Origin of the sequence: Vibrio sp. B1FIG11 (assembly GCF_905175335.1) — a bacterium.
Taxonomy (GTDB): domain Bacteria; phylum Pseudomonadota; class Gammaproteobacteria; order Enterobacterales; family Vibrionaceae; genus Vibrio; species Vibrio campbellii.
Window position 1 is genome coordinate 3169750 of the sequence record NZ_HG992751.1, and the last position, 230686, is coordinate 3400435.

Below are 230686 nucleotides of genomic sequence, written 5' to 3' on the forward strand. Positions count from 1 at the left end.
CATACTGTCATAGTGCTCAGCGAGACGCCCCGGCACAGAGAGCAAACCAGATGGCTTGTTTACCGCCAAAATTTGCTCATCTTCAAAAACGACATCAATCCAAGGATTGGTTGGTGGATTGTACTCAAGCATTGCCATGGGCAGGATCTCTACAGAATAAAAACGCGCTGATTATACCCAAGAGCCCTCAAGATGCATGCACAAAACACGTTTAATTTTTTCACCAATAAGGGTCGATATAACTTTTTGAAATAACGAAAGTTAACAAGTCAAATTACCAACAAAAATAAAAACAAAACAAGTTGTAAAATTAAATTGACAACCATACTGGGCATGTTACTTATAGTTTATCGTTGATGAACAAGGACAATAACAAATGGAATCTGCAGTACCAGATCAACCCCAATCCAAAATCTCCCAATTTGTACGCTCGTTGGGTCCCGGCATTCTCATGGCTTCTGCCGCAGTAGGTGGCTCTCACCTCGTTGCTTCAACAAAAGCTGGTGCCATCTATGGCTGGCAACTCGCCGTGCTTATCCTGCTGGTAAACCTTTTTAAATACCCATTTTTCCGAGCAGGCGTGCAGTACACCATGGGTACAGGCAAAACCTTGGTTGAAGGCTACGCTAAGCTAGGTCGCCCATACTTATGGCTGTTCTTGTTTCTCAGCTCCGTTTCTGCGGTGATCAATACAGCAGCCCTTTTGATGTTCAGTGCTAGCTTGTTGGGCTACTTCATTCCATTTTCATTGTCGATGGCATCACTCAGCATCATCGTGTTGGTGACGTGTTTGGTGATCCTCTTTGCTGGCCATTACAAAGCGCTGGATACGCTCTCAAAAGTCATCATGACAGTACTGACCATTGCGACATTACTAGCAGTAGCGATTGCGTTTGGTAATCCGGTAGAGCCTGTTGCGAACTTTGAATCCCCTTCTCCGTGGTCAATTGCAGCAATCGGCTTTATCGTCGTGACCATGGGTTGGATGCCAGCTCCAATCGAGATCTCTTGTTTGACGTCTGCGTGGCTAAAACGCCAAACCAGCCAACAAGAAGTCACCGCAAAATCTGCCCTGTTTGATTTTAACGTCGGCTATATTGGTACTGCGGTATTGGCTTTGGTGTTTGTATCGCTAGGTGCGTTGATGCTACACGGCTCAGGCATCGAGCTTAAAAGCTCCGGTGTTGGCTTCTCTCACCAGCTAGTCGGCTTGTACGCTGCGACTATTGGTGAGTGGTCACGCTACCTAATTGCGGTGATTGCGTTCTTCTGCATCTTCGGCAGTACAATTACGGTAATTGATGGCTACTCACGTGTCATTTCAGACTCTCAGCGCCTGCTGCGTTCACAGCCAGAAACCGATCCGAAAGCGACGTCTGCGATCATGCTGATCGTATCGCTATTGGCTTTAGGTATTGTCGTGTTCTGGGCTTCGGCATTGCTGCCAATGTTGGACTTTGCCATGGTGCTGGCATTTATGACGACGCCGTTTTTCGCGCTGTTGAACTACATTCTAGTGAGTAAAACGGACTTACCTAAGCCATTGGCATTGGGTCGTAAATTGAAGTGGTTGTCGATTGCTGGGTTGATTTACTTATTCGGCTTCTTAGCGCTGTTTATTTGGTGGAAGTGGCTGATGTAATTAGCTACAAGCGATTAACCGAACCGCTGAGATAAACCAAGCTCAGATAAAGAAAAAGGTCTTCAATTGAAGACCTTTTTTCGTGCGTTTGAACGCTGATTAGTTGTGGCTGACCACAATCAGACGTAGCGAATCTAGCTGGACCTGAGCTTGGTTGATGTAACCTGTTAGCTCTTTGATTTGCTCTTCAATCGATTCAATTTCTTCATCACGGATGTTCGGGTTAACCGCTTTCAGTGCTTGTAGACGCTCAAGCTCGGCATTCAAGCTTTGTTGCATGTCTTGATGCGCTTGCTTGCGAACTTCTTCCACTTTCTGCTCAACCAATGCGTCACCCGCTTCGATTAGGCTGTGAATGTCTTTCTGTACTGATGTCACTAGCTTGCTGCCTAGGTGACGGTTTACCGGGCTAAGCTGACGGTTGAAGCCTTCAAACTCAACCTGAGAAGACAGATCGTTACCACGAGCATCCATCATCATGCGAATTGGCGTCTTCGGTAGGAAACGAGTAATGCCGCTGCGTTTTGGTGCTTGTGCATCCACCGCGTAAACCAACTCAAGTAGGATAGTACCCACTGGTAGCGCTTTGTTCTTCAGCAGAGAAACCGCAGAGGTACCCACACCTTCGCTCATCAGCAGATCAATACCGCCTTGAATCATTGGGTGTTCCCAACTGATGAAGTGCATGTCTTCACGAGATAGCGCTGTATCACGGTCAAATGTGATAGTCGCACCTTCGTATGGCAAGCCTGGGTAGCTTGGCACCATCATGTGCTCAGATGGCGTTACCACAAGTGCGTTCTCGCCTTTGTCGTCTTGGTTCAAGCCAATGGTGTCGAACAGAGACAATGCGAACGTTACTAGGTTTGTATCACCATCTGTCGATGAGATTTTCTCAACAATCTGCTGCGCTTTCTCGCCGCCGTTTGAATGCATCTCTAGTAGACGGTCACGGCCTTGCTCAAGTTGTGATTTCAGCTCTTTGTTCATCTTCGCTGATTCTTCAATCACTTCATCAAGGTTTGAAACATCACCAGACGCCAGCATTTCAATCAGAGCATCAGAGTACTTATCGTAAACCGCGCGACCTGTTGGACAGGTTTCAGCAAACGCGTTCAGACCTTCATCAAACCAACGAGCAAGAATCGCTTGTGACGTGTCTTTTAGGTAAGGCACGTGGATATCGATATCACGCTTCTGACCGATGCGGTCCAGACGACCAATACGCTGCTCTAGCAAGTCTGGGTTGAACGGTAAATCGAACATCACAAGCTGGTTAGCAAACTGGAAGTTACGACCTTCTGAGCCGATTTCGCTACAGATAAGAACCTGCGCGCCGCCCTCTTCTTGCGCAAAGTAAGCAGCCGCTTTGTCACGCTCAAGAATCGACATACCTTCGTGGAATACAGTTGCACGAATACCTTCACGCTCACGTAATGCTTGCTCAAGTTGTAGCGCAGTACTTGCACGAGAAGCGATAACCAGCACTTTGTCGCTGCGTTTCTCTTTTACTTTCTCAAGTAGCCAGTTCACACGTGAGTCAAATTGCCACCAGCTTGAATCTTCGCCTTCAAATTCTTGGAAGATTTCTTCTGGATAAAGGTTCTTCACCGCGCGCGCTTCTGGCGTCATCTTGCCGCCGATCATGCCTGATACACGCATTGACGTGGTGTACTGCTGCGGAATGTCCATTGGCATTAGATGCACGTTACGTTTCGGGAAGCCTTTGATCGCTGCACGCGTGTTACGGAACAGAACGCGACCTGTACCGTGACGGTCCATCAGGTTGTCGATCAGTTCTTGGCGCGCTGACGCTTTCGCTTCTTCATCACTGTCGCTTTCGATAATGCGGAATAGCGGCTCAACGTCTTGTTCAGAAAGCAGTTCGGTAATTTGGTTTTTCGCTTCGTCAGGTAGTTTCTCACCAGAGAACAGTGAAGTGATAGCATCCGCAACAGGTGCGTATTGCTCTTCTTCTTCAACGAATGCGTCGTAATCGTAGAAGCGATCTGGGTCTAGCAGACGTAGACGAGCGAAGTGACTCTCACGACCTAGCTGCTCTGGCGTTGCCGTTAGCAGTAGCACACCCGCAGTGCGTTCTGCCAAGCCTTCTACCACTTGGTATTCGCGGCTTGGTTTGTCTTGGCTCCATTCTAAGTGGTGCGCTTCATCGACAACCAATAGATCCCACTCGCCTTCTAGCGCTTGCTCAAAACGCTTGCGGCTCTTACGTAGGAAATCCAGTGAACACAGCACGTATTGCTGTGTATCAAATGGGTTTTCAGCTTCTGCGAACGCTTCAATACAACGCTCTTCATCAAAGATAGAGAAGTGCAGGTTGAAACGACGCATCATCTCAACAAGCCATTGGTGTTGCAGTGTCTCAGGCACCACGATAAGGATACGTTCAGCACGACCGGACAGCACCTGCTGGTGGATGATCATGCCCGCTTCGATGGTTTTACCCAGACCAACTTCATCCGCTAGCAATACGCGAGGCGCGTGACGACGCCCCACTTCATGCGCGATGTAAAGTTGATGAGGGATCAAGCCTGCACGCATGCCACACAGACCACGCATTGGGCTCTTGTGTTGCTCAAATTGGTTTTGTAGCGCTCGGTAGCGAAGTACAAAGTTGTCCATGCGGTCGATTTGACCTGCGTACAACTTGTCTTGCGGCTTGTTAAAACGAATGTGGTTGCTTAGGAAGATTTCACGCAACACGATCGCCGTTTCTTGCGTGTCTTCACGAGTACCGAAATAGGTGTATAGACCTTCATCTTCCAGTACTTCTTCAACTTTTAATGACCAACCTTCTTGGCAATCGATGACATCACCGACGTTGAACGTTACTCGGGTAACTGGTGCATCGTTACGTGCGTAAACTCGGTTTTCCTCTGATGCTGCAAACATCAATGTCACAGTACGAGCATCCATTGCTACTCGGTACCTAAACCTAAATCGCTTTCCGTATCGCTAATCCAGCGCTGCCCCAAAGCAAATGTCATGAATTGACTACCTCGTTGTTGTTTCTTGTTGGTCTCTACCCATCCCGATGGGCATGGATAATAAGTTTAGATCTGATTCTGGCTTCTGCTATGCCAATCGTGCTTGTCATGCCACTTTGCGCTGTGCATTTTTAAGCCAGCTGAACATGATAAATCGGGCGTAGCCTATACGCAGAAAAAGGTCGCTAATCTTACTTGAAGCTGTGATTTAGGTCACGCCGAAACCGCCCAGAGGGGCAACTTTTTTTCCTGAATTAGGAATGCAATCAAATTGTAAAAAACTCATGACAATTATTAAGTTGTAAGAAGTAAATTTTACGTATACTTCTATTGAGGGGCGCTTAGAGTCATCAAACATGATTTGAGCGCATTTAGTACACGATTAGGATCAACACGGGTTTGCAGTAAGTTGTCTTGCTACTCGGTTGCGCACTAACCGACATTGCCCGACAACCTCTATTGCAAGCAATCAGAGTTAGGAAGACTGTTCCTTCTTAGCTACTAGCCAGCAAAGCCGCGCTGCGGCAAGGAGACGCTATGGGCGATACCGATCGGAAACTGTTTGTACTTGATACCAACATTCTTCTTCATGAACCCTTCGCCATCTTCTCTTTCCAAGAACACGATGTCGTCATCCCAATGACTGTGTTGGAAGAACTCGACCGAATCAAAGACAGTAAACGTGATGTAGCAAGGGATGCACGCGTTGCGATTCGCGCTTTGGAAGATCTGTTTAGAGACGCAACACCGGATGAAATCTCAGAAGGTATTCCGGTTTCTAAAGATAACCCAAGCCAAGGCACCATCTCTATTTTGGCGGACTTCGAGTTGCAGGAAACCGTCAAAGCTTTCGCCGACAAAGCCGGTGACAACCGCATACTCAATGCGGTGCTTTATCTGCAAAACAAACGTGCACCACGAGAAGTTGTGCTCGTAACCAAAGACATCAACATGCGTTTAAGAGCCAAAGGTGCTGGTGTACGCTTCGTTGAAGACTATCGTACGGATCAACTGATTGATGATGTCCAATACCTCACCAAAGGCTTCCAACAACGTGAAGGCGACTTTTGGAGTGGTGTGGACGAAGTTGATAGTTACGCGCTGGGTGGAAAAACGTTCCATAAACTCAGCCGCGAACCGTTCGAGCCGACCTTTATCAACCAATACGTGATTGATGAAGAGAGTGATTTTGTAGGACGAGTAGAAACCATCAATGAGGATAAGGTTACGCTGCTCGATCTGAGTCGTGAGCGCATGATGCATCGTCGCGCTTGGGACATTACACCGAAAAATATCTACCAAGGCATGGCGATGGATGCCCTACTCGACCCTGATATTGATTTAGTGATTCTGACTGGTGCTGCCGGTAGTGGTAAAACGCTCCTTGCCATGGCTGCGGCATTGGAACAAACCATTGAAAAAGGCATGTTCGATAAGATCATCGTAACGCGTAACACGCCAGACATTGGTGAGTCGATTGGTTTCTTGCCGGGGTCGGAAGAAGAGAAAATGATGCCTTGGTTAGCAGCGGTGACCGATACCTTGGAAGCGCTGCACAAGAACGACCATTGCACCGAAGGCTCGATGAAGTACATCTGCGATAAAGCCAACATTCAGTTTAAATCGATCAACTTTATGCGTGGCCGCTCGATCCAGAATGCATTTGTCCTACTCGATGAGTGTCAGAACTTAACCGCTTCACAAATCAAAACCATCATTACCCGTTGTGGTGAAGGCACCAAGATTGTGTGTTCGGGTAACTTGGCACAGATTGACTCTCATTACCTCACGCCAGTGACGTCTGGTTTGACGTATATGGTTGAACGCTTCAAGAACTTTGAAGGCAGCGCCAATATTCACCTCAATGGTGTGGTGCGCAGTCGCTTGGCTGAATTTGCGGAAGAGAACCTATAGTAGCGATTTACCTCCCCTTAAAAACAAAAAGAGCGCTCAGTGAGCGCTCTTTTATTCTTTAATCGCTTAACGTTTGATGCTCTAGGCTAAAAGTCGAGATTCCCTATCATCGCTCCTTCGTCGCGGTAGGGAATGACGATCTTTAACGTCATAGCTAATTGGTAGTTAATGCTTACTCAGTGCCACCAACGGTGATGGAATCGAGCTTCAATGTTGGCTGACCAACGCCAACCGGCACACTTTGACCCGCCTTACCACACACGCCAACACCTCTGTCGATGCTTAGGTCGTTACCCACCATAGAAACTTGCTGCATCGCTTCAATACCAGAGCCAATCAGCGTTGCGCCTTTCACTGGGCGAGTGATTTTACCATCTTCAATCAAGTACGCTTCCGATGCAGAGAACACGAACTTACCAGAAGTGATGTCCACCTGACCGCCACCGAAGTTTGGTGCGTACAGACCTTTCTTCACCGTAGAGATGATCTCTTCTGGTGTGTGCTCGCCCGGTAGCATGTAAGTATTGGTCATACGTGGCATTGGCAAATGCGCGTAAGATTCACGGCGACCGTTACCTGTTGGGTTTACACCCATGAGGCGTGCGTTTAGCTTGTCTTGCATGTAGCCCTTAAGCACACCATTTTCGATAAGCGTGTTGTATTGACCGTTCACACCCTCATCATCGACGTTCAATGAACCGCGAAGATCTTTTAGCGTACCATCATCTACGATCGTACAAAGCGGAGACGTCACTTGCTCACCCATCTTGCCAGAGAACACTGACGACTCTTTACGGTTGAAGTCACCCTCTAAACCGTGACCTACCGCTTCGTGCAGCAATACGCCCGGCCAGCCAGAGCCAAGTACCACAGGCATCATGCCTGCAGGTGCAGCTTCTGCTTCTAGATTCACTAGCGCCATACGAATCGCTTCATCAGCGAATTGGAAGGCTTGTTTCACACCGTCTGTTTCAGACAGGAAGAAGTCGTAACCGAAACGACCACCGCCACCAGCGCTACCGCGTTCGCGGCGATCGCCTTTTTCAGCAAGAACACTGATTGATAGACGGACAAGCGGACGAATGTCACCAGCGTAAGTACCGTCGGTTGCAGCAACCAACATTTGCTCATGCACACCGCTGATGCTGATAGATACTTCTTGATGAGTGGCTCTTTGGTCCGGATATACGCGTCCAGAGACAACAACAGTTCGGTTTTTTGTTGCTTTTCCCAGCTTGCTAATGGGTTTACCGCATCGTAGTAAGCTTGGTTATCAGAACGTTTGAATGCGTGCACTTTGCCGTTTTGGCCTTGCTGCGCAATACCACGCGCGGCAATCGCACTTTGCTTCAAACCTTCTAGTTGAATTTGGTCTGAATAGGCGAAACCGGTTTTTTCGCCTGTGACTGCTCGTACACCGACACCACAGTCAATATTGAAAGAGCCATCTTTAATGATGCTGTCTTCTAGAACCAGAGACTCGTGCCAGCTGGACTGAAAGTAAATGTCCGCATAATCGATCTGGCGCGTCGCAATGCTCGCTAGTGTGTCAGCGATGTCTTGCTCTGTCAGACCGTTTGGGGCAAAGAGTGCCTGTTCTATTTGGTTTATGCTCATAGTTAGCTCTTTTATTTCCGTTTCAATTCATTTTGAAAGCGACTGTGTTGAGTCAGCGGCATATTCTGCCTTACTTGCTGGTTGTGTGACAAATCTATCTCAGCCACCAGCAAGCCTACTTGGTCATTCAATTGTTGGTGAACGCCTCCCCAAGGGTCAATTACCATGGAATGCCCCCAAGTTTGACGGCCACATGGGTGCGTTCCCGTTTGCCCGCAGGCAAGAATCCAGCATTGGGTTTCAATGGCACGCGCTCGAAGTAATACTTCCCAATGTGCTTCTCCCGTTACCGCGGTAAAGGCAGCGGGCACAACTATAATTTGAGCCCCTGCTAAGCGTAACGCTTTAAACAATTCAGGAAAACGTACGTCGTAGCAAATACTTAAGCCTACCGTACCAATATTGGTCTCTGCCGTCACGATGCGATTGCCCGCGGCAAAGGTATCCGATTCACGATAACTGCCATGCCCATCGGCGACATCCACGTCAAACATATGCAGCTTATCGTAATGAGCAATACGCTCGCCTTGCGGTGAGAAGACCAATGTCGTCGTGGTAACACCTTGCTCAGCGCGGATCGGCATGCTGCCCACAATTAAAGTCAGTTTGTGGTGCTGTGCGATATCAGATAAACGCTGCTGAATTGGACCGTCACCCAAAGTTTCTGCGTTCTGGTGATACGCCGCTCGGTTGGCAAATTGTGTGGTGTTTTCTGGTGTCACAACCAGCTTCACACCTTGCTCAGCAGCCAAGGCACATTGCTTAGCAATGAAGTCCAGATTTTGCTCGATATCTGGACCCGATGTCATTTGAATGATGCCAACACGTTCCATGTTTTCTATTCCTTGTTCGTCAGAAGGTCAACTGCGCAATTACTTCGCTTGCTCACGCAGTTTTTCTGGCAACTTGTATTCGCCCTTGCTTCGCGAAACCTCTTTTACAGTCGGCGAATCAAGCGGACCTTTCACTTCGTAATTTACTTGTGTGAAAACTTCCACCACAGGAGAGATAACCGTCGAAATCGCCAGTACATACAATGCCGTTTGAGGCGCTACCGCAAAGGCAGTCAGCATTGGGATACCTGAAGTAATGTCTGGGGTGAAGTTCACTTCCGCATCCACCAAACGGGTATTCATATCAGCGATACCGCGGATTTTCATCTCACCCGCAAGGGCATCCATCTCGATATCGTTAGTGATAAACACACCATCTTGGATTTTGCCTGTCCCCGTAATCGAGTTAAAGGCCATGCCCTTGTCGAATACGTCGGTAAAGTCGAGCTGCATCTTACGAATGATAGAGTCGAGGCTGAATAGGCCAAGCAATCGAGCGGCGCCGCTGACTTCAGTGATCACGCCTTTTCCGAACTCGGTAGACACGTCACCTTGTAAACTTTGCGTCTTCATCGACCAAGGTGCACCATCCCAATCCAACTTGGCATTGATTTCAAACGGCGCTTGCTGAATGCCTGAGGTAATACCAAAACGCTCCATCAAATCACTGTTGTTCTCACCTTTCACCTTCATGGTCAGGTTTGAATGACTACGTTCTTTCGTCAGTTCCCACCATCCGCTCATATCCACACGGTTTTGGCCACTGCTAAAGTTTACATTCTTCCATTCAAGGCGGTTGTTAGCGCGTGCAACATCCACATTCACTTTGCCGACTTTATAGCCCTGCAACCAAAAGTCATCGATGCTCAAGGTTAAGTTTGGCATCTCTGCATGGAACTTGCGGTCAAAGTTTGAGATAAGCGGTGCCGCTTGATCTTCGCTGGCAAACAAGGAACCTCGCTCTTTGGTCATCTCATCGAAGCCTGGAATGTACAAATGCAGATGATCCAGTGAAACAGACAGTTCAGACGGCTTGAGGTAGTTCGCTTTACCTTTTACTTCCTGACTATCTACATCAAGCTGCCAGCTTAAGTTCTTCTTACGCGCATTTAAATTCACGTCATGGAACTCAATCCCACCAAGTTCTAAGTTTTGTACGTCCATACTCACGCGCGTAGGTACAGGAATCGTCGGCGTTTTCATACTCGACAGTACTGACTGCGTCGTGCTTTGAGGAACGTGCATTAAGTCTGACCACTTATCAAGACTCAAGTCATCTAGACGAATCGAGGCATCGTGCCCGACGACTGGGCTGATCTTGAAGCCACCATTGCCAACCACAAGATTAGTCGCCGTTAACTGAGGTACGTCGCCAGAAATATCGATTTCAGTCTGGTACTTTGCATTCGGAATTTGTAATCGCGCAGAAATGCTTTCTTGGTTACCAGAAGCTTGCAGCTTCGCTTGTCCTTTCTCGCCACGTTTTTTCGCCAGCGGATAAGGATATTCACTAGTTAACTGGCTAAGTTGAGCAAGCACATCCACTTGGTAGGTAAAGCCAACATCATTCAGTTGTAAGTCGATATCCATTTGCCAAGGAGCATGACCAGACACCAGACTCAACCAACGCTCACCAAGGTAAGGTTTAAGCGGGTTTACCTCCCAATCACCAAGGGTATTAATGGTTACGTTATAGCCTTGTTCCGCATTCTCACCGCGGAAGTCCAGTGAGATTGGCTGCTTCAATAGTTCAGCAGAGAGACCCGAAGTAGTCACAACGTCATTGTCGAACTTGATACGACCGGTTGCGTTTTCTAACGTCATCGGCGGCGCATCGATATCTACGCGGTTATTCTTAAGATCCGCATAGCCCCAAGCGCGAGCGTCTTTCTCGGTATCAAATGGGATATTAAGTTGGAACTCAGAATAGACCGGACCACTGACTTGCAGCGCAGTCAATGCAGCTCCCACGGAGTCAACCAGTGGCGTCGCCATCATGTAGTCACGAACTTCATTACCCGGTGCGCTTGCTTTGGCTTCAATCTCAATGTGGCCACCTTCTGCAAGCTCAGGAATACGACCAGTGATTCGCTTCGCTTTCACGCCATTTAACGTGGCAGACTTCGAATCCAAATACATGGCGTCATTTTCAAACAATAAATCGAGCTGTAAATCTGTGATGGTTGGCCATGCCGTATCAAAACTGAATTTAGCGTTCTTCAAACCAACCCATGCTTGGAACATACCGTTATGTTCTTTATACGGGAAGTCACCTAGCTCGCCATACCAAAGCAGCTTAGCAGTATTGACCTTACCACCTTGAATCGCAGTCGAGAGATAGTCTGTCAGATCTTGCCCAAGCGCTAACGTCGGCAGGTAACGCCAAGTTTCACCCGCGTTGTAGAGGTCAGCTTCGGCATAAAACGACAGGAATGGGCTTTGTTCTTTCGGAAAGTCGAGACGGAACGCACCCAGCACTTGCAGATCCGGTGTTGCCGCCGTCACTTTATCGGACCATAAACGCCAGCCTTCTTCGTCCTGCTGCCAGATGATGTCAACTTCACCTTGCTTAATGTTCAACGGCGCTTGGAATACATCTCCATACGGAAAAACATCATCAATAACGGTCACTTTCGCTTTTGCTTGCTCTAGGTTCCCCGACACCTTGCCTTGCACATGACTAAAGCCCGGAAGCAGTTCCCATTGCGTTAAGCCTAGCTCTTCCAGTTCGGCAGAATAACGCAACGTATCTAAACTGCCATTCATCGACAAGCGTATGTCTTCTACACGCCCTTTTGGCGCAAGCTTGTCGAGTAAATCCGTTGTGGATTCTGACTTCGGTGCTAATTTAATTAACGGGGTTAGCGCTTCAATATCCAATTGAGACAGGTTGAGTAACCAGCCTTCTGGTTGCCAATCAAAAGCAACATCTAGCTCTGGCCATGGTCTGTCATCCGTGCGGATTTGAAGTGAGTGACCATTTACTTTCCACCCCTCTTTATCGGGTAGTAGCTTGAAAATACCAGATTCGATCAGAAGATCATGATGGCCATTCTCATTCCAAACCAGTTCAGAGGGTTGTAAGTCGACATAAGCATAGCTCGGCTGGCTATGTCTCAATGTCAGCCAAGTATTGAGGCTCACTTTCCCTGACTCAACACCCGATTGTTCTTGCATGTAAGTGGTTAGCCAAGGCGTCACAGACACGTCTTTTACACTTACGTAAAACTCGCCCGACACATCACGCAACGAGCCGTAATCTTTAAAGTTGGCACGCACTAATAACGAGTTAAGACTTGCATCTGCAATACTTACCGTACCCTCTGCTAGGTGGTGTTTACCTTGGTTACTCCAGCGTAACTGTTCGATATCCAAGCGGCGTGTTTCACCTGAAATCGATTTATACCAAATACGAGAATCAGTGATGGTGAAGTCTTCAAACTGGCGCAGCAATAGAGAGTCGAGTTGATCAATCAGCTTGGTTTCATTTTTGCTGACATTCGCAGGTGGTTCTTTGCCTTCTGATTTCGACAACAGGTCGACAGTGCGAATATCTAACGCTAAATCATCAATCGTTAAGTCCGCAACCACGGGCTTAAACTGCAAAAGAGATTGAATGAGATCGAATTCAATATGGATTTCATCCACTGCAAAACGAGCATCTTGGTTGTTCGGCAGATTCGCTTCTAAACCTTGCAGTGCGATAGAGGGATGGCTGTTACGCCAAGAGCCAGCAACGCTGGTGATAGAAAAGTCAAAACCTGTGCCTTGCTTGACCCAGGTTTTGATCTCATCTTGGAAGTGGTTAAGTTGTGGCAATGCTACGCGCAGTGTGGTCACTAAAATGGCCAAAAGCACCAACAGAGTGACCAATGTCCACGCGCAAAAACGCCCGAAACGGTTAAAACCAGAATTCACAAATTTTCCAATTACATCATGACGACGTCAAACTGCTCCTGAATGTACAGGGGTTCAGCTTGAATACGAACTTGCTTACCAATAAATACTTCGAGTTCAGCTAGTGCATGGGATTCATCACCCAATAGTGTTTCGGCTACGTATGGCGATGCGTACACAACGAAGTTGTCTGCATCATACGCACGATTCACTCGAGTGATTTCACGTAGGATCTCGTAACACACGGTCTCAACAGTCTTCACGCTGCCGCGACCTTCACAAGTAGGACAGCTAGAACATAAGATATGTTCAATACTTTCGCGCGTACGCTTACGAGTCATCTCAACTAAGCCTAGCTGAGTAAAGCCGTTAATGTTGGTTTTTACACGGTCTTTTGACAAGGCGGTCTCAAGCGAAGTTAGTACACGCTTACGATGCTCGTCCGATAACATATCGATGAAGTCGATAATAATGATACCGCCTAAGTTACGCAGGCGCAGTTGACGGGCAATCGCTTGGGTCGCTTCGACGTTGGTGTTGAAGATGGTTTCTTCAAGGTTACGACGACCAACAAACGCACCGGTATTGATGTCGACCGTTGTCATCGCTTCCGTTTGATCGATGATTAGGTAGCCACCAGATTTAAGCTCAACCTTACGCTCCAAAGAACGTTGGATTTCGTTCTCTGTGTCGTACATGTCGAAGATCGGCTTGTCACCTTCGTATAGCTCAAGCTTGTCTGTTAGCTCAGGCACGTACTCAGAGGTAAACTCTTTTAGGTTCTCATACTCTAGGCGAGAGTCGACCATGATTTTGTCCAATTCAGTGCCAACAAAATCACGTAGAATGCGCTGCGCTAAGCCTAGCTCACCGTACAAGGTCGAGCGAGTTTTGTACTTCGCACGACGCTCCATCACCTTCTGCCATAAACGCTTCAAAAATGCCGCATCTTGAGAAAGCTCTTTCTCATCAGCACCTTCTGCCGCAGTACGAATGATAAAGCCACCGTGCTCATCACAGTAGTGATTGACGACTTTCTTCAGGCGCTCACGTTCACTTTCGCTTTCAATACGCTGAGAAACTCCAACATGGCTCGCTCCCGGCATAAAAACAAGATAACGCGAAGGAAGAGTGATATCAGTCGTCAGACGAGCGCCCTTGGTACCTAGCGGGTCTTTAACCACCTGTACAACAATATCCTGTCCTTGGCGAACCAATTCAGAAATATCACGCACTTGGAACTGTTGCTTTTCGTTCTCTGCCACACATTCGGTGTGTGGAACGATGTCTGACGCGTGTAAGAATGCCGCTTTATCTAGACCAATATCGACAAACGCCGCTTGCATGCCCGGCAATACTCGGCTCACTTTGCCTTTGTAAATATTGCCAACAATGCCGCGGCGCGATTCACGTTCTATATGAACTTCTTGTAGTACTCCACCTTCAATCATGGCCACACGAGTCTCACTCGGGGTCACGTTAAGCAGCAATTCTGCACTCATGTGCACACCTCAAAACAATTATAAAAATTCTTGAATTAGCTGATCGGTTTCGAACAAAGGTAAGCCTACTACGGCGTGATAACTGCCTTCGATTCGGGTGACGAAACGCCCACCGAGTCCTTGAATACCATAACTTCCAGCTTTGTCGCATGGTTCGCCTGACTGCCAGTATCGTTCTATTTCTTCTTCAGTCAGTGTTTTGAACCACACGTCAGTGATAACGACCACTGAGTGTTGTTGTTCTTTTGATACGACGCTCACCGCCGTCATTACTTGATGCTGACGGCCGGATAAATTACTGAGCATGCGTTTTGAATCTTCGAAACTTTTTGGCTTTTCTAGCACGTGGTTATCGCATACCACTACGGTATCGGAGCCCAATACAACGGAATCAGGCTTAGCCATCGCTAAGCCTGCTTGAGCTTTTTCCAAAGAGAGACGCAACACATAGTCTTTTGCTTGCTCATGGTCTTGTTTGGCTTCCTCTATATCAGGAAGCACAATATCAAAGTCATAATCTAACTGAGCAAGCAGCTCTTTTCTTCTCGGAGAACCCGATGCGAGTACGAGGGATAAGCCCTTTTTCACAACGCTACCTTACGTGCCATGCGCGACGGACGCGTCGCATTAATAAAAACATCCATGGCCAAAGTATACAGTTTATTGCTGCTGTCCACAGGGATAATGGATTAAATACTACGTCCTGGTTCAAATATTCCCCACAGAATATGAGAAGCTCTAGTAGCACGGTAAAAAAGGCAATCAAAATAGATTGTTGCCATAATGCCATGTTACGGATCACCAAGAAGTTTAATGCCACCAAGTAGATAATGATCGACATCATCATCCCTCGGATCCCGAGCGTCGAGCCAATCAAAATGTCCCACAACAAACCTAAGATCAGAGCGGTACCAACATTGACACGGTGCGGCAATGCCAACACCCAGTAACAGGTCACTAGGAACAGCCATGATGGGCGCAACAAATCGAGTACGCCCGGCCATGGAATGGTTTGTAGGACTAGCGCAACGAAGAAGCTGACGCCGATGACCATTCGACTTCTTAATACACTATTGGCCATCGGTTACCTCTTGTTCTGAACCTTCTTCTACATTGGATTGCAGTACTTTATGTTGACGGTCTTCATTCGGCCAAATCAACAACAAGTAGCGCAGACGATCAAACTCAACCACTGGCTCCGCTTTGATCGATGCAAACTCTTGGCGAGTATCGTGATCGACATTCGTGACTGTCGCAACTGGGTAGCCTTCTGGGTAAATACCACCAAGACCCGATGTCACCAGCAAATCACCCACTTGGATATCAGTACTGGTTGGGATGTGTTCCAACTGGATTTCATCCACTTCACCGTTACCGGAAGCGATCACGCGAATATCGTTACGAATTACCTGAACTGGAATTGCGTTTTTCGCATCTGTTAGCAGCAATACGCGTGCGTTATGCGCCGCAACAAACGTCACCTGACCAACGATACCTTTCTCGTTGATAACAGGTTGGCCAACGTACACACCATCAATACGGCCTTTATCAATCACCACTTGGTGACGATATGGTGATGTATCAACGGCCATCACTTCTGTCACGACTTTCTTCTCGTCACGGACGAAGGAAGAGCCGAGAAGTTTGCGCAGGCGTTGGTTTTCTTCTTTATATTGATCGAGCAAGATCAGCTCGCTCTTCAGGCGAAGCACTTCGCGCTTCAAATTGCGATTGCCTTCAATCAATGCCTGACGAGTGTTTAAACGCTCGAACATTCCATCAAACATGCTACGAGGCATATTGGCTGCATACTGAATAGGGGCAACCATACTGTTCAATAGGTATCGGACGTTGGAAAACGTATCTAGACGGTTATCAGCCAGCATTAAGCTCGCCGACACGATGACAGCAAAAAACAGACGCAATTGCAGAGATGGGCCTCTGCCAAAAATCGGTTTCATCTTGTTTTTAACCTGATTGCTACCATGATTATTGAGCCTTACTTGGCAACCTAAGAATACGACATAGTGTGATTCTAGGTATGGAGCAGATTGAAATTACAGAGTGAGGAAATGAAGGTGAAGCCCGAGTGGACTTCACCCTACATTTTTATTCTTCAGAGAATAGATCGCCACCGTGCATGTCGATCATTTCTAGTGCCTTACCACCACCACGAGCCACACATGTAAGTGGGTCTTCAGCGATAACCACAGGAATACCTGTTTCTTCCATTAGTAGACGGTCTAGGTCTTTCAGTAGTGCACCACCACCTGTTAGTACCATACCGTTTTCAGAGATATCAGACGCTAGCTCTGGTGGACATTGCTCAAGCGCAACCATCACTGCAGATACGATGCCTGATAGCGGCTCTTGCAGCGCTTCTAGGATTTCGTTTGAGTTCAGGCTAAAGCTACGTGGAACACCTTCTGCAAGGTTACGACCGCGAACTTCGATCTCTTGAACTTCATCACCAGGGTAAGCAGAACCGATTTCGTGTTTGATCTTTTCAGCGGTTGCTTCACCGATCAAGCTGCCGTAGTTACGACGCACGTAGTTGATCACGGCTTCATCAAAGCGGTCACCACCGATACGTACAGAAGAAGAGTAAACCACACCGTTTAGTGAGATAACCGCAACTTCGGTTGTACCACCACCGATATCGACCACCATTGAACCTGTTGGCTCAGATACGCGCAGACCTGCACCGATTGCCGCCGCCATTGGCTCGTCAATTAGGTAAACTTCACGTGCGCCAGCACCTAGTGCTGATTCACGAATCGCACGGCGCTCAACTTGAGTAGAACCACAAGGAACACAAACCAGTACACGAGGGCTTGGTTTAAGGATGCTGTTGTCATGCACTTGCTTGATGAAGTGCTGAAGCATTTTTTCTGTTACGTAGAAGTCAGCGATAACGCCGTCTTTCATTGGGCGGATTGCTGAGATATTGCCCGGAGTACGACCAAGCATCTGTTTTGCCGCATGGCCTACAGCAGCAACGCTTTTTGCAGAACCTACACGATCTTGACGAATAGCAACTACAGAAGGTTCATCAAGGACGATGCCCTGTCCTTTTACGTAAATTAGAGTGTTGGCAGTACCTAAATCGATAGATAGGTCGTTAGAAAACATGCCACGAAGTTTTTTAAACATATTCTTCGCTCATCCTGCAAAAATTTAGAAGACAAAAATTGTCCTAAATGTACCAATGCCTCGCTGTCACAGCAAGGCATTGGTACACAAACATGAGCAGAAAGCCTCAATTTCTTGCAGTTTCCTTACTTAACGCAAAAAACCGAAGTTTGTTACTGTCCGGTTAACCCCGGTTCACCACGATAAATCACTCGGTCATTACCACGATGAATACCAAACGTGACAACCGATGATGGGTTTTCTTCACCAGCGTTATCTTTATTCCAGTTGTATTTAAGCCATGGTAAACCATTTGCAGAGGCATCAAGATCTAACCAAACGCGCGTCTGCTGACGATATGACTCCGCTTCTTTGGCCGTTACCGTTCGAGAGTAACCTTCAGAAACTTTACCACCAGCTCCTAATGTGACCGCCTTAGGGGCTGCATCAGTACCTGTTGGCCAAATATGCGCTTCAGCAGCAGTGACACCTTTCACATCGGTTTGGCTGTCATGAGGGTTGGCGACAAAGCGGCTACCATTCCAGTATTCAACTCGGAGTGGCACATGTAATGTCGAACCTTGGTTACCACCGACATCATCTAGGTCGACACGACCAAAGCGAATGTCTGGTTGCGGGGCCAAAACTGAATCACTCTCGATTACCGTCACAGGGTCCTTACTAGCACTTGAGCCTGTGATTGAAATTAATGTGTCCTTACCTTGCTCAAACAAGTTGAAAGGCCCATCAGGGTAATGAGATCCACTTCCCTTCGCTACAAGCAAACCATCACTACTTGACCCCGTATAAATACCTACACTTCTAGAATCCACAAGCGACTGACCAGAGTTTTCCTTCCATGTTCCGCTGTAAGTCTTAACAGAAGAGAAACGAGACGTGTAAGAGCCACTCTCATACAAATTGAATTTCGCTAGCAAAGAATCGTCGAAATACGAGTAGTTAGTCAGCGCTCCTTTACTAGTATTTAGAGCCTCCACATAGAACTTACTCACTCCAAATGGCTGGTTCATATAAGCAAAACTCTGCCCATTGGGATAATCCCAGTCCGCATTTTCATCTGGGTAAACTTTAAAGTATTTAGGGTAGATTCGACCAATGACGCCTTTCGCGGGCTCAATCACAAACGCTTTACTGCCCAAGTAAGCTTCTGGCGGCGTTACTGTAAACTCAAACGCACCGACCTCGGAGACACTTTGCTCAATCGAATCTTTTGCATTTGTTGGCGTATCATGATCATACACATCCTTACCTAAAACCCCGGCTGACAAAGCGCCAGTCGTTGGATAAGTCACTTTATGAGCGACAGATAGCCCTTCTTGCTGATAGTTTTTCGCCAATGCTCCACCAAACTGATGCGCTGTTACGAACATATTGAAAGGTTCACCAGCAGCAACGAAGCCTTTAGTACAAGAACCTGAGCCACATTGTCCACCATCGGTTGACAGCGTTAAATAAGCAGGAAAACTAACAAAACTATTTTGGCCTAATGAGTCCTGCTCATCTTTTATTTTTGCCTTTAGCGCGACTTTTCCTGCTTCTGGGTATCTTAGGTTGAAATACGCCTTGCCCTGACTGTTAAAATAAACGTTATTTACATTAACAGTAGCACCGACCCCAACAGCAACCTCATTACTGAACGAACCATTCTGTTTTATAAATGAAACATACGTTGGTACAGATACCGCGTTATTTGCTGGCTCAATTCTTTCCAATGACAGCTGAACGTCTCGGCTTTCACCTTTCCCACCTTGCTGACTTGAAGAGCTACAAAACTCCAAGTAAGGCGAGTTTTGGCTGCCATACTGTGGCTGGCCTCGCTCACTAAAGAATGGCTTACCCGCCACTTTGTCTGGAATATTCACACCTAGCGCAGCGGAGTTAAATAAAATATTACAGTTCTGCTCCGACAAAGGCCCACCAGCAATACGACACTTCGCACCTTCAAAGCCAAACTGCGGTACAGAGCTACTTGCAATACCAAGCTTGGCTGACCCAGACTGAAAGGCTTGAAGCTTCAATGAGATAGAATCCGAAAACGTTACTCTATCACCACCTTCCCATGCTACAAGAGAATCAGATTGAGGTAATAAGGAAACCGTCACTGGCTCAACAACAGCTCCTGGATTCGCATTCAATATTGAAGAAGGATAAGTTTTTGAACAAGATTCATCCATACAGGCACGAAGCGTAACTTCAGATGCCTGACAAATACTTCCTGTCCCTGCGTAATCAAATTCAAAATGATGAATGCCGTCCGTTATTTTTTGATACTTGTCGGCACATACTTGGAAGTTATCCATTTCATGTGTGTTTGTAAGTGCCCCCGTGGAAGCAGTAACTGAAATACGGAAGTTTTCTGGTGTGTAATGGAAGTTTCCTTCAGTTAATACATCAAAATCACTAATTACTGTACGCCATTGCCCATTAACTCCAACCTTTCGCTGTACGGATAGAGTAATCGCTCCCGAATTACGAGAGTTCAAAATAACCTTGTAACGATGAGGAGTGCTCGAACGATTATCTAACGGTTGGTTAAACTGCTTTCCTTTGATGTACTTGTAACCTTTTAGCCATTTACCGTTGTTGTCTTTAATGCCTGCACCACGCACGCCAACGCTGTTTGCAGAGCCATGACTAGCAAGGTTTTCCCCACCTTCTCGGTAAAAGTTGCCGTATTCATCGATACCTATGCCTAACCATCCACCAGCAAAGCCCTCTACATCATGAGACACCTCACCAGAGTGGTTTTTGTGTAGTTTCATACCATAGCCCAATGGCCCGCCGAAAGCCCCTGTTTGCGGAGGCACATTAGCATCAGAGATAACCAAAGCAACGCCATCTGCACCATTATAGCCACCACCATAAGCAAAGTGATCGAACTCAATTTCTAAGTAGTTCTCATCGGACGGGAACAAGTAGTTGTAAGCAGAAGCTGTCGCTTGACGAGCTCTATTATCATTGAGTCGAAATCGTCCATTAACTACTTGTGGCTTAACGCTGCTGCCATAACCAATAACAGACCAGTTATCAACATTAGATGCACTGAACGTTTCCATTGGAAGTAAATTACATTGCTGGACTGGAGGCTCCACAGGGCACGAATAATCAGGCTTTTGAATCACGACATTTTTCTTCATTGTCAAATGACGCGCCGTTACTGAACCATGCACCGTAATTGGGTTATTGAAATTGACAGTATCGGCTAAGATAAACCCATAGAATTGTTCAGATTTTGTTTGAAAATTCACTAACGCATTTGGTGCATAAATTGTCGCGTAGTAGTTTGTTGTGACATCAATAGGATTAGAGAAAACAACTGAGTTACCACTCACGTTGATTCTGGAGTTGTTATAAAAAGAATACTTAGTGTGCCCAACATGCTCCCAACGTTCAAAAGTGATGGTAGAGTCTTGAGGAATAACAATTCTCAAGTCATCGCTAGGCCCCGCTTCTGCTTTAAAATTACGAATGTTGGTACCGTCGGGTAAAATCACCTTTACTTGCTCAAAAGGTGAGTTGTTTTGACTTATCCATAAGCTATCAAGATTCTTTTCGATTTTAATCTCGATTCCACTCTTACCGTTTACATCGTAGCGTGTTGCACTACACAAATTAGTATTGTCACACTTATAGCCGATATTATGAGCCTCTAACGATAATGAACGGTCACCAAAGTCGGTAGGAACACCTGTAGGTTCAGACGCTTTTCTCGCCTCTAGATGCGCATCATTATTACCGACATCACACCCCGTATCACTTCCACAAATAGGGGAACGATACAATCTATCTCGAGCATCATCTACGTTCGCTTTATCAAAACCCGCCAAGATGTACTGAGGTTTATTCGGCTGTTGAGCATTCGGAGAGTAGTAAAATAAATCTTCTTTATTTGTGACTGTATAGTAGCTCTTGTACTCTTCAGACCACCCGAGCGCACGCGCACTTTTATTTGGTACATTAAGCGTGTTCTCAGTGTAACCTTTCATCCCTTGAATTGGCTGAGGAAAGTACTGACATACATCATCTGGCACTTCAGGCTCTACTGGATCGGGAGTACTACCGCTACAATCAACTTGACTCGGGCTTCCCTGATCATACAAAGTCAACTTACCATTTTTTAAATCTACATCATTCTTAACGTCAATGAGTTGCCATTCACTGTCTCCGGCAAACTTGCGATAATATTTTAACGTTCCAGAATTATGGCTAACTTGATGCTCAAGACGAATATTATAGGGTTGGCCTGCTAGTAAATTAGGCTCATCGAAGTAGTAGTTTGCATTGCCATATTCATAGCCATTATACCAAAGTACTTCTCGAGGATGTGAACCACTATGATCGAGATACACATAGCTATTTGATGCTGGGCCAACCACATTAAAGGTTACAGTAAAGTCTTGATTACCCCAGACATCACACGTCCCAGCCTGAACAGGAGCGTTCAGCAAGCAAGCAAGTATTGGAATGATGATTGATATTATTTTTTTCATTATATGATTTACTCCCTAACCCAAATCTCTTGTTGTCGCTGTACTTGTGCAACCCCGGAACCACAGATTGCTGTGGCTTGCACTCTAAATAGAGATTCAGCTTCAGAGGTACCTGCATTGAAGGTACCAATGTTTGAACATGTCATAGCACTTAATTGACAGCCAGTGCCTTGTGTAACATTTGGTGTAGCGCCACTTACCGTGTTAGCACAAAAGTTGGCTACATCAGGATTCGTATCGTTTAAAGGATATAGCTGAGTCAGTGCCCACTCATTGGCAGATTGCGCAATAAACCAAGCTTTAGTGCCTAGAAATTCGCGAGTCAACGTACTCTGATTTGACCAACTCACCTTCATTAGAGATGCAGCTAAATAGCCCATCACAATGATGACGAACAAAACGACGATCAGGACATTGCCTTGCTGAGCATTTTTACGGAACATTGAGCACCTGCACGTCTTGTTGGTAAACACTACGCTCCCCGTTTTGAGTGAACTCTAAGTTGATATGCACGATACCGCCACGTTGAAGTGTTGGCTCGAGGTAGTGCATATTACTCGTCGAAGTATCGACACTGTCCGCAACCGTAATGCCATTACGCGTGACGCGCTTGTTGTCGAAACAATAGCGAACTTCTGAATTGTTCTGGTAGATGTAATGACGGCTAGAAATAGAAGTGCCACCAATCGTACTTGCTGCACCACTGACAACAAAAACATCGCCAGTTTTGGCTAAACCGCCGACCGCGAAACTCTGTGGAGAGGCAGATTGTAAGTCTTCGTAGCGACTTGGGTTAATCACCATCCAACGGTTAGCAGGCATGGGGTTTAACGTAGAGTCATTACCGAGTAAAAACTCCAAGTCATTATTCGTCAGAGTATAAAAGCCTGAATACTCAATCGGCACAAATTCCAAACAGTTTGCTGCACCTGCAGGTACATGAAAGCTATTTGGAACAGCGTGACGAATTTCACGAGACATTTTTTCTAATACAAACTGCGCTTGAGTTTGCATTCGCTGACGATCAATCGTATCCGCATAGCCTTTCATGCCCAACTGCACGTAGCCTGCAATGCCAAGCATGATAAAGCTGCCGATAACGATCGTAACGATCATTTCCATTAAGGTGAAACCACGAGTTTTCATCAGTAGTTACCTCGTATGGCGGTAAGTGTGAGCGGCTGAGCATTACTCGCAAAGATTCTCACTGTGACTTTTTTATAGTTAGTGATGCCTGTCGGTGGCGTGGCGCTCAGATCATCATATGCCACGCTAACTTCAACTCGGAAGTTACGGTACTTATCTTCGCTACTTGCGCCCAAGATATCTGAAATATTACCTCGGCTCGTCTCTTGGCATTGAGCAACCGTCGTTGGCGTACTCCAACAACCGATGTAATCATCGACATCGTCAAAATCTTCGGGAATAGACTCACCAGAGTCAGGACCGAGATTGGCTGGTAGGGTGCAGGAAGTCGAGTTCTCACCACAACGAAATAGACCGCCATCAAAGTCGCTGTTCTCGTCAAAACCACGAGCCAAAATTTGCGACATAAAGCTTTGCCCAAGCGCGGTTGCTCGGGTTTGGTAATGTGGCATTGCAGAGTCGCGAATTTGAGGTACAAGGAAGGAGGTAAATGCCACCATCGCAATGCCCATCAGGACAATAGCAATGATCATCTCAATAAGCGTCATACCGAGTTGCTTTCTCATGAGCATGAGCCCTCAGAGACATAACCTTGAGAGTTAATCAGCACTCGACATTGGCTTTGACCATTTACATCGCGGATAAGAATAGACACACCATCGGAAGCAGCACTCAATGGATTCCCTAATAAATCAAAGCTAATTGGACTTGTTGCTCCAGTTAGGCTAAATGTTGCAGCAGAATCTTCAACCAAGTCACTGCGAGCGTCCTTCGCGTTACCACTCATCAAACAAGCCGCAACTGAACCGATACAACTAGAGGAAACTTGTAATTGGAAATTGGTATCCGTGGTTGAGGTATTTGACTGCATGCGGTTCACCTGTACTTGGCGAATCACTGAAATAGCCTGCTCTTGAAGCGCAAACGCGGAAACACTGCCCTTGCCCATAAAGCGGCTAGCAGCGTAGAGAGAAAGAATGGAAAGGAGGACGATCACTAGGATCAGCTCCATTAATGTAAACCCTAATGCAGAGCTGCGAATTTTCATAACCCAACCTTAGGCTTAGAACAAGCGAAATGAGTATACGATGAAATTATGAGAATAATGATAGATTTATAATTTTTAAATTCGAACTGTGAGCAAGTGTACAAATAACCACCGGCAGGTTATTTCTCTCCTTTAGAGCGCTCCAATTCTTCTTCAATTCGATCGTAAGTTTCTTTATTGCTTAACGTCTCAGAAACGTGCTCAGCGGTTTGCTTAGTTTGCTCCCACTTTGCTTCATAAGTTTCTGGCTCGAAGCTGATAAATCTTGGTAATACCACATAACCGACTACACCTAAGATAATCAGCACAACAACAAACTCTATCGCACTAAGACCTGATGATTTACGCATATGTACTATTCCGAGATCAATCAAAATAAAGAGATAAAGGCCAGACTAGCTGGCCTTTAACTATGTATTAGAAGTTGGTACCACACCCTTCAATCACTTCAGTCACTGCAGGTACATTAGCACCAGTAGCTGGAGTGTATGAAACACAACGCTGGTTGTAGCCGTCATAACCAAAGAGAATCGCTGCACCACTCGCTGCATTTGACCAATCAGCTTCAAGACCATCAACTACTGCCTCTAGTGCTGCTAAATCTGCAGGGTAACCAAAGTCGATGTTGATAGTCTCATTACCAGCACTAATAGTTTGGTTTTCAAGAGACTCTACGCCGTCGATAGCAGCCTTACCATATGTGATACCCGATGCCCCTGCGATAGCGCCTTTAAGGCCATCAAGAGCTGAGTTACGAGCATCGTCTTGCAGGTTAAGGAAACGTGGTGCTGCAGTTACCGCTAGAATACCTAGGATTACAATTACCACTACCAATTCGATAAGGGTGAAACCACCTTGTCTTTTCATTGTTTACTCTCTCTATGTAAGCATGCAGAGTGACTGCAAAGTTTATCGGTCATGCGACCATTTTGGATAATGTCAAAACGGTGTGGCATCTCAATAGGAAAACGAAGTTCATCTATTGAGCCCTATATCTACCGCTTTAGCAGAATAAAGATTAACCAGCCTTACTTGCAGGCATATAAGCTAAAGCACCAACCACAATTTGCCTAATTGGGCTGTCAACTTTAGTCACAACATTATGTTTTTTAATGTGTTTGTATTATACCGACTTTAATTCCATTTTATAGTACTTAAGTGTCAAAAAATTCACTCCGACGATATTTCGACGACCACTTTCAAGTAATTAGCGTCTGATTTTACGACTATCCTCTGTCCATTTTCATAAGTGAAGTCACATGTATAACTATTACTTTTAATTGCTCCACGAATTTCTAACAATTCACTCGCCATAATTTTACGTTGTGGGTAATGAACCGCTAGCCAATAGTCACAATCGAGTACACCGCTTGATTTGAAAGGTGACACCAAGCCTCCTTCCGTCATATTAAGCTTAAAACCGTCCATAAACAGTTGCTTAGGCTCTCCATGCACAAGCCATGCTTGGCGGTATCTTTGCACACTATCTTGCATCCAAACCTTGGCAAGTTTCGCGCCTGTATCTTGCGCTTCTTGCTCTATCGGTTTCAACTTTTGTATCAATGCGCCCAGAACAATAACCCCGACGATTCCTGCAAGAATCAACGTTGCTCGGCTTTGATTTTCGACCACGCCGTTAGCCGCCTTTGATGATGTCCAGCATCCCCCACATTGGCAGGAAGATACCGAGTGCCAACACCATAACCATACCTGCCACAATGACCAAAAGTAACGGTTCTATCCGTGCAGTTAGGGTTTTTAAGTCGTAATCCACTTCACGGTCATAGAAGTCTGAGACCTCCAATAGCAGTTCATCAATACGACCAGTTTCTTCACCGACCGCAATCATCTGAATAACCAGAGGCGTAAAGATCTTACTGTTGATTGCGGTAACTGAAATGGTACTGCCCGCTTCAATCGCCGACTTCATTTCTAAAATTCTGTTTTCTAGGAACTTATTACCCAGAGCTTCACCAGCCAGTGCCAATGACTGGTTTAGCGGAACACCAGATTTCAACATGAGTGAAAACGTTCGTGCGAACCGCGATAGCTGCGCACGGTTAACTATGTCGCCCACAATAGGCAGTCTTAAACGCAGCTTGTCGAACTTTTCTCGGCCATCCGCGGTTGCGACCCAAGATCTGAAAATAACAAACGCACCAATGATCGCGGCAATCAGTAAGCCCCAATAATTCACAAAGAAGTTCGACGTAGCGATCAGAATTCTGGTAGGTAGCGGTAACTCAACACCAAAGCGCGTAAACATGGACGCGAACTCAGGGATTACCAAAATGTTCAAAATAAACATCGCGATGGTGATAAATACGATCACAAAAGTTGGGTAGCGCATTGCGGCTTTGATGCGCTTGCGGGTCTCTAACTCTTGTTCGTAGTAGTTTGCTAGCTGTAGCAAGGCTTGGTCTAGGCGACCCGTATTTTCACCTACGTTGATCATCGACACAAACAGCGGACTGAACACTTTGGTGTGAGGTTGCATCGCAGAAGAGAGTCCACGGCCATTACTCAATTCCGCTACTACTTCTTCAAGCGCTTCTTTAAGTTGCTTGTTTTCACAGTTTTGCAGCAAACCACGCATGGAGCGCAGCAATGGCACACCAGCTTTGGTCAAACTAAATAGCTGACGTGAAAACAGGATTATCACTTCAAGCGGAATCGCAGGCACGAGTAACTTGGATAAGCTGACTTTGCTTTTAACCGCTTCTTTTTCTAATCGCAGGTTTAGAGGAATAATCCCCTTATTCATCAATGCTTCCGCTGCCGCTTCGGAATTCACCGCATCGACTTTGCCACTGGTTGATGAGCCGTCTAAGGTGCGGCCTTGATAACGAAAAGTTGGCATTCACTTACCTACATGAAAATTGGGTCGGTTTTACCAGAAGCATCGCCCTCACCAAGAGCCATAACTTCATCCAAACTCACGGTACCTTGCAGTGCAAGCTCCATAGCAGAAGCCAACAGAGGCTTATAGTTTTCTGAGCGGCGCGCCACTTGAGCAAAGCCTACAGCATCATTAGCACGCAGCTTGTCCATCATCTCATTTTCTAGCTCGAGCATTTCAAACACACCAACTCGGCCACGATAACCGGTCAGGTTACAGTTTTGACAACCTGCACCTTTGTGGAAAGTAGTGCCGATTTGATTTGGGAAGCGCCCCGCAAGCCACTGCTGACGAGACTCATCGAGCACATCCGTTGTTTTACAGTCAGGGCAGACACGACGAACAAGACGTTGAGCCACAACCGCACGAACAGCACTCGCGACCAAATAACCCGGAGCACCCATATCAATCATTCGCAGCGCACTGTCCACCGCATCGTTGGTGTGCAAGGTACTCAATACTAAGTGACCAGTTAGTGCAGCACGGAGGCCAATCTCAACCGTTTCTTGGTCACGCATCTCACCGATAAGGATGATGTCTGGGTCTTGACGTAGGAAGGTACGTAGTACGCGAGAAAACGTTAGATCGATCTTACTGTTGATCTGAACCTGAGTAATGCGCGGTAAGCGGTATTCCACCGGATCTTCTGCGGTGATGATCTTTTTACCTGGTTCATTCAGTTCACTCAACGCACCATAAAGTGTGGTGGTTTTACCGGAGCCTGTTGGACCCGTAACTAGGATCATTCCGTGTGGGCGAGAAAGCTGACGACGAAGACGAGCAAGTAACTCAGGTGGTAAACCGGAATCTTCAAGCTTACGCAAACCAGAAGATTGGTTTAGCAAACGCATTACCACTGATTCACCGTATTGCGTTGGCAAAGTCGACATACGAATATCGATCGATTGACCACGAACTTTGATATTGAATCGACCATCTTGAGGTAAGCGCTTTTCAGAGATATCGAGATGCGCCATCAGCTTCAGACGTAATACTAGCGCAGAGGCAATATTCACCTCGTTTAGAAGTGTCTCATGGAGTACACCATCGACACGTTGACGTAAACGCAGTACCTTGTCGTCTGGCTCAATATGAATATCCGACGCGCCAACTTGAACAGCATCCTCAAACATCGAGTTAACCAGTTTTACAACGGTAACTTCTTCGCTGTCACCTTCATCAATGCCGTAATCAAAGCCTTCAACATCTTGGTGCTCAGCTTGCAGCTGTTCAGCAAACGACGCGATTTCTTTGGTTCGGCGATAATAGCGGTCAAAGCTTTCGACTAACTGGCGTTCAGGTGCAATGATAAATTCTAAATCGTACTCACCGAGCAAGTTCATCAATGATTCTTGCGTAAACAGGTCGGCAGGATCGCTCATAGCAACGCGCAGCGTGTCACCATTGCGAGCAACAACCATGGCACGTAAGCGGCGCGCATGCACCTCTGGCAAGATCTGCACAGCATCTGCATCAACAGGTGCACGACTTAAATCGATCAATGGTAAGCCAAGTTGCTGAGACAAAAACTCCAGCATCTGCTTTTCACTGATAAAGCCAAGATCGATAAGAGCGTCACCCAACTTTTGTCCGGTGCTATGCTGAGCACTCAGGGCTTGCTGGACCTGATCTTCAGAGACAATACCCTCTTCAACCAACAGGTCGCCTAAGCGCTTTCTCAACTGAATTTTCATTGTGCGTTCTCCAGTTGCTTTAAAATATTCAAGCGGTCACGAATAAATGCCTGAGACTGATTCGAAATACCGACTTTGCCCAACGCCTTTTGGTAAGACGCAATAGCCGGAGTAAAGGCAAGTGCTCGCTCTTGTTGAATGGCTAAACCAAGCCACCAGCGTGCGTTTTCTGGCTCACGCTGAGTCAATAGTTGATAGCTTTCTAGGGCAATGTCATTTTGTTTCTGCTTTTGAGCAAGTGCGGCTCGCATCGCTAAATAGTCGCGGCTTGGTGTTGGCGGCAAATGCACTAATGGGCTCAATGCGGCTTCTGGCTGATCTGCTTTTACCAGTAGTTTTGATAGCGCTAGACGTAAAGGCTGATTGTTCGGATCCAGAGAAATGCCTGTTTGCAGAATCTCATAGGCTTTTCGTGTATCGCCTTTACCGAAATACAACGCCGCAAGCTTTTGGCGAGCTTCAAGATTAGTCGGTTGGTAGCGAAGCGCTTCACCAAATGCAGATAATGCGGTTTTCATGTCATTGGCATCCATCGCTTTATCTGCACGGGCCAATGCCTTTTCGGCGAGCTGTTGATGCGTGAGTTCAACCTGCTCAATACGCATTGAACTTTCATGAGAAACGTTCGCAGTTCGGCTGACGCCGTTATTTAGACTAGCCAGTAAAATAGGCTGCTCTGGAGCAGTGCTTAGTTCTCTTCGCGGAGCAAAATCATCCACTTCTGGTGCGGATTCCACGGCTGGTAATTGCACCGTGACTTTAGGCTTCTCTATTCTTTGCGTGTAAACCACATTATCTAATTGAGGCGTCACCTTATTAGTCGGAGAGTGACTTACTGCAATCACAGGTGATGTTTCAACAACAATGTGATTTACCGAAGCGTCTGAAGTTAAAGGCACTTCTTCTATCGACGTAGGGCCTTGAGAAACCGCCCAACCTCCGACAGCTAAACTTAAAGAAAAGCCTCCCACCAGCCACAGCCATGGCTTGCTTCGAGTAATACTTGGAATTTCCGCCCGAGTTAACTCTGAAGGCGACTCTTTTTCAGCAAGTTCTGATAATGCTTTATTGATGGCACTCAAGGTTGGCTCCATCCCCAAAATCTGGGAGTTTTAAACTTAGGTTTACGCGCATCGAAGGTGTCATGCATTGCTACGTAAACGTGTTGATTCTTTAATAACGTGCAACGGTCATTGAACGCAGTGAGCAGGGCTTTGTGACTGATTTGGTTGATCAACCTCGGGATGCCCATCGCAGAACGCCAAATCGCTTTCTTCTGCTCAATCGAAAAAATATGCGCGCCGTTGCCAGCTTTGTCTAAACGGTTGTTGATATAAGCTACCCCCTCTTCAATCGAGAGAGGCCGGAGCTGACAACTAAACGTAATTCGCTGACGGAACTGACGTAGCTCGTGGGTTTCAAGTCGCTCATCCAGTTCCGGCTGACCAAACAACACCAGTTGAATCAACTTGTCTTGCTCGGTCTCCAAGTTGCCAAATAGGCGCAGCGTTTCTAAAGCTTCGGATGACAAAGCTTGTGCCTCGTCGACAATCAGTACCGTCTTTTTTCCCAAACTATGAATTTGGATCAAACGCTCCTGAATCAGTGAGACGACTTTGAGTGGGTCGGTATCTTCAATACCTAACTCTCGCGCAACCGCAAACTGTAACTGCTCGCCATTTAGTACAGGGTTAGGTAAGTAAACGAGTTCAACTTCAGATTCGACTTGCTCAATCAGCTTACGACAAACCATGGTTTTGCCCGTGCCGACCTCGCCAGTCACTTTAATCACCCCCTCACCCATTTTGACCGCAGCCATTATGGTTTGAATAGCCTCGTAGTGAGGTACTAACCCAAGAAACATTTCTGTATTTGGGGTCAGTGAGAAAGGTTGAACTCGAAATCCAAAATGCGACAAGTACATAGTCGAATCACAGAACCACGTTTACGACACTCCCAACGCTGATTACTCAGCGTCAGGGAACCACTCTTGTAGCAAATCACGTGAACGCTCTAGCTCTTTCTGCCATGTGTTCACGCCAACAACGGTTGGTTTCAGCAAAATAACCAGCTCTGTTTTTTGCGTCACATTATTGATGTTACGGAACAAATTACCCAGCGCAGGTACATCACCTAGGAACGGCACTTTCGATACTTGCTCTAGGTTTTGCTGCTTCATCAAACCACCAATCACAACCACATCCCCATCTTTGGCACGGATCACCGAGTCAGACTCACGAATGGAGCTTTTCGCCAGTGGTAACTGAATGTTTTGGAAATCACCACCAAGGTTTAGCTGTTTAATCTCTTCTTCTACTTCAATAACCGCAGGGTGAACGTGTAGGAACACGTTGCCTTTGTTATCGATTTGCGGCGTTACATCCAGAGAAATACCAGAGAAGAAAGGCGTCAGTTCGACTTCAGGAACAGCATTCGAGTTCTCACCGTTACCAGCGTTACTAGAAAGCTCAGTCACGAAGTACTCATCAGTACCCACCTTGATGACGGACTTCTGGTTGTTCGCGGCGGTAATACGAGGACTAGAAAGTACGTTTAGGTCACCTTGTGTCGCCATAAAGCTCATCACAGCTTCAAAGTTACCGTCGGAGAAGGTGACATTCGTTTGTCCACCGAGAAGAGTACCAATAGCATCTAGAGGCAGAGTCACTGGATTACGATCAACCACAATACTGCCCGAGTTACCGATGGAGGCAGACATATTTGACCAATTGATACCTTGTTGATAGCCGTCGCTCAATGTTACTTCTAAGATCTTCGCTTCAAGAATGACTTGGCGCTGCATGCGCTCTTGCGACACACCAAGAAACTCACGAACTTCACGGATCTCATCAGGGAAAGCACGTACAGTAATCACACCAGCTTGCGGTGTAACAACAACGCTTTGACCTTTGCCTGAACCAATCAGGTTAGCAACTGCCTGCTGCAGCATTGGCCAGAAATCACTTTCAGTAATAGTCTCAATACGAGTACCGCCGGTTGATGTTGTAGAGCCATCACCATTATTGTTGTTTGAGTCTGATGAGTCAGAATCATCAGAACCGCCACCAGAATTAGAGGTACCAGCCGACGTTACAGAGCCTGTGACGATACTTGTCAATGAACGACCAGAACGCTTGAACTGAAGGTAATCCACAGGAATCGTCACGGTACGCATACCAGCAGGGTAAACTTGAATCACTTTACCTGACTTCACTACGTCATAGCCGTACATGTTCTGCACAACATTCAGTACTTCATCCAATGTGACATCAGAAAGGTCAACGGTGATGTTACCTTGCACCGCAGGATGGATTGCCACACTGTATTCTGTACCTTTCACTAAAGAAGCAAAGAAGCTACGCGCCTCAACCGCGTTAGCTTGAACTCGAAAACGCTTCAAAGTCCCTTCTTTTGAAGACACGTTTGAGTCTAGATTCGGCATAAGATCGGCTTGCACAGAAGACGGGATATCTTCTAGTGCACGACTGTTTGCTTCATTGATAGATTCATTAAGTACTTGCTTCACTTCTACCGGGTCACGGTGACCCATAGAACAACCCATTAAGGAAGCAATCACGATTCCTACAACTAATTTGCGCATATCTGATCAGGCTCTGGTTATTATTTTTTTACGTTTAAACCAAAAAGCTCTAGTTTCCACTGACGGTCACCACGCTTTAAAGTTACAAATTCACTGTTGATGCTCGCTACTCGGTAGCCATTGAGTTTTGCCCCAGGCTCAACAATTCGGTTATTTAAAATTGCCACACATGATGTGCTTGGTTTGCACACAATGCTGTTTAATGTTGGCAAGCGATGCTGTTTCGTTTTTGGCTTCGCTTGCTCCGCCGCGGGCTTGGTCCACCCCAAAGGTGCCGTTGGGTCTTGGCTAGCCAGACTGCTACTCGCGACTGTCGCAAATGCTAAAGAGATAATGAGTTTCTTAACCACCAATAAACTCCTCTCGTGAACCTAGGGTATACACCTCCAGTACAAGTTTTGCTTTAGGGTAATCTTCTACGTTGTAACTGAAGCTACGCCAGTAGTAACTTGCTGGTAAGCCTTCTAATTTCGTCAGGTAATTCGCAATCGAAAAGTAATCGCCCGTCAGCTCCATGCGCACAGGGTGTACGTAATAGCCCGAGTATTGCGATGCTTCTTTGTCTTCTGTTATCGGCTCAGCTGGCAAAGTCTGTAGCGATACTAAGTGAATCCCGCTTTGCTGCTCTAACACACTTTCGAGCAAGCTCGCCATTTGTGAAGGCGTAATCAAGTGTTCAATGATTTCAGAAAGCTGCATTGATAGATGCTGGCTTTCGGTAAGCAGTTGAGAGATGGCTTGATCAATTTCGGCATTCGGATCTTTCTTAAGCTGAGCTTGAATACGCAATATCTCAATTTCCGTCTGCTGATTAGTCAGTTTCGAATTACGTAGCTGTTTATCGTTGCTATTCACTTCATTCAGTTTTGGCTCTAGCACCAAGGTAAACAACAGCATGACGACCGTGACAAGACCACACAAGGCAATCAATACCTTTTCGCGTACGCTCATCTCATCAAAACGCTCTTCTAACGAGGACCAAAATTCGTTCATTTCTCTTTGTCTCCACGCGTCTTCAATTCAAAGGTCACAATGTTGTCTTCGTTACGACCAATCTTCACATCATCAAAAGTACGTCCAACAAGACTAATTTCATTCTTAAATTGGCTCATCCAGTTAGGCACCGCACTTGGCGATCTTGCCAAGCCTTTGAGATCTAAAGTGGTATCGTCGATACGAATGGTAGAAAGAGAAATGTTGTTGCTGCCCAACTTAGCAAGAGACTGCATCACACCAGAGTATCCTGTGCGCTGCGAGTCATCGTATTTGCCGACAGCTTTGAGTGAGTCACGCTTCGCTTTCACTTCGCGTTCCAAACGTGCTTTCGCCGCCAGTTTGTTGGTATCTGGTTGGTGCTTGCGAAGCTTAGCCTGTTGATGTTGCAACTCAGACTTCATAATGTCACCACGACTTTTCACGATCTTAATTTCATCTTCGACGCCTCGGCTTTGCCAAGTAACATAGCCATAAGAGATAAAGATAAATGAAGCAGCAACCCCCCAAGAGATAGCAACATTTTTAAGTGTTAACAGGTTCTTCTTCGGTTTAAGGAAGTCTGGATAAAGGTTGACACGTCGAGCACTCGCTGTGGCCGCCGCGGTGTCCGCCAATACATGACCTGATAGCTCATGCTCTTCTGCAAGCAGAGGAGACACCTTGGTGCTTAGACGGTAATTGAGTGATTCAACCAGCTCTTTCTCGTCTTCGTCATCACAACACACTTTCAATTGATGTAACTGGACATGACGCAGTTGAGAAGAGAGGTAATCTATCGATCGTTGCAGTTCCAGTGACAAACTGTCCATTTGTAAGTCACTTGAAGGTACGCCTGTTAATGGTGGCGTCACACTGCGAATGGAACGATGAAATGCAATGGTGTGCTCAACGAATGCGCTAATACGGAAGTGACCGCGCGAACTACGTTGTAGAAGTAGGAAGTTGCCTAATTCACCCGAAGTGTCACCCCAGATGTCATCTTCAGGAATGATAGACTCAAGTGTAAGTTGCACTCGGTTGGCAAGCAGCACAATCTTGTCGAGAATTTTGCGCGACAACACATATGCTTGAACTTTATTTGAGTTAGGCAGTTCTACGGCATCAGCAATAATGTCGATAGCACGCTCAGAAATAAGCTCTTTTAACAAGAACGGCAACGCCGAAGGCCACTCGTTTCGTGGCATTGCTGGCTTGTCGATTTGGTACATCTGGTAATAGTTGTGAGAAAGCACAACCGCCAACGAGTCGTAAGAGCTAGCAGCAACACTTAGCGCTTGTTCACAAGCGCGCTCCCAATTTGATTCTGTGATTTCAAATTTGGACGGTCGACTGCTTTTCGTTGGTGATGATAAATAAACTGCGTCTGGCTGAATGACCAAAAAGCACGTACGACCACCAACCGATGACCGCTTGAGCTTATCGAGTACTGCTTTAAAATCCATGATTATTATCTTTATTTTTTTCGCCAGCGATTTCGTCGTCCCAATTTCACTTGAGAGTCCGCTTGAGAAATAATGGTTGGCTTGGATCTAGGTAGATACTGCTCTTCTGGAGAGAAATAACGTCCCTGCCCGCCATGAACCCCTAATTCGTTCAGGGTGTTCAATTCGTGCTTATTCTCAATTCCCACTGCTATTATTTTTGTTTTGCTGTTTGCGGCCGCACCCAACATACTGCGGACAAACAACTGGTTCTCATGTCTCTGATCGATTTTAGTTACCAAACTGCGATGGAGCTTAAGGTAACGAATGTCAACTTCTTTGAGATAATGGGTACTGACGATCGTGCGTCCAGCTTGCCCAATCATGACGTGACACTCTAAACCGGCCAGCATTTTAGCGACTGGTCGCATAAAGTCTAAGTGTCTTACAAATTGTGCTTCGACAAACTCAAAAGTGAGACACTTTCTTTGCTCTCGTGACAACTGTAAGAGTTCATCACGGAACCATTTGAAATATTCTCGTTGCCCAAAAGGCACAACATGTAAGTTAAGTACATAGCATTTAGAGCTATCAAAACTATGTTTAAAGTCTTTTAAGAATTTATTAACCACTGCGCGGTCCATCTGCGCTTCATAACCGACTTGTCGAACAGCAGAAATAAAGCGAGAAGCTTTAACAATGCCATTTTCCGGATCACGAATCCGACATGTTAACTCTTCGTGCAAAGGTTTTTTATGCGCCACATCACTTATTAGATAGGCGGATTGTGCGTAGAGTATCACATTTTCAGCTGTGAGTGCTGAATCAAATAGCGTACGCCATCTCACACTTCCTCGTGCTTCCTCGTCGTGATTCCACTTCTTAAAGCGGCTCCAGTTGTTGTTATTTTGCAACTGGGCACTGCGTAATGCAGTCTCTGCTTCATCAATGATTTGACTATGACGCTCCCCCTCTTTGTACATAGTGATACCGATATGGCACCAATTGTCAGCATCCAACGGATAAGGAGGGTGGAGTTTTTCTAGCTGGCGAATACATTGAGAAGCTAAATTCGCCACGTCCTTGCCCGATTGATGAGGCAAAAATAATGCAAAGTCTGCATTGTAGTAACGGGAAAACACCACATCAGGGTAACGCTGTACAAGGTTAGAAAGTAAGCTACCAACTTCAACAATAAACTCGTCGCAAGTTTGCTTATCTTGCTCTTCTTCAACGGATTTCCAATCTTGAATGCGGATCAGCATCACTGAGCCACGTGCACCACTTTCCAACAAAGCAGATTCAAGCTTGCTGTCAAACAACACTCGGTTGGCCGTGCCAGTCAATTTATCGAGGAAAGTTTGCGTACGGATAAAGGTATCGAAGCGACTGCGTTCTTGGCGAGCATCTTGAAGTTCCTCGATCAATACATCTAATGCCTCACTAGCCGTATAAGGCCATTCTCGCTCATCACCTTTTGCGTATTGCTCGACTCGGCCCGCTAAAATCATTCGTCCACGCTCTTCGAGCATTTCCGATCCTGCGAGCTGTTCTTTGAGCCACTTAACACCGCGCATCAAACAGAAAATGATCAGAACGACGGCAAGCGTGATTGACCATAATGCCTGCATCGAGTAGCCGTAGCCTAAATAAGGAGGGATCGCTTTAAAATAGATGACGTAGTCTTGGTTGTGAGTGAGTTGGTACTCATGCTCAAACAACACCGAGCTATCCATCTTATGAGAAGTATCTTTGAAACGGTAAACAACGGCGTTATTCGTCGACAACGTCATTTCGACAATGTTACTCGCCTGCAGCATCTTCGGCATCCAGCGCTGCATCGAATAGGCTGCGTCTGGGTCTTCCATCTCTTTATCAACTACTTCAACGATCCCTTCCAAATAATGGTTGAGATACTCTTGTCCTAGTCGTTTGAAAGAGAGGGTGCCACCGACAAACAAGATAAACATTGCGCATATAACGATCATAGTGACAAAGGCCACCAGCCGCGTGCTTAGCTTAAGAGTTGGGGTATACCTCATGAATACCAAATTCCTTTTCTATTCATCATATACCTTATTGAAATATTTATACTTGATAAGCCTTCACTAGACAATCGCATTCGCGTGAATGTGAGAAGCTGAGGCGGAAAGAAACAAGACATCATTCGTGATTTGAGAGTTACTGTCTTTTAATTACAATTTGAAATGATTGAGCCCGTGATACAAGCACGAAGATAATAAAAAAGCCGCGAAATTCGCGGCCTTTTAAATTCAATACTCAGTCGACTTAGAACGGAATATCGTCGTCGAAATCCATTGGTGGCTCGTTGTATTGCTGCTGAGGTTGCTGCGGAGCCTGTTGCTGTTGCTGAGGAGCATTGTATTGCTGCTGAGCTGGTTGTTGAGGTTGACCCCAACCACCTTGTTGCTGCTGTTGAGGCTGACCACCGCCCATTGGTGCGCTGCCTTGAGCACGGCCACCAAGCATTTGCATTACGCCATTGAAGCCTTGAACAACCACTTCTGTTGAGTAGCGGTCTTGGCCACTTTGGTCTTGCCATTTACGAGTTTGAAGTTGACCTTCAACGTAAACTTGAGAACCTTTACGTAGGTACTCGCCTGCTACTTCAGCAAGTTTGCCGAACAGCACAACACGGTGCCATTCTGTTTTTTCGCGCTGTTCGCCAGTCGCTTTATCACGCCATGACTCAGAAGTTGCAATCGTGATGTTTGCTACTGCACCGCCATTAGGCATGTAACGAATTTCAGGGTCGTTACCTAGATTCCCCACCAAAATAACTTTGTTAATTCCACGGCTGGCCATGATGTGCTCCGTTTCACTCTGGATCTATATAAAATTTTAGCGCATAAGAATACACGCTTTGATGTTTTGATTAAAGCCTAATCCCCATTGTGTTCTGAGGCAACGTATTGTGGAATCGAAATCTCACTTCAAGCTCAAGGCGTAGCATTTTTGATTCGTTTTGCAGACATCGTTTCGTGAACCTTTGAATCTCAACGCATTTCTCCTCCCTTCCTATAGCTCTGAGTGATGATTGATGCCAACGTATCCGCGTTTTCGAACTCAAGAAACTTTACTCAAGGAGATTAAGGCGCGTGAAAAAATCGGCTTATGCGAGAAAACTTTTTCTAATCAGCATGGAAGAGGATGCAGGGAAAAAGGTCGAAGCTCTGGAGAAGTATACAGATATCGACATCCCCGTCATTTCGACCCAAGCACTGATGGAAGCAAACCCGAAGCACCGCAATAAAATCTTGCTTATCGACTTCAGTGAGCACAAAGAGTTGGTTCTATCGATAAAAAACCTTCCCCTGATTTGGAAGAATTTCGAAACAGTCGTGTTCAACGTTCCTAAACGTTTGACGACAGATGAGCTATTGGCGTTTGGTCAATTGAAAGGCATCTTCTATGAAGAGAGTTCTCTTGAGCAGATTGGCGAAGGGTTAAAGGAAATCATTAATGGTCAAAACTGGCTGCCTCGTAATGTCACCAGTCAACTTCTCCATTATTATCGTAACGTCATTAGTACCCACACCGCTCCTGCCACCGTCGATTTGACCATTCGTGAACTGCAAGTACTTCGCTGCCTGCAAGCTGGCGCATCAAACAATCAAATGGCCGAAGAGTTATTCGTGAGCGAATTCACTATCAAGTCTCACCTGTATCAAATTTTTAAGAAGCTTTCGGTCAAAAACCGTGTACAAGCGATTGCTTGGGCTGACCAAAACCTGATGTCATAAAACAATGATGAGCAACACAAATTTTGTAAAAGTGGTGATTGCTCATGCTTCTTTAGGCTCCGATTCTCATATTTTTTCCTACTTAATTCATGATTCATATGCACCTCTCGTGTTAAAGTGATGCCCAGATTCTTGATTAAATAATGAGAAAGGATATTCCCCCAATGATTAAAAAATGTCTGTTCCCTGCAGCGGGCTACGGTACGCGCTTCCTCCCTGCGACCAAGTCTATGCCTAAAGAAATGATGCCTGTAGTGAACAAGCCACTGATTGAATACGGTGTTGAAGAAGCGATCCAAGCAGGCATGAACGGCATGTGCATCGTGACTGGCCGTGGTAAACACTCAATCATGGACCACTTCGATAAAAACTACGAATTGGAACACCAAATCAGCGGTACAAACAAAGAAGAACTGTTGGTTGATATCCGTGAAATCATTGACTCTGCAAACTTTACCTACATTCGCCAGCGTGAGATGAAAGGTCTAGGCCATGCGATCCTAACTGGTCGCGAACTTGTAGGTGATGAACCATTTGCTGTGGTACTTGCAGATGATCTTTGTGTGAACGAACAAGAAGGCGTACTGGCTCAAATGGTAGCGCTATTCAAACAGTTCCGTTGCTCAATCGTTGCAGTTCAAGAAGTACCAGAAGAAGAAACTCACAAATACGGCGTTATCTCTGGTGAGATGATCAAAGATGACATCTACCGCGTAGATGACATGGTTGAGAAACCAGAGAAAGGTACCGCGCCAAGCAACCTAGCAATCATTGGTCGCTACATCCTGACTCCAGATATTTTCGAGCTGATCGAAAACACGGAACCGGGTAAAGGTGGCGAAATCCAAATCACTGACGCACTACTTAAGCAAGCAAAAGCAGGCTGTGTGTTGGCATACAAATTCAAAGGCCAACGTTTCGACTGTGGTAGCGTAGAAGGCTACATCGAAGCAACAAACTACTGCTTCGAAAACCTTTACCTAAAAGATGAAAAAAAAGTCTGAGCTAGGCAAACACGCTACGAAGAAAGAAGCGTAACCAACTCGAACTTATTGATTAGAAAGCCCAGCTTAATGCTGGGCTTTTTGTTTACTGTTTTTTTGTCCAGTATTTTCTTTGCACATTTCTCACACTATGTAATACTTGCGTCACTTGGTTATACATAGAGCAAAAACGATGGATAAAATAGAAGTTCGTGGTGCCCGCACCCATAACCTCAAAGACATCAACCTCACTATCCCCCGCGATAAACTGATTGTCATTACTGGTTTGAGTGGTTCTGGTAAATCCTCTCTCGCATTCGATACTTTGTACGCTGAAGGTCAAAGACGTTACGTAGAGTCACTATCAGCTTACGCGCGCCAATTTTTGTCTCTTATGGAAAAGCCAGATGTTGACCACATCGAAGGTTTGTCTCCTGCGATCTCGATTGAGCAGAAATCAACATCACACAACCCACGTTCTACCGTCGGTACCATTACCGAGGTATACGATTACCTGCGTCTACTCTACGCTCGCGTTGGTGAGCCTCGTTGTCCGACGCACCATACGCCTCTAGCCGCTCAAACCATCAGCCAGATGGTAGATAAAGTCTTAGAGTTGCCAGAAGGCAGCAAAATGATGCTGCTTGCGCCTATTGTGAAAGAACGTAAAGGTGAGCATGTTAAGACTCTAGAGAACCTCGCTGCTCAAGGTTTCATCCGCGCACGCATCGATGGTGAAACTTGCGATCTTTCTGATCCACCGCCGTTAGAACTGCACAAGAAACACACTATTGAAGTGGTTGTGGACCGCTTTAAAGTTCGCCCAGATTTGCAGCAGCGTTTGGCTGAATCCTTCGAAACCACACTAGAGCTATCTGGTGGTATCGCTGTTGTTGCTCCAATGGACGGCGATGGCGAAGAGGTGATCTTCTCAGCTAACTTTGCTTGCCCTATTTGTGGCTACAGCATGCAAGAACTTGAGCCTCGTTTGTTCTCATTCAACAACCCAGCAGGTGCGTGTGGCACTTGTGATGGTTTAGGTGTGCAGCAATATTTCGACCCAAGCCGAGTTATTCAAGATGAAACTCTGAGTTTGGCACAAGGTGCGATTCGAGGTTGGGATCAAAAGAACTACTATTATTTCCAGATGCTGACTGCGCTGGCGGATCATTACGACTTCGATCTTCACGCACCATTTAACTCTCTACCAAAGAAAACCCAAGACATCATTCTTAAAGGATCGGGGCGTACTGAAGTAGAGTTCAAGTACATTAACGATCGTGGTGACATTCGCGTTAAGCGCCATCCTTTTGAAGGGATCCTGAACACACTTGAACGCCGTTACCGCGATACTGAATCTAACTCGGTACGTGAAGAGCTTGCGAAATACATCTCTACTAAGTCTTGCTCAAGCTGTGGTGGTACTCGTCTACGCCTTGAAGCTCGTAACGTCTTTATCGCCGATACGACACTACCGGAGATTGTTGAACTCAGCATCGCCGACGCATTGGAATTCTTCCACACTTTGAAGCTCGAAGGCCAACGCGCCCAAATCGCTGAAAAAGTGATGAAGGAAATCAACGACCGCCTGCAATTCTTGGTTAACGTTGGTTTGAACTACCTCAACTTATCACGTAGCGCGGAAACCTTATCAGGCGGTGAGGCTCAACGTATTCGTTTAGCAAGCCAAATTGGTGCGGGTCTAGTAGGTGTTATGTACGTACTGGATGAGCCATCAATTGGTCTCCACCAGCGTGATAACGAACGTCTATTGAAAACTCTGACCCACCTAAGAGATTTAGGTAACACGGTATTAGTGGTTGAGCACGATGAAGATGCGATTCGTTGTGCTGATCACGTGATCGATATCGGTCCAGGTGCCGGTGTACACGGCGGTAACGTGGTCGCTGAAGGTACGATGGACGAGATCATTGCCAATCCGAACTCACTGACTGGTCAGTACCTCAGTGGCGCGAAAGAGATTGCGGTACCAAGAGAGCGTACACCACGCGATCCAAAGAAAACCGTTGAACTACTTGGCGCGACAGGTAACAACTTAAAGAATGTCGACCTTTCCGTTCCTGTTGGCTTGTTCAGCTGTATTACCGGTGTATCCGGCTCAGGTAAGTCGACTCTGATCAACGATACCTTCTTTAAGATTGCTCATACCCAGTTGAACGGCGCAACAACGGCGCACCCTTCACCATACAAAGCGATCAAAGGTTTAGAGCATTTCGATAAAGTTATCGACATTGACCAAAGCCCTATCGGTCGTACACCACGTTCAAACCCAGCCACTTACACGGGAATCTTTACTCCGATTCGTGAACTGTTTGCTGGCACGCAAGAGTCGCGCTCTCGCGGTTACAAACCGGGGCGCTTTAGCTTTAACGTACGCGGAGGTCGCTGTGAAGCGTGTCAGGGTGATGGTGTAATCAAGGTAGAAATGCACTTCTTACCTGACGTTTACGTTCCTTGTGATGTGTGTAAAGGTAAACGCTACAACCGCGAAACACTTGAAGTACGTTACAAAGGCAAGACCATTGATGAAGTATTGGAAATGACGGTAGAAGATGCACGTACTTTCTTCGATCCAGTACCTGCGATTGCTCGTAAGCTGCAAACTCTGATGGATGTAGGTTTGTCTTACATTCGCTTAGGTCAAGCGGCAACTACGCTGTCAGGTGGTGAAGCTCAGCGTGTGAAACTGGCTCGAGAGCTGTCTAAGCGTGATACTGGTAAAACCTTATACATTTTGGATGAGCCGACAACCGGTCTGCACTTCCACGATATCCAACAGCTACTAACTGTACTGCACCGTCTGCGCGACCACGGAAATACCGTTGTCGTCATCGAGCATAACCTCGATGTCATTAAGACGGCAGACTGGATTATCGACTTAGGCCCTGAAGGTGGACAAGGTGGTGGTGAGATCATTGCACAAGGAACCCCTGAAGATGTGTCTCAGATCGAAGGTTCACACACAGCTCGCTTCCTTAAGCCTATGTTGAAGTAGAAAAAACAGGTAAAGTACAAAGACCAGCCATCGCTGGTCTTTTTTCATTCAAAACAACACAATAACTATGGCAACTATACACGTCAGTGGAACCAAGCTTTCCCCAGGTAAAGTGCAAGTTCCTCTTAACCGCAAGTTTCTCATCGCGTTAGCAGCACTATTTCTGCTCGCGATGCATTTCTTCATGCCAAATCCGGGTGGCTCTGGACTAGCTCTGTCTTTCAATGCGACCACATGGATTGCGTTCAGCTTTGTACTCGGTATTGGCTGCTATCAACTTGCGACCAACCGTGTGTTACGTTATTCCAAATTAACAATCGGTCTGTTGATCAGTTGTATCATCATGACGCTGCCCATTTTCTATCCCAACGCGGATAGTATGCTCGCAGCAAATAAGCTGATTGGCCTGTGGTGCGGTATGTTGTTCTTCGTCGTACTGCAACAATTCCATTTCAGTAATAAGCATCGCCAACGCTTGTTGTGGTTTATTGTCCTTGCTGTTGTTATCGAAGCGATTTTCGGCTTAACGCAATATCTTTATCTTAAATCAGGAAACGTATTTGGATACGACACGGTAGCTAACCGCCCTTATGGCATCTTCCAGCAACCCAATGTCATGGCAAGCTTCCTTGCGACTGGTTTAGTGATTGCTAGCTATCTACTTGCCCGACAACCTTACAAATACTCTCTTAAACTCAGCGATGTTTACCTGTTGTACGCCGTACCTGTACTGACACTGCCTTTGATTGTTGCCCTTGCCTCTCGCACTGGTTGGCTAGCATCCATCATTGCCATTTTGCTAGTGATTCCATACATGTATCGTTTTGCAACACGTGCGCGCTTTGTTCGTTGGGTAATAGCTATGGCAGCAGGTCTAGCTCTGTCGGTTGTGGTAATAAATATTGCCTTTCCAGATGGAAGCGGCCTAGCTAGCGAAAAAGTGAACATGGAGTCACCGCGTGCTTACACCTTCCCACAAACATTGGACATGGTGATTGAGAAGCCATTCACTGGTTATGGTTACGGCAAGTTTGAGTCAGAATACATGCTATACACAGCACGCCAGCATGCACTTAATGAAAGCTATCCTGCGGGCTTGCCATCGATGGACCACCCACACAATGAGTTGTTGTATTGGGCAGTAGAAGGCGGACTATTACCAATTCTGGGGATCTTTTTGGCAATGGCATTGGTGTTGTATCGCATCTACCAAGCCAAACGCGGTACTCGCTTAGCACTGCTGGCACTGTTTATTCCAATCGTGCTGCACTCGCAATTAGAATATCCCTTCTATCATTCATTGGTGCATTGGCTGATCTTTGTGATTCTGCTTTATTGGGTCGACCAACGAGTTTCTCGTTACCGCCAAGCACCGTTTAGCAAAGTAACCAAAAGTTTATTGCGAGTATGTAGCCTCGTCATTCCAGCAGTATTTACTTTCTATATGGTTAGCGCATTGCACACCAACTATGTCTTAACCAAGTTTGAAACAACGCGCCCGACCAACCCGGACATCTTGAATCAGGTGACAAATCCTGTGGTTTGGAAAGATCGTTTCGATTGGGATGTATACAGTACTTTCTTAAACATCGGCTTATATAAACAAGATCCAACCTTAATTCAGCCTTACATTGATTGGTCTCTGGAAATCATTAAAGACAAGCCACGCCCAGCGTTTTACAACAACTTGATACTGGCATATCAAGGGTTGGATGACACAAGCAAGGCAGAACAAATTCGTGCAGAGGCACAGTTCTTGTTCCCTAAAATTGATTTCAGTGGCGTCAACTATCAGCCACCTTCTCAAGCTATCTCAGCCTCACCAACACCAACGTCCAGCGCTGAGCAATAAATACAAAAAAGCGAAGGAATAACCTTCGCTTTTCTTTACCTCATTACCGAGGCGATTTATTCAGTCAGTGACTCTTCTAAAGCTCGCAAACACAAAGCAACATTTTCAGGTCGAGCACCATAGCCCATCAATCCAATTCGCCATGCTTTACCAGCCAGCGCACCAAGACCTGCACCAATCTCTAGGTTGTAGGTTTCAAGTAAGTGATTACGCACTTCTGCTTCATCAATTCCTTCAGGGACATAAATCGCATTCAATTGCGGTAGTCGATACTCTTCTTCTACCACAAATTCAAAGCCTAGTTTTTGCAAACCCGCTTTAAGCTTCTCATGCATTAACTGGTGACGCGCCCACGCATTTTCTAAACCTTCATTCTTAAGAATAAGTAGAGATTCATGCAGAGCATACAAACTGTTCACAGGTGCAGTGTGGTGATAGCTGCGCTTTCCTTCTCCGCTCCAGTAACCTAATACTAAGCTTTGATCCAAGAACCAGCTTTGAACCGGTGTCGTTCTGGATTGAATCTTCTCAATAGCTGCCGGAGAAAGCGTCACAGGCGATAAACCTGGAACACACGAAAGACATTTTTGGCTACCGGAATACACCGCATCTAACTGCCACTCGTCAACTTTAAGAGGTACACCACCAAGCGAGGTCACAGCATCGACAATCGATAACAAACCGTATTGCTTCGCAAGCTTACCCAGAGCTTGAGCGTCACTTACCGCGCCCGTCGATGTTTCTGCATGAACAAAAGCAAGAATCTTAGCATCAGGGTGCTGCTTTAACGCTTCTTCAACTTTATCGACCGATACAGGCGTTCCCCACTCATCATCGACGACAACCGCTTCCCCACCAGCACGAACCACGTTTTCACGCATACGCTCACCGAAAACACCATTGCGACAGACGATGACCTTGTCGCCCTTTTCAATCAGGTTAACAAAGCACGTTTCCATGCCCGCACTGCCTGGCGCAGAGACGGCGATGGTAAATTCATTTTCTGTTTGGAAAGCGTATTTAAGCAGTTGTTTTAGTTCATCCATCATAGCAATGAAAAGTGGGTCTAGGTGACCAACTGTTGGACGGCTAAGCGCTTGTAAAACTTGAGGTGAAATATCAGATGGACCAGGTCCCATTAAAATACGGTGCGGGGGGATAAAGCTTTGGATCGGCATGTCAGCTCCTTGATTGCAGTCATTCATCCTGAGCGTTATAAAAGTTCTATTCAAAAGGTTGGCTCAGGTATCAAAGTTTTCACCCTAATAGATTTTTCCTCTATCGGCAATTAGTCCTAAGTATAGAGGTCAAACCACTGTCACAAATTCGTTAATAAAACCTTCATAATGGTTGAGATATTGGTTGACAATGTGACAGCAAAACCGTTCAATGTTTAAGCTTTATGCAGAAGAGGAGCACTGCCCAGGCAGGTGATTTGTGGAACCGCAATTCCAATACCAATCACTCAGGGGGAGTAGTGCCGAGGTAAGTCAAAGTTGCAGGATTTGGCTTGTCGGTTGACTTGGGTTGAGTCCCATCAACTGTCATCAGCGCCGTATGATGAAGAGCTTCTGAGGGTAAATTTTCAAATTACATTCTAACTACCTCTCTATTTGCTCTGTTCCTTTCCTCACCAAACATTGGATGTATTAGGCAACCAATTAATTGTTGTTATTTTTTTCAGGAAGTCGTGGGAGAACGCAGTGAGCGCATTTAACGTAGCAAAATTCGGTGGAACCAGTGTTGCCAACTTTGAGGCAATGAGTCGTTGCTCCACTATCATAGAAAACAACCCAAATACTCGCCTTGTGGTTAGCAGCGCTTGCTCAGGTGTCACTAACCTATTGGTTGAACTGGCAAATGGTGTTCAAGACCAAGAACATCGTGCGGAAGTACTTCAGAAACTAGCAGGCATCCACGAATCGATTATGTCGCAACTTGAGGACGCAACCGAAGCTGCGGCAGAGGTTTATTCAATTCTTGATACTGTCACTAGCTTGGCAGAGGCCGCTTCAATCCAAGCAAGCACTAAACTGACCGATCATTTAGTCGCTTGTGGTGAATTAATGTCGACTCATATCCTTGCACAACTAATGCGTGAGCGTGGTGTGAATGCAGTTCGTTTTGATATTCGCGACGTGCTAAAAACCGATGGCAATTTTGGTCGAGCTGAACCTAATGTCGAGACCATTTCACAGCTAGCACAAGAAAGATTGGTACCCCTTTGCCAAGAATACGTGGTTATCACCCAAGGTTTTATTGGCTCAGATGAAGAAGGTAATACCACCACGCTTGGCCGTGGCGGCAGTGACTACAGTGCAGCACTCATTGCAGAAGGTGTGAAAGCAGCAGGTCTAGAGATTTGGACTGACGTTCCGGGCATCTACACCACTGATCCACGTATCGCCTCAAAAGCAGCGCCAATCCCAGAGATCAGCTTTAGCGAAGCATCAGAGATGGCAAACTTTGGCGCAAAGATCCTGCACCCTTCAACATTGGTTCCAGCTCTTCGTCACGACATTCCGGTATTTGTTGGGTCATCTAAAGAGCCGGAAAAAGGCGGCACATGGATTCGCCATCAAGTAGAGAGTTCGCCTTTATTCCGAGCACTTGCTCTTCGCTGCAACCAAACCATGGTGACATTACGCAGTGCTAACATGTTCCACGCTTACGGCTTCTTAGCTAAAGTATTTGAGATCCTAGCGAAGCACAAAATCTCAGTAGATCTGATCACCACATCTGAAATCAGTGTGTCACTCACTCTTGATCAAACAGACACGTCTGGCGGCGCTCCTCAGTTACCACAAGCCGCGCGTGAAGAGCTTGAAGAGCTATGTAAAGTAGAAGTGGAACACGACCTATGTCTCGTCGCTCTGATTGGTAACAACATGAGTGAAAGTAAAGGCTACGCGAAGCAAGTATTTGGCACGCTAGAAGACTTCAACCTACGTATGATCTGTTATGGAGCAAGTCCGCATAACCTGTGCTTCCTTGTTCACGAGTCTGTATCTCGCCAAGCGATCCAAAAACTGCATACTGAATTGTTCGAGCAATAAAAACTCTTTCATTCACTAATAAACAAGGGCTGCACATGGCAGCCCTTTTAGTTTCTATATGGTTTGATTAACCGTTAATGTTGGGACCTAACCATTTCTCCGCTTCGATCCTATCCCAGCCTTTACGATCAGCATAACTTTGCAACTGATCCTCTTGGATCTGAGCGATCGCAAAGTAACGAGAGTCAGGATGCGAGAAGTACCAGCCCGATACGGATGCTCCGGGATACATCGCATAGCTCGATGTCAGTGACATGCCAATGTTTTCTTCAACATTCATAAGCTCCCAAAGCGGTCCTTTTTCAGTATGCTCTGGACAGGCAGGATAGCCTGGAGCAGGTCGAATACCTTGGTATTTCTCACGAATCAGTTCTTCATTCGACAGCTCTTCATCCGCAGCGTAACCCCAAATATCTTTACGCACACGCTCATGTAGATACTCAGCAAATGCTTCCGCCAGACGGTCCGCTACCGCTTGAATCATGATGGCATTGTAATCATCACCCTGTGCTTTGTATTCGTCGGCAAGTTCGCGTTCACCGATACCGCCGGTTACAGCAAAAGCACCAACCCAATCGTGCTTACCAGACTCTTTCGGGGCAACATAATCCGACAGGCAGTAGTTGAAGCCTTTTGGTTTCTCCGTCTGCTGGCGCAAGTTATGCAGCACTTTCGCCACTTCTGTACGCGATTCGTCGGTGTAGACTTCGATATCATCACCCACGCTTGCTGCAGGGAACAGACCACACATGCCGCGCGCTTTGAGTAACCCTTCACGCTCAACACGATCTAGTAGTTCGTTAGCATCTTTGTACAGGCGTTGAGCCTCTTCACCCACTTCTTCATGGTCAAAGATTGTTGGATACTTGCCGACTAACGACCAAGTCATAAAGAAAGGCGTCCAGTCGATGTACTTACGCAAAGTAGACACTTCAAAGTCATCAAAAATATGGATACCCGGCTTCGCAGGAGCAGGAGGTGTGTACTTATCCCAATCAATCGCGACTTTGTTCGCTCGTGCTTCTTCTAGAGTAACAGGCTTGGTGCGCGGCTTCTTACGATTATGCTGCTCACGTACGCGTTCATAGTCCACGTCCAGTTTCTCAACAAAGCCAGGACGAAGTTCGTCTGAAAGTAATGAAGTACATACACCGACCGCACGAGAAGCGTTATTGACGTAAACCACAGGATGTTTGTAGTTCTGCTCAATCTTAACTGCCGTATGCGCTTTGGATGTTGTTGCACCACCAATCAGAAGTGGAAGATCGAAATCAAGACGCTCCATTTCTTTCGCTACATGCACCATTTCATCGAGGGACGGAGTGATCAAACCAGAAAGACCAATAATGTCGACGTTTTCTTCTTTGGCCACCTTGAGGATCTTCTCACATGGGACCATGACGCCAAGATCGATGATCTCGTAGTTGTTACATTGCAGAACCACGCCAACAATGTTCTTACCGATATCGTGCACGTCACCTTTTACCGTAGCCAGTAAGATCTTACCGTTGGAAGACCCCGCTTGCTTCTCTTTATTAATGAAAGGCTCTAAGTGCGCTACGGCCTGCTTCATAACACGCGCAGATTTCACTACCTGAGGAAGGAACATCTTACCTTCACCAAATAAGTCACCCACCACGTTCATGCCGTCCATCAATGGACCTTCAATTACTTCAAGTGGCTTAGAGGCATTGAGGCGAGCTTCTTCGGTATCTTCGACGATGAACTCAGTAATGCCTTTAACCAGCGCATGCTCTAGACGTTTTTCTACCGCCCAAGCACGCCACTCTAGTGCAGAAGCATCTTCTTCTTTACCAACGCCTTTACCTGCATATTCTGCTGCAATATCAAGTAGCCTCTCGGTCGAATCATCACGACGGTTAAGAACCACATCTTCTACCGCTTCACGTAACTTATCTGGAACGTTATCGTAAATTTCCAACTGACCCGCATTAACGATGCCCATGTCCATACCATTTTTAAAACAATGGTATAGGAATACCGCGTGAATCGCTTCACGAACGTAGTTATTACCGCGGAATGAGAAGGAAACGTTAGAAACACCACCCGAGATCATCGCGTGAGGCAAGTCGCGCTTGATGTCTGCAACCGCTTCGATGAAATCCACAGCGTAGTTGTTGTGCTCTTCGATACCCGTCGCAACTGCAAAGATGTTCGGGTCAAAGATGATGTCTTCTGGTGGGAAGCCGACTTCATCAACCAAGATACGGTAAGCGTTGGTACAGATTTCGAGCTTACGTTCACGTGTTTCTGCCTGACCAACTTCGTCAAACGCCATAACGATAACTGCAGCACCATAGCGACGAATCAGTTTTGCTTGCTCAACAAACTTCTCTTTACCTTCTTTCAAAGAGATGGAGTTTACGATGCCCTTGCCCTGAATACACTTCAGACCCGCCTCGATAACCTCCCATTTAGAAGAGTCGACCATGATAGGCACTTTAGAGATCTCAGGCTCAGATGCGCATAGGTTTAGGAAGCGAACCATACAGGCTTCTGCATCCAACATGCCTTCATCCATGTTGATGTCGATGATCTGAGCGCCGTTCTCAACTTGTTGTCGGGCGACCTCTAACGCTTCATCATAGAGTTCTTCTTTGATCAGACGTTTAAATCGAGCAGAACCAGTTACGTTAGTACGTTCACCCACGTTGATAAACAGCGTCTCTTTTTCAATAGTAAGAGGCTCAAGACCGGATAAACGACACGCAACCGTAAGCTCAGGCAAATCACGAGGTTTCACACCTTCAACTGCCATTGCCATATGGCGAATATGCTCTGGCGTGGTACCACAACAACCACCAATTAGGTTGAGGAAACCGCTCTCCGCCCACTCTTTAACGTGTTCCGCCATATCTTCTGGCGAAAGGTCATACTCGCCAAAAGCGTTCGGTAGACCCGCGTTTGGGTGAGTAGAAACAAAAGATTCAGAAATACGAGAAAGCTCTTCTACGTACGGGCGCAGTTCATCAGGACCAAGCGCACAGTTCAAACCAAATGAAATAGGGTTAACATGACGAAGAGAGTTATAGAAGGCTTCCGTTGTTTGACCAGAAAGCGTACGTCCAGAAGCATCGGTAATGGTACCGGAGATCATAACTGGCAACTCGATGCCTAGTTCTTCGAAGACGCTATCAACCGCGAAGGCACAAGCTTTCGCGTTAAGTGTATCGAAGATAGTCTCGATCAGAATAAGGTCAGAGCCACCTTTGATCAGCGCTCGAGTTGATTCTGAATAAGCTTCAACAAGCTCATCGAAGCTGACGTTACGATAGCCCGGATCGTTTACATCAGGGGAGATAGAACAAGTACGGTTTGTTGGACCAAGCACACCCGCGACATAACGTGGGCGCTCTGGCGTTTTTGCCGTCCACTCATCAGCGGCTTCACGCGCAAGCTTTGCTGCGGCAAAGTTGATTTCCTCACTCAGGCTTTCCATCTCATAGTCAGCCATTGCAATCGTCGTCGCGTTAAAAGTGTTGGTCTCAAGAATATCAGCGCCTGCTTCTAAGTAAGCGCTGTGAATTTCTTTAATCAATTGAGGCTGAGTAAGCACCAACAAATCGTTGTTGCCTTTTAGATCACAATGCCAATCCGCAAAGCGCTCTCCTCGATAGTCTTGCTCTTCAAGTTTGTATCCCTGAATCATGGTGCCCATACCACCATCGATCAGCAAGATACGTTGCTTTAATTGAGCTTCAATCTGTTGTCTTACATTACTTCCCACAGTACAGCCTCATTCCTTTAGTTATCTCTCCATCCTATCACACAAATTAAAGGAGTCTAGACGTCTAAAATGCGAATTACTGATTATTTTGTCTCCGTCGAGTTACAAAATAATCTCGAAAAAATGTTTGCTATTTAGTCAACATCGTCCGAGAATTCCATTCATAAAATGTTACAAATAGAGAGCTCTATGTCGGTCTATCATACTTTATGTTTTCTATCTGCAGCGGCAATGGTTATTGCCTTTGTAAACAGTAAGATAGGAAAGATGCAAACCACCATCGCAATCACTGCCGGTTCGATGATTCTTTCACTCCTCATTCTAATCGCAGGTCAAAATGATTGGTTTCATCTCACCGAGATAGCAACCGAAACCGTTACCAGCATTAATTTCGAAGACTTTCTTCTCAAAGGCATCCTTGGATTCCTACTTTTTGCCGGTGGCTTGGGGATCAAACTCCCTAACCTCAAAGACCAAAAGTGGGAGATCACCGTACTCGCTTTAGGCGCAACGCTCTTCTCAACCTTCTTCATTGGTTTTGTGCTTTACGGCTTCTGCCAAGTTATCGGTATTCAATTCGATCTTGTTTACTGCTTACTCTTCGGTGCGCTTATCTCTCCTACCGACCCGATTGCAGTTCTCGCCATTGTCAAAAAGCTTAATGCCCCAAGACGTATCTCGACACAGATAGAAGGTGAATCTCTGTTTAACGACGGATTTGGCCTCGTGATCTTCGTGACACTCTTCACCATCGCGTTCGGTACCGAAGCACCAACAGTAGGCAGCGTTACACATCTGTTTATTCAAGAAGCTATCGGAGGCATTGTTTACGGCTTCGTATTAGGTTTGATTTTCCACTACCTAATCAGTGCAACTGATGACCACTCAATGGAACTGCTGCTTACTATTGGTGTTCCTACCGCTGGTTACGCATTTGCAGAATATCTTCACGTATCGGGACCGCTAGCAATGGTGGTGTCGGGCATCATGATTGGTAACTGGACGCGCTTTATTGGCTTCTCGAAAGAGAGTGAAGATCATCTAGACCACTTCTGGGAGCTAGTTGATGAATTCCTAAATGGCGTCTTGTTCCTACTGATCGGTATGTCGATGCTACTGTTCGAATTCCACAAAGAAGACTGGATTATGATGGCTATTTCAGTACCACTGGTACTCACTGCTCGCTATCTCAGTGTATTTCTCTCTTATATTGGCTTTAAGCGCTACAGAAAATACAACCCATGGTCAGTGAAGATCCTTACTTGGGGTGGTTTGCGTGGTGGTCTTGCATTAGCAATGGCACTATCAATCCCTTCCGGCATCTTGGTTATCCCAGAGAAACTGATTGATGTAAAAGAGATCATCATGGTCATGACTTACTCAGTGGTAGTGTTCTCAATCCTTATTCAAGGCTCAACTATTACACCAATGATTGAGAAGGCAAAACAAGCAGAGAAAGAAATAGAAGCAGAAGGCTCAGTTGAGCCACAAGAAGCAAAAGCTTCTCAAGAATAAATACTTTTATAATTATCAAAACTAGGCAGCCATATGGCTGCCTTTTTTGTGCCTAAAGTCTAGGTGTCTACAACAAAAACAATACACTGAGACCAACCTACCTTTAGTAACTTCACGCAGCGCTTCTTAATCCATACTTATGTATATAGACCAATGTAACACTAAGAGCAGAGTCGCTAGTAACTTACCAAATTGAAAAGAAGAAGCGCTTCCTCTCCATACAATGAAACAACTCGGAGATTGAGCTGTGAATGAATTAACGGAAGATAGAGGTCTTCAGGCTAAAGCCAACTCTACAGAAATTAGTGAAGACGACTAGACAAGAGCTATAGAGTTCATCTACTCAAACATCAAAATCTTTACTAGATAAGGATAAGACGATCTAAATGAGCTGATAAGTTTGAACCGATTACATGCTAGCTAAACTTTATTAGAGAATTAACAAGCCCATAGATACAAAACATTGTCTCTTAGTATTTTCCTGAGTAAGAGAAATTAAATCGGGAACGCCTGAAGAAGCGATTGACTAAGAGAAAACTCTTTGGAGATCTACTCCCTAAAAGGGAACTCATTATTCTCTAGAAACGATGAAAACAGTTCGAAGACTGGGGTTCTAAATAAGAGGCGGAGCGGCTGGGCTTGCACTCAATTGGACTCGTACACGAGCGGGACTCATTGGTCATAGACCAATCGCAAATACGAAAAGACCACAGTATTTCTGCTGAGGACTGTAATAAGTGGCTGACGGCCGGGGTTGCGGGCAACCGGGACTCATTCCCTGAAAGGAAAATTATTATGCTCAAAAACGACGAAACCCAGTCCGGAGACTGGGTTTCTAAATAAGTGGCAGAGCGGCTGGGCTTGCACGCAAGCGGGACTCGTTGGTCGTAGACCAAAATAATAGCGCAAACGAAAAAGCCCTAGCATTTCTGCTAGGGCTTTGTCTGAATAAGTGGCGGAGCGGACGGGACTCGAACCCGCGACCCCCGGCGTGACAGGCCGGTATTCTAACCAACTGAACTACCGCTCCGCACTGGTTAGACCTAAAGTCTAAATTTAAAGCCTGGCGATGTCCTACTCTCACATGGGGAAGCCCCACACTACCATCGGCGCTAATTCGTTTCACTTCTGAGTTCGGAATGGAAGTCAGGTGGGTCCAAATCGCTATGGTCGCCAAGCAAATTCTTTAATTCGGAAAGCTGTTTCAGTTCTTACACATTCAATTCGTTCTTGCTTTGAGTCCATCAAAACCCCTTGGGTGTTGTATGGTTAAGCCTCACGGGCAATTAGTACAGGTTAGCTCAACGCCTCACAACGCTTACACACCCTGCCTATCAACGTTCTAGTCTCGAACAACCCTTTAGGATACTTAAAGTATCAGGGAAGACTCATCTCAGGGCTCGCTTCCCGCTTAGATGCTTTCAGCGGTTATCGATTCCGAACTTAGCTACCGGGCAATGCGTCTGGCGACACAACCCGAACACCAGAGGTTCGTCCACTCCGGTCCTCTCGTACTAGGAGCAGCCCCCTTCAATCTTCCAACGCCCACGGCAGATAGGGACCGAACTGTCTCACGACGTTCTAAACCCAGCTCGCGTACCACTTTAAATGGCGAACAGCCATACCCTTGGGACCGACTTCAGCCCCAGGATGTGATGAGCCGACATCGAGGTGCCAAACACCGCCGTCGATATGAACTCTTGGGCGGTATCAGCCTGTTATCCCCGGAGTACCTTTTATCCGTTGAGCGATGGCCCTTCCATTCAGAACCACCGGATCACTATGACCTGCTTTCGCACCTGCTCGAATTGTCATTCTCGCAGTCAAGCGGGCTTATGCCATTGCACTAACCTCACGATGTCCAACCGTGATTAGCCCACCTTCGTGCTCCTCCGTTACGCTTTGGGAGGAGACCGCCCCAGTCAAACTACCCACCAGGCACTGTCCGCAACCCCGATGAGGGGTCAACGTTAGAACATCAACACTACAAGGGTGGTATTTCAAGGACGGCTCCACTAATACTGGCGTACTAGTTTCAAAGCCTCCCACCTATCCTACACATGTAGGGTCAATGTTCAGTGCCAAGCTGTAGTAAAGGTTCACGGGGTCTTTCCGTCTAGCCGCGGGTACACTGCATCTTCACAGCGATTTCAATTTCACTGAGTCTCGGGTGGAGACAGCGTGGCCATCATTACGCCATTCGTGCAGGTCGGAACTTACCCGACAAGGAATTTCGCTACCTTAGGACCGTTATAGTTACGGCCGCCGTTTACCGGGGCTTCGATCAAGAGCTTCGACCGAAGTCTAACCCCATCAATTAACCTTCCGGCACCGGGCAGGCGTCACACCGTATACGTCATCTTACGATTTTGCACAGTGCTGTGTTTTTAATAAACAGTTGCAGCCACCTGGTATCTGCGACTCTCAATAGCTCCATCCGCAAGGGACTTCACCGTCGAGAGCGTACCTTCTCCCGAAGTTACGGTACCATTTTGCCTAGTTCCTTCACCCGAGTTCTCTCAAGCGCCTTGGTATTCTCTACCCGACCACCTGTGTCGGTTTGGGGTACGATTCCTTACAATCTGAAGCTTAGAGGCTTTTCCTGGAAGCATGGCATCAATGACTTCACTACCGTAGTAGCTCGACGTCGTGTCTCAGCCTTAAGAAGAGCCGGATTTACCTAACTCTTCAGCCTACGCACTTGAACCTGGACAACCGTCGCCAGGCCCACCTAGCCTTCTCCGTCCCCCCATCGCAATTGTAAGAAGTACGGGAATATTAACCCGTTTCCCATCGACTACGCCTTTCGGCCTCGCCTTAGGGGTCGACTTACCCTGCCCCGATTAACGTTGGACAGGAACCCTTGGTCTTCCGGCGAGGAGGTTTTTCACCCCCTTTATCGTTACTCATGTCAGCATTCGCACTTCTGATACGTCCAGCATGCGTTACCACACACCTTCAACCGCTTACAGAACGCTCCCCTACCCAATGCACAAAGTGCATTGCCGCAGCTTCGGTTTACTACTTAGCCCCGTTACATCTTCCGCGCAGGCCGACTCGACCAGTGAGCTATTACGCTTTCTTTAAATGATGGCTGCTTCTAAGCCAACATCCTGGCTGTCTGAGCCTTCCCACATCGTTTCCCACTTAGTAGTAATTTGGGACCTTAGCTGGCGGTCTGGGTTGTTTCCCTCTCCACGACGGACGTTAGCACCCGCCGTGTGTCTCCCGGATAGTACTTACTGGTATTCGGAGTTTGCAAAGGGTTGGTAAGTCGGGATGACCCCCTAGCCTTAACAGTGCTCTACCCCCAGTAGTATTCGTCCGAGGCGCTACCTAAATAGCTTTCGGGGAGAACCAGCTATCTCCAGGTTTGATTGGCCTTTCACCCCTAGCCACAAGTCATCCGCTAATTTTTCAACATTAGTCGGTTCGGTCCTCCAGTTGATGTTACTCAACCTTCAACCTGCCCATGGCTAGATCACCTGGTTTCGGGTCTATATCCAGAGACTGAACGCCCAGTTAAGACTCGGTTTCCCTACGGCTCCCCTAGATGGTTAACCTTGCCACTGAATATAAGTCGCTGACCCATTATACAAAAGGTACGCAGTCACACCACGAAGGTGCTCCTACTGCTTGTACGTACACGGTTTCAGGTTCTATTTCACTCCCCTCACAGGGGTTCTTTTCGCCTTTCCCTCACGGTACTGGTTCACTATCGGTCAGTCAGTAGTATTTAGCCTTGGAGGATGGTCCCCCCATATTCAGACAGGATATCACGTGTCCCGCCCTACTCGATTTCACTTTAAATGCGTTGCCGGTTACGGGGCTATCACCCTGTATCGCACAACTTTCCAGAAGTTTCACCTGACGCATAAAAAGCTTAAGGGCTAATCCAATTTCGCTCGCCGCTACTTTCGGAATCTCGGTTGATTTCTTTTCCTCGGGGTACTTAGATGTTTCAGTTCCCCCGGTTCGCCTCGCTACGCTATGTATTCACGCAGCGATACTTACTTATGTAAGTGGGTTTCCCCATTCGGAAATCCCAGACTCAAATGGTTTTTACTACCTAATCTGGGCTTATCGCAAGTTAATACGTCCTTCATCGCCTCTGACTGCCAAGGCATCCACCGTGTACGCTTAGTCACTTAACCATACAACCCGAAGGAGTTTCGAATTGAAGTTAAACAACCAAAGTTGCTATCTCATTATTTGAATGAGCGAGATAGCTTTCGATTTTGCCGGACTCAAATATGTTTTGCTTTCACAAAACCCAAGAACACTTGAATGTGTTGTATTGGTGTTTGTCATAAAGACAAACATTGAGAACTTTACAAACAATCTTAAAGATTGTTTTGTCAGCTTTCCAAATTGTTAAAGAGCTATGTTAGCTACAAGCTTTCGCTTGTGAACTATCAATCTGTGTGGACACTCATCGTGAGTAATCATCGTATAAGGAGGTGATCCAGCGCCAGGTTCCCCTAGCGCTACCTTGTTACGACTTCACCCCAGTCATGAACCACAAAGTGGTAAGCGTCCTCCCGAAGGTTAAACTACCTACTTCTTTTGCAGCCCACTCCCATGGTGTGACGGGCGGTGTGTACAAGGCCCGGGAACGTATTCACCGTGGCATTCTGATCCACGATTACTAGCGATTCCGACTTCACGGAGTCGAGTTGCAGACTCCGATCCGGACTACGACGCACTTTTTGGGATTCGCTCACTCTCGCAAGTTGGCCGCCCTCTGTATGCGCCATTGTAGCACGTGTGTAGCCCTACTCGTAAGGGCCATGATGACTTGACGTCGTCCCCACCTTCCTCCGGTTTATCACCGGCAGTCTCCCTGGAGTTCCCGACATTACTCGCTGGCAAACAAGGATAAGGGTTGCGCTCGTTGCGGGACTTAACCCAACATTTCACAACACGAGCTGACGACAGCCATGCAGCACCTGTCTCAGAGTTCCCGAAGGCACCAATCCATCTCTGGAAAGTTCTCTGGATGTCAAGAGTAGGTAAGGTTCTTCGCGTTGCATCGAATTAAACCACATGCTCCACCGCTTGTGCGGGCCCCCGTCAATTCATTTGAGTTTTAATCTTGCGACCGTACTCCCCAGGCGGTCTACTTAACGCGTTAGCTCCGAAAGCCACGGCTCAAGGCCACAACCTCCAAGTAGACATCGTTTACGGCGTGGACTACCAGGGTATCTAATCCTGTTTGCTCCCCACGCTTTCGCATCTGAGTGTCAGTATCTGTCCAGGGGGCCGCCTTCGCCACCGGTATTCCTTCAGATCTCTACGCATTTCACCGCTACACCTGAAATTCTACCCCCCTCTACAGTACTCTAGTCTGCCAGTTTCAAATGCAATTCCGAGGTTGAGCCCCGGGCTTTCACATCTGACTTAACAAACCACCTGCATGCGCTTTACGCCCAGTAATTCCGATTAACGCTCGCACCCTCCGTATTACCGCGGCTGCTGGCACGGAGTTAGCCGGTGCTTCTTCTGTCGCTAACGTCAAATAATGCAGCTATTAACTACACTACCTTCCTCACGACTGAAAGTGCTTTACAACCCGAAGGCCTTCTTCACACACGCGGCATGGCTGCATCAGGCTTGCGCCCATTGTGCAATATTCCCCACTGCTGCCTCCCGTAGGAGTCTGGACCGTGTCTCAGTTCCAGTGTGGCTGATCATCCTCTCAGACCAGCTAGGGATCGTCGCCTTGGTGAGCCCTTACCTCACCAACTAGCTAATCCCACCTAGGCATATCCTGACGCGAGAGGCCCGAAGGTCCCCCTCTTTGGCCCGTAGGCGTTATGCGGTATTAGCCATCGTTTCCAATGGTTATCCCCCACATCAGGGCAATTTCCTAGGCATTACTCACCCGTCCGCCGCTCGACGCCGTTATCGTTCCCCGAAGGTTCAGATAACTCGTTTCCGCTCGACTTGCATGTGTTAGGCCTGCCGCCAGCGTTCAATCTGAGCCATGATCAAACTCTTCAATTTAAGATTTTTTCGGCTCAATGAATACTGAACATTACATAAAGTAATGTTTGAATTGACTGTGCTGAATCTTTCGATTCAATGGTCACTTCGTATCATTGAAACCTAATTTGAAGCCGAAGCTTCTAATTGGATTATCATCAACGAGTGCCCACACAGATTGATAGGTCTATATTGTTAAAGAGCTTGGCTTTCAGTGCCTTAGCACTTAAGCGAGGTGCGTATAATACGCTTTCCACTTTGAAAGTCAACATAAAACTCTAAAATAATTTAGAACTTTATGGTGACTTGCTTAAATCTTAAGCAAGTGCGCTATTTTTTCTTCACTTTTTTAAAAAGTGAAAAGAAAATTAAAAGCCTGGCGATGTCCTACTCTCACATGGGGAAGCCCCACACTACCATCGGCGCTAATTCGTTTCACTTCTGAGTTCGGAATGGAAGTCAGGTGGGTCCAAATCGCTATGGTCGCCAAGCAAATTCTTTAATTCGGAAAGCTGTTTCAGTTCTTACACATTCAATTCGTTCTTGCTTTGAGTCCATCAAAACCCCTTGGGTGTTGTATGGTTAAGCCTCACGGGCAATTAGTACAGGTTAGCTCAACGCCTCACAACGCTTACACACCCTGCCTATCAACGTTCTAGTCTCGAACAACCCTTTAGGATACTTAAAGTATCAGGGAAGACTCATCTCAGGGCTCGCTTCCCGCTTAGATGCTTTCAGCGGTTATCGATTCCGAACTTAGCTACCGGGCAATGCGTCTGGCGACACAACCCGAACACCAGAGGTTCGTCCACTCCGGTCCTCTCGTACTAGGAGCAGCCCCCTTCAATCTTCCAACGCCCACGGCAGATAGGGACCGAACTGTCTCACGACGTTCTAAACCCAGCTCGCGTACCACTTTAAATGGCGAACAGCCATACCCTTGGGACCGACTTCAGCCCCAGGATGTGATGAGCCGACATCGAGGTGCCAAACACCGCCGTCGATATGAACTCTTGGGCGGTATCAGCCTGTTATCCCCGGAGTACCTTTTATCCGTTGAGCGATGGCCCTTCCATTCAGAACCACCGGATCACTATGACCTGCTTTCGCACCTGCTCGAATTGTCATTCTCGCAGTCAAGCGGGCTTATGCCATTGCACTAACCTCACGATGTCCAACCGTGATTAGCCCACCTTCGTGCTCCTCCGTTACGCTTTGGGAGGAGACCGCCCCAGTCAAACTACCCACCAGGCACTGTCCGCAACCCCGATGAGGGGTCAACGTTAGAACATCAACACTACAAGGGTGGTATTTCAAGGACGGCTCCACTAATACTGGCGTACTAGTTTCAAAGCCTCCCACCTATCCTACACATGTAGGGTCAATGTTCAGTGCCAAGCTGTAGTAAAGGTTCACGGGGTCTTTCCGTCTAGCCGCGGGTACACTGCATCTTCACAGCGATTTCAATTTCACTGAGTCTCGGGTGGAGACAGCGTGGCCATCATTACGCCATTCGTGCAGGTCGGAACTTACCCGACAAGGAATTTCGCTACCTTAGGACCGTTATAGTTACGGCCGCCGTTTACCGGGGCTTCGATCAAGAGCTTCGACCGAAGTCTAACCCCATCAATTAACCTTCCGGCACCGGGCAGGCGTCACACCGTATACGTCATCTTACGATTTTGCACAGTGCTGTGTTTTTAATAAACAGTTGCAGCCACCTGGTATCTGCGACTCTCAATAGCTCCATCCGCAAGGGACTTCACCGTCGAGAGCGTACCTTCTCCCGAAGTTACGGTACCATTTTGCCTAGTTCCTTCACCCGAGTTCTCTCAAGCGCCTTGGTATTCTCTACCCGACCACCTGTGTCGGTTTGGGGTACGATTCCTTACAATCTGAAGCTTAGAGGCTTTTCCTGGAAGCATGGCATCAATGACTTCACTACCGTAGTAGCTCGACGTCGTGTCTCAGCCTTAAGAAGAGCCGGATTTACCTAACTCTTCAGCCTACGCACTTGAACCTGGACAACCGTCGCCAGGCCCACCTAGCCTTCTCCGTCCCCCCATCGCAATTGTAAGAAGTACGGGAATATTAACCCGTTTCCCATCGACTACGCCTTTCGGCCTCGCCTTAGGGGTCGACTTACCCTGCCCCGATTAACGTTGGACAGGAACCCTTGGTCTTCCGGCGAGGAGGTTTTTCACCCCCTTTATCGTTACTCATGTCAGCATTCGCACTTCTGATACGTCCAGCATGCGTTACCACACACCTTCAACCGCTTACAGAACGCTCCCCTACCCAATGCACAAAGTGCATTGCCGCAGCTTCGGTTTACTACTTAGCCCCGTTACATCTTCCGCGCAGGCCGACTCGACCAGTGAGCTATTACGCTTTCTTTAAATGATGGCTGCTTCTAAGCCAACATCCTGGCTGTCTGAGCCTTCCCACATCGTTTCCCACTTAGTAGTAATTTGGGACCTTAGCTGGCGGTCTGGGTTGTTTCCCTCTCCACGACGGACGTTAGCACCCGCCGTGTGTCTCCCGGATAGTACTTACTGGTATTCGGAGTTTGCAAAGGGTTGGTAAGTCGGGATGACCCCCTAGCCTTAACAGTGCTCTACCCCCAGTAGTATTCGTCCGAGGCGCTACCTAAATAGCTTTCGGGGAGAACCAGCTATCTCCAGGTTTGATTGGCCTTTCACCCCTAGCCACAAGTCATCCGCTAATTTTTCAACATTAGTCGGTTCGGTCCTCCAGTTGATGTTACTCAACCTTCAACCTGCCCATGGCTAGATCACCTGGTTTCGGGTCTATATCCAGAGACTGAACGCCCAGTTAAGACTCGGTTTCCCTACGGCTCCCCTAGATGGTTAACCTTGCCACTGAATATAAGTCGCTGACCCATTATACAAAAGGTACGCAGTCACACCACGAAGGTGCTCCTACTGCTTGTACGTACACGGTTTCAGGTTCTATTTCACTCCCCTCACAGGGGTTCTTTTCGCCTTTCCCTCACGGTACTGGTTCACTATCGGTCAGTCAGTAGTATTTAGCCTTGGAGGATGGTCCCCCCATATTCAGACAGGATATCACGTGTCCCGCCCTACTCGATTTCACTTTAAATGCGTTGCCGGTTACGGGGCTATCACCCTGTATCGCACAACTTTCCAGAAGTTTCACCTGACGCATAAAAAGCTTAAGGGCTAGTCCAATTTCGCTCGCCGCTACTTTCGGAATCTCGGTTGATTTCTTTTCCTCGGGGTACTTAGATGTTTCAGTTCCCCCGGTTCGCCTCGCTACGCTATGTATTCACGCAGCGATACTTACTTATGTAAGTGGGTTTCCCCATTCGGAAATCCCAGACTCAAATGGTTTTTACTACCTAATCTGGGCTTATCGCAAGTTAATACGTCCTTCATCGCCTCTGACTGCCAAGGCATCCACCGTGTACGCTTAGTCACTTAACCATACAACCCGAAGGAGTTTCGAATTGAAGTTAAACAACCAAAGTTGCTATCTCATTATTTGAATGAGCGAGATAGCTTTCGATTTTGCCGGACTCAAATATGTTTTGCTTTCACAAAACCCAAGAACACTTGAATGTGTTGTTTGGAGTATTCAATTAAGAATACTTTGAGAACTTTACAAACAATCTCCTATCTATTTAAAGACAAGGATTGTTTTGTCAGCTTTCCAAATTGTTAAAGAGCTATGTTAGCTACAAGCTTTCGCTTGTGAACTATCAATCTGTGTGGACACTCATCATGACTCATTTGTCTTCACTTTTTAAAAGTGAAAGCAAACTATCCGTATCGTATAAGGAGGTGATCCAGCGCCAGGTTCCCCTAGCGCTACCTTGTTACGACTTCACCCCAGTCATGAACCACAAAGTGGTAAGCGTCCTCCCGAAGGTTAAACTACCTACTTCTTTTGCAGCCCACTCCCATGGTGTGACGGGCGGTGTGTACAAGGCCCGGGAACGTATTCACCGTGGCATTCTGATCCACGATTACTAGCGATTCCGACTTCACGGAGTCGAGTTGCAGACTCCGATCCGGACTACGACGCACTTTTTGGGATTCGCTCACTCTCGCAAGTTGGCCGCCCTCTGTATGCGCCATTGTAGCACGTGTGTAGCCCTACTCGTAAGGGCCATGATGACTTGACGTCGTCCCCACCTTCCTCCGGTTTATCACCGGCAGTCTCCCTGGAGTTCCCGACATTACTCGCTGGCAAACAAGGATAAGGGTTGCGCTCGTTGCGGGACTTAACCCAACATTTCACAACACGAGCTGACGACAGCCATGCAGCACCTGTCTCAGAGTTCCCGAAGGCACCAATCCATCTCTGGAAAGTTCTCTGGATGTCAAGAGTAGGTAAGGTTCTTCGCGTTGCATCGAATTAAACCACATGCTCCACCGCTTGTGCGGGCCCCCGTCAATTCATTTGAGTTTTAATCTTGCGACCGTACTCCCCAGGCGGTCTACTTAACGCGTTAGCTCCGAAAGCCACGGCTCAAGGCCACAACCTCCAAGTAGACATCGTTTACGGCGTGGACTACCAGGGTATCTAATCCTGTTTGCTCCCCACGCTTTCGCATCTGAGTGTCAGTATCTGTCCAGGGGGCCGCCTTCGCCACCGGTATTCCTTCAGATCTCTACGCATTTCACCGCTACACCTGAAATTCTACCCCCCTCTACAGTACTCTAGTCTGCCAGTTTCAAATGCAATTCCGAGGTTGAGCCCCGGGCTTTCACATCTGACTTAACAAACCACCTGCATGCGCTTTACGCCCAGTAATTCCGATTAACGCTCGCACCCTCCGTATTACCGCGGCTGCTGGCACGGAGTTAGCCGGTGCTTCTTCTGTCGCTAACGTCAAATAATGCAGCTATTAACTACACTACCTTCCTCACGACTGAAAGTGCTTTACAACCCGAAGGCCTTCTTCACACACGCGGCATGGCTGCATCAGGCTTGCGCCCATTGTGCAATATTCCCCACTGCTGCCTCCCGTAGGAGTCTGGACCGTGTCTCAGTTCCAGTGTGGCTGATCATCCTCTCAGACCAGCTAGGGATCGTCGCCTTGGTGAGCCCTTACCTCACCAACTAGCTAATCCCACCTAGGCATATCCTGACGCGAGAGGCCCGAAGGTCCCCCTCTTTGGCCCGTAGGCATTATGCGGTATTAGCCATCGTTTCCAATGGTTATCCCCCACATCAGGGCAATTTCCTAGGCATTACTCACCCGTCCGCCGCTCGACGCCGTTATCGTTCCCCGAAGGTTCAGATAACTCGTTTCCGCTCGACTTGCATGTGTTAGGCCTGCCGCCAGCGTTCAATCTGAGCCATGATCAAACTCTTCAATTTAAGATTTTGTTCGGCTCAATGAATACTGAACATTACATAAAGTAATGTTTGAATTGACTGTGCTGAATCTTTCGATTCAATGGTCACTTCGTTTCATTGAAACCTAATTTGATACCGAAGTATCTAATTGGATTATCATCAACGAGTGCCCACACAGATTGATAGGTTCTTATTTTTAAAGAGCTACTCTTCTTTGTGATTCACATCACTTCGGAAGAGGCGGCCATTCTAGCGAGATAATTTTCTGTGTCAAACACTTTTTGCTATTTATTTTATTTTTTAAAGTAAAAGCAATTAACTATTTCGTTTTTCTTTCTGACCTTGTCGACTTTGCTTTGAAGCCTTGTGAGCTCTGCCCTGTCGACAAGGACGCATTATAGAGATCGCGCTCACATTGGCAAGCGTTATTTTGCAAAAATTGCAAAAACAATGGTTAAACGATGAGTTTTCGATCAAACCTTTATTTATCCAACTTTACCCCAAGAAAGCAAACAACTTATCCACAGAGTTATCCTTTTTCACCCTCTTTTTCTTCCTCTATAAATAAAGAAAGCTGCTTTACAGCAGCTTTCTTTATTTACCCTGAACACGACTTTCGCCAGAGCTAGCATCTAAATGCCTGAGCCATCCTGCTCACTACCGTCGTCTTCATGTAATCCACACTCACGCTTTAAGCCAAAGAAACGGGTTTCTTCTTCTGACATACCCGGCTCCCACTTTCTACTGGTATGGGTATCTCCTACAGATAAGTAGCCTTGCTCCCAAAGAGGGTGATAACTCAAACCATGCTCTTCTAGGTAGTAGTGCACATCCTTATTAGTCCAGTCGATCACTGGTAAGAATTTAAATACGCCATTTTGAATCGACAAGATTGGTAGACCTGCACGAGATTGACTTTGCTCTCGACGCAAACCTGAAAACCAAGTACCGACGTTTTGCTCACGTAGAGCTCGTCGCATTGGCTCGACTTTGTTTATCTTGTTGTACTTTTCAATTCCCTCTATACCTTGTTCCCAAAGTTTTCCATAACGTGCTTCTTGCCAATTGGCACTTTCTTTTGCTCGGTACACTTTAAGGTTGAGGCTCAGTTGCGCTTTCAGCTGGTCGATAAATTGATAAGTCTCTGCAAATAGATAACCGGTGTCCGTTAGGATGATTGGAATGTCCGGCTTTTGTTGTGTCACGAGATGGAGCATCACTGCGGCTTGGATACCGAAACTGGAAGAGACTGCGAACTCCCCTTCCAAGTTCTCCAATGCCCACTTTACTCTCTCTTGTGCCGAAAGCTGTTCGAGCTCGACATTGATTTGAGCAAGACGGAGGATTTGCTCCGTCTTAGTTAATGTCAGTAACTCTGTTAGCTCCGGTTTGGACGCTACAGAATCAAGCATGGAAGTCCCTCTTTGATACGAACACTTCTTGGATAATGCCAGCTCGAATTGTGAAGTCACCAAATGCTTCGCCTTCTTCACGTTCAGCAGCCCAACGAGCCACCAGCTGATCAATCTCTTCTAAGATTTGCTTATCCGTAATGTTCTCTTTATACATCTTCGGTACTCGAGTACCACCGCGGTTACCACCTAGGTGTAAGTTGTATCGACCTGGTGCTTTACCAACTAAGCCGATTTCTGCCAGCATTGCTCGACCACAACCATTTGGACATCCTGTTACTCGCAGAATGATATTGTCTTCTTCAGGGATACCATGCTTTTCTAGAATACCTTCTACATCGGTTACGAACTGAGGAAGGAAGCGTTCTGCTTCTGCCATTGCTAATGGACATGTTGGGAACGCCACACACGCCATCGAGCTCTTACGCTGTTCACTTACGCCGTCATCCATTAAGCCATGTTCACGAGCAATCTTTTCGATCTTCGCTTTTTGGCTTTTTGGTACACCAGCAACAATCAGGTTTTGGTTTGCTGTCATACGGAAATCGCCTTTGTGGATTTTGGCAATTTCAGCAACGCCTGTCTTAAGTGGCTTACCTGGGAAATCTAATAGACGACCGTTTTCGATGAAAAGAGCTAGGTGATGCTTACCATCGATCCCTTCAACCCAACCGATACGGTCACCACGTTCCGTGAATTCGTAAGGACGGCTTTGCTCAAACTTAACACCGGCACGTTTTTCTACTTCCGCTTTAAACACATCACTACCGACACGATCTAATGTGTATTTGGTTTTCGCATTCTTACGATTAGAACGGTTACCCCAATCACGTTGAGTTGTTACTACAGCAGCAGCAACATCAAGTGTTTTCTCCAAGGGAATAAAACCAAAGTCATCCGCTCTACGTGGATAGGTTGAAGTATCGCCATGCGTCATCGCTAAACCGCCACCAACAAGTACGTTAAAACCAACCAACTTGCCGTTATCTGCAATCGCTACGAAGTTAAGATCGTTAGCGTGTACGTCTACGTCATTTTGCGGTGGGATAACCACTGTGGTTTTAAACTTACGTGGTAAGTAGTTCTTACCTAGAATCGGTTCGTCTTCTTCCGTGCTTTCTACTTTTTCACCGTCTAACCAAATCTCGGCATAAGCGCGTGTCTTCGGTAATAGATGCTCACTGATCTTCTTCGCCCATTCGTAAGCTTCTTGGTGTAGCTCCGACTCCACTGGGTTAGTGGTGCACAACACGTTACGGTTAACATCACCCGCAGTTGCAATCGAATCAATACCAATGCTGTTGAGCGTTTGGTGCATTAACTTGATATTTGGTTTTAGCACGCCATGGAACTGGAATGTTTGACGAGTAGTAAGACGAATACTTCCATATAGAGAGTGCTCGGTTGCAAACTTGTCGATCGCTAGCCATTGCTTTGGCGTAATGATGCCACCCGGCATACGCGCACGAAGCATGACATTGTGCAGCGGCTCCAACTTTTGTTTAGCACGCTCGTTACGGATATCGCGGTCATCTTGCTGGTACATTCCGTGAAAACGAATCAATTGGAAGTTGTCTGCAGTAAAGCCACCAGTAATGCGGTCTTGCAGATCTTGTTCAATCGTTCCACGCAGTAAATTACTTTCTCTTTTAAGACGCTCGTTATCCGAGAGTGGACCAAGCACCTCACCTAATACTTCTTGGCTGTTTGATTGTTGATTCGCGCTCATTAGTACACATCCCTTTGGTAACGTTTCGCTTTACGTAGATCGTTGATAAATGCTTCGGCTTCTTCACGAGATAGCTTGCCTTGTTGCTCGGCTACAAATACCAGCGCATCGTGAACATCTTTTGCCATACGAGTGGCATCACCACATACATAGATGTAGGCACCATCTTGAATCCATTGCCAAACTTGTTCAGCGTTTTCTAGGATGCGATGTTGAACATAAACCTTCTCTGCTTGGTCACGGCTAAACGCAACATCAAGGCGAGTCAGCAAACCTGACTTGAGGTACTTCTGCCATTCCACTTGGTAAAGGAAATCTTGAGTAAAGGTACGGTCACCAAAGAACAACCAGTTCTTGCCTTCCGCGTCACGGTTATCACGCTCCTGAATAAAGCTGCGGAAAGGCGCAATACCGGTACCAGGACCAACCATGATGATTGGAATGTTGTCATCTTGTGGCAGTTTGAAGTTATTGTTGTGCTCAACAAACACTTTCACTTCACCACCTTCTTCTAGACGTTGAGCGAGGAAACTCGATGCTCCGCCATAGCGCTTTTCATCACCTTTGTCGTATTCAACCAAGCCTACGGTTAGATGAACTTCTTCATCGACTTCCGTTTGACTCGAAGCGATAGAATATAGACGAGGTGTCAATCGACGAAGCAAACCAACCAATTCTTCTGCACTTAGCTTGGTCTTCTTCTCTGCAAGTACATCCACAACTTGCGTATTTGCAGCGTACTCACGAAGCTTGTCTTTATCTTCCACTAGCTTTTGTAGTTTCTTACTACCAGATAACTCTGCGAATTTAGTGACAAACTGAGGGTTTGATGCGGTGATTTCGTACTTGCTAACCAATGCACTGTGAATAGAGAGGCTTTCGCCATCCACTTCAACACTTTCTACACCAGAGAGACCAGCCTTAGCTAAGATAGCGTTGGCTAATTCTGAACTATTGTCGAACCAAACACCTAGCGCATCACCTGGCTGATAGGTCAAACCCGACTCTTCGAGATCAATCTCTACATGGCGAACGTCTTTACCTGAATCACGGCCCGTGATTTTCTGGCTAGTCAGTAATGTTGCGGTATATGGGTTTTGCTTGTTATAAGCAGAATGTCCTGGAGCGGCTTGACCAACAGGTAGTTGAACGACTTCTGCTTCATTACCTGAAGAAAGGGCTTCTTTTACTTGTTCAAGCGCTTGCTTACGCCATTCTGCAGCCGGCGCTTCATAATCCACATCACAATCAATGCGATCGATGAAGGCAGTTGCACCTAACTTAGACAAGTAAGTATCGAAGTCTTTGCCCGTTTGGCAGAAGAACTCGTAACTAGAATCACCCAGCGCAATCACGGCGTATTGCAGGTTTGGTAACTTTGGTGCTTTCTTAGATTGAAGGAACTCATGCAGTTCAATAGCATTATCCGGCGCTTCACCTTCACCGTTGGTCGACGCCACAATGATCACGTGGGTCTCTTTCGCAAGGTTCTTTCCTTTGTAATCGCTGGCATCAAACAGCTCTACAGCAATGCCTTCAGCTTTAGCTTCTTGCTCTAGTGCTTCAGCAACGCCTTTCGCGTTACCGGTTTGAGAAGCAAAAATGATGCTCAGTTTGCCTGCTGGCTTTGCAGCTACTGCAGCAGCCGCTTGTGCGATTGGTGTTGCAGCCGCCGCGCTTGGTTGGTTTTGAGCGAGTCCCCAGAAGTAACCGCTGACCCATGCAAGTTGCTGTGAAGACAACTCTGAGACAGTTTGCTGGAGTGAGTTAAATTGCTGGTCATTTAGTGGGCTTGCGATTGGTGGATTACCACCCTGCCCATTATTATCTTCCGACACTTTCTTGTGAGAATATTCATTCTGTTGAAAAGACATTGTCACGACATCCCTATTCATTGCGTGACGATAGATTAACCACTCTCTCTAATAACAAGAAAGAATAGAAGAGAATGTTTTATAACTTTTTGGAAGTAAGAACGCTGGACCTAGTGCTCAGCGATCCTCAATACGAACTTGTTGAAAGCCAACCGCCAACGCCGATTTTGATGCCGTATCGAGGTCATCATACAGGCACTCTTCCCCATGACTGTCTGTGAGACAAACAAACCCTCCACGGGCATGGCGAAACTCAACAACCCATCCTCCCTCTTGAATTGAAGGCTCGATGATGGCTTCTACTAGCTGGTTGTCACGAAATAGATGTCGTAATTCATTTATTGTCATCGCAATCCCTGCTCCAACTTTTCTACATTGCTCTCAATAAGCATGGTCGAAGACTGAAACTTGGGCGAGAAATTCGATTTAATATAATGAAGTGATATAAAAAAACGCCGCTTATAAAGCGACGTTTTAAAGAAATGAATGCAGCGTACTTAGAAAGAAAACTGAGCACCAACAAAGAAGCCGTCTGCAAAAATGAACTCTTTACCTAGGTTCGACAAGAATTCTTCAGACTCTAAATCAATCACACGGTAGCCACCACGGAATGTTAACTCAGACTCTTGGAAAGGAATTCGGTACTGAACACCAGCCATTAGGTCGGTACTCTTAATGCCTTTGTTATCGCCGAAGTTCATCTCACCAATCACATCAAAGTTTGTGTTTGGCACTGTGATTTCTGCATAGCCGTACCAAGCCCAAATCAGCTCATCAAAGTCTTCAGTGCGAGCATTAGTGCCTGCGTCTACATATTTTGTATCGCTCAAATTACTAAAGGTCAGACCCGCATCAAAATGCATCAAGTCGTGTTCAAGAATTTGGTAGTAAAGAGTGAGATCAAGTTTGTCGAAACCCATGTAATCCGCATCAACACTTGAGTAACGAAGGCGCGCATTGGGAACGTACTTTACGTCATGCTCTATCGCAGCGTAATAAGAACCCGTTGTGTCGCTATCTCTTCTTACTTCATTCACTTTGGTATCCGCTACCCAAACTTCCGCACCAACCTTGGTAGTGAAAGAAGACTCTTGCTCTGCAAAACAAGGGTTAGACGCTGCCAACGATAGTGTCGCTAAAGCGATGGTCGCTTTATATGTCATGTAATTTTTACTCCGAGATAGCTGATTTCAACATTAAGGGGCATGTGAGAAATACTAACATACTCTCACAGCCCGCCATCAACTAAATCTCTACAATCCGTTACTTATAACGAGGCTGAGCGACGAAGTTTTTAAAAAACCATATACCTAATGCAATGACTATCAACCAAGGCAATAGTTTTAATACTGCGCCCACCATACCCAACAAGAACATCACAACCAATGCGATACCTGTCGCGGCAAATACGGTCACCATGGTAATACCGGTTACCAACAGGGTTGCTGTGAAAACTAAAATAAAGATCAGCTCCAACATAATCACTTCTCCTTTGTTTTAGTTTTACTAGAGCAGGTTCCATACCAACTTACAAAAAACAGCATAAACCAATGATATTTAGACAAAAATAAAGCCAGAGGCATTTCCACACTCTGGCTTTATCATTTGTCAGTTGGTTATTTTCACCAACCACTGGTGAAATTTACACATTTAATTCTTTTGGGATCTTCGCTAGTGCGTCTTGCAGCACTTCTAGGCCAGAACCCGGTTTGTGCGCGTTTTCACTGATGTGACGACGCCATTGACGAGCACCCGGCATGCTTTGGAACAGACCCAGCATGTGGCGTGTGATGTGACCTAGGTAAGCCCCTTTTGCCAATTGCGCTTCAATGTATGGGTACATCTCTTCAACAATTTCGCTGCGCTTTTTCACTGGCGTGTTTGAACCGAACAGTTCTTGGTCAACAGATGCCAACAAATAAGGGCTTTGGTACGCTTCTCGACCGATCATCACGCCATCTAAGTGTTGTAGATGCTCTTTCGCTTCTTCCAGTGATTTCACGCCACCGTTGATCGCAATCGTTAAGTGTGAGAAATCTTTCTTCAGTTGGTAAGCGCGTGGGTAATCCAATGGTGGGATCTCACGGTTTTCTTTCGGGCTTAGACCACTTAACCATGCTTTACGTGCGTGGATAGTGAACTGCTCACAACCGCCTTTCTCAGAAACAATAGATACGAAATCGGTTAGGAACTCGTAAGAGTCTTGGTCATCGATGCCGATACGTGTTTTCACAGTAACAGGCACGTCTACCACGTCTTTCATCGCCGCAACGCAGTCGGCTACCAATTGAGGCTCTGCCATTAAACATGCACCGAAGCGACCATTTTGAACACGATCCGACGGACAACCCACGTTTAGGTTAATCTCATCGTAGCCACGCTCCTGTGCTAGCTTGGCACACGTTGCCAAATCTGCTGGGTTAGAACCACCAAGCTGAAGGGCTAACGGATGCTCTTCTTCGTTATAAGCCAGGAAATCCCCTTTTCCATGAATGATCGCGCCTGTAGTCACCATTTCGGTGTACAACAGGGTTTCTTTGGTCATTAAGCGATGGAAGTAGCGACAATGACGATCCGTCCAATCCAACATTGGTGCTACAGAGAGCCTGCAAGAATGAGTCATGATATAAACACCCGTTTTTACGTTGCCAAGATAGAGCGCGACGGTGCGCTCAAAAAATGAAGTCGGGTATTGTATACCCACTGTGCAGTGGATGCGAGTGTTGTGAGCTTACTTCCCAACTGGTGTATTTCGGCATTGGGATCTCGTTCTGTGATATCGGTTACTCTCTCTGATATACACCTGCTTGCTTTAATTCATGATTTTCGGTCTGATAGTGGGTAAAATGAAGTCTTTCTAAACGAAGTTCGTATAGAAATGGTTTATCATAAAGCACGTCCGATAGTTATGGTGAAAGATTTGGACCCAACAATCCTTGAACAAATTGAACATATCTGCGCAGAGCGCGGAGTAAGGTTGACGCCGCAACGCCGACGCGTTTTTGAGCTCATTTGTTCTAATCGCCGCGCCTCTAGTGCGTATGAGCTATTGGAGCAACTGAAAGAGAGTGAGCCACAGGCTAAACCACCGACGGTATACCGAGCATTAGATTTTCTTCTAGAACAAGGCTTTATTCATCGAGTGGAATCAAACAACAGCTTTATCACTTGCTGTTCGTTCAACACTCAACAGCACTTTTTCCAACTGCTAATTTGCGATAAATGTGGCGATGTCGTTGAACTTGAAGACGAGACGCTGATATCCTTGTTAGCCAATAACGCCGAGAAACATGGATTCAAACTGACGAATCACGTTATCGAAACCCATGGCGAGTGCCAGGCATGTTCCTCGGAGACGAAATAAGAAAGATAGAAGAACGTTATGCGCGCTGAATTTGTAAACCCGTTTTTGGCTTCTTTAATGAATGTGCTAAAAACCATGGCTTCGCTTGAATTGAAGCCACAAAACCGCGAATCAAGAAAGATGAGATCGCACGAGGTGACGTTTCTGGCCTTATTGGCATGGTTGGCCCACAAACTCGTGGCTCTATGTCGATTACCTTTGACGAAGCGTTAGCACTTGAAATCATGCAGAACATGCTTGGTGAACGTCCAAATGGACTGAACGAAGAAGTGACTGACATGGTGGGCGAAATCACGAATATGGTGACAGGCGGAGCGAAGCGCATTCTAGCGGAAAGTGGGTTTGATTTTGATATGGCAACACCGGTTGTGGTATCAGGTCGAGGTCATACCATTCGCCACAAGTGTGAAGGTTCAATCATCATCATGCCTTTCTCTTCACAGTGGGGAAATGCCTTCATCGAGATTTGCTTCGAATAATCGATAAGAAATAGGTTGGTCAGTGCCAACCTATTTTTGTTTCTGCCTCAGGCAATAAAAAAGGTCAGCGTTTGCTGACCTTTTCTTTTTCTATTCAAACATTAAGCTTTGAACGCTTTAAATGCATTGATTAGACCATTTGTCGAGCTGTCATGTGAGTTGATTTCTGACTCATCCGCTAGCTCAGGTAGGATTTGGTTTGCTAGCTGTTTACCTAGCTCAACGCCCCATTGGTCAAAGCTGAAGATGTTCCAGATAACGCCTTGAACAAAGATTTTGTGCTCGTACATTGCGATCAGGTTACCTAGTGTGCGAGGTGTGATTTGCTTAACTAGGATCGAGTTCGTTGGGCGGTTACCTTCAAATACTTTGAATGGTACTAGAGACGCCATTTCCTCTTCGCTCTTACCTGCTTTCGCAAATTCTGCTTTCACAGTTTCTGCAGACTTACCAAATGCCAGCGCTTCAGTTTGTGCAAAGAAGTTAGACATCAGTTTTTGGTGGTGGTCGCTTGCTGGATTGTGGCTGATTGCTGGTGCAATGAAGTCACATGGGATCAGCTTAGTGCCTTGGTGAATCAGCTGGTAAAACGCGTGCTGACCGTTAGTACCTGGTTCACCCCAGATGATAGGACCCGTTTGGTAAGTCACTGCGTTGCCTTCACGGTCTACGTACTTACCGTTAGATTCCATGTTACCTTGCTGGAAGTACGCCGCGAAACGGTGCATGTACTGGTCGTAAGGTAGGATTGCTTCAGACTCAGCGCCGTGGAAGTTGTTGTACCAAATACCGATCAGAGCAAGAATCACTGGGATGTTGCTTTCTAGATCTGTCGACACGAAGTGGTTATCCATCTCGTGAGCACCGTCTAGAAGCTCAATGAAGTTGTCGTAACCTACAGCCAGTGCAATTGAAAGACCGATTGCAGACCATAGTGAGTAACGACCACCAACCCAGTCCCAGAACTCAAACATGTTGTCTGTGTCGATACCAAACTCAGATACCGCAGGAGCATTAGTAGAAAGCGCTGCGAAGTGCTTAGCAACGTGTGCTTGATCGCCAGCAGTTGCTAGGAACCAATCACGTGCAGAGTGCGCGTTTGTCATAGTTTCTTGAGTCGTGAACGTCTTAGACGCGATCAAGAATAGCGTTGTCTCTGGGTCTACTTTCTTCAAAGTTTCAACGATGTGAGTACCATCAACGTTAGAAACGAAGTGCAGGTTTAGGTGGTTTTTGTATGGTGCTAGTGCTTCAGTCACCATGTAAGGACCAAGGTCAGAACCGCCGATACCGATGTTTACGATATCTGTGATTGCTTTGCCTGTGTAACCTTTCCACTCACCGCCGATTACGCGCTCAGTGAATGATTTGATTTTCTCAAGAACCGCGTTTACCGCAGGCATTACGTCTTCGCCGCCAACCATTACAGGCGTGTTCGAACGGTTACGTAGTGCAGTGTGAAGAACAGCGCGATCTTCTGTTTTGTTGATCGCTTCACCACTGAACATCGCTTCAATAGCTGACTTAAGCTCAGTCTCGTTCGCAAGAGCGAAAAGGTGCTTCAGAGTTTCCTCGTTGATTAGGTTCTTTGAGTAATCGACTAGGATGTCTGAGCCGAAGCGTGCAGAGTATTTGTCGAAACGCGCTGCGTCTTGAGCAAATAGCTCTTTCAGATCCATATCTTGTGCAGATTCGAAATGCGCAGTTAGCGCTTTCCAAGCTTGTGTTTGCGTTGGATTGATATTTTTCAACATGGTCTTTATCCCGATGTTACAGTAGGTTCCATTCCTGACAGTCTAGCGAAAACTGCGGAATCCCCGATTAAGCAAATAGAATATAAATGAGATGTTTGGGCAAATTGCCACAAAACAAGTCTTTGTAATTTTTTTTCAGTCGCCAATTATGACTGAGTGCCCTTTCACTCGCATTGAGTTAGGTCACGTTCCCTGTTTCGAATTTAAACAATTCATTTATGATGCTGGGAATCATATCATTTCGTAATGACAGGCTCTAATTGGATTAGGATAGACGCCAAACCAAATTTTTCCAAAGGAACGCATATGTGGGCACAAAAAACTCTACAATTAAAAGCGCGTAGCCGAGGCTTTCATCTAATCACTGATGAAATTGAACAACAATTACCGCAAATCCAATCGCTTTCAGTAGGTTTGTTACATTTATTCATTCAGCATACTTCTGCCAGTTTGACCTTGAATGAAAACGCGGACCCAACGGTGCGAATGGATATGGAAGCCCACTTCAATAAGTTTGTGCCTGAGCGTGCACCATATTACCAACACACTTATGAAGGCGATGATGATATGCCCGCACATATTAAAGCCTCTCTACTTGGCAGCAGTGTGACAATTCCTATCCAAAACGGTCAGTTAGCTTTAGGAACATGGCAGGGTATTTACTTAGGTGAACACCGAGATTACGGTGGCAGTCGTCGTATTATTGCCACCATCAACGGTGAATAGTTCAGATAAAACAAAGGCTAACTCACAAGGTTAGCCTTTGTTTTTGAATCGATTTAGAACGGTTGGTTGATCATGACTCGGAAAGTGCCTTCATCGGCACCTTTGGCCATTTCAGCACGAACCACAATTCCTTCAACTTGGAAGCGCACCGCACCGCCGACGTTCCACTTCATGTCTTCATGCAGTGTTTTTAAATCATAATCGTCCGCGACTCGCCCCACCTCAGCAAACGCGACCCATTGCCACCAAGGCAGATCGTAGTAGTTGATGAGAGGGATATCATCGAGCGGCTGCCAGTCTGGTAATACGCGGTACTCCGCAGAGTAGTGAATCGCACTGCGGCCGTGGTAGCGACCCGCGGTATAACCACGTAGACGATACAAGCCACCCAAGCGAGCTTGCTCTTGCTCTGGTGGACGAGCACATACTGCGCCATCGCATTTATTCCATGTCGGCGTATCTGCAGTATAGAAGTCAAACGCCAGTACTTGCTGATCAAACCAATCGCCCAACGGACCTAACGAGTAGTACTGACTGTTTTGGAATTCCCACTTCAGCCATAAGTCTTCCGACTGTAGGCTCTCTGCACCCGTGGTTAAATCAAACGACGTATGAGAGCCTCGTGTCGTGTTACGCACGCTATCGCGGTTGTCCCAGTCAAATGTCAGGCTGAACCCTGTCGCTTCTTCTTTCTTCTCGTTGTAAATGTCTAACTCACGAGAAGAATAAAACGGCGTGAAGATAATTGAGCTCACACCAGAATCGACCGGAGAAGCAAAGCTCACATCTCTTACCGGTTGGAATGCACCAAGCAGTCCGTGTTCACGCACATTACCCCAAGGAAGCAGGTACTTGAACTCCAGTTTGTAGTTCTCTTCGTCGCCGTTGGTTACGGTTTTATCTTCTGTTGAAGAGCTATTCGAACCTTGTTCACCTAAGTAATACGGGTTGTCGTTAAAGCGCGCTTGATACATCTGCGTGCTAAACAAAAGGTTTGAAGACAAAGCGTAGTTGAAGGCCGAAAGAAAACCGACGTAGCTGTCCTTCTCTGAATACAGGCCCATACCAAACAAGGCAGCTTGCGGTTGCCCTACTCCTTTTGCAACGCCAGCAAGGCCTACTGTACTTCCGAGCGTCTCAGTACTGAAATAGAACGGAACAAATGCTGAGTCTTTCTCTTTCGCGACTATCTGTGGGGATAAAAAAAGGCTGGCAGAAAATGCCAGCACTGAGAATAATCTTTTCTTCATGGGTTACTTCGAATATTCCATTTCGACACGAGAAGTCAATTTAGTCACCAACTCATAAGCTATGGTGCCTATGTGGCTTGCTACCTCTTCTACCGGTAAGTCCTTGCCCCATAGAATCGCTTCATCACTCACTTTATCAGTCGCATCTGGCCCTAAATCGACCGTCAACATGTCCATAGAAACACGCCCAGCAATCGGCACTTTACGTCCATTAACCAGAACAGGCGTACCATTTGGTGCTGTACGTGGGTAACCATCACCGTAACCCACCGCAATCACGCCGACTTTGGTATCACGCTCGCTGGTCCACATGCCACCGTAGCCGACACTTTCGCCTTTTTTCACTTCACGTACTGCGATCAAGTGCGACTTCAGTGTCATAACGGGTTTGTAACCCATATCTTGCGCGGTTTTATCGTTAAATGGAGACACGCCGTACATAATGATACCCGGACGAACCCAATCTAGCTGACTTTGTGGCCAAGCAAGCAAGCCTGCTGACGCCGCCAAAGAACGCTCGCCCTGACAGCCAGCGGTAAGCGACATAAACAAGTCGATTTGCTCTGTCGTGATGCTGTTATCCAGTTCATCAGCGCAACCAAAGTGGCTCATGTAACGCAGCGGTTTCGCTACATTTGGACACTCTTTCAGGCGTGTGATGAATTCATCGTATTGCTCTGGACGTACACCAAGACGATGCATACCACTGTCGATTTTGAGCCAAACCACAACGGGCGTTTCGAGCTCAGCTTGTTCTAATGCCGCCAACTGCTCTTCACAATGGACAACCGTTTGAATGTTATTAGTCACCAACACGGGTAAGTCGCCAGGTGAATAAAAACCTTCTAGTAATAAAATCGGCTTCACCACACCACACGCGCGTAGCTGAAGCGCTTCTTCAATGCGAGCAACGCCAAAGGCATCCGCATGCGTCGCGTGTTTAGCTACATGACGAAGACCATGACCGTAGCCATTTGCCTTCACCACCGCCATCACTTTGCTGTCTGGTGCTTGTTGTTTTACTCGTTGTAAGTTGTGCTGCAGTGCTGACAAGTCAATGCATGCCATCGCGGCTTTCATGTAGCTCATTGCATTACTCATCATCGATATCAAATGCAGGGCCCGCGTAGTTATCGAAACGCGAGTGTTGACCTTGGAAGGTTAAGCGAACCGAACCGATAGGGCCGTTACGTTGCTTACCAAGAATAATTTCTGCCGTGCCTTTGTATGGGCTATCAGGGTTGTAAACCTCGTCACGGTAAATAAACATGATCAAGTCGGCATCCTGCTCGATAGAGCCCGATTCACGCAAGTCCGAGTTAACTGGGCGCTTATCGGCACGTTGCTCTAAGGAACGGTTTAGCTGTGATAGCGCAACGACTGGCACATTCAACTCTTTCGCCAACGCTTTAAGTGAGCGCGAGATTTCAGCGATTTCCAAGGTACGGTTATCAGAGAGAGCAGGAACACGCATTAGCTGAAGGTAGTCGACCATGATCATCGAAAGACCACCGTGTTCACGCGCCACACGACGAGCACGGGAACGTACTTCTGTTGGTGTAAGGCCAGAGCTGTCATCGATGTACATGTTTTTCTTCTGCATTAGGATACCCATGGTAGAAGAAATACGTGCCCAATCTTCATCATCCAGTTGACCAGTACGGATCTTAGTTTGGTCAACACGAGATAAGGACGCAAGCATACGCATCATCAACTGTTCGGCAGGCATCTCTAGCGAGAAGATAAGAACCGGTTTGTCTTGGTCCATCGCTGCATTTTCACACAAGTTCATCGCAAAGGTCGTTTTACCCATCGATGGACGTGCCGCGACGATAACCAAGTCAGAGCCTTGTAGGCCCGCCGTTTTTTTGTTGAGGTCGTTGAAGCCCGTGTTTACACCCGTCACACCATCTTGAGGTGTTTTGTATAGCATCTCGATACGCTCTAGCGTTTTTTCGAGAATGTTATCGACGTTTTGTGGGCCTTCGTTTTCGCTAGTACGAGATTCTGCAATGGCGAAAACTTTACTCTCCGCCATATCAATTAAGTCTTCTGAGCTTCGACCTTGAGGATCATAACCAGCGTCTGCAATTTCATTTGCTACACCGATCAGGCCGCGCACAATTGCACGCTCCGCTACGATGTCCGCATAAGCGTTGATGTTCGCTGCACTTGGTGTGTTTTTCGCAAGATCCGCAAGGTACGCAAAGCCACCCACGTCTTCCAATTGTTCGTGACGCTCTAGGTGCTCCGACAGGGTAATCAAGTCGAGAGGCTTACCATCTTCAAGAATGGTTTTTACGCCTTCGAAGATTAGACGGTGAGGACGGCTATAGAAATCACTGCTCACAACACGCTCGGCGACCGTGTCCCAACGTTCATTGTCCAGTAAGAGACCACCAATTACTGATTGCTCGGCTTCTAGCGAGTGAGGTGGCACTTTGATTGCGTCGACCTGACTGTCTGAAGGTTTGCGATTTCTGTTTTCCGCCATGACTTTGCTCGATAACTACTAATGACCCAAGATTATAACCTTAAACCTAGCCAATATGCTTCCCTGAAGCGACAATTACTTGTTAAGAATTCAACAAGTGAATGACTGTGAAAGCGCTTTTTATGGTGCGAAATTACGCAATTGCGGTAGAATCTCTCCCAATCACGCTGAAACAGACAGTTAGAAAAGTTCAATGCGCAAAGCGGGCCTGATGATAAGGTTCTTCAGCTTAGGTCTAATAAAAATTAACCTATCATTGACCGAATAAAACATCTGTATCAGTATCATGCCCCTCCTTTTTTATTACGTTCGAGGTATTTGTGTCCCGATACTGGTTACTTGGCTTTAGCTTACTTTGCACGGGAGCATCGTACGCTGAAGAATCAGTACAGCCAGAGCAAGAAATTGAAGTGCCCGATCCTCTACAAACTGAGGTCGAGTTCGGCTATCAAGCTCACACAGGTAACACGGACTCTCGTTCCCTGAATGCTCGTCTGAGTGCTGAATACACTTCTGGTCGCCACCGTTCTAGCGGCGAATGGAAGTACTACAACCTTTATAAAGATGGGGAGGAAGACAAGCGCTCTTCCACCTACAGCGCGCAAAGCGACTATAAGTTAGGCCCAAAAACCTACTTGTACGGCAGCTTTAAAGGGGTTGATTCACGCTACAGTGCTTACTTTAAAGATTACACCCTTTCTGGCGGTCTGGGTTACCAGTTCGCATATACAGAAAAGTTTATTTTGGAAGCGGAGATCGGTCCTGGTTTTCGTTACCAGGAACCAAACTTAGATGAAATAGATGACGATGACATCATCTTTCCAGACATCGTTCAGGAAGGTATCGTACGTGGTAATATCAACACCACATGGCAAGCTTTAGATAACTTAAGCCTCTCTGCCGATATCACTTTGGTAGCTGGTAAAAGCAACACTCGTGTTGATAGTGATCTGAGTGTTACCAACAACATTACCGAAGACATTGCTCTTAAATTAGCACACTCTCGCCAATATCACGATAAAGTGCCAGAGGGCTTGAGCAAGGCGGATAGTGTGTTTTCCGTCAACCTTTTGTTTGCCTTCTAACTCCCGCTTTTCATAATATTCAGACATAAAAAAAGCACCTCCGAAGAGGTGCTTTTTACTATTTCGCTTGGTACTGAATTACTCAGCAGCAACAACTTGTAGGTTGATTGTAGCGAAAACTTCAGAGTGAAGTTGAACGCTGATCTCGAACTCACCAGTGTTACGTAGAGCACCTTCAGGAAGGCGAACTTCGCTCTTAGCAACTTCAACGCCTGCAGCTGTGATAGCTTCAGCGATGTCACGAGTACCGATAGAACCGAATAGTTTGCCTTCGTCACCAGCTTTAGAAGCAAGAACAACTGCTTCTAGAGCGTTAACTTTCTCAGCACGTGCTTCAGCAGCAGCTAGTTGCTCAGCAACTTTAGCTTCTAGTTCAGCGCGACGAGCTTCGAACATTTCAACGTTGCCTTTAGTCGCCATAACTGCTTTACCTTGAGGGATAAGGAAGTTACGAGCGTAGCCAGATTTAACGTTTACTGTGTCGCCAAGACCACCTAGGTTACCGATTTTATCAAGTAGAATAACTTGCATTGCTTAATCCTCTTTCTTAATAAAACGACCGATTACTGATGCTTATCAGTGTACGGTAGTAGAGCTAGGTAGCGTGAACGCTTGATAGCGCGAGCTAGTTGACGTTGGTATTTAGCGCTTGTACCAGTGATACGGCTAGGAACGATTTTACCAGCTTCAGTGATGTAGTTTTTAAGAGTTGCTACGTCTTTGTAATCAATCTCTTGTACGCCTTCTGCAGTGAAACGGCAGAATTTACGACGACGGAAGAAACGAGCCATGGGCTATCTCCTGATCTTAAATTTGAGTAATGTTGTCGGCATGTAACACTAATTTCCCAACGCCATTTCGGCCGGTCTGATAGGCGACAAATCCACCTACCTTAATGTTACTGCCTTGTACTAAATTCTGAGTTAATGCTTTTGACCCAAGCCCACTGACGACTACCGGCATTCGACAATAAACTTGTCGAGGTAGGTCAGCTTCGATAACAGTAGAGCGGTGCTCTAACCAAAACCGACAGTGTTCAATGCCACCAGGGCTTTTACTACGAATGGGCGGCTTGGCAATGGTGCCACTCAGCTCCATTCGATTGGTCATAAGAAATATTACTCAGCAGCTGCTTCTGGCTTAGCTTCAGCTCGCTCTTCGCGACGAGGAGCACGCTCTGCACGCTCTTCTTTCTGCTTAAGCATGATAGATTGCTCAGTGATAGCCGCTTTAGTACGCATGATCATGTTACGTAGAACTGCATCGTTGAAACGGAAAGCAGTTTCTAGTTCGTCGATCACTTCTTGACCAGCTTCAACGTTCATTAGAACGTAGTGAGCTTTGTGAAGCTTGTTGATTGGGTAAGCCAGTTGACGACGGCCCCAGTCTTCTAGACGGTGGATTTTACCGCCAGCTTCAGTGATTGAACCAGTGTAACGCTCGATCATGCCAGCAACTTGCTCGCTTTGATCTGGGTGCACCATGAATACGATTTCGTAATGACGCATTGGTTGCTCCTTACGGATTATTCAGCTTCCACAAATGGCTCAGTCGTCCAGAGGAAGCAAGGAACTAAAGAAAATTGACTGAGTTTTAAGGAGCACGAATAGTACAGAAAGGACGCAAAATAGGCAAGTGATTATTTGCACACCACGATGGATATTTTTTCTAACCTCGCGCCAGAAACAACAAAGGCTGCCAGCAAAGTGGCAGCCTTTTAAATCATAGCGTTATCGTGCTGGTTTCAGGGCGTGTTTGTCGCGCTTATTTTACTTCTGCAAGTTCAGCACGCATTTTGTCGATCACTTGCTTATAATCTGGTTCACTGAAAATCGCAGAGCCCGCTACAAACATATCTGCCCCCGCTTCGGCGATTTCACGGATGTTATCTACCTTCACGCCACCATCGATTTCTAGACGGATATCGCGACCAGACTCGTCGATCATCTTACGTACTGCACGTAGCTTATCTAACGTGTGAGGAATGAATGATTGACCACCGAAACCAGGGTTTACAGACATCAGTAGAATCAGGTCAACTTTGTCCATGATGAATTCAAGGTGTGCAAGTGGTGTTGCTGGGTTAAGAACCACACCCGCTTTACAGCCGTGCTCTTTGATCAGTTGAAGAGTACGGTCAACGTGCTCAGATGCTTCAATGTGGAAAGTAATCATCGATGCGCCAGCTTTGGCGAAATCAGGGATGATGCGATCAACAGGCTTCACCATCAGGTGAACATCGATTGGCGCTGTGATGCCGTAATCACGTAGCGCTTTACACACAGGCGCACCAAAAGTCAGGTTTGGTACATAGTGGTTGTCCATAACGTCGAAGTGCACCACATCCGCACCCGCTGCGAGTACTTTTTCTACGTCTTCACCGAGACGAGCAAAATCAGCTGATAAAATGGATGGAGCAATTAGAAAATCTTTCATACCTGACCTCAGTAGTGGCGAGCAAACAGCAAACAATTTGTTGCGCGCAATTCTACCGAAGCCAGTGGGGAGATCCACTATTTAGATACAATAGTGTGAGAGCTAGGAGTCAGATTTGTCCGTATCAGGTGCTCGGAACAGAGCAAGAAGCTCATCAACTTTATTACGACCACTGCCATTGCGACTGATGGTTCGCTTCACTTTCACCACATTCAGTTCAGCGCCATGATAAAGGCGACGCGTTAGTGTGGTGTCGTGGTTTGAAATCAGAACAGGAATGCCACGTTCAGTTGCAGCTCTCTCTGCGATATCAGCCAATGCCGCTTGGTCATCAAGCGTGAAGCCGTTACCAGCATAAGAAGTAAAGTTCGCCGTATTCGACAACGGTGCGTAAGGTGGATCGCAGTAAACTACGCTGCCTTTGCGTGCTCGGCTGAACGTCTCTGGGTAACCTTCACAGACAAATGTTGCCTTCTTCGCTTTTTCAGCAAAGAACTCTAGCTCAGCTTCAGGGAAGTAAGGCTTTTTGTACGAACCAAAAGGAACGTTAAAACCGCCCTTTTTGTTGTAACGACACAAGCCGTTAAAGCCAAAACGGTTCATGTACAAGAACGCTAAAGAGCGATACATCACGTCATCAGTTTTATTAAACTCGGCGCGAATATCTAGGTAAGCTTCTTTGCGATTGTTCTCAGCAACAAACCAACGTTTTGCTTCAGAGATATACTCCTCAGGACGCTCTTTAAGTAGGTTGTAGAGATTGATCAGGTCGGGGTTGATGTCCGCTAGTAGATAATGGTCGTAGTCGGTATTAAGAAAAACCGAGCCAGCACCAACAAAAGGTTCAACTAGCTTTCGAGCCGGTGGCAAATGACGTTGGATATCTTCAACCAGACCGTATTTTCCTCCTGCCCACTTAAGAAAGGCTCGTTGCTTTTTCATCTACTGCTCTATCTATCGACCAAAAATTAAGGCTGCGGAATGTAACATATTTTTCAACGAAGCTCAGGATTATTTCACGCGATCAATTTCGCGATGCACCTGACCTAACGATTTTGCCCAAGGACTCAGCGATTTAAGCGCATCCGGTAAGCTTTCGACTGCGTCACGAGCCAATTGAATGGTTGGGTAATCTTGGTAAGTGATGATGTACCATTCCGTTCCGCTGCGTACCGTTGGGTAAATTCTTACCTTACCGTTTAAGTCGTATTTATCGAGAAACGCTTGCACATCTTCCATTGTGGTCATAGCTCCGAGCTGTAACGTATAGCCGCGTGGCGATAAAGCCTTAAGCTCTTCACGAGCAAAAGAGAACTTCACCACTGGTTTAGTTGGCATAGCTTGAGCTTCAGCAGACTGTTCACCTGTCTGAACAACATTGATGAGCGAAGAGCTCGAGCTGCTTTGCGCTTGAGGAACCGATTCTTCAACCACTTGTTTGATTTCATCAGTATCCGCCTCTTCTGGCTTACCCTCGAGCAATGCATCCACCACATCAGACTCAATCACAACACGTTGCTGCTTGTCTTCCGTGCCAACACTCGCCACTTCATCCGTTACGGTTGGTGGTAATGAATCAGAGTCATCCGTCGCATCAGTAAGCACCGTGCTATCTTCAGCTTCGTTACTCATCGTCGAATCTGCGCCACTCGTAGCTCGAGGCTCGCTTAGGGTTGGAATCGCTGTTTGCTCAATAGCGCCTGTGATTTGCTGTGCTTTATCGTCAGGGCTCGGCTGATTGTACATCCACCAATAGCCACCAGCAGCTAACAATAGCAGTACCAATACAACCAATGCGATGTTAAGGGGTGAGCCTACAATTGAGCGGATAATGATCCTTTTTTCCACTTTCATCTCTCCTAACGCCATGATGTCACCCGGAACCGGGTCGACTTTCTTAAATGCATCTCGAACGCGCTTCTCTGATTCATCGTCGACATATCGAATCACCAAAGATTCAAAAAAGCGACGCGCTTCGACTTCTGACAACATCTCAATATCGAGTTCAACTGGCTTAAGTTCTTGCCCGTAGCTGATACGCGACAATACCGATTCCAAACGCCCACTTTGAGTAAACAGTAAGATGTTGATTTTCCATTTTGGATTCGCTTGTGCTGCTAGCACCAGCATCCATAATTCTGAGACCAGTGTTTCACTCAACAAGTGCGCATCATCAACCACAATCGCGATATCACACGCTTCATTACCTAAGATACGCTCCAAACTATCAAGCAGCGTATCTTGCTGATTGAACAGTGCATCAGAAACAATCTGGCTCAAGATGAGCATACGACGCTGCACATCATCTTGATTTGAATGACAAAGTAACAAACATTGGTTTTTGTTACTTGCACCGAGTTCAAGATATCGCTGTGCCAACCAAGACTTTCCGTACCCAGTTTGGCCATTTACTGCGATCAAGTTAGAACCAAAATTGGTTAACAAGCTTAATCTGTCTAAAAGCTCGGTTTGCGAATCCAATTCAAGAACGTGAGCGAAACTCATCTAAATAACCTTAATAAACTACAAGAATGACGCCGATAGGCGCCATTACAAGGTTAAATGTCACGACCGAAGTCGATAGCTTGTTTGATGATATCTTGCGGTGTGTCTGCAATGACTTCGGCACTGCCGATGCCCGTTGGCAGAACTAAACGCAGCTGACCGGATAAGACTTTCTTATCACGCATCATGTGCGTCATGAAATCATCAAAGCTCATTGTATCTGGCGTATGCACAGGCAGTTTAGCGCGGCGCATAATATTGATGATGCGATCCAGTTGCTCTTGCGAAATCAATCCACGTAAGTGAGAGGTTTTCGCCGCCATCACTGTACCGGAAGATACCGCTTCACCGTGTAGCCAGTTGCCATAACCAAGTTCAGCTTCAATCGCATGACCAAAGGTATGGCCCAAGTTTAGCAGCGCTCGAATGCCTGACTCTTTCTCATCTTGTGCCACAACTTCCGCTTTGATTTCACAACAACGTGCAATCGCGTAAGTCAGTGCCTCTTCATCTAATGCGTATAGACGATCAAGGTTCTCTTCTAACCAATCGAAGAAAGCACCATCGTAAATAATGCCGTACTTGATCACCTCAGCAATACCCGCTGCAAATTCACGCTCTGGGAGCGTCGATAGACAGTTGGTATCGATGATAACCGCTTTAGGTTGGTAGAAAGCACCAATCATGTTTTTGCCCAGCGGGTGGTTAACTGCGGTTTTACCACCAACAGATGAATCCACTTGAGACAACAATGTGGTTGGAATCTGGATGAAATCCACACCACGTTGGTAACATGCAGACGCGAACCCAACGAGATCACCAATCACACCACCACCCAATGCAATAATCACTACATCGCGTGCGTAGCTTCCCTCTAGCAGGAAGTTCATGACTTGATTAAACGTGTCTAGGCTTTTGTATTGCTCACCATCAGGCAATTCAAGTAATGAGGCATCACAACCGAGCTGTTCAAGCTGGCTAAGAATTTTTTCCGCGTACAGAGGAGCAACCGTGACATTGCTGATCACGACGACTTTCTGATTGGCATTTTTGTTTGAAAGAATTTGAGAAAGGTACGCCGGGTCTTCAAATAACCCGGCGCCAATTGAGATTGGGTAGCTACGCTCTGCTAGATTGACCGTAATCCGTTCCATCGGTGTGCTCCAATTTGAAAAAGATAAATGCTTATCTCTCTTCTAGCATTTTTACGATCTGGTTGGCTACCACTTTTGCACTCTGATCGTCAGTACGAACTGTGTAATCCGCTACTTCTTCGTATAGAGGGTTACGTTCGCCTGCCAAACTTTCCAATACTTCACGAGGGTTGTCAGTTTGAAGTAGAGGACGCTTCTTGTCGCGGTTTGTGCGAGCAAGTTGCTTTTCAATAGTTGTTTCTAGGTAAACAACAACACCACGTGCTGAAAGACGGTTGCGGTTTTCTTTGCTCTTAACAGAGCCACCGCCCGTTGCTAGCACGATGCCTTGCTCTTGAGTTAGGTCTTCAAGTACAGCTTCTTCGCGCTTGCGGAAGCCTTCTTCACCTTCAACATCAAAAACCCAAGCGATATCTGCACCAGTGCGTTCTTCGATCACTGTATCAGAGTCCACGAACTCCATATGCAGTTGCTGTGCTAGGTGTCTACCAATTGTACTTTTGCCGGCGCCCATTGGGCCAACAAGGAAAATATTACGTTTCTCAGCCATATTTAGCGGTAATTTACAACGTTAATTCAATAAGATCGCCACAAGAAAACACAGCCAAACTGCTGTTTCACAAGGCTTGTGGCACCAATTCCTCACAGATAATTCGTGATAAGACCCGAAATTATCCAAGCATGGTGCCACTAATGCAACTTTATTTTTGATCTAATCGTTTTTTTGCCTACCGATTCTTACTGAATCACAACTTTAGGTGTAACAAAAATCAGTAGTTCACTTTTACCGACATTTTCGTAACTTCGACGGAAAAGCGCACCTAACAGCGGCAAATCACCTAATAAAGGCACCTTATCGACGGAGTTTGTAATGCTGTGTTGAAAAATACCGCCCAACACGACTGTCTCGCCATTATTGACTAAAACTTGTGTACCAATACGTTGCGTATCGATCGCCACCGCCTCACCAGTGCCTGTTTTTACCACTTGGCCCGGTCTGTCTTGCGTAACGCTCAAATCCAACACCAAACGGTTGTCAGGCGTAATCTGTGGCGTCACTTTCAAGCTCAATACCGCTTTTTTGAACGTCACAGAAGTCGCACCACTGGAAGAAGATTCAAGGTAAGGGATCTCGGTACCCTGCTCAATGTAAGCTGGCTTCTTATTCGTGGTGATCAAACGTGGACTGGAAATAATTTCTGCTTTCGATTCTTGTTGCAGCGCCGAAAGTTCCAAATCTAGTAAGGTATCAGAACCTAACTTCGCAACTTGGAAGGCAATACTGGTCGCATTTGGACTGGTCGCAGCAAGGTTAACGTTGAGAAAGTCGTCAATACCCACACTGCTGCCACCGTCATCACCTTCACCGTCACCGCCGCCATCGTACAAGCCGATTGTCGCAAGGTTATTCTCAATTGAACCACCCACAGTATGGCTGCCATTAATGGAAGTGAAGCCCCAACGAACGCCAAGTTCGTCCATGTTACCTTCATTAATAGTCACAATACGCGCTTCAATCTGAACCTGTTTTACAGGAATATCCAATGATTCTATGATCTCGCGAATCACTTCAATATTCTCAGGTAACTCACGAATCAATAACGAGTTTGTTCGCTCATCAATGGTCATGCTGCCTCGATCAGAAAGCATACTGATGTTGCCCTCCCCATTGATCATCTCAGCAATGTCTGACGCTTTAGCGAAGTTCACCTTGATGATCTCTGATGAAAGCTCACCGATCTCTTTCTCTAGCTTTTGCTTTTCGAGTTGCTGCTTCTCGCGCAGATCCAATTCATCTTTTGGCGCAACGAGAATGACATTGCCATCAACACGCTTATCTAACCCTTTCACTTGCAAGATAATGTCGAGTACTTGCTGCCAAGGCACACCATCCAAACGCAAGGTCAAGTTACCCTCAACCGAGTCAGAGACGACCAAGTTAAATTGGTTATAGTCGGCGATAAGTTGCAACACGTTTCGCACAGGAATGTCTTGGAAGTTAATCGAAATTAGCTTGCCTTCTTTTTCCAAAATGCTTTTATCCGGCGCTTTTTCGTTGGCTTTAAGCTTGCCAACCTTTACCTCTAAATAACGACCAGTAAGACGGTAGTCGTGAGAATAGTCCTCATCGATATAAGCCACCAGACGTGTTGTAGAAGTATCGCGGAATACCTCAACGCTCTCGACAACCGTCGAGAAATCTTTCACATCAAGTAGGTAAAGCTGGTCATCTTTAACGGAGGTGTTGAGTAAGTCGATACTCAAGCCTTCTTGTACGCGTTTAATATCAACAATCGCAGCGGGTGATGCGAGCTCAACCACAATCACGGCGTCTTTGTCTTTGTTCGTACGGAAGTCGATGCTCTTAAGCGAGTTAGACTGTACTTCTTCTGCTGCGACGAAAGGGGCTAAAAGTAGAAAGAACCATAAAGAGAAGAGCCCTGTTAGCTTCCTTGGTGTCAGTGTTAATCCGTGTCTCATTTTCATCATTACTCAATATCAAAAATAAATGCCGCTATGCCTATCTCAACGCCAACTTCACTTTGCGCTTTTGCCAACAACCTAAACCGTCTGGCAAGGTTTCATTAATCAATAAATAGCTGTGGGATACGTGGGTTACCTTGCCATTGTTACGTCCGAGGTATTGACCTGGCTTCACTTTGTAAACTGTGCCATTCGGAGCTTGAACCAAACCCGAGACGCTGCTGCCCATTCCCATCACACCCTTAAGGCGAAGTTGGTTAAGTGGGAAACGTTCCAGTTTGCCAGTGCGCTTTCTTGACGGCGGTTGCCAACAGTCTTGCCTCGCAACAGGTTGAGTTGCGATGGTGGCCTCTTTTGGCAGTTCAAAAGGAGCACGCAAAATTTCAGGCTCGTAACTCACCACTACATATTCTTCAGTCGGCTGGAGTTTGGCGACATCACGGCGTGCTTGGTTTTCTACACCGCGAATAAAATCGGTCAGTGACTCATCATTGGCTTGGCAACCACTCAGCAGACTCACCATACACACCATCAGCAAAGATTTATTTCGCATCTTTCTTTTCCTCTGGTTTGAATTGGTAAGTGTTTGCTCTTACACGGAAGTGCAAGGTTTCACTCTCTTGACTGACTCGCTGCCAAGTTACATCTTGAAATGTGATGATGCGTGGTAAGGTGGCGATGGCCTGTGAAAAACGACCGATGTTATGGAAGTCACCCGTTAGCTCAATATTGAGTGGCAAACGGTAAAGGAAGTGCTCTGACTCTTTATCTCCCCAATCAATACGCGTAAATGTCAGCTTGTTATCGATGCCGAGTTCATTAACCGACGCTAGCATGGTCGCCAATTCTTTCTGTGCCGGCAGTTGTTGCAAAAGCAGTTCATAGCGGGTGGTCAGTTCATCAAGTTGTGACTGAAGCTGCGGCAGTGCAGCGACTTTATTGGCTTTGATCCTCAGCGCGACTTTTAAAGTCTGCTCTTCTTGGATCAAGGTATTAAGGCGAGCTTCCTCTGGCTTCAAATAAAACCAGTAACCAAAACCTTGGATCAACACCACCATAAGAAGAATCGCCACCAACTGAGGCACCAGCGGCCACTCAGCGATTTCATCCATTTCTAGGTCTTGCCAATTAACCATGCTGCTTACCTCCCTTTATAGAGGCGTCTTTAAACATGAAGGAGACTTTGAACGTTTGGAACTCTTTACCAAAGCGCGCTTTACCATGAACAATGGAGTGCATATCAACATCCAGCAGCTTGGCGGAACGCTCCATATTATCGAGCATGGTGGCAAGACGAGAGGTGCTATCAGAAATACCCGAGATCTCAATCTCGTAGTCGTTCATTTTGATCTTATCGACATAGACGCCTTCAGGGATCACTGAGGGCATCAGGTTCATAAACTCAGTGGTTTTATTGCGCCCATTTTGCAACCCCTCGACGGTCTTTAAGCGCTCTAGAATTTTGCTGTGCTCTTGCTCTGCTATCTTCATGGCTTCAATACGTTTATCGAGTTGAGAGATATAGTGAGCAAGATAATCCAAGCGCTGTTGCTGCTGATCTTGTTGGTATTGGTAGTACTTACCGATCCCCCATTGCACGCCCAGAGCAGCGATCGCCCCGAGTAAAATCAAGCCAATAAAACGACGACGATGCTCTTCACGTTGGTTTTCACGCCAGGCAAGAAGGTTAATGTGATACAGCATTGTCACCTCCTAGCCACTGAATACCACGTACAGCCAGTCCGGCTGCAGCAGTGAAGTGTTGCCAATCCGCGGCACGACGTTTGCGTTTAGACACCTTCATTTCAAACAAACCAAGTGGATTAAGCAGTTCACACTCTAGTGCCAACTGGCTAGACAGCTCCTCGGCCAACATAGGTGTTGCAGCGCCCTCTCCCGAAAGCCAAACGCCTTTGATATCTTGGCTTCCATTAATTGAGGTATAGAGCTGCATCTGACGTTTAACACGCTCAACGATTTGTCGATTAAATTGCTCCGTTGCCACTTGTGCGTCGTCTGCTAATGGATCTTGTTGAAACAAACTGCCCGTAGTGCGAGTACCGCAGGGAAATTCTTTATGAAACAATTCACCTTGTTCGGTGAACATAGTGAAAGAACTGTTCAAAGAACCAATGTCCAGTAAACAATACTTGTTCTTTTCAGGAAAACGTTCCGCAACCAATTTCCACATATGACCAAGACTTTGTGAGTGCACGTCCACCAGTACTGGTTTCAAGCCTGATTTCTGCAATGCCTCAACTCGGGTTTCTACCACGTCTTTACGAGTCGCGAAGACCTGATAACTGTCAGTGCCTCGCATCTGCTCATCCGTATCAACCTTGATGAAGTCAAGACTCAGCTCTTCCACAGGGAATGGAGATTGATGTGAGAAGGCTTGCACAACAGCAAACTCCTTTTCACTCTCTTCTAAGTTCTGCTCTATCTGCAGCTTTTTACTGATCACAGCATTATCTGGAACTGAAATTGCGACCTTTCGAGCCCGAAAAGGTAGCTCTTTTTTCATCTCTTTAAGGGTCTTTACAATTTCTTGATGATTTATGGTGTTATTTTCAGCGACAATACCTTCCTTAAGTATTATTTCTTTGTAACCCAGTAGTGCGTAACTGTTGCCATTGGGTTTAAGTACCACGGCTTTGAGGCTGTTATGGCCAATATCTATGCCCGTAACTAATAGCTTATCCATCTCTACTCTCGCTCCGAAATTCTTGCGTGCCGATGTTGTTAGCACCCAGAGAATTTTCTTCGTGCAAAGGTTGTTATTAGCATCCAAATAAGAGTTAATATCTCTTATGTGCTAAATTTTTGACCTAAGAGTACAAGGGTTTGCCGTTACACAGCCTCAACCAATCAGGGATTCTCCGGTGAAGTTCATAAAGCGTTTATTATTTTTAACATTGATTTGCATAATTCTTGGAGTCACCACAATTTTTGGCTTCTATCAATACGTGAAGCCTGAATTGCCAGATGTTGCAACCTTAAAAGATGTTGAATTACAAACACCTATGCAGGTTTTTAGTCAAGACGGGAAACTGATCGCACAGTTTGGTGAGAAACGCCGAATTCCTGTTACTTACGACGAAATTCCGCAAGATTTAATTCATGCGCTGATCGCGACCGAAGATAGCCGATTTTACGAGCACCCAGGTATCGACCCAATCGGTATTACACGTGCGGCAGTCGTCGTTGCATTATCTGGTTCTGCAAAGCAAGGTGCGAGTACCATTACTCAGCAGCTAGCGCGTAACTTCTTCCTATCCAACGAGAAGAAGATCATGCGTAAAGTGAAAGAGATCTTCATTGCGATTCACATTGAGCAGCTTTTGACGAAGCAAGAGATCATGGAACTGTACGTTAACAAGATCTTCCTTGGTTACCGCTCATACGGTTTCGGTGCCGCAGCTCAGGTTTATTTTGGTAAGAGCCTAAATGAACTCACGCTAAGTGAAATCGCAACGCTTGCTGGTATGCCAAAAGCGCCATCGACAATGAACCCAATTTACTCCCTAGAGCGCGCGACAAACCGTCGTAATGTCGTTCTGATGCGTATGTTGGATGAGAAATACATCACTCAAGAGCAATACGATGAAGCACGTGCTGAGCCAATTGTTGCTCGCTACCACAGTGCTGAGATTGAGCTTTCTGCCCCATACGTTGCAGAGCTTGCGCGCTCATGGGCAGTGAAAGAGTACGGTGCAGAAAAAGCCTATACCTCTGGCTTAAACATCTACATGACAGTAGATTCAAAACTGCAAGACGCAGCAAACAAAGCGGCGATCAATAACATCCTTGCTTACGACGAGCGTCATGGCTACCGCGGTGCTGAGAAAGTATTGTGGAAACAAGGTGAAACCGCTTGGGATACAGAGCAGATTGAAAAACATCTGAAGAAGCAACCGACTTACGGACAACTTTACCCAGCGGTCGTGACTAAAGTCGATGACAAAACAGCGCAAGTTTGGGTCAAGAACAACGATGAACAAACCATCGCTTGGACCGGTATGAACTGGGCTCGTAAGTACCTGACGGATGAACGCCAAGGCGCCGTACCAAAGTCAGCTAAACAGATTTTGGAATCAGGCCAACAAATTTGGGTTCGTGAAATCAGCACAACCGATAAAGACGGCAACACCATCAACAGCTGGAAGCTAAGCCAAGTACCAAGTGCAAACACTGCATTTGTGGCAATGAATCCGGAAAACGGTGCTGTGCTTTCTCTGGTTGGTGGCTTTAACTTTGTTCACAGCAAGTTTAACCGTGCGACTATGTCAGTGCGCCAAGTAGGTTCAAGTATCAAACCTTTCATCTACTCAGCGGCAATAAACAAAGGTCTCACGCTTGCTTCTCTAGTTAACGATGCACCAATCAACAAATGGGATGCAGGTTCTGGTTCTGCATGGCGTCCAAAGAACTCACCACCAACATACGTGGGCCCTACTCGTCTGCGTATCGGTCTAGCACAGTCTAAAAACGTAATGGCAGTGCGTACTCTTCGTGAAGTTGGTTTGGACGAGACTCGTGAATATCTAACGCGTTTTGGCTTTGATATTGACGAAGTGCCACGTTCAGAGACCATCGCGCTTGGTGCAGGTAGCTTAACGCCAATGAAAGTGGCACAGGGTTACTCTGTATTTGCCAACGGCGGTTACTATGTAGAACCGTTCTATATTGACCATGTAGAAGACTCATTCGGTGAAGTGCTGTTTAAAGCAAACCCGAAAGTGATCTGTCAGCACGATTGCCCTCAAATGGAACAGCACGTTCCAGCTGAAGATAAGTTTGCTGCAGAATTTGGTGAACAAGACGTAACGCCGGAAAACATCGCTCCAGACAACGCTCTAGAAAACGATACTCCGCAATACGCGAAACAAGTTATCTCAGCGCAAAACGCGTTCCTGATGCGTGAAATGATGTACAGCAACATCTGGGGTGGCGGTAGCTGGCGTGATGGCACAGGTTGGAACGGTACTGGCTGGCGTGCACAGAAACTTGAACGTCGCGATATCGGCGGTAAAACCGGTACAACCAACGACTCAAAAGATACTTGGTATAACGGTTACGGCCCTGGCATTGTGCGATCGCATGGGTTGGTTTCGATGACCACTCTCGTACGCTTGGCCGCACAACAGTGAACAGCAACCTTGGTAAAGGCCAGATCTCTGGTGCAGAATCAGGTGCTAAGACGGCTGAGCCAGCTTGGATTGACTTCATGCATGCTGCTTTAGAGGGTAAACCACAGCAGAGCAAGAACATTCCAGATGATATCGTTCGTGTACGTATCGACCGTGATAGCGGCCTATTGACGCACAAAGTCGATGGCTCATCAATGTTCGAATACTTCGAGAAAGGTACAGAGCCAACTGAGTACGTCGGTAACAGTCTAGAAGACAGTATCTACTCTGGTGGCAGTGGCTCAGAAGAGCTGTTCTAATACCGAATTAACGATATGAAAAAGGGAGCCATTGAGCTCCCTTTTTGTTTATCTGGATTATCTGATTTAAGCAGAGACTTAAGCTGCAATAGAGTTTTGTTTCGCTTCCAGAATACTTTTAATTGTCGAAGCCAACGCTTCGAAACGAGCACGCAGTGGTGAACCGGGACGGTAAACTAAAACAATACTTCGAGAAGGCGTAGGGTTCACAGCTGGAACGTAACATACGCCATCTTTTTTCTTCTCATGCGGCACAGATAACTCTGGTAGCAACGTAATACCAGCACCGGCAGCTACCATGTTACGCAGCGTCTCTAGACTGGTCGCTTTGAAACGCTCGTCGTCTTTGGCTCCAGCAGCAAAGCAGAACCCCAGAGCTTGGTCACGCAAACAATGGCCATCACCTAACGCCAATACGGTTCGACCATTAAGATCCAGCATGTCGATATGATCTAAGCCTGCCCATTCATGGTCACAAGGTACAGCAACGCTCAACGGCTCATTGTAGACTTCAATCTCTTTGAAAGGCGCTGTCTCATCAACAGAGGCTAATACTAGACAATCTAGTTTGCCCTCTTCTAACTGACGAACCAATTGATGGGTTTGAGCCTCATGCAGAAACAGTTCCAATTCAGGAAACTCTTCTTTTAATCGAGGAACGATCTTAGGTAGCAAGTAAGGCCCAACGGTCGGGATAAAGCCAATATGCATTGGTCCCGTCATGGCACCACTTTGGCCACTCGCCATATCTTTGAAGGTTTTTACTTCACTTAAGATGCGTTTTGCTTGCTCCACCAACTGCAAACCAGAATCGGTAAACAGCACTCGACGGCTGCTTCTTTCTAGTAATGCCGTGCCCAGTTCATCTTCTAGTTTACGAATCTGACCACTCAAGGTTGGTTGGCTAACAAAACAGGCTTCCGCTGCTTTTCGAAAATGCTTGTGCTCCGCAAGCGCCACCAAGTACTCAAAATCTCGGATATTCATACGTACGATTCGCTTCTTGTTTGGCGATAGAAATAATCTATCAAAACCATAGCATTAAACGATTAGAGCTATCAAAGTTTTTTTTCAATAATGAGCTCAACAAAACGAAACTGAGCGACAAATAACGCTAAGCTCGAAAACGAATTATTTCATAAATTTAAAAAGGAAATCATCATGTTTGCATCAAAAGAAGGTCAAGCTGTACCACAAGTTACTTTTCCGACTCGTAAAGGTGACGCATGGGTGAACGTAACCACGGATGAGCTGTTTAAAGACAGAACGGTTATCGTATTCAGCTTGCCAGGTGCGTTTACTCCGACGTGTTCGTCGAGCCACCTACCTCGTTACAACGAGTTGTTCTCAGTATTTAAAGAACACGGCGTGGATGAAATTCTATGTGTGTCAGTGAACGATACGTTTGTAATGAACGCATGGAAAGCTGACCAAGAAGCAGAAAACATCACTTTCATTCCAGATGGTAACGGTGAGTTCACAGACGGCATGGGTATGCTAGTGGACAAAAACGACATCGGCTTCGGCAAGCGTTCATGGCGTTACAGCATGCTAGTGAAAAACGGCGTGGTTGAGAAAATGTTCATCGAACCAAACGAGCCAGGCGACCCGTTCAAAGTTTCTGACGCAGACACAATGATGAACTACGTAGCACCTGAGTACAAAACTCAAGAATCTATCACGGTGTTCACTAAACCAGGTTGTCCTTTCTGCATGAAGGCGAAACAAAATCTGATTGACCACGGTCTTCAATATGAAGAAGTGATTCTGGGTAAAGACGCAACAACAGTAAGTCTACGTGCAATCTCTGGTCGCACAACGGTTCCTCAAGTCTTCATCGGTGGTAAACACATCGGCGGTAGCGAAGAGCTAGAAGCTTACCTAGGTTAATAGTTTGCCTAATGGGCTTGGGTTGGCAATCTCGCTGTCCAGAACTCAGCCCTAGGTCTCCCGGAGCATCCCTCGCCCGGGAGACCATCCCTCTCAATCACTTCCTATGCTTAGTCTTGATAACTGGTTGTCTTCACCGTTCGACCAGTTATCAAGATTAATGAACTCAAATTCACTCATCCAAACTTAGTCACTTCAACTGCGTTTGGGAAAAACGAGAATCCATTATGAAACAGTTAAATGTCGACGTAGCAATTATTGGTGGTGGTACTGCAGGTCTTGGCGCCTACCGCGCAGCAAAAGCACACACAGACAGTGTTGTGATGATTGAAGGTGGTCCTTACGGCACAACATGTGCTCGTGTCGGATGCATGCCATCGAAGCTATTAATCGCCGCAGCAGAAAGCGTACACCAGATCGAGAAAGCACCGGGATTTGGTGTACACCCACAAGGCGAGATTTACATTAACGGTCGTGAAGTAATGGATCGAGTAAAGCGTGAACGTGACCGCTTTGTTGGCTTTGTGTTGGAAGGCGTCGATGAGATCCCTGCTGAAGATAAAGTGTCGGGTTATGCTAAGTTTGCCAACGACAACACATTAATCGTTGATGACCACACTCAAATCACAGCTAAACGTATTGTGATCGCAACAGGCTCGCGTCCTGCTTACCCTGCTGTATGGAATGAACTCGGCGACCGCTTAGTAATTAACGATGATGTGTTCGATTGGGATGACTTGCCAGAATCTGTTGCCGTATTTGGCCCTGGTGTGATTGGCCTTGAATTGGGTCAAGCGCTGCATCGTTTAGGCGTGAATGTGAAGCTATTTGGTCTTGGTGGTCAAGTAGGACCATTGACCGATCCTGAAGTGATGGCGTACGCGGATAAAGCCTTCAAAGAAGAGTTTTACCTTGATGCCGATGTAAAAGTCGAAAGCATGAAACGCATTGCTTCATCAGACAACAGCGAAGAGGATAAAGTTGAAATCAAGTTCATCAACCACGATGGTGAACTAGAAACCTTTATTGTTGATTACGTATTGGCAGCAACTGGTCGTCGCCCGAATGTCGACAAGTTGTCGATTGAAAACACTAATGTAGCACTGGATGAGCGCGGCGTACCAACGGCGGATCATTACACGTTGCAAACCTCGGTAGAGAGCATCTTCATCGCAGGTGATGCAAGTAACCAAATTCCATTGCTACACGAAGCGGCAGACCAAGGTCGTATTGCCGGTGACAACGCAGGTCGTTTCCCTGATATTCGTGCAGGTCTACGTCGCTCATCGATCTCTGCCGTTTTCTCAGACCCACAGATTGCGATGGTAGGAGAGACCTTCAAGCAACTAGAGACGCGTTTAGGCACCTGTGGCTGCTTCGCAACGGGTGAAGTCTCATTTGAAAACCAAGGCCGCTCTCGTGTCATGCTTCGTAACAAAGGCATGTTACATGTCTACGGAGAGCAAGGTACTGGCCGCTTCTTGGGAGCTGAAATGATGGGACCAAATGCCGAGCATTTAGCACACCTACTCGCTTGGGCACATCAGAATAAGATGACGGTTTCTGAGATGTTGGATATGCCGTTTTATCACCCAGTGATTGAAGAAGGCGTTCGTACCGCACTACGAGATTTGAATGCGAAGCTTCACTTAGGTCCAGAGGTGATCAAACACTGTCTTGATTGTGGTCCTGGTTGCTAAGGCTCACGTTTTACCTCCCGCCAATAAACAAAAAGCCTCGTTTACACGAGGCTTTCTTATTCCAGCTTTATCAATTCAAGAATCAATAGAGTGGCGATTATGCAGTCATCATTGCGTAACGGCTAACAAGCACAATAGCGGTAAAGCCAATTGTGAAGAAACCACCAGCAAGGCCAAGTGCTACTTTAAGTTCTGTCGACATTATTATTTTCCTATTGTCTGGCTGACAGCGCACCATACACCAATTACGTGCTACACATTTTTTATCAAGCTAACTTTCCATTTTTGGTGAGATGTACTCTCTCGGAAAGAGGAGCAAAAGCACTCTCGAACTTGAGTTAAGGTTATAATCAGAACAAATAGATAGTATGGATAAAGCGATGGCTTGCCGTAGCTGTAAAGAACATTGGTTTTGGAAAAAAATTGGGCGTTGCCAACGATGCATGGATCAACTGACGGTACTTTCCGTCTTATGTTGGATTGTGTGGTGGTTTGCGTTTAAAGATGATCCGCAAAGCATAGAGTCGATCGCACTGATCTTTGCCGGATTTGCATTTAATGGTTTGCTGTTTTTGCACCTTTGGATGCGCTTCGTGATTTTGCCGTGGCAGCGTCGTCGCAACAAACAAAGTAAGAATGATCATCGCTCAAACGACAGATAGAAAAAAGCCCCAAGACCAATATCGGTCTTGGGGCTCTCTTAGATTCTTCTAAGAAAAAGCAGTGGTACTTTAATAGACCGGGCTTCCTCTCAAAGGTTCCAAATTTTTTTCTGATTTTTTTAGTATTTTCTTAAATACTAATAGAATCATCAACCTAGGCTACGTTACTTTTCTGGATCAATTGTTCGAACAAGTTGATCTCCAGTGCAACTTCATCACATGCATGCTGACGTGGACACTGATCGCAATCTTTCAGTACTTTCTCAGGCAGCAATGACTTCGACGTAGGCAAGAAGCTTTGCTTCATAAAGAACTCTGGCGTACGTGTCAGCACAAAAACTTTCTTAATAGCCATCTGGCGCGCTTTCTCGACCAGATAGTTCACTATCGCACTGCCCTGTCCTTGGCCTTGCCAGCCAGCTTCAATGCCTAGAGAGCGAATCTCTGCTAGCCCTGAGTCATAAACATACAAAGATGCACAGCCTGTTACCTCGCCGTGGTGCTCGGCAACCGCAAAGGAGCCAATATCACGCACCAACTCATTACGTGAGCGTGGTAAGTTCTCGCCCATATTTGCCCAGTACGCCACCATGCCTTCCAATGTCTCGATATCCGTCAAACGAGCAGGACGTACTTTGACTGCTGAAGTATCGCGTTGAGACAGACGCTTGTCTGCTTGGTCGACAGCGTAAGCCACTTGCTGCGGCGACACGCCACCAAGCGCACAACGTTTCTCAAGGCATGAATCGATGGTCAAGATGTCATACACATCCGCCTCAATCACTTCCGAGAAAGATTTCAATTCTTCAATCGACAACTCTTCTAACGCACAGCCTTTGGCAATTGCACCAACCACAGCAACGCCGACGATATGGTGCGCTTCACGGAATGGGATGCCTTTCGCCACTAGGTAATCCGCTAGCTCAGTTGAGTTTGCGTAACCTTGCTTCGCCGCTTCTAACGTACGCTCGCCATTAACCTTAATGCCATCGAAACACAATGCTGCCATTTCCATGCAGTCGTTCCATGTGTCAAGCGCATCGAACAGACCTTCTTTGTCTTCTTGCATGTCTTTGTTGTAAGCCAGTGGCAGAGCTTTCACTGTCATCATCATGCCAGCAAGCGCGCCATATACACGACCTGTCTTACCACGAATGAGCTCGAGTGCATCTGGGTTTTTCTTTTGTGGCATCAGAGAAGAGCCGGAAGTCACCGTATCAGCCAACTCAATAAAGTTAGACTCACCTGAGTTGTAGAAGATCATGTCTTCTGCCAAACGAGATAGGTGTAACATCGAGATAGACGCCACAGACATCAGCTCCATCACGTGGTCACGGTCAGAAACCGAGTCTAGTGAGTTACGTGTTGCACGATGGAAACCAAGGTTATGGGCCAACTCTTCACGGTCGATTGGGTAAGCGGTACCGGCAAGTGCACCCGAGCCGAGAGGACACGTATCCAAACGCTTTAGCGCATCGTTCAGACGTGAGTAATCACGCTCAAACATTTCGACATACGCCAAACACCAGTGCGCAAACGTCACAGGCTGAGCACGTTGTAAATGCGTATAACCAGGAAGAACAGTACCTTGATGCTGCTTAGCAACGCCAACCATTTGAGTTTGTAGGCGATCAAGTGCAATTAACAGCTGCTGACCTTGCTGACGACACCAAAGCTTGAGATCGGTTGCCACTTGGTCGTTACGAGAACGTCCCGTGTGTAGCTTTTTACCTAGGTCGCCGACCTTGTTGATCAGTTGCTGCTCGACCCAAGAGTGGATATCTTCAGCGTCTGAGCGCAAGATTTGATGTGGGTCTTCCATCACTTCAAGCTTGAGTTCATTCAGTGCCAACTCAAGCTTTTGTTGTTCATCTGCAGATAACACGTCAACAGACAGCAATGCTTTAGACCACGCAATTGAGCCTACGATATCTTGCTCAGCCAATCGGTAATCGAAACGCAATGAATCGTTGAAGTCTTTAAATCTGGTATCTGCCGCTTGGGTAAATCTTCCGCCCCATAATGCCATTGCGTCTCTCCTGATGACTATTGCTTACGCTAACGTGTTATTCATTAAGTGTTGACCAAACCGGTGGTCATTTACTCACTTTTTCTTATGCCTCAACGTTACGATAATCGCAGACAAAAATAAAGTATAAATTCAATATTTTTACATATTTATTCATGGTTATTTTATCTTTATGCCAATGAGGTCAGCAAAAAACAAAAAGACCTGCCAACAGTGGCAAGTCTCTTACTTATAAGGCGTTAAATTGGCTTATTTTTTCTGGCTGTTCAACGCACGAATACGGCTTGATAGCGAGTAAAGACGGATAAAGCCTTCAGCATGGCTTTGGTCATAAACTTCATCTTCACCAAAAGTAGCGAACTCTTCAGAGTACAAACTGTTATCCGAACGTTTTTGCGTCACTGTTGCTTGGCCTTTGTAAAGCTTCACTACCACTTCGCCATTCACGTCTTGCGCAAGCTCTTCAGAAGCCGCAAGAATAGACTTACATAGCGGGGTGAACCAACGACCATCATAAACAAGGTGCGATGCTTTCAAGCCAAGCTCTTCACGGAATTCAAATGATGCTTTGTCCAACACAAGTTGCTCTACCGCACGCAGCGCTTCCATCATGATGGTGCCACCCGGAGTTTCGTAACAACCACGAGACTTCATACCCACTAGACGGTTTTCGACAATATCGATACGACCAACACCGTGCTTCGCACCTTTTTCATTTAGATAAACTAGCGCGTTGTATGGTGTCATCGCTTCGCCGTCCACCTCAACAATTTCACCTTTCGCTACTTTCAACGTCACGGTTTCAGCTTCATTCGGTGCTTGCTCTGGATCTACCGTCCAAGCCCAGCAATCTTCATTTGGCGCATTCCATGTATCTTCTAGAACGCCACCTTCAGTAGAAATGTGCCATGCGTTTGCATCACGTGAGTAAATCTTAGTAAGAGATGCTGAACAAGGGATATTACGCTCTGCTAGGTAATCCAAACACTCTTCACGGCTCACTAGATCCCACTCACGCCAAGGCGCAATAACATGCAGATCTGGGGCTAGCGCTGCAAATGCACCTTCAAAACGTACTTGGTCGTTACCCTTACCTGTACAGCCATGACACAGTGCGTCTGCGCCCACTTTACGTGCGACTTCAACTTGGGCTTTGGCAATAATTGGACGCGCCATTGATGTACCTAGTAGGTATTTACCTTCATAGTAAGCACCGGTTTTTAGTGTCGGGAAAATGTAGTCCGCGACCATTTCTTCTTTCAGGTCAGCGATGTAACACTCAGAAGCACCAGAAGCTTTTGCTTTTGCTTCAATGCCTTCTAGCTCTTCTGCACCTTGACCAACATCGGCAACAAAAGCCACCACTTCACAGTCGTAGTTCTCTTTTAGCCACGGGATGATTACTGAAGTATCTAGACCGCCTGAGTATGCGACTACCACTTTATTTACGTTCACTTTGCTCATGTTTTTTCTCCAAACTTAACTGGCGCTGCTCTCGGCGGTCAGTGCCAACCACTTCCTAATGTTGAATTCTTTAACTGTTTTGCTTCTGCTTTATTGCGGCAGAAACTGCGTTCCAATACTTTCACCCGCGAATAGCTGGGTCAGTTTCTCTGGGTAACGCCATGTCGCGACTTCGATAGGACGACCAAGATCATTGGCGGCCTCCAAAGCTGCTTTAACTTTGACGATCATGCCGTCGGTGATCACTTGCCCGTTGATCAATGCATCGGCTTCTTGCTCAGATAGCGTTTTGATCAAATGCCCTTTACCATCGAGTACACCGCTAACATCAGACAGAAGCACTAACTCCGCATCTAACGCACCGGCCACGGCAACCGCAGCTTGGTCAGCGTTCACATTCATCATCTGACCTTTTTCAGTCAAACCAATTGAGCTGATGATCGGCAGTGCACCTGCGTTTAGCACCGCTTGTAAAAGGGTTGAATCACCTGGTGATGCTTTACCTACAGCGCCTAACTCTGGGTCAAGCTCTTCAACATGACATAACCCACCATCAGCGAGGCTAAGACCCACCGCATTCAGACCATCTGCAATCGCTTGACCTTGAAGCAACTTGTTTGCGGTACCTGCAAGCGCGCCTGCAATCACAGGAATTTGCTCATAAGGCGTCACACGAAGACCGTTTTTCTTTACGGTTTCAAGCTGAAGCTTTGCCATCAACTCATCAACTAGGTAGCCACCGCCATGAACGATGGCGATTTGTCGCTGTGCCGACTTTTGGTAAGCCGCAATGGCACCAAACAGTTGGCTTAAGGTTTGAGTGCAAGATAGAGCTGCACCACCGAGCTTAATGACTAAAGGAGCTTGATTGGTTTGCGTCATCGCATTTCCCTCTTTCAACGACTACAGCAACGCTGTCAGTTCTGGGTAACCGTAATGAATATTGAGACATTGCATCGCTTGACTCGATGCACCTTTAAGTAGGTTGTCGATTGCCGAAATCACAATGATGTGTTCGCCTTGTACCTTCCAGCCGATATCACAGAAAGGGGTATTTTCGACATCCTGAATACGTGGAATACCGTCACCTTTAAGGCGAACCACTGGCTTGCCTTGATAAGCTTGTTCAAACGCTTGTGCCACTTGTGCTTCCGTCACGCCTTGCGACAGTTTCATAGTGATCGTGGCAAGAATGCCGCGCTTAAAGTTGCCTAGGTGTGGAGTAAAAATCACATCGCAACCCAAGTGCTGAGCAATCTCTGGTTGGTGACGATGGTTAAACACACCGTAAGGTTGCAAGCTCACTTCGCAGAAGCTGTTAACCATGGAAGCTTTACGCCCTGCGCCAGATACACCACTGGTTGCATTAATCACTGGCCATTGGTTGGTATCCAGTAATGCGTGTTCTAATAAAGGTCTGATTGCAAGCTGTGAAGCGGTTGGGTAGCAACCTGCTACTGCAATCAAAGGCGTGGTTTTTATTGATTCTTGGTTCCACTCCGCTAAGCCGTATGCTGCTTTATCTAACCAGTTGTTATATTGATGTTCGAAGCCATAAAAGGTGTTGTAGAAGCCTTCGCTTTTCACACGGAATGCACCCGATAAATCGAATACCTGACATCCCGCCTCTAAAAAGATAGGAGCCAAGTCGTGGCTTACTTCATGTGCTGTGGCCAGAAAGACCACATCAGACACTTGAGCGACTTGCTCAGGGTCAGTAAGTGGTGAAACTGGCATATCAATCACACCCGCTAACTTGCCGTGCAATTGAGCAATATTCTTTCCTGCATCTACGCTATTGGCGGAAACGTATAAACCTGATAGCGTGAGTTCAGGGTGTTTGTTGACCATTAAAGCCAACTCTGCGCCGGTGTAGCCGCTGGCTCCGATAATCGTGGTTTTTAGCATTACATGACATCCATATACTTAAGGCTCAAAATGACTATTCATATTTAATTTTTGCTTTATTTTGATTTTTTATTCATTAAATATGATTTAATATGTGTTTTACATTTTTGTACTCTGTCTGTCAATAGGAGAATTGAAGAATCCATGCAATTACCAAGTTTTCTAGAGGTCTATGAAGGACTGATCAGTACCTCTTCGATCAGCTCAACCGATCCAAGCTGGGATCAAGGCAATGCTAAAGTGATCGAGAAGCTAGCTTCTTGGTTTAAAGATCTTGGCTTCAGCGTTGAAGTGATCGAAGTGGAACCAGGCAAACACAATATGATCGCACGTATGGGCGAAGGTGAAGGCGGTCTTCTTCTGGCAGGTCACAGCGATACCGTGCCATTTGATGAAGGGCGCTGGAGTTTTGATCCGCATAAGCTGACCGAGAAAAACAACCGCTTTTATGGTTTGGGTACGGCGGATATGAAAGGCTTCTTTGCCTTTATTTATGAAGCGGTAAAGAAAGTCGACTGGAGTAAGCAGACCAAGCCGCTTTATGTGTTGGCAACCTGTGATGAAGAAACCACTATGCTAGGTGCGCGTCATTTTACTGAGAATGCGCCTTTTAAGCCGGATTACTGCATCATTGGTGAGCCCACCAGCCTAGTACCCATTCGTGGTCACAAAGGGCACGTAGCAAATGCTATTCGCGTAACCGGTAAATCTGGTCACTCATCGGATCCTGCGCTCGGCGTCAATGCCATTGAAATCATGCATGAGGTCATGTTTGCCATGATGCAACTGCGCGACAAACTGGTTAAAGAGTATCACCATCCGGGTTTTGCCATTCCAAGCCCTACCCTAAACCTTGGTCATATCCATGGCGGTGACAGCGCAAACCGGATTTGCGGTTGCTGTGAACTGCATTATGACGTGCGTCCTCTTCCTGGTATCAGCCTTGATGGTTTAGAGAACATGCTGCGTGGTGCATTAAAAGAAGTCGAAGCGAAATGGCCAGGGCGATTAGAAATTATTCCGCTGCACGAGCCAATTCCGGGTTACGAATGCCAACATGACCACCCATTTATTGGTGGTGTTGAAGAGATCTGCCAAACCAGTTCGGAGACCGTTAACTACTGTACTGAAGCACCATTCCTACAGCAGTTGTGCCCAACCTTAGTTCTCGGCCCTGGTTCTATTGACCAAGCCCACCAGCCAGATGAATTCCTTTCTTTCGACTTTATTGACCCAACCATCGATGTGCTGTCACGTGCGATGGTGAAATATTGTTGTTAGTCGCATTCTGTACTTTCCTGACAATGCAGCTCAATTGAGCTGCATTTTGTTATCTTCGATTCTCTTCTTCTAGCACGCTATATCCTTCTTTAAGCGGCTATTTTGTAATTAATTTTCACTTCTACCGAGAGAAGCTGGCCTAATTTTGCTCTAAATCAGGTCAGCAGCGGAATAATTGCAAACTTACTCTGCTTTATTTGACTAGAACTGGTTATTTTCGCTAGATTGGAGTCTTAACAAGGACAATGGATGTAGTTTTTTTACGAGGCAGGATGACAATGAACGAGAAATACGCCGCACTCAAAAGTAATGTGCGCATGTTGGGCCACCTTCTGGGCAACACGATTCGTGATGCTCATGGCGAAGAAATCTTCGAGAAAGTGGAAACCATTCGTAAATTATCCAAATCGGCTCAAGCTGGAAATAGCGCTGACAGAGAAAGCTTAATAGAAGAAATTAAAAGCCTGCCAGATGAGCAATTGACGCCCGTTACTCGCGCGTTCAACCAATTTCTAAACCTGACCAATATTGCTGAGCAATACCACACCATTTCACGCCACTGTGAAGAGCATATCTGCGAACCTGACGCAATTAACTCGCTGTTCTCAAAACTGGTGCAAAATGATGTGAGCAAGCTAGACACGGCACAAGCGGTTCGTGACCTGAACATTGAATTAGTTCTCACTGCGCACCCGACCGAAATCACTCGTCGCACCATGATCAACAAACTGGTGAAGATCAACGAGTGCCTATCTAAGCTAGAGCTGAGCGATCTCTCTTTCAAAGAGCGTAAAAAAACTGAACGTCGCCTTGAGCAGCTGATCGTTCAAAGCTGGCACTCTGACGTTATTCGCCAGCAGCGACCTACGCCGCTTGATGAAGCCAAGTGGGGCTTTGCCGTAGTCGAAAACTCACTATGGGAAGCCGTACCTGACTTCTTACGTGAAATGAACGACCGCCTAAAATCTTACCTTGGCGAAGGTCTACCAATTGATGCTCGCCCTGTGCACTTCTCATCTTGGATGGGCGGTGACCGCGACGGTAACCCATTTGTGACCCACAGTGTGACTCGTGAAGTACTGCTTCTGTCTCGTTGGAAAGCGGCAGATCTGTACCTTAACGACATCAACGAGCTGATCAGCGAACTGTCTATGACAGTGTGCAACGACAAAGTTCGTGAGCTTGCAGGTGAAGATCAACACGAACCATACCGTGCGATCCTAAAACAGCTACGTTCACTACTGAACGAAACCAAAGATATTCTCGACGCGAAAGTTCACGGCCAGAAGCTGGCAGTCAAAGCACCTCTGCAAAAAGTAGAACAACTTTGGGAACCACTTTACGCGTGTTACCAGTCGCTAAACGAATGTGGCATGGGCGTGATTGCCAACGGCTCACTGCTGGATACGCTGCGCCGCGTTAAAGCCTTCGGTATCCACCTAGTTCGCCTCGATATTCGTCAAGAAAGTACTCGTCATGCTGACGTGCTTTCTGAATTGACTCGTTACCTTGGCATTGGTGACTATGAGCAGTGGAGCGAGCAAGACAAGATCGCTTTCCTAACCAACGAACTTGCGTCTAAGCGCCCTCTTCTACCTCGTGACTGGGAGCCATCAGAACCCGTTAAAGAGGTGTTGGATACCTGTAAGATTGTTGCCGCACAACCTCGTGAAGCGTTTGGTGCTTACGTTATCTCAATGGCACGTACCGCTTCTGACGTACTTGCCGTGCACCTACTGCTGCAAGAAGCAGGTTGCCCTTACCGCATGGACGTATGTCCACTGTTCGAAACGCTGGACGACTTGAACAACGCGGAAGCGGTTATCAAACAGCTGATGGGCATCGACCTATACCGTGGCTTTATCCAGAACCACCAAATGGTGATGATCGGCTACTCTGACTCTGCAAAAGATGCAGGTGTAATGTCAGCAGGTTGGGCGCAATACCACGCGATGGACTCACTGGTTAAGGTTGCAGAAGAAGAAGGCGTTGAACTCACACTGTTCCACGGGCGTGGCGGTACGATTGGTCGTGGTGGCGCGCCAGCACACGCTGCACTATTGTCTCAGCCACCTAAGAGTCTGAAAGGCGGTCTGCGCGTAACAGAGCAAGGTGAGATGATCCGCTTTAAGCTGGGTCTACCTGATGTTGCCGTTAACAGCTTCAACCTGTACGCAAGTGCAATCCTTGAAGCAAACCTACTGCCACCACCAGAGCCTAAGCAAGAGTGGCGCGACCTGATGGACGTGCTGTCGGAAGTGAGCTGTGAATCCTACCGTAGTGTCGTTCGTGGCGAACCAGACTTCGTGCCTTACTTCCGCCAAGCAACACCAGAGCTTGAGCTAGGTAAACTGCCTCTAGGTTCACGCCCAGCGAAGCGTAACCCGAATGGTGGTGTAGAAAGTTTGCGTGCAATTCCATGGATCTTCTCTTGGAGCCAAAACCGTTTGGTTCTGCCAGCATGGTTAGGCGCAGGTGAGGCCATTCAGTACTCTGTAGACAAAGGTCATCAGGCGCTACTGGAAGAAATGTGTCGTGAATGGCCATTCTTCTCAACTCGCTTAGGTATGCTTGAGATGGTGTACACCAAGTGCAACATGGATATCTCTCGTTACTATGATCAGCGCTTGGTTGATGAGTCGCTTCAGCCGCTGGGTGATCGTCTACGTGAGCAACTTCAGCGTGATATTAAGTCAGTACTGAATGTAGAGAACAACGAGAACCTGATGCAAAGCGATCCTTGGGGCCTAGAATCCATTCGCCTACGTAACATCTACGTTGAGCCATTGAACATGCTTCAAGCAGAATTGCTGTACCGTACTCGTCAAACAGAAGAAGCTTCTGCAAACTTAGAAGAAGCATTGATGGTGACGATTGCTGGTATCGCAGCAGGTATGCGTAACACTGGCTAACTAAGCTACGTAGAAAGAACCAAAAGGCTGAGCGAAAGCTCAGCCTTTATTATTATCCGCCAACCACTTCTACTATTTGGACAATACGCAACCAGCTTATTAATCCACACAGAAAACAAAAAGTCCCCATCAAACAAAATAATTCACTACACAAAAACACTATTGAGTATTTTATTAGTTTTTTTGGGTAATTTTGTCCTACTATTCCACTTCATGCTTATTATTTATATACTACTTCCCTGCTGGAAGCTCACAAATCCAATCAAATAAGCTCCAGCTCGATGGAAACATCCATCAACTCTAGGTGATAAACGGCTTTAAGGTGACAGGACCAACATTGTTGGTGCTATCTACACATTAAAAAACTTAAGCGTCATGAAGAACGCAAATGAAAGTGTAGATAGCTTGTTTACAAGTTTATTGACCATTTGGATTGAAGACATGTCATTACCACACGTAATTCTAACTGTACTTAGCACTCGCGACGCTACCGGTTACGACATCACTAAAGAATTCTCAGCTAGCATCGGTTACTTCTGGAAAGCAAGCCACCAACAAGTTTATCGTGAACTTAATAAAATGGCTGAGAAAGAGCTGGTTACTTGCGTATTAGAACCTCAAGAAGGCAAGCCAGACCGTAAGGTTTACTCAATCACTGACGCAGGCCGTAGCGCATTGGGCGAGTGGTTTGATCAGCCAACTGCACACCCAACTGTACGTGACGAATTCTCAGCGAAGCTTATGGCTTGTGCCGTGCAACCTGCAGCGCCGTTCCGTGACCAGCTGTCTGAGCTTGTAGAAGAGTCTCGTAAACTAGTTGCTCACTACAAAGAAATCGAAGCTGCGTACTACGCAACGCCATCAACGCTAGACAAGCAAGCACGTCTAGAGCGTCTAACACTTCGTCGTAACCTAATGCTACGTGAAGCGTGGATTAACTGGGCAGAAGAAGTGCTAACAGAACTTGAAGTGATCGGCTAATTCGTCACTTTAAATGAAACGAAAAAGGCTTGCCGTTGGGCAAGCCTTTTGTCTATCTGGGGGAAGTATATTAAGCACCGACTGCAACTTGTGGACGAACACCTAGAGTGTGGCATAGCGCATAGGTCATTTCCGCACGATTCAGGGTGTAAAAGTGGAAATCTTTCACACCTTCACGGCTTAGTACACGCACCATATCAATCGCTTGGCTTGCACCGACCAGCTGACGCGTCACTGGATCATCATCCAAGCCTTCAAACTGCTTGCTCATCCAACCTGGCACTTTCACATTGTTCTGTGCCGCAAAGCGAGAAGCTTGCTTGAAGTTCGAAACAGGTAAGATACCCGGAACGATTTCTACGTCGATTCCAGCAGCTACACAGCGGTCACGGAAACGCAGGTAAGACTCCACATCAAAGAAGAACTGAGTAATCGCGCGGTTTGCACCTGCGTCGACTTTACGCTTTAGATTCAGTAGATCCGATTGCGCACTTTTCGCCTCTGGGTGTACTTCTGGAAATGCCGCTACAGAGATATCGAAATCATGGCGTGCTTTAAGCAGCTCAACCAAGTCCGACGCATACATATCTGGCGCGCCGCCACCCGGTGGAATATCACCACGTAGAGCAACGATGTTCTTGATACCGTTATTCCAGTAATCATCTGCAATGTCGATCAGCTCATCACGAGTTGCATCAATACAGGTTAGGTGAGGCGCAGCCACAAGACCCGTCGCCGCTTTGATTTCTTTAATGATCGAGTGAGTTCTATCACGTTCACCTGAGTTGGCACCGTACGTAACAGAAACGAATTTTGGTTGAAGAGTTTTAAGACGATGCACTGAGTTCCACAGCGTTTCTTCCATCTTCTCACTGCTTGGCGGAAAAAACTCGAATGAGACGTTGATATTGTCTGATAGTTCAGCGATATTCTGGTTTAAGGCATCGATGTGCCCTGCATGCGTGTATCCCATCTTACTCTCCCTGTGGCAACTCCACCACGAAATCAAAATTCCTCAAATCGACGTTTAGACGTCTATATGTCTACAGAATGTATTGAATACGATTTAATGTCAACCTTGTGATTATGAATTTTTCTCAAGTTCATAATGAGGATAGTTCAAGTTGCTTGGCGGCTTATCCTTAGCCTCGCTTTCCGATTCAGTATGGCATTATCCAAATAATAAAAAACCCCGGAAACGCTCCGAGGTTTTGTTGTCGTTCGCAAAAATGGGTTTGGTCAGATCAGAACAAACCAGCCAAGCGATTCAGGTCTGATTGAATGGCCCCTGCGGTTACTTCACGTCCTGCACCTGGCCCACGAATCACTAGTGGATTGTCTTTGTACCATTTACTCTCAATGGCGAAGATATTGTCACATGGCAGCAAATTCGCTAGAGCATGTTCACGTGATAACGCTTCAACGCCTACTGTGGCTTTGCCATTACGCTCTAGACGAGCCACATAACGCAGCACTTGGTCGTTTCTCTGCGCCTTGGTCAAACGTTCTTGAAGAATCTCGCTGAGAATATCTCCTTGGTCGAAGAACGCGTCTAGGCTCAAGTCTCGCAATTCTGCTGGCACCAGCGACTCTACTTTCACGTTCTCTGGTTCAATATCCAAACCAGATTCTCGAGCTAAGATGACCAGCTTACGCATCACATCAGAACCATCAAGGTCAGAACGAGGGTCAGGCTCAGTCAAGCCTTGTTGCCATGCTAAATCAACAAGCTCAGCAAAAGGTACCGAACCGTCAAACTGTTGGAATAACCACGATAACGTACCTGAGAAGATGCCTGATAGTGCGACGATATCATCACCACTTTCACGCAAATCTCGAACGGTATGGTTGATTGGTAGCCCTGCACCAACGGTCGCATTGTACAACCAATGGCGGCCAATTTTAGCAAACGCGTCTTGTACTTGATGGTAGTACTGACTGTCCGCCGAACCTGCTACTTTGTTCGCCGAAATTAGGTGAATGCCTTGCTGTGCGATTTCCACATAACGTGTCGCCAGCTCTTTACTTGCCGTAACATCCAGTACCACGGCTTCATCAAAGTTTTGTATCGCACCAAGCTTCGTCAGCCAGTTGCCATCATTCTCTGTACTTTCATCATCAAAACGCTGAGCAACCGTCGCGGCATCAATACCGTTTTCATCAAACCAGTACGTTTGGCTGTCGACAACCGCTACCAAGTCAAAGCTCATACCGTGACGTTTTTCGAGCTCTTCTTTTTGCTCTGCGAACAGTGATAACCAACTTGACCCAATGTTGCCTTTACCACACAAAGCCACCGCTACGCGCTTTTGCGCTTGAAACAATTGGCTATGAATACTTTGTACTAGCTCTTCGACTTCAGCACGACGCAACACGGCGACCAAACTCAAGCCAGATTCCGTCTCTGAAATAAACTCCACCGGAGCGTGTTTCAATTGCTGGTAAAATCCAAAGCAGTGATTCGCATTTTTCGTCACGCCGGCACCGACTGCAGCCAGTAATGAATAGCCCTCTTTCAGTTTGATTTCCGCTTCAACGGCCAACTCTTGCAGATAGGTTAATGCGCCGCCAGCAATCTCTGCGGTATAGGCTAAACGTAAGGTCTGCTGATCTTCTTGTGCTTCGAATGCTAAAGGCTCCAATTGAGCACGTTTTAGCGCCTGCAGAACTTCTTTCTGCGCTCGCTCAAAATCGTGACCATGGATAAAAGACAGCTGCACTAATAGCACTTCATCAAGAGAGGTAATGATTTTTGCACCGCGGCCGGATGCCAATACACGTTCGATTCGTGTTGAGCCAGACTCTGGCTGGTAGCTGCATTTTAGGTTCAAATCCATCGCGCTTTGAGCCACAGGCTGAAGTGTACGACTGTGTAACACCGGCGCAGCAAGACGAGCCAGCTCACTCGCTTCATCCAAGCGCAGTAGAGGGAGCAGGCAAGCATCCGATACCAAACGAGGATCTGCGCTGTAAACGCCAGCCACGTCACTCCAGATGGTCACCGAATTAACTTCAGCTAAAGCACCAATAACGGTTGCTGAGTAGTCTGAACCATTGCGTCCAAGCAATACTGTCTCACCCGCTTCGTTTTGCGCCATAAAGCCAGTAATGATGACGCGTTTATGGCTGTGTTGAGCCAACGCTTCTTTGATCAATACATATGAACGAGCACGATCAACCTCTGGCTGTGTGCCAGCTTCCGCACGCAGAAACACGCGTGAATCTTGCGCTACCGCTGGCAGATCCTGCTGTGATAACAGCGCAGCCAGTAAGCGTGAAGACCATACTTCGCCATGACCTAAAACCGCTGCTTTTTGTGTTTCGGTTAGTGGCGCTGTTAACTCTGCCAAGGTACTGAATTCATCTTGAAGAGAAGCAAGCAGTTGCGCTTGTACTTCACCTTCTAGTAAAGCTTCTACCAATTCAGTTTGGAACTGTCGCAAGCTCTGCAAGGCTTCATGGGCAATGCGGCCATCTTTATCTAAGCCTTCTAAAAACTCGATCAAGCGGTTGGTGGTTTTCCCTGCCGCAGAGACCACCACCAAGTCATTTTCTGCCGAATACTCTTTAAGAATAGTTACCACGCGCTGGTAGCACTCGGGGTTCGCTAAGCTGCTGCCGCCAAATTTATGCAGCTGACGTTGTACACTCATGACCTTCCTCTCCCAATTACTGTGCTGCTTTCGCGAATGCTTGCTCAAGATCGGCAATCAGATCTTGCGCATCTTCTAAGCCAACAGATAAACGCAGTAACTGTTGAGAGACACCTGCTTCAGCCAGTGCTTCTTCACCCATCGCACGATGCGTCATTGAAGCTGGGTGGCAAATCAAGCTTTCTACGCCACCTAGCGATTCTGCAAGAGAAAAGAGTTCAAGTTCTTTAACAAACACTTTTAGCTGATCAAATGAGCCAGCAAACTCAAAGCTCAGCATAGAACCAAAGCCCGACTGTTGCTTCTTCGCGATGTCATGACCTGGATGCTCTGGCAAACTTGGATGATAGATCTTCGCCACCAAAGATTGCGTTTGCAAATACGCTAACACTTGCTGAGAGCTTTCTTCGTGAACTCGCATTCGTGCACCCAACGTACGAATTCCTCGAAGTGTCATGTAGCTGTCGAATGGCGTACCCGTTGCACCAATGCAGTTACCCCACCATGCCAGTTCTTCAGCATGCTCTTCAGTCTTGGTGATCACCACGCCACCAATTACATCTGAGTGACCATTAATGTATTTCGTCGTTGAGTGGATAACAAAATCCGCACCTAGCTCCAAAGGCTTTTGGTACACAGGTGTCAAAAAGGTATTGTCCACGGCAACCAGTGCGCCGACTTGTTTTGCCTTTTCACACACAGCGGCAATATCGACCACGCGCACAAGCGGGTTTGACGGTGTTTCTAGCAAGATAAGCTTTGGCTTTTTCGCAATCGCCGCATCCAAAGCTTGCTGATCCGACTGATCGACAAACTGCACTTTAAAATCACCCTTGTTCGCACGAGTATTGAAGAGACGATAGGTACCGCCGTAACAATCGTGTGGCGCAACAATTAAGTCATCAGGACCAAGAAACGCCGATACCCAAAGGTTTAGTGCTGATGTACCACAGTTAGTGACAACCGCACCTTTGCCTGATTCAAGCTCATACAACGCTTGCTCGAGCAAACCTCGGTTAGGGTTACCAGAACGGGTGTAATCATATTGTGGGACTTCACCAAACGCTGGGAAGCCATAGTTAGTCGAAAGGTAGATTGGTGGTACAACAGCGTGGTATTGACTGTCTGACTCGATACCAGTGCGTACAGCAATGGTTGCAGGCTTACGGGTGCTCATGAGTGTATCCTTTCACGGGTGGTGACATCTAAATGGGAATGCGCTATATCTAGCTTGTATTGTTCAATTGATTAATACGCTTCCCTAACTATTAACCTCACTTTACTTGTCTAAAAATAAGACGTCAACACTTCTAGACGTCTATATGTCTTTGCTTATGGCGGTAAATGCAGCTAAAATCAGCACCTATATTTATTTTTCTAACTTATTACATTAATGAAGGTGCGCAATGGCTGACTGGAATGGCGAATACATTAGCCCGTATGCTGAGCACGGTAAAAAAAGCGAACAAGTAAAAAAGATTACCGTCTCTATCCCGCTAAAAGTTTTAAAAGTGCTGACTGATGAGCGAACTCGCCGCCAGATCAACAACTTACGCCATGCGACTAACAGTGAACTACTATGTGAAGCGTTCCTACACGCTTACACAGGTCAACCACTGCCAACTGACGAAGACCTTCGTAAAGACCGTCCAGATGATATTCCTACAGAAGCAAAAGCGCTGATGACGGCAATGGGCATCGAATTCGAAGCGTTTGACGAAGAATAATTGCTTACAAATTCGTCAACATTGTAAAGCTGCACCGGGGGTAGCTTCGACCAAACTAAAAAGGGACGCCATCGCGTCCCTTTTTGTTTGTCGTCAGAAAAGACTCTGGCTTACTCAGCCATGTAGTTTTCTGGCATTTCAATACGTGCCACACCTGAATCAACCGCAGCTTGAGCAACCGCTTTTGCGACACGTGGTAGTAGACGTGGGTCCATTGGTTTTGGAATGATGTAGTCAGAGCCAAACTCTAGTTTATCTACGCCAGCTGCTTTCAATACCGCTTCTGGTACTGGCTCTTTCGCTAGTTCACGAATCGCATCAACTGCCGCTAGCTTCATCTCATCGTTGATTTCGCTTGCACGAACGTCCAACGCACCACGGAAGATGAATGGGAAACACAATACGTTGTTTACTTGGTTCGGGTAATCACTACGACCTGTACCCATGATCAAGTCATCACGCACTTCATGAGCCAGTTCAGGTTTGATTTCTGGATCTGGGTTTGAACATGCGAACACAACTGGCTTGTCTGCCATTAGCTTCAATGCTTCTGCAGGTAGTAGGTTTGGACCCGATACGCCCAAGAACAAATCCGCACCTTCAATCACATCTTCTAGCGTACGCTTATCTGTGTTGTTTGCGAATAGTTGTTTGTATTCGTTTAGGTCGTCACGACGTGTATGGATCACCCCTTTACGATCCAGCATGTAGATCTTCTCACGCATTGCGCCACATTTGATCAACAGCTCCATACATGCCACGGCCGCAGCACCCGCACCAAGACAAACGATGGTTGATTCTTCTAGCTTCTTACCTTGCAGCTCGATTGCGTTCAACATACCCGCAGCGGTTACGATTGCAGTACCGTGTTGGTCATCGTGGAATACAGGTACGTCACAGCGTTCGATAAGACGCTTTTCAATCTCAAAACAATCTGGTGCCTTGATATCTTCTAGGTTAATACCACCGAAAGTGTCAGCAATGTTGGCTACTGTGTCGACAAATTCGTCGATCGTGCGGTGTTTTACTTCGATATCAATTGAATCTAGACCAGCAAAGCGTTTGAACAACAGCGCTTTACCTTCCATTACTGGTTTAGATGCTAGTGGCCCAAGGTTACCAAGACCAAGAATCGCCGTGCCGTTAGAAATAACCGCAACCATGTTGCCTTTCGCCGTGTACTTGTACACGTTATCAGCGTTCTGCGCGATTTCACGTACAGGCTCTGCAACACCAGGGCTGTATGCCAATGCAAGATCATTTGCTGTCTCTGCTGGCTTAGTCAGTTCTACTGCAATTTTTCCTGGGGTTGGGTACGCATGGTAGTCCAATGCTTGTTGGCGGCGTTCTTCTTCTGGGGTGACTTCTTGGCGATTGTCTTCAGACATGGATCGTTTCTCTTTTGTTATTTTTTCGGTAAGGGGGAATAAATTCTAAAGGATAGAAGTCAATCTTCATAGGTAAGATTGCGAGCGATATCCTTAAAAAAGGTAATAATGTAAGAGATAAGACCAGATATCTGCGATTAGCACCTGATAGACAGATCAGGTGCACTTTTAATCACTTTCTTTCGACGAGAAAACAGCGAAATATAATCCTACTCTTCGTCGACATACTGCGCTTGTAAGTAATTTTCGATACCAGACATTTCGATCAAGCCCAATTGCGTCTCAAGCCAATCAACATGTTCTTCTTCGTCCTCAAGAATATCTTGAAAAAGGTCACGCGAAACATAATCACGAATATCTTCCGCATAAGCGATGGCATCTTTTAGATCTGGGATGGCTGCCATTTCGAGCTTCAAATCACATTCGATCATTTCTTTGGTATCTTCCCCAATCATCAACTTACCAAGATCTTGTAAGTTAGGCAGACCTTCCAAAAACAAGATACGTTCGATCAGGTGGTCAGCGTGCTTCATTTCATCGATCGACTCGTGGTACTCCTTGTCAGCGAGGTGCTTTAAACCCCAGTCTTTGTACATACGAGCGTGCAGGAAATATTGATTGATAGCGACGAGCTCGTTGCCGAGCACTTTATTGAGATGTTGGATTATGATTGGATCGCCTTTCATGACAAAGCCCTCCTCTTTGGCTTCATTTAAATGTAGAAGCAAATGAGAAGGTGTCAAAAAGGCTTAGCGAATAATTAGCTAGCTTGTTTCAGTGTTAGGTATTCTGTTTCCGCTAAAATTTCTTTAGCTTGCTTGATGCACTTACCGCACTGACTGCCCAACGCTGTGCATCGTTTGATCCCTTTGATGTCTGATACGCCTTCATCTATCGCCAACTTCCTAATCTTCTTGTCAGAGACACCATGGCAAAGACAAACGTACATACTCACAACCTTTAAATTTCACTTTGGGAAGAAATATAAACAAGAATCGTTCTTGTTACTAGTTGTATTAAAGGGAATAACAGAACGTTTTGTTATAACGATTTCAGCCGTTTTAGAGGCTTTCAATGACTTAGCAGACAGCTAGAAACTAGGGGAAAATTGAGTAGAGCTAAGGTTATGTTTTTCAAAAACAAAAAATATGACAAAGAAAGATTGGCTTATAACCATATTGGAGGGAAGAATTGCAGATATAAAAAAGGGAAGCCTTAGCTTCCCTTTTTCTAGCGCTTTCTTCAAAAAGAAGAAGAGTGCAAGATTACGATTAATTCAGTAAGAATTAGTCGAAGATCTTAGCAACAACACCAGCACCTACAGTACGGCCACCTTCACGGATAGCGAAACGTAGACCTTCGTCCATAGCGATTGGAGCGATTAGCTCAACTTGCATTTGGATGTTGTCGCCTGGCATTACCATTTCTACGCCTTCTGGTAGAGAGATGTCACCAGTTACGTCAGTTGTACGGAAGTAGAACTGTGGACGGTAGCCTTTGAAGAATGGAGTGTGACGACCACCTTCATCTTTAGACAGTACGTATACTTCTGACTCGAACTTAGTGTGTGGAGTGATTGAACCAGGCTTAGCTAGTACTTGACCACGTTCAACTTCATCACGCTTAGTACCACGTAGAAGTGCACCAACGTTCTCACCAGCGCGGCCTTCGTCAAGAAGCTTACGGAACATTTCAACACCAGTACATGTAGTAGTAGTAGTGTCTTTGATACCAACGATAGCAACTTCGTCACCTACGTTTAGGATACCACGTTCGATACGGCCAGTTACTACTGTACCACGACCTTGGATTGAGAATACGTCTTCGATAGGCATTAGGAATGGCATATCTACTGCACGCTCTGGCTCAGGGATGTATGAATCTAGCGCTTCTGCTAGTTCAACAATCTTAGCTTCCCACTGCTCTTCGCCGTTTAGTGCGCCTAGTGCAGAACCTTGGATAACTGGTAGGTCATCACCTGGGAAATCGTACTCAGATAGAAGTTCACGAACTTCCATTTCTACTAGTTCTAGTAGCTCTTCATCGTCAACCATGTCACATTTGTTCATGAATACGATGATGTATGGGATACCAACCTGACGGCCTAGTAGGATGTGCTCACGAGTTTGTGGCATTGGGCCATCTGTAGCAGCAACTACAAGAATACCGCCGTCCATCTGTGCAGCACCAGTGATCATGTTTTTAACGTAATCCGCGTGTCCTGGACAGTCAACGTGCGCGTAGTGGCGAGTTGGAGTGTCGTACTCTACGTGAGAAGTAGCGATTGTGATACCGCGCTCACGCTCTTCTGGAGCGTTATCGATAGATGCGAAGTCACGAGCAGCACCGCCGTATACTTTAGCAAGTGTTGTACAGATAGCTGCAGTTAGAGTAGTTTTACCGTGGTCAACGTGGCCGATAGTACCAACGTTTACGTGCGGTTTTACACGTTCAAATTTTTCTTTAGACACAATCGTGTTCCTTCCTAGTTATGATTCGCCGTGATCATTATTGATCTCGACGCGCCAGAAATTGTTATTTTATGCGCCAACGCTTGTTAGCGCAATATTTGGACGCATTGATCTTTAAAAAAAGCTGGACTTTTTTTCAGCTCAAAGCGTTTTAATTAGTAACCACGGTCTGCAATGATTTTATCTGCGAAGTTTTTCGGTACTTCAGCGTACTCGTTAAACTCCATAGAGTAAGACGCACGGCCTTGAGTTGCAGAACGTAGGTCCGTTGCGTAACCAAACATCTCAGATAGTGGAACTTGAGCACGGATGATCTTAAGACCAGCCACACCTTCATCCATACCTTCGATCATACCGCGGCGACGGTTTAGGTCACCAACAACGTCACCCATCCAATCTTCCGGCGTAGTTACTTCAACATTCATCATTGGTTCTAGAATCACAGGTTGTGCTTCTAGTGCACCTTTCTTGAATGCCATCGAGCCAGCGATCTTGAACGCCATCTCGCTTGAGTCAACATCGTGGTAAGAACCGTCAAATAGTGTTGCTTTAATATCTAGAACAGGGTAACCCGCTAGAACACCACTATTCATTTGTTCTTCGATACCTTTCGATACCGAGCTGATGTATTCCTTAGGAACTACACCACCCACAATCTCGTCTACGAATACGAAACCTTCACCAGGCTCTGAAGGTTCAAGTGTGATCCATACGTGACCGTATTGACCGCGACCGCCAGATTGACGAACGAACTTGCCTTCAACTTCCGCTTTGCCACGAATGGTTTCACGGTAAGCAACCTGAGGTTTACCAACGTTACAGTCAACGCTGAATTCACGCTTCATACGGTCAACGATGATATCTAGGTGAAGCTCACCCATACCAGAGATCAGAGTCTGACCTGTTTCGTCATCCGTTTCCACGCGGAATGATGGGTCTTCCGCTGCCAGTTTACCTAGCGCGATACCCATTTTCTCTTGGTCTGCTTTAGAACGAGGTTCTACAGCGATCTGAATTACAGGCTCAGGGAACTCCATGCGCTCTAGAATCACTTTGTGGTTCTGGTCACATAGCGTGTCACCTGTTGTAACGTCTTTCAGACCGATAGCAGCTGCGATATCACCAGCGCGAACTTCTTTTACTTCTTCACGCTTGTTCGCATGCATCTGAACGATACGACCGAAACGCTCTTTCTTGTCTTTTACTGAGTTGTAAACAGCATCACCTGAGTTTACAACACCTGAGTAAACGCGCATGAAAGTTAGCGTGCCCACGAATGGGTCAGTCGCGATCTTGAATGCTAGTGCTGAGAACGGTTCGTTATCGTCTGCGTGACGTTCAACTTCGTTCTCTTTTTCGTCGATACCTTTAATTGCAGGAACATCAACTGGCGATGGCAAGAACTCGATCACTGCGTCTAGTACTGCTTGAACACCTTTGTTTTTGAACGCACTACCACAAGTAGCCAGTACGATTTCGTTGTTTAGTGTACGAGTACGTAGAGCTTGTTTGATTTCAGCTTCAGACAGTTCACCTTCTTCAAGGTACTTGTCCATTAGCTCTTCAGTTGCTTCTGCTGCCGCTTCAACTAGGTTGTTGCGCCACTCTTCAGCAAGCTCTTGCATGTCAGCTGGAATTTCGTCGTATGTAAACGACATGCCTTGGTCAGCTTCATTCCAGTTGATCATCTTCATCTTGATAAGGTCGATAACACCCTTGAAGTCATCTTCCGCACCAACGTTCAGTTGGATTGGAACAGGATTCGCACCAAGACGGTTTTTGATTTGGTCCACAACGCGTAGGAAGTCAGCGCCTGCACGGTCCATCTTGTTTACAAATACCATACGTGGAACGTGGTACTTGTCAGCTTGACGCCATACAGTTTCAGACTGAGGTTCAACACCAGATGAACCACAGAACACAACAACTGCACCATCAAGTACGCGTAGAGAACGCTCTACTTCGATAGTAAAGTCAACGTGTCCAGGAGTGTCGATGATGTTAACGCGGTGCTCTTGGAATTGTGCTTCCATACCACGCCAGAAGGTAGTAGTCGCCGCAGACGTGATTGTGATACCACGTTCTTGCTCCTGCTCCATCCAGTCCATGGTTGCTGCGCCATCGTGAACTTCACCGATTTTATGAGACAGACCAGTGTAGAACAGAATACGTTCAGTAGTGGTTGTTTTACCTGCATCTACGTGAGCACAGATACCGATGTTACGGTAGCGCTCAATAGGAGTTTTGCGAGCCACGATTGAATCCTCTTAACTTAGAGATAGGGACTATTGCTATAACTAAAAAATGCTATCCCCTAGATATAGCAATAGTTCCTAGCATAGGCATAGGAACTAAAGAAGTGCTGCAAGGAACCTTGCAGCACTGAAAAGGTATTACCAACGGTAATGAGCGAACGCTTTGTTTGCGTCAGCCATGCGGTGAACGTCTTCACGTTTCTTAACCGCAGTACCTTTGTTCTCAGACGCGTCTAGCATTTCAGCAGCTAGGCGTTGAGCCATAGATTTTTCACCACGCTTACGCGCAGCTTCAACCAACCAACGCATAGCAAGTGCGTTACGGCGAACCGGACGTACTTCTACAGGTACTTGGTAAGTTGAACCACCTACACGGCGAGATTTAACTTCTACCGCTGGGCGAACATTTTCAAGAGCTTCTTCAAAAATAGCTAAGTGGTCTTTACCAGACTTTTCAGCCATAGAATCTAGTGCAGTGTAAACAATTTTTTCTGCAGTAGATTTTTTACCGTCAACCATTAGGATGTTAACGAATTTTGCCAGCAGTTCAGATTTGAACTTTGGATCTGGAAGGATCTTACGCTGACCAATGACGCGACGACGTGGCATGGATTTTCTCCGTTGTCTTCTTCAGGTTTTATCCAAAACTTTTCAGTTTTTTCAAAAAATTAAAAATAATTTAGTGTTTGGCCTTACTTAACGGAATCCATTAAGACTTAGGACGCTTCACACCGTACTTAGAACGACCTTGTTTACGGTCGTTAACGCCAGCACAGTCAAGTGCACCGCGAACAGTGTGGTAACGTACACCCGGAAGGTCTTTTACACGACCGCCACGGATTAGTACAACACTGTGCTCTTGAAGGTTGTGACCTTCACCGCCGATGTACGATGTAACTTCGAAGCCGTTTGTCAGACGTACACGACAAACTTTACGAAGTGCTGAGTTAGGTTTTTTAGGTGTAGTAGTGTAAACACGAGTACATACACCACGTTTTTGTGGGCACGCTTCTAGTGCAGGCACGTTGCTTTTAACAACTTGCTTTGCACGTGGCTTACGTACCAACTGGTTAATAGTTGCCATTAACTAGCTCCTGATTTACTTGAAAGTAAGCTTTGTGAAAAATCTATCCCTAACAGCGGTTGGCAGTTAGGGACGCAAAATTCTATGCAGCAGTGAGAGGTGTGTCAAGAAATATACGGATCTTTTTTGTTCAATTAGGACAATTAATCCGTAAAGCTCAATCGACAGGAAAGAAGGGTTAATCCCAAGTCAGAGATTTGGCTTGTTTTGCTGTTAGTTCAACAAAGCCAGTATAGCCAACCACTTCAATAGATGGGCTGATACGATTGCTCATGCCACGGGCTTCAATATCGCTTTGCAGCGCAAACACTGATGGGCCTTTTACCTTGCTGAACGCCTTATGCTGAGGGTTCGCAGCGTACACGGCATCTTCAATCAACAAGACATCATCTTGCTCACTGTACAGTGCCATTGCATCGTCTAATGCAGCTACGGATTTGATGATATGTAACATGGTTTCCTCAGAATGACAGCAGTTTGCCCGCTTGTTGCAGTTTAGCTTTCAGTTGCTCACTATTTATAGCCTCTGCATCAATGACTAAATCGGCTTGAGCCAAGCCACGCTCGGCAAGCGAATCGGCACAAACAAATACTTGCTCAATGTCGTACAAGTCGAACAGCTTGAGCATTGGTGCGTAGTCTTTGCTTAAGATGCCATTAGGCTCTTGCCCAAGCAGCAATTGGTAAACACCATCACCAACAAATAGGACAGTGATGTCTTCACAGTACGCAGATGCCGCTAGCAGCGCATCCACACCTTCACGTCCTGCATTGCTACCATGCGGAGCACTACGAAATAGGTAAGTTAGCTGACTCAAAACTGCACCACTCTATCTTGGGTTAACATGGCTTCGGCTAAGCTCCCCAAACCGGCTTGCTCAAACCCTGTAGCTAGGTTGTTCAGCTCAAGACCATGTTGATTCGCTTCATCTTCGCTGACGATGCCGCGACGTAAAGCTGCTGCAACGCAGGTTTCCAAACGAACATCGTGTTGCTGTGCGAGTGATTGCCATGCTTTGGTTAGGTCAAACTCGTCGTTGGCAGGCACGCTCAAAGCCGTACCATTAGTGACGCCATCTTGGTAAAAGAACACACTCACCAGAGTATGCCCTTGTTCAATGACCGCTTGTGCGAATTGATATGCGCTGCGTGCTGATTGGCTGCCGTAAACCGGACCATTCACGACCAGCGTGTAAGTTAATCCACTCACGCTTATTCGTCCTCAGTTTTACGCTGACGAATGTATAGGTAAACGGTGTGCTTAGAGATGTTCAGCCGATCTGCTACGCGGTTGATGGCGTCTTTGATATCGAAGATACCTTTGTCGTACAGCTCCATGACGATCTGACGGTTTTTGGTGTTATTCGATACCGATTTATCGGCGTTGATCTCTTCAATCGTGCGCTCAACCGTTTGGTCTACGAGTTCTTCAACATCACTTGCGAAGTTAACGGATGACGCCGCTTCTTTCGCTTCCTGCGTTGGCATGAAAGATTGCAGCACTTGAGAGAAAGGCGCATCAAGGTTGACGTTGATACAAAGCAAACCAATCACGCGGTTTTCGCCGTTACGAATCGCAACGGTGATCGACTTCATTAATACGCCGCCTTTTGCGCGGGTGAAATACGAACGTGAGAAGTTACGCTCAGAACCTTCGATGTCTTTCAGCATCTTAAGTGCTAAGTCAGTGATAGGAGAACCTACCTGACGACCGGTGTTCTCACCGTTAGCGATTTTGATTGCAGAGGTATTGAGGTCTTCCAGTGAGTGAAGAACGATCTCACAGAACGGACCGATAAGACTGGCAATGCCGTCAACGACCGCTTCGTAAGATCTCAAGATGATTTTATCGTGCTCGGTAAATGGCATCACGTTGACAGATTCCATTTCGAGCAACATTTCCGCATTTATTGTTTCTGTAGTTGTCATAAGCCTTCGAGCGAAAAATCAACAAATTGGTGTAAGTTTATCAGAAAATTTGAAAGGCAACCTAGCAAACTCACCAACTAGTGACCTAGAACAAAAAAGGCCCGTAAAACGGACCTTTTTTCATCGAGTTATCGCTAAGGATAATTATTGAGCAGCGTTGTCGTTCTCAATTTTTAGTAGCTCAACTTCGAATACTAGCGTTGAGTTAGCAGGAATGCTTGGTGTGTCTTGGTCACCGTATGCTAGCTCTGGCGGGATAACGAATTTGAACTTAGAACCTACAGGCATTAGCTGAACACCTTCAGTCCAACCTGGGATTACGCGGTTTAGTGGGAACGTTGCTGGTTCGCCACGATCGTAAGAGCTGTCGAATTGAGTACCGTCGATCAGAGTACCTTTGTAGTGTACTTGAACTGTGTCGGTGTCTTTTGGCTTCTCGCCTTCAGCCGGTGTTTCAACTTTGTATAGAAGACCAGATTCTGTCTTCACTACGCCTTCTTGCTTCTCGAATTCCGCACGGAAGTCATCACCAGCTTTCTTCGCTTCAGCTGCTTTCTCAGCCGCTTGCTTTTGCATAGTTTCTGCAACACGCTTGTCTAGAGATTCTAGAGCGGCACGAGTTTCTTCTTCGTTTAGCGCTGCTTTATCTTTAAATACGTCTTCGATACCTTTAAGAACTAGGTCTTTGTTTAGGTTGATGCCAATTTCGCTTGGTTTTTCAATGCTAGTGCTTAGGTAGTTAGCAAATGAAACACCGATCGCGTAAGCCGCTTTGTCATCGTCTGTTTTAAAGTGAACTGCTTTACCAGTCTCTGCTTGAACTTGTTCTGCTTGAGGTGCTGCTTCTGGTTTTGTTTCTTCTTTTTGACAACCTACCGCTAGCATTACTGTTGCAGCAAGTAGCGACACTTTTAAAACTGATTTCATTAAATTCTCCCAATAATGGCTTAGCCACTGGTTGTTGTGCACAAATCTTCTATGAGACTAGTGAAGACAATCGTTATACCAATATACTAGCTATATGTCTTAAGACACAAACCGGATTATTAGATGTGATGCAAAGAATTTCTCATTTATTCCTATATTTAATTGTCATCACCACGTTAAATGGATGCTTTTTTACCGATCGTGATGTTCAACGTTGGTCACTCGAACCACAAGGTTCCACCAGCTTTGCGCTCAGCCGAGATGGTCGATTTGCGCTGCTGTACTCCAAAGAGCACCAATTGGTTCTTTGGGATTTGGAGCAAAACAAACAACTCGCAAAGCTGGGTGAACTCGATCAAGCCGCCAACGTGGTCTCCCATATTCGCATTTCAGACAATGGTCGTTATGCAGTCACAGCAAGCCAAATGAACTTCGCTGTGTGGGATCTCGGATGGACTCAAGCTGAAGGGCTGTGGTCTATCGATGACGCACTGATTCGAGACGTTGATATCACCAGTAACGGTGAACAGGTATTACTTGGACTGTCCAACGGTAAAGCGATTTACGTCAACTTAGTCACTGGTCGTAGGCTAGAGTTCCTTGCGCACCAAGAAAAAGTCAATTCTGTCGCTATCTCGCCCAACGGTCGCTTCGCTCTCACAGGTGGCAACGACTACAAAGCGTATCTGTGGGATACCGAAACAGGGCTGGTATTGCGTACCTTTGAGCACGACCAACGCGTAGTCAGAGTCGCTTTACAGAGAGATGGCAAACTGGCCATGACCTCAGACGGTGGCAACCAAGCCATCATATGGAATTTAGAGACGGGTGAAGAAGTCACGCAACTGAGCAGTTGGTCTCGTCAGTTAATCTTTTCGACGGCGCGCTTCTCCGATGATGGCAGCTTGTTAGTAACTGGCACACCTTCAGGTCGTGTGATGGTGTGGGATACCCAGACCGGCAAACGCGTCGATGGATTTGAAGTTGAGCCGAAAAAAGATACTCGCCCTCCCCGCGCGGTCGTGTATGATGCAGCCTTTGATTCCAAGCAACGTGTAATTACTGCCACTTCTGCGGGCATTGCCCAAGCTTGGCAGCTAGAGAACGGATCATGACAGATAAAATCATTCAGCAATTGGAAGCACGCATCAATGACTTAGAATGTCAGCTTGCGTTCCAAGAACAGACTATTGAAGATCTGAACGGCGCCTTGTCGCAGCAACAACTGCAAATTACCAAGATGCTCGATCAGATGAAATATGTGGTAGGTAAAGTGAAAAATATGGACTCGTCGAATTTAGCCGATCCGTCAGAAGAAACCCCACCACCGCATTATTAAAATGCAGGCTCAAATAGCATAAGCCCAGAACGTGTTCTGGGCTTTGTTGTATTCGCAACTTAAAAATGTTGCTTAGGAATGAGCGGGACGAAATTATTCGTCTGCGTAGATTTTAACGGTCAGCTCGCCTTGTGTATTGATGCCAGCTCGGTACATGCCAGAACTGTTCATCGCAAAGTGCAGCTCACCTTTAGCATCAATTGCAATCAAACCACCTTCGCCGCCCATTGCTTTTAAATCACCCTGAATAATGTGTTCGCACGCCGTATGAACGTCTTCTTGCAAATAACGCATGCGTGCTGCAACGTCTTCCGCAACACGTTTACGAATAAAGAACTCACCGACGCCCGTAGTGGAAACCGCGACGACACCATTCTCTGCCACCGTACCACAACCAATCAGAGCGGAGTCTCCCACTCGACCGTATTTCTTGTTGGTCACGCCACCAGTACTGGTGGCAGCGGCTAAGTTGCCTTGTTGGTCCAAAGCCACCGCACCAACCGTACCGTGCTTACGATCATCTGGGTAACGAGATTCCGACAGAGCAAACAGTCCTTTCTCACGCATAGACAGCAACTGCTCATAGCGGCGATCGGTAAAGAAGTAATCCTGCTCGGTGTACTCATGACCTTGTTCAAAAGCAAACTTCTCTGCGCCCTCGCCCACCAACAATACATGGTTGCTGTTTCGCATCACGTCACGAGCGAGTTCAATGGGGTTTCTGATATGACGCACCCCAGCGACTGCCCCTGCGGCTTGATGTCGACCATCCATCACAGAGGCATCCATTTCGACCATCTCGTTATGGGTCAGTACCGAGCCTCTACCCGCATTAAAATTAGGAGAGTCTTCCAGCACTTTCACTGCCGCCACGACCGCATCTATGGCTTCATCACCTGTTGCTAGGATTTGATGCCCCGCTTTTACCGCAGCTTCTAAATCCGCCAAGATGGATTGTTGCAGTTCGTCACTCATCTGTTCACGCAAGATAGTGCCTGCACCGCCATGAATGGCAATCGAGAAAGGTTTCGTCATCGCTTTGTCCAACTGTTATTCCTTGTATGATTGGCACTACACCCCAGATAGACAAAAAGCGCAAGTTGAAACCTCAACTTGCGCTTTTTAAAGCTTTGCTAGATAGCGTTATCTAGTGAAGAGCGTGCGATTAGTGAGAACCGCAACCGCCGCCGCCACAACATTCGTGGTCGTCAGCTTTTTCTTCGCCACCGCAGCAGCCGCCTTCGTGATCGTGGTCGTGACCGCCACAGCAGCCACCACCTTGGTGGATATGACCGTGTTCGATCTCTTCAGCTGTCGCTTCACGAGTAGCCATAACTTCTACTTCGAAAGTTAGTGTTTGACCAGCTAGCATGTGGTTGCCGTCTACAACAACTTCGTCGCCGTCTACTTCAGTTACTTCTACAGGGATTGGACCTTGGTCAGTATCTGCTAGGAAACGCATGCCAATTTCGATTTGGTCAACGCCTTGGAATACGTCTGCAGGAACACGTTGCACTAGTGCATCGTTGTGGTCGCCGTACGCATCTTCAGGAGCTACTGTTACTGAGAACTTGTCGCCAGCCACTTTACCTTCTAGTTCTTTCTCAAGACCAGTGATTAGGTTGTTGTGACCGTGAAGGTAATCAAGAGGTGCTTCAGAAGTTGATTGATCAACAACAACACCGTCTTCCAACATTACTTTGTATGCAAGGCTTGCAACAACGTTCTTTTCAATTTTCATACTAACTCCAGGGAGATTAATTGACCTAACCAGAATGGGGTTAAGTACCGAGATGATAGTATTATGGGGATCAATTAACGAAGTTCAATTACTCAGGCTTAAAAATCCCGATCATTTCTTGTTCTGAGTGTTTATTTTTTTCTACAGATTGCGGTTTACGCTGCTCGGTATAATCGCAGTCGACACACTCAACCAGCTCAATGTTGTTATCAATCCACCAGCGCAGAGTATCTTGCTGACTGCATTGCGGGCAGCTTGCACCCGCGATAAAACGTTTCTTGGCTTTCACTTTTGTTCCTTTTCCCGCCTAATGCTGCGCGGGTACTACTTCCAATGATTTGGCGACTGTTGGTCGCTTTCCATTTCACGACCGAAGATTTCTTCTAGTTCTTTACGTGCTTCTTTCGAGCGTTGAGCGAGTTCTTTGTCCTCATTGTGCTGAGGTAACAAGTCTTTGAGCATAGCATTATCTAGCTTTCGAAAATGTGCTTCTGCCCGCTTTGCTTGATACGGGTGCATGCCTAATTCTACGAGCGCTTGGCGACCTAGATCTAATGCGCCTAAAAAGGTTTCTCGCGAGTAATTTTGCACGCCGTGGTTCATTAACTGGTAGGCTTCTACGCGGCTGCGAGCACGGGCAAGGATCTTCAACTTCGGAAAGTGCGCACGGCAAATGTCGACAATCGCCATCACCTCATCTGGTGAATCCGTACAGATCACTAAGGCTTCTGCTTTATCCGCTCCCGCAGCACGTAACAAATCAATCTGAGTCGCATCACCATAAAACACCTTATAACCGTATTTACGCAGCAAGTGGATTTGGCTCGCATCACTTTCTAGTACCGTTACTTTGATCTTGTTGGCGTACATCAGGCGTCCAACAATCTGACCAAAACGACCAAAGCCTGCGATGATCACTCGTGGTCGACGATCCACCACATTGGTCGTGACGCTCTCTTCTTCTTGGTTAAGCGTGTGCGCAAACCATTTTTTCTGTCCCATTAGCAGCAGCGGCGTGGTCACCATCGACAAGCTCACCACCACCAACAAGAAAGCAACTTGGTCTTTGGTTAAGATACCTTCTTGGCTTGCCGCGGTGAAAATCACAAACGCAAACTCACCACCTTGGCTCAAAATCGCTGCCATACGACTGCGCGACTTCGCACGAACTCGAGCAGTGCGAGCCAAAACATACAGAACCAAACCTTTGACCACCACAAGAGCAATCACGGCACCAATAATTGCGAACGGTTGCAAGGCTAATAAACCAAGATTCACTGCCATACCCACAGCAATAAAGAACAAGCCAAGCAGCAGACCTTTAAACGGTTCAATCGCGATTTCTAGTTCATGACGGTATTCACTTTCTGCCAGTAACACACCCGCTAAGAAAGTACCGAGTGCCATCGACAGCCCCAGCTTTTGCATCGCAACAGAAATGCCAAGTACGACTAGGAGGGCGGCAACGGTGAAGAGTTCTCGCACACCACTCATCACCACAAAACGGAACAGAGGACGTAAGAGGAAATGACCACCAACTAATAACGCAACCACACTGCCTAACACCCAAATAGCATCTAACCAATCACCGCCGCTTTGACCACCGGCGAGTAATGGCAGCATGGCGAGCATCGGGATGACGGCAATATCTTGGAACAGCAGCACCGCAAAACCCGATTGTCCGGTTTCCGTGCCAGCTTGCCCCTGTTCTTCGATCACTTTTAGTGCAATCGCGGTGGACGAGAGTGCCAAGCCCATACCGATCACTAAGCTCACTTGCATGCTCAATCCAAACAGGCTGACGATGCTGCCTATCACCGCCGTGGTAACAATAACTTGGGCACCACCCAGACCGAGGATTGGTCCGCGCATCTGCCATAACTTTTTGGGGTTCAGTTCCAAACCAATTAAGAACAGCAGCAACACCACCCCGAGTTCGGCGAAGTGGAGAATCGCGTCCACATCACTGATTAATCCCAGCCCCCAAGGACCAATTAGAACGCCTGCAATCAGGTAACCAAGCACGGACCCCAGACCCAGCCGCTGGGCAATCGGCACCGCAATAACGGCAGCAGAAAGGAATACCACACTACTTTGAAGAAACTCACTGGTTATCGCCATGGTAACCTCCTTGCTCATCCCACTCTCTCAGGGGGTTGTTCAGCCATTGACGATATTGTTCAGCATGCTGATAACGTTCGATGTCCGATACATTGCGCGACCAGTACAGCACTAAAGGCTCAATCCAATGCATCTGACATAAAGCAGCAGTCAGTTCAAACGGTTGTAGAATTTGCTCAAGTGGGTATTTGTTGTAACCCATCGGGCTGAACGCATCCTCTTTACCGCCAGTAGTGATCACACTACGCCAGTACTTACCCGCTAATGCGCTACCATCACCGAACGCAAAACCTTTGCCCAACACACGATCCATCCATTCTTTCAACAGTGCAGGACAGGAATACATATAGAGAGGATGATGAAAAACGATCACATCATGCGACATCAGCAGCTCGTGTTCGTAGTTCACATCAATAAAGAAATCAGGGTACGCGCCATAAAGATCGTGCACGGTGACATGACCCAGTGATTCGATTTTTTTAATCATCACTTGGTTGGCAATGGAGTTTTGCGGTTCTGGGTGAGCATAAATAACCAGAACCCTCGGAGGAATGGGCGTAGCAACAGCCAAATGGTCGTCCTTGTGTTGATTTCTCAGGGAAAATTATCGTTATCAGTTTGTTATACTTTTTTGTATAGCATAATGCAATTAAAGCGCAGAGATCGACTTTTCCCGCCAATACCCCTACTATTCACCGCGAGATCAACGACCAAGAAACGCGCACTGCGCAAAGTGAATTAAAACTCTATGATTACCTTCTCTGATATTCAGTTACTGCGTGGCGGTAAACCTCTTTTAGACCAAGCATCTGCAACCATTCACCCGGGCGACAAAGTGGGTCTGGTTGGTAAAAACGGCTGTGGTAAATCAACTCTGTTTGCCCTACTAAAAGATGAACTGTCGATTGATGCAGGCTCATTTAGCCAACCTCAACATTGGGAATTGGCTTGGGTTGCACAGGAAACGCCAGCACTCGACCGTAGTGCACTGGAATACGTGATTGATGGTGATCGTGAGTTCCGCGATCTTGAAGCTCAACTGGCGATCGCCGAAGAGAAAGACAACGGCACCCTAGTTGCAGAGATCCACGGCAAAATTGAAACCATTGGCGGTTACAGCATTCGCGCACGTGCTGCCGAACTGCTTGATGGTCTGGGCTTTAGCCAAGAGCAAATGAGCTGGAACCTGACTCAGTTCTCGGGTGGTTGGCGTATGCGCCTTAACTTGGCTCAAGCGTTGTTGTGTCGTTCTGATCTGCTGTTACTCGACGAACCAACCAACCACTTGGATTTGGACGCGGTAATGTGGCTAGAACGCTGGCTACAAAACTACCCTGGCACACTGATTCTGATCTCGCACGACCGTGATTTCTTGGATCCGATCGTTGGTCGCATCATTCACATCGAGAATCAGCAGCTGAACGAATACACGGGTAACTACTCGTCATTCGAAAATCAACGCGCACAAAAAATGGTGCTGCAACAAGCGATGTTCGAGAAGCAACAGAAACAGATGTCGCACATGCAAAGCTACATCGACCGCTTCCGTTACAAAGCATCCAAAGCGCGCCAAGCACAAAGCCGTATTAAAGCACTGGAGCGTATGGAGAAGGTACTGCCAGCGCAGTTCGATAACCCATTTAGTTTCCAGTTCCGCGATCCTACTGCACTGCCAAACCCAATCATGATGATGGATGAAGTATCGGCGGGTTACGGTGATAACCTGATCCTAGAGAAGATCCGCCTTAACCTTGTTCCGGGTAGCCGCATTGGTCTACTTGGCCGAAACGGCGCGGGTAAATCAACCTTGATCAAATTGCTGTCTGGTGAGCTCAAAGCGCAAGGCGGCGATCTCACTTATTCACAAGGCGTGAAGATCGGTTACTTCGCTCAGCACCAACTAGAAACACTGCACCCAGAAGAAACACCGCTGCAGCACATGATGCAAATCGCACCAGATCAAACCGAGCAGCAGCTACGTGATTATCTAGGTAGCTTTGGTTTCCAAGGTGATAAAGCGCTTGAGAAAGTCGCACCGTTTTCAGGTGGTGAGAAAGCACGTTTGGTATTGGCATTAATTGTGTGGCAGAAACCGAGCCTATTGCTACTCGATGAACCGACCAACCACTTGGATTTGGACATGCGCCAAGCACTGACCATGGCACTACAAACATTCGAAGGTGCGATGGTGATTGTTTCGCACGACCGCTACCTATTGCGTGCAACCACAGATGATTTGTACCTTGTGCACGATCGCCAAGTCGCACCATTCGACGGCGACTTGAACGATTACTACAAGTGGTTGACCGAGCAACAAAAAGCCGAGCGTAAAGAAGCACAAGCGGCTCAGCCAGTGAAAGATAACGCCAACAGTGCAGCGGCGAAAAAAGAGCAAAAGCGACGCGAAGCAGAATTTCGTAAGCAGACCGCACCAATTCGCAAAACGCTGACACAGTTGGAAAACAAAATGGATAAGTTAGGCGAAGCACTGGCGAAAGCAGAAGAACAGCTATCGGATAACTCTCTGTATGAAGCCGAAAACAAAGCTAAACTTAACGAAGTGTTGGCGCTTCAAGCTTCTAGCAAAGCAGATCTTGAAGAAGTAGAAATGGAATGGATGTCTGCCCAAGAAACACTTGAGCAGATGGAACTAGAGTTTAATCAATGACAAACGAGCACGCAGAATACACTCTCACCCTAGAACACCTTTGGCAGTTCAGTCTGCAATTTTATGGTGTGCGAGAAGTGAAGGAAGCGTGCCTATCATTGCAAAACAACTATCACGGCAACGTGAACCTATTACTGCTGCTCAGATGGCTCGATGAGCAGCAGGTAATTTTCCAAGAGCAAGACTGGCACTTGGTGCAAGGCTGTCTTGGTCGAAGTGAAACCCTGCTCCACTCTTACCGTGAACTTCGTCGCCACCTCAAATCACAAGTTAATGATGCGCTTTATCGCGAAGCATTACAGTTCGAATTGCAGCTCGAAAAACAGCAACAATCCGACCTAGTCGACTGCGTCAACTCACTCAAATTAGTCAAGAATGACGGCGAACCACTGACGCTGAGATACTGTCGCCAGTTGGGTGGTGAGCATTTACAACAGGCATTCTCCATGCCAGTTCCAAACATTCAATATCCATAAATCAGTCATAAACCAGTAAAATATCTATACTAAAGCTATAAAGAATTATATTAATAAGTTCTTCGGCGAACATTGAAGGACCATATAAGAGCAGTTAGGTATGACACAATTTTTCGCAGCCGCCGGGATTAAGAACCCGCATCTCCAGACGCTATTGCCGCGCTTTATCCGCAAGAAAGCGTTATTTACGCCTGTTTGGCAAACACTCGATACACCAGATGGTGACTTCCTTGATTTGGCTTGGTCACAACAGCCAGATTCTGAAGCCGCTCACAACAAACCAATCTTCGTCCTCTTTCATGGCTTGGAAGGCTGCTTCTATAGCCCGTATGCGAATGGTTTGATGAATGCCTTCTCTAAATCGGGGTGGCTGTCAGTGATGATGCACTTTCGTGGGTGCAGCGGTAAGCCAAACAAAAAAGCCCGCGCTTATCACTCCGGCGAAGTAACGGATGCTCGCTTCTTTCTTGAGCAGCTCAATCAGCAATTCCCTAACAACCCTAAAGTTGCGGTCGGCATTTCCCTTGGCGGTAACATGTTGGCGAACTACTTGGCTGAGTACAAAGACGATCCCATCTTAAGTGCCGCGTCCATTGTCTCTGCACCACTGGACTTGGCAGCATGCGCAAATCGTATTGAGCAAGGCTTCTCGAAAGTTTACCGACGTTACCTACTCTCCTCACTCAAGCGCAATGCGTTACAGAAGCACGATTTGATCCACGGAGAGTTAGCCCTGTCGTACAACTCGATCAAACGCGTCACTCGCTTGTATGAGTTTGATGACTTGATCACCGCACCTCTGCATGGCTTTAAGGACGCGCAAGATTATTACGATCAATGTTCAGGCTTAAGCAAGCTGCAGCAGATCACCTTGCCAACCTTGATCATCCACGCCAAAGACGATCCCTTTATGACCGAAGAAGTGATCCCGAAATTCGTATTGCCAGACAACATCGATTACCGACTTTACGAACATGGTGGTCACGTAGGCTTCCTAACAGGTAGCGCATTAAAGCCGAAGTTCTGGTTAGAAGAAGCCCTGCCGGCTTACTATGAAAGTATCGCTGCGGAGTACCTTTCTGCTGTATCCGTGCCGCGAACACAGTAAACTACTTAGGCGCGCCAGACATCAACAACCCAAGAGGCGCGCTTAAACATCATAAAAGTTTGAGGTATTTATGATCATTCCATGGCAAGACATTGCGCCAGAGACACTAGAAAACCTGATCCGCGAATTCGTTCTTCGTGAAGGCACCGACTACGGCTCAGTCGAAGTTTCATTGCAGAGTAAAATCGATCAGGTCAAATCCCAATTAGAGAAAGGCGAAGCGGTCATCGTATTTTCTGAGCTTCATGAAACGGTTGATATCCAACTAAAAGCAAAGTTTTAGACCCTTCACATTTTACCGTATCCCACTCGATGACAAGGGCTTGTTACGTGCTATAGTGGGTTATCGACCGTGCAGCATACGCGTGCTGCACTTTACAGGTAAGTAATTTTCGACAAGGTTTGTCATGTCAGCGAAACACCCAATCATTGCGGTTACTGGTTCGTCCGGTGCCGGTACTACCACCACTTCTGAAGCCTTCCGCAAGATGTTCAATATGATGAACGTCAAACCAGCGTGGGTTGAAGGTGACAGCTTCCACCGTTTTACACGTCCAGAGATGGATGTCGAAATCCGTAAAGCGCGTGAGCAAGGCAAACACATCAGCTACTTTGGGCCACAAGCCAATGACTTTCCGGGCCTAGAAGAGTTCTTTCGTCAGTTTGGTGAAGATGGCACCGGCAGCGTGCGCCGCTATCTGCACACCTTTGATGAAGCCGTTCCATACAACCAAATGCCGGGCACCTTTACACCTTGGCAAGACTTGCCTGAAAACAGCGATGTACTGTTCTACGAAGGTTTACACGGTGGCGTGGTGGATGGCGATGTCAATGTGGCGCGTCACGTTGATTTTCTGATTGGCATGGTGCCAATCGTCAACTTGGAATGGATTCAAAAGTTCGTTCGTGACACGCGCGATCGTGGCCACTCAAGAGAAGCGGTAATGGATTCGATCGTGCGCTCAATGGACGATTATCTGAACTACATTACCCCGCAATTTTCTCGCACACATATCAACTTCCAGCGTGTACCGACCGTTGATACTTCTAACCCACTTAACGCCAAAGGCATCCCTAGTCTGGATGAAAGCTTCGTGGTGATCCGCCTACGCGGTATCAAGAATGTCGACTTCCCGTATTTGCTGGCGATGATTGATGGCTCATTCATGTCTCGCCATAACACCATTGTGGTTCCAGGCGGTAAGATGAGCTTTGCAATGGAGCTCATAGTAAGGCCGATTCTGCAGCAACTCATCGAAACTGGGAAAATTGGCTAAAAACCTCGTTAATTGAGTGTTTACTTTTCATACCGTGATCATGTGCACAGTTTTGCTTACAAAATCTCAATCATGGCACGATTAAAATCAAGAAATCGTTTCCGAAAAAGGATACTATTTCTAACCGAAACACAAGAGAGCTTGCAGCATATAAAAAGTGCTCTTATTCTAGTAAGCCAATTCAGGCTTAGCTAAAATATGGATAGCGCAAGCGTACCCTGCAGAGGAAGTGAGATATTATGGTTCTAGGTAAACCTCAAACCGACCCAACATTAGAGTGGTTTCTTTCACACTGTCATATTCATAAGTACCCATCAAAGAGCACGCTAATTCACGCGGGCGAAAAAGCAGAGACTTTGTACTACATCGTTAAAGGTTCTGTTGCGGTTCTTATCAAAGACGAAGAAGGTAAGGAAATGATCCTTTCTTACCTAAACCAAGGCGACTTCATTGGTGAGCTTGGTCTATTCGAAGAAGACCAAGAGCGTACAGCTTGGGTTCGCGCTAAATCTCCTTGTGAAGTGGCAGAGATTTCTTTCAAGAAATTCCGTCAACTTATCCAAGTTAACCCAGACATCCTAATGCGCCTTTCTGCGCAAATGGCTCGTCGTCTACAAGTTACTAGCCAAAAAGTGGGTGACCTAGCGTTCCTAGACGTAACTGGTCGTATCGCTCAGACTCTTCTGAACCTTGCTAAACAGCCAGATGCGATGACGCACCCAGACGGCATGCAAATCAAGATCACTCGTCAAGAGATCGGTCAAATTGTTGGCTGTTCTCGTGAGACAGTAGGCCGTATCTTGAAGATGCTAGAAGAGCAGAACCTAATTTCTGCGCACGGTAAAACTATCGTTGTTTACGGGACTCGTTAATCTCGATTAACGTTTAAAAAATTTAAAAGCCACCAAATGCAAGTTTGGTGGCTTTTTCTTTTTTGGAAATCGGGAACGGAAAGCAAAGAATCGAGAACTGGGAACGCTGCGCTTCGGGAGCGGACTTCGTCCTTTGAAATGAAAAGACAAAGAACCGAGAATCGGGAACACTGCGCTTAGAGAGCGGACTTCGTCCTTCGGGATTAAGCCCTCTCAGATTCCGAGAGTGAAAACCTCCCGCAGCGAAGCGTTTCCGCATCTAGAGGGCGTAGCCCGTTCTCGCCTCTTCTTTACCCGTTGGTGCTTTCGAAGATCTTATCTGCCGATGCCGCTACAAATCCTGGGTACAACTCACCGTTATCCATTGGGTAGCGCTTAGCAAACTCGTAGAAGCCTCCAGGAATCACCTCAACGCCTTCAGTAAAGGTCACTGGCACTTTGTCTGCCATGGTCGATGATTGCTCTAGTAGCACCTCTGGCGTGCCTTTTACTTCACCGCCATTCTCGTTGATGGTAAAGCCTACGGTGCGCAGGTGGTCGTTCACTTGCTTCACTTCTTCATGCTGATTGAGTTGATTCACACTCACTGTGAAGTGGTTTGCTCCGTAGCCATGCGCTGCAAGCCAAGAAGCGTATTCACTCTCTTTCGCCAAGGTTTGGAAGTCAGCATAGCTTAGGTCCCACAAACGTCCGCCGTACAAGAAGTCACTGCCTGTCAGTTTAGAAGCATCAACCTGCTCTACCAGTTTATGAACGATGGCTTGTAGCTCTGGTGAGCACTCATCCACTTTCAATTCACTGATGAAGACTTTTGGTTGTTTTGGATCTGGGTGCTCAAAATGTTTTGCCACCAGCTTTTTGCTTTCAAATACGTAGTCACCACAAGCTTTGTAACCCACCGCTAGGAATGGCTTCGCCAGCGTTTCAATGCCTAGGGGAGCGACATTAAACGTACGTAGCGCAATATGGTCATTAATCAGAGGCTCATCTTCTTGAAGAAGTTGATGGACTTTAGCAGCGGAAGGGCACAGACGTTGAATGTAGTCTTGCCATAGCGATTCAAATAACACATCGGGCGTCATAACGACTCCTTGTTATGAAATGTAGAGTTAGGGGTAAGAAGAAGTTGACCGCTCGTTCACAGCCCGTGGGCTGTCCAGAATCACGAACGAGCGGTCATCAACCTGTGACGGTATGTGCGGCATAAGTGCCAGTCAGTCAACACGCGCTGGAGAGTCTTAAGCTCGCCTTTGGCGTTTGCCAGCGCGCTTACCAGAATCCTAACTTGGTAAATAGCTCCGGCAGAGAGAAGCGGCGATACTTTGTCACCACTTCGTATTTCTCAATTACAGGCTTACACCTGGGCTCAATGTTGCAGGCAAGACCGTCTCTTGTCCTTCCATTGATGCCATTGGGTACGCACAGTAGTCTGCTGCGTAGTAAGCACTTGGGCGTAGGTTACCTGAGGCACCCGGACCACCAAATGGCGCATCACCACTTGCACCCGTTAACTGGCGGTTGCGGTTCACGATACCGGCACGAATGTGGTCCACGAAGTATTCCCACTCTTGGTCGTCGGTTGAAACCAGACCAGCCGATAGACCAAAGCGCGTATCGTTCGCCAGTTCTACTGCTTTCTCTAGCCCTTCGTAGCGTACTACTTGTAGAAGTGGACCGAAGTACTCTTCATCTGGCAATTCGACAATGTTCGTCACGTCGATGATACCCGGAGAAACAAACGCCGCCTCGCCCGCTTTCGCTTCAATCAAGCTTTCGCCACCCAGTGATTGCAAGTTCGCTTGTGCATCGAGAATGAACTTGGCTGCCGCAACCGAAATTTGCGGTCCCATGAATGGTGCAGGCTCTGCAAATGGTTGGTCTACGCGAATATTGCGTGTCGCTTCCACCAGCTTAGTAATGACTGCATCACCCTTGTCGCCAAATGGAATGTACAGACGACGAGCACAGGTACAGCGTTGTCCTGCACTGATGAAAGCAGATTGGATAATAGTGTAAACCGTCGCATCTAGGTCGCCGTAGTTATCCGAGATAACCATCGGGTTGTTGCCACCCATTTCAAGCGCCAGCATCTTGCCCGGCTGACCAGCAAATTGACGATGCAGAACATGACCTGTGTTCGCACTACCTGTGAACAGCACGCCATCAATGCCTTTCGCATCCGCCAGCGCAATGCCTGTCTCTTTCGCACCTTGGACTAGGTTAATCACACCTTTTGGTAGACCAACCTCTTCCCAAAGTTTCATGGCTAATTCACCCGTCCATGGTGTTTGCTCAGACGGTTTGAAAACCACGGTATTACCTGCTAGCAGCGCTGGCACAATGTGGCCATTTGGTAAGTGACCAGGGAAATTATAAGGACCAAACACCGCCATCACGCCTAGTGGACGATGACGCAATACAATTTGGTTTCCTGCGGCTTCACGTGTCGCTTCGCCCGTACGGTCGTGGTAAGCACGAATAGAAATCGCAATTTTACCTGCCATCGCTGCCGCTTCGGTACGTGTTTCCCAGATTGGCTTGCCGGTTTCTTTGGCAATCACTTCAGCGATTTTTTCGCTGTTCTCTTTTACTTTCTCAGCAAAAGCCAACACGATCGCCTCACGCTCTGCAAATGGGCGCTTCTTCCAATCAACAAACGCTTCACGCGCCGCAGATACCGCTTGGTTAACCTGCTCTGCTGTTGCGCCGTTGCCTTGCCAGATCACTTCTTGGTTGTAAGGCGACAGAGACGTAAATGCTTCACCCTGACCTTGTACCCATTCACCTGCAATCCAATGTGTCATTGTTTCTATCCTTAAATTCTGTCGTCAGTTACTGCGGAAGAAGGCGAACAAAATCCCCTTCCTCGACCAAGAGTGCATCCGCCAGTTCAGGGGCTAGCACTACGCTTTGCGTTTCCGCGTCATACGCCGCTTTCGCTGCGGCGGCACGGAAATTCTCGAATGACGAGTTACACATCAAAAAGTCTTTTGTGCTGGTGTGCTCCGAGATTTTGACTTGCGCGCGGAATGAGTGGCGTACCGATTCGATATTGCGTAGGTCACACTCCACCGTTGGACCACCATCGAAAATGTCAACGTAGCCACGGTTGGTAAAACCCTCACGCTCAAGCAGCTTCAATGCTGGACGCGTGTTGTCGTGCACTTTGCCAATCACGGCTTGTGCTTCTGGGCTCAGTAGGTTGATGTAGATTGGCAACTTCGGCATCAAGTCGGCGATAAAGCCTTTCTTGCCGATACCTGTTAGATAATCCGCAAGCGTAAAATCGATAGAGAAGAAATGCTCTTGAAGCCACTGCCAGAATGGTGAATTACCGTTCTCGTCTGAAACACCACGCATTTCAGCAAAGATGGTTTCCGAGAAACGTTCTGGGTGCTCTGCCATCATTAAGAAACGGCACTTGGACATCAGACGCCCGTTCAAGCCACCACGGAATTTCTCACGTAGGAACAAGGTACAGATTTCACTGTTACCCGTGTAGTTATTACCAAACGTCAGCAGCTTCACCACGTTGTTTACACCAAGCTTTGGTGACGAGTGCACCACTTTGCTGATGTGGTAAGAATAAAAAGGCACATCCCAGCCGATCGAAGCTTCAATACCTGTGGTACCTGCGACTTCACCAGTTTCAGATTCAAAGCCCACCATTAGGTAGCCTTCATCACCAGCTTCATTCACGTCAGGTTTGCTAAAACTGTATTCTGAGTGCTTGATTCGATTGGTTAACAGTTCTTCGTTAACCGGTAGAGATGTAAATCCATGACCTGACTCAACCGCACAGGTGTGCAGCGCGTCATAATCCGACATTGCGATAGGGCGAACTACTAGCATCAATACTCCCTCCAGATGCAAGAAGATCCTAACTATATTGTAGGAACAATACCCCCATCAGAGATCCTTGATGGGGGTTTCTAGGTTGACTATAAGCGGAGATCGCGCTTAAACCAGCGTTGCGATCGCTTTATCTAGCTTCGCCAAACCTTCTTCGATTTCTTGTTGTGTGATAACGAGTGATGGTGTGAAACGTACGACATTGGCACCCGCAACCAATACCATGAGACCTTGTTTACCTGCAGCAACCAGTACGTCACGCGCACGACCTTGCCACTCTTCATTCAGTGCTGCACCAAGCAGTAGACCTTTACCGCGCACTTCAGAGAAGATGTTGTATTTCGCGTTGATCTTCTCCAGACCTTCACGGAACATCACTTCACGCTCTAGTACGCCAGCCAGTACTTCTGGTTTTGTCACTTCATCAACAACCGCTTCTGCAACCGCACACGCTAGTGGGTTACCGCCGTAAGTTGAACCGTGCGTGCCCACTTTCATGTGCTCAGCCAGTTTTGCCGTTGTTAGCATGGCACCGATAGGGAAACCGCCACCCAGTGATTTCGCTGTGCTTAGGATGTCTGGCGTGATGCCTAGACCTTGGTATGCGTAGAAGTGACCCGTACGGCCGTTACCGGTTTGCACTTCATCGAAAATCAGCAGTGCGTTGTGCTTGTCACACAGCTCGCGAACCGCTTGAGCGAATTCAGGTGTTGGTGGAATGATGCCACCCTCACCTTGCAGAGGCTCCATCATTACCGCACAAGTGCGATCAGACATATGTGCTTGTAGTGCTTCGATATTGTTGTAAGGAAGGTGTGTCACATCACCTGGCTTAGGGCCGAAACCGTCTGAGTAAGCCGCTTGACCGCCTACCGTTACCGTGAAGAAAGTACGACCATGGAAACCTTGTTTGAATGCGATGATTTCAGATTTCTCAGTACCATGAACGTCTGCTGCGTAACGACGAGCTAGCTTTAGTGCCGCTTCGTTTGCTTCTGCGCCAGAGTTAGCGAAGAACACGCGCTCAGCAAAGCTGACTTCTGTTAGCTTCTTCGCCAATCGCAGTGCAGGCTCGTTAGTCATAACATTACTTAGGTGCCAAAGCTTGTTACCCTGCTCAGTCAATGCGTTCACCATAACTGGGTGACAATGACCAAGACAGCTCACCGCAATACCACCAGCAAAGTCGATGTATTCATTTCCGTTCTGATCCCAAATGCGTGAACCTTCACCTTTTACAGGGATCATTTCCATCGGGTTATAGCAAGGTACCATTACCTCATCGAATAAACCGCGCTCTACTTTGTTTTCCGTTGTCATTGCACATTCCTTATTGATACCGCATGCCTAGCAGATAAGCGAATTTAACCGGCACTCTTTGCCAGCAAATAATGTTTTGCATTTAAGCTAATACGGCATTGTATTTACATTTGATTAACCATTTCAATAGTGATTTATTCTTTTCGCATCCAAGCGCAACACCTCATACTCACTATCTATGATTATTTATGCATCAAGAAACGCAAATAGAGAAGCAATTTTTTATAAAAACCATGTATGACAATGGCTAGAAAGAAATGAGAAAAATGAATAGACCTCACCTAATTGGCAGAACGCATAGTTTTGCATTCGCCTTCTTAGATGGAAAATATGAAGAATTTGTTAAGAAAGGTGATCGCGATCAGATCGTTTTACGCGCGAGAAAGTTTGCGAGTAGTTCGTGGCCTTGTTCTGTCTTAATTGACTCAGGATGAAACTGTACCGCGTCAATTGGCAGGGTTTTATGCTGGTAGCCCATGATTTCATCCATGGTTCCGTCAGTCAGCTCTGTCCAAGCGGTCAATTCAAACACATCAGGTAACGTGCCGTTTTTCACCACTAGAGAGTGGTAGCGGGTTACCGTCAATGGGTTATTAAGGTTTTTAAACACACTGCGACCGTTGTGACGAATTGGTGATGTCTTGCCGTGCATCACTTGTCGAGCACGTACTACTTCCCCTCCAAACACCTGTGCAATCGCCTGATGACCAAGGCAAACGCCCAAGATAGGTAACTTACCGGCAAAGTGCTCAATGGCTTGTAGAGAGATACCCGCTTCGTTAGGAGTACATGGCCCTGGAGAGATCACCAAATGAGTTGGGTTGAGCGCCTCAATGCCTTGGATATCGATTTCATCGTTACGCACCACCTTTACGTCTGCACCAAGCTCGCAGAAGTATTGGTAAAGGTTGTAGGTAAAAGAGTCGTAGTTATCGATGATCAACAACATAAAAGGTCGGTTGCTCCAATCCGTTTTGGCAATGCTTACGTAGTGAATCGCCACGTTCGTGACAATCAAGGGCGGTATTTTGCTATACCAAGCAAGAAAGGCAAGTTTTTGCTGAATAAAAAGGCCAGCATAGGCTGGCCTTTGGTCTTTACAGCTATTTAGGAACTGTTTGTCAGGAAATAAATTCGTTTAGCGGCGACGGCGGAATAAGCCTAGACCTAACAGCGCAATTAGCGCGCCAAAGCCAAATGAACCACCATCATCATCGTCTGATGGGTTCGTGCTCGACGGCTCTAGCGTAACATCGCGAGAATCGCTGAACTTAACCGTATTACCCGTAGAGTCTGTCACTTTCTCTTCTAGAACGTACTGACCTTCTGTTGGTGCTTTGTCGAACTCCACACTCACGCTACGAGCATCAATGTCCGCTTGTGTCAGAGTTGTACTCGCTTCGTAACCATCAGCATCAGAGGTTGACGACGCTGCTTGAGTTGCTTCCGTTAGGCTTACTGTCACGATGTCACCGACAACTGCGTTTGGCGGCAGGCGTACTTCCACTGCTAGGTTTTCACCTGAGCTTGGAAGGTCGATATCTGTATCTGGGAAATCAATCGCGATGATCACTGGATCGTGGTCAGACGCCGAGAACGCATCTTTGTACTTCGGCATATCACCGGTGTACTTGCTGCTGTATTCGAACAAGTTACTTTCTAGTGAGTTGATGTGCCAATCTTCAATCGCCACCACTTTTTGTGCCAAGCTGTTGCTCGCCAATGCGTGGTCTAGGTTACCTAGCTCACCAGAGTAGGTGTATGAGAAAGTGTCTGCGCCGTGAAGTACCGTGTTCAGGTTATGGTAACCGTAACCTTTTTCAATTTTGGTCTTCTCTACTTGAAGCTCACCACCACCAATAGTTGTGTAAGCTGCAGTGTAAATGTCACGACCGTATTTCTCTTTCGAGTAATCAGTCAGTGTAAGCAGAGGATCTTCCATGCCGTAGGCGTTTAGGTCACCCATCACTAGCACGTCACCTTCAATGCCTTTCAGAGCGTCACCCACAACGTTAGCAGCAGAAACACGGAAGTTGTTACAGTTACCTTGCAGATCCGCTGGCTCAGAGTCTTCTACGCCTGCGATCCACTCTTCAATACATTCAGAACCTTTCGATTTGAAGTGGTTAACAACAACAGATAGATCTTTACCTGTCTCTTTCACCGTGAAGGTTTGTAGCAAGCTATGACGTTGGTATTTGTCGTAAGCTGGGTTGCCTTCTGCATCGTCGCCACGTGTAATGGTGTTTTCTTCGATGTGCTGCTCTGGCGTCACAATCACTTTCGCTGATTCTTTTGGCGTCACTTCGTTTGCACGGTATAGGATCGCCACCATGATCGCATCACTACCAAAGTACTCATCTTGGTATTTGTCTTGATCCGCGATTTCAACGTAAGTGTAATGATCTTCTGCATCTTCGATTTCAGCATTCAATGCGTCAACCAAGTTCTTCACTGCACTGCTGTCACCAAAGCCGTTGTTCTCGACTTCCATCAAACCAATGATGTCAGCGTCCATCTTGTTCATCGCTGCAACGATTTTTGCTTGTTGGATCAGGAACTCGTCTAGGTTAGTCGCACCACGGTTTTGTCCAGTTGGGTTTTCATGGCCACTGTCAGCCACAGAGTTGAAATAGTTCAGTACGTTGAAGCTGGCGATGCGCAAATCTGAATCCGCAATCGCTGGAGCATCTTTACGAGCCACGTCGAAGTCTTCACCTGAAGTCACGAAGTTGGTGTTATCGACTTCATTGGTCGCAATCAGGCGGTACTCGTTGTAGCTGTATGCCACCACGCCTTGTAGCCCCTCTACTCGCGAACCAAGACGAATGTGCTGCTCAGAAGAGCCATCTTGGTCTGCATCTTTTGCAAAATCTGGGTAGTAAGGGATTTGGCCGTTTGGTGCTTTGCCATCAGATTCTAGGTATACGCGGTTCGCTGCGTTGTCTTTTGCTAGCTCAACGGCTGCATCGCTCTCTGCTGCGTGCAATTGAGTCGGCTTAAACAATGGCGCTTCATGAGACAACATCATGTTGTTACGACGAGAGTCGTAGTCGTAAGAGAAATTACGAGTTACAAACAAATCACTTGCCGAGGTTAGTTCAACTTGCATGCCTTCATGACGCTCTAGAGCATCACGTAATGTCTCACCTTCTTTGATAACAAGATCGGTAACTCGAGGAATATCCGATGTGCCTGTTTTCACATAGCTGTTAGCATCAGAAGCTAGCTGAGTATTGCTGTAGTACTCTTGAACTTTACCTTTCACACAAACAACGTCACCAGCTTTTAGTTCCGTGTCTGCCGCGTCGGTATGAATGAACAAGCCTTCTGAGGTCTTGTCGTTGTTGTCACTTTCTAGTGCTTGTAGGTAGAAACCTTTGGTTAGGCCAGTGGTAACAGCAGTCACGACACCCGTTACGAAATGATCTTCGTCGGTAATGTATGGGTAACCATCAATGAACGGAGATGTATCACCTTCACCTTGAATATCTTGGATGGTAGTGAAGTTAGGTTGCTGACCGTCGACTTCACAAGCGAATGGTGCTGGTGGCTCAGTCGCATTTAGCTCACCAAGACCGTCAATGTTGTCTTTCTCAAATGCTGTCCATTGAGATGCATCATAAGTGGCAGAAGGGGTTAGTGCATCACTGTTACGAACCAATGTGGTGTCTTTACCAAAGTCTACGTCACCCATCACACCGATGATGTCGTGCACTTCACCATCTTTAAGCAGTGCGATCGGATCATCACCGTTAAAGTTCGCAACGCTTTTATCTGTGATATCCGCGACAGCTTTGATGGCATCGCTCGCGTCACCATGCGCCAGTACATACACTTGGTTAGCTTGTAGCGTCACTTGGCTAAGATCGAGTGTGCTACCCCAAGTACCGCCACCGTTTGATGATTTCGCCAGCTCGTAACCAGTTAGCGTTACCGCTGCATCGCCTGTGTTCGCGATCTCTACTGCTTTGTTGTATGAACCACCTTCTAAATACTGAGAGATGATAATTTCTGCGTTAGCGTTGGCACTAAGCGCGCTGGCAATCGTCAGTGCAAGTAAAGAGGGTTTGATTAACGTATCCATTGTCGTACCTGATATTTATTTAAATGCAAACTAAGCCCTGAGCAGAGCCCACCATTTGTGCCTACTATCAGGTTTATTTATGAAATAAATAAGAAACACCAGCAAAAGCCGTGAAATATATCACACGTGAATACGCAAAATTATGCCAGGGCTGCCCCTTTAAACAGCTTTTGTAACAAATACAGCAACTAAGGATATAAATATCAATAATTAGACTTATTACTCGGTTTTATAACACTCAATATGTTACGTGAATGTATGAGTATTTAGTCTGAATTCATTCAATTCTAGCAACGCAATTTAAATATTCAGCAATACTAATTTAGAATAAAGGAAATTATTATTTCCTTCCTTTTTACCGTGTGAATCAAAATAAGCTTTCTGGTTATTTAAGCCTGTTAAGTTCAAATTTTTATAAATCAAACATCATTTTCACCACACAATACTAGCTAAATCCATAACCACTCGTTATAAACCCGCAAGAGACAGAGAACAAGGTCTCCAATAACGACTATCAGGATAAGAAAATGAAACGATTTCAGCAGATTGCGCTAGCCCTTTCGGCTTCAATGTTAATGGCGGGGTGTCAATTGACCTCGAGTGAACCCATCGAACCAAGTACCTCTGAGCATCTGGTCGAAGTGGCTAAGCAAGAACTCAGTGAGTTCAAAATGTTTGAAGTAAGTGATAATGGCTTAATCACCTATACCGCCCGCTTACCTGGCCCTGGCTACTATTGGCTACCCGCAAGTATTAAGGAATCCAGCTACGAGATATCTTGTATCGAATTAAGTTACTTTGTTGATCGTGGCTTTGTCGTCAAGTCTGCTTTCCTAGGCCCAAGAGGACGCGTGGAGTATTACGATATGGAACGTTGCATGGAAGACACGCCATTCCAGTAACATAGGCATAAAAAAAAGCTCCACCAATGGTGGAGCTTTTTTGTATTCGAATTTTACCTATGGGCGAGCAACAAAACCTACTGCTTCGTACGCTTTCTTCAACGTTTCAGCCGCACGTGCTGATGCTTTCTCAGCGCCTTGCTTCATCACTTCGTTCATGTAAGTACGGTCAGCGCGAATGCGATGGTATTCAGCCTGAATTGGCTCAAGCATAGTCACCAACGCTTCACCAACGTCTTTCTTGAATGGACCGTACATTTCAACGCCTTGGTATTTCGCTTCAATCTCTTCAAAGCTCATGCCTGTTGCCGCAGAGTACAGACCCATTAGGTTAGAGATACCTGCCTTGTTGTCCCAATCGTGAGCGATACGCGGTGGCGTTTCTGTGTCGGTTTGCGCTTTGTTGATCTTCTTAATGATCGACTTAGGCTCTTCCAACAGCGTGATAACGTTCTTACGGTTGTCATCAGATTTAGACATCTTCTTGGTTGCGTCTTGAAGGCTCATTACACGCGCGTTTACCGTCGGAATGTAAGGCTCTGGCACTTGGAAGATTGGCTGCTCTGGTGAGTAGATGTTGTTGAAGCGGTTAGCAATATCACGCGCTAGCTCTAGGTGTTGCTTCTGGTCGCTACCTACCGGCACTTGGTGTGCGCCGTAAAGCAGGATGTCTGCCGCCATCAGTACTGGGTAGTCAAACAGGCCAACGTTTACATCACCAAACTGGCTTGAGCTGTCGTTTGAGTAACGCGCAGATTTGTCTTTAAACTGCGTCATACGACCCAGTTCACCCATTTGGGTGTAACAGTTAAGAAGCCAACCAAGTTGAGCATGCTCTGGTACGTGTGACTGAACAAATAGCGTGCTCTTCTTCGGGTCAACACCAACTGCCAGACAGATCGCCAGTGCGTCTAGAGTCGCTTCATGCAGCGCTTTAGGGTCCTGACGAACCGTAATCGCGTGAAGGTCTACCACACAGTATTGGCAATCATAATCGTCTTGCATCTGCTGCCATTGACGTAGAGCACCCAAGTAGTTACCGATACTTAGTTCACCTGAAGGTTGAACACCACTCAATACAATGGGTTTGCTCATTAGAATGATTCCTTTGACTTCTTAATCTAATTAAATGAAAAAACCGTGCAGCGATAGGCGCACGGTTTACTCAGTGTACTCATTAACGAGTATTTTGGAAGCTCTTTTGTAGCCGTTATGCAGAAACCGCTACAACGTCCAATAATTCTGCCAAACTGTCAGCGACGAAATCTGGATTTGACGCTGAGATTGGCTCGCCATGGTTGTAACCATAAGTCAGACCAAATGAGGCGCAACCTGCGTTCTTCGCTGCAAGAATGTCGTTCTTCGAGTCACCGACCATCAGCATTTCACTTGGTTGGATTTGGTGCTTTTCCATCAACCAGTTCAGTGCGATTGGGTTTGGTTTTTTCTCTGGGAACGCATCGCCACCTAGCACATCAACAAAGTATTTTGCGATGTCGTGCTTTTCTAAAACATCAGGCACAAACTTCGAAGGCTTGTTGGTTACCAATGCCATAACAAAGCCGGCTTTGTGTAACTCTTCCAGTGTCTCTTTTACCGTTGGGTAAAGGTGGCTTAGTTTGTGACCGCTTTGATCATAGTAGTCATCAAACAGTACACGTGCTTTAGCACGAAGCTCTGCATTCAGATCTGGGTTGATGGTTAAGCTCTGGCTCAATGCACGACCGATCAACACGTCTGCGCCGTTGCCCACATAATCACGGACTTGCTCTTCTGAAACCGATGGAAAGCCAAGCGCTTGCACTGCTTGGTCCGCCGCAACCGCGAGATCTGGCACGCTATCAAGCAACGTACCATCAAGATCGAAGGCGATGAATTTAATATCTTGTTGAGTCATAACTTCCCTGAAGATTTTTATTTATAAATCGGTGAAAACGACAAAGGATGGCACCCCATCCTTTGTTTTTATCATTATGTCTGACTTTGCAGTAACTGTTTGTTTATTAGTCTTATTTATTAAAATAATGGTTTATCAATTACTTTGCAGCAATACGCTGACGAACCGCTTCAAACAAACAAATACCTGATGCCACAGATACGTTCAAACTAGAAACGCTGCCAGCCATTGGGATCTTAATCAAATCGTCACAGGTTTCGCGAGTCAGACGACGCATGCCGTCACCTTCTGCACCCATTACGATCGCAAGAGGTCCCGTCAGTTTTGCTTGGTAGATGTCGTGCGTTGCTTCACCCGCCGTGCCCACAAACCAAATGCCTTGCTCTTGCAGTGTACGCATAGTACGAGCCAAGTTAGTCACTCGGATCAATGGCACGACTTCAGCCGCGCCACAAGCGACTTTGCTTACGGTTGCGTTCATCGGTGCAGAACGATCTTTCGGTACGATGATCGCCGCTGCGCCAGCTGCGTCTGCATTACGTAGGCAAGCACCTAGGTTATGCGGATCCGTCACGCCATCCAATACCAATAGTAGCGGTGATTCGTGCTGCGCTAGGATGCCATCAATGTCATTTTCATTAAGCTGTTTCGCCGCTTTAACACGAGCAATGATGCCTTGGTGGTTAGCACCGTTCGCTTTGTCGTCCAGCGTTTTACGTGTCATTTGTTGAATCGAAACACCACACACCTGAAGATCGTTCAGGATTGGCATTAGGCGATCGTCTTGACGACCCTTTAAAACATACGCTTCGATAAAACGCTCTGGTTCGCGTTCCAACACCGCCTTCACTGCGTGAATGCCGTAGATAAATTCGTTACTCATTGTTTAACCTGTTGTTCTGGTCGTATTGCCTGCACCAATCTACCCGTTTAAATCCAGACTAGATTGGCGATTCAGCCTACTCTGCGTCACTCTTACTACGCTTAGTCTTCTTCGGCTTACTGTGTGGCTTTTTCTTGCGTGCTTTTTTCACTTTCGGCTTTTTAGCGCCTTCAGTGTCACTGCGTTTTGCTCCATTTGGGCGAGGCTTTTCTGCTACTGCAGGCTCTGGTCGCTTGGTTGGTTCAATCGCAGGTGTTGCACGAGTGCCGCCTTTTGTTGCCGCACGTTTTTTCTCTTTCGCTTTGCGTTTGGCATCCGCTGCGCGTTTCTTCGCAGTCTTACCTTTGCCGCGTAGCTTACGGCTTGTTTCGATTAATTCAAAGTCAATTTGCTTGTCATTTAAGTTAACCGCAAGCACTTTCACTTTCACCGCATCGCCTAGGCGATAGATGTTACCGAAGCTTTCACCGATAAGTCTTTGACCAATCGGATCAAATTGGTAGTAGTCGTTCGCTAACGTCGAAATGTGCACCAAACCATCGATGTGCAGTTCCGTCAGACGAACAAAGAAACCAAAGCTGGTCACGTTGGCAATAACACCATCCAACTCGTCGCCAACATGGTCTTGCATGTATTCACACTTCAACCAATCAGCCACTTCACGAGTTGCGTCGTCTGCACGGCGCTCTGTCATCGAACATTGCTCACCATAGAAGTCCATGTCGTCAAACGAATAGTGGTAACCACCAGTTGGTGTCCAACGATCTTGGTTACGGCCTTCTTCTTTAGCAATCAGATATTTGATTGCGCGGTGAAGCAGCAAGTCTGGGTAGCGACGAATTGGCGAAGTGAAGTGCGCGTAACGTTTCAGCGCTAGACCAAAGTGGCCAGCATTGTCTGCGTTGTAGACCGCTTGCTTCATTGAGCGCAGTAACATGGTTTGAATCAGTTCTTTGTCCTGACGTTCTGCGATTTGTTTTACCAAATCGGCATAGTCGGTTGGTGATGGCTCTAGACCACCTTTCAGATCCAGACCTAGCTCACTGAGGAAGTCACGGAAACCCTGCAGACGCAGTTCACCCGGAGATTCGTGCACACGGTACAACGCTGGCTCTTTTGCTTTCTCAACGTAAGACGCTGAAGCGATGTTCGCGAGGATCATACATTCTTCGATGATCTTGTGTGCGTCGTTACGAATCACTGGCTCGATGCTTTCAATCTTACGATCCGCGTTGAAGATAAACTTAGCTTCAACGGTTTCGAATTCGATCGCACCACGGTTATCACGCGCTTCTTTAAGTACTTTGTACATCGCGTGCAGCTCTTCAAGGTGAGGAACGACAGCGTGATAACGCATACGTAGTTCTTCATCCCCTTCTAGAATCGCGCCCACTTTGTTGTAAGTCAGACGAGCGTGCGAGTTCATCACGGCTTCGTAGTGCTTGTAGCCCGATAGTTTACCAGTGTCAGAGATGGTCATCTCACACACCATACACAAGCGATCTACCTGTGGGTTAAGTGAACACAAACCGTTTGATAGCACTTCAGGTAGCATTGGCACCACTTGCGATGGGAAGTACACCGAGTTACCACGGTTGATGGCTTCTTTATCCAGCGCAGAGTCTGTACGTACGTAGTAACTTACGTCAGCAATCGCAACCCATAAGCGCCAACCGCCACTCTTTTTCTTCTCACAGTAAACGGCGTCATCGAAGTCACGCGCGTCTTCACCATCGATGGTCACCAACGGTAAGTCACGCAGGTCGACACGACCTACTTTCGCTTCTTCTGGAACTTCTTCGCCCAGGTTTTCAATTTGCTTATCAACCGCTTCTGGCCAATCGTGTGGAATTTGGTGGGTACGAATTGCAATTTGCGTTTCCATGCCCGGCGCCATGTTTTCGCCAAGGACTTCAACCACTTTACCCATCATGCCTCGTGAGCGAGAGCCGCGATCAGTAATCTCAATCACGACCACGTTACCCATACGAGCACCCGCTTTGTGCTCATTTGGGATCAAAATATCTTGGCTAATACGAGAGTCATCAGGCACAACGTATGAGTAGCCGTATTCAAGGAAGAAACGACCCACAATCTGCGTATTACGTTCTTCTAAAACACGTACAAGACGACCTTCACGACGACCACGCTTGCTGTTGTCAGTTGGTTGCACCAGCACGTAGTCACCGTGGATGATGTGCTTCATCTGGTGATGCGGCAGTACAATGTCATTATCCTTGCCGACACTGCCTTCAGGACGAACCCAACCATGGCCATCTTTGTGGCCAATTACGTAACCTTTCACCATCTCGAGTTTTTCTGGTAACGCGTAGCACTGACGGCGCGTAAACACGAGTTGGCCATCACGCTCCATTGCGCGCAGTCGACGACGCAAACCTTCGTACTGCTCTTCACCTTTAAGTTTCAGCGCTTCGAACAAATCATTGCGATTCATCGGTACGCCTGCTTCTTCTAGAAACTCAAGAATGAACTCTCGGCTTGGGATTGGATTTTCGTAATTTTTGGATTCACGATCTGCGAAAGGATCGTTTGGAATGTTGTCTGACATAGGCACGCCTATCTAGCAAGGAAGGTATAGAGCTAGTATATCCGAGTCTCTCGATAAGCTACAGAAATTGCTTTAAAAAAGAGTGTCAGTAAGAAGATTTATAAAGCGTTAAGAAGGCTAAGGACGAGCAAGTAAGATCAGCAGTTCTGAATTATCGCTCAGTAGCTCTTCAATCGTGCAGTCATCCAGTTCTGCAAGAAAGGCCAATTTCGCTTTCGCTAACTTTTCTTTTAGACGACATGCCGGCGTGATATGGCAAAATTCAACAGAGCAATTCACCAAATCTAATGGCTCTAAATCACGCACCACACCACCGACTGTGATTTCTTGCGGTGCTTTCATTAAACGAATGCCACCGTTTTTACCGCGCACTGTATGTACATAACCAAGCTGTCCAAGACGGTTGATCACTTTCACCATATGGTTACGTGATACACCAAATAAATCAGTCACTTCGGTAATATTTGTTAGCTCATCTTTTGGCAATGATGCCAAGTAGATTAAGGTTCTGAGCGCGTAGTCGGTAAAGCTGGTTAACTGCATATTGCTATCCTCTCTAATAGCAAAATTGTAATTCTTTTCTTGATCAAAAGATACATTTGAGATACAACTTTAAACATGCATTACAAATGCAACTTTAAATAGGAATCCATTATGCTCAGCAACCAAACCATTGATATCGTGAAAGCAACCGCCCCACTTCTTGCTGAAACTGGCCCGAAGTTAACTGCTCATTTTTACGATCGCATGTTCACCCATAACCCTGAGTTGAAAGACATTTTCAACATGAGTAACCAGCGTAATGGTGACCAACGTGAAGCTCTATTTAATGCAATCTGTGCTTATGCTGCCAACATCGATAACCTGCCAGCACTGCTTGGTGCAGTAGAGAAGATCGCCCACAAGCACACCAGTTTTATGATCACTAAAGATCAGTACCAAATCGTTGGCACACATCTACTGGCGACGATCGACGAATTGTTATCTCCGGGTCAGGAAGTGATTGATGCATGGGCAGAAGCTTATGGCGTGCTTGCGAACGTGTTCATTCAACGTGAAGAGCAAATCTACCAAGAGAATGCCGCACTTCAAGGTGGCTGGCGTGGGCTGCGCGAATTTGAGTTGGTGGGCAAGCAGCTTGAAAGTGAAAACATCTGTAGCTTTGTTTTCAAACCAACCGATGGTGAAATGGTTTCTGAGTACAAACCGGGGCAATACCTAGGTATCTACATCAACAGCGATAAGTTTGAAAACCAAGAGATTCGCCAATACAGCCTATCCTCTGCAGTTCAAGAGAACAGTTACCGTATCTCGGTAAAACGCGAACAAGGCGGCAAAGTGTCTAACTTCCTGCACGATGATCTGAACATCGGCGACAAAGTGCAGCTCGCAGCACCGGCAGGTGACTTCTTTATGGACGTAGATGCTTCTACACCAGTTGTTTTGGTGTCAGCGGGCGTTGGTCTAACTCCGACTCTATCAATGCTTGAGAGCCTTTCTGAGCACCAAGCGTCAGTAACCTGGGTGCATGCAGCAGAAAACGGTCAACAGCACGCATTCAAACAGCACGTAAACCAGCTTGTGAATGCAAAAGAAAACATGAACTCGCTAGTGTGGTACAACCAACCAACAGCAGATGACAAGATGGGTGAAGATTTCCACTTCAGTGGTTTTGTAAACCTGAAGGAAATTGAAGCCGCTCTTAAGCAAGACAACGTGCAAGTCTACTTCTGTGGCCCTGTTGGCTTTATGCAGCACGTCGCGAAGCAGTTGCTTGAGCTTGGTGTAGCGCAAGACCAATTCCACTACGAGTGCTTCGGCCCACACAAAGTCGTTTAATCACTCACGATTACGCTTCGGGAAAAACAACAAAGCCCACATGATGTGGGCTTTGTTGTATGTATTGGCAGAGCTTTATGAAGTTACTGGTATTTTAAGAGTACATCTACCAGAAGGTGTCGCGGCGCTTAGCACGCGCAATAATGTTTTGCGGCATACGTTGCTCAAGACCACTTCTCAGCATCGCAATACGCTTGTGTTTTCTTTGGTCGGCAGTCACCGAGTTGTACAGCCAACGGTAAGCATCTTCGTAGTCGAGCGGACTGCCATAATCACGCAACAGTAGCTCAGCAAGATGAATACGCGCATTTAGATTGCCCATTGCCGCCGCTTCTCGCAGGTATGGGATTGCACGTTCTTTATCTTGTTGGACTAAAGTACCGCGAGAGTAATAGCGACCTAGCTGCTCTAGTGCAGCTGGCAAACCTTGGTGGGCTGCGTTTTCCATGTAGTAAAGACCGAGTTCTACGTCTTGTTCTACACACACGCCCCACGCCAACATATCGCCATAAAGGAATTCATAAGACGGCAAGTTAATGCGCGTCGCACGTGCCACGATATCTTCTACCAACTGGCAGTTATCAGCGCGCACGCGCTCTAGGTGCTTATTCTGCTCAATAAGCTTTATAAGCTCTGCTTCGGTGTAGATGGGGACAGGCGCCCTACATCGGCAACATTTGCCTTAGCCGATGTCGCACTCAGCATCAATAACAGTGAAGCAGCCACTGTTCGTAACTTCATAAATGTACTCTTTAAGGTATCTAAGAAACCAAAGATCAGCCAAGGATCTCCTCTGCTTGATAACCTTATCGGCAAAGGTCAGTTAAGCTTTAGGCAATTTTTGCCTCCTACTTAAGCTTAACGGCAAATATTTGCCACGGTGAGTCGCATTTTTCAGCAATGAACCTAACTCACAGATACAAAAAAGCCAGCGATAAACGCTGGCTTTTACAACTGTCTGAACAATCAGGAATTAAGCACCGTATGGGTGAACCTTGATGATTGTTTCGTTACGGTCAGGACCTGTAGAAATGATGTCTACTGGAACACCTGTTAGTTCTTCGATACGTTTGATGTAATCAAGAGCAGCTTGTGGAAGCGCATCGATTGATTTAGCACCAAATGTTGTCTCAGACCAACCAGGCATTGTTTCGTAGATTGGCGTTGCTTCTTCGAATGACTCAGCAGCCATTGGAGAAACTTCTAGGATAGCGCCATCTTTCATCTTGTAACCAGTACAGATCTTGATCTCTTTAAGACCATCAAGAACGTCTAGTTTAGTTAGACACATACCTGTTAGAGAGTTGATTTGGATTGCACGACGCATTGCTACTGCATCAAACCAACCTGTACGACGTAGACGACCAGTCGTTGCACCAAACTCGTGGCCAACATCACCTAGGTGTTTACCAACTGGGTCTTGCTTATCTAGACCGTCGTATAGTTCTGTAGGGAATGGACCTGAACCAACACGAGTACAGTACGCCTTAGTGATACCAAGGATGTAACCGATGTGACGAGGACCAAAACCAGAACCTGCAGCAACACCACCAGCAGTCGTGTTAGAAGAAGTTACGTACGGGTAAGTACCGTGGTCGATATCTAGTAGCGTACCTTGAGCACCTTCGAACATGATCTTGTCGCCGCGCTTACGTGCTGCGTCTAGTTCGTCAGTTACGTCCATAACCATTGAAGTTAGTAGATCTGCGTAACCCATGCACTGCTCAAGAACTTCATCGTAGCTTACTGTGTCAGCTTTGTAGAAGTGCTCTAGTTGGAAGTTATGGAATTCCATTACTTCTTTCAGTTTCTCAGCGAACATTTCTTTATCGAAAAGGTCACCAACGCGTAGACCGCGACGAGCTACTTTATCTTCGTAAGCTGGACCGATACCACGACCCGTTGTACCGATAGCTTTCGCGCCACGAGCGATTTCACGCGCGTTGTCGATAGCGATATGGTACGGAAGAATTAGAGGACAAGCTTCAGAAACGAAAAGACGCTCACGTACTGGGATACCGCGCTCTTCAAGAGGCTTCATTTCTTTCAGAAGTGCTTCAGGCGATAGTACAACGCCATTACCGATAACACATTTTACGTTATCGCGAAGGATACCTGATGGAATTAAGTGAAGAACGGTTTTTTCACCGTCAATTACAAGTGTGTGACCTGCATTGTGACCGCCTTGGTAGCGTACCACGTATTTTGCATCTTCAGTTAAAAGGTCTACAATTTTACCTTTACCTTCGTCACCCCATTGGGTGCCTAGAACGACTACGTTATTTCCCATCTTTCCAAGTCTGATTGCTAGTTAAAAATGGATTCTAGCACCGAATCACTCTTCTTGCAGTCATTTTTTGTTCACAGAGTTGATACTAGAATGCAAACTCGCCAACCTTGTTCATTTCGAAATCACTACATCACTGATAATATTTACTTTTCATAACTCAACTAGGAATCATGATGTCTGAGTCTATTTGGCTAGCGATAGGGCTAGTATTGATTGTTGAAGGTATTGGGCCGTTGGTCGCCCCAAATGGCTGGCGTAACATGGTGGCTCAGTTGAGTGAACAACCTGATAACCATTTACGTCGCATTGGTGGCTGCTTAGTAGTGACCGGTGCTGTCATCGCTATCATGATGAGTTAATCGCACTTCTGAATCCTATTTCAAGTCTGTTTAGCACACACCGATAGGTGCAAAATAGAGATACAAAAAAGGCTCCATTACGGAGCCTTTTCAATTTGCTTGAACACTGAGCTTATTTCGCTTCTGCGCCTTTCGCATTGTTCATGTATTGGAAGAATTCACTCTTCGGGTCCAGAACAAGGATGTCACTCTTAGAGCTGAACGATTTCTCGTAAGCCTTTAGAGAGCGTAGGAAGCTGAAGAACTCAGGATCTTTATTGTACGCATCTGCGTAGATCTTCGCCGCTTCTGCATCTGCTGCACCTCGTGTTACACGAGCTGTTTTGTCTGCTTCTGCAAGAATCGTTGCCACTTCAAGCTCAGCTTGTGCACGGATGACTTCTGCTTTCTCACGACCTTGAGAGCGGAACTTACGCGCTACTGACTCACGTTCTGCACGCATACGACGGTAAATCGACTCACTGATTTCATCAGGTAGGTTGATTTTCTTAATACGAAAATCAACAACCCTAACACCAAGGTCTTTCATCGCACTTTCTCGCGTATCGCTGAGAACTTCAGACATAATCACATCACGTTCACCATCAATTTCTAGAGCTTTAAGAGCGGCTTCAGTCGTTAGTTCACCTTCAACTTCGCCGACCAAATCTTGGCTCTTCTTACGTGGCCCTGAAATAATCTGCTTGATTTCACGCGAACCAATTTCTGAACGTAAAACGTCAGTTACTTTACGCTCTAGAAGTGCTTCAGCTGTCAGCGTGTTACCGCCACCAGTCGCTAGATAGTAACGACCGAAATCTTCAATACGCCACTTCGCGTAGGTATCGATGATTACGTCTTTTTTCTCAGACGTTACGAAACGGTCAGCACGGCCATCCATTGTTTGGATACGTGCGTCCAGTTTTTTAACACGATCGAACAGCGGCATTTTAAAATGCAAACCCGGCTCGTAAATTCGAGTGATGTCGTTATTGTCTTTTAAGACACGACCGAATCGAACCACAATACCGCGTTCACCTTCAGGAATCACAAACAGTGACATCAGCATTAATGCCAGTGCGATGACCAGTACAGGGATCATTAACTTACGCATTCTTAGTATCTCCCTTGACGTGTACCAGTTGAACGAGACTGCGTGTTCGAAGTGTCTTCTTGCGAACGCTCAGATTCCAATTGGATATGATCGTACGTTGAAGTCGATTTCGATTTACGTTTAGTGTCTGTTTGACCATCTTGACCAGCCAATTTATCAATTGGAAGGTAAAGAAGGTTACCGCTAGATTCAGAGTCAATCAGCACTTTCGATGTGCTTGAGTAAACCTCTTCCATAGTGTCTAGGTACAGACGGTCACGAGTTACACCCGGTGCCGCTTGGTATTCAGGTAGTAGTTTTTCAAACTGAGCTACTTGACCAAGTGCTTCGTTAGTTACACGCTCGTTGTAACCTTGCGCTTCTTTCTTCAAACGCTCTGCACGACCAGTTGCTTTAGGCAAGATTTCGTTCTTGTAAGCTTCTGCTTCACGGATGAAACGCTCTTCATCCTCACGTGCTGCGATTGCATCATCAAACGCATCTTTCACTTGCTCTGGCGGACGCGCAGACTGGAAGTTCACGTCAACAATCACGATGCCCATATCGTAGCTATCGATGATTTGGTTTAGCGTTTCTTGTGTCGTTTGACGGATTTGCTGACGACCACTTGTTAGGATGCTATCCATCAGTGAGTCACCAATTACCGCACGTAACGCAGAATCCGTTGCTTGACGCAAGCTGTCATCCGCATTGGTTACGCGATATAGATATTTGTATGGGTCAGCAACACGGTATTGAACGTCCATCGCTACCGTTACTACGTTTTCATCTTTAGTCAGCATTAGACCTGATGCACGTAGCGAACGAATCGCTTGCACGTTAACCGCTTCGTATTCGTCGATAAAACGAGGACGCCAGTTCAGGCCTGGGTCCACGATACGGTCGTATTTACCTAAACGCAGCACGACACCGCGCTCTGCTTCACCGATGGTGTAAAAGCCAGCGAAGAACCACACCGCAATCGCGATAACTGCAATGACACCAAAGCCAATCGCACTACCGCCACCGCCGATAGGTGAACCACCGCCGCCGCCTTTTTTACCAAATTTGCCACCCAGCTTTTGACTCAGTTTGCTGAACACTTCATCTAAATCTGGCGGACCTTGATCTCGGCCACCAGGACGCTGGCCACCACGATTATTATTACCCCAAGGGTCATTATCGCGGCCATTGTTGCCGTTGTTATTTCCAGGCTCATTCCACGCCATTAGAAAGCTCCATCATTTGATATGACGTTATACTGTAGCAGTCCTTTAAGTGACTATAAAGTCGACTAAAACTGCCCCTTCTCTTTTTTCAAGTCTAGACCAATCTACCTGTTGCATTCGAATATTGATCAACAAGTTACCTTCCTGGTCATATTCCTCACGTTGAATACACTTCATTTGGAAGAATGTACTACGGAATCGTCCTTGATGCTGTGGAGGAATTCGCAACTGATGCTCAACCATTTGCGACGCTAAACGCTCGGTCAGCGCGTCAAACAGAAGATCAATGCCTAATCCGTCCATCGCGGAAACCCAGACCGTACGAGGCACGCCTTCCTCATCACGTTCTATACGTGGTTTCTGCTCTTCTAGATTGTCAATCTTGTTCATTACTACGAGTGTCGGCACTTCATGTGCGTCGATCTCTTCTAAGACTTCATGAACAGCTTGAATATTCTCACGAAAACGCTCGTCACTGGCATCAACAACATGTAACAAAATGTCAGCTTCTTGCGTTTCCTGCAAGGTCGCTTTGAAGGCTGCAACCAAATCGTGAGGCAGGTGTCGGATAAAACCAACGGTATCTGCAAGTATTGCAGGCCCTACATCTGCTAACTCTATCTTACGTAAAGTTGGGTCAAGAGTAGCAAACAGTTGATCTGCCGCGTAAACGCCAGCTTCTGTAATACGGTTGAAGAGTGTCGACTTACCCGCGTTGGTGTAGCCCACGAGAGAAACCGTTGGGATTTCAGCTCGGTTTCGGGCACGACGCCCTTGTTCACGCTGCTTCGCGACTTTTTCAAGACGACGAAGGATAGCTTTAATTCTGTCACGCAATAAACGACGGTCGGTTTCTAACTGGGTTTCACCTGGCCCACGTAGACCGATGCCGCCTTTCTGCCTTTCAAGGTGCGTCCAACCGCGAATTAAACGAGTAGAAATATGACGAAGTTGGGCTAGCTCGACTTGCAGCTTACCTTCGTGTGTTCGTGCTCGTTGAGCAAAGATATCGAGGATGAGACCGGTGCGGTCGAGAACTCGACATTTGCACAGTGCTTCGAGGTTACGTTCTTGGGCAGGAGAGAGGGAGTGATTAAAAATCACAATTTCAGCACCAGTTAATTGTACCGCAGTAGCAATTTCTTGCGCCTTACCCTCTCCGACATAGTATTTCGGGTGTGGGGATTGACGACTGCCAGTCACAACTTGCAGCGCCTCTACCCCAGCGGAAGATACCAGCATTTCGAATTCAGCCAGATCTTCCCATTCACCTTCTTGCGTGAAGTTGATATGAACAAGTACGGCTCGCTCACCGGATTCATAACGGTCAAACAAGCAATCAACTCCTTATTTTAGCAATACTAAATGAAGAATTAATCTTCAGATTTCTCTTGTGGACGGTCACCTTGAGGACGATCACCACTGTGGTGGCTCACTGGACGAGCCGGAACAACGGTAGAGATTGCGTGCTTGTACACCATTTGGTTAACAGTGTTCTTCAATAGGATCACGAACTGATCGAAAGATTCGATCTGACCTTGCAGTTTGATACCGTTCACAAGGTAGATAGATACCGGGATACGCTCACGACGTAGCGCATTTAGGAATGGGTCTTGTAGAGATTGCCCCTTAGCCATTTTATTTTCCTTATTTAATTTGTAGTTGTAATTATTTAGCTAGTGGTGCAATGCAAAAGGTACTGCTTTTTGCATCTGAGCTAAACGAATCAAAAATGCACTCTAAGTAATTAGCAGCATAGTATAAAAACCGCCAATAACAGATCCTTTGAGAGTGCGTTCACGCAAAAACGATCACATTATACACAGCTATCTCAATCAGATGCTATTGCTTCTGACATGGTTTCAAGTGCCTGTTCAATGTTATCGCTATCCAACCAAGTTAAATCATTCCAGCTGCGTAACCAGGTGATTTGACGCTTGGCCAATTGACGAGTTGCACATATGCCACGAAAAACGGCTTCGTCGCGTGTGCAGTCCCCATCTAAGTACTCCCACATCTGTCTGTAGCCGACGCAACGGATAGAAGGAAGATCAGGGTGAAGATCTTTGCGCGCATACAACGCTTTCATTTCCTCTTCAAAACCCGCTTCCATCATCTTATCGAAACGTAGTTCAATTCGACGGTGAAGTTCTGCCCTGTCCTTGGGAGCTATTGCAAACTGTTTGACTCGGTAAGGCAAGCTGTCGCCCTTTGTTTGAGTCAACTCAGTAAGAGTTTTACCTGAAATGCGGAATACTTCCAATGCCCTAGATAAACGTTGAGGATCATTAGGATGGATTCTCGCAGCTGACACAGGATCAATCTCTTTCAGCTCATCGTGCAACACCGACCAACCTTTAGTCAATGCCTCTTGCTCAATTTGCTGACGAATTTCAGGATTTGCAGCAGGAAGTGGTGATAAGCCTTCAAGTAAGGCTTTGTAATACAACATGGTTCCGCCGACTAGTAGCGGAATTTTTCCTTCTGCAACAATGTCATCCATTGCCTGTAGTGCATCACGACGGAAGTCCGCCGCAGAGTATGATTCACTTGGATCAAGAATATCGATAAGACGATGTGGCGCTAGACTCAGCTCGCGCTCATCAGGTTTCGCCGTACCAATGTTCATGTCTTTGTAGATCAACGCCGAATCCACGCTGATGATCTCAACCGGATACTTTTGGCGAAGGCGAATCGCTAGTTCTGTTTTACCTGATGCGGTTGGCCCCATTAGGAATAGCGCCAAAGGTAGTTTGTCTGTCATGGTCTTAATTTGGCAATCGTGGCAGAGAAATCAACAGCAGACACAAATTTTGTGTCTTCTAATGGCAATTGACCATGTCTTAACTGTTCAAGTTCCGCAATAATTTGAATGGCTTCGGAAAGAGTATAGTGGCTCTTAACAGTGGTGACCTGCAAAGCAAGCCAATCTATCAGCTCTGATAACAGCTGAGCCGTTGCTCCCTCTCCCCGCACGCGAGTTTGCGCGTAAGATAACAGATCTGGTATCAAGTTTTGTAAGTTTTGTTGACGCAGTGGTGATGGCACGCCCATAACCATCAGAGCTTTATCATTTCTCGCTTTAAGCTGGATGCCCAACTGAGCAAAGTCTTGCTGATAATCCTGCGCGAGCTGAACCATCTCAGGCTCTAGCTTCACCGATAATGGCACCAGTAACGGTTGAGCTTTTAACGCTCCATCGCTCGGTGTGAGCTGACCTTTGGTTCGATAGAACTCTGCTCTTGGCAGTGCAACCAAAGCCACACCACTATCGCTGCTCATCAAGACAAACTGCTCGTCCACCACAGCCAGCGCTTTACTTAATGCCGTAACTGGCGGTAAAGCAGCTTCTGCCGATGGGCTAACTGACGCTTTTGGCGCTTCTTTTTGAGGCTCAAAATCAGGCGTCTGAAGCAACTCGTGATAAGCACGAACTTCTTGTTTACTTGGTGCAGGCTCGGCATGACGTTGTTCTTTACTTGAAGCTGGTTTAGGCGCAGGCTTTGATTCAATCCAATCTGTTCGCTTAAAAGAATCCACCGCTCGCGCTTCTCGTACAGAAGCGTCACTTGGTGCCCTATCGCGAGGTTTCGCTTCATAGTCTGAACGCCCCGGATAAGCTGGAGTGTTATCAATCGCTTGATAGACTTGCTCTGGCACAGGAGAGGTCACAGGCTCTGGTGCGCTGACTGGTTCTTGATTTGCCGTGCTCGCCTCAAAAGATTCAACAGGATCGGCATGGTGGAACGCGGATTCGTTGACGTGGGGTTTATCAATCACTGAGCTTTGTGCAAGCGCATCTGCCAAAGCTTGATAGATAAAGTCATGCACTAAGCGGGCTTGATGGAAACGCACTTCATGCTTAGCAGGGTGCACGTTAACATCCACTTGGTGCGGGTCGAGCTCAATAAACAATACATACGCGGCGAATTGATCCGGCTTTAAGCTGGTTTCGTAACTTTGGCGAATCGCGTGGTTGATCAACTTGTCACGCATCATGCGACCATTCACGTAGCAGTATTGTAAGTCACTCTGCTGTCTCGCCCCTTCTGGCGTGGTAATCCAGCCATGCAGCTTAAGACCTTGATGCTCCAACTCGATACGTAGCATATTACGCACAAAGGCATTACCACATACTGCAGCAATACGCTTTTCGGTTTGAAGCTGGTTCTTTGCCGCACGGTATTGGCGAATCATTTTGCCGTTATGGCGCACGTTGATAGTGACATCAAAGCGGCTCAATGCAATGCGCTTCAATAATTCATCGATATGAGCAAATTCAGTTTTCTCGGTACGGAGGAATTTACGGCGAGCGGGGGTGTTAAAAAACAAATCGAGCACTTCAACCGACGTACCAATTGGGTGTGCCGTCGGCTGGAGTTTAACCTTCATGTCACGCCCTTCCGAGTAGGCACTCCACGCTTGTTCTTGTGCCGCTGGACGAGAAGTCATGGTTAAGCGCGATACCGAACTGATACTCGCTAGCGCCTCACCACGGAAACCCAAACTCATGATGGCTTCAAGATCGTCCAATGTGTGGATCTTAGAGGTGGCATGACGACTCAACGCCAGACCTAACTCATCCTTCACAATCCCTTTGCCGTTATCGCGCACGCGAATCAGCTTGGCGCCCCCTTTCTCGATATCAATATCAATTCGAGTGGCACCAGAATCGAGACTGTTTTCTACCAGTTCTTTCACGACAGAGGCGGGCCTTTCAACCACTTCCCCTGCCGCGATTTGGTTTGCCAGCCGAGCAGGCAAAATCTTAATGGTCATGATGAGTTATAAGCTCACTTATTTATTTGGAATGATCAGTACCTGTCCCACGGCGAGTTCATCAGAACGCAGGTTATTCGCTTTGCGGATGCTGGATACACTCACGCCGTATTTCGACGCAATCTTACCTAGGTATTCACCACGAGCGACTTTGTGCTTGCGGATTGGCTTGTCTTTCACTGCGACCGTGATCTTCAATTTCTGACCAACCCAAACTGTGTCTGATTTCAGATTGTTCTCGCGACGAATATCCGCAATCTTCACTTTGTAATGGCTAGCGATCTTACCGAGGAACTCACCAGACTTAACGGTATGTGTGATCGTCTCGGTCTCAACAGTATTTGGGGTATTCGGAACAGAAACCGACACCGCACCAGTACCAGGAATTTTCAACTTCTGACCAACCGCCAAACCGCTTGATTTAAGCTTGTTCGCACTCATGATTGCTTTGGTCGACGTACCGTATTTCTGAGCAATCACAGACAATGACTCACCACGCTTTACTGTGTGAACCGAAGGCTTAGAAGAAGACGAGAACACCGTACCTTCTGGCGGGTTATCTTTCAGGTATTGCACTACCGCTTTAGTGATCGCTCGCGCTAACTTGTCTTGGTGAGAGCGTTGGAACAGCAGCTTCTCTTCCGTTGGGTTCGAGATAAAGCCCGTTTCAACCAACACAGACGGAATCTGCGGAGAGCGCAAAACTGCCAAGCTGGTATTGATTGGTTTCGAGTTGTGTAGACGAGCAACTTTGCCCATCTCACCTAGAATGTTTGTTGCTAATTTATAGCCTTCCTTCTGCGAATGGCTGAACTGAAGATCTAATAAGGTTTGGTTGACGTTGCGGTCATTTGAATTACTCACAAACGCCGTACCCGATCCGCCGAGCAATTCAGATTGTCTCTCGTGGTTTTCGACCCAACGTGAAATTTCGGTATTTGCACGACGCGTGTTTAATACGAACACCGAACCACCGCGCGGCTTTGGTGAAGTAAATGCATCAGCGTGGATTGAAATCAATAAGTGTGCATTGTTCTCACGAGCAATTGCAACGCGTCGGTTAAGGTTAACAAAGTAGTCACCGCTGCGCGTCATTCGTGTTTTGATCCCCGGTACTGCATTTAACTGAGCAGAAAGCTTGCGAGAAATGCTCAGTACCGCGTCTTTTTCGTATTTGCGGCGTGATGGTCCAATCGAGCCTGGGTCTTCACCACCGTGACCTGGGTCAATCACGATAAGAATTTCTTGTGCACGTTGCACCGTGCTCATGTCTTTGCTCGGTGTCGCTGGCTTACTCGGTTTAGTCGCACTGGTTGCTGGTGTGGATTTCTTTGCACCATGCGGCAAATCGATCACTAAACGGTGGCCATATTGTCCAGCAGGTGTTGGTTTAAGCGTGAATAGCTCCGCTTTAACATTCTTCTTCAGCTCGAACACCAAACGGAATGTGTCTTTGTTGGGCGGCGAACTCTTACGAACGCGCTTTAACACTGGGCTGTCGGTTACCGTAACAGGCAACTTAGCTTGCATAGAGGTGTTTTTGAGATCCACCACTAAGCGATCCGGGCTAGATAAAGAGAAATAGGAATAGTCAGCTTCCGCATTCAGATCGATGACGACACGAGTCTCATCAGGTGAAGGCCAAACTCGGAAACTTTTTACGACGTTAGCAAATGCTAAATTGGGGATGATAAGGAGAAAAGTGGCGACAAATGCCGCCACTACTCTAAATTTTGAAAGACTCAACATAGCTCCAATCGACTGAGTAACTGCACACCATATTCATTGTTCGCCGTTAATTCGGCTACGCGCTGCTCGCCCTGGTAGCGAATATCCACATCAAGATCCGGTTGTGGCAACATTCCTTGCCCTTTTTCTGGCCATTCCACCAAACAAATCGCATCATCCGTGAAGTAATCGCGAATCCCCATGAATTCTAATTCTTCCGGATCAGCCAGTCGGTAAAGATCAAAGTGGTAAACTTGCCACTTATCCAATTGATAAGGTTCAACCAAAGTATAGGTCGGGCTTTTTACATTTCCTTGATGACCAAGAGCACGGACAAAACCACGACTGAAGGTTGTTTTACCTGCACCCAGATCGCCATGCAAATAAATGGTGGTTTGTTGAGAACAAAGCTGAGCCAATGCGGTGCCCAGTGCTACCGTTTCATGCTCATCTTTAAGATTAAATTGTTTCGTGCTCATTGATGTTTCTCTAACTAATGATCGTTGACTATATAAAAATCAAAAGAACAGGAATAGTAAACTGTGTTGGTTTTGAGAGACAAGCTCTCAAATGTCATATATGCGAAAAAATGACCAAAAAAGACAAAACCTAATTACCTGATTCTATTGAGTGCATAAGCAAAATTACTCATGCCTACGTCAACTTTTTATGACTTGGTTTCAAAACCTATTTCTCGACTTTCTGTCTAGACTTTCTGGTGGCGCCCATTCATAAGATCCGGTAAGATCCGCCCCCCTTTTATCTCGGTGATAAAACATGAACTACGAACAACTCGCTCAACAAATCAAAATTTGGGGTAAAGAGCTCGGCTTCCAGAAAGTCGGTATCTGCGATGTTGATCTTAGTGAACATGAGGCCGCTCTGCAAAAATGGCTTGATGCTGGCTATCATGGCTCTATGGACTGGATGGCTCGTCACGGCATGATGCGCGCCAGGCCAAATGAACTTCTACCGGGAACAGTACGCGTCATCAGCGTGCGCATGGATTACCTACCACCAGAAGCCAAGTTTGCTTCCAATTTGGCAAATAAGAACCACGCATACATCAGTCGCTATGCGCTTGGCCGTGATTATCACAAGTTGGTCAGAAAGCAGCTTAATAAACTTGGCAAACTTATTGAGCAAGAAGTCGGCCAATATGGCTATCGCCCCTTTGTCGACTCAGCCCCTATCCTTGAACGCCCACTGGCTCAAAAAGCCGGGTTAGGCTGGACGGGCAAGCACTCTCTCATATTGGATAAGGACTGTGGCTCTTGGTTTTTCCTTGGCGAGTTACTTATCGACTTACCATTACCAGTAGACGAACCAAGTGTTGACCAATGTGACAAGTGTAAAGCGTGCATCACATCATGTCCGACACAAGCAATCGTCGATGAAAAAGTCGTGGATGCTAGACGATGTATCTCGTATCTCACTATCGAATTTGATGGTGTTATTCCTGAAGAGTTCCGCAAGCCAATGGGAAATCGCATCTACGGGTGTGATGACTGCCAACTCGTTTGCCCTTGGAATCGATACGCAGACATAACCGAGCAAGAAGACTTCCATCGCCGCGACAGTTTTGAAGACCCAGATCTCGTCACCATGTTTAATTGGGATGAACCAACTTTCCTAAAACAAATGGAAGGTTCTGCGATTCGTCGCATTGGACACTTGCAATGGCTGCGTAATATTTCTGTCGCACTTGGTAATACAGAATACAGCCAAAGAACGATTGACGCTCTAGAGGCCCGTCGTGGTGAAAGTGAGTTACTGGATGAACATATTAATTGGGCTCTAGGACAACAACTCAGCCAAATTCCTACCGCTGAATCAGACTCTATCGAGACGAAGAAGAAGCGTTTAATTAGAATCGTCGAAAAAGGCCTTCCGAGAGACGCATAACGCGTAGCTCATATGCAAGAGATTGAAAACTCTTTTTACATGATCAATTTATGACCTTGTTCTCAATTCTGTAATGTGGAAAAAAATTAGAGAATTGCAAGATTTCAGGGAAGAGAAAAAAGTTAAACACAACCTGAAGAAATGATTAGGATCAAAAAAACACAAAATAATGATCCTGATTTAACGCACCCGATCCGCAATAAAATAAAGTTTACCCTTAAAAAACATACACTTATACAATAAAGGGAAACTTTCATGGCTTTTACATAAAGAAAAGATCTTTCTTTCTAGCCCATGAAATCCAAGCTGAAAACACTTTATCAACCAACTTATCCACAGAACAAGATATGTGGATAACTCTGTTAATTAATAAGCAGAAAGCACTCCGAACACCAGAATATTCGCTGCTCAGACAAGTCGTCTCATGTTTAAAACACAAACGAAATCGTCCGACATCGACTGATGCGGATTAAAATATTATTTTTCAGGGGTTCATGCTTCGCAGCATTATGAAAAGAGCGATGTGAATTGGTTGCGGGAGCCGGATTTGAACCGACGACCTTCGGGTTATGAGCCCGACGAGCTACCAAGCTGCTCCATCCCGCGTCCGTGTATTATCGATTAATACGATAATAGAAACTGGAGCGACACACGAGGTTCGAACTCGTGACCTCAACCTTGGCAAGGTTGCGCTCTACCAACTGAGCTAGTGTCGCAATGTCACTGTTAAGCACAATGAGGGCTATCAAATTGGAGCGACACACGAGGTTCGAACTCGTGACCTCAACCTTGGCAAGGTTGCGCTCTACCAACTGAGCTAGTGTCGCATGTCACTGTTAAGCACAATGAGGGCTATCAAACTGGAGCGACACACGAGGTTCGAACTCGTGACCTCAACCTTGGCAAGGTTGCGCTCTACCAACTGAGCTAGTGTCGCAATGTCATTGTTAAGCACAATGAAGGCTATCGTTTTCCACCTTGAGAAAAGTGGAGCGACACACGAGGTTCGAACTCGTGACCTCAACCTTGGCAAGGTTGCGCTCTACCAACTGAGCTAGTGTCGCATTGGTTGCGGGAGCCGGATTTGAACCGACGACCTTCGGGTTATGAGCCCGACGAGCTACCAAGCTGCTCCATCCCGCGTCCATAGTTCATCATTTAAGGTATGATGAAAACCTTTTAATTTGGAGCGACACACGAGGTTCGAACTCGTGACCTCAACCTTGGCAAGGTTGCGCTCTACCAACTGAGCTAGTGTCGCATTGGTTGCGGGGGCCGGATTTGAACCGACGACCTTCGGGTTATGAGCCCGACGAGCTACCAAGCTGCTCCACCCCGCGTCCGTAGTTCACCATTTAAGGTATGATGAGAACCTTTTAATTTGGAGCGACACACGAGGTTCGAACTCGTGACCTCAACCTTGGCAAGGTTGCGCTCTACCAACTGAGCTAGTGTCGCATTGGTTGCGGGAGCCGGGATTTTATCCGGGCGGCGCATCCGTCGACGGCCTGAGGGTTATGATAAATAACGATCAAACTGTCTTGAATTTGGTTGCGGGAGCCGGATTTGAACCGACGACCTTCGGGTTATGAGCCCGACGAGCTACCAAGCTGCTCCATCCCGCGTCCGTGTTTCATTGTTAAGCACAATGAGAGCTATCAAATTGGAGCGACACACGAGGTTCGAACTCGTGACCTCAACCTTGGCAAGGTTGCGCTCTACCAACTGAGCTAGTGTCGCATATTCTCGAAAGAGAATTGGTTGCGGGGGCCGGATTTGAACCGACGACCTTCGGGTTATGAGCCCGACGAGCTACCAAGCTGCTCCACCCCGCGTCCGTAGTTCACCATTTAAGGCATGATGAGAACCTTTTTTCCACTTAAGAAAAGTGGAGCGACACACGAGGTTCGAACTCGTGACCTCAACCTTGGCAAGGTTGCGCTCTACCAACTGAGCTAGTGTCGCATCAACAACGTTTCCGTCGTTCAGGGCTGCGAATTATAAGAGCATTTTTTTTGTGATGCAAGTCCTTCGTTCAAAAAAACTTTATTTTTTTGCTGACAGATGAAAAAGCAAGCAAAACGCTCATTAATTACAACAATTTGGATCGCAGCCTTAACAGTTAGATCTTAAAGATCGTTTCGCGGTAGTACTTTAGCTCAGCAATCGACTCACGGATATCATCCAATGCTAGATGCGTGCCCTGCTTCGAAAAACCGTCTAACACTTCTGGTTTCCAGCGGCGAGTCAGTTCTTTTAGCGTGCTCACGTCCAAATAACGGTAGTGGAAGTATTCTTCCAATTCAGGCATATGCTTGTACAAGAATCGACGATCCTGACCAATGCTGTTACCACAAATTGGAGAAACGCCCTTTGGTACCCATTTTTCGAGAAACTCAATGGTTTGTGCAACAGCATCTTGCTCTGAAACATTACTGTTACGAACGCGCTCAACCAAGCCACTTGAAGTGTGCGTATTGGTACACCAATCATCCATCTTCGCCAGCTCTTCTTCAGGCTGATGTACAGCAAGAACAGGACCTTCAGCCAAAATATTCAATTCACTATCCGTGACGATAGAAGCAATTTCGATGATTTTGTGCGTTTCAGGATCGAGGCCTGTCATCTCTAAATCCACCCAAATCAGGTTTTGATCGCTAAAGGACATGGTTACGCCGCCTATTTGTTTATCGATAAAAGAGGTACTATACCTGAAAATACTTGAAACACGATACTCACGAGTTTGAGCCGAAAGCGTGCTCAATCAACTGAGTTAACTCACATTAAGTACAAGATTGTGGCAAAAAAGAAAAAGTTAACCAAAGGTCAGGTGCGCCGCGTACGCAGCAACCAACAAAAACGCCTAAAGAAGCAAGAAGAGTCCATCCAGTGGGATGAAACCATGCTAGGCGCAAGTAAACAGGGTCTCGTCATCACTCGTTTCGGTCAGCACGCTGACATCGAAGATCTAGAAACAGGTGAGGTGCAGCGCTGTAACCTTCGTCGTGGTATCGAATCACTGGTATCCGGCGATCGCGTACTTTGGCGTGAAGGACTTGAATCAATGGCAGGTATTTCTGGCGTGGTTGAAGCCGTAGAACCTCGCACATCGATGCTAACTCGTCCTGACTACTACGATGGCTTGAAACCTGTCGCCGCTAACATCGACCAAATGGTGATCGTGTCTTCGGTTTTGCCTGAGCTTTCGCTCAACATCATTGACCGCTACCTAGTGGCATCCGAAACACTGAACATTGCCCCGCTGTTGGTACTCAACAAAATCGACTTGCTTGCTGATGAAGATCGAGCAATGTACGAAGAGTGGCTAGAAGAATACAAACGTATTGGCTACAAAGTATTGTTTGTAAGTAAGCAGTCAGGCGAGGGCATTGCAGAACTTGAAGAGCAACTACGCGACCGTATCAACATCTTCGTCGGGCAATCTGGTGTAGGTAAATCAAGTCTAGTGAACGCACTGATGCCTGAACTTGAGCAGGAAGTGGAAGAAGGCGAGATCTCAGAGAACTCTGGTTTGGGTCAGCATACAACCACAGCAGCTCGCTTGTACCACATCCCAACTGGAGGCGATCTAATTGACTCTCCTGGGGTACGTGAATTTGGTTTGTGGCACTTAGAAGCAGAAGAAGTGACCAAAGCGTTCGTTGAATTCCGCCCTTATCTTGGCGGTTGTAAGTTCCGCGACTGTAAACACAATGACGATCCTGGCTGTATCTTGCGTGAAGCAGTAGAGAAAGGCGAAGTCAGTGAAGTGCGTTTTGAAAACTACCATCGAATTCTAGAGAGCATGGTAGAAAACAAAGCCAACCGTCAGTACTCACGTAACAAGAAAGCGGATCTGTAACTGAGTTAAAACTGCAACTGTGTAAGAAATCATCACCTAATACTGACAAGCAGATGAAATTTCAGTAACATCACGCGCCCTAAAGCGAGAATCTAACAGAAGTATCGGAATTAAAGATGGACAAGATTAAAGTTGGACTGCAGTACTGGATCCCACAACATGGACTAACACGTCTAGTGGGTAAACTGGCTTCAGCTGAGGCTGGCGGTCTAACAACAGCAGTCATTCGCTGGTTTATCAAGCAATACAACGTGAACATGGATGAGGCGAAGCACTCCGATCCTAAGCACTTCAAAACCTTCAACGAGTTCTTTGTTCGTGAGCTAAAAGACGGCGCACGTCCAATCGCGGAAGGTGAAAAGGTGATCACTCACCCTGCGGACGCGTGCGTAAGCCAATTTGGTCCGATTGAAGACGGCCAGCTTATCCAAGCTAAAGGTCATAACTTCTCGGCACAAGAATTACTTGGCGGTGACGCAAAACTAGCGGAAGAATTCCAAGACGGTTCTTTCGCAACCTTGTACCTATCGCCTCGTGATTACCACCGTGTACACATGCCATGTGACGGTACACTGCGTCAGATGATTTACGTACCTGGTGATCTATTCTCGGTAAACCCATTAACCGCAGAGAACGTGCCAAACCTATTCGCACGCAACGAACGCGTAGTATGTATCTTTGATACTGAGTTTGGCCCAATGGCACAAGTACTGGTTGGTGCAACCATCGTAGGTAGCATCGAGCAAGTATGGGCTGGCACTATCACGCCACCACGTGGTAACTCGGTTTACAAATGGGATTACCCAGCTGAAGGCGATAAAGCGGTTATCTTGAAGAAAGGCGAAGAAATGGGTCGCTTCAAGCTTGGCTCAACCGTTATCAACCTGTTCGCAAAAGATGCTATCGCATTCGATGAAAGCATGGAAAATGGTAAGCCAACCGTAATGGGTACCCCTTACGCGCACCAGCAGTAAGCTTTGAGCTCAAACTGATTTTAAAGCCTCCGCTCGCGGAGGCTTTTTTATTGACGAAAAGCAAAACTCTGTTTGAAATTTCGCCTCTCTTTTTCAAACTCGTACTTGCCTCTAAGTACCTAAAAGCGCAATCAATTATTCTGCGTTGAGGGATGATTATAAAAGGGGCTGCCAATGCCAAAGATGAGTGCAGACACACTGGTCAAGTTACTGGTGTGTTTTTTGATTCCACTCGGTGTCTTAATGATGCCGATAGATGCCATTCCAATTGACGATCTCACTTTAATTCAGCATCGTCTTCTGGCTATTTTTCTTCTTGCTGCACTACTTTGGGTTTTAGAACCGGTTCCCGTATTCGCTACTTCGATTCTTATCATCGCACTTGAATTGATCATGATATCGGACAAAGGCTTACACCTATTTCGCAATCCACCAGCGGGACATGATTTGGGTGAGTTGATTGCTTACACCGATATTTTCTCCGCTTTCTCCTCTCCCATCATCATTCTTTTCATGGGGGGGTTCGCACTCGCTATTGCTGCCTCTAAATACGAGCTTGATAACAACCTCGCTCGTGTGCTGCTCAAGCCGTTTGGCACTCAACCTAAGTTCATCATGCTGGGCTTAATGCTGATCACCGCCGTGTTCTCGATGTTTATGTCGAACACTGCGACGACCGTTATGATGCTGGCACTCCTTGGCCCCATTGTTGCTTCGGCACCAAAAGGCGATTTGGGGATAAAAGCACTGGTTCTCTGTATTCCTATCGCCGCTAATACAGGTGGTATTGCAACACCAATTGGTACCCCGCCTAACGCGATTGCCTTGCAATATTTAACCGGAGAAAACAGCATCGATTTCCTATCTTGGATGATGATGGGCTTGCCTTTTGTCTTAGTGCAACTGACGCTGGCTTGGTTCTTATTGCAAAAGCTCTTCCCTTCTAGCGAACCAGAAATGAAGCTACGCCTGGATGGCAAGTTCAAGAAGAGTTGGCGCGCGATCGTGGTTTACGTGACCTTCGCCATGACTATTCTGCTGTGGATGACAACCAAAGTACACGGCATGAATACCTATGTCGTCGCCATTATTCCACTCGCCGTATTCACGCTAACAGGCATCATGGGTAAAGAAGAGCTCAAGCTTATCAACTGGGATGTGTTATGGCTGGTAGCCGGTGGTATCGCCATCGGTATTGCGCTAGATAAAACTGGCTTGGCTGAAGCACTCGCTCACGCAATAGATTATGAGTCCCTGTCTCCATTTGCGGTCGTCGTTGCCCTATCGATCGTGTGTTGGCTGATGGCCAACTTTATGTCCAACACTGCCACCGCAAACTTGTTGATGCCGATTGCTGCAGCGATTGGGGCTTCTATGCCGAGTCTGGTTGCTATCGGTGGCCTACAAGGTTTGTTGGTTGTGGTCGCCTTCTCGGCATCGCTCGGTATGATTTTGCCAGTCTCTACGCCACCTAACTCACTCGCTTACTCAACAGGCTTGATTGAAAGTAAAGACATGGCGAAGGTCGGTTTGATTATCGGCTTGGTCGGTCTGTTCATTGTCTATGGTGCTGTGATTATCTTGTTCTAACACGCTAGCTTCGGGGTGGTTCACGCCGCCCCAGGCAATCCCTCTTTTACCCCTTGCTACTCACGATATGTTTTAAGAAATTCACCTCTATTTCATGAACTTAAAAATCACCCACATAATCAACATATTGAATAAGAATCACACTATTTACCTCAAGTTACATAAGAAAATGTCGATAAATTCACTACAGCCTTTCATGTAACTTTCAGTGCTTGAATCGTCTCACACCCTTTGGAGTCACAGCTTGTGACATTGATCTTTTTGTCTGTTTTATGAAGGTAAGGCAATGAGAAGTACCATCAAACTAAAAATACAGATTGCGATTGCAGTCATTATCGCCATTGTTAGTGGCGTTCAAGCTTGGGTTTCCGTCAATCAACTGCGCACAGAAACCACTTCTACCCTTAATCGAGAAATTCAAAACATCTCTCAATCGACCAATCGTTACATCAGCGATTGGCTGGCGATTCGCAGCGATATGATGCTGGCAAATGAAAATATCATTGCAGGATCAGACGATGCCGATCGTGAAATGCTACTGACCAAGCGCGCTGGTAAGTTTTTATCGGTCTACGCTGGCTTCTCTGACGGCTCAATCGCCTACGGTGATAAGACGGAATCATGGCCTGCAGATTACGATCCACGCACTCGTCCTTGGTACCAAGATGCGATGGCAAAATCAGGGTTGATCATCACAGAGCCATACCAAGACTTCGATGGCAGCATTGTGGTTAGCTTTGCTAAGGCATTCAATCAAGGTAAAAAAGGTGTACTTGCTGCAGACTTGGCGGTAACCGACATCATCACTGAAGTGCTTAACATTCAACTTGATAATGACGGTTTCGCGTTCCTAGTTGATGGCAACAATAACCTAGTGGCTTACAAAGATGAAAAGCTTAGCCAAAAACCACTGACAGAACTCAACCCAGCTTTAACTCATAGCACGATGATGACGCTAGCTGGCGATGCGAAGCTAGACACCATTCAATGGCCGAGCCAAGGCGACAAGCTGATTTACGTGGCGAAAGTGCCGAACACCGATTGGTCTTTAGGTATTGTGCAAGACAAACAAATGGCATTTGCGTCTGTCTCTGAGCAAGTGACATTTACGGCTATCGCTTCTATCGTGCTGTACCTGATTATTGCGGCAATCAGTACTTACATCATCACTCGTCTACTACAACCTCTTCAAACCCTGTCTGATGCGCTGTCAGAGTTATCACAGGGCGAAGGCGACCTTACTCAACGCATCAAGATCGAGCGCATGGATGAAATTGGTGAACTTGCCACTCACGTGAACCAGTTCCTTGCTCAAATGCAGACCATGTTGAAGAGTATTGTTGAAAACAGTGAACAGCTTTCAGAACAGGCGAATCAAGCAAATGAGCTATCTGCGATGGCAGCGGGTCGTGTTGAACATCAGCAAAATGACGTCAACCAAATTGCTACTGCTATTCATGAGATGTCAGCAACCGCTGCTGAGGTAGCAAGTCATGCAGAGCTAACAGCAAGTGCTTCGCAAAACTCCGCATCCGCTTGTATGGAAGGGCAAAACGTCATCCAGAAAAACCGTGAAGCGATTGTCGAACTGGCTGAACAAGTCAGTGATGCTGCCAGCGTGATTTCAGAGCTAGAAGCAAACACGCAAAGCATCAACCAAATCCTATCGACTATCCAAGGCATTGCCGAGCAAACCAACTTGTTAGCACTTAATGCTGCCATTGAAGCGGCTCGTGCTGGTGAGCAAGGTCGTGGTTTTGCCGTGGTTGCTGATGAGGTACGTGTGCTTAGCCAACGCACTCATGGTTCAACGGAAGAAATCCGCACCATGATCGAAACGTTGCAAAACAACACCAAGCTGGCAGTCAATAGCATGCAAACAAGCACCAGCTTAGCAGATACTAGCGTGGATTATGCTCAGCAAGCGCACGACAGCTTAACCAGCATCACCAACTCGATCACTGAGATCAACGACATGGCGATGCAAATCGCAAGCGCTGCAGAAGAGCAACGCGCGGTAAGCGAAGACATCAGCCGCAACACACAAGGCATTAAAGACGATGCCGACATGATTGCCGAACAATCGCTTAAGAGCAGTGAAGGCGCACGCCAGATGTACGATACCGCCAATACCATGCGTGAGAACATCAGTCGCTTTAAAGTGTAACCTTCTTCATCAAAAGCAGCTCAACGAGCTGCTTTTTTATTAGCGACAAGATGCTCTTTTACATCTCTATAAATTGATGCATATTAGAGCCTTACCCTGCTCTACAAGGATGTCTCGCAATCATGGGTTATGAATGGCTAGCGCTATGCGCTGCTTTCCTATGGGCTGTTTCTAGCTTAATTTCTGTTGTTCCCGCTCAGCATCTTGGTGCGTTTGCCTATAGCCGTTGGCGTATGGGTTGTACCGCAGTAATCCTTTCCACGATGGCGTGGATAACGGGTGGCTGGTTCAGTGTATCGGCAGAACACATTACGCCGATGATGGCGTCCGGTTTGATTGGTATCTTTATTGGCGATACCGCGTTATTCGCTTGTTTGAACCGCATGGGGCCACGCCAGGCAGGCTTGTTGTTTTCTTGTCATGCCGTCTTCTCTGCCATTCTGGGTTACTTCCTGTTTAGCGAAAGCATGACGGGTATGGAGCTGATTGGAGCAGCCTTGGTCTTCAGCGGTGTAGTGATGGCAATTTTCTATGGTCGACGCGGGCAAACCAGCAACGCGCTAGAAGAGATCAAAGGCAACGTTTGGATTGGCGTCGGGCTCGGTTTAACTGCCGCTATGTGCCAGGCTCTAGGCGGCATCATCGCTAAACCTGTCATGCAAACCAGTGTTGATCCAGTCGCCGCTTCCGCGATTCGTATGATCAGTGCTTTCGTCGCACATTGCGCACTTTGGTTAATTGGCGCAAAAGTCGCTCGCGCGACTCGAACCATCACATGGAAAGTTTTTGGCATTACCGCATTAAACGGCTTTTTAGCCATGGCGGTGGGAATGACGTTGATTCTCTATGCCCTGCGTGAAGGTAACGTCGGGATGGTGGCTCTGCTTTCTTCAACAACGCCGATCATGTTGCTGCCATTGTTGTGGGTTTACACCAAGAAACGCCCGAATCGATTCGCTTGGTTTGGCGCTGCTCTGGCGGTCATAGGCACTGGCATCCTAGTGCAATAGCTCAGGTTTAATGAGGGGCTGTTAACCATAGTAATTGTTGAGCTTCGTAACTCACCGCCTTACTAAACACAGAATCGCAGACATAAAAAAGCCCGAGTCGAGCTCGGGCTTTTATCATTCTGAATCGTCAGTTAATTACTTAACTAGCACTTCACCAGACATTTCTGCAGGGATTTCTAGACCTGCTAGAGAAAGCATTGTTGGTGCAAGGTCAGACAGTTTACCGCCTTCTTTGAACTCAACCGCTTTGTCACCTACGTAGATTAGAGGTACTGGTAGGTTAGTGTGAGCAGTGTGGATGCCGCCAGTTTCTGGGTCGATCATCATCTCTGCGTTACCGTGATCCGCAGTGATCAGTAGCTGACCGCCAACTTCTTTGATTGCTTCAACCACTTTACCAACGCTTTCGTCTAGTGCTTCGATAGCTTGCTCAGCCGCTTCGTAAACACCAGTGTGACCAACCATATCTGCGTTCGGGTAGTTACAGATGATAGTGTCGTACTTACCAGACTTGATAGCCGCAACCATCTTCTCTGTTAGCTCTGGAGAGCTCATTTCTGGCTGCATGTCGTAAGTTGCTACCTTTGGAGAAGCAACAAGTTGACGCTCTTCGCCTTCGAATTCGTTCTCAATACCACCGTTGAAGAAGAAGGTTACGTGCGCGTATTTCTCTGTTTCAGAGATACGTAGCTGAGTTTGACCTTGTTTAGATAGCCACTCACCGTAAGTGTTTTCTAGAGACGCAGGTGGGAATGCGATAGCTAGAGGGATGTCAGCTGCGTATTGAGTCAGCATCACGAAGTTGATTGCTGGGAATACAGCGCGCTCGAAGCCGTCAAATGCAGGAACGAATGCACGAGTGATTTGACGTGCACGGTCAGCACGGTAGTTCATGAAGATAACCGCATCGCCATCTTGCATGATTGCGTCTTCTTGACCTTCCGCTTTGATAGCCGTTGCTTTAACGAACTCATCGTTTTCTTCACGAGCGTAAGCCGCTTCTAGACCTGCAACTGCCGTTTCTGCTGTGAACTCAGCTTTAGCTTGAGTTAGAAGATCGTAAGCAACTTGAACGCGATCCCAGTTGTTGTCACGGTCCATTGCGTAGTAACGACCTACTAGAGAAGCAACACGACCTTTACCTAGTTTCGCAAATAGGTCTTGGAAACGTTGTAGTGAGTTTTTAGCACTACGTGGTGGCGTGTCACGGCCGTCTAGGAAGCAGTGTAGGTAGATTTTCTCAGCGCCACGAGCTGCCGCCATTTCAACCGCTGCGTAGATGTGATCTTCGTGAGAGTGAACACCACCTGGAGACATTAGGCCCATGATGTGTACTGCTTTCTCAGCTTTTACTGCAGAGTCGATAGCTTCTACTAGTGCTGCTGTTTCAGCGAATTCACCGTCAGCGATAGACTTAGTGATACGTGTTAGATCTTGGTATACAACGCGACCTGCACCGATGTTGGTGTGACCAACTTCTGAGTTACCCATTTGACCATCAGGTAGACCAACGTCCATGCCTGAAGCAGAGATTAGAGTGTTAGGGTTGTTCGCAATCAGTGCATCCATTACTGGTGTTTTAGCATTTGCAATTGCGTTACTTGCTGTGTCTTCACGGTAACCGTAACCGTCAAGGATAACTAGAGCCAATGGCTTCTTAGCAGACATAGTGATGACCTCATCAAATTTAAGTAACTTTCGGTGTAGAGCTTCGCTGCTCCATCTAACCTTGAAACAAAACTAGCGTAATTTTACTACACTTTTTAACCAAAACTGTAGGTTAAGATCAAATAATGTTTGCGATTTATTGTTGCTATCTTACAAGTTAGCAAGCAATCCGACCTAGTCAGCACACGTGTTCCACAAGCATAGTCACTTTCAAGATGCTTTGTACGACCACCGAAATACTTTGGTGAAAAACTTTTTGTTGTCATTCATTGTGCGCTTTTTCGACCAGAAGTGAAGTCAATTACGCCAATTGAATTGATAGGGAGAAGTGATAATAAGATTGCAGGAATGCACAGCTCGCACGAGGCTCACCGGAAGCGCTTAGATCTCAATTATTCGTTAGAAAATTTTAACCCTCTCGCCTAAGGCGACTATCCCCGCTATACTCCTGCTTTATTTTTCCGTCAACATTGCAAGAGCTCAAGACATGCAAGAGTACATTGATTTTTTCCAACAGAACATGATTCTATCTTTGGTTTGGGTAGGTCTTCTTGTCGCATTTATCATGAACCTCGTGAAATCCGCGACAGCCGCATACAAAGAGATTAACGTAAACCAATTGACTCACCTTATGAACCGTGAAAACGGCGTTGTGGTGGATATCCGCTCTAAGGATGAGTTCAAACAAGGTCATATCACCGACGCACTTCACATTTTGCCGTCTGATATCAAAGCAGGTAACTTTGGTAGCCTTGAAAACCGTAAATCAGACCCAATCATTGTGGTATGCAAAACGGGTCAAACCGCTCAAGAAAGTGCAAACCTACTAGCGAAAGCAGGCTTCGAAAACGTAAGCCTACTGAAAAACGGTTTGATTGCATGGAACGAAGCGAACCTTCCACTAGTACGTGGTAAGAAATAAGGTCGCGGTAAAACAATTTTGCCAGCCTCGTTTATATAAACTGAGCAAATAGAAAGCAGTTGAAGCACTAAGTTGTGATGCTTTGCACGTAATACGCGCTTCATCTAGTCAAGGTAGATTTGCTCAGTTAGTCTCAGGACAAACCATATTTCTGGGTTTAGAGAATCCTAGACCCAACAAATGTTTATTAAGGATTTAAAAATGGCTGAAGCAGCACCACAAGACGCACAACAAAACTTTGCAATTCAACGCATCTTCCTAAAAGACGTTTCTTTCGAAGCGCCTAACTCTCCAGTAATGTTCCAAAAAGAGTGGAACCCAGACGTTAAACTAGACCTAGACACTCAAAGCCGTGAGCTTGGTGAAGGTGTTTACGAAGTTGTTCTACGTCTAACCGTTACTGTTAAGAACGAAGAAGAAACTGCGTTCCTATGTGAAGTTCAACAAGGTGGTATCTTCACTGCTGAGAAAATGGAAGCAGGTCAACTTGCACATTGCCTAGGCGCATTCTGTCCGAACATCCTATTCCCATACGCTCGTGAAACTATCTCAAGCCTTGTAGTTAAAGGTACGTTCCCTCAACTGAACCTAGCGCCAGTTAACTTCGACGCGCTATTCATGAACTACCTACAACAGCAAGCTCAACAAGGCGAAGCTGAAGCGTAATTCACGTTTTGTAAGTGGCGTGTTGCCCTTCATAAAGAATGAGCACACGTCATATACCTGAAGAAAATGCACAAAGCGTCCTCTCTGCGATGCAATGTGCATTTTTTATTTCTGATAAAAGTTCCTAGTTCCTAACCCCTTGAGAGCGTAAACTCTAGCGATTATGGACTAGATTCTACTAGTAGAAAGACAATTAGGCGGTAGCATGACACAAGCAAATACCAACAATGCTTACGGTAAAGACATCGCAATGACTGTGATTGGTGCTGGCTCATACGGCACTTCTTTGGCAATTTCCCTCGCACGTAACGGCGCGAACGTCATCCTATGGGGTCACGAGCCAGAGCACATGGCACGCCTTGAAGCAGATCGTGCCAACCACGAATTCCTACCTGGTATTGATTTCCCAGAAAGCTTGATTATTGAGTCGGATTTAGAAAAAGCCGTTCAAGCAAGCCGTGACTTGTTAGTTGTGGTTCCTAGCCACGTTTTTGGTATCGTCCTCAACAGCTGTAAGCCTTTCCTACGTGAAGATTCTCGTATCTGTTGGGCAACCAAAGGCCTTGAGCCAGAAACAGGTCGTCTACTAAAAGAAGTGGCGTTCGACATCATTGGCGACAGCTATTCGCTAGCGGTACTGTCTGGACCTACGTTTGCTAAAGAATTAGCGATGGGCATGCCTACCGCAATTTCAGTGGCTTCTCCAGATTCAGCTTTTGTTGCCGACCTACAAGAGAAAATCCACTGCAGCAAAACCTTCCGTGTTTACGCAAACAACGACTTTATCGGCATGCAACTTGGTGGTGCAGTGAAGAACGTTATCGCGATTGGCGCAGGTATGTCTGATGGTATTGGTTTTGGTGCCAATGCTCGCACGGCGCTGATTACACGTGGTTTGGCAGAAATGAGCCGTCTTGGTGCGGCACTTGGTGCACAACCAGAAACCTTTATGGGTATGGCAGGCTTGGGCGATCTCGTCTTAACTTGTACCGATAACCAATCGCGTAACCGTCGCTTTGGTTTGGCACTAGGCCAAGGTAAAGACGTCGACACTGCACAAGAAGAAATCGGCCAGGTGGTCGAAGGCTACCGCAACACCAAGGAAGTTTGGATGCTATCTCAGCGCATGGGCGTAGAGATGCCAATTGTTGACCAAATTTATCAAGTATTGTATCAAGGAAAAGATGCACGCCTGGCAGCGCAAGATTTACTTGCTCGTGACAAAAAAGCCGAAGGAAAGTAGCAATCTACCGCCCTTTGCACCTCATCTGAGAAGAATAGAAGTTGTCGGGTCACGGAAGAACCACTCAGGATATTGAGAATGAAACACTGCGAAAAACAAAAAGTCTGGGACAAGATCGTTTCAGAAGCCCGTGAAATGTCAGAGCAAGAGCCGATGCTGGCGAGCTTTTATCATGCAACCATCATCAAGCATGACAGCTTGTGTGCCGCATTGAGCTACATTCTGGCCAACAAATTGAATACCGCCTCCATGCCAGCAATGGCAGTACGTGAAGTGGTAGAAGAAGCCTTTGCCGCTGATCCAACGATTACGGACGGCGCCGCTTGTGACATTTGTGCCACGGTGAATCGCGACCCAGCTGTTTCAATGTACTCGATGCCGTTGTTGTACCTAAAGGGTTACCATGCCCTGCAAGGCTACCGAGTGGCTAACTGGTTGTGGAAGCAAGGGCGTCACGCTCTTGCGACTTACCTACAAAACCAGATTTCTGTTGCATGTCAGGTTGATATTCACCCTGCAGCGCGCATTGGTAGTGGTATCATGCTAGACCATGCAACCGGCATTGTGATTGGTGAAACGGCCGTTGTCGAAAACGACGTGTCTATTCTGCAAGATGTCACCCTTGGTGGTACCGGCAAAGAATGCGGTGACCGTCACCCGAAAATTCGCGAAGGCGTAATGATCGGCGCAGGTGCAAAAATTCTTGGCAATATCGAAGTAGGCGAAGGCGCAAAAATTGGCTCCTGCTCCGTGGTATTGCAAGCAGTGCCGCCACACACAACCGTGGCTGGTGTGCCTGCAAAAATTGTTGGCCGTCCGAAAACGGACAAACCTTCTCTCGATATGGATCAAGGCTTTAATGGCAAATCGCAAAGCTTTATCCACGGGGATGGTATTTAATCGTCATCTGATCCTTTGACAATAATGTGGTAGGTAACTCTCAAGTGCGAAAACAAAATCACCCAGTGCTACGCTCGGCTATTTTATTAACTTGTGCTTTATCTGCCACATATCCCCTCACCTCCTCTGCTGCCAGCCAGCAAGAGCTCAAAGGCGTTTCTAGCGAAATCAATCGCCAGAAAAAATCGCTGACTTCTCAAGAAAAGCAACTTAACGATCTGCAAAAGTCGTTGAAAAACCAAGAGCTTGGTATCTCTAAATTAGAACGCGAGATCAAACAGACTAAAACCGACTTGGCGCAAGCCGATCAAAACATCAATAAGTTGGAAGAGAAGATTGCTCTGCAAGAAGCTCAGCGTCAGGCGCAAGAAGAAGAGCTGAAACAGTTGCTGCAAACCTACTATGTGACCGAGCGAGCCAAGGCCAATGGACACCTTCTTAATGAAGGCGTAGAGGAAGACCGCATTAGCCAGTACTTCCAGCACCTTGCTAAAGCGCGAGCAAAAGTCATTGATGCGATCACCCAAACGACCCAAGAGTTGGCACACAATAAGAATCAGCTTGAGCTAGAGAAAGCACAAATTGAAGCCTTGCTTAAGCAGCAATCGGAAAAGCGCTCATCTTTGGCAAGCACACAGTCGCAACGCAAAGGTACGCTGAACAAGATTCAAAAGAGCATCAAAGACGACAAGCGTTACCTAGCCGAATTACAACGCAACGAAACCCGTCTAAAAGCAGAGATTGCCAAAGCCGCGAAACGCAATGCTGTACCAATGGATGGTATCGCGAAACAGCGCGGCAAACTGCCATGGCCACTGAAGGGCCGCGTGCTGCATAACTTCGGCACCAAACAAACCGGTCAAGTTAACTGGAAAGGTATGGTGCTGTCCGCCAACTACGGTCAACAAGTTAAAGCGGTGTACCCAGGCACAGTCGTTTTCGCCGAATATTTACGTGGCTATGGCTTAGTGGTACTGCTCGACCACGGCAAAGGCGACATGACTCTTTACGGCTACAACCAAGCGTTAACTAAGAAAGAAGGCGATAAGGTGACAGCAGGTGAAGTGATTGCCCTAGCGGGTGATACCGGAGGTCAAGACCGTGCCTCACTCTACTTCGAGATTCGCCGTAACAGTGAAGCGCAAAACCCGAAATCTTGGTTAAAGCGTTTATAGCAGCCGTTTATCATCGCGGCGCCAAGCAGTGCCATAACGAAACCAAAAAAACAAAGGAGCCACTCGGCTCCTTTGTCGTATTCGTATTCAGAACTATGCTAGGCGTAGTAGGTCTCTACTGCGTCGATGAAAGCACTGACATCGTCTTTGCTTAGTGCATTGATGCCCGCAGCGGCTTCTCGACCACCGCCCGTTGGAAACTGCCCACACACCGCCACGGCACCTTGCTTGTTATTCAGCGGGGCACGAAGAGAAACGGTGTAAGTACCATCGGCATTTTCCGTTAACACCGCATGCGCAGAGTCTGGATTTTGGTTTGCAAGCCAGTTGCCATAAACGCCACTAATTCGACGTGATGCCGCATTGCTTGGCAGCTCAAACAGCTTGAGCTTAGTGCTTTCATACGTCGCAGGAACGGCGAGTGCCGCGTCCATATCTTGCTGATAAGCCGATTGCAATTGATAGTAGGGTGAGGCTTTATCTGCAATCGCATCGAATGGTGAAACGTATTGCTTTAACGCTCGGTACAAATCCGCTGGGTGGAAATGAAGGTCATCGACTTTAGAACCGTAACCGTTGTAGTTAATCAGTGTACCAAGTTCTTTTAACTGTGCTTTTTGCTCTGCGCTGAGTCCAGCTTTATCTGCCAACGCATCGGCTTTAGCAATCAAGTTATCGCCATAGGCCGCAGTGATCGCCCAAGTATGGAATCGCCCTGCCAGCAACTGATCGACAATCAAAGCGGTACACATATTAGCATCAAGGTCGATGTGCGCGTCCAAATTCCCGTGTTGAGGAATCTCTCCCGCTTTATGATGATCGGCGTAAAAAACATGCGCGCCTTGAGCCAAAGCTTGCTCTAGACCTACCATGTTCTTTTCCATTGAAATGTCCAATACTGTTAGCTCATCGCCCGCTTGCACTTCCACTTTTTCCACCAGCTTGATGTCGCGCTTTACGCCCGTCACCAATTCAGCGCCAATAGGGTCCGCCAAACGCAATTGCAGCAATGCGATGATGCCGTCGGCATCGCCATTAAAAATGTCGTAGTTCATTGAACGATAGTTCCTTTATCGAGAGTCATACCCCAACGGATGCTTTTAGGGTGCATGAATCCTATTGTGCGAAATGAACACAGCAAGTCAACTCAAGGAAGGAGCTGAAAATGAGAGCTGCGCTCTAAACTTTAAGCGTAGAGCCATACTCTCATTTTCTAGATTTAATAAGGAGGGAAAATAGTATTAACTGTGCAGTCGGCTCACCGCTTCTTCAAGCAGCAGCAATTGCTCCATACCCTGCTCGGTCGCCACTGGCTTAACGACGTTAAGCATTTGCAGCATGCCTTGTTTCACCATTTGCTCGGTGATTTGAGTCTTTGGTGACATCGCCGATTGGTAAGCTAACCAACTACACGCGATAAGGTGCAGTGTACAAACCAGTGATTTTAGCTGCTCTTGATCAACACTCAACAGCTTCAAAGACACAAACTCTTGCATGATTGCAATGAGGTTGGCTTGCAACTTCTCTTGAACATCAATGTATTCATCATGCAGTTGCTCGTCTCGAGAAAGGATTTCTGGGAGGTTCGCGTAGAAAAAACGGTACTTCCACATCAAAGTGAAGATCGAGTCGAGGTAGCTTTTCAGCATGGTCAGGCTCTCTTGAGAACCTTGAATTGGGGTAAAGCGTTCTAGCAATTCCGCAGAGTAAAGCGCAAAGATCTCACGCACAATCTCTTGCTTGTTGCGGAAGTGGTAGTAAAGGTTGCCTGGGCTAATTTCAATATGGTCAGCAATGTGATTGGTTGTGATATTGCGCTCACCATGTTGGTTGAACAGCTCCAGTGCGGCATAGACGATTTTGTCGCGCGTTTTCATGGTTATCGTATTCCCTCTTCATTATCGAATCGAGTATAGCGACTTCACCAACCTAGGTCGATAGAGGCTCCAAATACGGTAACATAGCAGACCAGTTAGAATGCCAATCGAGTTCGCAATCAAGTCGTGCCAAGATGTTTGGCGTCCCACATAACCTTGTAAAACTTCAATCACAGCACTGAATAACAGAATACTCAGTGCCACAATCCAACGCTGACGCCAATTTGCGACACAGAAGCCTCCCAAGAAGCCAAAACCACTGTATGCCATCGCATGCTGCATCTTGTCCAAGTACGCGATGTCGCCCCAATCTTGCAGCTCTCCTGAACTCAAAGACAAGTACGCTATTAATGTCGCGTAGCTAAGCAATACTAAACGGGCAGCGGTTAGGTTCATCATCAATCCTTAAGCAATAGGGAATGGGAAAGCGGTCACTTGATCGATATGGTCACAACCCAATGCCAACATGATCAGGCGATCAACGCCGAGCGCCACGCCTGCGCAATCTGGTAAGCCCGCCTCTAATGCGCCGATCAAGTGGTAATCAATCGGCTGTGGCTTCAAGCCCATTTCCAGACGCTTAGCATTATCTTGTTCAAAACGCGCCAATTGCTCTTTCGGGTTATCCAGCTCGTGGAAACCGTTCGCCAACTCAATACCTTTGAAGTACACCTCAAAGCGATCCGCCACTCGGTTGTCTTGCGGGTTGATCTTGGCCAGCGCCGCCTGCGATGCAGGGAAGTCATAAACAAATGCTGGTACTTGCTGACCGATCTTGGCTTCGACACCAATGCTGAACAGTAGTTGCAGCAAGGTATCGCGATCCTCTTCTGGCTCAGCAATGTCACTCAGACCCAGCTTAGCCGCGACCACTTTTAGCTCTTGCATCGAGCCTTCTAATGGGCACACGCCTAGCACATCAATAAAAGCTTGCTGGTAAGTCATACGTTCTGCCGCGCCACACTTCAGCACCAGTTGCAGCAGATCGTCCATTTCGTCCATCAGCTTGTGGTGATCAAAGCCGATACGGTACCACTCCAGCATAGTGAACTCGGGGTTGTGATGACGACCATTCTCTTCGTTACGAAACGCTTTGTTGATTTGGTAGATACAGCCGCTGCCCGCTGCTAGCAAGCGCTTCATATGGAATTCAGGGCTGGTCATAAAGAACAGTTTGCTGCCATCGGCATAGCCCGGTCCAACAAACTCGGTTTGGAAGGTATGCAAATGAATGTCGGTCACCGTGGCGTGACTCATGGCTGGCGTGTCAACTTCCATCACCTGTCGCTCGGCAAAGAATTGACGAATAGCGGTGATCAACGCAGCACGTTGACGAAGTTGTTCCATAGAAGCGGTAGGTTGCCAGGTCGTTTGCATAACAAGACTCTCAATACATTAGTGAGCGAGGAAAATAGCAATTTTGGCACGCTTTGCCTAGTTCATCGATAGGGGATTCATCTTAATTTCATCCGTCTAAATACGAATAAAACTCGATTAAAATTGAAGCAAGTATTTCACGTTCCACAGTACAAAAAACACTCACAATTAATCCTATTATCAATGAGGGTAATGTCGCGCAACACCTATGTAACATTGACCGAGTTTACGTTTATGCCTCAACCGTTTCGTGCCGTGATAGCAGTCACATAACCTAGAATTTCTATGCTCTTGTGTGCATTACCGGAGAAAAAACCCAAATACATCAATTTTTCTGCCATAAGGCTCCCCTACACTAACCCTACTACTTTTGAGGGATTGCCTTAAAACCCTTCCCTCACACTCACAATAACAAGCGGATTTCCGCAATCACACACTGGAGGATAACTGTGCAAATTATCACCACAGATATCGCAGTCATCGGCGCAGGCGGCGCTGGTCTTCGTACTGCTATTGCAGCGGCTGAAGCAAACCCGGACTTAGAAGTAGCACTTATTTCTAAAGTTTACCCAATGCGCTCCCATACGGTTGCTGCAGAAGGTGGCTCAGCAGCAGTTATCAAGGATGAAGATAGCTTAGACAACCACTTCAACGACACTGTTGGCGGTGGTGACTGGCTATGTGAACAGGACGTTGTTGAATACTTTGTAGAGAACGCGACTCGCGAAATGATCCAAATGGAGCAATGGGGTTGCCCATGGAGTCGTAAAGAGAACGGTGAAGTCAACGTACGCCGCTTTGGTGGTATGAAGGTTGAACGTACTTGGTTCGCTGCAGATAAAACTGGCTTCCACATGCTTCACACGCTATTCCAGACGTCGATGAAGTACGACAACATCAAGCGCTTTGATGAGTACTTTGTCGTTGACTTGCTTGTTGATGAAGGTGAAGTACAAGGTCTGATTGCAATCCACATGTCTGAAGGTGAGTTGGTTACGATTAAAGCGAAGTCTGTTGTACTAGCAACAGGTGGCGCAGGTCGCGTTTACCACTGTAACACCAACGGCGGTATCGTAACGGGCGACGGCATGGCGATGGCTTACCGTCACGGCGTTCCTCTACGTGATATGGAATTCGTTCAGTACCACCCAACAGGTCTTCCTGGCACAGGTATCCTGATGACTGAAGGTTGTCGTGGTGAAGGCGGTATCATCGTCAACAAAGACGGCTACCGTTACCTACAAGACTACGGTATGGGTCCTGAGACTCCAGTGGGTCAACCTAAGAACAAATACATGGAACTGGGTCCTCGTGACAAAGTTTCTCAAGCTTTCTGGCACGAACAACAGAAAGGCAACACCATCAAACACCCTCTAGGTGACGTGGTGCATCTAGACCTTCGCCACCTGGGTGAAGAGTATCTACAAGAGCGTCTACCGTTCATTTGTGAACTAGCGAAAGCTTACGTGAACGTTGACCCTGCAAAAGAGCCAATTCCAATTCGTCCAACGGTTCACTACACCATGGGTGGTATTGAGACTAACGGCGAATGTGAAACTCGCATTAAAGGTCTATTCGCGGTTGGCGAATGTGCGTCAGTTGGTCTTCACGGTGCAAACCGTCTAGGTTCTAACTCATTGGCTGAGTTCGTGGTATTTGGTCGCGTTGCAGGTGAACAAGCGGTGAAACGCGCGGCAGAATTCAAAGGCTGGAACGAAGAGTCTATCGCGACTCAGGTGAAAGCAGTTGAAGACCGCATTGCTGCTCTAATGAACCAAGAAGGTGATGAAAACTGGGCAGATATCCGTACTGAAATGGGTCACACCATGGAAGCAGGTTGTGGTATCTACCGCCAAGAAGACTTGATGCAAGCAACCATCGAGAAAATCACTGAGCTGAAAGAGCGTTACAAGAAAATCAGCATCAAAGACAAAGGCAAAGTGTTCAACACTGACCTTCTATACGCTATTGAAGTGGGCTACGGCCTAGAAGTCGCAGAAGCAATGGTTCACTCTGCAATCCTGCGTAAAGAATCTCGTGGTGCGCACCAACGTCTAGACGACGGTTGCACTGAACGTGATGACGAGAACTTCCTAAAACACTCACTCGCTTTCTTCCAAGAAGATGCTGCACCAAGCATCGACTACAGCAACGTGAAGATCACTAAATCTCAGCCTAAAGCCCGTCTATACGGTGAAGCAGCAGAGAAAGCAGCAGCAGCTGAAAAAGCCGCTGAAGCAGAAGCGAAGAAGGCAGAGGAGCAAGCATAATGTCATCAAACCGCATTCAAAAAGTCGACATTCTGCGTTACGACCCTGAGAAGGACGCAGAACCATATACTCAAACGTTCGAAGTACCTTTTGATGAAACCATGTCTGTGCTAGACGCGCTTGGTTACATCAAAGATCACCTAGACAAAGATCTGTCTTACCGTTGGTCTTGTCGTATGGCGATCTGTGGTTCTTGCGGCATCATGGTAAACAACGTGCCTAAGCTCGCTTGTAAGAGCTTCCTACGTGATTACCCGAATGGCGTGACTATCGAGCCACTAGCAAACTTCCCAATCGAGAAAGACTTGATCGTTGATATGACGCCGTTCATCGAGCGCCTAGAAGCTATCAAACCTTACATCATTGGTAACGACCGCAAACCAGAAGACGGCACAAACCTGCAAACGCCTGAGCAAATGGCGAAATACAAGCAGTTTGCTGGCTGTATCAACTGTGGTCTTTGCTACGCAGCATGTCCTCAGTTTGGTTTGAACCCTGAGTTTATCGGCCCTGCAGCTCTAACTCTGGCACACCGTTACAACCTAGACAGCCGTGACAACGGTAAAGATGAGCGCATGAAGCTGATCAATGGTGAAAACGGCGCTTGGGGTTGTACGTTCGTAGGTTACTGTTCTGAAGTTTGTCCGAAGAGCGTAGATCCTGCAGCGGCAGTAAACCAAGGCAAAGTAGAGTCTTCTATGGACTTCGTAATTGCTATGTTGAAACCTGATGGTTCACCGAAAAAAGTGGAGGCATAAGGATGAGCAACCGTAAACCTTACGTTCGTGAAGTAAAACGCACTTGGTGGAAGAACCATCCTTTCTACCGCTTCTACATGCTACGTGAAGCAACTGTGCTTCCTCTTATCCTGTTCACTATCTTCCTGACTTTCGGTCTAGGTTCACTAGTGAAAGGCCCAGAAGCTTGGCAAGGTTGGTTGGAGTTCATGGCAAACCCTATCGTGGTAGCGATCAACATCGTTGCACTACTAGGTAGCCTATTCCACGCACAAACTTTCTTCAGCATGATGCCACAAGTTATGCCAATTCGTCTGAAAGGCAAACCAGTGGATAAGAAAATCATCGTTCTGACTCAGTGGGCAGCAGTTGCGTTCATCTCACTGATCGTTCTCATCGTGATGTAAGGAGCTTGAGTAATGAAACCGAATTATAGTGTTAATACAGCACCGAAACGTTCTGATGAGCCAATCTGGTGGGGTCTATTTGGTGCCGGTGGTACTTGGTTCGCAATGATCACGCCAATCACGGTACTCGTACTCGGCATCCTAGTTCCACTAGGTGTGATTGATGCAGAAGCAATGAGCTACGAGCGCGTGTCTGAATTCGCAACTAGCATCATTGGCGCACTGTTCATCATCGGTACGCTAGCGTTGCCAATGTGGCATGCAATGCACCGTGTACACCACGGCATGCACGACCTTAAATTCCACACAGGTGTGGTAGGTAAGATCGCATGTTACGCGTTTGCAGGTCTTATCTCTGCACTGGCTGTTGTCTTTATCTTCATGATTTAAGACGCTGACGGAAAATGAAAAAAGCTGGCACCTCGCCAGCTTTTTTATTGCCTGTTATTTGTGTTTATCGTCAGCGCTATTCGTTTCAGACACTATTCAATAAAGGTCGCGATTTCATCCAGTGACTTTTTGTGCATTGCATGTTCTGGAATGGTTGCGTCTTCTTCCGGATAACCGGTCACAATCAACATATATGGACGATCGACATCGTTGTCTCGCCCACAAATCTTACTCAAGAAGCTCATCGGCTTTGGCGTGTGTGTCAACGTACCCAAACCTGCATTGTGCAGTGCTTGAAGTAAAAAGCCTGTGGCAATCCCGACTGACTCGTGCACGTAATAGTTAGTTTGTTCCCCATCGTTACTCATGCCGCCCTTCTTCTGCGAAAACACCGCAATCAACCACGGTGCTTTTTCTAGATAAGGCTTACTGGCATTGGTACCGAGTGGCTTCAGTGCATCTAACCATTCTTGCCCTGCTCTCCCTTCATAGAAAGAACACTCTAGTTCTTCGGCGGCTTGGCGGATCTGCCCTTTCACTTCCGCACAGTTAATCGCAACAAAATGCCAAGGCTGATGGTTTGCCCCACTCGGAGCTGTACCTGCTGCTCGAATGCAGTGCTCAATCACTTCTTTCGCCACTGGACGATCAGAGAAACTGCGAATGGAATGACGGCGTTGAAGTTGCTCAAGATTATGTACAGCTCTTGCTGCCATTTCTTGTGGTGGGTATTCAACAAAATCATTGAGTGGTTGATGTTGTTCTTGATTCGACATAGTGCTTCCTTGCGCTTATGGGTGTCGATTTACTATAGCTACAAATTTCACCCTCGCCTTTTTATCTTCATAAAATCAATGTGATATTGAGATAAAGCGCAAATATTCAGCAATAGATAACCAACAAAAAAGAGAGGCCGATAACACGTATCAGCCTCTGCATTACTCTGATTTGTACAGTTATCAGAGCTTTTGGTCACCTATGATCTTTTTGCTTTTTTAGCTTTTGACCACCCATGATCTTATTGCTGTGTGACCTTCTTGGTTTGGTCCATTAAGCCCAATGCGCCAAAGCCCGTAATGACATCAAGGTTGGTTTTAAGACCCGTTTCTTCACCACCACCGATGTAGTTTTGTGGCATCTGCACTTGGAAGTTTTGCAGGTTGTTATACAGCGAGTTCGCCACATCTCGGTTCAACTCTGCCAAGTACACTTCTCGGTTTGCACCCAGAGCTGCGTACTTCGCTTTCAAGACTTCCGCTTCTGCGCGGCCTTTTTCAAGAATCGCTTTTGCTTCAAACTCCGCAGACAAAGCATTGGCTTTTTGAATCGCTAGGTTCGCTTCCGCTACCGCTAGCTCTTTCTCTTTTTCCACCTCAGCCAGTCGCTTAGTTTTCTCTACTTCGACGATTTCACGCTCCGCAATTTGACGCGCAACTTCGACTTCTTTTTGCTGTGCGATGATCGCGAGCTCTTTACTGCGCTGAGCATCTTGTACTTCACGAGTACGTTGAATCTCTTTACGTAACTGCTCTGTCTCTGCTTGTGCTTTCGAGGTCTCTTGCTCCTGAATCGCACGGATACGGTCAGCAACTAGACGCTTCTTATCTGCCAACAACTGATCAAGCTGCTTCTCTGGCTGCGGGTCACCGATGGTCACCTGCGTCACTTGAATACCGTATTGCTGTAGCGGGTTATCCTGTCGGATTGGTTGCCCCGTTCCATCCACAACCGGAACCGTCTTCCACACCAATTGGTTAGTACGTTGCAGTTGGTTCGCATTCGATTGATTCGCGCCTACTGGAGCAAGGTCTAGCTCTTCCACTTCGACCTGACGACGTTCAGTCAGATAAATACCTTCACGCAGCTGGTCACCCAATTTGGATTTGAACTGGTTCAAACCACCTTGGAAGAACTCTTCACCCGTGTACTGGGTTGCGGTAATCACCGTCACATTACGCGCGTTCTTCACCAGCAGTGCATCGATAAGGTTGCTGTTGTTACGGAACTCTTTGTGCATCTTCTTAACCGCTTCAGGATCATTGCTGAGCTTGAAGCGGAATGTCACTGGGATCTGACCAATGTAGGTATCGGCAAAGCGAACCTGCACTGCATCAAGGCGTTGATAAAAATCCTCGCCCTTGCTGTTACCAAATGACACGGTGATCACTTGGTCATACTTGGTGATCTTGGACAAAAACGGCATACGAAAATGAATGCCCGGCTCCGTGAATACGTCCAATTCACCGGTGATGTTGTTCTGATGCACATAGCTGTAACCCGCATCGGTCATCAGCACTGAACTATTAATCGTTAAGCCGATTGCCAGCAGCGGAATACCAAATACGGCTGCTTTCAATCCTTTATGTAGTAACTGACGTCTCTCTTCCACTTTTAAACCTCGTCCTAAGCCTCTGCTTTCCATTTTGTTCTCCTTTTGGATTGTCATTGAGTTAAATCGATAAAAATCAAATTGCTATGCAACTCTCTGACAACGAGGACTAATGTATCAAACTGTTACATTAAGAAATAATCGAAAGATTCATGGAATTAATAAGATTTTTACGAATAATACAAAATCACCAAGAATTTGCGGCAGGTATCGATTTTTGACGGCAGGGATGAGGGCGAGGAGAATGGCAGGTAATAAAAAAGGCCGCCGAAGCGACCTTTTTCATCGAGTACGTTTGGGTGAATTACTTCACACGACCTACGTATTCAGCAGTACGAGTATCAACTTTGATCACTTCACCGATTGCGATGAATAGTGGAACACGTACAACAGCGCCAGTTGATAGCGTAGCTGGTTTACCACCAGTACCTTGAGTATCACCTTTTAGGCCTGGATCTGTATCTGTAACTTCTAGCTCAACGAAGTTTGGTGGAGTCACAGTAATTGGGTTACCGTTCCAAAGCGTGATCATACAAGTGTTGTTTTCTACCAACCACTTAGCGTTGTCGCCAACTGCTTTCGCGTCTGCAGCGATCTGCTCGAAAGTTTCATTGTTCATAAAGTGGTAGAATTCGCCGTCTGAATATAGATAATCTAGGTCGATATCCATTACGTCTGCCACTTCACAAGTGTCACCAGACTTGAATGTTTTCTCTAGCACTTTACCAGAAAGAAGTTTACGAATTTTAACGCGGTTGAACGCTTGGCCTTTACCTGGTTTAACGTATTCGTTTTCCAGAATTACACAAGGCTCGTTATCAAGCATTAACTTAAGGCCGCCTTTAAATTCATTGGTGCTAACTGTAGCCATTTTTTCCTCTTACATTCTTAGAGCTAAATTCAATGCCGCACATAATAACCCGAAAAGTCGAATCTGTTGAGCAAAACTGGCTCAAACAGTTAGCGAATGGGATCTCTGATCCTGCAAAATTGCTGGAAATGTTGGAAATAGATCCATCGCCATGGCAAGACGGGTTTGCTGCACGCAAGCTGTTTGCACAGCGTGTACCGCAAAGTTTTGTCGATAGGATGGAAAAAGGCAATCCTTACGATCCACTTTTGCGCCAAGTTTTACCTTTGAGCGAAGAGTTTGAGGTCCATGAAGGCTATTCCAATGATCCTTTAGAAGAGCAAGACAACGAACTTCCTGGGTTGCTACACAAATACCGCAATCGCGCCTTAATGATCGTGAAAGGTGGCTGCGCGGTGAATTGCCGTTACTGCTTCCGTCGTCACTTCCCTTATCAAGAGAATAAAAGCGGCAAGCAAGCATGGACAAAGTGCTTAGAGTACATGGCGCAGCAACCAGAGCTGAACGAAGTGATCTTCTCTGGTGGTGATCCTTTGATGGCAAAAGACGATGAGATCCACTGGTTATTAGAGCACATCGCACAAATTCCACACATCAAACGCCTGCGTATTCACAGCCGTTTGCCAGTGGTAATTCCTGCTCGTATCACTGATGAGCTATGCCAACTACTTCGCGCTTCTCGTCTGCAAATCATTTTGGTGACGCACATCAACCACGCTAACGAAATCAACGCTGAATTTGCCGCTCAAATGGCGAAGCTTAAGCAAGCCGGAGTGACCTTGCTAAACCAAGCGGTATTGCTGAAAGACGTCAACAACAGCATTGAAGCACAAGTTGCATTAAACGAAGCCTTGTTTGATGCAGGCATTCTGCCTTACTACTTGCACGTTTTGGATAAAGTCCAAGGTGCGGCGCACTACTTTGTTTCCGATGAAGAAGCCAAAGCAATCATGCGCGGCGTGATCACGCAAGTCTCCGGTTACCTAGTACCTAAGCTAACCCGTGAAATTGGCGGTCGTCCAAGTAAAACGCCTCTGGATCTGCATCTAGAGTAAGTTGCTAGCCGTATAAAGGTTGTCGTTACGAGCAAAAGCTTTTGTTCGATCGAACGGTCTTATCTATGCATACTCCGCAGATTTGGAGGTTAAGATGCAAGCAACTTTTGAACACTATTTCGATCTTGGCCCATTCAGTTGGGCGGCATTACTTTGCTGTGCTATCAATGGTTTGATGATCGGTATAGAACGCCAGACACGAGGTAAGCCCGTTGGTATTCGTACCGCAATTCTCGTTATCTCAGGCACTTACTTGTTTATGTCGATGGCAGTGTCACTCTCACCAAATACACTCGACCAAGCTCGTGTGTTGGGTCAGATCATCACGGGCGTTGGCTTCTTAGGTGCCGGTGTGATGATGACTCAAGACGGCAAAATCCATGGCGTAACTTCTGCAGCCGTGATTTGGGTATTGGCAGGATTGGGCTTGATGATTGGTTTGGGTTATTTATCGCAGTCGATCATCATTACCGTATTGGCACTGACCGTTTTGCTCGGCGTGGACCGAGCCGAAAATCGGGTCAAAGCGCTACGTCGTGGTGTGCACCAGAAAATGCAGCAACGAAAAACATCAACGCGTTTAATCAAATAGACAGCTCAATAAAAAAGACCCCAACATCATGCTGGGGTCTTTTTGTATCTGGCGTTAAGTTAGGAAGGTTACTTAACTTTTGGCGAAGCTCGCTGATTATTTAGCGAAGTTCACGATTGGGAAACACTTGAAGAAGCCGTTGTCCGCACAGTTTAGAAGACCAATTTGAACGCCGTCGATTTGATCTGTCATGTTGAAGAAACCTAGCTGGAAGTTAGATTTTTTAGAGATACTTGCCAGACCGATGTCTGCCATTGTGTAACCTTCAGAGTAGTTCACAGCACTCCAGTTTAGACCTTCAACGTTGTTAGTCACGTTTACCGCACCTAGGTTAAGACCCGTAGTTTGGCCTTGGTTCCAGTTGAATAGACCTAGAGAAACACCTTTCATTTCTTGGTTTACTTTAGACGCACCAAAGAAAAGGCCGAAGTTAACACCCGTTGTGCGGTCTGTTTCAGACATACCTAGTAGAGAGAAGTCGACACCTTTCACTTCGTTCACTTGACCGTGAAGAACCGCAAGACGAACACCACCAACAGAAGAGTTAGAAGGTGCGTTAGTGTTATCGATAGTCGAGAACATAACTGGCGTGCTGTCAGCAAGGGCAACAGGTGAAGCAATAGCGGCTGCAACAGCCAGTGACGTCATTAGCTTTTTCATTTTCATCTCCATTGGGGGATTGTTTATTTACAACATAGTGTAATGTACAGATTTTGCTCCATTTTATCTCGATAAATGTTAGCTGGAAGTCATATTTAACCGCTTGAAGAATAAAGCAATTAATTCACCAAACTTATTTTTCTGCTTTTTCCCTGACCGTTTACGCACAATCGCCACACAGTTGCGTATTTTTAAGCCAATTTCACTCACACAATTACACTTAGTAAATAAAGGGATAAAATTTCATATTTGGAAGCAAAAGTGGAGATTGACCACCTCTAGCACCTACTTTCCTTTCTCACACCAAAAACGCAGATACAAAAAACCGAGGTATTCACCTCGGCTTATCGAACTTTATCGGTAGTCTAGCTCACCGCTATAAGGTTTTAGAACAAGGAGAGCACGCGCAGTTTACGCTAGTAAATGAGCATGCTCGACGCCGTTATCAAGCCTTAGAGCAAAGAGATAGGCTGGCTATTACATCATGCCGCCCATACCACCCATACCGCCCATACCACCCATGTCAGGCATACCTGCGCCGTCTTTTTGTGGTAGGTCAGTAACCATCGCTTCAGTTGTGATCATTAGACCTGCTACTGATGCTGCGAATTGTAGTGCGCTACGAGTTACTTTAGTTGGATCAAGGATACCCATCTCTAGCATGTCGCCGTATTCGCCTGTTGCTGCGTTGTAGCCGTAAGAACCTTCACCCGCTTTCACGTTGTTCGCTACTACTGACTCTTCGTCACCTGCGTTCTTCGTGATTTGACGGATTGGTGCTTCCATTGCACGTAGTGCAACGCGGATACCAACGTTTTGCTCTTCGTTGTCGCCTTCTAGGTCAACAATCTTAGATGCCGCACGGATTAGCGCAACACCACCACCAGCAACAACGCCTTCTTCAACCGCTGCACGAGTCGCGTGTAGTGCGTCTTCTACGCGGTCTTTCTTCTCTTTCATTTCAACTTCAGTTGCTGCACCAACTTTGATTACTGCAACACCGCCTGCTAGCTTAGCAACGCGCTCTTGTAGTTTCTCTTTGTCGTAGTCTGAAGTTGCATCTTCGATTTGCTGACGGATTTGAGCAACACGACCTTGGATCATTGCTTCTTCACCCATGCCATCGATGATGGTTGTGTTTTCTTTTGTGATTGCAACGCGCTTCGCTTGACCTAGATCTTCTAGTGCTACTTTTTCTAGCTCTAGACCCACTTCTTCAGAAATCACGATACCGCCCGTTAGGATAGCGATGTCTTGTAGCATTGCTTTACGACGGTCACCGAAACCAGGTGCTTTTACTGCTGCTACTTTAACGATGCCACGCATGTTGTTCACAACTAGTGTTGCTAATGCTTCACCTTCTACGTCTTCAGCGATGATCAGTAGTGGGCGAGATGCTTTTGCTACTGCTTCTAGTGCTGGAAGAAGTTCACGGATGTTCGATACTTTCTTATCGATCAGAAGGATGAATGGGTTTTCTAGCTCAACGCTGCCTGCTTCTTGGTTGTTGATGAAGTAAGGAGATAGGTAACCGCGGTCGAACTGCATACCTTCTACTACGTCTAGCTCATCTTGTAGTGCTTGACCTTCTTCAACAGTGATAACACCGTCGCGACCAACTTTTTCCATTGCTTCAGCAATGATGTTACCTACGCTTGAGTCAGAGTTCGCAGAGATAGTACCAACCTGTGCGATTGCTTTAGTGTCGTTACACTCAACAGATAGCTCTTTTAGTTGCTCAACCGCTGCGATAACTGCTTTGTCGATACCGCGCTTAAGGTCCATTGGGTTCATACCCGCTGCAACTGCTTTTAGACCTTCGTTTACGATTGCTTGCGCTAGTACGGTTGCTGTTGTTGTACCGTCACCCGCTGCGTCGTTTGCTTTAGACGCAACTTCTTTAACCATTTGTGCGCCCATGTTCTGGAATTTGTCTTCCAGTTCAATTTCACGCGCTACTGATACACCATCTTTAGTGATCGTTGGTGCACCAAAAGATTTGTCTAGAACTACGTTACGACCTTTAGGACCCAGTGTTACTTTTACTGCGTCAGCTAGAACGTTTACGCCTTCTAGCATTTTAACTCGTGCGTCATTACCAAATTTAACGTCTTTAGCAGCCATCTTTGATTTCCTTTCTAAATTCTGTTTTCGATTTCGTTTTTGAATCTGAGCAAAAAATTACTCAATGATTGCTATTACTCAACGATCGCCATGATGTCGTTTTCAGACATTACTAGCACTTCTTTACCGTCGATTTTTTCAGTCTTAGTGCCGTAGCCTTCAGCGAAGATAACGGTATCACCAACTTTAACGTCCAATGGTAGCACTGTGCCGTTTTCTAGGATGCGGCCTTTACCTACAGCTAGAACAACACCACGTGTCGATTTTTCCGCAGCAGAACCAGTTAGAACGATGCCACCCGCTGACTTTGATTCAACTTCTTTACGTTCTACGATAACTCGGTCATGTAATGGACGAATGTTCATCGGTCGTCTCTCCTGAAAGTTTCCATGTTTATTTGATAATTGCCCGCTCTGGGGCACGTGATCTGTATATAAGGGGCAAACCCAGCGATCCCAAGGGGTAGACGTGAATTTTTTGTGACTTAGTTAAAATAACCAGCAGCCAAGCAACGGTTTGCGCGCGAAATGCTCACTCGCCGAGGCAACGGCTTTCTTGTATCCTTGCACTTCCCTCACCAGATAGACGTCAAAAATGCTGGAAAAGAACAAGCCGGACAATCAGGCCCAAGACAAACATGGTTTGCTGACCGCGCCCATTCCCGACACATTACGCAAAATGACCATCCCGATGACGATGGGCATGATCGCGATTTTGATGTTTAACTTGGTCGATACCTTTTTCATCTCGCTATTGGGTACCGAAGCGCTGGCGGCGATCAGTTATACCTTCCCAGTGACCTTTGCAGTGAACTGCATCACCATGGGGATTGGGATGGGTCTGTCGACCAATATCGGCCGCTTACTTGGCCAAGGGCAATCTTCCCAAGCCGCTCGTTTTACCAGTCATGGCTTACTGCTTGCCGTTGCTCTAGTCACTATCGCTTCGACATTGGGCTTCTTTACTATCGAACCTTTGTTTAGCTTCCTAGGCGCAAAAGAAGACTCCATCCCACTGATTGAGCAGTATATGCAGGTTTGGTATTTGACCATTCCTCTATTAGTGATTCCAATGGCGGGCAACAGTGCCATTCGCGCCACAGGTGACACCAAAACTCCAGCTAAGATCATGATGCTCGCAGGGCTTATTAACGGCATTCTCGACCCTTTACTGATCTTTGGTTATGGCCCTTTCCCTGAGCTCGGTATTCAAGGCGCTGCGATTGCCAGTGCATTCAGTTGGTTTGGTGCGTTGTGCGGTTCTTTCTATGTATTGATCAAACGCGAAAAGCTGCTTGCCGCGCCGCAATGGTCGCTCATCAAACAAGATTGGCAGCAAACGCTCAAGATCGGCACACCCGCCGCCCTATCGAATGCCATGACGCCACTCTCTGGCGCAATTCTGATGATGATACTTTCCAGTCACGGTACCGCAGCGGTGGCCGCTTATGGCGCGGCGCAGCGTATTGAGTCAATTTTGATTCTGGTGCTGATGTCCCTTACCTCTGCACTCACCCCATTTATGGCGCAAAACTTTGGTGCCAATAACCCTGCACGAGCATTCGCAGGCTGGTTCCTCAGTATGCGCTTTGCGGTGGTGTTTCAAGGCTTTATCTTCTTGATGATGGTGCCTCTCAGTATTCCTCTCGCCGCACTGTTCTCCCAAGAAACGGCAGTAAAAGACTTACTGTGGCATTACCTCTTAGTCGTGCCATTTAGCTATGGCTTCCAGGGCATTGTGATGATGTTAGTCAGTGGCTATAACGCGATGCACAAACCGCTGCGAGCCTTCCAATGGAGCTTTATGCGCTTGTTTGTCTTTACGTTGCCTGCGGCATGGATTGGCAGCCAACTGTACAGCATCGAAGGTTTATTTATCGGTATTGCACTGGGCAACATACTGGGTGGATTACTGGGTTATCTGTTCGCTCTACGTGAGCGTCGCTTAGCATTAACTGAACCATCAGGTTCTTAATCCAGAAACGCCAACCTAACTGAATGTTAGATAATAAAAAACCGCGGATGACCGCGGTTTTTTTTTGATTTTGACTTTATCAAGCGAGCTTAGAATAGCTCTTCAGCAACTTGGTATAGGTCGTTGCGTACTGGACGCTTCATGTTCTCGATTGCATCGATGATGTCGTGGTGAACCAGTTGCTCTTTCACGATACCAACACAACGGCCACCATGGCCTTCCATTAGTAGGTGAACGGCGTAGTTACCCATGCGAGATGCTAGAACACGGTCGAATGCTGTTGGACGACCACCACGCTGGATGTGGCCAAGAACCGTTGCGCGAGTTTCACGACCTGTCGCCGCTTCAATCTCTTTCGCTAGTTCGTTTGCATCCATCATCAGCTCAGTTAGCGCGATGATTGCGTGTTTCTTACCTTTCGAGATGCCATCTTGAATGTTGCTGATTAGCTTCTCTTTATCTAGGCCTGTTTCTGGAGTAATGATGTACTCACAGCCACCTGCGATTGCAGACATCAGAGTCAAGTCACCACAGTGACGACCCATGATTTCTACGATAGAAATACGCTGGTGAGAAGAAGACGTGTCGCGTAGACGGTCGATTGCATCGATAACTGTGTTTAGCGCTGTTAGGTAACCGATTGTGTAATCTGTACCTGCGATGTCGTTATCGATTGTGCCTGGTAGACCGATACATGGGTAACCCATTTCAGTCAGTTTCTTAGCACCCATGTAAGAACCGTCACCACCGATAACAACTAGTGCATCGATACCGTGTTTTTTCAGGTTCTCAATCGCTTGTTCGCGTACTTCCACTTCCTTGAATTCAGGGAAGCGAGCAGAGCCTAGGAATGTACCACCTTTGTTGATCACATCTGAAACGCTAGAACGATCTAGCTTCTCGATGCGGCCTTCGTATAGACCTAGGTAGCCATCGTAAACACCGTAAACTTCCAATCCCTCAGATAGTGCTGTACGAACTACGCCGCGTACTGCAGCGTTCATACCAGGTGCGTCACCGCCACTTGTTAAAACACCGATCTTCTTAATCATGCTCACCCTCGATCTTTGGCAATCAATTTATTTAATTTTCTTCTAGGCCCCTTGTTACCAAGCAACCTGCATAATCCAGAACTGTGCGTTATGTTACATTTCCTCTACAGGAATACCAATGAAAACACACTTTTTTATGTAACTTTTCTACTTATGTAAGAGTATTACAGTTTCTCTTTGCAACTTCGTTGATTCACATCAGGATCACGATTCTTAATAAGTAGTGATGGAAAGATAGCCAATAAGCGCCTGTTTGTCGTCAGACACCGTCTGATTTTTCGACCGCTACCAATCTTGCGCCTTCTGCTCTTTCTCTGGCCCAAACACAACCGACAATGGATCTTGGTGGATCAATACGTCCGCCTCAGGGAAAAGAGCCAGCAAATTGTCTTCTACTTTATCGGCAATATGATGTGCTTCGATCAAACGTAAATTGTCATCTAATTCTAGGTGTAACTGGATAAAACGCGTTGGACCAGACATACGCGTACGCAACTGATGCACACCTAATACCCCATTCACTTTCAAGCACTCTGAGCGGATTTGTTCTAGTTCTTCATCAGGCAATTTTCTGTCTAACAAGGTCTGAATCGCTTCGCTGACCATCTTGAAAGCGCTGTACAAAATAAAGATACCAATACCAATCGCGAAAACAGCATCGGCTTGAGTGACACCAAAGTAGCTTAGACCCAATGCCACCATAATGGCGCCATTCATATACAAGTCAGTTTGGTAATGCAGCGAGTCGGCGGCGATCGCCTGACTGCCCGTGACGCGCACGACATGCTTTTGGAACATCACAAGTCCAAAGGTCACCACCATAGCGAATAGAGAGACGTAAACACCGAGCTCTGGAGCGTTGAGTTCATGTGGACGGAAGAAGCGTTCGATACCATTAAGAATCAAGAACACGGCAGAACCCGAGATAAACATGGCTTGCGCCAAGGCCGCTAAAGACTCTGCTTTACCGTGACCAAATGTATGCTCTCTGTCGGCAGGTTGTAAGGAATAGCGCACCACAATAAGGTTTACTACCGAAGCCGCGATATCCAGCATCGAGTCGATTAAGGATGCAAGTAGACTGACCGAGCCAGTGACCCACCAAGTGATGACTTTAACAATCAAAAGAAGTGTCGCGACAATAGTAGCCGTCCAAGCAGCCGTCGTGACTAAACGTGCGTATTGCTGTTTCATAATCAAATAGTTAACTCAAACCTTGTTTTGAGTATACCTTGAGAATCATGTAATGAGTATGAAATCGCCAAGATCAAAAAGAGGCAGCACTCTGGCTACCTCTTTCATTTGATTTATTAGTAATTAGCTTTCGTGATGCTTTTTCATGCGTTTTTGCATCTTCTCACCACACTCTTGATGGCGCTCTTTCTGTAGCTCAACGTATTTTGTTTTTTGCTCAGGAGTCAGAACACTCAGCATTTGGTGCTTCTTCTCTAACATCGCAACGCGGCGTTCTGTCTGTTTCTCAACCATCTCTTTTGCTAGGTCATTCGCTGCGGCTTCATCAAAGTTATCAGCCAATAGTAGCGCTTGAACTTTTTCTTGATGCGCTTGGCGCTCTGCCATGCGAGCTTCATGACCGTCTGCGAATTTCGCTTTCATTGCCGCTTTGTTCGCTTGACGCATTTCTTTTAGTTGGTCTTTTTGTGCATCCGTTAGGTCTAGTTGACGCATAATGCCACGATCCATACCTTTACCGCAGTCGCCATGGCCACCTTTGTGGTCTTTACCGCCGAACGCGAATGCACTCGCTGTACCTAGAGTTAGAGGTAAAACAACAGCCGCTAGTACTAATTTCTTTGCAGTTTTCATAATGAGATTCCTTACACAGGTTAGTGATTCTTCTGAGCTGTTCTCACAGCGCTTGAGTGTAGAATACGACCTGCTAGGTAAAGCGACGTATAGAGAGCGTAAAGAATCGTAAAGAGTGATTTTTACACTCATCGTTGCTCATCATTAGCATGTAATATTAAAGCGACCAGATTGATAAACAGGAACTGAAATGGCGAAGATTCTTTTGATTGATGACGACACCGAACTAACCAGCTTACTGAAAGAAGTGCTGAGCTTTGAAGGTTTTGACGTCACGGAAGCAAATGATGGCGAAGCTGGCCTAGCAGCTATAAATAGCGAGATCGATCTTATCTTGCTCGACGTCATGATGCCGAAACTCAATGGAATGGAAACCCTAAAGCGCCTGCGAGAAAACTGGGAAACGCCAGTCCTTATGCTAACGGCGAAAGGCGAAGAGATAGACCGCGTTATCGGCCTAGAGCTTGGCGCCGATGATTATCTACCTAAACCATTTAGTGACCGCGAATTACTGGCGCGCATCCGTGCGATTTTGCGTCGTACCAGCAGCACTCAAAAGAGCAGCAAAAACAGCGACTGCATTGAGTACCAAGAAATCAAACTCTACCCAGGTAAGCAAGAAGCCTATTGCGACAATGCTTTAATGGACTTAACCACCACAGAGTTCGCCCTTCTAACCCACTTTGTGCAAAACCCAGGGCAAGTGTTGACCAAAGAAGCACTGAGTCTCGATGTACTTGGCAAGCGCTTGGCCGCTTTTGACCGTGCGATCGATATGCACGTATCTAACCTACGTAAGAAACTGCCAGATCAAAGCAACGGTAAACCGCGCATTAAAACCTTACGTGGGCGTGGCTACATGTTGATTGAGGAGGATTAATGCGCCCGTCACGCTTCAAACTGCCGAAGATTAATAGCTTGTATGGACGCATCTTTGCCATCTTTTGGTTCACCATGTTTTTGGTTCTGATGGCGGTGCTGTCATTACCGCATTTGGATCCACGTAAAGCTCGCGACATTCCGAAAGAACATTATCAGCGCATGCTTGAAATACGTGACGGTATTGAGAAGAAATACCGCAAGCAAGATAACCTGGGTAAGATCTTGTTCAGCCTCGAAGGGCAACGACGCAGTAAACATGATCCGCGTCCGCGCATCTTCTTTTCCGATCACGAAGGGAATGTGCTGAGCACCTCGAGCCACAAAGACTTTAAGCTTCGTGCACTGCAAAACTTTGTCACCAGCATTGAAGATCAATCACAGCCGAAACAAAAACTCTACGGTCGCTACATGATTGCAGGCCCTGTGCCGATCAACATCGCCAATTCTGACCTGTTGATGTACGTCGGCTTTAAATGGAATGAACCGCCACCGATCATGCTGCGTCTGTTCGACCACCCATTGCAATTGCTCCTCGCCGTCATGTTGGTAAGTACACCACTATTGTTATGGTTAGCATGGGCATTGAGCCAACCAGCTCGACGATTGGAAACCGCGGCACAGCGTGTGGCCAAAGGTGAGTTTGTTATCGACCCGAACCTAGAAAAAGGCACAACGGAGTTTCGCCAAGCGGGTACCAGCTTTAACCAAATGGTTGAAGCGGTGAATCAGATGATTTCTGGTCAGCAACGTTTGCTTTCAGACATCTCACACGAGCTGCGATCACCTCTGACTCGTCTGCGCATGGCAAGTGCTCTAGCAACTCGTAAGCAAGGTGAAAGCCCAGAGCTAACTCGTATTGATACCGAAGCTCAGCGTTTAGAACAGATGATCGCTGAACTGCTTGAACTATCACGTATGCAAGTAAACAGTCATATGGCGCGTGAGACTCAGCCCATTGCCAGTCTGTGGGAAGAGATCATCAAAGACGCGCAGTTTGAAGCCGAACAAATGGGTAAAACGCTTAGCTACTCAGCTTTACCTGATCGCAGTATCTCGGGGAACCCTAAACTGTTGATGAGCGCGGTAGAGAACATCATCCGCAACGCGATTTACTATGGTAAAGACGAAGTGAAGATCGACATTCAGGATTCATTTGACACTCTCAGCATTGTGGTCGATGACAATGGTGAAGGCGTACCTGACGAAGAGCTCGAAGCGATTTTCCGTCCTTTCTATCGGGTATCGACCGCACGCGATCGCCACTCAGGAGGCACAGGCTTAGGCTTAACCATTACCGAAAGTGCTATCCGCCAGCACAGTGGCGTGATCATCGCAAGTCGCAGTCCATTGGGTGGTTTACGTGTCACCATCACCCTGCCATTGATCGGCGCGGGCAAATAACCCCACAAAGATCAAAGTTGATAATGATTTTCATTAACATTAAAGTAAATCCTCCATTTAGGAGGATTTACAATGGCGCATATTTTCCCAGAGCTTCCATACCGCTACGACGCGTTAGAGCCGTACATCGATGCGAAAACCATGGAAGTTCACTACAGCAAACATCATAAGACTTATTACGATAAATTTATGGCTGCCATTCAAGGCAGTGGTCTCGAGACTCAGGCCCTCGATGACATCTTCGCTTGCATTTCTCGACACAGCCCAGCAATTCGCAACAACGGTGGCGGCTATTACAACCACATCATTTACTGGAACTGCATGTCACCCAATGGTGGCGGTGAACCTCAAGGTGCTCTAGCACAAGCCATCAACGATAAGTTTGGCAATTTCCAGACATTCAAAGACGAGTTCGCACAAGCAGCTATCAATACTTTTGGCTCTGGCTTCGCTTGGCTAATCGTAAAAGATAGTGAGATTCACATTACCTCCACCAGCAACCAAGACAACCCATTAATGGATGTAGCCGTCCAACAAGGTGAGCCTATCCTAGCATTGGATGTATGGGAGCACGCTTACTACATCAGCTACCAAAACCGTCGTCCTGAATACATCGACGCATGGTGGAATGTGGTCAACTGGCGAGCGGTAGAAGAGAGCTATGCTCGCGCATTAGGTTAACTCTCTTTCTCGAGCGGGCGACAAGGTTCACCAAAATGCTCTCTTCTATACCCAGTCATTGTGCTGAATCTCGCTTCTCATGGTGACTTGGGTATATACTGCTCGCCTGTTTTGACCAATCTAATTCAATACCATGTTTGATATCGCTCTATACGAACCAGAAATCGCGCCGAACACCGGCAACATCATTCGCCTGTGTGCTAACTGTGGTGCGAATCTCCACCTGATTGAGCCACTCGGTTTTGATCTAGAAGAGAAGAAAGTCCGCCGCGCAGGTTTGGATTACCACGACTTGGCTCGCGTGACGCGTCATAAAGATTATCAAGCATTCTTGGAATACTTAGAGAAAGAGAAACAAGGCAACTACCGCCTATTTGCATGCACGACCAAAACAACAGGTCATCATGTAGATGCGAAGTACCAAGAAGGTGACGTGCTAATGTTTGGTCCAGAAACGCGTGGCTTACCAGCAGAAGTGATTGAAAGTTTGCCAATGGAGCAACGTATCCGTATTCCAATGATGCCAGACGCTCGTAGCCTAAACCTATCTAACGCTGTTGCTATCATTGCGTTTGAAGCGTGGCGTCAAATGGGTTTTGAAGGCGCAATGTAAGCGCAGCAAACTACAGATATCAAAAAGGGCGCTATATGCGCCCTTTTGTTTTTCTTACTGAGTGAATCAGTTGAGCTTGTTACGATCATCGTCGTCTTTGCGCTCGTACTCACCTTCAAAGGTGTTGCCGTTATCCGATTGAGAATCAAATGGGTCACGACGGAACGGGTCCTGCTCAAATGGACCTTGATTTGAGTAATTAGCGTGGAAGCCGCCACCGTTCATGGTCTTCACTACCATCTTACTCATTAAGTATTTCGCAATCGCAGCTCGTGGGGCAGGCAGTAGCACTAACATGCCTAATGCATCGGTCATGAAGCCTGGCGTTAATAGCAACACACCAGCAACTGCCAGCATTACGCCTTCAAAAATTTGCTGAGCCGGAATTTCACCTTGCTCTAAACGACCTTGCACTGACATCAAGGTCTGGATGCCTTGGCTGCGTACCAAAGACGCGCCGACAAATGCCGTGATCAATACCAAAGCAATCGTAGGCCAGAGACCTAAAAAGCCCCCCACCTGAATAAATAGGCCGATTTCGATGATCGGGACGAAAATAAACGCCAATAATAAGATAGGAAACACATGCCCTCCTTTGTTCAATTCAGTGTAATGGCAAAAGCCTACTAAGCTCAAACGAATCGTTGTAAAAAAGCGTGTTCACACTTAGGAGAATCCACTGATGCAAAATTGCCCTTTGAACAAAGGTGCATATATAAAAATGGGTCGTTGAAAAGTGCTAATTTCGCACTCTTAAAATCCATGTTTGTCGAGGAAAAACACCTACCACCAAAGGGTTATTAATATCCCATTCATACTTTGCAAATTATTGACGCATTAAAAGCGAAAAAGGTGATCAAGTTACTATTTTTATGCGCTAGGTGCAGTATGATGTGCCACATAAGTCAGGACGGTTTTCCCAGCCAAAAACTCTGATGAACGGATTCTAGATTGCAGAAATGGCTAATAAATAACTTAAATATCAGAATTATTATCTAAGGATCCTGTTATGGCTACACTATCTGATGCTCCAAAGACAGCAAACCAAGCCACTCGTATTGAAGAAGATCTATTAGGCCAACGTCATGTCCCTGCAGATGCTTACTACGGCATCCACACACTTCGCGCTATCGAAAACTTCAACATTTCAAGCACTACCATCTCTGACGTACCTGAATTTGTACGCGGCATGGTAATGACTAAGAAAGCCGCAGCACTAGCAAACAAAGAGCTAGGCGCAATTCCAAAAGACGTTGCTAACTACATCCTAGAAGCGTGTGATTTGATCCTTGAAACAGGTAAGTGCATGGATCAGTTCCCTTCGGACGTATTCCAAGGCGGTGCAGGCACGTCAGTGAACATGAACACTAACGAAGTTATCGCGAACGTTGCACTTGAACTGATGGGCAAAGAAAAAGGCCAATATGAGTTCATCAACCCGAACGATCACGTTAACAAGAGCCAATCAACAAACTGTGCGTACCCAACGGGCTTCCGTATCGCGGTTTACAACAGTGTTCATCAGTTGATGGAAGCGATCGAATACCTAAAAGGCGCATTCGAGCTTAAAGCACAAGAATTCAAAGACGTGTTGAAGATGGGTCGTACTCAGCTTCAAGACGCGGTTCCTATGACTGTAGGTCAAGAGTTCCACGCATGGGCAGTAACGCTAAACGAAGAAATTCGTGCCCTAGACTACACGTCTAAGCTACTACTAGAAATCAACCTAGGTGCAACAGCAATCGGTACTGGTCTAAACGCACCAACAGGTTACCAAGCGCTAGCAGTGAAACACCTAGCAGAAGTAACTGGCGTTGAAGTGGTTGCAGCAGAAGACCTAATCGAAGCGACTTCTGACTGTGGCGCGTACGTAATGACACACGGTGCGCTGAAACGTCTAGCGGTGAAACTATCGAAGATCTGTAACGACCTTCGTCTACTTTCTTCTGGTCCACGTGCAGGCCTTAACGAACTGAACCTACCAGAAATGCAAGCAGGCTCTTCAATCATGCCAGCTAAAGTAAACCCAGTTATCCCAGAAGTAGTAAACCAAGTTTGCTTCAAAGTTCTAGGTAACGACAACACGGTTTCTTTCGCAGCAGAAGGCGGCCAGCTACAGCTTAACGTAATGGAACCAGTTATCGCACAAAGCGTGTTTGAGTCTATCTCTCTACTACACAACGCGTGTGTGAACCTGCGTGACAAATGTATCGATGGCATCACTGTGAACAAAGAAGTTTGCGAAAACTACGTTTACAACTCTATCGGTATCGTAACTTACCTAAACCCATACATCGGTCACCACGAAGGCGATATCGTTGGTAAGATATGTGCTGAAACAGGTAAGAGCGTACGTGATGTGGTTCTAGAACGCGGTTTATTAACTGCTGAAGAGCTAGATGACATCTTATCGGTTGAAAACTTCATGCATCCGACTTATAAAGCGAAACGCTACGAGTAATCGCTGGTGAAAGGGGTCCCAAACGGGGCCCTTTTTTAGGCTCTGATACGGTTAACCACAATTTTTATGCGCTTTTTATTGCCGTAAGCCGATCGGGTTCTGATTTTCTGAACATTTACCCCTGTTCCTGAGTGTTCAAAAAATCAGAATCATTAAAAACTAAAAGAGGTATCAATATGGTAATGGTCGAACTCTTCGTGGTTCTGCTCTTCATTTATTTGGGAGCAAGAATCGGTGGTATCGGCATTGGTTTTGCCGGTGGTGCTGGGGTAATTGCATTGTCTTTAATCCTAGGCGTACCGACAAGCCAGTCTTTCATCCCTGTCGATGTAATACTGATCATCATGTCTGTAATTACTGCTATCGCTGCAATGCAGGTAGCGGGTGGTTTGGACTGGATGGTTCAGGTTGCGGAAGACTTTTTGCGTAAACATCCCGAACGCATCACCTTTTACGCACCTATCGTGACATTCCTAATGACACTACTTGCGGGTACAGGTCACACAGCATTCTCTACTTTGCCAGTTATTGCAGAAGTAGCGAAAGGCCAAGGTGTTCGTCCTTCTCGTCCACTGTCTATCGCGGTAGTTGCCTCGCAAATCGCTATCACAGCGTCGCCTATCTCAGCGGCTGTTGTGGCGTTTGCAGCAATGTTGCACCCATTTGGCGTTGATTACCTAACGCTACTAGCGGTATGTATCCCAACTACCTTTATCGCTTGTATGATCGGTGCGTTTGTTGCGAACTTCATGGGTAGCGAGCTGAAAGACGATCCTGAATACCAAGACCGTCTAGCAAAAGGCCTTATTAAGCTAAACACAGAATCGAAACGCGAAATCCTACCAACAGCGAAGAAAGCAACTTTCATCTTCCTAGGCGCAATCGCATTCGTAGTGTGTTACGCAGCAGCAATCTCTGGCTCTGTTGGCCTTATCGAGAACCCTGCTCTAGGTCGTAACGAAGCAATCATGACGGTAATGCTAGCAGCAGCGGCAGCTATCGTAATGAGCTGTAAAATCGATGCAGGCAAAATCCCAGCAGCAGCAACATTCCGCTCTGGTATGACAGCGTGTGTGTGTGTTCTTGGTGTGGCATGGCTAGGCTCTACGTTCGTTAACGCGCACGTTGATGGCATCAAAGAAGTGGCTGGCGCTCTACTAGCAGACTACCCATGGATGCTAGCTCTTGTTCTATTCTTCGCTTCAATGCTGCTTTACTCGCAGGGTGCAACCACTGTTGCGCTTATGCCAGCAGCACTAGCAATCGGCGTGGCACCACTTACCGCAGTTGCGTCTTTCGCAGCAGTAAGTGCGCTATTCGTACTGCCAACTTACCCAACGCTTCTAGCAGCGGTTGAGATGGACGACACGGGTTCAACTCGTATCGGTAAGTACGTATTCAACCACCCATTCTTTGTTCCAGGTGTAGCAACCATCGCTTCAGCGGTTGCACTTGGCTTTGCATTCGGTGGTCTACTGATCTAGTAGAAATAGAGTCTTACTCGGGGAGCTTCGGCTCCCTTTTTTATTGCCTGAGGCTCACGTTTTTGCTTAACAAATCTTCACTTCCATGAAACTTATTGGCTAGCCAGCGGGTCTGATTGAGTTACACTAACGGCAATTATCTAAGATGAATTGAACCTTTTATGCGTGCATTACTCTCCGTCTTACTCTTAGGGCTTATTACTTTTTCTGCGCCGTCCATGGCCTTGTTTGGTAACGACCAGTTTGGTAATAACCAAAACAACGCTTTTGGCAGCAGCAACGATTCTTTTGTGCCTGTCGATCAGGCTTTCCCGTTCAACTACTACCAGCAAGACGGCAAACTGATGCTCGATTGGCAGGTACGTGATGGTTACTACCTGTATCAAGAACGTTTGTCAGTCGCGGGCGAGAAGGTGTCGCTAGGCGAACTGCAAATGGAAGAAGGCACGCCGCATAAAGATGAATTCTTTGGTGATGTGCATATCTACACTCAGCCTTTGTTCGTCAACGTACCAATGCATGATTGGCAAGACGGTGCACGCGTGGTGGTGCAATACCAAGGCTGTGCCAAAGCAGGCTTCTGTTACCCACCAGAAACTCGCGTGATTCCTATCAGTGCGTTTACTTCATCGAACTCAGATTCAACAGCGGCGACAACTGCACCAAAAGCAGAGCAAGCACCAACAGTAACGCCACCAGCGGCACAATCATCTACGTCTAGCAATACATTATCGGCGCCAGTAACACAGCAAGATAGCCTTGCCGCCAACTTAGCAGATAACTGGTGGACGCCATTATTGTTCCTAGCACTTGGTGTGGGCTTGGCGTTTACGCCATGTGTCCTGCCTATGTACCCGATCCTGACTAGCATCGTGCTTGGCAGTGGCAAACTAAGCCAACGCCGTGCGCTAGGCTTGTCGTTTGTTTATGTGCAAGGCATGGCGCTGACTTACACCCTACTCGGTCTTGTCGTCGCGTCTGCGGGCATGCAGTTCCAAGCAGCGATGCAACACCCTTATGTGCTGATTGGTTTGAGTGTGCTGTTCGTAGCACTCGCACTGTCTATGTTTGGCGTTTATAACCTGCAATTGCCAAGCGGCGTGCAAACGTGGTTAAACAACCTCAGCAACAAACAACAAGGCGGCAGCAGCGCAGGCGTATTCGCCATGGGTGCGATTTCAGGTCTGGTGTGCTCACCATGTACCACTGCACCTCTGTCTGGTGCGCTACTTTACGTTGCACAAAGTGGTGACTTGCTGACGGGTGGTATCGCGCTTTACGCACTGGCAATGGGTATGGGTATTCCATTGATTCTTGTTGCTGTATTCGGCAACAAACTTCTGCCAAAAGCAGGCGGTTGGATGGATCGCGTTAAGACGCTGTTCGGCTTCATTCTTTTGGCTGCGCCTATCTTCTTACTTGAGCGCATCATGCCAGAAATGTGGGCAACGGCATTGTGGTCTGCACTGGGCATCGCGGCTTTTGGTTGGCTATACCACATCAAAAACAGTCTAGAGTTTGGTGGCTGGAAACAAAGCGCTGTGGGTATCATCGCAGTACTAGGTCTGTTTGCTTCTGCTCAACCAGCGTTGAATTACTGGTTTGGTGGCAACACCACTACACAAACTCAGCAAGCAACAGTGAGTTTTACTCGTATTGCTAACGTGGCAGAGCTTGAGGCTGCACTTGCTCAAGCGAAGCAAGCTGGCAAACCAGTAATGCTGGATTTCTACGCAGACTGGTGTGTGGCATGTAAAGAGTTTGAGAAGTACACCTTCCATGACCCAAGCGTCGAAGCCAAACTGCAAGACTTCATTCTTCTGCAAGCGGACGTAACCAAGAACCAAGTGCAAGACATCGAGCTGCTTAAGCATATGAATGTACTTGGTTTACCAACGATTGAGTTCTGGGATGCCAATGGCGAACACGTTTCAAACGCTCGTTTGACGGGCTTTATGCAAGCCGAGCCTTTCTTAGAGCATATTAATCGATTCTGATTATGAATCATTCAAACGCCAGTGATTGTTCACTGGCGTTTTTTGTTGTTCCAATAAAACCGCGAAAGTTGCGTTTATATGCAATTTTTCTAATAAAAGTCGATTTAGTTCAGACTTTTAGCGGATAAATATTGTCCACCTTCTTAAAGGTGGACAATAATTCCATTAACTAAATAGTCAAAAGTGTTTAACGTCATGGATTCGACCTACACCATTATCATCGCTGATGATCACCCCCTGTTCCGCAATGCCTTGTTCCAATCGGTACACATGGCAGTGAGTGGTGCCAACCTACTCGAAGCGGATACGCTGGATGCTCTACTCGCGTTGCTGGAAAAAGAAGAAGAGCCAGATTTGGTGTTGTTAGATCTCAAGATGCCAGGCGCAAATGGCATGTCGGGGTTGATTCACCTTCGTGCTGAATACCCAGATATCCCAGTGGTGGTGGTATCTGCCAGCGAAGAAGCAAGCGTGGTCACACAAGTGAAAAGCCACGGTGCGTTCGGCTTTATTCCAAAATCGAGCGACATGCGTGAGCTAGTCAATGCCCTTAACCAAGTCCTTAATGGCGACCCATACTTCCCAGAAGGCTTGATCACCAATAACGCAGCTTGTAATGACTTGGCAGAAAAAATTGCCGCACTTACCCCTCAGCAATACAAAGTGTTGGGCATGCTTTCCGATGGCTTACTCAACAAACAAATCGCTTACGAGCTCAATGTCTCAGAGGCCACCATCAAAGCCCACATGACGGCAATTTTCCGCAAACTGGGCGTAAAGAATCGAACTCAAGCCGTCATCCTACTGCAGCAAATGGAACCCGAGCAGTAATGTGTTAGTAAATATATCTAATTCACATTTATATGACGCAAAAAGAACAACAAACGTTAAAATAATAAGGCTGCACCACGCAGCCTTTTTCATCCCTCTGTTAAACCGCTAACTCTGGGAGGTCATACTTTGCTAAGTATTCTCGTCACTCAATTCGTCGTTCTCTGGGCTGTCATTGACCCGATTGGTTCAGTACCCGTTTACCTATCACAAACTCAGCACCTCACGGCAAAACAGCGTCGTCTCGTTGCGTTAAAAGCCATTGCCATTTCGATGGGTGTATTGCTGTTCTTTCTTATTGCCGGTCAGTTGTTACTGGAAGCAATGCAAATCCCATTACCTGCTTTTCAAGCCGCTGGTGGTTTAGTGCTATTGCTGTTTGCACTGTCGATGATCTTTGGTGAGAGCAAACCAGAACAAGAACAAAAGCTGGGTGAAGAAGTCAGCCACTCTGATCTTGCTGACTTAGCCGTTTACCCTCTTGCTATCCCTTCGATTGCGTCACCGGGAGCAATGATGGCCATCGTGATGCTCACCGATAACAACCGCTACTCTTTTGTCGACCAGGCGATGACCGCAGGCGTCATGATGGCAGTCCTTCTGGTTACCCTCTTCTTGTTACTGGGTGCAAACACAATTCAAAAAGTGATTGGTAACGTTGGCGCAGCCATCATCAGCCGCGTGATGGGGCTTATCCTTGCTGCCGTTGCACTGAATAATTTGCTGCTTGGTATAAAAGATTTCTATGTTAATTGATAAAACTCTTAGACCTTTGGCTAATTTAACATCAAATTAACATCACACTTTTATCTCCACCTCCTCTCAAACGCCCTAAAAATGGGCGTTTTTGCTTTTTAGCGTCCCGACTAAAGTTGAAAAGAGTTCTTGCCACCACCTTGCTAAGGTTCATGTTGAAACATTTTTTTAACAACAATACCAATCGTAAGGAGACGGCAATGGCATTTGAAAGCGAAGAAAGAGCCAAAGCCTACTGGGACAAAAACGTGAAGCTCATGATTACCCTGATGGTCATCTGGTTCGTGGTGTCTTTCGGCTGCGGCATTTTATTTGTCGACGAACTCAATCAATTTCAATTAGGTGGATACAAACTCGGATTCTGGTTTGCTCAGCAAGGCTCCATCTATGCCTTCCTAGGTATTATTTTCTACTACGCGTGGAAGATGCGCCAAATCGACCGTGAATTCGGCGTAGATGAGTAAGGAGTAACTCAGATGGATTTGAAAACTATTACCTATCTAGTGGTTGGCGCGACATTCGTCCTCTACATCGGTATTGCAATTTGGGCACGTGCGGGCTCAACCAAAGAATTCTATGTAGCAGGTGGCGGTGTCAACCCGATCGCTAACGGCATGGCGACCGCAGCAGACTGGATGTCAGCAGCATCGTTCATCTCTATGGCGGGCTTGATTGCCTTCATGGGTTACGGCGGCTCGGTATTCCTAATGGGCTGGACAGGCGGTTACGTACTGCTTGCACTCCTGCTTGCCCCATACCTACGTAAGTTCGGTAAGTTTACTGTGCCAGAGTTCGTAGGTGAGCGTTTCTACTCTAACGCAGCGCGTATCGTAGCGGTTGTGTGTCTTATCATCGCATCGGTGACTTACGTTATCGGTCAGATGAAAGGCGTGGGCGTGGCGTTTGGTCGTTTCCTAGAAGTGGATTACTCAACGGGTCTACTGATCGGTATGTGTATCGTATTCATGTACGCGGTTATGGGCGGTATGAAAGGCATTACCTACACGCAGATTGCTCAATATTGCGTACTCATTTTAGCTTACACTATTCCTGCAATATTTATCTCTCTGCAACTAACAGGTCACCCACTACCACAGATCGGTCTGGGTAGTACCATCCAAGGCACCGATGTCTATCTGCTCGATAGGCTCGACCAAGTGGTCACCGAGCTCGGCTTTAGTGAATACACCACCCAAGTTCGTGGCGACACACTAAACATGTTTGTGTACACCATGTCACTGATGATCGGTACTGCGGGTCTACCACACGTAATCATCCGTTTCTTTACTGTACCTAAGGTTCGTGATGCTCGAACATCAGCCGGTTGGGCACTTGTTTTCATCGCTATCCTTTACACAACAGCACCTGCAGTATCTGCAATGGCGCGTCTAAACCTAATGGATACCGTTAACCCAGCTCCTGGTCAGCACCTTGCTTACGATGAGCGTCCTGACTGGTTCAAGAACTGGGAGAAAACAGGTCTACTAGGCTTTGATGACAAGAATGGCGATGGTCTGATTGAGTACACGTCAAACCCAGCAACCAACGAGCTGAAAGTTGACCGTGACATCATGGTATTGGCAAATCCAGAGATTGCTAAGCTACCTAACTGGGTAATCGCACTTGTCGCAGCAGGTGGTCTAGCGGCAGCGCTATCGACGGCGGCAGGTCTACTACTGGCTATCTCATCCGCAATATCCCATGACTTAATCAAAGGTGTGATAAATCCGAACATATCCGAGAAGAAAGAGCTACTCGCGAGTCGAATCTCCATGGCAGTCGCCATTGCAGTCGCCGGTTACTTAGGCTTGAATCCGCCAGGGTTTGCCGCCGGTACGGTAGCCCTCGCCTTCGGTCTGGCAGCATCTTCCATCTTCCCTGCGTTGATGATGGGTATCTTCAGTAAGAGCATCAACAAAGAAGGCGCAATCGCAGGTATGATTGCTGGTATCAGTATCACGCTATTCTACGTGTTCCAGCATAAAGGCATCTTGTTTGTATCTGACTGGACTTACCTACAAAGCTGGGGTCAGAACTGGTTCCTAGGCATCGAGCCAAACGCATTTGGTGCAATTGGTGCGGTATTTAACTTTGTTGTGGCATTCGCTGTATCAAGAGTAACAGCAGAAACACCACAAGAAGTAAAAGACCTTGTCGAGCACGTACGTGTACCAGCAGGTGCTGGCGGTGCGGTAGACCACTAAAATATAACCCAAACCACAAAAGCCCCGCTTGGGGCTTTTTTATTCGCTAGATTAGGTTAATTTAACCTTATGACGTTGTAGCAAGGAAGCCAACATGTTCAAAAACAAGCACTTTATTATCGCTCTGTTGATCGCCCCAATTCTGTCTTTGATCGCTTATTTCGGTACAGACATGGCTCTGAGTGAAAAGCCTCATGCCGCTAAAGAAGGGGAAAGCTACAAGCTGATCAGCAAATCGAATTGCCGTTATACCAGTGGCTTGTGTGATATGGAGAACGGCGACTTTAAAGTGAAGTTTCGCTCAGAAAAGCTGACGCAAGATAGCTTAGAGTTGTCTTTGCATGCGGCTTATCCACTGGAAGGGGTGAAGCTTTCAGTGGTGGATAACCAAGAGCAAAACGCGCAGCCAGTCGATATGACGCCAGCGGGTCAAGACGGGCAGAACTGGATCATCACTTTACCTAAGCCAGCATCGGCAGACAGTTGGCTACGTGTTGCGATTCAATCGGAAGGCACACTTTATTACGGTGAAACGCAAACAGCGTTTGTGAAATACGAGACCTTGTTTACAGAGCAGTAAGTTTATCGGCCTCTGAACAAGCATTGCTGTTTGAGATCGCCCTATCTCGCGAAAAATACCGAGCTCAGTTGTAGGGGTTGAGCTCATATACTTCAGCCGATACTGAGTCCGAGTATCGGCTTTTTTTTGTTGTGTTATTTCCTTAAAAAAGCTGTGGTTGCTAATCAACAATTTATTGATAATAATTATCATTATCTAGATTATCGAGGTAACTATGGACAGCAGCCAAGCCATCTACAATGCATTTTTTAAAGCGCAAGACCGATTCCTACACGTGTATGCGCCAAGCGGTTTCGAACCCGATGTGATTCATGATTACGTCCATTGGGGAATGGTGCTGTCATCCATCTACGATCACGATGCAGAGCACCAGAACCTGTTGCTGTGTGAGCTGTATTTGCGCCGAGTCTACTTCCATCTACTGGATGCCATTCAAGACCCAACCCGTAGCCGCATCTTCCGCCGAGTCTGCCTCGATTCTATTCACACACCGTTACTTTGCCTCAAACGTTACTACTACCAATTTGAGGATGGCGACGTGAAATTTCTCTCATTACAACAACAATTACGTCTGATACAGACGCCTCTCGATTAAACAAAAGGAACCTACCATGACCACGGAATTCCGTATCGAAGCGGACAGCATGGGCGAAGTCAAAGTCCCTGCCAACGCTTTGTATCAAGCCCAAACTCAACGCGCTGTCGATAACTTCGCTTTTAGCAAACACACCATGCCGACTGGCTTTATCCAAGCACTCGCCCACATCAAACAAACCGCTGCGCTCACCAATGCCCAACTTGGCTTGCTAGAAGGTGATATTGCCAATGCCATCGCCGATGCTGCGCAAGCCATCATTGATGGTAAACACCTCGACCAATTCCCTATCGATGTATTCCAAACCGGCTCAGGCACCAGCTCAAACATGAATGCCAACGAAGTGATTGCAACATTGGCGTCTGAGCACCTAGGCGGAACGGTCAATCCAAATGATCACGTCAACATGGGTCAAAGCAGTAACGACGTAGTGCCTACTGCGATTCAAGTCAGCTCTGCAATTGCGATTGAAAAACAGCTACTGCCTGCATTGTCTCACTTAAGTGAAACACTAGAGACTAAGCAGCAAGCACTGAAAGATGTGGTGAAAACAGGTCGCACGCACCTTATGGATGCGATGCCAATTACCTTCGCCCAAGAGCTTGGTGGTTGGCAGTTCCAAATTGAACATGCTAAGCAAGCCATTGAGCAAACACTACCAGCAGTGAAAGCGTTAGCCCAAGGTGGAACAGCGGTAGGGACAGGGATCAATGCCGATCCGCGCTTTGCTGATCTCTTTGCGGATAACCTAGCGCAATCAACGCGCATCGAGTTTGCTTCAAGCAAAAACTTCTTTTTCAATCTCAGTAGTCAGGATGCGATCGTTGCCCTATCGGGACAGCTCAAAACAGCAGCAGTAGCGATCATGAAGATCGCAAACGATCTTCGCTGGATGAACTCAGGTCCACTCGCAGGCTTGGGTGAAATCGAACTGCAAGGTTTGCAACCGGGCTCTTCTATCATGCCAGGCAAAGTGAACCCAGTGATTCCAGAAGCAGCTGCTATGGCGTCTGCACAAGTGATTGGTAACGACGCGACCATTACCGTTGCCGGTCAATCGGGTAACTTCCAGCTAAACGTGATGCTGCCAGTGATTACGCACAATGTACTAGAAAGCATTGAACTGTTATCGAACAGCGCCGTTGCTTTGGCAGACAAAGCCATCGCGACGTTTGAAGTGCGCCAAGACAACCTTGATGTGGCATTGGCGAAGAACCCGATTCTGGTCACCGCACTTAACCCCGTGATTGGCTACCTAAAAGCAGCCGAAGTAGCGAAGAAAGCCTACAAACAAGGTCGCGCTATCATTGATGTCGCAGAAGAAGAAACAGACTTGGATCGTGCAACATTAGAAAGACTGCTCGATCCAGCCAAACTGACTCAAGGCGGGGTGGCAGAATAAGCTACTGACCAATTCCCCCTTTAAAGCAAAAGACCTCCAATCGGAGGTCTTTTTCTAGGCGACTCGGTTGAGTACTGAACGCAGCTTCAAAGGTTTCACCGGTTTGGCAATAAAACTGAATCCATTAGCTTTAATGCCTTCCATCATGTCATCGGTTCGATCGGCACTGATGATCACCCCTTCAAAGCGGTCCCCAAGACGCAAACGACATTGCTGCAACACTTCCAATCCCGTTCGACCATTATCTAAACGGTAATCGGAGAAAATCACATCCGGCAGCCAGTCGTCTTCCAATGTTTTAAGACTCTCGACAATATCAGTCGCAATGCGAATGTCGCAGCCCCAGCGCGAGAGTAAGTTTTCCATCCCAACAAGAATATCCGGCTCGTTATCAACACATAGGACACGAATATGGCTTAAATCGGATTGTGCACTCTTCACCGCTTTGACCGCCGGAATGTGCACCTTCTCTGCCTTATCTAAGGTAATCGAGAACACACTGCCTTTACCGAACCAAGAACGCATGGATATTTCATGCCCCAGCACTTGAGCAATACCTTTCGAAATAGCCAAACCTAACCCCAAACCTTGGTCTGAACGGACTTGAGTACCGCGATTAAATTCTTCGAAGATCTCTTGTTGCTTCTCTTCTTCGATGCCCATGCCGTTATCCCACACATCGATACGCACTCGGCCTTGTACGCGACGCACACCAAGCGCCACTTTACCACTCGGGCTATAACGGAATGCATTGGTAAGGAAGTTCTGTACCACACGGCGTAGCAATTTCGGATCGGATTTCACCATCAAAGACGATGGGATCATGGTGAACTCAATGCCTTGTTGTTTCGCCAGCGCACTGAATTCTGCATTCAAGTTTGCCAATACATCATTAACCGCGAAACCATGCACATTGACGTCCAGCTTGCCCGATTCCAAACGTGAAATATCCAGCAAGTCACCAATCAAATCTTCCGCCGCCCCCAACGCACTCTCAATGTGGGTCGATAGCTTTTGGGTTTCACTGTCTTTGGCCACTTCCGACAACGAAGAAGCAAACAGGCGCGCGGCATTCAGCGGCTGCATCAAGTCATGACTTACAGCGGCTAAGAAGCGCGACTTAGACTGCGACTCATGTTCAGAACGTTGCGTCGCTGCCACTAGTTGTTTGTTCAGTTGTTCCAACTCACGAGTACGGGCACGAACGCGTTCCTCTAGTGTCTCATTGGCGTCTTTCAGAGCTTGCTCCGCATCGCGGAACACGGTGATATCGGTAAAGCTCATAACGAAACCGCCACCGGGCATTGGGTTACCTTGCACTTCAATTACGCGACCGTCAGGACGCACACGAGAAGAAGTATGTCGCGTGCCTTGCTCAAGGTGATAAACACGGCGACGAACGTGGTCTTCAGGGTCACCCGGACCACATAAACCTTGCTCAGCATTATGGCGAATCACATCTGCAATCGGACGCCCGACCTGAATCAACCCCGGCGGGAAGACAAACAACTCCAGATAACGTTGGTTCCACGCCACCAGCCTTAATTGCTTGTCGACCACTGCGATGCCTTGTCCAATGTGTTCAATCGCCCCTTGCAGTAAGCCACGACTGAAATCGTACAGTTCTGAAGCTTCATCAACGATGGTCGCCACTTCCTCAAGCTGCATGTTTCTGCCTTGTAAAGCAGAAGTAAGTACTAACTTAGCTGAAGAAGCACCAAACACACCGGCAAGTACACGTTCGGTGTGTCGAATTAAGGTAGAGGGGGCTTGTTGATTGGGAAGCAGCTCTTCGCGTTGCTGACTCCAATAGGTTTGGAAGGCAGATTTCACTCGCGTGCGGCCGACAAATCGTGACGCTAACATCTCCAGCTCACTGACGGTCACACGGCTCTGATACAAGCTGATGTTTTCACTTTCAGGCAACGGCGTACCAACGAATGAAGCCGATTGTAAGCGTTCACTTATGCTTGGGCGCGTAGCTAGCGATACCGCAACAAAACAGGCAGCATTCGCCACCACGCTGAGGATCATGCCCCAGTCAGAAACGGCAATATCAAAGCCTGCCAATAAATCTGGTGGCGTGATCAGCCAAATCAGCAAGTTGTTGGTTGCATCGCCCGCCAGCATGTCGGTTTGGCTCATCAAAGTAATCAACCAAATGGTGAAACCCACCAGCAAACCGACATACACGCCTTTCTTGTTGCCCTGACGCCAGTACATACCGCCAAGCAGAGACGGGGCGAACTGGGTAATCGCAGCAAACGAGAGAAAACCTATCGCAGAGAGTGAGTGGATACTATCTAAAGCCTGATAAAAGCCCCATGCACCAATCAAAAGAAGTAGAATAAGTCCGCGACGTATACGTAATAACAGCGTAGAAAAATGGTGATGATTACGCTTTGATAACTTCATCCGACGCAGAATCAGCGGCATCACCAAATCGTTCGATACCATGATCGCTAAGGCAATGGTCGAGACGATAACCATGCCGCTTGCCGCGGAAGTACCGCCCAAAAATGCCAGCAAGGCGATGTCATTCGCGCCCACCGCCATCGGCACACTGATCACGTACGTATCGGCAGGGCTGCCACTCAATAGGCTTTGCCCTACCCACGCGATTGGCAGGACGAAAATGCCCATCAGAATCAGGTACAGTGGGAACAACCAACGCGCAACGTGCAAGTCTTGCGCGCGTTCATTCTCGACCACCATGGTGTGGAACTGACGTGGCAAGCAGACAATCGCCAGCATGGTCAGAATGGTATGAATCAACAAAGTCGGAATGTTGGGTGACTCGTACGTTTCAGCCGCAATATCAGCGAGATGGAAGCTCTCGGTATCCATCGCAAGCCAAACAATAAACACGCCCACCACTAAAAACGCCACCAGCTTGAGTACTGATTCAAACGCAATTGCCATCATCATGCCGCGGTGATGTTCAGTGTTATCGATATGACGCGTACCAAACAACATGGTGAAGATCGCCATCGCCCCCACTACAAACCAAGACACACTGTAGTTTTGATAACTGAGATCAGATGCTAAATCTGGCGCGATGATCTCCAACCCCATAGTGATGCCACGCAGTTGCAAAGCGATGTACGGAAGAATGCCTGCCACCGCAATTAAGGTGACAACCACCGCCAAACCTTGCGACTTGCCATAGCGGGCGGCAATGAAATCGGCAATCGAGGTGATGTGCTCGCGCTTGGCAATCAAGATCAGCCGAGCCAGGACGCGCCAGCCGATGGTAAACACGATGATCGGCGCAATATAGATGGGTAAGAAGGACCAAGGGTTGTTGCTCGCCTGTCCGACCGTGCCGTAAAAGGTCCACGATGTACAGTACACTGCAATCGACAAACTGTAGATCCATGGTCGCCAACGCGCTAACCATCTCTTTTGTTTGTCACCGTACCAAGCGATTAAAAACAGGATTCCCAAATACGCCAAAGAAACGGGAATCACTAGCCATCCTTGCATCCGATATCCTTTCTTACTTTTCTTGCCTTTCTTGCTGTTTTTAAAGCAAGGAATAAAAAAACCTCTCCATAAGGGAGAGGTTTCATTTAACACTGCTTTCACAACAGAGACAAAGGTTAGTTTTTAATCTCTGTCACAGAAGCTTAATTCTGTGCTTCGGAGGCATTAGCTGAGAGGTCAACCACGTTGCTTTCATCATTTTGAGGCTCAACTTTGATGAACAACGCGACAAAACCCATCGCCGCCATCAACCAGAAGATATTTGCGCCCCAGTGCTCGTAACCCCAGCCACTGATCACCGTCATCAGCGCGATAAACGCACCCAGTGGAATCGCGTTGTACAATGCCTGTAATGCCACCATCTTGTTCTCTGCTGAGTTTTGGATGTATTGAATCGCAGCAATATGCGCCATGGCAAACGTCACGCCGTGAAGCATTTGCACCACTACCAGTGCCAAAATAGAGGTTGTTGCAGCTGTCATTCCCCAACGTAGCATCACACCACCAGCTGCCACGACAAACAGAGTACGCAGAGACCAGCCAGCGAATAGACGTTTACTCAAAGCAAACACAGCAACTTCAGCTGCCACGCCTAGGCTCCACAAGTAACCAATCACGTCTTCTGAGTGACCAGCCGCTTTCCAGTGAATCGCACTAAAACCGTAGTATGCCGCATGGCTGCCTTGGATTAACGCCATTAATACAAGGAACTTTACAACTGGCTTATCCGTCAGCAACGCTGAGAGTTTTGGACGCTCAGAATGTTGACCGCCACGCGTCACCGGCATTGGATTGGTGTTACGCATCGCAAACAATAGCGAGACAAACACACCGACCATTGCCGTGTACAAAATCATGTCCGAGCCAAACTCTGCCACCAAATACCCCACCACAGTCGAGCCAGCAATAAAGGCAACCGAGCCCCACAAACGGGTGCGACCGTAATCGAGCATCTTCAAACGAGCGTAGTAGTTCGCCATCGCATCAGACAGAGGAACGACAGGACCACAACACAAGTTAAACAAGACGGTGGCAAGCGCCATTAACCAGAAATTACCGCCAGTGAAAAAGTGGAAACCAACAAAAATGAGGGCAGCAAAACTTAACCAACGTAGCGCTGGCATAATGTGCTCAACCTTATGCAAACGTGGCGTAAGTACCATGTTCGCCACACAGCGCGTCGCTAAGCCCAAACCAACCAACAGACCAATATCTGTCGGAGAAACACCCTGCTCTTTAAACCACAACGACCAAAATGGCAGATACACGCCATACGCAAAAAAGAATCCGAGAAAGTACTGGGAAATCCAGCCATACGGAGAGGGTTTCAACATCACTGACATCCTAAAAAACGAAAAAACTAACGACTTCCGACACGTAAACGTTTGGGACGCGGAATTATGGATCGCAATACGTAATAGAAAAAGGGAAGAATCGGCAACTTACCGTTTCCTCAATGGCACAGGATCTCGAAATGCAAAATTAGATTGTGACGATTTAGACCAAAGTCGTCTGGCTTCGGCAGGGAAATTTGTCAGACTTGGAATGTGTTCCCACCAAATTTAGGTGCCCTCATGCCTGACAAATTTAATATGCAATCTCCACCGTTCGACCGCCTAACTGACGCACAGCAAAATCGACTGCGCTCGTCTCTTGATGTGGCGTACTACCGAACGCGAGATGTCATCTTAGCTTGTGGGCAAGACAACCCTCACCTACACGTGCTAATTAAAGGAGCAGTGGAAGAGCGCTCCAAAGATCAAGACGAAGTGTTTGCTCACTACGCTAATGACGACATGTTTGATGTGCGCTCTTTGTTTGAAGAAAGCGTGCGTCATCAGTACGTGGCACTGGAAGATACCCTCTCGTATTTGCTACCGAAAGAAGTGTTTCTTGAGCTGTATAACGAGAACGGACAGTTCGCTGCCTACTTCGATAACAACTTATCCAAACGCCAAGCCCTCATTGAAGCGGCTCAACAGCAACAAAACCTCGCGGAATTCATTCTGACTAAAGTCGATAGCAGTATTTATCATCCACCAATGCTATTGGCGCCCGATATGCCAATTAATCAGGTCACTAAAACACTTAAAGACAATGGCATTGACGCTGCTTTGGTTCAGCTTAACCAAGATGACCCACGCCTAGAGCAACATCCATCGGCGCATCCCTACGCGATAGTGACTCGAACCAATATGCTTCATGCCGTGATGCTTGACGGCCACCCACTCGATACGCCAGTGAGTGAGATTTCGACCTTCCCTGTTTATCACGTGGATGATGGTGACTTCTTGTTTAACGCCATGATCACCATGACGCGCAATCGCATGAAACGTCTAATGGTGTGCGAAGGCAATCAAGCGATCGGTATGTTGGATATGACGCAAATCCTCAGTGCGTTTTCCACTCACTCACACGTACTGACACTCAGTATTGCACGAGCCAGTAGCGTGGAAGAGTTAGCTCTTGCCTCCAATCGACAGCGTCAGTTGGTGGACAGCTTGCTGACCAATGGTATCCGCACTCGCTTCATCATGGAGCTGATATCTGCTGTAAATGAACAAATCATCGAAAAAGCGTTTGAGCTTGTGGTGCCACCAGCACTGCACGATCACTGTTGTCTGATTGTGCTTGGCTCGGAAGGTCGTGGAGAACAAATCCTCAAGACCGATCAAGATAATGCACTGATCATCCAAGATGGGCTGGAATGGGAACATTGCGCCGAAGTGATGCAAACCCTCACCCACACCTTGCAGCAACTGGGTTATCCACTCTGCCCTGGCAAAGTCATGGTTAACAATCCGAAGTGGGTTCGAACGCAGCAAGAGTGGATTAAAACGCTCGATGGTTGGATTGCCAAAGCACAGCCAGAACAAATCATGGATTTAGCCATCTTCAGTGACGCTCATGCGGTCGCAGGCAATCGAGAGTTGCTCGCGCCTATCGCCGAGCACCTTAGAGACAGCATGAAAGATCGTATGTTGATTCTGTCCGATTTCACTCGCCCTGCACTGCAATTTTCCGTGCCTCTTACTCTGTTTGGTAACGTAAAAAGTGCTAAAGACGGGCTGGATATTAAGCGTGGTGGCATTTTCCCAATCGTGCATGGTATTCGCACCTTGGCATTGGAATACGCGATTGAAGAGAAGAACACCTTCGAACGTATCGAAGCACTGAGAAACAAACGCATCTTAGAACCAGAAACCGCAGACAACCTCAACGAAGCGCTGAAGCTGTTCTTCAAGATCCGCTTGAACCAGCAATTAAGTAAGCAAGAAGCACTGAACAACATCGACATAAAACAGCTAGACAGAACAGAACGAGACTTACTGCGCCACAGCTTACACGTGGTAAAGAAATTTAAGCAGTTCTTAGGCTTCCATTATCAAATCCGTGATTAGAGTCTTTTAGGCGAATAAGACGAGAGGTAACAGGGATGAATTGGCTACAAAGGAAATACTGGCATTACAAGCTGAAAGGCTCACCTTATCAGCCACTGTTTTGTTCGCCGAAAAAAGGCGAGTTTGTCTCTCTCGATTGCGAAACCACCAGCTTGGACCCAAATAGAGCCGAGCTGGTCACCATCGCTGCGACCAAAATCATCGATAATCGCATCATCACCAGTAAACCGTTCGAAGTTCGACTGCGCGCCCCGCAATCACTCGATTCAGGTTCAGTGAAAATTCACCATATCCGCCACCAAGATTTGGTGGATGGCATCAGCGAAAAAGAAGCACTCATCAAGCTGCTCGACTTTATCGGCAATCGTCCTTTAGTTGGCTACCACATTCGCTACGACAAAAAGATCCTCGACCTCGCTTGTCTGAGGCATTTAGGCTTTCCACTACCGAACCCGCTCATCGAAGTGAGCCAGGTTTATCACGATAAGCTCGAACGTCATTTGCCTAACGCCTACTTCGACTTAAGTCTTGATGCGATTTGTAAGCACCTTGAACTGCCGATTCAAGACAAACACGATGCCCTGCAGGACGCAAAATCCGCCGCTTTAGTGTATGTGCGCCTAACTAAAGGCGATTTACCAAACCTGAGCGTGCCTTATACCCAATAGGTTCAATACTCAGCTTTCGATCCACGTCCCACATTCGCTTTAAATTCAGCAATATCGCGGCGCATTCCTCACTCTCATCCTAAAGTCTAATTGTGGAAATACGCGCTGTGACTGACAGTTATATGCACAGCAACGTTCTTGATGAATCACAGACGAAAGAACGGAAATAGCCCTACAAAAGACGAAGGTCGAGAATTAAAGGCACAAGGAGAGAAGCCATGAGCGAAGCCCACGTTTATCCGGTAAAAGAAAACATTAAAAACCATACGCATGCGGATAATGACACTTACCTAGCCATGTATCAGCAGTCGGTAAGCGACCCTGAAGGCTTCTGGAGCGAACACGGTAAAGTTGTCGATTGGATTAAGCCATTCACTCAAGTTAAAAACACCTCTTTCGATACTGGTCATGTCGACATTCGTTGGTTCGAAGACGGCACGCTGAACGTATCTGCAAACTGTATTGACCGCCACCTTGCCGAGCGTGGCGATGAAGTCGCGATCATCTGGGAAGGCGATGATCCTGCCGACGACAAAACCCTCACATTCAATGAACTGCACAAAGAAGTGTGTAAGTTCTCTAACGCACTAAAAGAGCAAGGCGTGCACAAAGGCGACGTGGTTTGTCTTTACATGCCAATGGTGCCAGAAGCGGCTATCGCAATGCTGGCATGTACGCGTATTGGTGCGGTTCATACCGTGGTATTTGGTGGTTTCTCGCCAGAAGCGCTGTCCGGTCGTATCATCGACTCAGATGCGAAAATCGTTATCACTGCTGACGAAGGCGTTCGTGGTGGTCGCGCAGTACCACTGAAGAAAAACGTTGATGAAGCACTGACAAACCCAGAAGTAAAAACCATCGACAAAGTTGTCGTTCTAAAACGCACGGGCGGCGACATTGATTGGCACGAGCACCGTGACGTTTGGTGGCACGAAGCAACGGCTGTCGTTTCTGATGTATGCCCACCAGAAGAGATGAAAGCAGAAGACCCTCTATTCATTCTTTACACTTCAGGCTCAACAGGTAAGCCAAAAGGCGTGCTGCACACCACAGGTGGTTACTTAGTGTACGCGACCATGACCTTCAAGTACGTGTTCGATTACCAAGAAGGTGAAACGTTCTGGTGTACGGCGGACGTGGGGTGGATTACGGGTCACACTTACTTAATTTACGGTCCACTGGCGAACGGTGCGAAAACCATTCTGTTCGAAGGTGTACCAAACTACCCAAGCACGGCCCGCATGAGTGAAGTGGTTGATAAACATCAAGTAAACATTCTCTACACTGCGCCAACAGCGATTCGTGCCCTAATGGCGAAAGGCAACGAAGCAGTAGCAGGAACCTCTCGTTCAAGCTTGCGTGTAATGGGCTCAGTTGGTGAGCCTATCAACCCAGAAGCATGGGAGTGGTACTACAAGACCATCGGTAATGAAAACTCACCTATCGTTGATACTTGGTGGCAAACAGAAACAGGCGGTATCTTGATTGCGCCACTACCAGGTGCAACCGATCTAAAACCAGGTTCTGCAACTCGCCCGTTCTTCGGCGTACAACCTGCGCTAGTGGACAACATGGGTAACATCATCGAAGAAACCGCAGCAGAAGGTAACTTGGTGATCCTTGATTCATGGCCAGGTCAGATGCGCACCGTTTACGGCGACCATGAGCGCTTTGAGCAAACCTACTTCTCTACCTTCAAAGGTATGTACTTCACCAGTGATGGTGCACGTCGTGACGAAGATGGCTACTATTGGATCACAGGTCGTGTAGATGACGTATTGAACGTCTCAGGTCACCGAATGGGTACCGCAGAAATTGAGTCAGCACTGGTTGCACACGATAAGATTGCGGAAGCGGCAATTGTCGGTATCCCTCATGACATCAAAGGTCAGGCAATTTACGCATACGTCACGCTTAATGATGGTGAATTCCCGTCAGCTGAGCTGCACAAAGAGGTGAAAGACTGGGTACGTAAAGAGATTGGTCCAATCGCAACGCCAGACGTACTGCACTGGACAGACTCTCTACCAAAAACTCGCTCCGGTAAAATCATGCGCCGCATCCTACGTAAGATTGCAACAGGTGATACCAGCAACCTAGGTGATACTTCGACACTGGCCGATCCAAGTGTTGTAGACAAGCTAATTGCAGAGAAAGCAGAACTGGCATAACACCCAGCCCCTGTTTTAAACGCTAGCCCTAAAAGCACCATTGCATATGGTGGCTTTTTTGTGCGTGGACGCAAAATAAACCACAAAAAGCACATGGCAATTATGTTGTTTTTGTTAACTTGGTTACAGAAACGGCGGGGGTTATTGGGAGATTAGACCAGTAAATTGCTGCTAATTGCTGTGAATTAGCTATAATCTTGGTCGATTTTTTAAAATTTGCTCGGTTTTAACAAAAAAATCGTGCTGAATTATCGTATATTTGGGAATATAAACGTTCCACTCACGATAAAGGAAGATAGCAACATAATGTCTGCAAAGTCACGGATTCTAGTTCTAAACGGACCAAATCTTAATCTATTAGGTCTGCGTGAACCGACACATTACGGTAACAACACCCTAGCACAGATTGTTGACGCATTGACTGAACAAGCTCACAACTCTGGGGTGGAACTTGAACACCTGCAATCGAATCGTGAGTACGAACTGATTGAAGCTATCCACGCTGCATATGGCAAAGTGGACTTCATTATCATCAACCCAGCAGCTTTCACTCATACCAGTGTCGCGCTGCGTGATGCATTACTTGGCGTAGCCATCCCATTTATCGAAGTGCACCTATCGAACGTTCACGCTCGTGAGCCGTTCCGTCATCACTCTTATCTGTCAGATAAAGCAGAAGGAGTGATTTGTGGCTTAGGTGCACAAGGTTATGAATTCGCTCTGTCTGCAGCAATCGCGAAATTGCAGGCAAAGTAAACCAAACACTCTGCAGCCCTTTTGGGTTGTCTTAATCACAAGATAAAAGAGAAAGAAAAGATGGATATTCGTAAAATCAAGAAGCTAATCGAGTTAGTTGAAGAATCTGGCATTGCTGAGCTAGAAATCTCTGAAGGTGAAGAGTCAGTACGCATCAGCCGTAGTGGCCCTGCAGTTGCTCCAGCACCAGTTCATTACGCAGCAGCTCCAGTAGCAGCACCTGCGCCAGTGGCAGCAGCTCCAGTAGCAGACGCACCAGCAATGGCAGCAGAAGCACCAGCAGCAGTTCCTGCAGGTCACCAAGTTCTTTCTCCAATGGTTGGTACTTTCTACCGCTCTCCAAGTCCAGACGCGAAATCATTCGTTGAAGTTGGTCAGAGCGTAAATGCAGGCGACACACTATGTATCGTTGAAGCAATGAAAATGATGAACCAAATCGAAGCGGACAAATCAGGTGTTGTAACTGCAATCCTAGTTGAAGACGGCCAGCCAGTTGAATTCGACCAACCACTAGTTGTAATCGAATAAGCGGGGCTTGCCTTATGCTAGATAAAGTAGTCATCGCGAACCGAGGTGAAATTGCACTTCGTATCCTTCGCGCTTGTAAAGAATTAGGCATTAAGACTGTGGCAGTGCACTCAACAGCTGACCGCGATCTTAAGCACGTACTGCTTGCAGACGAAACCGTATGTATCGGTCCTGCTCGTGGTATCGACAGCTACCTAAACATCCCTCGTATCATTTCTGCAGCAGAAGTGACGGGTGCAATTGCGATTCACCCGGGTTACGGCTTCCTATCTGAGAACGCAGACTTTGCTGAGCAAGTAGAGCGCAGCGGTTTCATCTTCGTTGGTCCTAAAGCAGACACCATCCGCATGATGGGTGACAAAGTGTCAGCAATCAACGCAATGAAAAAAGCAGGCGTTCCTTGTGTACCAGGTTCTGACGGTCCACTAGATAACGACGAAGACAAAAACAAAGCTCACGCTAAGCGTATCGGCTACCCAGTAATCATCAAAGCCTCTGGTGGCGGCGGTGGTCGTGGTATGCGTGTTGTACGTTCTGAAGCGGAACTTGTTCAAGCTATCGCTATGACGCGTGCTGAAGCAAAAGCGGCGTTCAACAACGACATGGTTTACATGGAGAAATTCCTAGAAAACCCTCGTCACGTTGAAGTACAAGTGATTGCTGATGGCCAAGGTGGTGCTATCCACCTAGGTGAACGTGACTGTTCTATGCAGCGTCGTCACCAGAAGGTTGTTGAAGAAGCACCAGCACCAGGTATCACAGAAGAGATGCGTAAGTACATCGGTGAACGTTGTACTCGTGCATGTCTAGAAATCGGTTACCGCGGCGCAGGCACGTTCGAATTCCTATACGAGAACGGTGAGTTCTACTTCATCGAAATGAACACTCGTATTCAGGTTGAGCACCCAGTAACAGAAATGGTTACCGGCGTTGACCTAATTAAAGAACAGCTACGCGTAGCAGCAGGTCAGCCACTTTCATTCACTCAGGATGACATCAAGATCCGCGGTCATGCGATTGAGTGTCGTATCAACGCAGAAGACCCAGAGCGTTTCCTACCTTCACCAGGTAAGATTGAACGCTTCCACGCGCCAGGCGGCATGGGTGTTCGT

General features: G+C 46.8%; 182 protein-coding genes, 14 tRNA genes, 6 rRNA genes, 6 pseudogenes and 1 riboswitch (2 of these 209 running past the window's edge). Of the genes and pseudogenes, 69 read left to right on the forward strand and 139 right to left on the reverse strand.

Going from position 1 to position 230686, the window contains the following annotated elements; all coding sequences use genetic code 11:
- A protein-coding gene (rluA, locus tag KHO06_RS14750; RefSeq protein ID WP_081234489.1) for a bifunctional tRNA pseudouridine(32) synthase/23S rRNA pseudouridine(746) synthase RluA crosses the window boundary here: on the reverse strand, positions 1-138 show its 5' end (the start). Its footprint begins 615 nt before the window's first position; 138 of the gene's 753 nt are visible here — the first part of the coding sequence; it begins with the start codon at positions 136-138; its stop codon lies off the left edge, out of view.
- Positions 139-376: 238 nt separating this feature from the next.
- Between rluA and KHO06_RS14755 the strand changes: the two genes are divergently transcribed.
- Entirely contained in the window at positions 377-1642 is a 1266-nt protein-coding gene (locus tag KHO06_RS14755) for a divalent metal cation transporter (RefSeq protein ID WP_212581806.1), read from the forward strand.
- A 99-nt stretch (positions 1643-1741) separates the two neighbouring features.
- On the opposite strand, the pseudogene rapA reads toward KHO06_RS14755, so the two are convergent.
- Positions 1742-4650: pseudogene (rapA, locus tag KHO06_RS14760) on the reverse strand (RNA polymerase-associated protein RapA).
- Positions 4651-5187: 537 nt separating this feature from the next.
- Between rapA and KHO06_RS14765 the strand changes: the two are divergent.
- Positions 5188-6564: a PhoH family protein gene (locus tag KHO06_RS14765; RefSeq protein ID WP_005536807.1), complete on the forward strand. Its 1377-nt coding sequence runs from the start codon at positions 5188-5190 to the stop codon at positions 6562-6564.
- A 172-nt stretch (positions 6565-6736) separates the two neighbouring features.
- Here the strand turns inward: KHO06_RS14765 and tldD are convergent.
- From tldD to KHO06_RS14895, 26 genes and pseudogenes are all read right to left on the reverse strand, one after another.
- Positions 6737-8181: pseudogene (gene tldD / locus KHO06_RS14770) on the reverse strand (metalloprotease TldD).
- An 11-nt stretch (positions 8182-8192) separates the two neighbouring features.
- Positions 8193-9014 (reverse strand): carbon-nitrogen hydrolase family protein, encoded by an 822-nt coding sequence (locus tag KHO06_RS14775; protein ID WP_212581807.1) that lies wholly within the window; start codon positions 9012-9014, stop codon positions 8193-8195.
- Positions 9015-9053: 39 nt separating this feature from the next.
- On the reverse strand, positions 9054-12932 hold the full coding sequence (locus tag KHO06_RS14780) for a YhdP family protein (protein ID WP_212581808.1): 3879 nt from the start codon (positions 12930-12932) through the stop codon (positions 9054-9056).
- A gap of 11 nt (positions 12933-12943) precedes the next feature.
- Positions 12944-14413 (reverse strand): ribonuclease G, encoded by a 1470-nt coding sequence (rng, locus tag KHO06_RS14785; RefSeq protein ID WP_005432792.1) that lies wholly within the window; start codon positions 14411-14413, stop codon positions 12944-12946.
- Between the two features lie 18 nt (positions 14414-14431).
- A complete protein-coding gene (locus tag KHO06_RS14790) occupies positions 14432-15001 on the reverse strand; it encodes a Maf family protein (RefSeq protein ID WP_029388804.1) in 570 nt (189 codons plus the stop codon).
- 4 nt (positions 15002-15005) lie between these two features.
- Positions 15006-15494 carry a rod shape-determining protein MreD gene (gene mreD / locus KHO06_RS14795; RefSeq protein ID WP_005432825.1) on the reverse strand — a complete coding sequence of 163 codons (489 nt, stop codon included), beginning with the start codon at positions 15492-15494 and terminating at the stop codon, positions 15006-15008.
- Positions 15484-16374 (reverse strand): rod shape-determining protein MreC, encoded by an 891-nt coding sequence (gene mreC, locus KHO06_RS14800; protein ID WP_005432808.1) that lies wholly within the window; start codon positions 16372-16374, stop codon positions 15484-15486. Before mreC ends, mreD begins: the two co-directional genes overlap by 11 nt.
- Before the next feature lie 148 nt (positions 16375-16522).
- Positions 16523-17566, reverse strand: coding sequence for a rod shape-determining protein (locus KHO06_RS14805; RefSeq protein ID WP_005381144.1), 1044 nt, complete (start codon positions 17564-17566; stop codon positions 16523-16525).
- 152 nt (positions 17567-17718) lie between these two features.
- Entirely contained in the window at positions 17719-22056 is a 4338-nt protein-coding gene (locus KHO06_RS14810) for a DUF6701 domain-containing protein (protein ID WP_212581809.1), read from the reverse strand.
- Between the two features lie 8 nt (positions 22057-22064).
- A complete protein-coding gene (locus tag KHO06_RS14815; protein WP_031848476.1) occupies positions 22065-22499 on the reverse strand; it encodes a hypothetical protein in 435 nt (144 codons plus the stop codon).
- Positions 22489-23202 carry a prepilin-type N-terminal cleavage/methylation domain-containing protein gene (locus tag KHO06_RS14820; protein ID WP_212581810.1) on the reverse strand — a complete coding sequence of 238 codons (714 nt, stop codon included), beginning with the start codon at positions 23200-23202 and terminating at the stop codon, positions 22489-22491. Before KHO06_RS14820 ends, KHO06_RS14815 begins: the two co-directional genes overlap by 11 nt.
- Positions 23202-23768: a type II secretion system protein gene (locus KHO06_RS14825; RefSeq protein ID WP_212581811.1), complete on the reverse strand. Its 567-nt coding sequence runs from the start codon at positions 23766-23768 to the stop codon at positions 23202-23204. The genes KHO06_RS14820 and KHO06_RS14825 overlap by 1 nt, the downstream gene beginning before the upstream one ends.
- Positions 23765-24250, reverse strand: a complete 486-nt coding sequence (locus tag KHO06_RS14830) for a type II secretion system protein (RefSeq protein WP_212581812.1) — start codon at positions 24248-24250, stop codon at positions 23765-23767. The genes KHO06_RS14825 and KHO06_RS14830 overlap by 4 nt, the downstream gene beginning before the upstream one ends.
- Before the next feature lie 119 nt (positions 24251-24369).
- Positions 24370-24600 (reverse strand): hypothetical protein, encoded by a 231-nt coding sequence (locus KHO06_RS14835; RefSeq protein WP_045382732.1) that lies wholly within the window; start codon positions 24598-24600, stop codon positions 24370-24372.
- Between the two features lie 67 nt (positions 24601-24667).
- Positions 24668-25117, reverse strand: coding sequence for a type II secretion system protein (locus KHO06_RS26755; protein WP_045482404.1), 450 nt, complete (start codon positions 25115-25117; stop codon positions 24668-24670).
- Positions 25118-25420: 303 nt separating this feature from the next.
- Positions 25421-25882: a hypothetical protein gene (locus tag KHO06_RS14845; protein WP_047482420.1), complete on the reverse strand. Its 462-nt coding sequence runs from the start codon at positions 25880-25882 to the stop codon at positions 25421-25423.
- A gap of 4 nt (positions 25883-25886) precedes the next feature.
- The gene (locus tag KHO06_RS14850) at positions 25887-27110 is read right to left on the reverse strand and encodes a type II secretion system F family protein (RefSeq protein ID WP_038891142.1); all 1224 of its coding nucleotides are present in this window, start codon (positions 27108-27110) and stop codon (positions 25887-25889) included.
- Positions 27111-27118: 8 nt separating this feature from the next.
- Positions 27119-28843, reverse strand: a complete 1725-nt coding sequence (locus KHO06_RS14855; RefSeq protein ID WP_005432796.1) for a GspE/PulE family protein — start codon at positions 28841-28843, stop codon at positions 27119-27121.
- Positions 28840-29937 (reverse strand): tetratricopeptide repeat protein, encoded by a 1098-nt coding sequence (locus KHO06_RS14860; protein WP_050919084.1) that lies wholly within the window; start codon positions 29935-29937, stop codon positions 28840-28842. Before KHO06_RS14860 ends, KHO06_RS14855 begins: the two co-directional genes overlap by 4 nt.
- Positions 29922-30767, reverse strand: a complete 846-nt coding sequence (locus KHO06_RS14865) for an AAA family ATPase (RefSeq protein ID WP_010648148.1) — start codon at positions 30765-30767, stop codon at positions 29922-29924. Before KHO06_RS14865 ends, KHO06_RS14860 begins: the two co-directional genes overlap by 16 nt.
- 42 nt (positions 30768-30809) lie before the next feature.
- Entirely contained in the window at positions 30810-32444 is a 1635-nt protein-coding gene (gene mshL, locus KHO06_RS14870) for a pilus (MSHA type) biogenesis protein MshL (RefSeq protein WP_045382715.1), read from the reverse strand.
- Between the two features lie 20 nt (positions 32445-32464).
- Entirely contained in the window at positions 32465-32794 is a 330-nt protein-coding gene (locus KHO06_RS14875; RefSeq protein WP_212581813.1) for an MSHA biogenesis protein MshK, read from the reverse strand.
- Complete coding sequence (gene gspM / locus KHO06_RS14880) at positions 32787-33437, reverse strand: type II secretion system protein GspM (RefSeq protein ID WP_212581814.1); 651 nt, start codon at positions 33435-33437, stop codon at positions 32787-32789. Before gspM ends, KHO06_RS14875 begins: the two co-directional genes overlap by 8 nt.
- The gene (locus tag KHO06_RS14885; RefSeq protein WP_212581815.1) at positions 33434-34882 is read right to left on the reverse strand and encodes an MSHA biogenesis protein MshI; all 1449 of its coding nucleotides are present in this window, start codon (positions 34880-34882) and stop codon (positions 33434-33436) included. The genes gspM and KHO06_RS14885 overlap by 4 nt, the downstream gene beginning before the upstream one ends.
- An 11-nt stretch (positions 34883-34893) precedes the next feature.
- A complete protein-coding gene (csrD, locus tag KHO06_RS14890; protein WP_005432793.1) occupies positions 34894-36903 on the reverse strand; it encodes an RNase E specificity factor CsrD in 2010 nt (669 codons plus the stop codon).
- A gap of 247 nt (positions 36904-37150) precedes the next feature.
- Positions 37151-37687 (reverse strand): single-stranded DNA-binding protein, encoded by a 537-nt coding sequence (locus tag KHO06_RS14895; protein WP_212581816.1) that lies wholly within the window; start codon positions 37685-37687, stop codon positions 37151-37153.
- 293 nt (positions 37688-37980) lie between these two features.
- On the opposite strand from KHO06_RS14895, the gene KHO06_RS14900 reads away from it, so the two are divergent.
- The 4 genes and pseudogenes from KHO06_RS14900 to KHO06_RS14915 all read left to right on the forward strand — a co-directional run bounded on the left by KHO06_RS14900 (position 37981) and on the right by KHO06_RS14915 (position 44476).
- On the forward strand, positions 37981-38625 hold the full coding sequence (locus KHO06_RS14900; RefSeq protein ID WP_005432827.1) for a LuxR C-terminal-related transcriptional regulator: 645 nt from the start codon (positions 37981-37983) through the stop codon (positions 38623-38625).
- A gap of 164 nt (positions 38626-38789) precedes the next feature.
- Positions 38790-39663: pseudogene (galU, locus tag KHO06_RS14905) on the forward strand (UTP--glucose-1-phosphate uridylyltransferase GalU).
- Between the two features lie 138 nt (positions 39664-39801).
- Positions 39802-42624: an excinuclease ABC subunit UvrA gene (uvrA, locus tag KHO06_RS14910; RefSeq protein WP_212581818.1), complete on the forward strand. Its 2823-nt coding sequence runs from the start codon at positions 39802-39804 to the stop codon at positions 42622-42624.
- Positions 42625-42691: 67 nt separating this feature from the next.
- On the forward strand, positions 42692-44476 hold the full coding sequence (locus KHO06_RS14915) for a PglL family O-oligosaccharyltransferase (RefSeq protein WP_212581819.1): 1785 nt from the start codon (positions 42692-42694) through the stop codon (positions 44474-44476).
- Between the two features lie 56 nt (positions 44477-44532).
- On the opposite strand, the gene KHO06_RS14920 is transcribed toward KHO06_RS14915, so the two are convergent.
- Positions 44533-45654, reverse strand: a complete 1122-nt coding sequence (locus KHO06_RS14920; protein ID WP_212581820.1) for an alanine--glyoxylate aminotransferase family protein — start codon at positions 45652-45654, stop codon at positions 44533-44535.
- A 222-nt stretch (positions 45655-45876) separates the two neighbouring features.
- Positions 45877-46055, forward strand: a riboswitch (Lysine riboswitch).
- A gap of 124 nt (positions 46056-46179) precedes the next feature.
- Between KHO06_RS14920 and lysC the strand changes: the two genes are divergently transcribed.
- On the forward strand, positions 46180-47532 hold the full coding sequence (gene lysC / locus KHO06_RS14925; protein WP_212581821.1) for a lysine-sensitive aspartokinase 3: 1353 nt from the start codon (positions 46180-46182) through the stop codon (positions 47530-47532).
- 67 nt (positions 47533-47599) lie between these two features.
- Here lysC and metH read toward each other — a convergent pair whose 3' ends face one another.
- On the reverse strand, positions 47600-51280 hold the full coding sequence (gene metH / locus KHO06_RS14930) for a methionine synthase (RefSeq protein ID WP_212581822.1): 3681 nt from the start codon (positions 51278-51280) through the stop codon (positions 47600-47602).
- A gap of 189 nt (positions 51281-51469) precedes the next feature.
- Here metH and KHO06_RS14935 point away from each other — a divergent pair, with 189 nt between their 5' ends.
- Positions 51470-52795, forward strand: a complete 1326-nt coding sequence (locus tag KHO06_RS14935) for a sodium:proton antiporter (RefSeq protein ID WP_045367700.1) — start codon at positions 51470-51472, stop codon at positions 52793-52795.
- A gap of 953 nt (positions 52796-53748) precedes the next feature.
- On the opposite strand, the gene KHO06_RS14940 is transcribed toward KHO06_RS14935, so the two are convergent.
- From KHO06_RS14940 to dusA, 14 genes are all read right to left on the reverse strand, one after another.
- Positions 53749-53825: transfer RNA gene (locus tag KHO06_RS14940), tRNA-Asp, on the reverse strand.
- A gap of 31 nt (positions 53826-53856) precedes the next feature.
- A 5S ribosomal RNA gene (gene rrf, locus KHO06_RS14945) occupies positions 53857-53973 on the reverse strand.
- Between the two features lie 87 nt (positions 53974-54060).
- Positions 54061-56949, reverse strand: a 23S ribosomal RNA gene (locus KHO06_RS14950).
- Positions 56950-57248: 299 nt separating this feature from the next.
- Positions 57249-58801, reverse strand: a 16S ribosomal RNA gene (locus tag KHO06_RS14955).
- A gap of 353 nt (positions 58802-59154) precedes the next feature.
- Positions 59155-59271 (reverse strand): 5S ribosomal RNA (gene rrf, locus KHO06_RS14960).
- Positions 59272-59358: 87 nt separating this feature from the next.
- Positions 59359-62247, reverse strand: a 23S ribosomal RNA gene (locus tag KHO06_RS14965).
- 350 nt (positions 62248-62597) lie between these two features.
- Positions 62598-64150: ribosomal RNA gene (locus KHO06_RS14970) — 16S ribosomal RNA — on the reverse strand.
- The 16S, 23S and 5S rRNA genes sit together here with 1 tRNA gene alongside, the layout of an rRNA operon.
- 611 nt (positions 64151-64761) lie before the next feature.
- Entirely contained in the window at positions 64762-65541 is a 780-nt protein-coding gene (locus KHO06_RS14975) for a phosphoadenylyl-sulfate reductase (protein WP_212581823.1), read from the reverse strand.
- Complete coding sequence (cysI, locus tag KHO06_RS14980) at positions 65534-67270, reverse strand: assimilatory sulfite reductase (NADPH) hemoprotein subunit (RefSeq protein WP_212581824.1); 1737 nt, start codon at positions 67268-67270, stop codon at positions 65534-65536. The genes KHO06_RS14975 and cysI overlap by 8 nt, the downstream gene beginning before the upstream one ends.
- Positions 67270-69144: an assimilatory sulfite reductase (NADPH) flavoprotein subunit gene (locus KHO06_RS14985; protein ID WP_212581825.1), complete on the reverse strand. Its 1875-nt coding sequence runs from the start codon at positions 69142-69144 to the stop codon at positions 67270-67272. Before KHO06_RS14985 ends, cysI begins: the two co-directional genes overlap by 1 nt.
- A 117-nt stretch (positions 69145-69261) precedes the next feature.
- Positions 69262-69492 (reverse strand): hypothetical protein, encoded by a 231-nt coding sequence (locus tag KHO06_RS14990; RefSeq protein ID WP_005451530.1) that lies wholly within the window; start codon positions 69490-69492, stop codon positions 69262-69264.
- A gap of 149 nt (positions 69493-69641) precedes the next feature.
- A complete protein-coding gene (locus tag KHO06_RS14995; protein WP_005536440.1) occupies positions 69642-70307 on the reverse strand; it encodes a TIGR04219 family outer membrane beta-barrel protein in 666 nt (221 codons plus the stop codon).
- A 100-nt stretch (positions 70308-70407) separates the two neighbouring features.
- Positions 70408-70623, reverse strand: coding sequence for an envelope stress response protein PspG (gene pspG, locus KHO06_RS15000; RefSeq protein WP_005451528.1), 216 nt, complete (start codon positions 70621-70623; stop codon positions 70408-70410).
- A gap of 163 nt (positions 70624-70786) precedes the next feature.
- Positions 70787-71767 (reverse strand): tRNA dihydrouridine(20/20a) synthase DusA, encoded by a 981-nt coding sequence (gene dusA / locus KHO06_RS15005; RefSeq protein ID WP_182053764.1) that lies wholly within the window; start codon positions 71765-71767, stop codon positions 70787-70789.
- 285 nt (positions 71768-72052) lie between these two features.
- On the opposite strand from dusA, the gene zur reads away from it, so the two are divergent.
- Together zur and KHO06_RS15015 are read left to right on the forward strand one after the other, a co-directional pair.
- A complete protein-coding gene (zur, locus tag KHO06_RS15010; protein ID WP_005536446.1) occupies positions 72053-72508 on the forward strand; it encodes a zinc uptake transcriptional repressor Zur in 456 nt (151 codons plus the stop codon).
- A gap of 18 nt (positions 72509-72526) precedes the next feature.
- Positions 72527-72987: pseudogene (locus KHO06_RS15015) on the forward strand (chemotaxis protein CheX).
- A 101-nt stretch (positions 72988-73088) separates the two neighbouring features.
- Here the strand turns inward: KHO06_RS15015 and pgi are convergent.
- Complete coding sequence (gene pgi / locus KHO06_RS15020; protein WP_011999039.1) at positions 73089-74741, reverse strand: glucose-6-phosphate isomerase; 1653 nt, start codon at positions 74739-74741, stop codon at positions 73089-73091.
- Between the two features lie 306 nt (positions 74742-75047).
- On the opposite strand from pgi, the gene KHO06_RS15025 reads away from it, so the two are divergent.
- Positions 75048-75467, forward strand: coding sequence for a secondary thiamine-phosphate synthase enzyme YjbQ (locus KHO06_RS15025; protein WP_021017969.1), 420 nt, complete (start codon positions 75048-75050; stop codon positions 75465-75467).
- Positions 75468-75520: 53 nt separating this feature from the next.
- On the opposite strand, the gene KHO06_RS15030 is transcribed toward KHO06_RS15025, so the two are convergent.
- From KHO06_RS15030 to KHO06_RS15040, 3 genes are read right to left on the reverse strand one after another with little or no spacing between them, the layout of a single operon-like run.
- On the reverse strand, positions 75521-76717 hold the full coding sequence (locus KHO06_RS15030) for a BamA/TamA family outer membrane protein (RefSeq protein ID WP_045369302.1): 1197 nt from the start codon (positions 76715-76717) through the stop codon (positions 75521-75523).
- A gap of 3 nt (positions 76718-76720) precedes the next feature.
- Positions 76721-77797, reverse strand: a complete 1077-nt coding sequence (alr, locus tag KHO06_RS15035; protein WP_155396261.1) for an alanine racemase — start codon at positions 77795-77797, stop codon at positions 76721-76723.
- Positions 77798-77810: 13 nt separating this feature from the next.
- Entirely contained in the window at positions 77811-79211 is a 1401-nt protein-coding gene (locus KHO06_RS15040; RefSeq protein ID WP_005532691.1) for a replicative DNA helicase, read from the reverse strand.
- A 320-nt stretch (positions 79212-79531) separates the two neighbouring features.
- Between KHO06_RS15040 and KHO06_RS15045 the strand changes: the two genes are divergently transcribed.
- Positions 79532-80296: a DUF481 domain-containing protein gene (locus tag KHO06_RS15045; RefSeq protein WP_005427267.1), complete on the forward strand. Its 765-nt coding sequence runs from the start codon at positions 79532-79534 to the stop codon at positions 80294-80296.
- Positions 80297-80374: 78 nt separating this feature from the next.
- On the opposite strand, the gene rplI is transcribed toward KHO06_RS15045, so the two are convergent.
- From rplI to pilM, 14 genes are all read right to left on the reverse strand, one after another.
- Positions 80375-80827, reverse strand: a complete 453-nt coding sequence (gene rplI / locus KHO06_RS15050; protein WP_005451518.1) for a 50S ribosomal protein L9 — start codon at positions 80825-80827, stop codon at positions 80375-80377.
- Between the two features lie 32 nt (positions 80828-80859).
- The gene (gene rpsR, locus KHO06_RS15055) at positions 80860-81087 is read right to left on the reverse strand and encodes a 30S ribosomal protein S18 (protein ID WP_000090472.1); all 228 of its coding nucleotides are present in this window, start codon (positions 81085-81087) and stop codon (positions 80860-80862) included.
- A 16-nt stretch (positions 81088-81103) separates the two neighbouring features.
- Positions 81104-81406 carry a primosomal replication protein N gene (priB, locus tag KHO06_RS15060; protein ID WP_047482694.1) on the reverse strand — a complete coding sequence of 101 codons (303 nt, stop codon included), beginning with the start codon at positions 81404-81406 and terminating at the stop codon, positions 81104-81106.
- Between the two features lie 8 nt (positions 81407-81414).
- Complete coding sequence (gene rpsF / locus KHO06_RS15065; protein WP_005438446.1) at positions 81415-81804, reverse strand: 30S ribosomal protein S6; 390 nt, start codon at positions 81802-81804, stop codon at positions 81415-81417.
- A 256-nt stretch (positions 81805-82060) separates the two neighbouring features.
- Complete coding sequence (rpe, locus tag KHO06_RS15070; RefSeq protein WP_005532698.1) at positions 82061-82732, reverse strand: ribulose-phosphate 3-epimerase; 672 nt, start codon at positions 82730-82732, stop codon at positions 82061-82063.
- Positions 82733-82834: 102 nt separating this feature from the next.
- Positions 82835-83674 carry a Dam family site-specific DNA-(adenine-N6)-methyltransferase gene (locus tag KHO06_RS15075; protein ID WP_038889578.1) on the reverse strand — a complete coding sequence of 280 codons (840 nt, stop codon included), beginning with the start codon at positions 83672-83674 and terminating at the stop codon, positions 82835-82837.
- 69 nt (positions 83675-83743) lie between these two features.
- Complete coding sequence (locus tag KHO06_RS15080; protein WP_212581826.1) at positions 83744-85237, reverse strand: AAA family ATPase; 1494 nt, start codon at positions 85235-85237, stop codon at positions 83744-83746.
- 53 nt (positions 85238-85290) lie between these two features.
- The gene (gene aroB, locus KHO06_RS15085; RefSeq protein ID WP_045380637.1) at positions 85291-86391 is read right to left on the reverse strand and encodes a 3-dehydroquinate synthase; all 1101 of its coding nucleotides are present in this window, start codon (positions 86389-86391) and stop codon (positions 85291-85293) included.
- Between the two features lie 31 nt (positions 86392-86422).
- Positions 86423-86941: a shikimate kinase AroK gene (aroK, locus tag KHO06_RS15090; RefSeq protein WP_010443904.1), complete on the reverse strand. Its 519-nt coding sequence runs from the start codon at positions 86939-86941 to the stop codon at positions 86423-86425.
- A gap of 188 nt (positions 86942-87129) precedes the next feature.
- Positions 87130-88878: a type IV pilus secretin PilQ family protein gene (locus tag KHO06_RS15095; protein ID WP_045369316.1), complete on the reverse strand. Its 1749-nt coding sequence runs from the start codon at positions 88876-88878 to the stop codon at positions 87130-87132.
- A 34-nt stretch (positions 88879-88912) separates the two neighbouring features.
- Entirely contained in the window at positions 88913-89428 is a 516-nt protein-coding gene (locus KHO06_RS15100) for a pilus assembly protein PilP (protein ID WP_005432702.1), read from the reverse strand.
- Entirely contained in the window at positions 89418-90011 is a 594-nt protein-coding gene (gene pilO, locus KHO06_RS15105) for a type 4a pilus biogenesis protein PilO (protein ID WP_212581827.1), read from the reverse strand. Before pilO ends, KHO06_RS15100 begins: the two co-directional genes overlap by 11 nt.
- Positions 90004-90579 (reverse strand): PilN domain-containing protein, encoded by a 576-nt coding sequence (locus KHO06_RS15110; RefSeq protein ID WP_005432710.1) that lies wholly within the window; start codon positions 90577-90579, stop codon positions 90004-90006. Before KHO06_RS15110 ends, pilO begins: the two co-directional genes overlap by 8 nt.
- Positions 90563-91579, reverse strand: a complete 1017-nt coding sequence (gene pilM / locus KHO06_RS15115) for a type IV pilus assembly protein PilM (protein WP_005432712.1) — start codon at positions 91577-91579, stop codon at positions 90563-90565. Before pilM ends, KHO06_RS15110 begins: the two co-directional genes overlap by 17 nt.
- A 178-nt stretch (positions 91580-91757) precedes the next feature.
- Between pilM and KHO06_RS15120 the strand changes: the two are divergent.
- Positions 91758-94324: pseudogene (locus KHO06_RS15120) on the forward strand (PBP1A family penicillin-binding protein).
- A gap of 78 nt (positions 94325-94402) precedes the next feature.
- On the opposite strand, the gene oxyR reads toward KHO06_RS15120, so the two are convergent.
- Positions 94403-95311 (reverse strand): DNA-binding transcriptional regulator OxyR, encoded by a 909-nt coding sequence (gene oxyR / locus KHO06_RS15125; RefSeq protein ID WP_005432705.1) that lies wholly within the window; start codon positions 95309-95311, stop codon positions 94403-94405.
- A gap of 174 nt (positions 95312-95485) precedes the next feature.
- Here oxyR and KHO06_RS15130 point away from each other — a divergent pair, with 174 nt between their 5' ends.
- The 3 genes from KHO06_RS15130 (at position 95486) to KHO06_RS15140 (ending at position 98576) form a co-directional block, all read left to right on the forward strand.
- A complete protein-coding gene (locus KHO06_RS15130; protein ID WP_005432732.1) occupies positions 95486-96214 on the forward strand; it encodes a redoxin family protein in 729 nt (242 codons plus the stop codon).
- 227 nt (positions 96215-96441) lie between these two features.
- Positions 96442-97914 carry a dihydrolipoyl dehydrogenase gene (locus tag KHO06_RS15135; protein ID WP_212581828.1) on the forward strand — a complete coding sequence of 491 codons (1473 nt, stop codon included), beginning with the start codon at positions 96442-96444 and terminating at the stop codon, positions 97912-97914.
- A 380-nt stretch (positions 97915-98294) separates the two neighbouring features.
- The gene (locus KHO06_RS15140) at positions 98295-98576 is read left to right on the forward strand and encodes a DUF3624 domain-containing protein (protein WP_038889599.1); all 282 of its coding nucleotides are present in this window, start codon (positions 98295-98297) and stop codon (positions 98574-98576) included.
- Between the two features lie 154 nt (positions 98577-98730).
- Here the strand turns inward: KHO06_RS15140 and argH are convergent, their stop codons facing one another.
- The 4 genes from argH to argC form a co-directional block, all read right to left on the reverse strand.
- Complete coding sequence (gene argH / locus KHO06_RS15145; protein WP_005432701.1) at positions 98731-100605, reverse strand: argininosuccinate lyase; 1875 nt, start codon at positions 100603-100605, stop codon at positions 98731-98733.
- 249 nt (positions 100606-100854) lie between these two features.
- Positions 100855-102069: an argininosuccinate synthase gene (locus tag KHO06_RS15150; protein WP_005432709.1), complete on the reverse strand. Its 1215-nt coding sequence runs from the start codon at positions 102067-102069 to the stop codon at positions 100855-100857.
- Between the two features lie 90 nt (positions 102070-102159).
- The gene (argB, locus tag KHO06_RS15155) at positions 102160-102951 is read right to left on the reverse strand and encodes an acetylglutamate kinase (protein WP_212581829.1); all 792 of its coding nucleotides are present in this window, start codon (positions 102949-102951) and stop codon (positions 102160-102162) included.
- 21 nt (positions 102952-102972) lie between these two features.
- Positions 102973-103977 (reverse strand): N-acetyl-gamma-glutamyl-phosphate reductase, encoded by a 1005-nt coding sequence (gene argC, locus KHO06_RS15160; protein WP_212581830.1) that lies wholly within the window; start codon positions 103975-103977, stop codon positions 102973-102975.
- Between the two features lie 144 nt (positions 103978-104121).
- Between argC and argE the strand changes: the two genes are divergently transcribed.
- The 3 genes from argE to KHO06_RS15175 all read left to right on the forward strand — a co-directional run bounded on the left by argE (position 104122) and on the right by KHO06_RS15175 (position 109151).
- A complete protein-coding gene (gene argE / locus KHO06_RS15165; protein WP_045401544.1) occupies positions 104122-105258 on the forward strand; it encodes an acetylornithine deacetylase in 1137 nt (378 codons plus the stop codon).
- Positions 105259-105536: 278 nt separating this feature from the next.
- A complete protein-coding gene (gene ppc, locus KHO06_RS15170) occupies positions 105537-108170 on the forward strand; it encodes a phosphoenolpyruvate carboxylase (RefSeq protein ID WP_045401547.1) in 2634 nt (877 codons plus the stop codon).
- A 441-nt stretch (positions 108171-108611) separates the two neighbouring features.
- Positions 108612-109151, forward strand: a complete 540-nt coding sequence (locus tag KHO06_RS15175; RefSeq protein WP_005532739.1) for a PadR family transcriptional regulator — start codon at positions 108612-108614, stop codon at positions 109149-109151.
- 70 nt (positions 109152-109221) lie between these two features.
- Here KHO06_RS15175 and metF read toward each other — a convergent pair whose 3' ends face one another.
- From metF to KHO06_RS15190, 3 genes are all read right to left on the reverse strand, one after another.
- A complete protein-coding gene (metF, locus tag KHO06_RS15180; RefSeq protein WP_005432740.1) occupies positions 109222-110124 on the reverse strand; it encodes a methylenetetrahydrofolate reductase in 903 nt (300 codons plus the stop codon).
- A 271-nt stretch (positions 110125-110395) separates the two neighbouring features.
- On the reverse strand, positions 110396-112804 hold the full coding sequence (locus KHO06_RS15185; RefSeq protein ID WP_050919549.1) for a bifunctional aspartate kinase/homoserine dehydrogenase II: 2409 nt from the start codon (positions 112802-112804) through the stop codon (positions 110396-110398).
- Positions 112805-112820: 16 nt separating this feature from the next.
- A complete protein-coding gene (locus tag KHO06_RS15190; RefSeq protein ID WP_005432739.1) occupies positions 112821-113981 on the reverse strand; it encodes an O-succinylhomoserine (thiol)-lyase in 1161 nt (386 codons plus the stop codon).
- 229 nt (positions 113982-114210) lie between these two features.
- On the opposite strand from KHO06_RS15190, the gene metJ reads away from it, so the two are divergent.
- Positions 114211-114531, forward strand: coding sequence for a met regulon transcriptional regulator MetJ (gene metJ, locus KHO06_RS15195; RefSeq protein ID WP_005432736.1), 321 nt, complete (start codon positions 114211-114213; stop codon positions 114529-114531).
- A gap of 110 nt (positions 114532-114641) precedes the next feature.
- Here the strand turns inward: metJ and KHO06_RS15200 are convergent, their stop codons facing one another.
- The 12 genes from KHO06_RS15200 to fkpA form a co-directional block, all read right to left on the reverse strand.
- Positions 114642-115919: a malic enzyme-like NAD(P)-binding protein gene (locus KHO06_RS15200; protein WP_005451474.1), complete on the reverse strand. Its 1278-nt coding sequence runs from the start codon at positions 115917-115919 to the stop codon at positions 114642-114644.
- Between the two features lie 209 nt (positions 115920-116128).
- Positions 116129-116605 carry a bacterioferritin gene (bfr, locus tag KHO06_RS15205; RefSeq protein WP_005432738.1) on the reverse strand — a complete coding sequence of 159 codons (477 nt, stop codon included), beginning with the start codon at positions 116603-116605 and terminating at the stop codon, positions 116129-116131.
- Positions 116606-116679: 74 nt separating this feature from the next.
- The gene (locus tag KHO06_RS15210) at positions 116680-116868 is read right to left on the reverse strand and encodes a bacterioferritin-associated ferredoxin (protein WP_005432737.1); all 189 of its coding nucleotides are present in this window, start codon (positions 116866-116868) and stop codon (positions 116680-116682) included.
- Positions 116869-117205: 337 nt separating this feature from the next.
- On the reverse strand, positions 117206-118390 hold the full coding sequence (tuf, locus tag KHO06_RS15215; RefSeq protein ID WP_005438393.1) for an elongation factor Tu: 1185 nt from the start codon (positions 118388-118390) through the stop codon (positions 117206-117208).
- Between the two features lie 155 nt (positions 118391-118545).
- On the reverse strand, positions 118546-120645 hold the full coding sequence (fusA, locus tag KHO06_RS15220; protein WP_045370230.1) for an elongation factor G: 2100 nt from the start codon (positions 120643-120645) through the stop codon (positions 118546-118548).
- A 138-nt stretch (positions 120646-120783) separates the two neighbouring features.
- Entirely contained in the window at positions 120784-121254 is a 471-nt protein-coding gene (gene rpsG / locus KHO06_RS15225; RefSeq protein ID WP_005438390.1) for a 30S ribosomal protein S7, read from the reverse strand.
- Positions 121255-121354: 100 nt separating this feature from the next.
- Positions 121355-121729 (reverse strand): 30S ribosomal protein S12, encoded by a 375-nt coding sequence (rpsL, locus tag KHO06_RS15230; protein ID WP_004399892.1) that lies wholly within the window; start codon positions 121727-121729, stop codon positions 121355-121357.
- Between the two features lie 178 nt (positions 121730-121907).
- A complete protein-coding gene (gene tusB / locus KHO06_RS15235; RefSeq protein WP_010648964.1) occupies positions 121908-122183 on the reverse strand; it encodes a sulfurtransferase complex subunit TusB in 276 nt (91 codons plus the stop codon).
- Positions 122184-122190: 7 nt separating this feature from the next.
- A complete protein-coding gene (tusC, locus tag KHO06_RS15240) occupies positions 122191-122547 on the reverse strand; it encodes a sulfurtransferase complex subunit TusC (protein WP_212581831.1) in 357 nt (118 codons plus the stop codon).
- The gene (gene tusD, locus KHO06_RS15245) at positions 122544-122939 is read right to left on the reverse strand and encodes a sulfurtransferase complex subunit TusD (protein WP_212581832.1); all 396 of its coding nucleotides are present in this window, start codon (positions 122937-122939) and stop codon (positions 122544-122546) included. Before tusD ends, tusC begins: the two co-directional genes overlap by 4 nt.
- Before the next feature lie 2 nt (positions 122940-122941).
- On the reverse strand, positions 122942-123658 hold the full coding sequence (locus tag KHO06_RS15250) for a transcriptional regulator (RefSeq protein WP_005438378.1): 717 nt from the start codon (positions 123656-123658) through the stop codon (positions 122942-122944).
- 144 nt (positions 123659-123802) lie between these two features.
- Positions 123803-124585 carry an FKBP-type peptidyl-prolyl cis-trans isomerase gene (gene fkpA / locus KHO06_RS15255; protein ID WP_005451465.1) on the reverse strand — a complete coding sequence of 261 codons (783 nt, stop codon included), beginning with the start codon at positions 124583-124585 and terminating at the stop codon, positions 123803-123805.
- Between the two features lie 128 nt (positions 124586-124713).
- Here fkpA and KHO06_RS15260 point away from each other — a divergent pair, with 128 nt between their 5' ends.
- Positions 124714-125700 carry a PQQ-binding-like beta-propeller repeat protein gene (locus KHO06_RS15260; RefSeq protein WP_005451464.1) on the forward strand — a complete coding sequence of 329 codons (987 nt, stop codon included), beginning with the start codon at positions 124714-124716 and terminating at the stop codon, positions 125698-125700.
- Positions 125697-125924 (forward strand): SlyX family protein, encoded by a 228-nt coding sequence (locus KHO06_RS15265; protein ID WP_005451463.1) that lies wholly within the window; start codon positions 125697-125699, stop codon positions 125922-125924. Before KHO06_RS15260 ends, KHO06_RS15265 begins: the two co-directional genes overlap by 4 nt.
- A gap of 93 nt (positions 125925-126017) precedes the next feature.
- Here the strand turns inward: KHO06_RS15265 and KHO06_RS15270 are convergent, their stop codons facing one another.
- The 5 genes from KHO06_RS15270 to kefG all read right to left on the reverse strand — a co-directional run bounded on the left by KHO06_RS15270 (position 126018) and on the right by kefG (position 130357).
- Positions 126018-126959 (reverse strand): isoaspartyl peptidase/L-asparaginase, encoded by a 942-nt coding sequence (locus tag KHO06_RS15270; protein WP_212581833.1) that lies wholly within the window; start codon positions 126957-126959, stop codon positions 126018-126020.
- A 130-nt stretch (positions 126960-127089) separates the two neighbouring features.
- Positions 127090-127665 (reverse strand): peptidylprolyl isomerase, encoded by a 576-nt coding sequence (gene slyD / locus KHO06_RS15275; protein ID WP_212581834.1) that lies wholly within the window; start codon positions 127663-127665, stop codon positions 127090-127092.
- An 88-nt stretch (positions 127666-127753) separates the two neighbouring features.
- Positions 127754-127954 (reverse strand): YheV family putative zinc ribbon protein, encoded by a 201-nt coding sequence (locus KHO06_RS15280; RefSeq protein ID WP_005432753.1) that lies wholly within the window; start codon positions 127952-127954, stop codon positions 127754-127756.
- Positions 127955-127989: 35 nt separating this feature from the next.
- Positions 127990-129786: a glutathione-regulated potassium-efflux system protein KefB gene (gene kefB / locus KHO06_RS15285; protein WP_212581835.1), complete on the reverse strand. Its 1797-nt coding sequence runs from the start codon at positions 129784-129786 to the stop codon at positions 127990-127992.
- Complete coding sequence (kefG, locus tag KHO06_RS15290) at positions 129770-130357, reverse strand: glutathione-regulated potassium-efflux system ancillary protein KefG (RefSeq protein ID WP_212581836.1); 588 nt, start codon at positions 130355-130357, stop codon at positions 129770-129772. Before kefG ends, kefB begins: the two co-directional genes overlap by 17 nt.
- A gap of 177 nt (positions 130358-130534) precedes the next feature.
- On the opposite strand from kefG, the gene KHO06_RS15295 reads away from it, so the two are divergent.
- From KHO06_RS15295 to crp, 6 genes are all read left to right on the forward strand, one after another.
- Entirely contained in the window at positions 130535-132454 is a 1920-nt protein-coding gene (locus KHO06_RS15295; protein ID WP_212581837.1) for an ABC transporter ATP-binding protein, read from the forward strand.
- A complete protein-coding gene (locus KHO06_RS15300) occupies positions 132451-132930 on the forward strand; it encodes a TIGR02444 family protein (RefSeq protein WP_005432772.1) in 480 nt (159 codons plus the stop codon). The genes KHO06_RS15295 and KHO06_RS15300 overlap by 4 nt, the downstream gene beginning before the upstream one ends.
- A gap of 100 nt (positions 132931-133030) precedes the next feature.
- Positions 133031-134038 (forward strand): hydrolase, encoded by a 1008-nt coding sequence (locus KHO06_RS15305; RefSeq protein WP_212581838.1) that lies wholly within the window; start codon positions 133031-133033, stop codon positions 134036-134038.
- A 70-nt stretch (positions 134039-134108) separates the two neighbouring features.
- Entirely contained in the window at positions 134109-134321 is a 213-nt protein-coding gene (locus tag KHO06_RS15310) for a YheU family protein (protein ID WP_005432763.1), read from the forward strand.
- Positions 134322-134445: 124 nt separating this feature from the next.
- Positions 134446-135315 (forward strand): phosphoribulokinase, encoded by an 870-nt coding sequence (locus KHO06_RS15315; protein WP_005432770.1) that lies wholly within the window; start codon positions 134446-134448, stop codon positions 135313-135315.
- Between the two features lie 239 nt (positions 135316-135554).
- Positions 135555-136187, forward strand: a complete 633-nt coding sequence (gene crp / locus KHO06_RS15320) for a cAMP-activated global transcriptional regulator CRP (RefSeq protein ID WP_005381432.1) — start codon at positions 135555-135557, stop codon at positions 136185-136187.
- A gap of 290 nt (positions 136188-136477) precedes the next feature.
- Here crp and KHO06_RS15325 read toward each other — a convergent pair whose 3' ends face one another.
- The 6 genes from KHO06_RS15325 to KHO06_RS15350 all read right to left on the reverse strand — a co-directional run bounded on the left by KHO06_RS15325 (position 136478) and on the right by KHO06_RS15350 (position 145446).
- A complete protein-coding gene (locus KHO06_RS15325) occupies positions 136478-137269 on the reverse strand; it encodes a DUF1338 domain-containing protein (protein WP_038892627.1) in 792 nt (263 codons plus the stop codon).
- Positions 137270-137533: 264 nt separating this feature from the next.
- Positions 137534-138991 carry a succinylglutamate-semialdehyde dehydrogenase gene (gene astD / locus KHO06_RS15330; RefSeq protein ID WP_212581839.1) on the reverse strand — a complete coding sequence of 486 codons (1458 nt, stop codon included), beginning with the start codon at positions 138989-138991 and terminating at the stop codon, positions 137534-137536.
- Positions 138992-139019: 28 nt separating this feature from the next.
- A complete protein-coding gene (gene astA / locus KHO06_RS15335; RefSeq protein ID WP_077262123.1) occupies positions 139020-140039 on the reverse strand; it encodes an arginine N-succinyltransferase in 1020 nt (339 codons plus the stop codon).
- 108 nt (positions 140040-140147) lie between these two features.
- Positions 140148-141359, reverse strand: a complete 1212-nt coding sequence (locus tag KHO06_RS15340) for an aspartate aminotransferase family protein (protein ID WP_212581840.1) — start codon at positions 141357-141359, stop codon at positions 140148-140150.
- A gap of 361 nt (positions 141360-141720) precedes the next feature.
- A complete protein-coding gene (locus KHO06_RS15345; protein WP_005532182.1) occupies positions 141721-142308 on the reverse strand; it encodes an aminodeoxychorismate/anthranilate synthase component II in 588 nt (195 codons plus the stop codon).
- 189 nt (positions 142309-142497) lie between these two features.
- Positions 142498-145446, reverse strand: coding sequence for an ExeM/NucH family extracellular endonuclease (locus tag KHO06_RS15350; RefSeq protein ID WP_212581841.1), 2949 nt, complete (start codon positions 145444-145446; stop codon positions 142498-142500).
- 527 nt (positions 145447-145973) lie between these two features.
- Between KHO06_RS15350 and KHO06_RS15355 the strand changes: the two genes are divergently transcribed.
- A complete protein-coding gene (locus KHO06_RS15355) occupies positions 145974-146348 on the forward strand; it encodes a hypothetical protein (RefSeq protein ID WP_005532179.1) in 375 nt (124 codons plus the stop codon).
- A gap of 57 nt (positions 146349-146405) precedes the next feature.
- Here the strand turns inward: KHO06_RS15355 and trpS are convergent, their stop codons facing one another.
- The 5 genes from trpS to nsrR all read right to left on the reverse strand — a co-directional run bounded on the left by trpS (position 146406) and on the right by nsrR (position 152240).
- Positions 146406-147443, reverse strand: coding sequence for a tryptophan--tRNA ligase (trpS, locus tag KHO06_RS15360; protein ID WP_010648934.1), 1038 nt, complete (start codon positions 147441-147443; stop codon positions 146406-146408).
- Positions 147444-147558: 115 nt separating this feature from the next.
- Positions 147559-148245: a phosphoglycolate phosphatase gene (locus KHO06_RS15365; RefSeq protein ID WP_045370258.1), complete on the reverse strand. Its 687-nt coding sequence runs from the start codon at positions 148243-148245 to the stop codon at positions 147559-147561.
- Between the two features lie 139 nt (positions 148246-148384).
- The gene (rlmB, locus tag KHO06_RS15370; RefSeq protein WP_005432756.1) at positions 148385-149128 is read right to left on the reverse strand and encodes a 23S rRNA (guanosine(2251)-2'-O)-methyltransferase RlmB; all 744 of its coding nucleotides are present in this window, start codon (positions 149126-149128) and stop codon (positions 148385-148387) included.
- Between the two features lie 76 nt (positions 149129-149204).
- On the reverse strand, positions 149205-151697 hold the full coding sequence (rnr, locus tag KHO06_RS15375; protein ID WP_212581842.1) for a ribonuclease R: 2493 nt from the start codon (positions 151695-151697) through the stop codon (positions 149205-149207).
- A 117-nt stretch (positions 151698-151814) separates the two neighbouring features.
- The gene (gene nsrR / locus KHO06_RS15380; RefSeq protein ID WP_005432776.1) at positions 151815-152240 is read right to left on the reverse strand and encodes a nitric oxide-sensing transcriptional repressor NsrR; all 426 of its coding nucleotides are present in this window, start codon (positions 152238-152240) and stop codon (positions 151815-151817) included.
- A gap of 111 nt (positions 152241-152351) precedes the next feature.
- On the opposite strand from nsrR, the gene hmpA reads away from it, so the two are divergent.
- Positions 152352-153536 carry an NO-inducible flavohemoprotein gene (hmpA, locus tag KHO06_RS15385; protein ID WP_212581843.1) on the forward strand — a complete coding sequence of 395 codons (1185 nt, stop codon included), beginning with the start codon at positions 152352-152354 and terminating at the stop codon, positions 153534-153536.
- Positions 153537-153642: 106 nt separating this feature from the next.
- On the opposite strand, the pseudogene KHO06_RS15390 reads toward hmpA, so the two are convergent.
- Positions 153643-154277: pseudogene (locus KHO06_RS15390) on the reverse strand (tetratricopeptide repeat protein).
- 232 nt (positions 154278-154509) lie between these two features.
- Entirely contained in the window at positions 154510-155826 is a 1317-nt protein-coding gene (locus KHO06_RS15395) for an adenylosuccinate synthase (protein ID WP_005432780.1), read from the reverse strand.
- A gap of 173 nt (positions 155827-155999) precedes the next feature.
- Here KHO06_RS15395 and KHO06_RS15400 point away from each other — a divergent pair, with 173 nt between their 5' ends.
- Complete coding sequence (locus KHO06_RS15400) at positions 156000-156185, forward strand: DUF2065 domain-containing protein (protein ID WP_212581844.1); 186 nt, start codon at positions 156000-156002, stop codon at positions 156183-156185.
- Between the two features lie 112 nt (positions 156186-156297).
- On the opposite strand, the gene hflC is transcribed toward KHO06_RS15400, so the two are convergent.
- The 8 genes from hflC to tsaE form a co-directional block, all read right to left on the reverse strand.
- Positions 156298-157278, reverse strand: a complete 981-nt coding sequence (gene hflC / locus KHO06_RS15405; protein WP_005432778.1) for a protease modulator HflC — start codon at positions 157276-157278, stop codon at positions 156298-156300.
- Between the two features lie 2 nt (positions 157279-157280).
- The gene (gene hflK, locus KHO06_RS15410; protein ID WP_045370270.1) at positions 157281-158486 is read right to left on the reverse strand and encodes an FtsH protease activity modulator HflK; all 1206 of its coding nucleotides are present in this window, start codon (positions 158484-158486) and stop codon (positions 157281-157283) included.
- Positions 158487-158531: 45 nt separating this feature from the next.
- Entirely contained in the window at positions 158532-159821 is a 1290-nt protein-coding gene (gene hflX, locus KHO06_RS15415) for a ribosome rescue GTPase HflX (RefSeq protein WP_212581845.1), read from the reverse strand.
- A gap of 38 nt (positions 159822-159859) precedes the next feature.
- The gene (hfq, locus tag KHO06_RS15420) at positions 159860-160123 is read right to left on the reverse strand and encodes an RNA chaperone Hfq (RefSeq protein WP_005438329.1); all 264 of its coding nucleotides are present in this window, start codon (positions 160121-160123) and stop codon (positions 159860-159862) included.
- 194 nt (positions 160124-160317) lie between these two features.
- Positions 160318-161250 (reverse strand): tRNA (adenosine(37)-N6)-dimethylallyltransferase MiaA, encoded by a 933-nt coding sequence (gene miaA, locus KHO06_RS15425; RefSeq protein ID WP_005451402.1) that lies wholly within the window; start codon positions 161248-161250, stop codon positions 160318-160320.
- The gene (mutL, locus tag KHO06_RS15430; RefSeq protein ID WP_212581846.1) at positions 161247-163265 is read right to left on the reverse strand and encodes a DNA mismatch repair endonuclease MutL; all 2019 of its coding nucleotides are present in this window, start codon (positions 163263-163265) and stop codon (positions 161247-161249) included. Before mutL ends, miaA begins: the two co-directional genes overlap by 4 nt.
- An 18-nt stretch (positions 163266-163283) precedes the next feature.
- Complete coding sequence (locus KHO06_RS15435) at positions 163284-165014, reverse strand: N-acetylmuramoyl-L-alanine amidase (protein WP_081234810.1); 1731 nt, start codon at positions 165012-165014, stop codon at positions 163284-163286.
- A complete protein-coding gene (tsaE, locus tag KHO06_RS15440; RefSeq protein ID WP_005438321.1) occupies positions 165008-165472 on the reverse strand; it encodes a tRNA (adenosine(37)-N6)-threonylcarbamoyltransferase complex ATPase subunit type 1 TsaE in 465 nt (154 codons plus the stop codon). Before tsaE ends, KHO06_RS15435 begins: the two co-directional genes overlap by 7 nt.
- Positions 165473-165770: 298 nt before the next feature.
- On the opposite strand from tsaE, the gene queG reads away from it, so the two are divergent.
- The gene (gene queG / locus KHO06_RS15445; RefSeq protein WP_047482800.1) at positions 165771-166898 is read left to right on the forward strand and encodes a tRNA epoxyqueuosine(34) reductase QueG; all 1128 of its coding nucleotides are present in this window, start codon (positions 165771-165773) and stop codon (positions 166896-166898) included.
- A gap of 529 nt (positions 166899-167427) precedes the next feature.
- On the opposite strand, the gene KHO06_RS15450 is transcribed toward queG, so the two are convergent.
- The 14 genes from KHO06_RS15450 to orn all read right to left on the reverse strand — a co-directional run bounded on the left by KHO06_RS15450 (position 167428) and on the right by orn (position 169566).
- Positions 167428-167504, reverse strand: a tRNA-Met gene (locus KHO06_RS15450).
- Between the two features lie 34 nt (positions 167505-167538).
- A tRNA-Gly gene (locus KHO06_RS15455) sits at positions 167539-167614 on the reverse strand.
- Between the two features lie 35 nt (positions 167615-167649).
- Positions 167650-167725: transfer RNA gene (locus KHO06_RS15460), tRNA-Gly, on the reverse strand.
- A 34-nt stretch (positions 167726-167759) separates the two neighbouring features.
- Positions 167760-167835: transfer RNA gene (locus tag KHO06_RS15465), tRNA-Gly, on the reverse strand.
- Positions 167836-167886: 51 nt separating this feature from the next.
- Positions 167887-167962: transfer RNA gene (locus tag KHO06_RS15470), tRNA-Gly, on the reverse strand.
- A gap of 2 nt (positions 167963-167964) precedes the next feature.
- A tRNA-Met gene (locus KHO06_RS15475) sits at positions 167965-168041 on the reverse strand.
- Between the two features lie 42 nt (positions 168042-168083).
- Positions 168084-168159: transfer RNA gene (locus KHO06_RS15480), tRNA-Gly, on the reverse strand.
- A gap of 2 nt (positions 168160-168161) precedes the next feature.
- A tRNA-Met gene (locus tag KHO06_RS15485) sits at positions 168162-168238 on the reverse strand.
- 42 nt (positions 168239-168280) lie between these two features.
- Positions 168281-168356 (reverse strand) — tRNA-Gly (locus KHO06_RS15490).
- Positions 168357-168446: 90 nt separating this feature from the next.
- Positions 168447-168523, reverse strand: a tRNA-Met gene (locus KHO06_RS15495).
- A gap of 39 nt (positions 168524-168562) precedes the next feature.
- Positions 168563-168638, reverse strand: a tRNA-Gly gene (locus KHO06_RS15500).
- Positions 168639-168656: 18 nt separating this feature from the next.
- Positions 168657-168733, reverse strand: a tRNA-Met gene (locus tag KHO06_RS15505).
- Between the two features lie 54 nt (positions 168734-168787).
- A tRNA-Gly gene (locus tag KHO06_RS15510) sits at positions 168788-168863 on the reverse strand.
- Positions 168864-169020: 157 nt separating this feature from the next.
- Positions 169021-169566: an oligoribonuclease gene (orn, locus tag KHO06_RS15515; RefSeq protein WP_043882856.1), complete on the reverse strand. Its 546-nt coding sequence runs from the start codon at positions 169564-169566 to the stop codon at positions 169021-169023.
- A gap of 129 nt (positions 169567-169695) precedes the next feature.
- Between orn and rsgA the strand changes: the two genes are divergently transcribed.
- The 5 genes from rsgA (at position 169696) to KHO06_RS15540 (ending at position 176501) form a co-directional block, all read left to right on the forward strand.
- Positions 169696-170760, forward strand: coding sequence for a small ribosomal subunit biogenesis GTPase RsgA (rsgA, locus tag KHO06_RS15520; protein ID WP_005425062.1), 1065 nt, complete (start codon positions 169696-169698; stop codon positions 170758-170760).
- A gap of 116 nt (positions 170761-170876) precedes the next feature.
- Entirely contained in the window at positions 170877-171734 is an 858-nt protein-coding gene (gene asd, locus KHO06_RS15525) for an archaetidylserine decarboxylase (protein ID WP_005425058.1), read from the forward strand.
- A gap of 174 nt (positions 171735-171908) precedes the next feature.
- Complete coding sequence (locus tag KHO06_RS15530) at positions 171909-173324, forward strand: SLC13 family permease (protein WP_005425060.1); 1416 nt, start codon at positions 171909-171911, stop codon at positions 173322-173324.
- Between the two features lie 286 nt (positions 173325-173610).
- Positions 173611-175491 carry a methyl-accepting chemotaxis protein gene (locus tag KHO06_RS15535; protein ID WP_212581847.1) on the forward strand — a complete coding sequence of 627 codons (1881 nt, stop codon included), beginning with the start codon at positions 173611-173613 and terminating at the stop codon, positions 175489-175491.
- A 122-nt stretch (positions 175492-175613) separates the two neighbouring features.
- On the forward strand, positions 175614-176501 hold the full coding sequence (locus KHO06_RS15540; RefSeq protein ID WP_045370280.1) for a DMT family transporter: 888 nt from the start codon (positions 175614-175616) through the stop codon (positions 176499-176501).
- A 135-nt stretch (positions 176502-176636) separates the two neighbouring features.
- Here the strand turns inward: KHO06_RS15540 and gpmM are convergent, their stop codons facing one another.
- Positions 176637-178169, reverse strand: coding sequence for a 2,3-bisphosphoglycerate-independent phosphoglycerate mutase (gene gpmM / locus KHO06_RS15545; RefSeq protein ID WP_212581848.1), 1533 nt, complete (start codon positions 178167-178169; stop codon positions 176637-176639).
- Between the two features lie 487 nt (positions 178170-178656).
- On the opposite strand from gpmM, the gene KHO06_RS15550 reads away from it, so the two are divergent.
- The 5 genes from KHO06_RS15550 (at position 178657) to KHO06_RS15570 (ending at position 183075) form a co-directional block, all read left to right on the forward strand.
- Complete coding sequence (locus KHO06_RS15550) at positions 178657-179091, forward strand: rhodanese-like domain-containing protein (RefSeq protein WP_005425033.1); 435 nt, start codon at positions 178657-178659, stop codon at positions 179089-179091.
- Positions 179092-179292: 201 nt separating this feature from the next.
- Complete coding sequence (secB, locus tag KHO06_RS15555; RefSeq protein WP_005425051.1) at positions 179293-179757, forward strand: protein-export chaperone SecB; 465 nt, start codon at positions 179293-179295, stop codon at positions 179755-179757.
- Between the two features lie 205 nt (positions 179758-179962).
- Positions 179963-181000 carry an NAD(P)H-dependent glycerol-3-phosphate dehydrogenase gene (gpsA, locus tag KHO06_RS15560; protein WP_005425056.1) on the forward strand — a complete coding sequence of 346 codons (1038 nt, stop codon included), beginning with the start codon at positions 179963-179965 and terminating at the stop codon, positions 180998-181000.
- 78 nt (positions 181001-181078) lie between these two features.
- Positions 181079-181900, forward strand: coding sequence for a serine O-acetyltransferase (cysE, locus tag KHO06_RS15565; protein WP_005425016.1), 822 nt, complete (start codon positions 181079-181081; stop codon positions 181898-181900).
- A 26-nt stretch (positions 181901-181926) separates the two neighbouring features.
- Entirely contained in the window at positions 181927-183075 is a 1149-nt protein-coding gene (locus KHO06_RS15570; RefSeq protein ID WP_045370282.1) for a murein hydrolase activator EnvC, read from the forward strand.
- A 98-nt stretch (positions 183076-183173) separates the two neighbouring features.
- Here KHO06_RS15570 and KHO06_RS15575 read toward each other — a convergent pair whose 3' ends face one another.
- The 4 genes from KHO06_RS15575 to epmA form a co-directional block, all read right to left on the reverse strand.
- A complete protein-coding gene (locus KHO06_RS15575; RefSeq protein WP_212581849.1) occupies positions 183174-184130 on the reverse strand; it encodes a DHH family phosphoesterase in 957 nt (318 codons plus the stop codon).
- 186 nt (positions 184131-184316) lie between these two features.
- Positions 184317-184952, reverse strand: coding sequence for a TetR/AcrR family transcriptional regulator (locus tag KHO06_RS15580; RefSeq protein WP_005425015.1), 636 nt, complete (start codon positions 184950-184952; stop codon positions 184317-184319).
- 21 nt (positions 184953-184973) lie between these two features.
- The gene (locus tag KHO06_RS15585) at positions 184974-185348 is read right to left on the reverse strand and encodes a VanZ family protein (RefSeq protein ID WP_005425039.1); all 375 of its coding nucleotides are present in this window, start codon (positions 185346-185348) and stop codon (positions 184974-184976) included.
- Between the two features lie 9 nt (positions 185349-185357).
- Complete coding sequence (gene epmA / locus KHO06_RS15590; protein WP_009707851.1) at positions 185358-186329, reverse strand: elongation factor P--(R)-beta-lysine ligase; 972 nt, start codon at positions 186327-186329, stop codon at positions 185358-185360.
- 449 nt (positions 186330-186778) lie between these two features.
- Here epmA and frdA point away from each other — a divergent pair, with 449 nt between their 5' ends.
- The 4 genes from frdA to frdD are packed head-to-tail and all read left to right on the forward strand — an operon-like array spanning position 186779 to position 190133.
- Positions 186779-188599, forward strand: a complete 1821-nt coding sequence (gene frdA / locus KHO06_RS15595; RefSeq protein WP_005425038.1) for a fumarate reductase (quinol) flavoprotein subunit — start codon at positions 186779-186781, stop codon at positions 188597-188599.
- The gene (locus KHO06_RS15600; RefSeq protein WP_005425032.1) at positions 188599-189357 is read left to right on the forward strand and encodes a succinate dehydrogenase/fumarate reductase iron-sulfur subunit; all 759 of its coding nucleotides are present in this window, start codon (positions 188599-188601) and stop codon (positions 189355-189357) included. Before frdA ends, KHO06_RS15600 begins: the two co-directional genes overlap by 1 nt.
- Positions 189358-189359: 2 nt before the next feature.
- Positions 189360-189743, forward strand: a complete 384-nt coding sequence (gene frdC, locus KHO06_RS15605; RefSeq protein ID WP_005425044.1) for a fumarate reductase subunit FrdC — start codon at positions 189360-189362, stop codon at positions 189741-189743.
- A 12-nt stretch (positions 189744-189755) separates the two neighbouring features.
- Positions 189756-190133, forward strand: coding sequence for a fumarate reductase subunit FrdD (gene frdD / locus KHO06_RS15610; RefSeq protein ID WP_005425034.1), 378 nt, complete (start codon positions 189756-189758; stop codon positions 190131-190133).
- A gap of 92 nt (positions 190134-190225) precedes the next feature.
- On the opposite strand, the gene KHO06_RS15615 is transcribed toward frdD, so the two are convergent.
- The 3 genes from KHO06_RS15615 to efp form a co-directional block, all read right to left on the reverse strand.
- Complete coding sequence (locus KHO06_RS15615) at positions 190226-190909, reverse strand: nitroreductase family protein (RefSeq protein ID WP_212581850.1); 684 nt, start codon at positions 190907-190909, stop codon at positions 190226-190228.
- Positions 190910-191151: 242 nt separating this feature from the next.
- Positions 191152-192555, reverse strand: coding sequence for an SPFH domain-containing protein (locus KHO06_RS15620; protein ID WP_005425046.1), 1404 nt, complete (start codon positions 192553-192555; stop codon positions 191152-191154).
- 271 nt (positions 192556-192826) lie between these two features.
- On the reverse strand, positions 192827-193393 hold the full coding sequence (gene efp, locus KHO06_RS15625) for an elongation factor P (protein ID WP_005425036.1): 567 nt from the start codon (positions 193391-193393) through the stop codon (positions 192827-192829).
- Positions 193394-193425: 32 nt separating this feature from the next.
- On the opposite strand from efp, the gene epmB reads away from it, so the two are divergent.
- The gene (epmB, locus tag KHO06_RS15630; protein WP_212581851.1) at positions 193426-194448 is read left to right on the forward strand and encodes an EF-P beta-lysylation protein EpmB; all 1023 of its coding nucleotides are present in this window, start codon (positions 193426-193428) and stop codon (positions 194446-194448) included.
- A gap of 94 nt (positions 194449-194542) precedes the next feature.
- Positions 194543-195040 (forward strand): MgtC/SapB family protein, encoded by a 498-nt coding sequence (locus KHO06_RS15635; RefSeq protein ID WP_005425045.1) that lies wholly within the window; start codon positions 194543-194545, stop codon positions 195038-195040.
- Between the two features lie 96 nt (positions 195041-195136).
- Here KHO06_RS15635 and KHO06_RS15640 read toward each other — a convergent pair whose 3' ends face one another.
- From KHO06_RS15640 to KHO06_RS15650, 3 genes are all read right to left on the reverse strand, one after another.
- On the reverse strand, positions 195137-195700 hold the full coding sequence (locus KHO06_RS15640; protein ID WP_005425048.1) for a hypothetical protein: 564 nt from the start codon (positions 195698-195700) through the stop codon (positions 195137-195139).
- Positions 195701-196177: 477 nt separating this feature from the next.
- Entirely contained in the window at positions 196178-197824 is a 1647-nt protein-coding gene (gene groL, locus KHO06_RS15645) for a chaperonin GroEL (RefSeq protein ID WP_005425042.1), read from the reverse strand.
- Positions 197825-197898: 74 nt separating this feature from the next.
- Positions 197899-198189 (reverse strand): co-chaperone GroES, encoded by a 291-nt coding sequence (locus KHO06_RS15650; protein WP_005381516.1) that lies wholly within the window; start codon positions 198187-198189, stop codon positions 197899-197901.
- A gap of 229 nt (positions 198190-198418) precedes the next feature.
- On the opposite strand from KHO06_RS15650, the gene KHO06_RS15655 reads away from it, so the two are divergent.
- Positions 198419-199798, forward strand: coding sequence for an MATE family efflux transporter (locus KHO06_RS15655; RefSeq protein ID WP_050905328.1), 1380 nt, complete (start codon positions 198419-198421; stop codon positions 199796-199798).
- A gap of 89 nt (positions 199799-199887) precedes the next feature.
- On the opposite strand, the gene pfkA is transcribed toward KHO06_RS15655, so the two are convergent.
- The 3 genes from pfkA to KHO06_RS15670 all read right to left on the reverse strand — a co-directional run bounded on the left by pfkA (position 199888) and on the right by KHO06_RS15670 (position 202677).
- On the reverse strand, positions 199888-200850 hold the full coding sequence (pfkA, locus tag KHO06_RS15660; RefSeq protein ID WP_005425040.1) for a 6-phosphofructokinase: 963 nt from the start codon (positions 200848-200850) through the stop codon (positions 199888-199890).
- Between the two features lie 285 nt (positions 200851-201135).
- Positions 201136-202044, reverse strand: coding sequence for a CDF family cation-efflux transporter FieF (fieF, locus tag KHO06_RS15665; RefSeq protein ID WP_005425026.1), 909 nt, complete (start codon positions 202042-202044; stop codon positions 201136-201138).
- A 123-nt stretch (positions 202045-202167) separates the two neighbouring features.
- On the reverse strand, positions 202168-202677 hold the full coding sequence (locus tag KHO06_RS15670; protein ID WP_038892525.1) for a CpxP family protein: 510 nt from the start codon (positions 202675-202677) through the stop codon (positions 202168-202170).
- A gap of 190 nt (positions 202678-202867) precedes the next feature.
- Between KHO06_RS15670 and KHO06_RS15675 the strand changes: the two genes are divergently transcribed.
- The 4 genes from KHO06_RS15675 to trmL all read left to right on the forward strand — a co-directional run bounded on the left by KHO06_RS15675 (position 202868) and on the right by trmL (position 206254).
- Positions 202868-203557, forward strand: coding sequence for a response regulator (locus KHO06_RS15675; RefSeq protein ID WP_012126504.1), 690 nt, complete (start codon positions 202868-202870; stop codon positions 203555-203557).
- On the forward strand, positions 203557-204960 hold the full coding sequence (cpxA, locus tag KHO06_RS15680; RefSeq protein WP_212581852.1) for an envelope stress sensor histidine kinase CpxA: 1404 nt from the start codon (positions 203557-203559) through the stop codon (positions 204958-204960). Before KHO06_RS15675 ends, cpxA begins: the two co-directional genes overlap by 1 nt.
- Before the next feature lie 72 nt (positions 204961-205032).
- Complete coding sequence (locus KHO06_RS15685; protein ID WP_050914782.1) at positions 205033-205641, forward strand: superoxide dismutase; 609 nt, start codon at positions 205033-205035, stop codon at positions 205639-205641.
- A gap of 133 nt (positions 205642-205774) precedes the next feature.
- Entirely contained in the window at positions 205775-206254 is a 480-nt protein-coding gene (trmL, locus tag KHO06_RS15690) for a tRNA (uridine(34)/cytosine(34)/5-carboxymethylaminomethyluridine(34)-2'-O)-methyltransferase TrmL (RefSeq protein WP_005428753.1), read from the forward strand.
- A 66-nt stretch (positions 206255-206320) separates the two neighbouring features.
- Here the strand turns inward: trmL and KHO06_RS15695 are convergent, their stop codons facing one another.
- Positions 206321-206839 carry an FxsA family protein gene (locus tag KHO06_RS15695; protein ID WP_005428762.1) on the reverse strand — a complete coding sequence of 173 codons (519 nt, stop codon included), beginning with the start codon at positions 206837-206839 and terminating at the stop codon, positions 206321-206323.
- A 424-nt stretch (positions 206840-207263) separates the two neighbouring features.
- Between KHO06_RS15695 and aspA the strand changes: the two genes are divergently transcribed.
- The 10 genes from aspA (at position 207264) to KHO06_RS15745 (ending at position 218564) form a co-directional block, all read left to right on the forward strand.
- Entirely contained in the window at positions 207264-208715 is a 1452-nt protein-coding gene (gene aspA, locus KHO06_RS15700) for an aspartate ammonia-lyase (protein WP_005428778.1), read from the forward strand.
- A gap of 176 nt (positions 208716-208891) precedes the next feature.
- Complete coding sequence (locus tag KHO06_RS15705; protein WP_005428800.1) at positions 208892-210199, forward strand: anaerobic C4-dicarboxylate transporter; 1308 nt, start codon at positions 208892-208894, stop codon at positions 210197-210199.
- A gap of 161 nt (positions 210200-210360) precedes the next feature.
- Entirely contained in the window at positions 210361-212196 is a 1836-nt protein-coding gene (locus KHO06_RS15710; protein WP_182053418.1) for a protein-disulfide reductase DsbD, read from the forward strand.
- 195 nt (positions 212197-212391) lie between these two features.
- Positions 212392-213027: a response regulator transcription factor gene (locus KHO06_RS15715; protein ID WP_005448275.1), complete on the forward strand. Its 636-nt coding sequence runs from the start codon at positions 212392-212394 to the stop codon at positions 213025-213027.
- 129 nt (positions 213028-213156) lie between these two features.
- Positions 213157-213783, forward strand: coding sequence for a MarC family protein (locus KHO06_RS15720; RefSeq protein WP_005428797.1), 627 nt, complete (start codon positions 213157-213159; stop codon positions 213781-213783).
- A gap of 200 nt (positions 213784-213983) precedes the next feature.
- Positions 213984-214247 carry a DUF4212 domain-containing protein gene (locus KHO06_RS15725; RefSeq protein ID WP_005530890.1) on the forward strand — a complete coding sequence of 88 codons (264 nt, stop codon included), beginning with the start codon at positions 213984-213986 and terminating at the stop codon, positions 214245-214247.
- A 12-nt stretch (positions 214248-214259) separates the two neighbouring features.
- Positions 214260-215987, forward strand: a complete 1728-nt coding sequence (locus tag KHO06_RS15730; protein ID WP_045370314.1) for a sodium:solute symporter family protein — start codon at positions 214260-214262, stop codon at positions 215985-215987.
- A gap of 94 nt (positions 215988-216081) precedes the next feature.
- Positions 216082-216567: a hypothetical protein gene (locus KHO06_RS15735; RefSeq protein WP_038892512.1), complete on the forward strand. Its 486-nt coding sequence runs from the start codon at positions 216082-216084 to the stop codon at positions 216565-216567.
- A 214-nt stretch (positions 216568-216781) separates the two neighbouring features.
- Positions 216782-217162 carry a hypothetical protein gene (locus tag KHO06_RS15740; protein ID WP_005530885.1) on the forward strand — a complete coding sequence of 127 codons (381 nt, stop codon included), beginning with the start codon at positions 216782-216784 and terminating at the stop codon, positions 217160-217162.
- A gap of 16 nt (positions 217163-217178) precedes the next feature.
- On the forward strand, positions 217179-218564 hold the full coding sequence (locus KHO06_RS15745; protein WP_212581853.1) for a class II fumarate hydratase: 1386 nt from the start codon (positions 217179-217181) through the stop codon (positions 218562-218564).
- 54 nt (positions 218565-218618) lie between these two features.
- Here KHO06_RS15745 and KHO06_RS15750 read toward each other — a convergent pair whose 3' ends face one another.
- Complete coding sequence (locus tag KHO06_RS15750) at positions 218619-222050, reverse strand: hybrid sensor histidine kinase/response regulator (protein ID WP_045419010.1); 3432 nt, start codon at positions 222048-222050, stop codon at positions 218619-218621.
- 143 nt (positions 222051-222193) lie between these two features.
- Complete coding sequence (locus KHO06_RS15755; RefSeq protein WP_005428780.1) at positions 222194-223384, reverse strand: 3-phenylpropionate MFS transporter; 1191 nt, start codon at positions 223382-223384, stop codon at positions 222194-222196.
- 240 nt (positions 223385-223624) lie between these two features.
- Between KHO06_RS15755 and KHO06_RS15760 the strand changes: the two genes are divergently transcribed.
- The 6 genes from KHO06_RS15760 to accC form a co-directional block, all read left to right on the forward strand.
- Positions 223625-225451: a DUF294 nucleotidyltransferase-like domain-containing protein gene (locus tag KHO06_RS15760; RefSeq protein ID WP_212581854.1), complete on the forward strand. Its 1827-nt coding sequence runs from the start codon at positions 223625-223627 to the stop codon at positions 225449-225451.
- Positions 225452-225486: 35 nt separating this feature from the next.
- Positions 225487-226119, forward strand: coding sequence for a 3'-5' exonuclease (locus tag KHO06_RS15765; protein WP_212581855.1), 633 nt, complete (start codon positions 225487-225489; stop codon positions 226117-226119).
- Between the two features lie 218 nt (positions 226120-226337).
- Complete coding sequence (gene acs / locus KHO06_RS15770; RefSeq protein ID WP_005428764.1) at positions 226338-228290, forward strand: acetate--CoA ligase; 1953 nt, start codon at positions 226338-226340, stop codon at positions 228288-228290.
- Positions 228291-228596: 306 nt separating this feature from the next.
- Complete coding sequence (gene aroQ, locus KHO06_RS15775) at positions 228597-229046, forward strand: type II 3-dehydroquinate dehydratase (protein ID WP_005428757.1); 450 nt, start codon at positions 228597-228599, stop codon at positions 229044-229046.
- A 60-nt stretch (positions 229047-229106) separates the two neighbouring features.
- Positions 229107-229574 carry an acetyl-CoA carboxylase biotin carboxyl carrier protein gene (gene accB, locus KHO06_RS15780; RefSeq protein WP_212581856.1) on the forward strand — a complete coding sequence of 156 codons (468 nt, stop codon included), beginning with the start codon at positions 229107-229109 and terminating at the stop codon, positions 229572-229574.
- 14 nt (positions 229575-229588) lie between these two features.
- On the forward strand, positions 229589-230686 hold the 5' portion of the coding sequence (gene accC / locus KHO06_RS15785; protein WP_005440401.1) for an acetyl-CoA carboxylase biotin carboxylase subunit. It continues 246 nt past the right edge of the window; only the first 1098 of its 1344 coding nucleotides appear in the window; the start codon lies at positions 229589-229591; its stop codon lies beyond the right edge, outside the window.

Bases quoted from the DNA above. Each gene is read 5' to 3' on its own strand.
- KHO06_RS14755 (WP_212581806.1), top strand. From the start codon at position 377: ATGGAATCTGCAGTACCAGATCAACCCCAATCCAAAATCTCCCAATTT.
- KHO06_RS14765 (WP_005536807.1), top strand. From the start codon at position 5,188: ATGGGCGATACCGATCGGAAACTGTTTGTACTTGATACCAACATTCTT.
- KHO06_RS14775 (WP_212581807.1), bottom strand. From the start codon at position 9,014: ATGGAACGTGTTGGCATCATTCAAATGACATCGGGTCCAGATATCGAG.
- rng (WP_005432792.1), bottom strand. From the start codon at position 14,413: ATGAGTGCAGAATTGCTGCTTAACGTGACCCCGAGTGAGACTCGTGTG.
- mreD (WP_005432825.1), bottom strand. From the start codon at position 15,494: ATGGCCAATAGTGTATTAAGAAGTCGAATGGTCATCGGCGTCAGCTTC.
- mreC (WP_005432808.1), bottom strand. From the start codon at position 16,374: ATGAAACCGATTTTTGGCAGAGGCCCATCTCTGCAATTGCGTCTGTTT.
- KHO06_RS14805 (WP_005381144.1), bottom strand. From the start codon at position 17,566: ATGTTTAAAAAACTTCGTGGCATGTTTTCTAACGACCTATCTATCGAT.
- KHO06_RS14810 (WP_212581809.1), bottom strand. From the start codon at position 22,056: ATGAAAAAAATAATATCAATCATCATTCCAATACTTGCTTGCTTGCTG.
- KHO06_RS14815 (WP_031848476.1), bottom strand. From the start codon at position 22,499: ATGTTCCGTAAAAATGCTCAGCAAGGCAATGTCCTGATCGTCGTTTTG.
- KHO06_RS14820 (WP_212581810.1), bottom strand. From the start codon at position 23,202: ATGAAAACTCGTGGTTTCACCTTAATGGAAATGATCGTTACGATCGTT.
- KHO06_RS14825 (WP_212581811.1), bottom strand. From the start codon at position 23,768: ATGAGAAAGCAACTCGGTATGACGCTTATTGAGATGATCATTGCTATT.
- KHO06_RS14830 (WP_212581812.1), bottom strand. From the start codon at position 24,250: ATGAAAATTCGCAGCTCTGCATTAGGGTTTACATTAATGGAGCTGATC.
- KHO06_RS14835 (WP_045382732.1), bottom strand. From the start codon at position 24,600: ATGCGTAAATCATCAGGTCTTAGTGCGATAGAGTTTGTTGTTGTGCTG.
- KHO06_RS26755 (WP_045482404.1), bottom strand. From the start codon at position 25,117: ATGAAAAGACAAGGTGGTTTCACCCTTATCGAATTGGTAGTGGTAATT.
- KHO06_RS14850 (WP_038891142.1), bottom strand. From the start codon at position 27,110: ATGCCAACTTTTCGTTATCAAGGCCGCACCTTAGACGGCTCATCAACC.
- KHO06_RS14855 (WP_005432796.1), bottom strand. From the start codon at position 28,843: ATGAAAATTCAGTTGAGAAAGCGCTTAGGCGACCTGTTGGTTGAAGAG.
- KHO06_RS14860 (WP_050919084.1), bottom strand. From the start codon at position 29,937: ATGGAGCCAACCTTGAGTGCCATCAATAAAGCATTATCAGAACTTGCT.
- KHO06_RS14865 (WP_010648148.1), bottom strand. From the start codon at position 30,767: ATGTACTTGTCGCATTTTGGATTTCGAGTTCAACCTTTCTCACTGACC.
- mshL (WP_045382715.1), bottom strand. From the start codon at position 32,444: ATGCGCAAATTAGTTGTAGGAATCGTGATTGCTTCCTTAATGGGTTGT.
- gspM (WP_212581814.1), bottom strand. From the start codon at position 33,437: ATGAACGAATTTTGGTCCTCGTTAGAAGAGCGTTTTGATGAGATGAGC.
- KHO06_RS14885 (WP_212581815.1), bottom strand. From the start codon at position 34,882: ATGGATTTTAAAGCAGTACTCGATAAGCTCAAGCGGTCATCGGTTGGT.
- csrD (WP_005432793.1), bottom strand. From the start codon at position 36,903: ATGAGGTATACCCCAACTCTTAAGCTAAGCACGCGGCTGGTGGCCTTT.
- KHO06_RS14895 (WP_212581816.1), bottom strand. From the start codon at position 37,687: ATGGCCAGCCGTGGAATTAACAAAGTTATTTTGGTGGGGAATCTAGGT.
- uvrA (WP_212581818.1), top strand. From the start codon at position 39,802: ATGGATAAAATAGAAGTTCGTGGTGCCCGCACCCATAACCTCAAAGAC.
- KHO06_RS14915 (WP_212581819.1), top strand. From the start codon at position 42,692: ATGGCAACTATACACGTCAGTGGAACCAAGCTTTCCCCAGGTAAAGTG.
- KHO06_RS14920 (WP_212581820.1), bottom strand. From the start codon at position 45,654: ATGCCGATCCAAAGCTTTATCCCCCCGCACCGTATTTTAATGGGACCT.
- KHO06_RS14935 (WP_045367700.1), top strand. From the start codon at position 51,470: ATGTCGGTCTATCATACTTTATGTTTTCTATCTGCAGCGGCAATGGTT.
- KHO06_RS14975 (WP_212581823.1), bottom strand. From the start codon at position 65,541: ATGCTTGATTCTGTAGCGTCCAAACCGGAGCTAACAGAGTTACTGACA.
- cysI (WP_212581824.1), bottom strand. From the start codon at position 67,270: ATGAGCGCGAATCAACAATCAAACAGCCAAGAAGTATTAGGTGAGGTG.
- KHO06_RS14985 (WP_212581825.1), bottom strand. From the start codon at position 69,144: ATGTCTTTTCAACAGAATGAATATTCTCACAAGAAAGTGTCGGAAGAT.
- KHO06_RS14990 (WP_005451530.1), bottom strand. From the start codon at position 69,492: ATGACAATAAATGAATTACGACATCTATTTCGTGACAACCAGCTAGTA.
- KHO06_RS14995 (WP_005536440.1), bottom strand. From the start codon at position 70,307: ATGACATATAAAGCGACCATCGCTTTAGCGACACTATCGTTGGCAGCG.
- pspG (WP_005451528.1), bottom strand. From the start codon at position 70,623: ATGTTGGAGCTGATCTTTATTTTAGTTTTCACAGCAACCCTGTTGGTA.
- dusA (WP_182053764.1), bottom strand. From the start codon at position 71,767: ATGACTCATTCTTGCAGGCTCTCTGTAGCACCAATGTTGGATTGGACG.
- zur (WP_005536446.1), top strand. From the start codon at position 72,053: ATGGTGAAAGATTTGGACCCAACAATCCTTGAACAAATTGAACATATC.
- pgi (WP_011999039.1), bottom strand. From the start codon at position 74,741: ATGTTGAAAAATATCAATCCAACGCAAACACAAGCTTGGAAAGCGCTA.
- KHO06_RS15025 (WP_021017969.1), top strand. From the start codon at position 75,048: ATGTGGGCACAAAAAACTCTACAATTAAAAGCGCGTAGCCGAGGCTTT.
- KHO06_RS15030 (WP_045369302.1), bottom strand. From the start codon at position 76,717: ATGAAGAAAAGATTATTCTCAGTGCTGGCATTTTCTGCCAGCCTTTTT.
- alr (WP_155396261.1), bottom strand. From the start codon at position 77,797: ATGAAAGCCGCGATGGCATGCATTGACTTGTCAGCACTGCAGCACAAC.
- KHO06_RS15040 (WP_005532691.1), bottom strand. From the start codon at position 79,211: ATGGCGGAAAACAGAAATCGCAAACCTTCAGACAGTCAGGTCGACGCA.
- rplI (WP_005451518.1), bottom strand. From the start codon at position 80,827: ATGCAAGTTATTCTACTTGATAAAATCGGTAACCTAGGTGGTCTTGGC.
- rpsR (WP_000090472.1), bottom strand. From the start codon at position 81,087: ATGGCTCGTTTCTTCCGTCGTCGTAAATTCTGCCGTTTCACTGCAGAA.
- priB (WP_047482694.1), bottom strand. From the start codon at position 81,406: ATGACCAATCGAATGGAGCTGAGTGGCACCATTGCCAAGCCGCCCATT.
- rpsF (WP_005438446.1), bottom strand. From the start codon at position 81,804: ATGCGTCATTACGAAATCGTATTCATGGTGCACCCAGATCAAAGCGAG.
- rpe (WP_005532698.1), bottom strand. From the start codon at position 82,732: ATGAAAGATTTTCTAATTGCTCCATCCATTTTATCAGCTGATTTTGCT.
- KHO06_RS15075 (WP_038889578.1), bottom strand. From the start codon at position 83,674: ATGAAAAAGCAACGAGCCTTTCTTAAGTGGGCAGGAGGAAAATACGGT.
- KHO06_RS15080 (WP_212581826.1), bottom strand. From the start codon at position 85,237: ATGAGTTTCGCTCACGTTCTTGAATTGGATTCGCAAACCGAGCTTTTA.
- aroB (WP_045380637.1), bottom strand. From the start codon at position 86,391: ATGGAACGGATTACGGTCAATCTAGCAGAGCGTAGCTACCCAATCTCA.
- aroK (WP_010443904.1), bottom strand. From the start codon at position 86,941: ATGGCTGAGAAACGTAATATTTTCCTTGTTGGCCCAATGGGCGCCGGC.
- KHO06_RS15095 (WP_045369316.1), bottom strand. From the start codon at position 88,878: ATGAAAATGAGACACGGATTAACACTGACACCAAGGAAGCTAACAGGG.
- KHO06_RS15100 (WP_005432702.1), bottom strand. From the start codon at position 89,428: ATGCGAAATAAATCTTTGCTGATGGTGTGTATGGTGAGTCTGCTGAGT.
- pilO (WP_212581827.1), bottom strand. From the start codon at position 90,011: ATGGTTAATTGGCAAGACCTAGAAATGGATGAAATCGCTGAGTGGCCG.
- KHO06_RS15110 (WP_005432710.1), bottom strand. From the start codon at position 90,579: ATGCTGTATCACATTAACCTTCTTGCCTGGCGTGAAAACCAACGTGAA.
- pilM (WP_005432712.1), bottom strand. From the start codon at position 91,579: ATGGATAAGCTATTAGTTACGGGCATAGATATTGGCCATAACAGCCTC.
- oxyR (WP_005432705.1), bottom strand. From the start codon at position 95,311: ATGAATATCCGAGATTTTGAGTACTTGGTGGCGCTTGCGGAGCACAAG.
- KHO06_RS15130 (WP_005432732.1), top strand. From the start codon at position 95,486: ATGTTTGCATCAAAAGAAGGTCAAGCTGTACCACAAGTTACTTTTCCG.
- KHO06_RS15135 (WP_212581828.1), top strand. From the start codon at position 96,442: ATGAAACAGTTAAATGTCGACGTAGCAATTATTGGTGGTGGTACTGCA.
- KHO06_RS15140 (WP_038889599.1), top strand. From the start codon at position 98,295: ATGGCTTGCCGTAGCTGTAAAGAACATTGGTTTTGGAAAAAAATTGGG.
- argH (WP_005432701.1), bottom strand. From the start codon at position 100,605: ATGGCATTATGGGGCGGAAGATTTACCCAAGCGGCAGATACCAGATTT.
- KHO06_RS15150 (WP_005432709.1), bottom strand. From the start codon at position 102,069: ATGAGCAAAGTGAACGTAAATAAAGTGGTAGTCGCATACTCAGGCGGT.
- argB (WP_212581829.1), bottom strand. From the start codon at position 102,951: ATGACGCAAACCAATCAAGCTCCTTTAGTCATTAAGCTCGGTGGTGCA.
- argC (WP_212581830.1), bottom strand. From the start codon at position 103,977: ATGCTAAAAACCACGATTATCGGAGCCAGCGGCTACACCGGCGCAGAG.
- argE (WP_045401544.1), top strand. From the start codon at position 104,122: ATGCAATTACCAAGTTTTCTAGAGGTCTATGAAGGACTGATCAGTACC.
- ppc (WP_045401547.1), top strand. From the start codon at position 105,537: ATGAACGAGAAATACGCCGCACTCAAAAGTAATGTGCGCATGTTGGGC.
- KHO06_RS15175 (WP_005532739.1), top strand. From the start codon at position 108,612: ATGTCATTACCACACGTAATTCTAACTGTACTTAGCACTCGCGACGCT.
- metF (WP_005432740.1), bottom strand. From the start codon at position 110,124: ATGGGATACACGCATGCAGGGCACATCGATGCCTTAAACCAGAATATC.
- KHO06_RS15185 (WP_050919549.1), bottom strand. From the start codon at position 112,804: ATGAGTGTACAACGTCAGCTGCATAAATTTGGCGGCAGCAGCTTAGCG.
- KHO06_RS15190 (WP_005432739.1), bottom strand. From the start codon at position 113,981: ATGAGCACCCGTAAGCCTGCAACCATTGCTGTACGCACTGGTATCGAG.
- metJ (WP_005432736.1), top strand. From the start codon at position 114,211: ATGGCTGACTGGAATGGCGAATACATTAGCCCGTATGCTGAGCACGGT.
- KHO06_RS15200 (WP_005451474.1), bottom strand. From the start codon at position 115,919: ATGTCTGAAGACAATCGCCAAGAAGTCACCCCAGAAGAAGAACGCCGC.
- bfr (WP_005432738.1), bottom strand. From the start codon at position 116,605: ATGAAAGGCGATCCAATCATAATCCAACATCTCAATAAAGTGCTCGGC.
- KHO06_RS15210 (WP_005432737.1), bottom strand. From the start codon at position 116,868: ATGTACGTTTGTCTTTGCCATGGTGTCTCTGACAAGAAGATTAGGAAG.
- rpsG (WP_005438390.1), bottom strand. From the start codon at position 121,254: ATGCCACGTCGTCGCGTCATTGGTCAGCGTAAGATCCTTCCAGATCCA.
- rpsL (WP_004399892.1), bottom strand. From the start codon at position 121,729: ATGGCAACTATTAACCAGTTGGTACGTAAGCCACGTGCAAAGCAAGTT.
- tusB (WP_010648964.1), bottom strand. From the start codon at position 122,183: ATGTTACATATCATCAAATCCGTAGCTGCATTAGACGATGCAATGGCA.
- KHO06_RS15250 (WP_005438378.1), bottom strand. From the start codon at position 123,658: ATGACAACTACAGAAACAATAAATGCGGAAATGTTGCTCGAAATGGAA.
- fkpA (WP_005451465.1), bottom strand. From the start codon at position 124,585: ATGAAATCAGTTTTAAAAGTGTCGCTACTTGCTGCAACAGTAATGCTA.
- KHO06_RS15260 (WP_005451464.1), top strand. From the start codon at position 124,714: ATGCAAAGAATTTCTCATTTATTCCTATATTTAATTGTCATCACCACG.
- KHO06_RS15265 (WP_005451463.1), top strand. From the start codon at position 125,697: ATGACAGATAAAATCATTCAGCAATTGGAAGCACGCATCAATGACTTA.
- KHO06_RS15270 (WP_212581833.1), bottom strand. From the start codon at position 126,959: ATGACGAAACCTTTCTCGATTGCCATTCATGGCGGTGCAGGCACTATC.
- slyD (WP_212581834.1), bottom strand. From the start codon at position 127,665: ATGAAAATTGAAAAGAACGTTGTTGCAAGCCTTGCATACAAAGTAATG.
- kefB (WP_212581835.1), bottom strand. From the start codon at position 129,786: ATGGCGATAACCAGTGAGTTTCTTCAAAGTAGTGTGGTATTCCTTTCT.
- KHO06_RS15295 (WP_212581837.1), top strand. From the start codon at position 130,535: ATGATTACCTTCTCTGATATTCAGTTACTGCGTGGCGGTAAACCTCTT.
- KHO06_RS15300 (WP_005432772.1), top strand. From the start codon at position 132,451: ATGACAAACGAGCACGCAGAATACACTCTCACCCTAGAACACCTTTGG.
- KHO06_RS15305 (WP_212581838.1), top strand. From the start codon at position 133,031: ATGACACAATTTTTCGCAGCCGCCGGGATTAAGAACCCGCATCTCCAG.
- KHO06_RS15310 (WP_005432763.1), top strand. From the start codon at position 134,109: ATGATCATTCCATGGCAAGACATTGCGCCAGAGACACTAGAAAACCTG.
- KHO06_RS15315 (WP_005432770.1), top strand. From the start codon at position 134,446: ATGTCAGCGAAACACCCAATCATTGCGGTTACTGGTTCGTCCGGTGCC.
- crp (WP_005381432.1), top strand. From the start codon at position 135,555: ATGGTTCTAGGTAAACCTCAAACCGACCCAACATTAGAGTGGTTTCTT.
- KHO06_RS15325 (WP_038892627.1), bottom strand. From the start codon at position 137,269: ATGACGCCCGATGTGTTATTTGAATCGCTATGGCAAGACTACATTCAA.
- astD (WP_212581839.1), bottom strand. From the start codon at position 138,991: ATGACACATTGGATTGCAGGTGAATGGGTACAAGGTCAGGGTGAAGCA.
- astA (WP_077262123.1), bottom strand. From the start codon at position 140,039: ATGCTAGTAGTTCGCCCTATCGCAATGTCGGATTATGACGCGCTGCAC.
- KHO06_RS15340 (WP_212581840.1), bottom strand. From the start codon at position 141,359: ATGACAACGGAAAACAAAGTAGAGCGCGGTTTATTCGATGAGGTAATG.
- KHO06_RS15345 (WP_005532182.1), bottom strand. From the start codon at position 142,308: ATGTTGTTGATCATCGATAACTACGACTCTTTTACCTACAACCTTTAC.
- KHO06_RS15350 (WP_212581841.1), bottom strand. From the start codon at position 145,446: ATGGATACGTTAATCAAACCCTCTTTACTTGCACTGACGATTGCCAGC.
- KHO06_RS15355 (WP_005532179.1), top strand. From the start codon at position 145,974: ATGAAACGATTTCAGCAGATTGCGCTAGCCCTTTCGGCTTCAATGTTA.
- trpS (WP_010648934.1), bottom strand. From the start codon at position 147,443: ATGAGCAAACCCATTGTATTGAGTGGTGTTCAACCTTCAGGTGAACTA.
- KHO06_RS15365 (WP_045370258.1), bottom strand. From the start codon at position 148,245: ATGACTCAACAAGATATTAAATTCATCGCCTTCGATCTTGATGGTACG.
- rlmB (WP_005432756.1), bottom strand. From the start codon at position 149,128: ATGAGTAACGAATTTATCTACGGCATTCACGCAGTGAAGGCGGTGTTG.
- rnr (WP_212581842.1), bottom strand. From the start codon at position 151,697: ATGTCAGACAACATTCCAAACGATCCTTTCGCAGATCGTGAATCCAAA.
- nsrR (WP_005432776.1), bottom strand. From the start codon at position 152,240: ATGCAGTTAACCAGCTTTACCGACTACGCGCTCAGAACCTTAATCTAC.
- hmpA (WP_212581843.1), top strand. From the start codon at position 152,352: ATGCTCAGCAACCAAACCATTGATATCGTGAAAGCAACCGCCCCACTT.
- KHO06_RS15395 (WP_005432780.1), bottom strand. From the start codon at position 155,826: ATGGGAAATAACGTAGTCGTTCTAGGCACCCAATGGGGTGACGAAGGT.
- KHO06_RS15400 (WP_212581844.1), top strand. From the start codon at position 156,000: ATGTCTGAGTCTATTTGGCTAGCGATAGGGCTAGTATTGATTGTTGAA.
- hflC (WP_005432778.1), bottom strand. From the start codon at position 157,278: ATGCGTAAGTTAATGATCCCTGTACTGGTCATCGCACTGGCATTAATG.
- hflK (WP_045370270.1), bottom strand. From the start codon at position 158,486: ATGGCGTGGAATGAGCCTGGAAATAACAACGGCAACAATGGCCGCGAT.
- hfq (WP_005438329.1), bottom strand. From the start codon at position 160,123: ATGGCTAAGGGGCAATCTCTACAAGACCCATTCCTAAATGCGCTACGT.
- miaA (WP_005451402.1), bottom strand. From the start codon at position 161,250: ATGACAGACAAACTACCTTTGGCGCTATTCCTAATGGGGCCAACCGCA.
- mutL (WP_212581846.1), bottom strand. From the start codon at position 163,265: ATGACCATTAAGATTTTGCCTGCTCGGCTGGCAAACCAAATCGCGGCA.
- KHO06_RS15435 (WP_081234810.1), bottom strand. From the start codon at position 165,014: ATGTTGAGTCTTTCAAAATTTAGAGTAGTGGCGGCATTTGTCGCCACT.
- tsaE (WP_005438321.1), bottom strand. From the start codon at position 165,472: ATGAGCACGAAACAATTTAATCTTAAAGATGAGCATGAAACGGTAGCA.
- queG (WP_047482800.1), top strand. From the start codon at position 165,771: ATGAACTACGAACAACTCGCTCAACAAATCAAAATTTGGGGTAAAGAG.
- orn (WP_043882856.1), bottom strand. From the start codon at position 169,566: ATGTCCTTTAGCGATCAAAACCTGATTTGGGTGGATTTAGAGATGACA.
- asd (WP_005425058.1), top strand. From the start codon at position 170,877: ATGGACAAGATTAAAGTTGGACTGCAGTACTGGATCCCACAACATGGA.
- KHO06_RS15530 (WP_005425060.1), top strand. From the start codon at position 171,909: ATGCCAAAGATGAGTGCAGACACACTGGTCAAGTTACTGGTGTGTTTT.
- KHO06_RS15535 (WP_212581847.1), top strand. From the start codon at position 173,611: ATGAGAAGTACCATCAAACTAAAAATACAGATTGCGATTGCAGTCATT.
- KHO06_RS15540 (WP_045370280.1), top strand. From the start codon at position 175,614: ATGGGTTATGAATGGCTAGCGCTATGCGCTGCTTTCCTATGGGCTGTT.
- gpmM (WP_212581848.1), bottom strand. From the start codon at position 178,169: ATGTCTGCTAAGAAGCCATTGGCTCTAGTTATCCTTGACGGTTACGGT.
- KHO06_RS15550 (WP_005425033.1), top strand. From the start codon at position 178,657: ATGCAAGAGTACATTGATTTTTTCCAACAGAACATGATTCTATCTTTG.
- secB (WP_005425051.1), top strand. From the start codon at position 179,293: ATGGCTGAAGCAGCACCACAAGACGCACAACAAAACTTTGCAATTCAA.
- gpsA (WP_005425056.1), top strand. From the start codon at position 179,963: ATGACACAAGCAAATACCAACAATGCTTACGGTAAAGACATCGCAATG.
- cysE (WP_005425016.1), top strand. From the start codon at position 181,079: ATGAAACACTGCGAAAAACAAAAAGTCTGGGACAAGATCGTTTCAGAA.
- KHO06_RS15575 (WP_212581849.1), bottom strand. From the start codon at position 184,130: ATGAACTACGACATTTTTAATGGCGATGCCGACGGCATCATCGCATTG.
- KHO06_RS15580 (WP_005425015.1), bottom strand. From the start codon at position 184,952: ATGAAAACGCGCGACAAAATCGTCTATGCCGCACTGGAGCTGTTCAAC.
- KHO06_RS15585 (WP_005425039.1), bottom strand. From the start codon at position 185,348: ATGAACCTAACCGCTGCCCGTTTAGTATTGCTTAGCTACGCGACATTA.
- epmA (WP_009707851.1), bottom strand. From the start codon at position 186,329: ATGCAAACGACCTGGCAACCTACCGCTTCTATGGAACAACTTCGTCAA.
- KHO06_RS15600 (WP_005425032.1), top strand. From the start codon at position 188,599: ATGTCATCAAACCGCATTCAAAAAGTCGACATTCTGCGTTACGACCCT.
- frdC (WP_005425044.1), top strand. From the start codon at position 189,360: ATGAGCAACCGTAAACCTTACGTTCGTGAAGTAAAACGCACTTGGTGG.
- frdD (WP_005425034.1), top strand. From the start codon at position 189,756: ATGAAACCGAATTATAGTGTTAATACAGCACCGAAACGTTCTGATGAG.
- KHO06_RS15615 (WP_212581850.1), bottom strand. From the start codon at position 190,909: ATGTCGAATCAAGAACAACATCAACCACTCAATGATTTTGTTGAATAC.
- KHO06_RS15620 (WP_005425046.1), bottom strand. From the start codon at position 192,555: ATGGAAAGCAGAGGCTTAGGACGAGGTTTAAAAGTGGAAGAGAGACGT.
- efp (WP_005425036.1), bottom strand. From the start codon at position 193,393: ATGGCTACAGTTAGCACCAATGAATTTAAAGGCGGCCTTAAGTTAATG.
- epmB (WP_212581851.1), top strand. From the start codon at position 193,426: ATGCCGCACATAATAACCCGAAAAGTCGAATCTGTTGAGCAAAACTGG.
- KHO06_RS15635 (WP_005425045.1), top strand. From the start codon at position 194,543: ATGCAAGCAACTTTTGAACACTATTTCGATCTTGGCCCATTCAGTTGG.
- KHO06_RS15640 (WP_005425048.1), bottom strand. From the start codon at position 195,700: ATGAAAAAGCTAATGACGTCACTGGCTGTTGCAGCCGCTATTGCTTCA.
- groL (WP_005425042.1), bottom strand. From the start codon at position 197,824: ATGGCTGCTAAAGACGTTAAATTTGGTAATGACGCACGAGTTAAAATG.
- KHO06_RS15650 (WP_005381516.1), bottom strand. From the start codon at position 198,189: ATGAACATTCGTCCATTACATGACCGAGTTATCGTAGAACGTAAAGAA.
- KHO06_RS15655 (WP_050905328.1), top strand. From the start codon at position 198,419: ATGCTGGAAAAGAACAAGCCGGACAATCAGGCCCAAGACAAACATGGT.
- pfkA (WP_005425040.1), bottom strand. From the start codon at position 200,850: ATGATTAAGAAGATCGGTGTTTTAACAAGTGGCGGTGACGCACCTGGT.
- fieF (WP_005425026.1), bottom strand. From the start codon at position 202,044: ATGAAACAGCAATACGCACGTTTAGTCACGACGGCTGCTTGGACGGCT.
- KHO06_RS15670 (WP_038892525.1), bottom strand. From the start codon at position 202,677: ATGAAAACTGCAAAGAAATTAGTACTAGCGGCTGTTGTTTTACCTCTA.
- KHO06_RS15675 (WP_012126504.1), top strand. From the start codon at position 202,868: ATGGCGAAGATTCTTTTGATTGATGACGACACCGAACTAACCAGCTTA.
- cpxA (WP_212581852.1), top strand. From the start codon at position 203,557: ATGCGCCCGTCACGCTTCAAACTGCCGAAGATTAATAGCTTGTATGGA.
- KHO06_RS15685 (WP_050914782.1), top strand. From the start codon at position 205,033: ATGGCGCATATTTTCCCAGAGCTTCCATACCGCTACGACGCGTTAGAG.
- trmL (WP_005428753.1), top strand. From the start codon at position 205,775: ATGTTTGATATCGCTCTATACGAACCAGAAATCGCGCCGAACACCGGC.
- aspA (WP_005428778.1), top strand. From the start codon at position 207,264: ATGGCTACACTATCTGATGCTCCAAAGACAGCAAACCAAGCCACTCGT.
- KHO06_RS15705 (WP_005428800.1), top strand. From the start codon at position 208,892: ATGGTAATGGTCGAACTCTTCGTGGTTCTGCTCTTCATTTATTTGGGA.
- KHO06_RS15710 (WP_182053418.1), top strand. From the start codon at position 210,361: ATGCGTGCATTACTCTCCGTCTTACTCTTAGGGCTTATTACTTTTTCT.
- KHO06_RS15715 (WP_005448275.1), top strand. From the start codon at position 212,392: ATGGATTCGACCTACACCATTATCATCGCTGATGATCACCCCCTGTTC.
- KHO06_RS15725 (WP_005530890.1), top strand. From the start codon at position 213,984: ATGGCATTTGAAAGCGAAGAAAGAGCCAAAGCCTACTGGGACAAAAAC.
- KHO06_RS15730 (WP_045370314.1), top strand. From the start codon at position 214,260: ATGGATTTGAAAACTATTACCTATCTAGTGGTTGGCGCGACATTCGTC.
- KHO06_RS15735 (WP_038892512.1), top strand. From the start codon at position 216,082: ATGTTCAAAAACAAGCACTTTATTATCGCTCTGTTGATCGCCCCAATT.
- KHO06_RS15740 (WP_005530885.1), top strand. From the start codon at position 216,782: ATGGACAGCAGCCAAGCCATCTACAATGCATTTTTTAAAGCGCAAGAC.
- KHO06_RS15745 (WP_212581853.1), top strand. From the start codon at position 217,179: ATGACCACGGAATTCCGTATCGAAGCGGACAGCATGGGCGAAGTCAAA.
- KHO06_RS15750 (WP_045419010.1), bottom strand. From the start codon at position 222,050: ATGCAAGGATGGCTAGTGATTCCCGTTTCTTTGGCGTATTTGGGAATC.
- KHO06_RS15755 (WP_005428780.1), bottom strand. From the start codon at position 223,384: ATGTTGAAACCCTCTCCGTATGGCTGGATTTCCCAGTACTTTCTCGGA.
- KHO06_RS15760 (WP_212581854.1), top strand. From the start codon at position 223,625: ATGCCTGACAAATTTAATATGCAATCTCCACCGTTCGACCGCCTAACT.
- KHO06_RS15765 (WP_212581855.1), top strand. From the start codon at position 225,487: ATGAATTGGCTACAAAGGAAATACTGGCATTACAAGCTGAAAGGCTCA.
- acs (WP_005428764.1), top strand. From the start codon at position 226,338: ATGAGCGAAGCCCACGTTTATCCGGTAAAAGAAAACATTAAAAACCAT.
- aroQ (WP_005428757.1), top strand. From the start codon at position 228,597: ATGTCTGCAAAGTCACGGATTCTAGTTCTAAACGGACCAAATCTTAAT.
- accB (WP_212581856.1), top strand. From the start codon at position 229,107: ATGGATATTCGTAAAATCAAGAAGCTAATCGAGTTAGTTGAAGAATCT.